This window comes from Streptomyces sp. NPDC099050 (assembly GCF_044759865.1).
Taxonomy (GTDB): Bacteria; Actinomycetota; Actinomycetes; order Streptomycetales; family Streptomycetaceae; genus Streptomyces.
In genome coordinates, this window is sequence record NZ_JBIWAE010000011.1 from 55,802 (window position 1) to 227,407 (window position 171,606).

Below are 171,606 nucleotides of genomic sequence, written 5' to 3' on the forward strand. Positions count from 1 at the left end.
CCGAGGCCGTCTTCACGTACCCGCTCGCCGACCCGTGGCCCTATGAGGGCCTGGTCACCCAGATCTTCGAGCTCGGCGAGAACGCGCTGACCCTGACGATGGGCATCGAGACCTACCAGGACTCCTTCCCGGCGCAGGCCGGCTGGCACCCCTGGTTCCACCGCAACCTCGGCAACGGGGGCGAGGACGTCCGCATCGACTTCGAGGCCGCCTGGCAGGAGGAGCGCGGAGCCGACCACCTGCCCACCGGCAACCGCATCGATCCCAAGCCCGGCCCCTGGGACGACTGCTTCGGCATGCCGTACGGGGTCGACGTCACCCTCACGTGGCCCGACGCCCTGGAGCTGAAGGTCACCAGCCGCTCCGAATGGGTGGTCGTGTACGACGAGGAGCCCGAGGCGGTCTGCGTGGAACCGCAGTCGGGCCCGCCCAACGGCCTGAACGGCCTCCCGCAGCTGGTCACCCCCGTGGACCCGCTGGAGATCTCCACGACGTGGACGTGGCGGCGGCTCGGGTAGTGCCCAATTAAGCTCGGTGCCATGAGTGACGTACGCGATGCGCTTCTGCAGCAGATCAAGGACAAGGCCGTCGTGCACGGCAAGGTGATCCTCTCCTCCGGCCGCGAGGCCGACTACTACATCGACCTCCGCCGGATCACCCTGGACGGCGAGGCCGCCCCGCTGGTCGGCCAGGTCATGCTCGACCTCACCGCCGACCTGGAGTTCGACTGCGTCGGCGGCCTGACGCTGGGCGCCGACCCGGTCGCCACCTCGATGCTGCACGCCTCCGCCGCGCGCGGCGCGCGCCTGGACGCCTTCGTCGTCCGCAAGGCGCAGAAGGCGCACGGCATGCAGCGCCGCATCGAGGGCACCGACGTGAAGGGCAAGCGCTGCCTGGTGGTCGAGGACACCTCGACCACCGGCGGTTCCCCGCTGACCGCCGTCGAGGCGGTCCGCGAGGCCGGCGGCGAGGTCGTGGCCGTCGCGACGATCGTCGACCGCGGCGCGGCCGACGCCATCGCGGCCGCCGGACTGCCTTACCTCACGGGCTACCAGCTGGACGACCTCGGTTTGTCCTAACACTCGGACAGCGGGTCGTGCTTCCGCACAACTGGTGACTTAGGTCCCCGAGAGTCCGGAAGTAGGCCCTGACCTGCGTCTTTTCGGTCGGGTGGAGTGTTTCACGTGAAACACTCCACCCGGTTCGGGCCACAGGGCGCCGTCGCGGAGGTGGAGTGGGGGCCCGAGTCTGGAAAGATGGGGACGACGGCAACGTCGCCCCCAGGTCAGGGCCCGCAATAAGCACACTCCCCGCACATCCAAGGAGCGGACAGATGCCCATCGCAACCCCCGAGGTCTACAACGAGATGCTCGACCGGGCGAAGGCAGGCAAGTTTGCCTACCCGGCGATCAACGTGACCTCGACCCAGACCCTGCACGCTGCACTGCGCGGCTTCGCGGAGGCCGAGAGCGACGGCATCATCCAGATCTCCACCGGTGGTGCGGAGTTCCTGGGTGGCCAGTACAACAAGGACATGGTCACCGGCGCCGCCGCCCTGGCCGAGTTCGCGCACATCGTGGCCGCCAAGTACGACATCACCGTCGCGCTGCACACGGACCACTGCCCCAAGGACAAGCTGGACACCTACGTCCGCCCGCTGATCGAGATCTCGGCCGAGCGCGTGGCCCGCGGCCTCAACCCGCTCTTCCAGTCGCACATGTGGGACGGTTCCGCCGAGACCCTGGCCGACAACCTGGCCATCGGCCAGGAGCTGCTCGCCAAGGCCGCCGCCGCGAAGATCATCCTCGAGGTCGAGATCACCCCGACCGGTGGCGAGGAAGACGGCGTCAGCCACGAGATCAACGACGAGCTGTACACCACCGTCGACGACGCGCTGCGCACCGCCGAGGCCCTGGGCCTGGGCGAGAAGGGCCGCTACCTGCTGGCCGCCTCCTTCGGCAACGTGCACGGCGTCTACAAGCCGGGCAACGTCGTCCTGCGCCCCGAGCTCCTCAAGGACCTCCAGGCCGGCGTCGGCGAGAAGTACGGCAAGTCCTCCCCGTTCGACTTCGTCTTCCACGGCGGCTCGGGCTCCACGGCCGAGGAGATCGCCACCGCGCTGGAGAACGGCGTCGTGAAGATGAACCTCGACACCGACACCCAGTACGCCTTCACCCGTCCGGTCGTGGACCACATGTTCCGCAACTACGACGCGGTCCTGAAGGTCGACGGCGAGGTCGGCACCAAGTCGAAGTACGACCCCCGCACGTGGGGCAAGGCCGCCGAGGCCGGCATGGCCGCGCGCGTCACCGAGGCCTGCGCGAACCTGCGTTCCACGGGCACGAAGCTCAAGTAGCAGCGGCTCACAGAGCAGCTGACACAGCAGCTGACGCAGCAGCTGGCATAGCGGCTCACAGAGCAGCTCACGTGGCAGCGGCTTCCCGGAAGGGCCCGGCTCCACCGTCCACGGACGGCGGGGCCGGGCCCTTCCCGCATGTCCGCGTCCCCCATCCCCCAGACTGTGGGCATGTCTCTTCACCAGAACCTCCTCGGGGGCCCCGCCCCCACCCACCTCCCCGACGAGCCGGGCATCGCGGCCCTCGCCGCGGGCACCCCCGCCGTCGAGGTGGCCGCCGCGCACCCGACCTCCTCCCTCGCCTGGGCCCTCCTCGCCGACGAGGCCTTCGAGGCCGGCCGCACGGTCGAGTCGTACGCCTACGCCCGTACGGGCTACCACCGCGGCCTGGACGCGCTGCGCCGCGCCGGCTGGAAGGGCCACGGCCCGGTGCCGTGGGAGCACGAGCCGAACCGCGGCTTCCTGCGCGCCCTGAACGCCCTGGCCCGCGCGGCCGGAGCGATCGACGAGAAGGAGGAGTTCGCGCGCTGCTCGACCTTCCTGCGCGACTCCTCCGAGACGGCCGCGGACGTCCTCGCCGTCTGAGGTCCGACGCGTTCGACGCCCCGTACCGGGCGGGTTCCCGCAGGGGGCCCGCCCGGTCGCGGGAAGTGACGTGCGCCACTGACTATTGAAGCCCCGCGGCACGACGGTCCTATGATGCGGACAGGGGACCGGAGCTCCACTCACCTCACCGGAAGGAGCGGACCGCTACCCGGAAGCACGTATCGAGGAGACAGCGATGTCGCACGCCCTTGATGCCTCCGGAGACGGCGGTTCGGACACCCCGAACCTCGACTTCGCCGGCACGACCCCCTACGAGGACTACGTCCAGGCGGACGTCCTCACCCACCTCCAGCACCTGCGTTCGGACGACCCGGGCGAGATGGTCTTCCTGGTCACCACCCAGGTCATGGAGCTGTGGTTCACGGTCATCGTCCACGAGTGGGAGACCGCCGCACAGGCGCTCCGCGAGGACGAGCTCCCCGTCGCGATGGATGCGCTGAAACGATCCCTCCGCGAGCTGGAGGCCCTCAACGCCTCCTGGCGCCCCCTCGCCCAGCTGACCCCGGGCCAGTTCAACGCGTACCGCGCCGCCCTCGGCGAGGGCTCCGGCTTCCAGTCGGCGATGTACCGCCGGATGGAGTTCCTGCTCGGCGACAAGGCCGCTTCCATGCTGGTCCCGCACCGCGGCGCCCCGCGCGTCCACGCGGAGCTGGAGAAGGCCCTCCAGGAGCCCAGCCTCTACGACGAGGTGCTGAGCCTCCTCGCGCGCCGCGGGCTCCCGGTCCCGCAGTCGGTCCTCGACCGCGACCTCTCGCAGCGCTACGAGCCCTCGCCCGAGGTCGAAGCCGTCTGGACGGCCCTGTACGCCACCCCGGACGCCCACCTCGACCTGCACCGCCTCGGCGAGGTCCTCACCGACGTGGCCGAGCTGGTCTGGCGCTGGCGCAACGACCACCTGGTCGCGACCCGGCGCGCGATGGGCGCGAAGACGGGCACGGGCGGCTCGGCCGGCGTGACCTGGCTGGAGAAGCGGGCCCAGAAGAACGTGTTCCCGGAGCTCTGGACGGCGCGCAGCCATGTCTGAGCCGACCACGGGACCGGACCTGGCGGCCCGCGCCGAAGCCCTGGACGCGGCCGATCCCCTCGGCAAGCTCCGCGACCGCTTCACCCTCCCCGAGGGCGTGGTCTACCTCGACGGCAACAGCCTCGGCGCGCTCCCCGCGGGGGTGGCCGCACGGCTCGCCGAGGTGGTCACGGAGCAGTGGGGCACCCGCCTGATCCGCTCCTGGACCGAGGGCGAGGCCAACTGGTGGAACGCCCCCGAGCGCATCGGCGACCGGATAGCCCCGCTGGTCGGCGCCGCCGCCGGCCAGGTGGTCGTCGGCGACTCCACCAGCGTCAACCTGTTCAAGGCGCTGGTCGGCGCCGCCCGGCTGGCCCCGCCCGGCCGGACCGAGCTGCTCGTGGACGCCGCCACCTTCCCCACCGACGGCTACATCGCCGAGTCGGCGGCCCGGATGACGGGCCTGCGCGTCGTGCCGGTCGACCCGGCCGCCGCCGCGGGGGCGATGGGCCCGGACACCGCCGTGGTCCTCCTCAACCACGCCGACTACCGCACCGGCCGCCTGCACGACCTGCCCGGCCTCACCGCGGCCGCGCACGAGGCCGGGGCGCTCGTCGTCTGGGACCTGTGCCACACGGCCGGGGCGCTGCCCGTCGGGCTCGACGCGCACGCGGTGGACCTCGCGGTCGGCTGTACGTACAAGTACCTCAACGGCGGCCCCGGCGCCCCCGCGTACCTGTACGTCGCCACCCGCCACCAGTCCGCCTTCGACTCCCCGCTGCCGGGCTGGAACGGCCACGCGGACCCGTTCGCGATGACCCCCTCCTACGAGGCCGCGCAGGGCGTGGCCCGGGCCCGCGTCGGGACCCCGGACATCCTGTCCATGCTCGCGCTGGAGGCCGCCCTGGACGCCTGGGACGGGGTTGCGGTCGAGGAGGTCCGCGCGAAGTCCCTCGCGCTGACCGACTTCTTCCTCGACTGCGTGGCGGCGTACGTCCCGGCGGGCAAGGTCGAGCTGGTCACCCCGACCGGTCACGACCAGCGCGCCAGCCAGGTGTCGCTGCGCACGGAGAACGCCGACGGGGTCATGCGCGAGCTGATCTCCCGTGGGGTGATCGGGGACTTCCGCGCCCCCGACGTCCTGCGCTTCGGATTCACTCCGCTGTACGTCGGCTTCGCGGACGCGGAGCGTGCGGCGCGCGCACTGGGTCACATTTTCGGGTGAACCGGTAGCGAAACGTCACATCACCGCGCGGGCGGGGCTACGGCCCCGCCCGCGCCGGTATCTCCCCGGCCCGCCACGGAGGGCACCGTTCCGGCCTGATACGGTCCCGCTCTGCCGGGACACCGGAACACCAGTCCCCCTCGTCCCACGCGTTACCGGAGGTTGAGCCGATGACGGACCCCGCAGTCGAACGGGACGCCGCCGAGGCCGCCTCGGCCTTCTCCCATCCGCCCGTGGCCCCCGACGCCACGGCCGCCTACGGAGAACACCCCGACCAGATCGTCGACTTCCACGCACCGCGCGGAGCGCGCGCGCAGCCGGGCGTCGCGCGTTCCGCGCCGCTGGTCGTCGTCCTGCACGGAGGGGCGTGGCGCGCCCCGTACGACCGGCAGCACGTCAGCCCTTTCGCGGACTTCCTGGCCCGGCAGGGTTTCGCCGTCGCCAACGTCGAGTACCGGCGCGGCCGGTCCCGGGCATCGCAGCCCCTGCCCCACCAGGACGCCCGGGGCCCGGTCGCCGGCCGCTGGCCCGAGACCTTCGACGACGTGGCCGCCGCGCTGGACGCCCTCCCGGAGCTCGCCGCCGGCGCCCTGCCGGAGGCCGACCCCCGCCGCATGGTGCTGACCGGCCACTCGGCCGGAGGCCACCTCGCGCTGTGGGCCGCGGCCCGGCACGTGCTCCCGCCCGACGCCCCGGCCGGCTGGAGGCTGCCCGCGCCGCCGCTGCTGCGCGGTGTGGTGGCGCTGGCCCCGATCGCGGACTTCGCGGTGGCGGAGGAGCTCGGGGTGTGCGGGGGCGCCTCGGCGCAACTCCTGGGCGGGGCCGGAGCCTTCGCCGCGCGGCGCCCGTACGCCGATCCGGCGGCGCTGCTGCCGACCGGCATCGCGACGGCGGTGGTTCAGGGGCGGAGCGACATCGTGGTCCCGGAGGCGGTGTCGGAGGCGTACGTCGCGGCGGCCGCGATGGCGGGGGAGATGGTGGGCCTGACCCTGCTGGACGGGGTCGGCCACTTCCCCCTCATCGACCCGGCGGCGGACGCGTGCGCGGTGGTGTCGGAGGAGATCGCGCAGCTGGGGTGGTAGCCCCGGTCACCCGGTCACCCGGTCACCCGGTCACCCGGTCACCCGGTCACCCGGTCACCCGGCCACCCGGTCACCCAGCCACCCAGCCACCCGGTCACCCAGCCACCCGGTCACCCAGCCACCCGGTCACCCGGCTCCCGGTACGCCGAAGGGGCGGTGCGCGACGCGCGCACCGCCCCTTCGGCTGGACCGCCTAGAGGAACGAGTTGATCTCGATCGTCTCGGTACGGCCGGGGCCGACGCCGATCGCGGAGATCGGAGCGCCCGACATCTCCTCCAGGGCCTTGACGTACGCCTGGGCGTTCTTCGGGAGGTCCGCGAAGGTCTTGGCCTTGGTGATGTCCTCGGACCAGCCGGGGAAGTTTTCGTAGATCGGCTTCGCGTGGTGGAAGTCCGTCTGCGAGTACGGGAGCTCCTCGACGCGCTTGCCGTCGATCTCGTACGCGACGCAGACCGGGATCTCTTCCCAGCCGGTCAGCACGTCCAGCTTGGTGAGGAAGAAGTCCGTCAGGCCGTTGACGCGGGTCGCGTAGCGGGCGATCGGGGCGTCGAACCAGCCGCAGCGGCGGTCACGGCCGGTGGTCACGCCGCGCTCGCCGCCGATGCGGCGCAGGGCCTCGCCGTCCGCGTCGAACAGCTCGGTCGGGAACGGGCCGGCGCCGACGCGGGTCGTGTACGCCTTCAGGATGCCGATGACGCGGCTGATCTTCGTCGGGCCGACGCCCGCACCGGTGCAGGCGCCACCGGCGGTCGGGTTCGAGGAGGTGACGAAGGGGTACGTGCCGTGATCGACGTCGAGCAGGGTGCCCTGGCCGCCCTCGAAGAGCACGACCTTGTCCTGGTCGAGCGCCTTGTTGATGATCAGGGTGGTGTCGGCGACGTACTGCTTGATCTGCTCCGCGTAGCCGAGCAGCTCTTCGACGATCTGCGCCGACTCGATCGCGCGGCGGTTGTACAGCTTCGTGAGGAGCTGGTTCTTGCCCTCCAGCGCCGCTTCGACCTTCTGGGTGAGGATCGACTCGTCGTAGAGGTCCTGGATCCGGATGCCGACGCGGTTGATCTTGTCCGCGTAGGTCGGTCCGATGCCGCGGCCGGTCGTACCGATCTTGCGCTTGCCGAGGAAGCGCTCGCCGACCTTGTCGAGGGTGACGTTGTACGGCGTGATCACGTGCGCGTTGCCGCTGACCAGCAACTTGGAGGTATCGATGCCGCGCTCGTTCAGGCCGCGCAGCTCGGAGAGCAGGACGGCCGGGTCGATGACGACACCGTTGCCGATGACCGGGGTGCATCCGGGGGAGAGGATGCCGGAAGGGAGAAGGTGCAGTGCGTACTTCTGGTCGCCTACGACGACCGTGTGGCCGGCGTTGTTGCCACCCTGGTAACGCACTACATAGTCAACGGATCCACCGAGCAGGTCGGTGGCCTTTCCCTTGCCCTCGTCACCCCACTGAGCTCCGAGCAGCACAAGAGCGGGCACAGGCGTACACCTCTTCCGGATGGGGCATGTCCAAGGTCAGGGGGCGTACGACGATGTACACCGCAGGCTGAGCCGTCGGACCGGTACCCCGGAATAGACGAAGGCCCTGGCGCAATAGCGCAAGGGCCTCTTGCACAAAGATGCTACCCGAGGAAGGACCGAGGTGTCGGCTCCAGAGCCCACCATGAGCCATGCGGGCGCGCCGGTAGGCGGCCTGCTCGTGCTCGTCGACCCGGTCGCCCGCCGTCTTGACGGCGAGTCCGTGCGAATCGCGAAAGATGTTCTGTCAGCGGGAGCGGCGGCGAAAATTTGCCTCCCGGACTCACGGGAGGAGTTTGCGCGGGCTCTCGCCCGCCGGGGTCATCGGCAGCCGGTGATCGTGGGCGACGACCGCGCACTCGTCCGGGCCGTCGGTCTGCTGCACCGTGAGCGGGCGCTGTCCGAGGGGGCCGTTTCGCTGATTCCGGTGGGGCCGACGGCGTCGCTGGTCCTGGCGCTGCAGCTCGGCGTGCCGCTGTCGGCCGTGGCGGCCGCGCGGGCGGTGCTGGACGGGGCCGTCGCCATGCGGGACCTGCTGGTCGACGACAGCGACGGGGTGGTGCTGGGCGGGATCGGCATCCCGCCGCCGCCCGTGGGGGCCGGATCCGGCCCCCGGTCCGGGGCCGGGGGCGTGCCGCGGCCGGCCGGGCCGTCGGTGTGGAACGCGTACCGCTCGCTGGTCCGTACGTTCGGCCGCCCGGCGGCGGGAGCTCCGCCCGGCAGCGGATCCGGTGGCGGCCACCGGCTGCGGGTGGAGGCCGACGGGGTGGTCTTGGCGGACGTGGACGGGATGGTGGAGGACGTCGCCGTGTCGGCCCGGGAGGGCGACGGGCTCGCGGACGTGCTGGTCCGGATGAGGGCGGTCGCGGCCGCCCCGGGCTCCGGGTCGGGCTCGGGCTCCGGGTCGGGCTCGGGCTCGGGCTTCGTTCCCGCGCCGGGATCCGGACGGGTGGTGCGGGTGCGGGCGTCGGCCGTGACCGTGTCCGGGGAGGATTTCCGCTACCGGTCGGACGTCGGCATCACCGGCCCGGTCCGGCGCCGTACGTGGACCTTGCACCCGGGCGCCTGGGGGCTGACACTGCCGCTGCAGCGCTGACGCTCACGCTGACCCGGGGGAGGATCGGTGGCGGGGATCGTGGAGGTTCCGAGGACGACCGGGTGCGGCGGGGATCCGGCCGCCTCGCCGGGCCCGGCGCCGGTGCCCGGGCCACCCGGGGAGGCGGACGTCCGGGACGCGCTCGGCGACTGGAGGCAGGACGCCGCGCTGATCGGCTTGCTGCCGGTGCTGTGCTGGCCCGCGCTGATCGGGGCGCTGGTCACCCGCCCGGCACCGTTGAAGGCGGTGCTCCTGGTGGTGCTCTGCCTGCCGGTGCTCGTCGCGCTCCGGGAGCTGTACGTGGCCCGGCGCGTGCGGGGCCTCCTGCGGGCCCCGGAGCTGCGCTGGGTCCCGTACGAGGCGGAGGTGGTGCGCGGGCGCGGGCTGCCGCCGCTGCTCGTCCTGGGCCGCGGGGGCTCCGCGGAGCGCGTGCTGACCCTGGGGCCGCTGGGCCGGCGGGTGCTACCGCCGCGCGCGTGGCCGCCCCCCGCTCCGGCCCTCCCGCCGCCGGCTCCGTCCGGTGCGCCGGGTCCGTCGGCTCCGCTGGCTTCGGCCCTCCCGCCGTCAGGTCCGTCGGGTCCGTTGGCTTCGGCCCTCCCGCCGCCGGGTGCGTCGGGTGCGCCGGGTTCGCTGGCTCCGGTCCTCCCGCCGTCAGGTGCGCCGGGTGCGCCGGGTCCGTCGGCTCCGACCCTCCCGCCGTCGGGTCCGTCGGGTCCGCCGGTGGAGTCGGACGCGCCCGGCCCGCCTCCGGAGCGGTTCGTGTGGCTGGCCGGGGACCCGGGGCCCGGGGCCGTGGTGTGGGTCCCGCGCGCCCGGGAACTGGGCCTGGCGCGCAGGCCGTGGCCGCGGGGCGCGCTCAGCCGGAGGCGGCCGCCTCGATGAGGTCGCAGACCGGGCCCCGCTGACCGCGGCCCTGCTGGCGGCCCTCCTGGCCAACGCCCTGGTCGCCCTCCTCGCCACGGCCGGGCTCGCGGGCCGGGGCGCGGGCGGAGCGCTCGCCCTCGGGCTCGGGATCGGCGCCACCGGGATGCTTCGCGTCGGCGGCCGCCGTCACGGCGCAGCTCACCGAGAGCGCGCGGGGACTGGTGGCCGCCCTCTTCGTCGTGGCGGCGGTACTGCGCCTGGGCGCCGGGGAGTCGGGGCAGCGCGCGGAACCCGTTCTGGCGCACTCCGGCGGCCCCCTGCGCTGGGTCGCCGGCCATCTGGCCGTCGCCTTCGGCGGCTCGGCGCTGATCTTGCTGCTCGGCCGGCTCGGCCGGCTCGGCCTGGGCTTTGGCCGTGGCCAAAGCGGGGCCCTCGGGCAGACCGTCGGGGGCGCACTCGCGCAGCTCCCCGCGGTGTGGGTGATCGGGGCCGTCGCGGCCCTCCTGTACGGCGTGCTCCCCGGCCACGCGTCGGCCGACTGGGCGGTGGCCGGGGCCGCGCTGATCCTCGGCTGGATCGGTCCCGCACTGAACCTCCCCCGGGCGGTCCTCGACCTGTCCCCCTTCGCCCACCTGCCCCGGATCCCCGGCTCTGAGGCTCTGACCTGGGGTTCTTTGCTCACATTGACCGCGCTGGAGGCGACTCTCCTGGCCGCCGCCCCGGCCGCCCTGCGCCACCGGGACCTGGCGGCCTGAGCCCCGGAATTCCTTGATCCACACCCGTCCGAAAAGTTGTCCACAGCTGTGGACAACTTTTCGGGGCGCCCTAAGCGGGGGTCACCAGCCGGGTCTCGTACGCGAACACCGCCGCCTGCGTGCGGTCCCGCAGTCCCAGCTTGACCAGGATCCGGCTCACGTGCGTCTTGATGGTGGACTCGGCGATGATCAGCCGATCCGCGATCTCCGCGTTGGACAACCCCTGTGCGATCAGCACCAGTACCTCGGTCTCCCGCTCCGTCAGCTCCGTGACCGTCGCCGACCCCACCTGCGTCCGGGTCTCCGACAACTTCGAGAACTCCGTGATCAGCCGCTTGGTCACGGAGGGCGCCAGCAGAGCCTCTCCGGCGGCCACCACCCGTACTCCATCGGCCAGTTGGCGGGCGGAGGCGTCCTTGAGCAGGAATCCGGACGCACCGGCCCGCAGTGCCTGGTACACGTACTCGTCGAGGTCGAAGGTCGTCAGGACCAGCACCTTCGCGTCCGTGTCGGCGGCCACGATCTCCCGTGTCGCCTCCAGGCCGTTCATCTCCGGCATCCGGATGTCCATCAGCACCACATCCGGCTTCAAGGCCGCCACCTGGGCGATCGCCTCCCGCCCGTTCACCGCCTCCCCGGCGACCTCGATGCCGTCCATCGCGTTCAGCAGGACGGAGAAACCCTCACGGACCATCATCTGGTCGTCGACGATGAGCACGCGGATCGTCATGCCGGATCCTTCACCGGGTCCGGGCGGCTGCCGGCCACGGGTATGAACACCGCCACCTCGAACCCCCCGGAGGCCAGCTCCCCGGCGGTCATCTCCCCCTCCAGCATGGCCACCCGCTCACGCATCCCGGTGACCCCCTGCCCGGCCCCCGGCGAGGGCCGCACGTCCCCGGTGCCGGCCGCGTTGACGATGCGCAGGCCCAGCCCGCCCAGCACGTAAGAAACCTCGACCCCGGCGCTCGCGCCCGGCGCGTGCCGCAGGGTGTTGCTCAGGGCCTCCTGGATGATCCGATACGCCGACAGCTCAACGCCCGGCGGCAGTTCGCGCACCGCGCCCGTCACGGTCTTTTCCACGCTCAGCCCGGCCTCCCGCACATTGGCCAGCAGCCCGTCCAGCGAGGCCAGCGTCGGCTGCGGAGCGTCCGGCGCCTCGTAGTCGGCGGAGCGGACGACGCCCAGCACCCGGCGCAGCTCGGTCAGGGCCGCCACCGCGTTCTCCCGGATGGTGACGAACGCGGCCTCCAGCTCCGGCGGCGGATTCTTCACCCGGTAGGGCGCGGCCTCCGCCTGGATGGCCACCACCGACATGTGGTGGGCGACCACGTCGTGGAGCTCTCGCGCGATCGTGGTCCGCTCCTCCAGCAAGGTCCGCCGGTCCCGCTCGACGGCGGTGACCTCCTGCTGCGCGGTGACCTCCTGCTGCGCCTGCTTGCGGATGTTGCGGAGGCTCACCGCCAGCAGGGCGAGCGCCGAGGCGAAGGCCATCGGGCCGACGTTGATGTCCTGGCCGTGACCGAGCACGATGGACGTCCCGATGCCGATCGACAGCGTGACCACCCACATCCAGCCGGCCGTCCGGGGACTCGTCCGCATCGCCACCAGCGTCACCGTCGCGAGGTACGAGAAGAAGGTGGCGGGGATCCACGGCCAGTTGGGATCGGAGCCGCTGACGACCGAGAAGATCAGGGTGACCGCCACGGCGACCCAGAACGCGCCCAGCGGCCGCACCAGGGTCATCGCGATGGGGGCTGCCGCGAGCAGACCCATCACAAGGGAGGCGCCCTGCGGCAGGCCGGTGGTGATCGAGGTGAAGACCACCACGAGGAACGCGATCAGGCAGACGGTCGCGTGCGGCAGATATGCGGCCTCCACCCGTATCCGCTTCGGGAGCCGCCGGGTCAGCGGCCCGTCCGTGCGCATCGGGGCCAGCGGCCGGTAGGCGAACGCGTCGGTGATCAGCGCCTGGCGCAGGCTCTGGACGAAGCCCGAAGCCAGTCGGATCTCGGGAGTCCGGGGGGTCGCCCCGGATGTGGTCTCGGTCATGTACCCCACGGTAGGTGGGCCCCGGCGTGGTCCGCGTCGCCGCTGAAGGGGATTTCCCGGGGTCCCCCTCAGGTACTACCCGGGCTACTTTCAATAGCCCGCCGGGCGGATCAGGCCCGTCTCGTACGCGAACACCGCGGCCTGTGTGCGGTCCCGCAGGCCCAGCTTCACCAGGATCCGGCCCACGTGCGTCTTGACCGTCTGTTCGGCCAGGATCAGGTGCCCGGCGATCTCCGCGTTCGACATGCCCTGGGCGACCAGCGACAGGACCTCCGTCTCGCGCTCCGTCAGCTCGTCGAGCCGCGCCTTCGAAGGGGCCCGCGGAGCCCCCAGCCGGGAGAACTCGGTGATCAGCCGCTTCGTGATGTTCGGCGCGAGGAGCGCATCCCCGGCGGCGATCACGCGGACCGCCTCGGCCAGCTGATCGGCCGAGGCGTCCTTGAGGAGGAAGCCCGAGGCGCCGGCGCGCAGCGCCTCGTACACGTACTCGTCGAGGTCGAAGGTGGTCAGCACCAGCACCTTCACCGTGGAGCCCGGGGCGCCGGTGATGAGGGAGGTGGCCTCGATGCCGCCCATCCCGGGCATCCGGATGTCCATCAGGACCACGTCCGGAACCAGTTCGGCGACCTTGGCCACGGCCTCGGCGCCGTCGACGGCCTGACCGACGACCTGGATGTCGGGCTGGGCGTCGAGGAGCAGGGTGAAGCCCTGGCGGACCATCATCTGGTCGTCGGCGATCATCACCTTGATCGGGGCAGCAGTCATGAGTCCTTCTTCTTCGTCTCGCGTCCGGGTGCGGCCGGGCCGTCCGGGGACACGGGATCCATCGGGAGCACGGCGCTCACCTCGTACCCCCCGTCGGGGCGGGGCCCGGCGGCCAGCTCACCCCCCAGCATGCCCGCTCGCTCCCGCATCCCCAGCAGCCCGTGCCCCGCTCCCATGGTCGGCGGTGCCGGACGGATGGGAGCCGTGTTGGCGACGCACAGGTGCACATCGCGGGGCCCGTAGGCGATGCCGACCTCCACCTGGGAACCCGGCGCGTGCCGCAGACAGTTGCTCAGTGCTTCCTGGACGATCCGGTACGCCGTCAGCTCCACGCCGGGCGACAGCGGCCGGCGGATGCCCGCGATCTCCACGGTGACCTCCAGCCCGGCACCCCGCACGTTGTCCACGAGGCCGTCCAACTCGGCCAGCGTGGGCTGCGGATGGTGCGGATCGGCGGCCTCGTCCGGCTGCTCGGAACGCAGCACCCCCAGTACACGCCGCAGCTCCGTCAGGGCTTCCACGGCGTTCGCGCGGATCCCGGCCAGATTCTCCTTGAGTTCCTCCGACGGGTTCTCCACGAGGTAAGGCGCCACCTGCGCCTGGATGGAGATCACCGACATGTGGTGCGCGACGACGTCGTGCAGCTCACGGGCGATCCGGCTGCGCTCCTCCAGCAGGGTGCGCCGGGCGCGCTCCTCCTCCGTGAGGGTCTCCTGCTCGACGAGCTTCGTGCGGGCCAGCCGGGTGGCGCGCAGGGCGTACCCGAGGAGGCCGGTGAAGGCGAACAGGAGGATGGCCCCGGGGGCGGAGGTGCCGCTGTGCTCGGGCTTGAAGACGCCCTCGGCCAGACCGGTGCAGGCGACGACGAGGGTCACCGCCCCGACGGTCACCCGGGGCGGCACCCGCAGGGCCACCAGCAACAGCACCGGGGCGAAGGCGAATATCCCCGCGGGCAACCACGGCCAGCTCTGGCCCTGGCCGACGTGGCCGTGGATCTGCGCGGCGATCAGTCCCGCCGCGGTCAGGCCGAGCCAGTACCCGGCGATCGGCCACCGCATCGCGATCACGATGGACCCGCCGACCAGGATCGCCAGCAACTGCCGGACGGAGCCGTGGACCCCGTAGTGGTTGCCGAGCTGCTCCGTGGTCACGGCGAAGAAGGCCACCGCCAGATAGAGGACCACGAGGTGAGGGAGCCAGGCCAGCCAGTGGGGCTTCGACATCCTCGGAAGGGGATCGGCCCTCAGGTTCAGGAGCCCCGAGGCCGCGCTCCGCACCACGGCCGAAGCCCTGGCGGGGGAGCCTCCCGGGTCCCCGCCGGCCCTGGCCGCGGTCGCGGCCGCGCCTGTGCGCTGTGCCGCGGCCGGGGTCCTGACCGGGGGTGCGGGCTCGCTCTGATCGTTCACGTCGTCCAGCCTAGGCACGGAGGGTCTCCTTGGCGGGAGCCGCCGGGCCGGTGACTGTGCTCTCCCCGGCCGGAGTTGGGGAGGTGTGGGCAGGGCGGGAAGCGTTCCCCCGGGTCGGGGCGGACGAGGCGACGATCCGCGAGGGGTCGGCCGGCGTCCCGGTGGACCCGCGCCGGGCGCGCCCCCGGGAGCGGCCGCCGACCTGCTCGTAGGTGTGGAAGGCGGCCCAGCAGACCGCCAGCGCGGCCGCGAACACGGGCAGCCAGAGCAGTCGGACGGCTATCCACCGCGCTGAGTCGGGCACGGTGTGCAGGCCGGGCAGATCGGTGGAGACCAGCAGTCCCAGGGCAGTGACGGCCATCATCGCGGTCTGGTGCCACAGGAAGATCGTCATGGCGGACAGATTCACCAGCGCCACCTTGGCCCAGGCCCTCGGCCGGCTCATCACCCGGGCCAGGGGCTCCCGCAGCAGCAGCGCCAGCCCGCACTGGGCCAGGCCGAACGCGACGGCGGCCAGCGTCGGCGGGTTCAGGTTCGAGATCGCGGCTCCGGGGACGCCGACCATCGAAGCGGGGTACCCGCCCCAGAGGATCAGCGCCGCCGTGGCGGCGATCCCGCCACCCAGCAGCAGGGCGGCCGGACCGCGCCGGGCGAAGGCACCCCGGGACCACGCGGCGCCCAGGGTGTAGGGCACCAGCCAGCCGGCGGCCACATTGACCCAGCCGATCCATGCGGGCCCGCCGAATCCGAAGCGCCAGACATCGACGGAGGCCACCACGGCCAGCGGCCACAGCGGGCTCAGCCGGGCGACGAGCGGGGTCGCGGCGGTGAGCACCGCGAAGACGAGGAGGAACCACAGGGGGGACAGGACGAGGCCCAGCAGCGTCCGGACGGTGTCCGTTCCGACGCCGCCGAGCAGCATGCCTCCGGCGGCGACGCTCCACAGGACCAGGACGGCGGCGACCGGCCGGAACAGCCTGCCGAGACGTTGGCGGACCCACGGCTCGTACGGGACTCCACGGCCGCGCGCCGACTCGTACCCCTGGGCGGCGACGTGGCCGCCGACCAGGAAGAAGACGGCCAGGGTCTGGAACACCCAGGAGACCGGGGCCAGTCCGCTCATGTGGGCCAGCGGGCTGGTGGTGCTGAGGCCGCCGTCGGCACTGGTCAGTGCGGTGACCAGCCAGTGGCCCAGCACCACGCCGAGGATGGCGAAGGCCCGGAGCGCGTCCACGGCCCGGTCCCGGTTGGCGGGGGTTCCGGCGTCGATGCGGTCCGCGAGAACGGACCAGCGGGTCTGCGGTTCACGCACGCGCACGGGAGACCTCCGGAGCAGCGGGGGCGGACGGGGCGACGGGGGCGGTGAGGGCGACGGGGGCGGTGAGGGACGAGGCGGAGGCGGCGGGAGCGGAGCCCGGTCCGGGCCGGGCCGCCGGAGAGGAGCCGAGCACGATATCGGCCAGGCCGTTCAGGGACTCGGTGCCCGGCTTGAGGTAGTCGCTGTGCCCGCCGGAGCCGGCCGCGAAGGGCAGGGCTCCGAAGGCCGGGTCCACGGGATCGGCGGCGAAGCCGACCCCGCCGACGCGCACGTGCGGGACACCGGAGATCCAGTCGTCGCCGCCCCGGCCGGCCCAGACCCGGGCCCGGGTCGGCAGGTCCGCGGCGGAACCGACCCCCGTACCCGGACTGCCGAACAGCGCTATGTCGGTGACCTCGGGACCCGTCCCCGTACGGGCGCAGACGACGGATCCGTAGGAGTGGCACAGGAGCGAGAGGCGGGCCTCCGGGGCGGCCAACCGGGCCAACCGGGACAGGAAGGGGCCGAGTTCGGCGGCGGCCTCGTCGGCGCGGCCGGTGGTCAGGACGGCCGGGCTGACCGTGCCCGGGGTGTCGTACCCGAGCCAGGCGACCACGGCGGATCGGGGGTGCTCGGCGCGCAGGCGCTGCTGAAGGGCGACGGCCCCGGTGCGGAACCTCTGGTAGGTGTCCAGCGTCGTGTCCGACCCGGGGACCAGGACGCCGACCCGGTCGGCGGTTTCCAGATCGCCGAACACCTCTATCGCCCGGCCCTTGCCGCGCCCGTCGAAGACGAGGAACCGGGCATCGCCGCCCGCCTCCATGGCCCGTAGCTTCACCGCACGGCCGTGGCGGCCGGCGTTCTCGGCCGTACGGGCCGCCTCGGCGAGGTTGGCCAGGTGGGCGGCGTACCGGTCGGCGAGGGCGGTGCCTTCGCCGAGGACCGCCGGGGCCGGCGCGGGGACGTCAGGGGAAGCGGCGGCGGACACGGGGAACACCACGGCCGCGGCCACGAGCCCGGCCAGCAGCGTGCGGCGCAGACGGCGGCTGCCGCGGCCGTCGGGACGTGCGGTGGGTCGCGGTCGGCGGCTCATGGGTCCGTTCCTTCGCTCGTGCCAGAGGGGGTTGGTGCGTTGGTGCTTTGTTCTCTGGTCACGAAGTTAGGAATCGGAAGCCCTGGTCGGCGTCCCACCGCAGAGCCCACTTCCCAAGTAGCTCTCAGGTATGACAGGGGCTACTCAGAGGGCGGTTCGCGGCTGAGTCCGTGCTCGGGTGGGTTGAGTACGGGTACTCATGTGGGGGGTGGTCGGTCGGCCGCATCGTACGGACATGAGATCAACTCTTCTCCCGAAGTCCCTGCTGGTGGCCGCACTCAGCGTCGTCGTCGTGGCCGGCCTCGGCGCGCAGAACGCCACCGCCGCCCAGACCTCCGCGGTCGCCGCCGCCGTCGCGGTGAGCGACGCGGACGCCGAGGTCCGGTTCCTCGAAATGACGGACCTCATCTGGCAGAGCTGCGCCCCGGACCTTTCCGAAACCACCGACGCAGTGGCCGCCCCCACCACGGTGGAGCCGATGCCCGACTCCGTCCAGCCGGTCCTGGTCGACCCGGTGCCTCTGGATCCGACGGAGGAGTGCGTGGCCCAGCGGCACCAGCTGCGCATCAGCCGGGCGTTCCCGGGGACGGCCACGGGCACGGGCACAGGCACGGGCACCTACGAGGAGCTGCGGAACAAGCTGATCGGTCTGAAGTACCCGGCGGCGCGGATCCACCGCATGCCGGACTTCAACGGCAAGCCGGTGGTACGGCTCGACCTGCGCGTGGGGGCCGATCACTTGGCCCTGGAGGTGACCGACATCGGCAACAGCGTGATGATCGAGGCGTTCGGCGCTCCGGAGGGCGTGAGCGTGACCGAGGTGCGGTTGCAGCGTCTGCTGGACCTGCCCTTCTGAGACGGCCCAGTCGGCCTTCACGGCCTAGTCCGCCGTCCGGGAGTCGGCGAGCGGCTCCACGAGCGGTTCGACGAAACCGGCGCGCCAGCGCGGGGCCGGGTCCTGTCCGGGGCTGGTCCAGTACTCCCGGGCGCCGGCGACCCGCCCGTCCCGTACGGTCCACAGGGAGACGGCGCGGTAGACGACGTGGTCCTGGGGTATCTCCACCTCGGTCACGACGAGATCGCCGTCCGCGAGGATCCGGAGCACGTCTACGGATCTCTCGTCCGCGTAGTCGTCGTCGCTGATGACGGCGATGAAGTTGTCGCGACCGACGATGCGCTCGCTGCTCACGGGCCATTCGATCACCGCGTCCTCGGTGATCAGCAGGGCCACTCCGTCCCAGTCCCGTGCCTCGATCCGCTCCCACAGTTGTGCCACTACCTTCAACGGCTCCATGTGCCGCAGTGTGCGGGGGGACCGCGGAAGGCAACAAGCTTTGCTTACAGGCTTATTGACTTCGACATAATCAGCGCCGCCGGTACGTGAGCGGGAGCGCGGTGCTGCCGTCGGGCTCCCGCACCGGGTTCCCGTCGGGGAGCGGCCGCAGGGTGCTCCGGCCGCCCGGCGAACACGACGGCGGCGCAGCGGAGATCACGGTGGAGGGGCCGAGCCCCGGCTGCGTCGGTGGTGGCGACGGCGAGGAGCAGGGCCGTGGACACGGCCGCGGACCGTGAGCGGGCGCGGGCGGGGTCGGAGTCCGTCCCGGGCACGGGGGTGAGCGTCGGGGCGGGCGAAGGGGTCCAGGACGCAGGCGGGGATTCCACCAGGTGTACGGACGGGGGCGTGTGGGCATTGCGGGGCAGACGCGGAACCGGCCGCCGCGGAACCGGTCGGGGCGGGATGACGATCCAGGGAGCAGCCAGTGCAGTTGCGCAACGTCGAACTCGTCGATGTCGATGCCTACGTCAGGATGCGGTGCGATCCCGTCATGATGGCCGACCTCGGCGGACCGCTTCCACGCGAAGGCATGGAGGACAAGGTCCGGCGGGACGTCCACAAGGCGGCAGCTGATCTCGACTGGATCAAGATGATCATCCCTGACCCGGCCAGGCCCGACGTCGTGGCGGGAACGGTGACCCTGTGGTCCCACGACACCGAGGACGGGCCCGTGTCGGAGATCGGATGGATGGTCCTGCCGGAACACCAGGGACGCGGACTGGGCAAACGAGCCGTCCGCACCCTGCTCGAACAGGCACGGGACGAGGACCGTTGGGGACTCGTGCACGCGTTCCCCGCAAGGAGCAATGGCGCGTCGAACGGCATCTGCCGCTCCCTCGGCTTCCGGTTCCTCGCCGAACGCGACGTGGCGTTCGCGGACCGCGTCCTGCCGGCCAACCACTGGGCCGTCGACCCCCGCACCATGCACGTCTAGTGCTGTGACCGGCAAGGTTCACCGGGTCGCGGCGCCCGGCACGGCACCTCGCCGCGTTGTCGGACCACGACGGTACGTCCAGTACGAGTCGCGGCCCTCCGCCTAGCACTAGGCGGACGGGGCTTCCGGTGGCGGCGGCAGGGTGTCCAGGGCGGCCGACAGGCGTTCCAGGACGCGGACCGTTTCGGCGAAGCCGTCCTCGCCGAGGGCCTCCACGAGCCGGGTGGCCAGGGCCGCGTGGCCCGGGCCGATTCTGGCGACCGCCGCGCGGCCGGCGTCTGTGGGACGCAGCAGCTTGGCCCGGCGGTGGGCCGGATTCGGCACGTATTCGGCGAGGCCCTTGTCGGCCAGTAGATCGGCGATGCGCTGCACGCTCTGCCGGGTGATGCCCATGGCCCGGGCGATGCCGGCGACGGGCAGCGGCTCGCGCAGTACGGCGCCGAGCACCTGCCACCAGGCCGCGGTCAGTCCCGCCGGGCGGGCCAGCTCCTCCGAAACGGAGAGGAACTGACCGTTGAGCCGGAACACCCCGAGGGCGGTGCGGCTCAGGAGGTCCTGCCGGGTGCGGAGGGGGTTCTCCCGCGATCCCCTGCCGCGTGCCGCCGGAGCCGCGTCGACGGCCTGCGGGGGTTTCCCCGCGGGCGGCTCCGGCGGCTCCGGCTCCGTACCCCGGGGGCGCGGCGCGGGCTGGTCAGGCATGGTTCGGGTCCGCCGCCATCAGGACCGGGTAAGCGCTCGCGTCGGAGTCGTGGAACAGGCGGTACCAGGCGTCGAGCACGTGCGGCTCGTACACCCCGAGGCGGGCGAAGACCTCGCGGGCGAACGCCACCGGTTCCGTGGGGCCCGCCGTGATCAGGTCGCCGTCGGTGACGGCGTCGGCCTCGACGTAGTGCTCGGCGCCGCCGTAGCCCGGCTGGCCGCCGAGGTAGAAGGGGGCCGCGCTGGTGTGCGTACGTCCGTCCAGGACTCCGGCGCGGGCCAGGCCGGCCGTGGCTCCGCAGATCGCGGCGACCGGGACGCCCGCCGCGAGGAACTCCTCGGCCTTCGCCGCGAAGGGAGACAGCTCGTCGCCCGCGTCCCACAGCCCGGCGCCGGTCAGGATGAGGAGCGCGGACTCCTCGGGGCGCAGGTCCGACAGGGCCAGGTCGGGCTGGATGCGGAGGCCGCCCATCGTGGTGACGGGCCGTCCGGCGGTGACGCCGACCGTGCGGACCTCGTAGCCGTGCTGGGTCAGGTGCGCGGTGGTGTGGCCCGTCTCCCAGTCGGCGTACGTGTCGTACACCGCCACGTGGACCGTGGGGGGAGTGGAGGAGGGTGCCGCGGACGTTGCGGACGTTGCGGGCGTGGTCTGGGACTCCGTCCCGGTTTCCTTCCGCGCCCCCGTGCTCGTCTCCGCCTGCGTCTGGGTCTCCGCCTGCGTCTTCGTCTGGGTCTCGCTCATCGTGCTCGCCTCCAGTGTCGCCGTCGCTGCCGCTGTTGCTGCCGTGCGTCTGTCTGCTGGTCCGGTACGGGTCGGGTTCGGGTGGGTCCTACGGGTCACCCGGCTGCCAACCCGTCCCGTTCGCTCTATGACAGCATGCTGCCATCGCGACAGCATGCTGTCAATCCCTCCCCAGACAGATTGCCGAGACCCGCCCCCCACCCGCATACAGACCGCCGATATCCCTCCCCACCTGCGCACTTCTACGGTTGCGGGCATGACCCCTCACGTCACCCCGGGCGCCACCGTCAAGGCCGCCGACCGCGCTCACGTCTTCCACTCCTGGTCCGCCCAGGCCCTGATCGACCCGCTCGCCGTGGCCAAAGCCGAGGGGTCGCACTTCTGGGACTACGACGGCAAGCGCTACCTCGACTTCGCCTCCCAGCTGGTCAACACCAACATCGGCCACCAGCACCCCAAGGTCGTCGCCGCCATCCAGGAGCAGGCGGCCAGGCTCTGCACCCTGGCCCCCGGTTTCGCCGTCGACGTCCGCTCCGAGGCCGCACGCCTCATCGCGCAGCGGACCCCCGGCGACCTCGACAAGATCTTCTTCACCAACGGTGGCGCCGAGGCCGTGGAGAACGCCGTCCGCATGGCCCGGCTGCACACCGGCCGGCAGAAGGTGATGTCCACCTACCGCTCGTACCACGGCGCCACCTCCGCCGCGATCAACCTGACCGGCGACCCGCGCCGCTGGCCCTCCGACACGGCCGCCGCGGGCGTCGTGCACTTCTGGGGGCCGTTCCTCTACCGCTCGCCCTTCCACGCGACCACCGAGGCCGAGGAGTGCGCGCGCGCCCTCACCCACCTCGCCGACACCATCGCCTTCGAGGGTCCGGCGACGATCGCCGCGATCATCCTGGAGTCGGTCCCCGGCACGGCGGGCATCATGACCCCGCCCCCCGGCTACCTGGCCGGCGTGCGCGAGCTCTGCGACCGCTACGGCATCGTCTTCATCCTGGACGAGGTCATGTCGGGCTTCGGCCGGACCGGCAAGTGGTTCGCCGCCGAGCACTTCGACGTCACCCCCGACCTGATCACCTTCGCCAAGGGGGTCAACAGTGGCTACGTCCCGCTCGGCGGCGTCGCGATCTCCGGCGCGATCGCCGAGACCTTCGCCACGCGCCCCTACCCGGGCGGGCTGACCTACTCCGGTCACCCCCTCGCCTGCGCCGCCGCCGTCGCGACGATGAACGCGATGGAGGAGGAGGGCATCGTCGAGCACTCCGCCCACCTCGGAGAGAACGTGATCGGCCCGGCCCTCGCCGACCTCGCGGAGCGTCACCCCTCGGTCGGGGAGGTGCGGGGTCTGGGCACCTTCTGGGCCCTGGAACTCGTACGGAACAAGGAGACGCGCGAGCCGCTCGTCCCCTACAACGCCGCGGGCGCGGACAACGCGCCGATGGCCGAGTTCGCCGCGGCCTGCAAGGCGTCCGGGCTGTGGCCGTTCGTCAATATGAACCGCACCCACGTGGTCCCTCCGTGCAACATCACCGAAGCGGACGCGAAGGAGGGCCTCGCCCTGCTGGACGACGCGCTGACCGTCGCCGACCGGCACGTTTCGGCCTGACGGAGGGCGTACGAAGGCGTACGCCCTCCGTGCGGAGGACGTACGAAGGACGTGCTGACGACGTACAGAGGACGTGCAGAGGGCCTTCGGAGCCCTGGCGGAGGCCCGGTCGACACCCCGACCGGGCTTCGGCGTACGACTCCCCCTCCGGGTCGCGCCGGGGCTCTGAGCAGGCTCGAGCAGCAAGGATGACCCTGCGCGGGTGGCCTCGAGCGGGCTCCGCGCAGGGGTGAACGATCAAGAAGAGAGACCCGGCCCATCCGGATAACGGGCGCTAAATCCACATAGCGGCCACAAACCGATCGGTTTCAGCCGTGCTGCCTGGCCTAAGGTGTCCGAAGCCCACAGATGGAGACGGACCCCTATGCCAGGCAGCGGCGCTGTCACCCGCAACACACTTCGCCAGCAGATCGCGGACGCGCTGCGTGACGAGGTGCTCGCGGGACGCCTGGCGGCCGGCAGCGAGTTCACCGTCAAACAGATCGCCGAGCAGTACGAGGTCTCCGCGACCCCCGTCCGCGAGGCCCTCGTCGATCTCTCCGCGCAGGGCCTGCTCGACTCGGTCCAGCATCGCGGCTTCCGCGTCCGAGTCTTTTCCGTGGATGATTTCCGGGGCATGATCGAGGCTCGTACGTTGATCGTGGAAGGCATCTTCCGCAGGCTCGTGGAACGCGGCACCGCCCCCGGCTCCGGGGAACGGCTGGTCTCGGTGCGCCGCCGGGCGGAGGAGGCGCGGCGGGCGGCGCTGAACGGCTCCCTCGAAGTGCTGATCGGCTACGACCTTCGCTTCTGGAGGGAGCTGAGCGGGCTGGTCGGCAACATCTACATCTCCGAGTTCCTGCACCGGATCCGGGTGCAGTGCTGGGTGTTCTCCGTGCCCTACATGAAGGCGAATCCGGATCTGCGCGCCCAGCTGTGGTCCGGGCACGACGAACTCATGGACGCGGTGACCCGCGCGGACGCAGAGGAGGTACGACGCCTCGTGCACGCGTACAACCAGCACGGTCTCGACTGGGCCGCGGGCCTGAAGGCGGCGGGCGCATGAGCGGGGAGAGCGCCGTGAGCGGCGACCAGGAGACGCGGGCCGCTGCCGGTACGCGCTGGCTCGGCGCGGTCGGGCTGTCCGTCGTCGTCCCCGCTCCCGTGCCGGAGCAGGACCTCACCGCTCTGCGCGAGCACCTCGACGCACACTGCGGCACGGGCCCCGGCGCCTGGGAACTCATCGTGGTCACCGGCGACGCGGCCGCCCCGGCGGCGGCCGACGCCGCGGAACCCAGGATCCGGCTGATCCGCCCCGGCGACACCGGCAGCGACACCGGCAGTGGCGACCGCAGGAGCGGCAAGGGCGCGGCCCTGCGCGCCGGAGTGCTCGCCTCCACGGGCGACCGGGTGCTGCTCATGGACCCCGCCCTCAGCACCCCGCTCGACGAGCTGACCCGGCTGGAAGAGGTCCTGGACCAGGACGCCCGCCCGGGCGACGGCCGCCCGGGCGACGCCCGCCCGGACGACGCCCACGGCGCCCACGGCGCCCACCCGGGCCCGGGTCCCGCCGTGGTCCTCGGCCGCTCCAGGAACCGCCTGGTCCGCACCCTGGGCATCCCCGGCATACCGGGATTCCGCGCCGACACCTGCGCCTTCGCCCTTTTCGACGGCGACCGCGCCCGCGCCGCCTTCGGCGCCTCCACCCTCGACGGACCGGCCATCGACGCCGAGGTCCTGCGCTGGATCCGCCGCCAGGGCTGGCAGGTCGCGGAGGTCGAACTCCCGGCCCGCCGCACCGCCACCCCGAAGACGGCCACCCCGAACGCCCCCACCCCGCGCATCCCCACCCCGCGCCCCGACCGCCGCCAAGCCCTCGGCGAGCTGTTCCGCCTCAACGCCGGCGGCCTCGCCGTGGCCCTGGCGTTCCTCGCGCTCTCCTTCTACGTCTTCCAGGGCCTGTGGACGGACCTCGACGGCGCCTACCTCGCGGACGCGCTCCAGGACCAGAACCAGTGGGAGTGGTTCGTCGGCGTCACCACCGACAACATCACCCACCTCCGCAACCCGCTCTTCACCCTCTCCCAGGGCATGCCCGACGGCGTGAACCTGATGGCCAACGCCACGATGCTGGGCCTGAACATCCCGCTGATCCCGGTCACGCTGCTCTTCGGCGAGACCGTCACCTTCGCGCTGGTCCTCACGCTCGGCATGGCCGCCAGCGCGTGGACCTGGTACTGGCTGATCCGCCGCCGGTTCGTGCGCGGCCGCTGGGCCGCCGCCGCGGGCGGGGCGCTCGCCGCCTTCGCGCCGCCGATGGTCTCGCACGCCAACGGCCATCCGAACTTCGTCGTCCTCTTCATGATTCCGCTGATCATCGACCGGGCCCTGCGCCTGTGCGAGGGCCACCGCGAGGGTCGCAGTGTGACGCGTGACGGGGTACTGCTCGGCCTCTTCGCGACGTACCAGATCTTCATCGGCGAGGAGCCGCTGCTCATCGCCGCGCTCGGCATGCTGGTCTTCTGCTTCGCCTACCTCGTCGTCGCCCCCCGCCGCGCCCTCGAGGCCGCCCGCCCGCTGGGCTCCGGTCTGCTCGTCGCGCTCGGCGTGTGCCTGCCGCTGGTGGCCGTACCGCTGTACTGGCAGTTCTTCGGCCCGCAGAGCTACCACTCGGTCCTGCACGGGGACAACGCCGGGAACAGTCCGCGCGCCCTGATCGAGTTCGCCTCGCGCTCGCTCTTCGGCGACCCCGAGACGGCCGGCAAGCTCTCCCTGAACACCACCGAGCAGAACGCCTTCTACGGCTGGCCCCTGCTCGCCTTCGGCGTCGTCGTGTGCGTGTGGCTGTGGCGGAGCAAGGCGGTACGGGCCCTCGCGCTCACCGGCTTCGCCGCGCTGCTGCTGTCCCTGGGGCCGTGGGTGCCCGTACCCCGCACGGAGATCGTGCTGCCGGGCCCCTGGCGCCTGATGATCAAGCTGCCGCTCTTCGAGTCGGTGATCGAGGGGCGCGTGGCGATGGTGTGCGCCCCCATCCTGGGCATCCTGCTCGCCCTGGCGCTCGACCGGATCCGGCGGCTGCCCGCGCGGGAGGCGCGCACGCTGGGCCTGCTGGGGGTGGCGGCCGCGCTGATCCCGGTCCTGCCACTGCCGCTGACCGTACGGGACCGCGCGCCGGTCCCCGCCTTCATCACCTCCGGGGACTGGAAGGGCTACGTCAAGGACGGGGAGGCACTCGTTCCGGTACCGCTGCCGGATCCGGGCCAGGCGGACGCGCTGCACTGGCAGGTGGAGGCGGACTTCGGCTTCCGGCTGGCCGGCGGCTACTTCAACGGCCCGTGGGGCCCCGACCGGGTCGGCATCTACGGAGCCACCCCGCGGCACCTCTCGAACCTCCTGCGCGACGTCCGCTACGGCGGGCAGCCGCCCGAGATCACCGACTCCTGGCGGCTACAGGCCCGCCAGGACCTGGAGTACTGGAAGGCCGGCGCGGTCGTCCTGCCCTTCCAGGACCGGGACACCGAGCTACGGGATCTGATCACCGGGCTGCTGGGCCGGGACCCGGAGCAGGTGCGCGACGCATGGGTCTGGAGGGTGGGCCCGCCGTAGGCGCGGATCCCGTGCCGGATCCGCCCCCCAAGGTTCTGCTCACCCCTTCGCTGAGCGTGTCCGGCGCACTACGCTGGCCCGATCGGCGGCAACGACTGATCGGAGGCCGAGTGGCCTGTGACCTGTGGCTGGTCCCCCTTGTCGACGTGCTGTGCCACAGCCCCGACAACCCCTTCGCGGAAGAGATCGCCTCGTACGACAAGGCGCTGGGCGAGGCCGGACTGCCGTCCGTGCCGGTGTTCGCGTACATGCCGGGGCTTTCCGGGGACGTCGCCCCGGTGGCCGGTTTCGACTACGACGCCCTGCACTTCCTGCGGCGGGCGTACCTGCTCCAGATCTGCGGGCTGCCGGTGACACCGGTGGACGAGCTGGGCGGGGACTACGAGCAACTGCTGGAGATGTTCGAGCCGACGGCCCAGCAGTCGCACCTGGTGTGGCACTACGACCACGCGGGGGCCTACGTCCCCGTGGACTTCGCGCACCCACTGGCCAACGAGGAGCTGCTGGCCGGGGGCGGGCCGCTGGGGTCCGCACAGGGCCTGCTGCGCGAGCTGGCGCTGGTGGCTCCCGCGATCGGGATAGACCCCCGGAACCCTCCGCTGGCGCCGGCGCCCCCGGGGCGCCCGACGTCGCTGGAGGAGCCGGCCGGGCCGATCCCGTACGACGACAGCCCCTTCGCGCGGGAGCGGCACGTATGGCTGGGCCTGCACGCGGCGGCGACCCGGAGCCTGGGCCAGGGCTCGATGATCATCTTCAGTTGACGCCGGTCCTGCGCGTACGCACGGGCCCCCGCGCCTTCGCACCGGTCCTGCGCCTACGCACCGGTCCTGCGCGTACGCACCGGCCCCGCTCCTACGCACCGGACGGGTCCCGCTCCGCACGGCGGAGCCGGACCCGCCCCGGTCAGCGCGGCGTTTCCGGCGGTCTCTGGCGGGGCATGTTCGGGCGGGTGCCCGGGGGGAGCGGGAAGCGGGCCGGCGGGACGTAGGCCTCCGAGCGGGATCCGCCCGCGCCCAGGGACTGCATGACCAGCGGGGCGGGGCCGGAGCTGAACTCGACCATCCACTCCGCGGTCTCGGACCGCACCAGCTCGGTGACGTCCTCCGAGAAGCGGCGCAGCACGGTCAGACATCGCTCCGCGGCCTCGCTGGCGGTGCCCTCGGTCGGGCCCAGGATCTCGCGGACGTTCTCCGTGGCCCAGTCGAACTGCAGGGTCTGCAGTCGCCGCTGCACGGCCTGCGCCGTCGCCACGTCCCGCATCCAGCCCGAGGTCAGGCCGAAGAACCGGTCGCAGGCCAGGCAGGCCGCGCCCAGGAGCAGCGCGAGATAGCCGTACGAGGCCGCTCCCGGCACCGAGCCGGCCAGCTCCAGCAGCGGCATCGCGGCGCCCGTGACCGCGCCGACGGCGGCCCCGATCCGCAGGATCCGGGCCCCGCGGCGCTTCCACGCCCGGTCCGACAGGTACCACTCGGCGGTGCGCAGCGCGTCGGCCTCGACCCGTCGGTAGAGCTCGTCGAGCCGCTCGGCGGGCTCGCCCCAGTCCCCGAGAGGGAACGGCCGCCCGGTAAGGTCGCCGTCCTCAGCGGGATCCCGGGGTGGCCCCTCGGGCTGCATCTCCGGCTGACTCACCCGGGCACTCCCTCTTGCCTGCGCTGAACGTGTGGTGGTGCGCGTGTGCGCAATGGTGCGCATGCTCTTCCTACCTTCGAATGAGACGCGGTGGGCGACGATTCCCGGGATTTCCGCCCGCAAGGGGGGCGTCATCAGGTACGCGCACGCCCCGTCTCTCACTCGAAAGAGTTGGTCCTCACGGCGTAGGGCGCGGCGCCCGGGGAGCACGTAGGCTCGGATTGACCAAGCCGCCGGCGCTTGGCACGACGCTACGGAGTGAGTGACCTGTGATTCCCGGTGGTGGCATGCCCGACATACAGCAGCTGCTCCAGCAGGCCCAGAAGATGCAGCAGGACCTTGCCGTGGCGCAGGACGAGCTGGCGCGCACCGAGGTCGAGGGCCAGGCCGGCGGCGGCCTGGTGAAGGCGACCGTCACCGGTTCCGGTGAACTGCGCGCGCTGGTGATCGACCCGAAGGCCGTGGACCCCGAGGACACCGAGACGCTCGCGGACCTGGTGGTCGCGGCGGTCCAGGCGGCCAACGAGAACGCGCAGGCGCTCCAGCAGCAGAAGCTGGGCCCGCTGGCGCAGGGCCTGGGCGGCGGCAGCGGGATCCCCGGCCTGCCGTTCTAGGACCCGTCCCGTCCCGTTCCCCCACCAGCACTCCTCAGAACCGAAAGAAGGCAGTCCGTTGTACGAAGGCGTGGTCCAGGACCTGATCGACGAGCTGGGCAGGCTGCCCGGCGTCGGGCCCAAGAGCGCGCAGCGGATCGCCTTCCACATCCTGCAGGCCGAGCCCACCGATGTCCGCCGCCTCGCGCACGCGCTGCTGGAGGTCAAGGACAAGGTCCGGTTCTGCGCGGTGTGCGGGAACGTGGCGCAGGAGGAGCGGTGCAACATCTGCCGCGATCCGCGCCGCGATCTCACGGTCATCTGTGTGGTCGAGGAGTCGAAGGACGTCGTCGCGATCGAGCGGACCCGCGAGTTCCGGGGGCGGTACCACGTCCTCGGCGGCGCGATCAGCCCGATCGAGGGCGTCGGACCGGACGATCTGCGCATCCGGGAGCTGCTGGCGCGGCTCGCGGACGGATCGGTCACCGAGCTGATCATCGCGACCGACCCGAACCTGGAGGGCGAGGCGACCGCCACCTACCTCGCCCGCATGATGAAGCCCATGGGCCTCAAGGTCACCCGCCTGGCCAGCGGGCTCCCCGTAGGGGGAGATCTGGAGTACGCGGACGAGGTCACGCTCGGGCGGGCCTTTGAAGGAAGGCGACTTCTCGATGTCTGACGCAACGCTGCACGCCCTGGGACTGGATCCGGACGACTTCGCGGCTTCGATCGCGGATCAGATCGAGTCCTTCATCGTCGCGGTCACCGAGGTGGCCAAGGGCGAGGACCCGGACAGCGCGGTGCCCTTCCTCCTCCTGGAGGTGTCCCAGCTGCTGCTGGCGGGCGGCCGGCTGGGCGCGTACCAGGACGTCCTGCCCGACGAGCGCTACGAGCCCGACCTGGGCCCGGAGCCGGACGTCGAGGACCTGCGCGAACGGTTCTCCGTGATGCTGGAGCCGGTCGACGTCTACTCGGAGGTCTTCGACCCCTACGAGCCGCGCAAGGCTCCGGTCCCGCACCGGATCTCCGACGACCTGGCCGACATGGTCGCCGACCTGCGCCACGGCCTCATCCACCACCAGGCCGGCCGGATCACCGAGGCGCTGTGGTGGTGGCAGTTCTCGTACTTCACCAACTGGGGCCCGACGGCGTCGGCCACGCTGCGCGCCCTCCAGTCACTGATCGCGCACGTCCGCCTCGACCAGCCGCTGGCCGCCCTGGACGGGCTGGACACGGACGAGGACGTGGCGGAGGACGAGCTCGCCGAACAGGCCGGCCAGGTCATGGCGGAGGAGCTCGGCCAACTCGGCCGGCGCTGACATCCCCGAAAGACCGCCGGTGGGGGAACCCATCTGCTGATCTTTTCGTCTCATGATGTGGTACGAGGCGGTCGGATCCCGGTCGCTCGTTAGACTGCACCAGCAATGAGACGGACTGAGCAAGGAGCGCACGTGGGCCTTGTCGTGCAGAAGTACGGAGGCTCCTCCGTAGCCGATGCCGAAGGCATCAAGCGTGTTGCCAAGCGGATCGTGGATGCCAAGAAGAACGGCCACCAAGTGGTCGTCGTGGTTTCCGCGATGGGCGACACGACGGACGAGCTGATCGATCTCGCCGAGCAGGTGTCCCCGATGCCTGCCGGGCGTGAATTCGACATGCTGCTGACCGCGGGAGAGCGGATCTCCATGGCCCTGCTGGCCATGGCGATCAAAAACCTGGGCCACGAGGCCCAGTCGTTCACCGGCAGCCAGGCAGGCGTCATCACCGACTCGGTCCACAACAAAGCGCGCATCATCGATGTCACGCCGGGCCGTATCCGCACCGCGCTGGACGAGGGCAACATCGCCATCGTCGCCGGCTTCCAAGGTGTGTCGGCGGACAGCAAGGACATCACCACCCTCGGCCGGGGCGGCTCGGACACGACCGCCGTCGCGCTCGCCGCGGCGCTGGACGCCGAGGTCTGCGAGATCTACACCGATGTCGACGGCGTCTTCACCGCGGACCCCCGCGTCGTGAAGAAGGCCCGGAAGATCGACTGGATCAACTCCGAGGACATGCTGGAGCTCGCGGCCTCCGGTTCCAAGGTGCTGCTGCACCGCTGCGTCGAGTACGCGCGCCGCTACAACATCCCGATCCACGTCCGCTCGTCCTTCTCGGGACTGCCGGGCACCTGGGTCAGCAACGAGAATCCGCAAGGGGACGAGCCGGTGGAGCACGCCATCATCTCCGGAGTCGCTCACGACGTCTCCGAAGCCAAGATCACGGTCGTCGGCGTCCCGGACAAGCCGGGTGAGGCCGCGGCCATCTTCCGCGCCATCGCGGACGCCGAGATCAACATCGACATGATCGTGCAGAACGTGTCCGCGGCCTCCACGGGCCTCACGGACATCTCCTTCACCCTTCCCAAGGCCGAGGGCCACAAGGCCATCGACGCCCTGGAGAAGGCGAAGGGCACCATCGGCTTCGACTCCCTGCGCTACGACGACCAGATCGGCAAGATCTCCCTGGTCGGCGCGGGCATGAAGACCAACCCGGGTGTCACCGCCTCGTTCTTCCAGGCGCTGTCCGACGCGGGAGTCAACATCGAGCTGATCTCCACCTCGGAGATCCGGATCTCGGTCGTGACCCGCCAGGACGACGTCAACGAGGCCGTCCGCGCCGTGCACACGGCCTTCGGACTCGACTCCGACAACGGCGACGAAGCCGTCGTCTACGGCGGCACGGGACGTTGAACCCGCCCGCGGCCCGGTCCGCCCCGGCTCCGGCACTCGCCGTGGTCGGGGCGACCGGAGCCGTCGGCTCCGTCCTGCTCCAGATGCTGTCCCAGCGGGCCGACGTCTGGGGCGACGTACGCCTGCTCGCCTCCTCGCGCTCGGCCGGCCGCAGGCTGACCGTGCGCGGTACGGAGACCGAGGTGCTCGCCCTCACCGAAGACGCCTTCGACGGCCTCGGGGCGGGTGACATCGCGGTCTTCCTGACCCCGGCCGAGGTCTCGGCCCGGTGGGCTCCCGTCGTCACCGCGCGCGGAACCGTCGTGGTGGACCAGTCCGCGGCCTTCCGCGAGGACCCCGAGGTACCGCTGGTGGTGCCCGAGGTGAACGGCCACGCGGCCCGGATCCGGCCGCGCGGGATCGTCGCCGGGCCCGACTGCGTGACCGCCGCGATGAGCGCGGCGCTGGGCGCGCTGCACGCCGAGTACGCGCTGGCCGAGCTGGCCGTCTCCACCTACCAGGCCGCGAGCGCGGCCGGCCGGGCCGGCGCGGAGGCGCTGCGCCGCCAGCTGTCACTCGTCGCCGGCAGCTCCCTGGGGGAGCAGCCCGGGGACGTGCGCCGGGCCGTGGGCGAGGACACCGGGCCCTTCGCGGGTCCGCTCGCGCTCAACGTGCTGCCGTGGTCGGGTGAGCTGCGCGAGGACGGCTGGTCCTCGCACGAGCTGGCCGTACGGGCGCAAGTGCGCCGGATCCTGGACCTGGCGGAGCTGCCGGTGTCCGTGACCTGCGTACAGGTACCCGTACTGACCGGGCATTCGCTGACCGTACGGGCCCGGTTCGAGCGCGTCGTCGAGGCGGCGCACGCCCGGGAGATCCTGGAATCGGCGCCCGGGGTGGTCCTCGTGGACGACCCGGCCGCGGGGGAGTTCCCGACGCCTTCGGACGCGGCGGGTACGGATCCGGCCTGGGTGGGGCGGGTGCGGCGCTCGCTCGACGACCCGCGCGCGCTGGAGTTCTTCGTCTGCGCGGACAATCTGCGCCAGGGTGCTGCGCTGAATGCCACACAAAATGCGGAGCTCATCGCGGCTGGTTTTAGCTCCTTCAGTTTGTAGGATCATCGTTAATACCTTGATCGAGGTGACGGCTCGACGGCTGTCGTCGTACGACGACGCGCGTCCGGGTGTGCGGCTACGCAAGAAGACGATGAGAATTCCGCCGATGAATCTGCCGTGCGCGTACAACCCTGTCGGGGGGACGCGAGTCCAACTGGCGTGGCAGAAGCATTGCTCGAACACCCCGTCATCGCGGCGCGGACCGGGACCATCCCCGGCCCGCCGCGTCTGCGACCCCGTACGCCCGGTGGGCTCCCGGTGATCGGTCCCGTTCCGCCCGCCGCGACGGCGTCCGGAGCTCCCCCGCTGCCCGGGGTGCCCGCCGCGCCCACGCCCGGCGTCCGCACGCCCGGACCGGCCAAGGACGGCCGCGTGCCCGGGCCGCGCGACAGCGCGGAGGACATCGGGAGCACGAAGCCGGCCGAGCCGGCCGAGCCGGCCGAGCCGGCCGAAGCCGTCACGGTGGCCGAGCCGGTCGTGGTGGCCGAGCCGGCCGAGGTGGTCCAGGGGACCACCGTCGACCACCTCACCGAGACCTACCAGGCCCACTACCGCTCGCTCCTGGGCCTCGCCGCGCTGCTCCTCGACGACACCGCCTCCTGCGAGGACGTCGTCCAGGAGGCCTTCATCCGCGTCCACTCGGCCCGCAGGAAGGTCCGGGACCGGGACAAGACCCTGGCCTACCTGCGCCAGACCGTCGTCAACCTTTCGCGCTCCGCCCTGCGCCGCCGCATCCTCGGCCTGAAGCTTCTGTCGAAGCCGATGCCGGACATGGCGAGCGCCGAGGAAGGCGCGTACGACCTGCTGGAACGGGAAGATCTCATCAAGGCGATGCGCGGGCTCCAGCGACGCCAGCGCGAGGTGCTGTCGTTGCGCTACTTCTCCGACATGACGGAAAGCCAGGTCGCCGAGGTCCTCGGCATATCGCTCGGTTCGGTCAAGGCGTACGGATCGCGGGGCATTGCCGCGCTGCGGGTGGCGATGGAGGCTGCGCAGTCATGAGTGAGGACCGCAAGACGAACGACGGCGAAGACCGGGAGCTGCCCGGCCGGGCCGGCGGATCCGCGTCCGGGGGCCCGGAGGCACTGCGGGAGCTCGTGTTCGGCAAGCCGAATCCGGCGAAGACGGCGAAGACGCCGGACGCGGCGGACACGGCGGACACGGCGGATTCCGAGCCCTTGGGCGAGGAGGACGCGCTGCGCGTCCTGCTGCGCGGGGTCGTCGGTGGGATCGAGCCCTCCGGCGACGCGCTGGACCGCCTGCGGCACGCCGTCCCCGCGCGCCGGGTCCGCAACCACAGGATCCTCGTCGCCGCGGCGGCGGCCGTGGTGGTGCTCGGCGGCTCGGTGCCGGTGGGCCTGTACATGACCTCCGGGGCGGACGGGAACTCCGGCCGTGCCGTCACGGCGGGGCACGGCCAGACGGGCGACGACTCGAAGGACGGGTCCGGGCTGCACCAGAACGGCTCCGCCCGTCCGAAGCCCAAGAGGTCCTCCGACAAGGACAGGGACAAGGACAAGGACAAGAAGGACAAGGACGAGGAGAACGGCGCCAGCGCGTCGCCCACTTCGCCCGGCGGCTTCCCGAGCACCGGCGGGTCGGACGTCACCCCGCCCCGCGCGACCCCCGGAAGCGGCTCCACCGGCAGTGTCGGGGGTGGTGTGCTGCCCCCGCCCGCGTCCTCGGAGGTTCCCTTCTGCTCCGAGAGCCAGGTCGGGGTGGCGGCCAGTACGCGGGCCCCGTCGGCCGGCGGCAAGATCTACGGCAGCTTCAGGGTCACCAACGTGTCCTCGAAGGGCTGCACCGTCCGCGGTCCGGAGAGCCTGACGGCCGGCCCGGCGAGCGAGGGCGGAGCCGGGGTCGCGGTCGTCAACCACGTCACGGGCGACCCGGCGACCGGGCTGCTGCCCGACCCGTCGGTGGAGACCCTGAAGCTGGTGCTCCCGCCGAACGCGTCGTACGAGGTCCGCTTCGCGTGGGTGCCGCCGGAGGGCGGCTGTCCCGGCGCGAGCGGCGAGGGTGACAACGCGTCGGGCGAGGGCACCGGGGGCGCCCCGGACGCCGGGACGGGCACCGACACGGGCCAGGTCCAGGCGGAGACTCCGCCGCTCGGTGCCGTGGTGACCCACACGCCCAACACACTGGGGCCGGACGGCCCGACGACGCAGACGACCATCGCCGAGGCGTGCGGCGGAACGGTGTACCGGACGGGCGTCATCCCGCTCAGGTAAACCCGCTCAGGCAGGCCCGCTCAGGCAGGCCCGCTCAGGCAGACCCGCGACGGGGCCCGGACCGGGCCCCGGACGTCACCGCTACGCCGAGCCCGCCCCGGCCGGGGCCGGCTCCGCCGGATCCCGCTCCGCCGGGGTCTCCTCGACGAGGCCCGCCTCCGTGTCGCGCAGGGTCTCCACCTCGCGCCGGTACAGCCGGAACCACATGAAGAGCACGAACGCGGCGAAGACGAACCACTCGCCGGTGTAGCCGAGGTTCTGGAAGGCCTTCAGGTCGAGCCCGGTGTTGGCCGGAGCCCGCGCCGGTACGGGAGTCATCCCGTCGGCGGGCGTCTGCACGGTCAGCCAGGCGTCGTACAGGCCGTACGGCACGATGTTGACGAGCGAGGCGGCCCCGATGACACCGAGCTGCCCGGCCGGCAGTCCGCCCGAGGAGTAGACGCCCTTGCTGGTGGAGTTCTCCGAGGCCTGGAGCGCGCCCGTCACCTCGACCCGGCCGGCCGGCGGGGCCGGAGCCCGGCCCGCGTCGGCGCCGCCGGGCAGCCAGCCCCGGACCACGGGTACGGCCTTGCCGGTGTCGGTCTTCAGCAGGGTCAGGACGTAGAAGCCGGACTTCCCCTCGAGCCGCCGCTCGGGGACGAGGAGCTGGTCGGCGTACTCCCCGGAGACCGAGGCGAGCCGTCCCGAGGTCCGCTTGTCCACCGGGAGCAGTGACTCCAGCGGCGCGGCCGCCTGGTCGGCGGGGCGTGCGCTGGTCGCCTCCTTGTGGGTGTCGACGCGGTCCTCGAACCGGTCGAGCTGCCAGGTCCCCATGAACAGGCAGAAGGGAACGCCGAGCGCGACGAAGACGTTGATCCCCCACCAGCGCGGGGTCAGGAGAAACCGGTGCACCCCACCACCGTACGGGGGGTGCACCGGATCACCGGTGCCGGGGCCGCTGCTGGGTCACCGGCGGGTGCCGTCGCGGGGCTACCGCGGCAGGTGCTTCAGCGCGAAATCGATCTCCATCCGGACCTGCTTGATCCGCTCCTCCACGACGAGCGAGCCGTGCCCGGCGTCGTAGCGGTACACCTCGTGCTCGGCCCCGCGCGCCGCCAGCCGGTCCACGTAGTTCTCGATCTGCTTGATGGGGCAGCGCGGGTCGTTGAGGCCCGCCGCGATGTGCACGGGCGCCTTCACCGCGTCCACGTAGGTCAGTGGCGAGGAGGCCTCGAAGCGCTCCGGGACCTCCTCCGGGGTACCGCCGAAGAGGGTGCGGTCCAGGGACTTCAGCGCCTCCATCTCGTCGTGGTACGCCGTCACGTAGTCGGCGACCGGGACGGCCGCCAGTCCCACCGCCCAGGCGTCCGGCCGGGTGCCGAGGCCCAGCAGCGTCAGGTAGCCGCCCCAGGAACCGCCGGACAGCACCAGGCGCGCCGGGTCCGCGAGGCCGGAGCCCACCGCCCATTCCCGTACGGCTTCGACGTCCTCCAGCTCGATCAGGCCGACCCGGTGCTTGAGGGCGTCGGTCCACTCGCGTCCGTAGCCGGTCGAACCGCGGTAGTTGACCCGGACGACCGCGAAACCGTGGTCGAGCCAGGCCGCCGGGGTCGCGGCGAAGGCGTCGCTGTCGTGCCAGGTGGGCCCGCCGTGGATCTCGAAGACGGTGGGGAAGGGCCCGTCGCCGTGGCCGACGGGGCGCTGGGCGAGGGCGTGGATCCGCCCGCCGGGGCCCTCGACCCACACGTCCTCGACCGGTACGGAGCCCGGCGGCCGGAATCCGGGAGGGTCGAGCACGACCCCGCCCGCGGTCGACCGGATGACGGAGGGCTCGGCCGCGGAGGACCACTGGTACTCCACCGACCCGTCGGGCCGCGCCGTCGCCCCCGACACCGTCCCCGGCGGCGTGTCCAGCCGTACGAGCTCCCGCGCGGCCAGGTCGTAGCGGAACAGCTCGCTGCGCGCCTCGTAGCCGTGCTCGATCAGCAGCGCGGACCCGTCGGGGTACCACTCCGCGCCCACGTCGCCCGGCAGGTCGACGGCCAGTCCCTCCTCGGTGCCCGCGGCCACGTCCCAGACCATCGGCTCCCACCGGCCGCGCCGCTGGTGGCCGACCAGCAGCCGGGTGTCTCCGGCGACGGGCGCGAAGCCGAGCACCATGAGGCCCAGCTCCTCCGTGCCGCCCTTGGAGTCGTCCAGCTCGGCGACGGTGGCGCCGTCCAGGGTGATCACGCGCAGGGCCGAGTGCATCGCGTCGCCGTGCTCGGTGTGCTCGACGGCGAGCAGGGTCCCGTCCCGGGACAGGTCGCCGACGCCGGCCGACTCGCGGTGCCGGTAGACCACGGACGGCTCCGTCCCGTCGGGCCGCACCACGTGGATCGTGGTCCCGTCCTCGTCGGTGGAGCGCCCCACGACGGCCGTCCCGTCCCGCCCGATGGCCAGCCCGGCCGGGTACGAGGCCTCCAGCCCGGGGGTGGCCGGCTCGTCGGGGCCGCCCGCGAAGGGCTGGCGGACCCAGGTGCCGAACTCGTCGCCGTCGGTGTCGGAGAACCACCAGACCCAGGCGCCGTCGGGGGAGAGGGTGCCGTCGGTGGTCCCGTTCGGGCGGTCGGTGGCCTGCCGCTGGGCGCCGGTGGCGCGGTCCCAGGTGTAGAGCTCGTAGGTCCCGGTGGCGTTGGAGACGAAGAGCGAGCGGTCGGGCGCGTCCTCGGCCCATTCGGGCAGTCCCACGCGCGGGGCCCGGAAGCGCTTCTCCCAGTCGGGCATGGCGGCGTCGTTCGTGTCGGCGGTGCCGGCGGTGGCGTCAGTCATGCACCCCATGTAACCGGATCGGCCGCGGCCCGTCCCCCGAGATGCCGACGGGGCCGAACGGGCGCAGGGTGGTGTGCGTACGCGATCGCGCGTACGAGGCTGGGTGGAGCTGTGTGAAGGAGTGGCGGTCATGGCGAAGAAGGCGCGCACCGGCAAGCCGGCCCACCAGGATTCAGAGCGTGCGATGGCGAAGAACACCGCGGCCGAGGCGCGCGCCAAGGCCGCCGTCCGCGATGTGCAGTCGGTCTCCGCGAAGACCCGGGGCATGCAGCAGAAGGCCCAGGCCAAGCGGGGTTGAGTCGTAGGGTGGCGCCATGCGGATGATCGTCCGGGGTGCCCGGCTGCTGCACAGCGAAGGCCTGCACGACGTCGAGGTCGCGGAGGACGGGCGGGTCGCGCGCGTGCTCCCGTATGACGACCAGAAGGAGCCCCCGGCGACGGGGGTGCTGATCGAGGCGCACGGCGGGCTGCTCAGCGCGCCCTTCGTCGAGCCGCACATCCACCTCGACACGGCCCTGACGGCCGGAGATCCGCGCCCCAACGTGTCCGGGACCCTCTGGGAGGGCATCGCCTGCTGGAGCGAGCGCAAGAAGACCCTGACCCGCGAGGACGTGATCGCGCGGGCCACCGAGGTGCTGCGCTGGCAGGCGGCGCAGGGCGTCCTGCACGTGCGCACCCACTGCGATGTCACCGACCCGGAGCTGACCGCGCTCGACGCGCTGCTGGAGGTGCGCGACCGGGTCCGGGACGTCATGACCCTGCAGATCGTCGCCTTCCCGCAGGAGGGCATCGTCTCCTTCCCCGGCGGCGAGAAGCTGCTGCGCGAGGCCGTCCGGCGCGGGGCCGACGTGGTCGGGGCCATCCCGCACTTCGAGGACACCCGGGAGGACGGGGTGGCCTCGCTGGCCGTCGCCTTCCGGCTGGCCGAGGAGCAGGGGCTGCGCGTGGACGCGCACTGCGACGAGATCGACGACGAGCAGTCCCGTTTCGTGGAGGTACTGGCCGCGCACGCCCTGCGCTCGGGGCTGCGCGGGCACGTGACGGCCTCGCACACGACGGCGATGGGCTCCTACGGCGGCGCCTACAGCTTCAAACTCCAGCGCCTGCTGTCCCGCTCCGGGATCAACCTCGTCTCGAACCCCTTCGCCAACCTCAACCTCCAGGGCCGCTTCGACGCCTACCCCAAGCGGCGCGGCCTCACCCAGGTCAAGGAGATGCTGGCGGCCGGGGTCAACGTGTCCTTCGGCCACGACGACGTGATGGACCCCTGGAACGCGCTGGGCACCGGCAACCCCCTGCAGACCGCGCTGGTCGGGATCTACGCCGCCCAGCTCACGGGAGCGGACGAGATCCCGGTGGCCTTCGAGATGGTGACCGAGCGCGCGGCGCGCGTCCTGGGCCTCTCGCCCTCGGAGTACGGGGTCCGCCAGGGCAACCCGGCCTCCTTCGTGCTGCTGCCGGCCGAATCGCCCACCGAGGCCGTCCGCCGACAGGTCCGCCCGCGCTACGTGGTCTCGCGCGGCACCGTCCTCGCCGAGACCCCGGCGGCTCCGGCCCGGCTGCTGGCCTGGCCGGGAGAGGAGGGCCCCTCGGAGGTGGACTTCCGAGTCCGCCTACTGTGACCGTCCATGACCTTTGTGACATGGACTCTTGACACTCCGTCGGCCCGCGCGGCACTCGAGGTCGCCTCCGAGTACACCGGCGCGGCGCTGCTGAACCACTCCGTCCGCTCGTACGCCTTCGGGGCCGAGTACGCGGACCGGCACGGGCTCTCGTACGACCGCGAACTCTTCTACGTCAGCGCGCTGGTGCACGACCTGGGGCTGACCGCGCCCTTCGACAGTCACACCCTGCCCTTCGAGGAGGCGGGCGGCCACGTCGCGCGCGTGCTGACGGCGGGGCTGGGCTGGCCCGCGGAGCGGCGGGCGCGCGCCGAGGAGATCATCGTGCGGCACATGCGCGAGGACGTCACGGCCGCCGAGGACGTGGAGAGCCACCTGCTCCAGATCGGTACGACCGCGGACGTCTCCGGGGTCGGCGTCCTCGACGCCGACCCCGTCTTCACGTCCGCGCTGCTCACCGAGTACCCGCGCCTCGGCTTCCGCGACGCCTTCTTCGCGCTGGTCAGCGACCAGGCCGCGCGCAAGCCGCAGTGCGCGGCGGCGGCCTACGTGGCGGGCGGCGCGAAGGAGCGCATCGCGGCGAACCCGCTGGACCGGCGGGGCCGGGCCGTCTAGAAGAGCCCCAGGGCGTTGTCCAGTGACCAGACCTGCCAGCCCATCGCGAAGAAGGCGACCCCGGAGATCAGGGCCATCATCAGGTTCTGCCCCTGCTCGCCCCAGTCGTGGATCATCAGAACCAGGTAGACCAGGTTGAGCAGCAGCCCGGCGAGCAGGGCTACCGGGGTCAGGAACCCCACGATCAGACCCAGGCCGAGGGCCAGTTCGGCGTAGGCGACGAGGTAGGCCATGAAGCGCGGGTAGGGCTTGACGACGACGTCGAAGCCGCGCGTGACGAACCCCCAGCGGTGCTTCTCGGCGACGCCGGCCGCCCAGCGGATGCCGCCTCCGCCGAACCAGTCCTTCTTGTCCTTGTGCCGCCAGCTCTCCAGCCACCACAGCCCGAGCCCGATCCGCAGAACGGCGACCCATTCGGGCCCGCCGAGCCAGATGGTCTGCATCCCCGGTTCCCTTCCTCGTTCCCTCACAAAGATCTGACGATGTGTCAGTTTCGAGGGAAGGGGCGGGGTGTGGCAAGGGGTTGGCCGACGGGGTTGGCGGATGGGGCTCAGCGGCACACGACGGAGACGGCCTGTACTTGGTTGTTGCCGAAGCCCCGCGGTTCCACGGCCGCCGGACCGGCTGTACGCGCCCCGAGGCGCCGGTGGCGCGGGCCGGGAGGGTGTGGCTGCCCGCGATCGCCGTCCAGTCGGCCGTCCCCCGTGGACTCATGGCCGCGCGGCCGCATCGGACCGGCTACTCCGCGTGCGGATCACTCAAACAGACGGTATGAATTGATCTGTCCCTTATGTGATCGGAGTGACGCGTGGACGACTATCCGCTGCTCAACCTGTTCTGGACCATGCTGTGGCTCTTCCTGTGGGTCATGTGGTTCTTCCTGCTGTTCAAGGTGATCACTGACATCTTCAGGGACCACGAGCTGCACGGCTGGGGCAAGGCCGGCTGGCTGATCCTGGTGCTCCTGCTGCCCTACATCGGCGTCTTCGTCTACCTCATCGTCCGCGGCAAGGGCATGAGCAAGCGGGACATGAAGCAGGCGGAGGAGCGGGAACAGGCCTTCCAGGACTACGTCCAGAAGGCCGCGGGCCCCCGCAGCAGCCCCGCGGAGGAACTCGCGAAGCTGTCCTCCCTCAAGGAGAAGGGCCACCTGACCCAGGAGGAGTTCGACAAGGCCAAGGAAAAGCTCCTGACCTGAGGGCCGACCTGAGGGCCGACCTGAGGACGGACCTGAGGACGGACCTGAGGACGGACCCGAGGACCTTCCTCCCCGCATTCGTCTCCACCGGGCGGGGGCCGGACCGCGCGACCGCGGTCCGGCCCCCGCCCGTGTGCGTTCCGGGTCAGGCCGTGGCGGATTCCGTGTCCTCCAGCAGGTCGATCAGGGACGAGCGGGCCCGCGCCACGCGGGAGCGGACGGTGCCTATCGGGCAGCCGAGCATGAGCGCCGCCTCCGCGTACGGCAGGCCCATGAGCTGGGTGAGGACGAAGACCTCGCGGCGCTCGGCGGGGATCGCCGCCAGGAGCTCCGCGAGCACGACGCCGTCCTCGAAGCCGGGTACGCCGCGGGGCTGACTCTGCTCGGCCGCGGTCTGCCAGTCGTCTCTGTCGGCGATCTTGGGGCGGGCCGCCTTGTGGCGCAGGCTGTCCACTACGGTGCGCCGCGCGATGGAGAGCAGCCAGGTGCGGGCGGAGGAGCGGCCCTCGAAGCGGTGGAGGCTGCCGAGGGCGCGCAGGAAGGTCTCCTGGGTCAGGTCTTCGGCGGACTGCGGGTCCGCGCTGAGGTAGGCCACGTAGCGGCGCACGTCGCGGTGCAGGGCGCGGACGAACCGGTCCACCGCGACGGGGTCGCCGTCACGGGCGGCCAGCGCGAGGAGCGTGACGCCCTCGTCGGGTCCGGCGGTACGGCGGGTGGGGGCACTGGTCGGGCGGGTGAGCAGGGCAGCGGTCATCGCCTGGAGTCCTTCGGGGAATCCGGCCGGATGCGATGCCGAGGCGCGGGGGCGAGGGGTGCCCGAGGCGGCAGGGGCGACCCGTGTGCGCCCGGAGCTCGGGCGGCGCGAGGCCGGGGAACGGGTGGTACGGCCTGCCGGACGGCATGACCGATGCCCGAGGCGCGGTACGGGTACGGGTGCTGGTGCCCGTGGCGCGTCGGGGAGCCGGCTGTCAGACGACAGCGATCCCGTGAGGTGGACCCCGTGAGGTGAGGGCGTCGGCGAGAAGCAGCCTGCGGGGCGTCCGGACCCGGTGGTTCCGTACGGGGCGGACCCGCGGCCGGTGCGCGGGCGCGGGAAGCCGGAAGATCAGCCGCAGTGGTACGAGGAACCGGGCGGCGACGGCGCGCAGGACGCGGAAGGCGCCGCGTTCCCCGTGCGCGAGCCAGAGGCCGCAGACCAGGGCGGCCAGGAGGTGGCCGGCGAGCATGCCCGCCGGCGACATGGAACCCATGGCGTGCGCGCCCGGCATCGTCATGGCCGCCGCGACGGACGAGGAACCGTCGGCCATGCCGGCCGCCCCGGCCATGTCGGCCATCCCGTGCGAGCCGTGTGCCCCGTGTGCCCCGTGTGCCCCGTGCGCCCCGGCCGTCCCGTGCACGTCCGCCCGCGGGCGGAGCACGTCAGGAACGTCGCAGAGCAGGTACTGGGCCCAGCGCCGCCCCAGGGACCCCAGGGACCCCTGGCCTCCCTGGGGCGCAGCGGCCTGGGCGAGCGAGAACCCGCCGTGCAGGGCGGCTTGGACGCCGACGGTCGCGGAGACGACGGCCGCGAGGCCGCGCTCCCGCCCGGCGAGGAACCAGCCGGTCGCCGAGGTTCCGGCGAACGCCGCGGTCATCCCCCACCAGGGGACGGAGGTCCCCGACATGAGGATGTGCCCGAGGGCCGAGAGCAGCACGCAGGTGGCCGCGAACATCGCGGCCCGTACGGCTCGGCAACATCGACCCGGTGTCATGGCGGGGCCATCGTCGCACCGGCCAGGCAGGGGCGACAGGGGGCATCAGGTTTTCTCATCGGCCGGAAACCGAGCCCTCACCCCTTGTGGCGCAGACCACAACAGGCTCCGGGAACCAGGGTGTTCACGGATCCGACTCCTGTCCGGACTGAGCCCGACGGACTGAGCCCGACGGACTGAGCCCGACGGACAGAGCCCGACGTCGAGCAGCGAGAGAGCGGGGTGGGCGAGCGGTGGCGGACCGGATCGGGTCGGCGAAGACGTCCGGAGCGCCCGGAGGGGCGACCGAGGCCCCGGCGGGCGTCGGGCCGGGCGGGCTGACGGCTCTGCTCACCGGCGCCATGGCCTTCTCCATGCTCCAGCTCTTCCTCCTCGGCGCACTCGGCCCGCGCCTGGTGGGGGAGTTGGGGGTATCGCCCGCCGTGCTCGGCTGGACCACCACGATCGGATTCGGCACGGCCGCCGTGCTGTCGCCGCTCGGCGGGAGGCTGGTGGACCGGATCGGGCCGCGCCGCTCCCTCGTACTCCTGCTGTCAGTGTCCGCGGCGGCGCTCGCGCTGATCGGTGCCGCGCCCGGCACCGGCTTCCTGCTCGCCGCCGTCGCGCTGGGCGGACTGCCCCAGGCCCTGGCCAATCCGGCGACCAACAAGGCGATCCTCGCCGCGGTGCCTCCCGGCCGCCGGGGGCCGGTGACCGGCATGAAGCAGTCGGGCGTCCAGCTGGGCGCCTTCGCCGCCGGGCTGCCGCTCACGGCACTGGCCGCCGGGATCGGCTGGCGCGGGGCGATGTGGACGGCCGCCGCCACCGCCGCGCTGGCGGCGCTGTGGGCACGCCGCGCCCTGCCCGCGGACCCGCGGACGGTCCCGGCCGGGCCCCGCGCCCCCCTTGTCCCGCGGGGTGCCGTCGCCTGGCTGGCGGTGTTCTCCCTGTTCCTGGGCTGCGGGATCGCCTCGGTCAATACGTACCTGGCCCTCTTCGGCGCGCAGCGGCTCGGCATGGGCCCCACCGCGGCCGGCGCGCTGATCGCGGTGCTTGGCGTCGCGGGCATCGCCGGGCGGGTCGGCTGGTCGAAGGCGGCCCGGCCGGGGCGCGCCGAGTGGCTGCCCGGAGCCCTGGCCGCCGGAGCGGTGGGGGCGTCCGTGCTCCTGGTGGCGGCGCCGACCGTACGGCCGCTGGTCTGGGTGGCCGCGGTGGCCGTCGGGGTGTTCGCGGTAGCGGCCAACGCCGTCTCGATGGTCCTGGTGATGCAGCGCTCCACCCCCGGGCCCGCCGGGCGGGCCGGCCAAGACGCAGCCCTCGTGGCCGCAGGCTTCTTCACCGGCTTCGCCGTCGGCCCCCTCCTCTTCGGCCCCCTCGCGAACGCCGGCCGCTACGGGACGGGCTGGCTGCTGGTGGCGGCCGAGTTCGGCCTGGCGTGCGCGGTGGGGCTGACCTGGGCGGTACGGGGGCGGTGACGTTGACGACGCGGACCGATCCGTGGGCGGAACGGGCCCTCGCGCGGCTCCTCGCGCAGGTGGCCGTCACGGCGGCCGACATCGGCGCGGAGCGCTTCCCGCTGTACGCGGATCCGGACACGGGGAAGTGGACGACGACCGGCCGTGGTTCCTGGGCCGGTGGCTTCTGGGCCGGGCTGCTGTGGCTGAGGGCCCGGCACACGGGGACCGCGGCGGACCGGGCCGTCGCGTCCGCATGCACCGCACGCCTGGCCGGCTGGGTGGACGCCGACACCTCCACGCGCGGGCTGATCTTTTGGTACGGGACGGCCCTGGCCGTCGAGGATGCGGGGGCGGAGGAGTTGCGGGGGCGGGCCGCCGCGGCCTGTTTGGCGGCGGTGGACGAGGAACTGGGGCTGCTGCCCTGGGGATCGGCGTTCGGGGGGCTCCGGTTGTCGGCCCGGGTGGACGGGCTGCCCGGTGCGGTTCCGCTGCTCGCCGGTGCAGGTCCGGCGGCGGCGGCCTCGCACCTCCAACGGCACCTGGCCCTGTGCCTCCCCGGCTCCGGGACGGAGGCCCTCCCCGCCCGTGACCTCGTACCGGCCTGGTCCTACGCGGCGGAGACGGGCTGGCGGGAGTGCGCGGAGCCGGCGCCGGGCTGGAGCAGAGGACCGGCGTGGCTGCTGCTCGCGCTGGCCGACGCACTGCACCGCCCCGCCGTAGCCGCGTGCCTGCCGGGCCACCCGCAGGCACTGGCGGAACGTCTTGCCGACGCGTGGACGGGACCGGGCACACCCCTCGTACCGGCCGCGGACGCGACCCGCCCGAACGGCCCGGCGGACACCTCCGCCGCGGCCGTCACGGCCGTCGCGCTCCTGAAGTTGTCCCTGCGGCCCGGCCCCCGCGCCGCGCCGTACGCGCACCGCGCGGCGGAGATCCTGGAGCACCTGGTCGACCACCACTTCTCCGCGGGCCGACTGCTGAACGGCTGCTACGACGCGGACAAGGGAGTCGCGATCCGCCACGAACTGGTCTGGGGCAACTTCTTCCTGGCCCTGGGCCTGGCCGCCCTGACCGACCGGGTAGACCTCCGCACCGTCTGAACCTCACCGCCCGCCCCCCTATCCCCCCGCCCCCCTATCCCCCATATCCCCCCAGCACCCGCCGAGCCACCGCCGTGATGTGCAGTTCGTCGGGGCCGTCCAGGATCCGGGCCGTGCGGCCCGAGCGGTAGAGGGCGGGGAGGGGGGTGTCGGGGCCCAGGCCGGCCGCGCCGTGGATCTGGATGGCCGAGTCGGTCACCTGCTGGAGCATGCGGGCGGCCGCCACCTTGGCCAGACCCACCTCCACGTGCGCGTCCCGGCCTGCGCCGATCGCGGCGACGGCCTCGTGGACGAGCGGCCGGGTGGTGCGCAGCAGCAGCAGCGACTCGAAGACGTGGCCCTGCACCAGCTGGTGGCCTCCGAGCGGGCCGCGCGACCCGGTACGGGAGTTCACGCGTGCGCACATGAGGTCGAACGCCCGCTGGGCCTGGCCCAGCCAGCGCAGACAGCGCAGGGTGCGGCCCAGCTGGAGGCGTTCCGCGGCGATGGCGAGGGCCTGGCCGCGCTCGCCCAGAAGATGGTCGGCGGCCACGTGCACCCGGTCGAACTCGATCTCCCACTGCCCGGCCGCACCCAGCACCGGCAGCTCCCGCACCACCCGGAACCCCGGGGCGGAGGTGGGGACGACGAGCAGCGACAGCCCCGTACGGTCGCCCGGCCGGCCGTCGGTGCGGGCCAGTACGGTGACCAGATCGGCCTCGGCGGCGTGCGAGGTGAACCACTTGCGGCCGGTCAGGGTCCAGCTCCCGTCCGCCTCCGCCACCGCGCGCGTGGAGGTGAGGTACGGATCCGTTCCCGGGCTCTCCGGGTCGGTCATGGCGTAGCAGGCGCGCAGTTCGCCGGCCGTCAGCCGGCGCGGGTACAGCGCGCGCACCCGGTCGCCGCCGTGCCGCCACAGCATCGTGGCGTCCAGCAGCGGCGCCGATCCCAGTGCCGCCGGTCCGTGGTCGCTCGCCCCCTCGGCCTCGGCGAGCCGTGCGTAGCGCGCCAGGCCGAGCCCTTGGCCGCCCAGTTCCACGGGGAGCGGGAGGGCCCAGAGGCCCGCCTCCTTCGCCCCGGCCTGGAGCTCCCGCAGGGCCGCCGCCGCGGCGGGGCCACCCGCGTCGAGCACGGGCTCGCGGGGCATCACCCGCTCCCGTACGAACTCCGCCACCCGAGCCCTCAACTCCAGCTCCCCGCAACCCGGTTCGTCCGAGACGCGCGTCGCACCCCCTTCGTCTCCCGCCACTCGCTTCCCCACCACTTTCCTCCAGCCCGCCGGGAACCCGTGGGAACGGCAGTGCGACTGCCTTCCCGTGGAACTGGTCGGGCGGGCCCGCCCCTTGGTTCCCGTACGGGACCACCTGCGGCGCCGGCCGATCGCCGGGCCGGGAGAAGAGGAGAGGCATGGCGTCACCCGCCGTCACCCACACGGCTCGGCCGCTCGACGGGCTGCGCTTCACCGCCTCGGGACCGCCCGCGCTCGCCGGCCCGGTGGCCGAACACCTGAGGCTGCTGGGAGCCGTCGGCCCGGACACCGGGCCACCCACGGACGGCGACGGCGGAGACGCGGCTCGCATCACGCTGGCGGACGACGGCTACGGGTGCGCCGACGGACCCGACCTCCCCACCCGCCCCACCACCCACGCCACCGCCACCCCCGCCACCCCCGCCACCCCCACCCACGCCACCGCCACCCTCCGCTGGTCTTCGCCGGAGGCGGCCCTGCTGGGCGTCACCGACGAGGCGACCGTGCAGGCCGCGACCGGGATCATGGCCGTGCACGGCCGCCGCGACGGTCTGCCGCGGGGGCTCGCCGTGGACTACGCCACCGCCGCGACGGCCGTCCTCACCACACAGGGGCTGCTCGCCGCCCTGCTGGCCCGGGCCAGGGGGTGCGAGGGCGCCGCCGCGCAGCCGCACACGTACGTGGACCGGGCCGGGCTGCTGGTCGTGTCCCAGTACCTCGCCGCGAGCGGCGCCGAGGAGGGCGAAGCCGCCGAACTGGCTCCCGGGGGGCCGCCCTTCACCGCAGCCGACGGCACGCTCTTCGAGCTGGAGACACTGGATCCGGGTGCCTGGGCCGGGTTCTGGCGGGCCCTGGACGCCCCGGCCGACGCGGTACGGGCCGGGTGGCGGCCCTTCCAGTTCCGGTACGCCACCGCGTGCGCGCCCTTCCCCGAAGCGTTGCACGCCACCACCCGGGCCCGCGGCTGGCAGCGGATCCGCGACGCGGCGGCCGCCTCGGGGGCCGAGGTCTGCCGGCTGCGGACCCTCGCCGAGCGGGCCGCCGAGGACGATGGAGCCGCCCCCTGGACCCTGGCCCCGTACGGCCCCGGCGGCCACACCCCCACAGCGGGACCCCGGGCGCCGCTCACCGCGCCCACCGCCGTGACTGCCACCGCGCCCCCCGTCCCCATCCCCATCCCCGGCCCCCTCACCGGCATGACCGTCCTGGAGGCCGGCCGTCGCGTCCAGGCGCCGCTCGCCGCCCACCTCCTGGGGCTGCTCGGCGCCGAGGTGATCCGGATCGAGCCGCCGGGCGGTGACCCGCTGCGCGGCATGCCGCCCACCTGCTCGGGGATCTCCGCCCGCTGGCTGGCCCTGAACCGGGGCAAGCACGCCGTGGAGATCGACATCAAGTCGCCCGCCGACCGGCTGCGGCTGGCCGCGCTGGCGGCCGGAGCCGACGTGTTCCTGCACAACTGGGCCCCGGGGAAGGCGGCCGAGCTGGGCCTGGACTGCGCCGACCTCGCGCGGGTGAACCCCGCGCTCGTGTACGCGTACACCGGCGGCTGGGGCACGGGCCGGATCGCCGACCCGCCGATGGGCACGGACTTCATGGTCCAGGCCCGCACCGGCGTCGGCGAGGCCGCCCGCCCCGAGGGCGAGCCGCCCGCGCCCTCCCTGATGACCCTGCTCGACGTGCTGGGCGGGCTGCTCGGCGCCGAGGCGGTCCTCGCGGGGCTGCTGCTGCGCGAGCGCACCGGCCGGGGGGTCCGCGTGGACTCCTCGCTGCTCGGCGCCGCCGACCTGCTCACCGCCCCCGCCCTGCTCCGCGCGCGGCGCGGGGAGCGCGGCCGCCGGCCGGCGGGGTTCCGTACGCCGCTGCGCACCGCCGACGGCTGGATCGCCCCGGCCGACGCGGACGCCCGTGCGGCGGCCGAGGCCTCCCGGGTGCTCGCGGACCTGTCCACCGAGGACGCCCTGCGAGCACTGCGGGCGCGCGGCCTCACGGCGACCGCCGTCACCACCGACCTCGCCGACCTGCACCACGACCCACGGCACGACCGGCGCCACGAACCGGACCCCGCCTCGCACGTCAGTCCGCACGTCGGCCCGCACGACAGCCGTCACGTCGCCCCGCACGTCGGCCCGCACGACAGCCGTCACGTCGGCCCACACGACAGCCGTCACGTCGGCCCGCACGACGGCCCTCACGTCAGCCCGCACGACAGCCCGCACGACGACCCGCACCACGATCCGCGCTGCCCCGGCTCGATCAGCCGGGACGCGCACGGTGCCGCCGCCGTTCCCGACCCCTGGAGCTTCGTATGACCGTCGCACTGCACGATCTGCTGCCCGTGGGCCTGCGCCGCTCGTGGGCCGTCGACGGAACCTGTCCCGACCTCGACCTCTACAGCCTCTTCCGGGCCCGCCAGATCTCCGACCCGCACCACACCGCTGTCATCGATGCCAAGGGCAAGCTCTGCTACACCGCGCTCGACCGCAAGGTGCGATGTCTCGCCACCGGCCTCGCATCCCTCGGCGTACGGCCCGGCGACGTGGTCGGTGTCCAGCTCCCCAACGGCCGCGACGCGGTCATCGCGGACCTGGCCCTGGCCGCCCTCGGCGTGGTGGCCCTGCCCTTTCCCGTGGGCCGGGGCGGCCAGGAGGCCCGCTGCCTGCTGCGCCGCGCCGAGGCCGTGGCGGTGATCGCCGCGGTGGAGCACCGGGGCCACCACCACGCCGCCGAACTACGCGACCTGGCCCCCGAACTGCCCGCGCTGCGCCATGTCGTCGCGGCCGGCGTCCCGGCGGGCACGGAGCCCGAAGGAACGATCCGGCTCGCGACGCTGCTGCGCTCCGACCCGGCCGCCTCCGTCCCCGCCCGGCCCGACCCCGACAGCGCCGCCCGCATCCTGGTGTCCTCGGGCTCGGAGGCGGAGCCGAAGATGATCGCCTACTCCCACAACGCCCTCGCCGGCGGCCGCGGCAACTTCCTCGCCTCGCTGATGCCCGACGGGACGCCGCCGCGCTGCCTGTTCCTCGTACCGCTCGCGTCCGCCTTCGGCTCCAGCGGGACCGCGGTCACCCTCGCCCGGCACGGCGGAACCCTGATCGTCCTCGACCACTTCACCCCGGAGGCGGCCCTCGCGGCGGTGCGCGAGCACCGGCCCACGCACGTCCTCGGAGTGCCCACGATGATCCGCATGATGCTCGACCGGCTGGAGGCGCAGGCCCCCGGGGGAGACGGGCGGCCGCTCCCCGCCCCCACCGCCCTGATCCTCGGCGGCGCCCCCCTCGACGAGACCACCGCCGAGAGCGCGAGCCGCGCCTTCGGCTGCCCGGTCGTCAACCTCTACGGCTCCGCCGACGGGGTCAACTGCCACACCGGACTGGGCGCGACGACCCCGGACTCCGAGGGCACGGGCATCGCCGCCGGCCGCCCCGACCCCCGGGTCGCCGAGATCCGGATCACCGACACCGAGACGCACGAGCGGCTCCCCGACGGGGCGATCGGGGAGATCATCGCGCGCGGCCCCATGACCCCCATGTGCTACGTCGCCTCCCCGGACCTGGACGCCCGGTACCGCACGCCCGAGGGGTGGGTCCGTACGGGCGACCTCGGCTTCATCGACGAGGACGGGGTGCTCCACGTCGTCGGCCGCCTCAAGGACATCGTCATCCGCGGCGGCGCCAACATCAGCCCCGCCGAAGTGGAACGGGAGCTCTCCTCCCACCCCCTCGTCCGCGACGTCGTCTGCGTCGGAGTCCCGGACGCGGTGATGGGCGAACGGCTCGCCGCCTGCGTCGTCCCCCGCGGAGCGCAGCCGCCCACCCTCGACTCCCTGGCCGGACACCTCGGCCTCCGCGGCCTCGACCGCCGCAAGCACCCCGAGCACCTGCTGCTGCTCGCGGAGCTCCCGCTCACCCCGGCCGGCAAACCCGACCGCGTGATGCTGCGGGCCCGCCTCGCGGAGGGCGGCTCCGGCCAAGGGGCCACCCGGGCCCTGCCCGGGCCCGCGGGCAGCGCCCTCCCCGAGCCCGCCGCCCGGCCTGCCGGGGCCCCGGCCACCGCGGCCCCTACCGGGGCCCCGGCCACCGTGGCCCCCGCCGGGGTGGGCGCGTAGACGAGGGCGGAGCGGCCCCCGGTGGACCGCCCCGCCCTCCCGGCGTACCGGGGCGCCTTCCCGGTCCCCTCCCGGTCCCCTCCCGGTCCCCTCCCGGCGTACCGGGGCACCTTCCCGGTCCCCTACCCCGCGGACCCGCCCACCTTGCCCATGGCCGCCTTCAGGGCGGCCCCCGCGTTGCGGTAGACCGGCAGCAGTTCCAGGTCGTTCCCCGGGTAGTTGACGATCTGCACCTGGTGGGCGCCGGAGTCGGGCAGTACCGTCCCGGTCGACATGTGCGCGTTGTCCAGGACCAGCGCGGGCTTCTTCGCCGACAGCTCGGCCAGCTGCGCCGGGGTCACCGCCTCGGGGCCGTAGGTGCCCACCGTCGAGGCGCCCGCCAGCTTCGCCGACCAGGCGGTGAACACCTGGCTCACCACCGACGGGCTCTTCCCGCCCGGCCAGGCGGCCTGGACGTCCTTCGTGACCCGCCAGTACTCGGCGTCGAACTCCGCCGTCCACTTCGCGGCGGCGTCCTGCGTGCCGAACAGCGCGCCCAGCCGGGTGACTTCGGCCTTGACCTTGTCGGCGTCGTTGTCGAGGTTCACCTCCACCAGCTCCGCCTTCGACCCGGCGGCCTCCTTGATCTTCGCGGCGTACGGCTCGAAGGGCGCGTAGAGCACGAAGTCGGCCCCGGCGACGGCCGCGAGGTCGGAGGGCTTGGGGTCGTAGTCCGGGGCGTGGTGCACGGACTGCGGCACGATCACCTTGACGTTCCGCGCGCCCGCGGCCTTGGCGAAGGCGCCCTCCCAGGTGGTCGTCACGACGACGGTCGTCCGGGAGGGCGCGCCGCCCCCGGCGGAGGCGCCACCGCCGCCACCGCTCCCGCCCTCGGTTCCGCAGCCGGCCACCAGGGCCAGTGCCGGGGTCAGTGCGAGGAGGAAGGCGATGCGGGCCGAGCTGCTGCGGACGCGGGTTCGGGGCGCCATGAGCGGATTCTCCGTTCGGGTACGAGGTGCACCGCGAGGACGAGCGCCCCCGCGGTCAGGACGAGGACGGGCCCGGGGGGCCAGTCCAGCCGGAGGGCGATGAGGAAGCCGGTCAGGTTCACGAAGACGCCGATGCCCACCGCCCATCCGGTGATCGATTTCAGCGAGGTGCCCAGCCGACGCGCGGCCAGGGCGGGCAGCAGGGTCAGCGCGTCGACCAGCAGGGCGCCGGTGAGCTTGATGGCTCCGGCGACCGCGACCGCGACGAGCACCAGCAGGACCGTGGTCAGCGCCCGCACCGGCACGCCCGAACACTGCGCGAGCTCACGGTCGTAGAGCAGCAGCGCCACTTCGCGCCGCCGCCACCAGAACAGGCCGGGCACGAGGACGGCCAGCACCCCGAGCACCACGAGATCGGCGCCGCCGACGGACAGGATCGAGCCCCACAGCAGCGCGAACGCGCCCGAGGCGTTCACCCCGGAGACCGCCAGGAGCAGCAGCGCGGCGGCGATCGCCAGGCTCATCAGCAGCCCCATCGCCCCGGACAGCCCGTCGGGGATCCGGGCCAGCGGGGCGACACCGGCCCCGGCCAGGGCGCAGGCCACCAGCGCGCACAGCATGGGGTCCAGCCCGGTGAGCAGTCCGACGGCGATGCCCAGCAGCGCCACGTGCATCATCGCGAAGCGCACCGGCATGATGTCCAGCCCGACGATGACCACACCGATCACGGGCAGCCCGACGGCGGCGAGCAGCAGGGCGAAGCCCGCCCGCTGCACGGGGGCCAGTTGCAACAGGGTCCCGAGGTCGGCGCTCGCGAGGGAGGCGGCCGCGAGGGTGGCGCTCACCGGACCTCCCGCAGGCGTCCGGCGGCCATCTCCAGGACCCGGTCGCAGCGTTCGGCGAGCGCCCGGTCGTGCGTGACGACGACGAGCGTCACGGGCAGCGCGGCCAGGACGTCGGCGGCCTCGTCCTGCCCGGCGAAGTCCAGGGCGGCGGTCGGCTCGTCGGCGAGCAGTACGCCGGCCCCCGCGGCCACGCAGCCGATCGCCCGGGCCAGGTACATCCGCTGCAACTGCCCGCCGGACAGGGTGTGCAGCGGCCGCCCGGTCAGCGGCCCCACCCCCAGCCGGTCGGCGGCCTCGGCGGCCGCGCGGGGGTCCCCGCCGCTGGCGAGGAGCTCGCCGCCCAGCAGGGGGAAGCGCCCGGCGGCGGGCTTCTGCGGGATCCACGCGCACGCCCGCCGCCGCCAGGCCGGGTCGCCCGTGCGGCCGCCGACCAGGATCTTCCCGCTGACCTGCGGGTGCAGTCCGAGCACGGCGCGCAGCAGGGTGGTCTTGCCCGATCCGTTGGTGCCGGTCAGTGCGACGCGCTCGCCCGCGGCGATCTCCAGGTCGACGCCGGACACGGCCTCGACCCGCCCGTGCCGGCAGCCCACCCCCTCCATCCGCACGTCCAGCCCGCCCATCCCGCGCCCTTCCGCTGTCACCGGTCGTCCTTCCGCGTGGAGTTGGTCGGCCGGAAGGGGGCCGTGGTTCCGGCGACCGGAGAGTTCTGCCGGTGGCCGGTGGCCGGTGGCGGGTGGCGGGTGGACAGGGGGGGGGCGGACCGGTAGCGGGTTCGCGCCGTCCAGCCGGGCGGGACCGGCCATTCCGCTCGGGCGTTCCGTTTTCTACAAGCGCCGCGCCTCACCCCGGGCCATGATCGCGCCGCCGCCTACGTGGTGATCAACTTGCCTGTGATCAAAGGGAGTCGAGCCATGCACGAGCACGTCCGCACCCCCCGAAGCACCGTGCGCAACACCATCCGAAGCAGCACCCGCCGGAGCACCCGCCGAAGCAGCTCCCGCCGGAGCACGCTCTGGCACCGCGCCCTCGCGAGCGCCGTCGTCCTGGCAGCCACCGGAACCGTCCTCGTCGCCTCCCCGCAGCCCGCCCGGGCCGCGCTGCCTGCGCAGTCGATAGCCGATCCCGTGCACTACTGGAACGACGTGCTGCAGAACGTCTTCCGCCGGGTCGGCGGCGGGCCCGTCCCGATGGCCAGATCGGCCGCGATGATGAACGCCGCGATCTACGACGCGGAGTCCTCGTACCAGCTGAAGTGGAAGGGCAAGATCACCTCGGAGCCGTACATCAAGGCGGAGAACTACGCGGGCTGGGCCGAGGGCCCGGACGAGGAGGAGCGCGTCATCGGCCGCACGGCCTACAACATCCTCCTCGGCCTCTACGGCAACAAGCAGAGCCGCTACGCGGACCAGACGCAGTACCTCGACGCGCGCTTCCGCGAGCGGTTCGGCACCGAGCCCACCTCCGGCGACTTCCTGGACCTCTCCGTGGTCGGCCCGATGGTCAAGCAGATGACCGACGCCCGCACCGGCGACGGCTCCGACAACCCCCAGGTCTACGTGGGGGACAACAAGCCGGGCGCCTGGCGCCCGACGAGCTACCCGGACATGCCCGACGCCTCCTGCGACGAGGACAGCGACGCGGTCAGCCCGTTCTACGGCCAGGTCAAGCCGTTCTCGCTGACCTCCGGTTCGCAGTTCCGCCCCACCACGCTGACCCAGTACGGCTCGTACGAGGCCCTGGTGGCGAGCGACGAGTACAAGCGCCAGGTCCAGGCGGTCCGTACGGCCGGCGCCGACAAGCCCACGGCCGCCACCCCGGTGATCAACCGGACCCCGGACCAGCTCGCCGCGGCCTGGTTCTGGGCCAACGACAACAACGGCACCTACAAGCCGCCGGGCCACATGCTCCAGGCCACCCGCGAGGTCGCCAAGGCCCGCGGCCTCGGGGTGTACGCGAACGCCCGCCTCTTCGCCCTCGTCTCCCTCGCCATGGCCGACACCGGGATCGCGGTCCGCGACGCCAAGTTCGCCACGCCCGTCGACCTGTGGCGGCCCGTCTCGGCGATCCGCGAGGGCGGCCTCGACCCCCAGTGGAAGCCGCTGCTGAAGAGCCCGGCGGGCGTCAACGTCAGCCCGTGCTTCCCCGCGTACGTCTCCGGCCACGCCTCCTTCGGCGGCGCCTGGGCCGGGGTCATGAAGCGCTACTTCGGCAGCGACAACATCTCCTTCGACCTCACCACCGACGAGCCGCAGGCACCGGTCAAGACCCGCCACTTCACCAGCTTCAGCGCGGCCGGCAAGGAGGACGCCGACAGCCGGATCTGGCTCGGCGTCCACTACCCGTGGGACGCCACGGACGGCCTCGTGCTGGGCGACAAGGTCGCGAACCAGGTCTTCACCACCAAGCTCCGCACCCTCTGAGCCGACCCGGCCGGCCGGCCCGCGGGCCCGACCTGACGGGCCCGACTTGACGGGTACGGCCCCTCCCGGCCGGATGACGTAAGCCTTTCGTCATCCGGCCGGGCCTGGTCCCGCCCCGCGCCCGCGCGTTGAATGTCCATGACGGCCGGCCGGCCGGCCGAACGCGAGGAAGGGCCCGACGAGTGACGCAGAACCCGGCGCGAGACGAGCAGCCGAACCAGCCGCAGGACGAGCCGCTGAACCAGCCCCTGAACCAGCCGCAGGACCAGCCCCTGAACCAGCCGCGGAACCCGGCGAAGAAGCGGGGCGTACGCAGGCTCCTGGCCGTCCTCGCCCTCCCGGCGGCCCTCCTGCTGGGCCTCGGCCTGTACTGGTTCCAGCCGTGGAAGCTCTGGCAGGACGCCACGGTCAACGAGTCCCTCCCCGTGGCGGCCCCCGTCGCATCCGCGCCCGCGGCCACCACCCCGGCCGCCCCCGCCGCCCCGGCCACCCCCCGAACCCTCGCCCAGGGCACGCTGATCAGCCACGAGCACGCCACCACGGGCACCGTGAAGCTCATCCGCCTCCCGGACGGCTCCCACACCCTGCGCCTGGAGAACCTCGACACCAGCAACGGCCCCGACCTGCGGGTCTGGCTGACGGACGCCCCGGTGAAGGAGGGCACGGCGGGCTGGCGGGTCTTCGACGACGGCGAGTACGTCAGCCTGGGCAAGCTCAAGGGCAACAAGGGCGACCAGAACTACGCGCTCCCGGCCGACGTGAACCCGTCCGGCTACGGCAGCGTCACCATCTGGTGCGACCGCTTCGACGTCTCCTTCGGTGCGGCGGCCCTCACCCCCGTGTGACCCTTGTCCTCGGATCGAGGACGCGCCACGGGCGCCGGGAACGAGGGACGAGGGACGAGCGTGGCGGGACCGCAAGCACCGCAGGGCCACCTCGCGGGGTATGCCGACCTGCTCGTCGCCGCCTGCGCCACGGGCCGCCGGCTGACCCGCGACGAGCTGGAGTCACGCCGTACGGAAGGCGAGCGGGCGGCGGAGGCCGGGCTGGCGCTCCGGGCCGTGATCCGCGAACACCTGGCCGCGGCCCAGCTCGTACGGCCCCTCCCCGCACCGGGCCCGCTCCTGTCGGCCGTCGAGCAGGTGGTGGACGCCTTCGTCCAGGGCTACGAACGTGCCCAACTGCAGGCGGTGTCGCCAGAGGAGGCGGCCCGCCGGGAGTTCATCGACGACCTGCTCTACGGCGGCAGCGACCTGGGCCGGCTGGCGGAGCGTGCCGAGCGCTTCGGGCTGCGCCTCTCGCAGTCGCACGGGGTGGCCGTGGCCACCGGCCCCGAGCCGTACGGCGACGGCTACCCCGTGGCGCGCGGGATCGAGTCGGCGGTCCTCGCCCGGTTCCCGGGCCGGCAGATCCTGCTGACCTCCAGCAGCAGGACGGAATCGTCGGCTTCACCCAGGAGGTCCTGTCCGGAGCCCTGCGCGCCATCGTGGGTCGCATGTCGGTGGAGGACATCATCCGTGACCGGGCCGCCTTCGCGGGGCAGGTCGCCGAGGAGGCGGAGGCCAGCCTGTCCGGGCAGGGCCTGGTCCTGGACGCCTTCCAGATCCAGGACATCACCACCGAGGGCTCCTACCTCGAGGACCTGGGCCGTCCCGAAGCCGCCCGCGCCAAGCAGGAGGCCGACATCGCCGAGGCCAACTCCCGCCGGGCGGCCGAACAGGCCCGCTTGAAGGCGGAGGAGGAGATCGCGGTCGCCGAGCGCACCCTCTACCTGCGCCAGGCGGAGATCAAGGCCGAGACCGACGCGGCGGCCGCCCAGGCCAACGCCGCCGGTCCGCTGGCCGAGGCCGACCGCCAGCAGCAGATCCTCGGCGAGCAGGAGAAGGTGATCGAGCGTCAGGCCGCCCTGACCGACCGCCAGCTCTACACCCAGGTCCGCAAGCCCGCCGACGCCCGCCGCTACGAGGCCGAGCAGGAGGCGGAGGCCAAGCGGGTGGCCCGTGTCAAGCAGGCCGAGGCCGAGCGCCTCGCGGCCATTGCCGCCGCCCAGGGCGAGGCCGAGCGAGCCCGGCTCACCGGTGAGGGCGAGAAGCAGCGCCGCTCCGCCCTGGCCGAGGCCATCGAGGGCGCCAAGCGCGGCGAGGCCGAGCGGGCCCGCCGCGCCGCGATCGCGGAGGCCGTACGCCTGGAGGGCGACGCGGAGGCCGCGGCCATCCTGGCCAGGGGCTCGGCCGAGGCGGAGGCGATGCGGAAGAAGGCGGAGGCCTTCGAGACGTACGGCGACGCGGCGGTGATCCAGATGATGGTCGAGGCCCTGCCCCAGGTGGTGGCCAAGGCCGCCGAACCCCTCTCCGCCATCGACAAGATGACCGTCATCTCCACCGACGGCGCGAGCAAGCTCTCCCGCACGGTCACCGACAACGTCGCCCAGGGCATGGAGCTCCTGAGCTCCACCACGGGCGTGGACCTGGGTCAGCTCCTGAAGGGCCTGACCGCCCCGAAGGCCTCCGCGGCCCCGGAGACCCCCGCCCTCAACGGGAAGATCGAGATCAGCGGCTGATCCCCGGGCTCGCATTCGGCCGAGCTGCCCGACGAGCCACCGCCGCACCATCGCGTCGTCGCGGGAGACTGGTCCCATGACCACTCCCGCGACCCCGATGGACACCGTCACGCTGGAGCGCCGCATCGCGGCCCGCCCGGAAACCGTCTTCGGCCTCCTCACCGACCGGGACAAGTGGCTGTCCTGGATGGGCGGCGACGGTACGTTCTCCTTCGCGCCCGGCGGCCCGTACCGCACCCGGGTCACCGGGGAGAACGTGGCGTCCGGCCGCTTCCTGACGGTCGACCCGCCGGAGCGGCTCGTCCTCACCTGGGGCTGGGAGGGGAGTCCCACGCCCCTGACCCCCGGCTCCACCCGGGTGGAGATCACCCTCGAACCCACCCCCGAACCGACCCTCGAACCCATCCCCGCAGGCACCCTGCTCCACCTGATCCACAGCGGCCTGCCCACCCCGGAGGCCTGCGAGGCGCACGCGGAGTTCTGGCAGCACTACGTCGACCGCCTCGCCCTGCGCGCCGAAGGCGCCGACCCCGGCCCGGACCCGTGGACGCGTCGGCCCACGGGCTGACACGGCCCGTCAGCGGCCCACTGACGCACCTCAGCAGCCGAACGAACCCGGCCGTTCGTCACACAGAGCCGACGGTGAAGACGCCGGTGGTCCGGGTCAGTGGGTTGGAACCGTAGTTGACGACGGCCGAGGCGGGGGCGGCCCGGACGTCGGTGCCGGCGTAGCCCTGAGGAGTGAGGAAGAGGCCCCAGGCCGCGACCCAGGGGGCATAGGTGCCCGTACCAAGCCCAAGCCGTGCCTGTGCCATGGCAGGACGTACGTCTTCCAAGGCCAGGGCACCGCCCGCACCGGGGGGCCACCAAGGCGTGAAGCTGGTCGACGTAGCCCGCCGCGCCGGCGTCTCCACGGCCACGGTGTCCAACGTCCTGAACCACCCCGACCACGTGCGAGAGGCCACGTGTACCCGCGTCGAACTCGCCATCACCGAGCTGGGCTTCGTACGAGGCGGCGTACCCTCGGAACACGCCGCCCACTGGCGCCGCAACGGCTTCGCCACCGGGCTCTTCCACCCCGGGCATGCGCCAGCGCCTGCTCGCGGGCCTCACCCAGCAGTGGGAGGCAGCGCTCGATACCCGCCTGTCGATGAGCCCGAGGTCTCCGGTGCGTGCGCTAGACACGCTTCTGCGAGCTCGATCGGCCGCACGGTAGCCGGACGGGGCGCGTGCCGCGCCCGGCAGCACGTCAGTTGCGCAGGAGATGCCGGAGGTCGTCCAGCGGCAGGCGTGCTTCCCGAGAGGCGGCGCCCGCCTCGAATCGGATGCCCTCGGTGCCGAGGACATCCGCGGGAGTCTCTGTGCGCGCCGGGTCGGGCCACTGGAAGCCGGAGCTGACGGTCCCCGACGTCGTGAGCACCCGCCAGGCGTTGGGGCACTTGCCGCAGGTCGCCAGGTGAGTGCCGACCGGGACGGCATGGCTGCTGATCACAGTTGCCACGTCTCCGTAGGTCGTCCATCGCCCGGACGGGATGGCTTCCAGAAGGGCGTGCAGGCTCGACCAGTCCTTGCGGGTACCGCTGAGCTGCTTGGCCAGGTCCGCGAGGTGGCTGCCCGCCAGCGCTGCCCACTCGTCGGGGTCGACGGTGTTTGGGACGGGGTTGGCATCGACGTCCCACCAGGTGGTTCCCTGTATCCCGTCGGCCTTGCGACCGGTCACGGTGGTGAAGATGTGGTTGGCCAGCCCGGTCGGCGTGTACGGCTTACCGTCGGCTTCCCAGGTCAGTGGCTCGGCGGTGTTGTTGCTCCATGTGACGCTCGCGCGTCTGCCGTCCTCACCCACCCAGGCCCTGATGTCCTCGCGGATGGATTCCGGCGCGCCATGCCTCGGTACCAGCTGCAGCCGAGCTCCGGCCGGCAGCAGTCCGGCGTCGACGAGGACGTGCACGGCGTTGCGGGCGCGTGAGCGTTCCTCCAGTTTCTGGGCTGCGGCCTTGGCTTCGATCCGGGCCGGAGCGAGCGTGAACTCCTCGACCTCCGGGGTGGGATAGACCTTGGTGAACCCGGCGACGAGCTGCCCTTGGACCTTCCAGAGGCCGACCTCGATGAGGTCGATGTCGAGGTTCATCTCGGACAGCCACACGACGGTGTGGGTGACCTGCTTGGGGAAGCTAGCCGCGATGATCACTTGCCGAGGGTGCTGGAGCAGCTCCGGACTCCAGTCTCCGTCCACGTGGTCCAAGAGCCGCTGTCGGCACTCGTCGAGGTCTCGGCTCTGGCCCCTGCCCTTCAGGAAGTCGCGGTGCGCCTGGGCCAGGGTGTCGAGGTCGAAGCGGGACACCAGGGCGGCGTAGGTGATCGCCTGGAGGTGTACGTCCCGGTCGGCCGTTCCCCGCTTCAGCTCGACCACCACGAGGCGACCCGTGGCATCCAGGCCCAGGACGTCCAGGCGGTCCCGCGCCGGCACCCCGTCCGTGTCGGCCCAGCGGTCGAACTCGGCGGTGATGACCAGCACCGACTCTCCGAGGACCTTCGGGTACGAGATCACCCACTCCTGGAGGTGCTGTCGTTCGAGGAGCCCCTCCGCTGCGAGCGCGGTCGGTGCTACGGGTGCGGCCAAGGCCCCATCGACGGTGAAGAGATGATCCACGCTGTCCCCCTGCCCCAGTCCGTCAGCCAGGCGCTCCGCGCCGACTGCCCCGAGCCTACGTGCGGGCTGTACCCCGGGGCAGTTGCTTCCGATAGATCACGGACGGAGTGGGGCTGCCTCCGAAGTCGGCTCGCCGTCGAGATCTTGTTGATGGGCATCCGGCGGCGCCGTCGACCTGGCTCAATGGAGACATGGAGATCGGGGAGTGCTGGGCCTATCGGGCCAAGCCGAAGGAACTGGCCGACGCGGGCGTACTGGAGCTCGGCTACCTCGACGAGACGGCGCCGCTGGTCGGCATGGACCCCGCCGACCTTCGCGGTGACGCCATGGTCCACGAGGACCGCAACGGCCTCTGCCTGGTCGGCTGGCCGGTCGCCGAGCGGATCGCGCGGCAGGTGGCCCAGCGGCTGGCTGAGGAGGTCCTGCCGGAGGTGGACCGCCGTCAGCAGGCCGTGGACGAAGAGCGCGGCCGGCCCTCCTGGCACTCGTACCACCGCCGGGACGACCGGAAGCTGGATGCAGAGGCGGCCGCACTGCGCACGGTCCGGGAGTGGTGCGGGGAGGAGCAGGCCGAGCGCTACGACGAGCTCGTCGCCCTACGTGCCGAGGTGCTGCGACTCGGCGAACTGGTCGAGCGGGCCGTGAAGGCGCTCCGTGACCGTGGGCACGGCGTCATCGCCTCCACCATTGAGCGCGGCCTTGGGGTCCATATCTCCAGCCTTGGTCCCGACGTACGTCGTTGAAGCCGTCGCGCCACCGCTCGGGCTCCGGCTTGGGCGGTGTGGGCTCCACCGGTGGCTTCACCTTCTCCGGGCGGTTCGGGTGCCAGCCGTCGAGGAACGGCCGCAACTCGTCCCCGGTGGGTTCCGCGTGGAAGTTCCGGGCACCGAGCCCCTTCCCGTTCAAGGTCGGGTCCAGGCGGGCGGCCTCCGCCCTGCCCCACGCCGACCACTCTCGGAGCTGCTCGGCCTCGATGGGGGTCTGCGCGGCGGCCTCATCCAGCGCGGTGCAGAAGGTCCGGATCTCTCCTGCGGCTCGCCACTGTTCCAGCGCGGTGCCAAAGTGCTCGGCCCGAGCCGCGTCCACTGCCTTGATCGAAGCCACGCCGACCGCGGCCTCCCACTCTCGCTGCGCGCGCTCCTGCCGCTCGGCCTCGAGCCGACGGTTCTCAGCTGCCTGCCGTTCCCGCTCGTCCTGCTGGCGCCGCTGTTCGGCCTCCCGCTCCAGCCGGGCCCGTTCCTGCTCATCGGCCCGGGTCCTGAGCGCCCGGAGTACCGAACCGATCTGGTCCTCAAGCGGCTTCTTCGCGCTGTCGGCCCACTCCTTCTTCCAGCCGTACTGGTAGCCCTGTTGCTGGGCGAGGACCATCTCCAGTTCCCCGGACGGCTCGAACCGCTGTGCCGGGACGACCCGCTGCCAGTCGTACGTGCGGCGGCCCGCTGGCTTGGGCACGTACCGGACCTCCTTCTGCCGTTCCTTGAAGGTGATCTCGTACGTACGGCCATGGATCGTGAGCAGAGGCTTCGGCTGCCTGCGCTTCTTGGACACCGCGATCTCCCCGTGCAGGGGGAGGGCCTGCTCGGCGATGAGGCGGAGCAGCGACAGCACGCGCAGAAGTACCCCGTCGGAGATCTCGAAGGCGCTGTGGTCCGCGGTCACGGCAGCGAGGACATCGTCCACGTCGGTGATCACGCGACTGCGCGCCAGGCGGATCCGGTTCCACTCCGTGTCGTCCTCGCCGGTCACCCGGAGCAGCCCCAGGAAGAAGTCCCCCTTGGTCCGACCGCTGTACTTCAGGTGGTACCCGGCCGGCGCACACTGGCGAGCCGCGTCGAATGCCCTTCGGTAGCGGGCCCGCGCGGCCTCGTCAGGGTTGGGGACTCGGAGGAAGCGGCCAGCCTGCTGCACCTCGGTGATCAGAGCCCGTCCGATATCGGCCGGAGAGGGCCGTGGTGCTCTGGCGACGCGCTGTACCGGGAGCTTCTGCTCCACAGCGGACTTCTCCTCGACGTGGTCGGACTCCGCCTTCGTGGGTCCGGGCGGCGTCACCGGGCGGGTCTTCCGCGGTGCCGGGTCAGGCCGGTCGGGGTGATGGCCGTGCTGGAGGTAGTAGCGCCCGACCTCGGTGATCTCTGCCCGCCACCTCCCGCCCTCCTTGGGCATGGCGATGTGCCCCCGCTCCTTCAGGGCTCGGGCGGTGAGGGCGATTTCGGGGGTGTCCGACGTGACAGGTTCGGCGCCCTTGCTGATCCGGGTCAGGAGGGCGAGCTGGCGATCGTTGAGGGTGACCAACGGTGCATGTGATCGTCGTACCGTCGCCGCTCCCGTGGGCACAAGCTCTGCGGTGGGCTTCGTAGATCTGGCTCTCGGTCGTCCTGATGTCCCGAACGGCGTAGTCAGCCCATCGAACTCGTTGATCACTCTTAGTAGTGGATATCGGTGTACCGGCGAGCCCATGACTCCTCGGGAGGAGTTCCGTACGTAACAAGGACACTCCGTCGGAAGGCGCCGGATATGGCCGGCCACCTCGCACTCCGCGTCACGACAGCCGTCGCCGCAGCAGTCACGCTCGCGCTCTTACCACCGGCCCAGGCACACGCGGGTGCCATCGGGTCCACCCCTGTGGCCTCCTTCGACTATCAGGTCGGGGGTGTCACCATGAGCGTTCCCACGGGCTGCATGTTCACCCACATCATCCGCGGCGAAGGCAAGAAGATCACCTACCAGAATGCCGGGGTCGACTGCGGATTCGTCGGCGCCCTCAATGCGGGCTTCTGTAACTGGCGCATCGACTTCACGTACGCCGACACCGAGAACAAGACGTACAAGACCTCGCGCGGTAAGACCCACACCGAGTGCGAGATCCATCCCATGCGGGACAACGCGCCCCAGACCCTGCCCCGTTACGGCCGGGCGTGCGCGCACATCCACGTCAATGGTGTCCGCCGGGTCAGCCAGTGCCACCACATCACGAAGTGAGCCGCACGTGACGCCTCAGCCCCCCACCGAAGCCCCCGCCTGGGAAGCCAAGCGCCGCCGAGCCGGCGGCGTCGCCTTCCTCGTCGGAACCGTCGCGGCCCTCGGCTTCTTCGCGTTCTTCCCCGGGCTCCCCCATGTCATCGACTGGGGCGCGATTCTCGTATCCCTGGCCGTCGGCGCACTCGCCCGGTGGTCGTGCCGCGCTTGGATGGCAAAGAGCCGGCCGCCCTCCGCGTAGCGACTCACGGTCGCTGCCTGACGGTCCTCGCGGGAGCCGGATTCCGAGATCGGCTCCCCGATGGCTCCCAAGACAGGCCCGTAAACGCAGAAAGGGCCTGACCCGCGATGCGGATCAAGCCCTTGACCTGGTCTTACGAAGTCGGGGTGGCGGGATTTGAACCCACGACCTCTTCGTCCCGAACGAAGCGCGCTGCCAAGCTGCGCTACACCCCGATGTCCACCCTTGCAGCGCTTGCTGCCCTGGCGACATCGATTACTTTAGCGGACCCTCGGCCGGAGACGAAATCCGGTTTTCGCGCGGCGGGCGGTAGCGGTCGGCCGTGATCAGGGCGAGGCCGAGGGCGTAGAAGGCGAGGCCCAGGACCACGGCGTTCAGCGCGACCCGGGCGTAGCCGTACTGGGCGGCGTCGATGAAGGGATACGTGTACCGCGACGGGACGTCGGGGGAGAGCAGGGCGCCGCGGATCAGCGCGAAGACCACGTAGAGCAGGGGGTACGCCAGCCACTGTGCGGCGTAGCGCGGGCGCAGGGTGCGGGGGGCGGTCAGGAAGAGGAAGTCCAGGACGGCGCCGATGGGGGTGACCGTGTGGAGGAGTTGGTTGGAGACGGCCCTCGCGCCGGAGAGCTTGTCCAGGTCTTCCAGCACGTTGAAGGGGCTCGACGGGTTGGCCAGGAGCAGGTGGAAGACCAGCCCGGTGATCAGGATGAAGAGGAGCACCCCGCCCCGCCAGAACGGGGCCACGTCCGGCTCGCGCCGGGCGACGCGGTAGGCGGAGAGCCCGAAGGCGACCGCGACCAGGATGTTCGTCCAGGTCGTGAAGAAGCTCAGGACGACGGGCACGCTGCCGTACGCGCAGTCGATGACCAGGCCGGTGACGGCCGCGGCCGCGATCAGCGCGCGGAAGGCGACGGTCGGGAGGCGGAATGCGCCGGATGTGATCATCTGGTCAACGTACCGGCGGACCGGACCGGACCGCGTCAGGCCTTCGGTGTCAGCGTCAGCAGTGTCGCCTCGGGCGGGCACGCGAAGCGCACCGGGGTGAAGCGGTTGGTCCCGCAGCCCGCCGATACGTGGAGGTACGCGCGCTGCCCCTGCGTCTCGTGCGTGGAGAGGCCCTTCACCCGCTTGGTGTCCAGGTCGCAGTTGGTGACGAGCGCCCCGTAGAAGGGGATGCACAGCTGTCCGCCGTGCGTGTGGCCGGCCAGGATCAGCGGGTACCGGTCGGCGGTGAAGGCTTCGAGGACGCGCAGGTACGGGGCGTGCACGACGGCCATCGAGAAGTCCGCGTCCGCCTCCGGCCCGCCCTCGACCTTCGCGTACCGGTCGCGCTTGATGTGCGGGTCGTCCAGGCCGGTGAAGGCCAGCTCCATGCCGTCGAGCTTGAGCCGGCCCCGGGTGTTGGTGAGGTTGACCCAGCCGGCCGCGTCGAAGGCGTCCCGCATCCCCTCCCACGGGTTGTGGACGGCTCCGACGACCGGCGCGTTGCCGTTCAGCCCGTGCCGGCCCTGCGTCTTCTCCAGCAGGTAGCGGCCGGGATTGCGCAGCCGGGGGCCGTAGTAGTCGTTCGAGCCGAAGACGTAGACGCCGGGGAAGTCCATCAGCGGGCCGAGAGCGTCGAGCACCTCCGGCACGCCCTCGGTGTCGGAGAGGTTGTCGCCCGTGTTCACCACGAAGTCGGGGCGCAGCCCGGCGAGGGACTGCAGCCAGGCGCGCTTCTTGCGCTGCCCGCCGACCATGTGGATGTCCGAGACCTGCAGGACGCGCAACGGGCGCATCCCCCGGGGGAGCACGGGGACCGTGACCCGGCGCAGGCGGAAGGACCGGGCTTCGAAACCGGCGGCATAGGCCAGACCGGCGGCCCCCGCCGCGGCGATCCCGGCGGTGACCTTCAGAGGTACTCCGTAACGCGCACGCATGCCCATATGTTCGCAGACCCGGCAAGCCCGCCGGGAAACCGGCGGGCGCCGGAGCCCCCGCACCTGGCAGACTCGGGACATGACCACGCTCAAGGCCAAGCTCCAGGAAGACCTCACCACCGCCATCCGGGCGCGCAACGAGCTCGCCTCGTCCACGCTGCGCCTGACCCTCTCGGCCATCACCAACCAGGAAGTCGCGGGCAAGGAAGCCCGGGTGCTCTCCGACGAGGAAGTCCTCAAGGTGATCGCCAAGGAGGCGAAGAAGCGCCGCGAGGCCGCGGATGCCTTCGCGCAGGGTGGCCGTCCCGAGCAGGCCGCGCGGGAGACCGCCGAGGGCGAGTTCCTCGACACCTACCTGCCCAAGCAGCTCGGCGAGGCCGAGCTCGACGCGATCGTGGCGCAGGCCGTCGAGGAGGCCAGGGCGGCGGGCGCCGAGGGGCCGCGGGCCATGGGCGCCGTGATGAAGATCGTGAACCCGAAGGTCGCGGGTCTGGCGGAGGGCGGGCGCGTCGCCGCCGCCGTCAAGAAGCACCTGTCCTAGGACGCGTACGCACGCGGTCCCCGTCAGGGGAACGGGGGAGGGCCCCCACCGATCCGCACCCGGATCGGTGGGGGCCCTCCCCCGTTCTTCGCTACGACGGCTGCGGGCCTGCGGGCCCGCGGGACTACGCGGCCTACGGCGCCTAGTCGCGGCCGCCGATGATGCCCGGCGGGAGCGTGATCCCGCCGAGCGGGTCGTCCCCGCCCGTGCCGCCCGTGTCCCCGCCGGTGTTTCCGCCGGTCTGCCCGGCGGTCCGCCCGTTGCCGGGCTTGCCGTCACCGGGCTTGCCGTCGCCGCCCCGGCCCGGCTTGCCGGGCTTGCCGCTCGGCTTGCCGCTGGGCTTGCCGCCGGGGGAGGGGCTCGGGGTGTCGGGGATGTGCACCGTGGTGAAGCCCGGGGCTTCGCGGCCGGAGAGAGCGCCGGAGACGGCCTGCTTCCAGATCGGGCCGGGCAGGCCACCACCGAAGACCTTGTCGTAGTACTGGCCGCCGATGGTGATGTTCTCCATCGACACCTGCTTGGCACCGCCGGAGCCGACCCAGGTCGCGCCGGACATGTTCGGGGTGTAGCCGACGAACCAGGCGTTGTGGCGCTCGTCGGTGGTACCCGTCTTGCCCGCGCTCTGCCGGTCCGACAGGCCCGACTTCTGGCCCGTACCGGAGTCGACCACGCCCAGCAGCAGCGTGTTGATGGTGTCGGCGGTGTTCTCGGTCATCGCCCGGCCGCACTTGGACTTCGGGACCGTCAGCGCCTTGCCGTGCGCGTCGGTGATCGACTCGATGGTGACCGGGGTGCAGTACACGCCGCGGTTGGCGAAGGTGGCGTAGGCGTTGGCCATGGTCAGCGGGGACATGCCCTCGGTGCCGAGCGCGATGGCCGGAACCTCGGGGAGCTTGGCGCCGTTGGCCGGGACCACACCGAGCTTGGTGGTCATCTCGGTGAGGGGGCAGAGGCCGATCTCGGAGATCATCTCGATGAAGTAGGTGTTGACCGACTTGGCCATCGCCTCCTTCAGCCCGTACGGGCCGACCTCGGACTCCGACTCGTTCGGCACCCTGTCCTTGGCGGTGTTGACCCAGGGCTTGTCGCCGCAGGTCTGCACCGGGCTCGGATAGTCCATCTCGTACGGGGACGCGTACATCTTCGTCGGCGGCATGCCGCGCTCGATGGCCGCGGCCGCGACGAAGGCCTTGAAGGTGGAGCCGGTCGGGAAGCCGAAGTTCGAGCCGCCCATCTTCTTGTCCACCGAGAAGTTGATCTGGGTCTCGTTCTTGCCGAAGCCGTACGGCTTGGACTGGCCCATGGCGAGGACCCGCCCGGTGCCGGGCTGGACGAGGGTGACGGCCGTCGCGACCTTGTCGTCCTGGTCCACGTGGTCCTTGATGGACTCGTTGACGGAGTCCTGCGACTGCGGGTCCAGGGTCGTACGGACCGTCAGGCCGCCCTGGTTCCAGACCTTCGCCCGCTCCTCGCGGGTCTTCCCGAAGGCGGTGTCGTCGAGGAAGGTGTTGCGCACGAAGTCGCAGAAGAAGCCGGCGCCCTTGACGGCGGTGATGCAGCCGTTCTTCGGCTTGGTCACCTTCAGCTTGAGCGGCTTCGCCTTCGCCGTGTCCGCCTCGGCCTGCGAAATATCCTTTGTGTCCGCCATGCGCTGGAGGACGATGTTGCGGCGCTTCGTCGCCTCCTGCGAGTCGTTCACCGGGTCGTACCGGCTCGGCGACTGCACGACGCCCGCCAGCATCGCCGACTCGTCCAGGCTCAGGTCCTTGGCGGGCTTGCTGAAGTAGCGCTGGGCGGCGGATTCGATTCCGTACGCCTGCTGCCCGAAGTACGTGATGTTGAGGTAGTTCTCGAGGATCTTGTTCTTCCCGAGTTCCTCCTCGACCTGGATCGAGTACTTCAGCTCGCGGATCTTGCGCCCGAGGCTCTTCTCCTGGGCCTCGCGCACCTTGGTCTCGTCGTTGCCGGCTTCCTCGACGAAGACGTTCTTCACGTACTGCTGCGTCAGCGTCGACGCGCCCTGCGCCGCACCGCCCTCCTGGGCGTTGCGGTTGACCGCGCGCAGGATGCCCTTGAGGTCGATCGCGCCGTGCTCGTAGAACCGGGAGTCCTCGATCGCGACGATGGCCTTCTGCATGTACGGGGAGATGGCCGTGATGGGGACCACCTGCCGGTCACGCGAATAGACCGTGGCGATCAAGCCACCCTCGGAGTCCAGAATCGTGGTGCGCTGGCTCAGCGGCGGTGTCTTGAGGTTGGCCGGGATCTCATCGAACCCTTCGACCGTGCCCTTGGCGGCGAGTCCCAGGGCGCCTGCGCCCGGGATCGCGATGCCCGCAAGTACAACTCCGGAGAGAACGGACACACCGAGGAACTTGGCGGCCTGCTGTGGCCCCGTGAGCCCGCCGCCCGAGCGCTTCTTTCCCATAGAGGGCAGCCTACGTTCTCATTCGCCGGACACGCGCGAATGCCTTGGCCTAAGCTGTCCTCAACTGTCACAGCAGTGCGGTGGGACATCAACCCCTCGGCTTGTTTTTCACCCTTCCCGAATGGGGTGGACGCATGTCCGAATCTCGCCTCCTGTGATCAGCATGCCCCGCCGATTTCACCCAAATCGCCGGAATGGTCGGGCATGTCGCAGGATCACTCCGTCGGGTGATCTGCCGCTTACCCATAGTCCGTTCGGACCATTCAAGATTGGGCCCGTCGGGGGTGTTGCACTGTGCCCGCCTTCCGTAACGTCCTCAACTGGCAGCGGTGAATATGCCGCTGCCGCCGTGGGGGAGCCTCGATTCGGGAGAGGACGGCGCCGGGATGGGCTGGGTTACCGACTGGAGTGCGCAGGCAGCCTGCCGCACTACCGATCCGGATGAACTGTTCGTTCAAGGAGCGGCACAGAACAGGGCCAAGGCGGTGTGCACCGGATGTCCGGTGCGGACCGAGTGCCTGGCCGACGCGCTCGACAATCGTGTCGAGTTCGGAGTGTGGGGCGGAATGACCGAGCGGGAACGACGTGCGCTGTTGCGCCGGCGGCCCACCGTCACCTCGTGGCGGCGCCTGCTCGAAACCGCACGCACGGAGTACGAGCGCAGTACGGGCATCCTCACCATGGATGACGAGGACGAGTTGGGCGTCCCGTACGAGACGTACGCGGCAGCCGGGTAGACCACCAGGGCACCACGTCGTAGGAACGCCTACGCTCCGGCCGGAACCCCGGTCGCGAGTCGCTCTCCGATGGCCCGCAGCCCGGCGAGGTCGTGTACGTCGCCGGGCAGGGCGGCCACTTGGGCCACCGCCACCTCGGGGTGCAGCGAGGTGAAGCGGTCACGCGTGCGCTGTTCGCGCGCGATGACCTGCATGCGCTCCGCGTGCAGGCGGAGCAGTCCTGCCGTGATCACGTCCACGTCGGCGTCCGCGCCGGCGTCTGTGGCGGCTTCTACGGGGTCGGCGCCGGTCGCTCGCTCCGTGCGGGTGTCGGTGTCGGTGTCGGTCTCCGTATCGGTCTCCGGGTCTGTCTCCGGGGCGGTTTCCGGGGCGGTCTCCGTGGAGTCACGAAGTCCAGCTTTCCCGGACTCCTGATCCACAATGCCGCCTTCTTCAAGATTCTCCGCGGCGGCCAACGCCCGCTCCGCGGAGAGCCGTTCGGCGCCGCTGCCGTGCACCCGGTTCAGTACGAGCCCGGCCAGCGGCATCCGCTCCGCGGCGAGCCGCTCCACGAAGTACGCGGCCTCGCGCAGTGCGTCCGGTTCGGGCGCGGAGACCACCAGGAACGCCGTACCGGGGGCCTGGAGGAGCCGGAAGGTCGCGTCCGCGCGGGTGCGGAAGCCGCCGAACATCGTGTCCATGGCGGCCACGAAGGTCTGTACGTCCTTCAGCAGCGAGGCACCCATCAGCTTGCTCAGCGTGCCCGTCATCATCGACATGCCGACATTGAGGAACTTCATCCCCGCCCGGCCGCCCACCTTCGCCGGAGCCATCAGCACCCGGATGAACTTCCCGTCCAGGAAGGACCCCAGGCGCCCCGGCGCGTCCAGGAAGTCCAGCGCGGAGCGGCTCGGCGGGGTGTCCACCACGATCAGGTCCCAGTCGTCCCGGGCCCGCAGCTGCCCCAGCTTCTCCATCGCCATGTACTCCTGCGTGCCCGCGAAGCCGGCCGACAGGGACTGGTAGAAGGGGTTGGCCAGGATGGCCTGCGCCCGCTCGGGGTCGGAGTGGCCCTCGACGATCTCGTCGAAGGTCCGCTTCATGTCGAGCATCATGGCGTGCAGTTCGCCGCCGTTCCCGTTCCCGGACACCCCGTCGACCCGGCGCGGGGTGTTGTCGAGCGAGTCGATCCCCATCGACTGGGCCAGCCTGCGGGCCGGGTCGATGGTCAGGACGACCACCTTGCGGCCGCGCTCGGCCGCCCGTACCCCGAGCGCCGCGGCTGTCGTGGTCTTGCCGACCCCGCCCGCCCCGCAGCACACGATGATCCGGGTCCGCGGATCGTCCAGCAGCCGGTCGACGTCCAGCCGCGGGGGAGCGTCCATCTTCGCCTCCACCGTCAGGGCCTCGCTCATTCCTCGCCCACCTGCTTGCGCAGCTCCGCGGCGAGCCCGTAGAGCCCGGCCAGGTCCATCCCCGCACCGAGCAGGGGAAGTTCGTACGTCGCCGCGTCCAGGCCCGCCAGGACGGTGCGCTGGGCGCGCTCCAGCTCCACCCGGCTCGCGTGCTCCGAGGCCTGCGTGAGCAGCGGGTCCACCAGCCGGTCGGCCGGCCCGCCGCGCCGGGCGCTGCCGAGTCCGGCCCGGGACAGCGCCCCGGCGACCTCGGCGCGCCGCTCGCCCGCGGCGGCGCGCAGCGCGGCCTCGTCGAGGTGGTGCGGCCGGACCATGTTGACGATGACCCGTCCCACGGGCAGGCCCGCCTGCCGCAGTTCGGCGATCCCGTCGGCGGTCTCCTGCACGGGCATCTCCTCCAGCAGGGTGACCAGGTGCACGGCCGTGTCGGGGGACTTGAGCACCTTCATCACGGCCTGCGCCTGGTTGTGGATCGGCCCGAACCGGGCCAGGCCCGCCACCTCGTCGTTGACGTTCAGGAAGCGGGTGATCCGCCCGGTCGGCGGGGCGTCCATGATCACGTGGTCGTAGACGAACCGGCCGGCCTTGTCCTTGCGCCGGACCGCCTCGCAGGCCTTGCCCGTCAGGAGCACGTCCCGCAGCCCCGGCGCGATGGTCGTCGCGAAGTCGATGGCGCCGAGCTTCTTGAGGGCACGGCCGGCCGAGCCGAGCTTGTAGAACATCTGGAGGTAGTCGAGGAGGGCCCGCTCCGCGTCGATGGCGAGCGCGTAGACCTCCCCGCCGCCCGAGGCGACGGCGATCTTCCGGTCCTCGTAGGGGAGCGCCTCCGCCCCGAAGACCTGGGCGAGGCCCTGCCTGCCCTCGACCTCCACCAGAAGAGTCCGCCTGCCCTCGCGTGCGAGGGCGAGCGCGAGTGCCGCGGCGACCGTGGTCTTGCCGGTGCCGCCCTTGCCGCTGACCACCTGGAGCCTGCTCACAGGGCCCGAGCCTAATTCCTCCCGGGCGGCGGCGGTGGTGGCGGGGCCCCGCACGGCAGGCACTACGCTCGCTCCCATGACCAAGAAGTTCGAATACGCGACCGTCCCGCTGCTGGTCCACGCCACCAAGCAGATCCTGGACACCTGGGGCGAGGACGGCTGGGAGCTCGTCCAGGTCGTCCCCGGCCCGAACAACCCCGAGCAGCTCGTGGCCTACCTGAAGCGGGAGAAGGCGGCATGAGCGGAGTCGTCGAGGCGAAGCTGGCCGAACTCGGCCTGACCCTGCCCGAGGTCGTCCCGCCGCTGGCCACGTACCAGCCGGCCGTCCGGTCGGGCGCCTACGTGTACACCGCGGGCCAGCTCCCGATGGTCAAGGGCAACCTGCCGGTCACCGGCAAGGTCGGCGCCGAGGTCTCGCCCGAGCAGGCCAAGGAACTGGCCGCGACCTGCGCGCTGAACGCGCTCGCCGCGGTGAAGTCCGTCGTCGGCGACCTCGACAAGATCGCGCGCGTCGTGAAGGTGGTGGGCTTCATCGCCTCCGCCCCCGACTTCACGGCCCAGCCGGGCGTGTTGAACGGCGCGAGCGAGCTGCTGGGCGCCGTCCTCGGCGACAAGGGCGTGCACGCCCGCAGCGCGGTCGGGGTGGCCGTCCTCCCGCTGGACGCCCCGGTCGAGATCGAGATCCAGGTCGAACTGGTCCCCGGAGCCTGACGCCGTCTTCCGCCCCGGATCCAGCCTCGCCGGCGTTCGAGGCGCGGGGTCTGGGGCGGAGCCCTGGGAGGGGTCCGGGCGCGGCCCGGTACCCCCTCCCAGCCCGTCCGGCGCTTGAGGACCGGGGTCCGGGGTCCGGGCAGAGCCCGGGGAACGGGCGAAGGGCGGGTAGGGGAACTCCGCCCCGCGCAGCGGCACCCCCGCAGCCGGGCCGGGCCCGGCCCCCGCGCAGCGGCACCCCCCGGCAGCGTGTGCAACAAGGGCACCCCTCGAACATCGGCCCGGATGCCCGTAGCATCCCGCCATGCCGAATGGTCAGTACGGTCAGCAAGAGCCCTCCGCCGGAGGTCAGTGGTACCCGCCGGAGTGGCCCGACCGGATCCGCGCGCTCGCGGACGGCGCCCTCACCCCGGTGGAACCCAGGCGCGCCGCCACCGTGATGCTGCTGCGCGACACCCCCGACGGCCCCGCCGTGCACATGCTCCGCCGCCGCGCCGAGATGGCCTTCGCCGGAGGCGCCTACGCGTATCCCGGCGGCGGTGTGGACCCCCGCGACGAGGACCACCTCATCGGCTGGGCCGGCCCGAGCCGCGCCGAGTGGGCGCAGCGCATGGGCACCGACCCCGCCACCGCCCAGGCGATCGTCTGCGGAGCCGTCCGCGAGACCTTCGAGGAGGCCGGGGTCCTGCTCGCGGGCGAGTCCGCGGACACCGTCGTCGGCGACACCACCGGCGAGGACTGGGAGGCCGCCCGCGCGGCCCTGGTCGCCCGTGAACTGTCCTTCGCCGAGTTCCTCGACCGCCGGGGCCTGGTCCTGCGCTCCGACCTGCTCGGCGCGTGGGCCCGCTGGATCACCCCGGAGTTCGAGCCGCGCCGGTACGACACCTGGTTCTTCGTCGCGGCCCTCCCCGAAGGCCAGCGCACCCGCAACGCCTCCACCGAGGCCGACCGCACGGTCTGGATCCGCCCCGCCGAGGCCGCCGCCGGCTACGACAAGGGCGAGCTGCTGATGATGCCGCCCACCATCACCACCCTGCGCTCCCTGGAGCCCTACGGGAGCCCCGCCGAGGCCCTGGCCGCGGCCGGCGGCCAGGACCTGACCCCGGTCCTCGCCCGGGCCACCCTCACGGACGGGGAGCTCGTGCTCAGCTGGCCGGGCCACGACGAGTTCACCAAGCGCGTCCGCCTCACGGCGCCCGGCACCCCGGGCCCTGGCCTCGCCGGGCCCCGGCCCGCGCACCCGGGAGGAGCCCCCGCATGACCGATGCCGCCGCCCTGCCCGGCCAGCCCCGCGGGATGGTCGTCTCCGGGCCCGCCACCGCCCGCGCGGTCAACGTCCTGGCCCCGAACGCTTCCGCGATGACCCTCGACGGCACCAACACCTGGCTCGTCTCCGAGCCCGGCTCCGACCTGGCCGTGGTGATCGACCCCGGGCCGCTGGACGACGTACACCTGCGCGTGGTGATCGCCGCCGCCGAGGAGGCGGGCAAGCGGGTCGGGCTCACCCTCCTGACCCACGGCCACCCCGACCACGCGGAGGGCGCCGCCCGCTTCGCCGAGCTGACCCGGACGAAGGTCCGCGCCCTGGACCCGGCCCTGCGCCTGGGCGACGAGGGCCTGGCCGCCGGGGACGTCGTCCGCACGGGCGGTCTGGAGCTGCGCGTGGTGCCGACGCCCGGCCACACCGCGGACTCGCTCTGCTTCCACCTGCCCGCCGACCGCGCGGTCCTGACGGGCGACACGATCCTGGGGCGGGGCACGACGGTCGTCGCGCACCCCGACGGGCGCCTGGGCGACTACCTGGACTCCCTGCGCCGGCTGCGCTCGCTGACGGTCGACGACGGGGTCCACACGGTGCTCCCGGGGCACGGGCCGGTCCTGGACGACGCGCAGGGCGCGGTGGAGTTCTACCTGGCCCACCGGGCCCACCGCCTCGCGCAGATCGAGACGGCGGTCGAGAACGGCCTGACCACCCCCGGGGCGGTCGTCGCCCACGTCTACGCGGACGTGGACCGGTCGCTGTGGCCGGCCGCGGAGTGGTCCGTACGCGCGCAGCTGGAGTACCTGAAGGAGCACGGGCTGATCCCCGGGGCCCCGGACTGAGCGGGCCGCGAGCGGCTAGCCCGCAGGGCGGGGCGTCTTCGTCCCGTGCCGGGCCGTGTACTCGTCCGCGAGCCACGGCCCGAGGTCCTCGACGTAGGCGCGCAGCACGGCCGGGTCCGCGACCGGGTCCAGCGCGGCGGCGGCCGCGGCGCGCATCTGCCCGGCGCGCTCGGGGTAGTACTGCCCGAACACCTCCGCGGACTCGGTGAGGTCGCGGGTCCAGCCGCCCCACCGCGGCATCACTAGGGTGAACCCGGTCCGTACGAGGTGCCGCGATACGCCGCGGCACAGCTTGCGGTACTCCTCCGGCGTGGCCGCCGCCCGGATCCGCTCGCGCACCCCGGGCAGCAGCGCGGCCAGGTCGCCGTTGGTCTCGCGGGCGAGCAGGCTGTCCGGACGGTACCGGGGCAGGTGCTCGGCCAGGTCCGCGCCGAGCAGCGGGGTGCACAAGGCGGCGAGGAACCAGCCCAGGTCGTAACGTTCCTGCTCGCTCAGCAGCCGGTCCTTGCCGTACAGCAGGACCCCCACCCCGTCGATCTCCGGGAACTCCTCGTCGAGGCCGCGCGCCAGTGCCTCGGTGGTGTCGCGGTCCTCCCCGCCGGGCGCGTGGTGCAGGGCGATCAGCAGGTCGAGGTCGGACCGCCCGGGCCGGGCCGTCCCGCGCGGCACGGACCCGTACAGGTAGGCGCTGTGCAGCCGTCGCCCGTACGCGTCCCCGATCCGCTCCCGCGCGGCGGCGACGACCGGGCGGAACTCGGCCGGCACCTGCCCGAGCGAGCCTTCGCGCTCGAAGTACCCGTACGCGTCGAGGCCTCTGTGCTCCATGGGTCCACTGTGCTCAATGCCGGCCCCGTCGGCGTTCGAGGCGCGGGGGCGCGGGGGAAGAGCCCCCGGAACGGCGGCCCGGGCACACGAAAAGGGGGCCCCGCCCGACCGGGCAGGACCCCTCGACGGAGGCTACGGACGTCAGCGGGAGCGCTTCGCGAGCCGCTCCACGTCCAGCAGGATCACCGCGCGGGCCTCCAGGCGGAGCCATCCGCGTCCCGCGAAGTCGGCCAGGGCCTTGTTCACGGTCTCGCGCGACGCGCCGACGAGCTGGGCCAGCTCCTCCTGCGTGAGGTCGTGCACGACGTGGATGCCCTCCTCCGACTGCACGCCGAAGCGGCGCGACAGGTCGAGGAGCGCACGGGCCACGCGGCCCGGAACGTCGGAGAAGACCAGGTCGGACATCTGGTCGTTGGTCTTGCGCAGGCGCCGCGCGACGGCGCGCAGCAGCGCGGTCGCCACCTCGGGCCGGGCGTTCAGCCAGGGCTGGAGGTCTCCGTGACCCAGACCCAGCAGTTTGACCTCGGTCAGCGCGGTGGCGGTGGCGGTGCGCGGGCCCGGGTCGAACAGCGACAGCTCGCCGATCAGCTCTCCGGGGCCGAGGACGGCCAGCATGTTCTCGCGGCCGTCGGGGGAGGTGCGGTGCAGCTTCACCTTGCCCTCGGTGACGACGTAGAGCCGGTCACCGGGGTCGCCCTCGTGGAACAGCGCGTCACCACGTGCGAGGGTCACCTCGCCCATGGAGGCGCGGAGCTCCGCGGCCTGCTCGTCATCGAGCGCCGCGAAGAGCGGGGCACGCCGCAGTACGTCGTCCACGAGTCTCTCTCCTATGTCGACCAGCCAGGGGATCGCTCCCCCATTTTGCCGGACGGCTCAAACAGTGCGATCAATCACGTTCATCACAAGGATGCCGGACGTACGGGTGTGCTGTGCGGCGAGAGGCCGATCGGGGTGGTGTTACCTGAGGTCCGGGATGGTTCTGGCGGCTCCTTCCCGGACCGGCCGGGCGTCCAACAGGCCGGTGAGAGCACAGGCCAAGGGGTCCGGGGGAGTGACGGCCACGGCAAATTCAGCCGTGGGCGAACATGGCCCGGTGGGAGCCCTCCCGGAGCAGTCAGCCCCGCTCCAGGGCAAAACTTCGGCCAAGAAACCCCTTCCGGGCGGAGGTCACGTCCGGCCACGGGCGGAGGGCCGCGCGGCGTAGCCTTCGGGGATGGCAGAGAGCAAGGTCAAGAAGGCCGGGGCGAAGCCGGAGAGCCATCTGGCGATGGTGCGGCGGGCGCGCAGGATCAACCGTGAGCTGGCGGAGGTCTACCCGTACGCGCACCCGGAGCTCGACTTCCGCAACCCCTTCGAGCTGCTGGTCGCCACCGTCCTGTCCGCGCAGACCACCGACCTGCGCGTGAATCAGACGACCCCGGCCCTCTTCGCCGCGTACCCGACCCCCGAGGACATGGCCGGAGCCGATCCGGAGGCGCTGGAGGAGATCATCCGGCCGACCGGGTTCTTCCGGGCCAAGGCCAAGTCCCTGCTCGGCCTCTCGCAGGCGCTGCGCGACAACTTCGGCGGTGAGGTGCCGGGCCGCATCGAGGACCTGGTGACGCTCCCCGGGGTCGGCCGCAAGACGGCGAACGTGGTCCTCGGCAACGCCTTCGGCGTCCCCGGGATCACGGTCGACACCCACTTCGGCCGGCTGGTGCGGCGCTGGAAGTGGACCGAGCAGGAGGACCCGGAGAAGGTCGAGGCGGAGATCTGCGCGATCTTCCCGAAGAGCGAGTGGACGATGCTCTCGCACCGCGTCGTCTTCCACGGCCGCCGGATCTGCCATTCCCGCAAGCCCGCCTGCGGGGCCTGCCCGATCGCACCGCTCTGCCCGTCCTACGGGGAGGGCGAGACCGATCCGGAGAAGGCGGCGAAGCTCCTGAAGTACGAGAAGGGCGGCCAGCCCGGCCAGCGCCTGACCCCGCCCCCGGATTACCCGGGCCTCCCGGCGCCTGCCCGCGCTTGAGCCGAATACCAGCCTCGCCGGAGTTCGAGGCGCGGGGGTTCGGGGGCGGAGCCCCGCAACGCCGCCGCACCCGCAAGGAACGAATCGCTACCCGCACCGCGTTCGGCGATGTGTGGGGGACCACGGACAGGGGTGCCTATGACAGAGGCCACGCAGAACCGCCGGGCGGGCGCCGCCGGGCCCGGCTCAGCCACCGCGCGGGAGGCCCCGTACGACACCCGGCGCGGCCGGCGCGGAAGCATTGACCTCCGTACCCAGGGCCTGCCCGGCTGGCTGGACCCCGTCGTCGAGGCGGCCCGGACGGTGCGGCCCACCCAGCTGAGCCGGTTCCTGCCCCCGGAGGACGGCCGCGGCCGCCAGTCCGCCGTACTGATCCTCTTCGGCGAGGGCCCGCGCGGCCCCGAGCTGCTGCTGATGGAGCGCGCGGGCACCCTGCGCTCGCACCCCGGCCAGCCCTCCTTCCCCGGCGGCGCCCTCGACCCCGAGGACGGCGACCCGCGCACCACCGGCCCGCTGCGGGCCGCCCTGCGCGAGGCCGAGGAGGAGACCGGTCTGGATCCGGCCGGGGTCCAGCTCTTCGGCGTGCTGCCCCCGCTCTACATCCCGGTCAGCGAGTTCGTCGTGACCCCGGTGCTCGGCTGGTGGCGCGCCCCCAGCCCGGTGGGCGTCGTCGACCCGGCCGAGACCGCCCGCGTCTTCACGGTGCCCGTGGCCGATCTCACGGACCCCGGGAACCGGGTCACCGTCGTGCACCCCGGCGGCTTCCAGGGCCCGGCCTTCACCGTGGAATCGGCTCTGGTCTGGGGTTTCACCGCCGGGGTGATCGACCGGATCCTGCACTTCGCCGGCTGGGAGCGCCCCTGGGACCGGTCCCGGGAAGTCCCGCTCGACTGGCGCGCATGAGACGGTGAGCCCTGTGAACGTGCTGGACATCTTGTTGCTGCTCGCCGCCGTGTGGTTCGCGATCGTCGGCTATCGCCAGGGGTTCGTCGTCGGCATCCTGTCGGTGATCGGCTTCCTCGGCGGTGGTCTCGTCGCCGTGTCCCTGCTGCCCCTGATCTGGGACCGGGTCACCGACAACGGCACCCAGGTGTCCACCACGGTCGTCATCATCGCCGTGGTCGTGATCATCATCTGTGCCTCGATCGGCCAGGCACTGACCACCCACCTGGGCAACAAGCTCCGGCGCCACATCACATGGTCCCCGGCCCGCGCGCTGGACGCGACGGGCGGCGCCCTGGTGAACGTGGTCGCGATGCTGCTGGTGGCCTGGCTGATCGGTTCCATGGTCGCCGGCACGTCCATTCCCACGCTGGGCAAGGAAGTCCGCAACTCCAAGGTGCTCTTCGGCGTCTCGCGGGTCCTTCCCGCGCAGGCGAACACCTGGTTCACGGACTTCAGCTCCACCCTGGCCCGCAACGGCTTCCCGCAGGTCTTCAGCCCGTTCTCCAACGAGCCGATCACCGAGGTCAAGCCGCCGGACCCGCTGCTCGCGCGCAGCACCGTGGCCGAGTACGCCAAGCAGTCGATCGTGAAGGTCGTCGGCACGGCGCCCGCGTGCAGCAAGGTGCTGGAGGGCACCGGCTTCGTCTTCGCGCCGGGCAAGGTGATGACCAACGCGCACGTCGTCGGCGGGGTCGCCGAACCGACCGTGCAGGTCGGCGGCGAGGGCAAGCTCTACGACGGCAAGGTCGTGCTCTACGACTGGGAGCGCGACATCGCCGTCCTGGACGTGCCCAGGCTGAAGGCGCCCGCGCTGGAGTTCACCGACAAGGACGCGGCGAGCGGCAGCGACGCCATCGTCGCGGGCTTCCCGGAAAACGGCTCCTACGACGTCCGCGCGGCGCGCGTGCGCGGCCGGATCAACGCCACCGGCCCGGACATCTACCACCGGGGAACCGTGCGACGGGACGTCTACTCCCTGTACGCGACGGTCCGCCAGGGCAACTCCGGCGGCCCGCTGCTGACGCCCGAGGGCAAGGTGTACGGGGTCGTCTTCGCGAAGTCCCTCGACGACCCCAACACCGGTTACGCCCTGACCGCGGACGAGATCCGCGAGGACATCCGGTCCGGCGCGACGGCGGACCGGCGGGTCAACAGCCAGGGCTGCGCCCTCTGAGCCCACGGGAGCCTCGAGGGGCTCCCGTGGCGCCGCCCCGGGCCCGGTGGGCCCTGCCGGCCGTCTGAGCCCCTGTCTACGTACGCTGGTGCCTGAGCCGGGCGGAGACCCAGCGGGCCCGCCGGCGCAGGATGCGCGGAATCCCGAGGCGGGGGTCGTCGTGGCCTTCGCGGCCCTGCCCCCTGTGCGTGCCCGGCGTGACCGTCGAGCGGCGTTCGTGTGCGGTGTCACCGTAGTCGTGCGTCCAGCTCATACTCCGAGCTGTGCCCGGGGTCCAAGGTCGGTAATCGCCTCGGGGGCGGCTATTTGGCCTATGCGTCAGGCAATTGAATGCTTGTCATATAAGCGGCTCGGCGGTATCGGTGGGAGGGGGTGCCGGGCTCAGCGGTCCGGCTCGGGATCCTTCAGCCAGTTGACCAGCTCGGTCGAGAACGCCGCCGGGTCCTCCTCGTGGGGGAAGTGCCCCAGCCCGTCGAAGAGCCGCCAGCGGTACGGGGCTTCGACGTACTGCCCGGACCCGGCCGCGCTCCGCGTCCGCATCACCGGATCGAGCGAGCCGTGCAGGTGCAGGGTCGGCACCCGCACCGGCCGCTTCATGCGCCGGTTGAACTGCAGGCCGTCGGGCCGGGCCATGGACCGCATCATCCAGCGGTACGGCTCGACCGAACAGTGCGCCGTGGAGGGGATGCACATCGCGCGCCGGTACACCGCGACGTCCTCCTCGTCGGGGAGCCGCGGGCCCGACCAGTCCCGGATCAGTTCGCCGACGAGCGCACCGTCGTCGGCGACGAGCTGACGCTCCGGCACGAACGGCCGCTGGAAGCCCCAGATGTGCGAGCTGGCGCGGGTCTGCCCGAAGTCGGACAGCATCGCGGACCGCCAGCGACGCGGATGCGGCATCGAGGACACCACCAGCCGGCGCACCAGCTTCGGCCGCATCACCGCCGCCGTCCAGGCGAGGTAGCCGCCCAGGTCGTGCCCCACGAGGGCGGCGTCGGGCTCGCCGAGGGACCGTACGACCCCGGTGATGTCGAGCGCCAGGTTGGCCGGGTCGTACCCGCGGGGGGTGCGGTCGCTGCCGCCCACCCCGCGCAGGTCCATCGCGACCGCCCGGTAGCCCGCGTCGGCCAGCGCGGTCATCTGGTGCCGCCAGGTCCACCAGAACTGCGGGAACCCGTGCAGGAGCAGCACCAGCGGTCCGTCACCCAGCTCGGCGACGTGGAACCGCGCCCCGTTGGCCGCGACGTCCCGGTGCGTCACTTCCCGCCCGCCGGGGAGGGCGATCCGGACCGCCGTGGCCGCGGTGGGGGGCGTACCGGACGCGCCGGAATCCGACGAGGGGGAGGTCATGAGGACGAGCGTGCCACACCCACGGCGTTGTCACTGACCGACCGGGCGTGGGGCTTGACGGTGCCGACGAGGGCCGCCGTCTCCTTGACCGAGGCGATGGTCTTCACCGGCGGCTTGATCTTCTTGAACTTCGCCATGGCGATCAGCCCGATCACGCCCGCGAGCAGCCAGAACGCCACACCGACGATCAGGAAGGACCAGGCCAGCCCGAGCCCGAGGTTGTGGATCCCGTAGGCCGCCGCGAAGCTCAGCACCGGCAGCGAGAAGAGGAGGAGCACGCCGGCGACGATGGCGGCTCCGCTGCCGATGCCCGCGCGCTTGACGTCCTGCTTGATCTCCACCTTGGCGAGGGCGATCTCGTCGTGCACCAGGGCGGACATCTCGGCGGTGGCCGAGGCGACCAGCTGGCCGAGTGTGCGCTCGGCTCCTGGGGCCCCTTGGTCCACTGCGCTCATCGCTCTCTCCCTCTGTCGTCCGTCATCCGACTGCGACGGCTGTCCTGTCGTCAGGTCAGATCATGCCGGACGGCCGCCGTCGGCGCTGGAACCGCCCGGAGCTTCGGCCGCCGCGATCGCGGCCGCCTCCGCCTTGCGCAGGTGCTCCGCGGCCTTGGCCTCGTAGATCTTCGCCATCCGCAGGTGGTAGTCCGGCTTGTCCTGCTCGTAGATGTCGGGGATGCCGTCGAGGTCCTCGTCGCGCTCCTCCTCCTCGATGAGCGCCTTGTACTTCCGGTTGCGCATCTTGAGCAGCACGCACGCGAGGACCGCGGCGATGAGCGAACCGATCAGGACGGCGGCCTTGATCTCGTCCGTGAGGACGGGGTCGTCGGTGAAGGCGAGCTCGCCGATCAGGAGCGAGACGGTGAAGCCGATGCCGGCGAGCGAGGCGACCGCGAAGACGTCCGGCCAGGCGAGGTCGTCGTTGAGCTCGGCCTTGGTGAAGTGGGCGGCGAGCCAGGTGCCGCCGAAGATGCCGAGCGTCTTGCCGACGACGAGGCCGAGCACCACGCCGAGGGTCTCGGGCCGGGTGAAGACCTGGCCGATGGCCTCGTCGGACAGGGAGACGCCGGCGGAGAAGAGGGCGAAGAGCGGTACGGCGAGACCGGCGGAGACGGGCCGGACCAGGTGCTCGATGTGCTCGCCGGGGGAGTGCTCCTCGCCCTCCTTGCGGTGGCAGCGCAGCATCAGGCCCATGGCGACACCGGCGATGGTGGCGTGGACGCCGCTGTTGTACATCAGGCCCCAGATGACCAGGGCGAGCGGGACGTAGACGTACCAGCCGCGCACGCCTCCGCGGAGCAGGAACCAGAAGAGGACCAGGCCCGCGACCGCACCGCCGAGCGCCAGGAAGTTGATCTCGCTGGTGAAGAACACCGCGATGATCATGATGGCGAACAGGTCGTCGACGACGGCCAGGGTCAGCAGGAACGCGCGCAGGGCGGACGGCAGCGAGGTGCCGATGACGGCGAGGACGGCCAGGGCGAAGGCGATGTCGGTGGCGGTCGGGACCGCCCAGCCGTCCGTCGAGCCGTTGCCGAGCACGTTGGTCAGTACGTAGACCAGCGCGGGCACGGCCATGCCGCAGATCGCGGCGATCACCGGGAGCGCGGCCGCCTTGGCGTCGCGCAGGTCGCCCGCGACGAGTTCGCGCTTGAGCTCGATGCCGGCGACGAAGAAGAAGATGGCGAGCAGGCCGTCGGCCGCCCAGTGCTGGAGCGAAAGGTCCAGGCCGAGGGAGGCGGGGCCGATGTGGAAGGAGCGGACGCTGTCGTAGCTCGCCGAGATGGCGGGCACGTTCGCCCAGATGAGTGCGGCGATCGCGGCCACGAGGAGGAGGACGCCGCCGACCGTCTCGGCGCGCAGGGCGTCGGCCACGAAGCGGCGCTCCGGCAGCGAGAGGCGGCCGAGGAGCTTGCGGCTCTGGTTGTCGGTGGGGCTGGGCGCGGCCACGGGGGGCACCTCCGGGGTGGGTTGGACGGCATGGCGAAGCATGTTGCCGACCAGACTTCCCGGCGCACCCTGTGGAGTAGTTCTTTAACCATCTAATACTTTACAGGGTGTACGCGTGGGTGTATCCGGTGATCGTCACTTTATGTGCGAAAGGGGCATCCGGCGCGGCGCGCCGGATGCCCCTTTCGTCGTGTCGTACCAGTGCGTCAGTCGGTGTTTCAGTCCTCGCTGCCGGCCGCCGGCAGCTTGCTCTGGATCAGGTCCATGACCGAGGAGTCCGCGAGCGTGGTGACGTCACCGACCGCGCGGTTCTCGGCCACGTCGCGCAGCAGGCGGCGCATGATCTTGCCCGAGCGGGTCTTCGGCAGCTCCTGCACGGGCAGGATCCGCTTCGGCTTGGCGATCGGGCCGAGCGTGGCACCCACGTGATTGCGCAGCTCCGCGACCAGGGTGTCCGTCTCGGAGGCGCTGCCGCGCAGGATGACGAAGGCCACGATGGCCTGGCCGGTGGTCTCGTCGGCCGCGCCGACGACGGCCGCCTCGGCGACCGAGGGGTGCGAGACGAGCGCCGACTCCACCTCGGTGGTCGAGATGTTGTGACCGGACACCAGCATCACGTCGTCCACCCGGCCGAGCAGCCAGATGTCGCCGTCCTCGTCCTTCTTGGCGCCGTCGCCCGCGAAGTACTTGCCCTCGAAGCGCGACCAGTACGTGTCGATGTACCGCTGGTCGTCGCCCCAGATCGTGCGCAGCATCGAGGGCCACGGCTCGGTGAGGACCAGGTAACCGCCTCCGCCGTTCGGGACCTCGTTCGCCTCGTCGTCCACGACGGTCGCGGCGATGCCGGGCAGCGCGCGCTGGGCCGAACCGGGCTTGGTCTCGGTGACGCCCGGCAGCGGGGAGATCATCATGGCGCCGGTCTCGGTCTGCCACCACGTGTCCACGATCGGGCAGCGGTCGCCGCCGATGTGCTTGCGGTACCAGATCCAGGCCTCGGGGTTGATCGGCTCACCGACCGAGCCAAGGACGCGCAGGCTCGAGAGGTCGAACTTCGCGGGGATGTCGTCGCCCCACTTCATGAACGTACGGATCGCGGTGGGCGCGGTGTAGAGGATGGTGACGCCGTACTTCTGCACGACCTCCCAGAACCGGCCCTGGTGCGGGGTGTCCGGCGTGCCCTCGTACATCACCTGGGTGGCGCCGTTGGCGAGCGGCCCGTAGACGATGTAGGAGTGCCCGGTCACCCAGCCGATGTCGGCGGTGCACCAGTAGACGTCGCTCTCCGGCTTCAGGTCGAACACCGCGTGGTGGGTGTACGAGGCCTGCGTGAGGTAGCCGCCGGAGGTGTGCAGGATGCCCTTGGGCTTACCCGTGGTCCCCGAGGTGTAGAGGATGAACAGCGGGTGCTCCGCGTCGAAGGCCTGCGGCGCGTGCTCCGTGCTCTGGCGCTCGACGATCTCGTGCCACCAGACGTCCCGGCCCTCGGTGAAGGCGGTGTCCTGGCCGGTGCGGCGCACCACGAGGACGTGCTCGACCTGCGGGCACTTGGCGACGGCCTCGTCGATGGCGGGCTTCAGCGCGGAGGGCTTGCCACGGCGGTAGCCGCCGTCGGAGGTGATGACCAGCTTCGCGTCGGCGTCCTGGATGCGGGAGGCGACGGCGTCGGCGGAGAAACCGCCGAAGACCACGGAGTGCGCGGCGCCGACGCGGGCGCACGCGAGCATCGCGACGACGGCCTCGGGGATCATCGGCAGGTAGACGGCGACCCGGTCGCCGGCCCGCACGCCCAGCTCGGTCAGGGCGTTCGCGGCCTTGGAGACCTCGTCCTTGAGCTCGGCGTAGGTGATCGAGCGGCTGTCGCCGGGCTCGCCCTCGAAGTGGATCGCCACGCGGTCGCCGTTGCCGGCCTCGACGTGACGGTCCACGCAGTTGTACGCGACGTTCAGCTTGCCGTCCGCGAACCACTTCGCGAAGGGCGGGTTGCTCCAGTCGAGGGTCTCGGTCGGCTCGGTGACCCAGCTCAGGCGGCGCGCCTGCTCGGCCCAGAAGCCCAGCCGGTCCGCGTCGGCCTGTGCGTACGCAGCCTCAGTCACATTGGCGGCGGCGGCCAGATCGGCGGGCGGTGCGAACCGCCGCTCCTCTTTGAGCAGATTGGCCAGGCTTTCATTGCTCACGACGCATCTCCCTTTCCCAGGGTGTCCGTTGTGTCCCCGGTTGTGTCCCGGGCCTAGCTCATCAGTCAATGGCCCGGGTGACAAGAGGCTGCCGGGAATTGGTGTAGACCTATTACCCGGCCGGGCCCACGCGCGAGTGGCCCCCTCCCGCTGCAGAGTGCGGAAGGGGGCCACCGAGTGGCACGGATACGGGAGGGTATCGGTTCAAAGATCCCGCCGAGGATCCGGCGGACGGCCCGGCGGGCGGGTCTGCCCGTTCAGCCGCGCAGCGCGCCCGCGCCCACGGTGTCGAAGACCCGGCAGTCGAAGAAGTCCTGCCCCTCCGACAGCAGGTAGGCCTGTGCCTCGCCGACGTGGAAGTACATCCCGTGCAGCTCCAGCGTGCCCTCGGCGAGTCGCCGGGCCACCGCTTCGTGGGCCTTCAGGTGCTCCAGCTGCTGCACCACATTGGTCAGGCAGAGCTGCTCCACGGCGTCCGCCGGCAGCCTTCCGGAGATCCGCGCCCAGGCGTGATGGCGACTGGCCATCCGCTCCAGGCTCGGCAGCCCGTGCCGCAGCCACCTGCGCAGCGGGGTCATGGGCACCCCGGGCGCCGAGTTGAGCAGCGCCTGCATGGCCCCGCACCCCGAATGCCCGCACACGGTGATGCTGTCCACCTTCAGGACGTCCACGGCGTACTCGATGGCCGCCGCGACCGAGTCGTCCGTGGACTCGGCCCCCGGGAGGGGTACGAGGTTGCCGACGTTGCGGACGGTGAACAGGTCCCCGGGGCCGCTGGCCGTGATCATGCTGGTCACCAGGCGGGAGTCCGCACAGGTGAGGAAGAGCTGCGAGGGCCGCTGCCCCTCCCGGGCCAGCCGGGCCAGCTCCTCGCGCACGTGCGGAGCCGTGTCCCGCTGGAAGGCGCTGATCCCGTTGGCCAGTTGCCCGGCGCCGCGTCCGCGGGGCCCGGCCGGCGCGGTGGGGGCCGGTGCCGGGGCGGGAGGCTCGGCCGGGCTCTCGGCCGCCGCCGGGCTCCCCGCCGCCTCCGCGTCCGTACGGTCCACCGTGCCGCGGTGGTCGCAATGGTTCTGCCAGGGGGTCCAGGGCCGGCAGCACTGGTGGTCCCCGCGCTGCGCATTGCGCTGGGCACCTCGCTCGGCGTGCTCCGCCCGCTGGGCCTGCTCCGCTTCGGCGATCCTGGCTCCCGACCGGCCGGTGACCTCCAGCGAGCCGCCGTGGGCGAGGTGGGAATCCTGCCAGTCCTGGAGGGTCTCGTAGGCGGCGTGGTCCATGAACGAGCCGTCGAGCTCGATGACGGCGTGCCCGTGGTGCGGGATCTGATTCAGCACCCGGCTCAGCCGCGGCACCGCCAGGAAGGTCAACTGCCCGCGGGCCCAAACCCGGTGGACCCCGCTGTCGAGCTGCTCGACGGTGATCCGGGTCCGGGCCAGGCGGTGCAGGGCCAGGGCGACGGCCATCGCGATGCCGATGGCGACGCCTTCCAGGACCCCTCCGAGCACCACGGCCACGATGGTGGTGGCGTAGACCAGGATCTCGCGGTGCCGGGTGACGGTGCGCAGGTGCGTGGCGCTCACCATCTGCACGCCCACCGCCATCACCAGCGCGGCGAGCGCGGCGAGCGGGATCAGATCGAGCGCGGGGACGAGCAGTCCCGCGGCGAGCAGGATCCACAGCCCGTTCAGCATCGAGGAACGGCGGCTGACGGCACCGGCCTTGACGTTGGCCATGCTGCGGACGGCGCCGCCCGCGACGGGCAGTCCGCCCAGCGCGCCGGAGACGATGTTCGCGGCGCCCTGGCCGCGCAGTTCGCGGTTGAGGTCGGCCCGTGGGGGACGCTGCCCGGTGCCCCGCTGGGCGGCGATCAGCTTGTCGGTGGCCACGGCCGAGAGCAGGGATTCCACGCTGCCGACCAGGGTGATGGTCAGGACGGCGGCGATGATGCCGAGGACCGGGCCCTCGGGCAGTTCGGGCAGCGCGTGGCTGCGCCAGGACGGCAGGTCCACGCGGGGCAGGCTGAGCCCGGCGAGGGTGGCGCAGGCCGTGGCGACGGCGACGGCGGCCAGCGCGGCGGGCACCTTGCGCAGGTGCCGCCCGGTGCGTCCCGGCAGCCGCGGCCAGCAGAGCAGGACGGCCAGGGTGAGCACGCTGATGCCGAGCGCGGCGGGATGAAGATCGGCCAACTGGTCGGGCAGTCCGCGGACATTGGCCAGGGCGGAGCTCTGCGGGGTGCCGCCGAGCACGATGTGGAGCTGTGCCAGCGCGATCGTCACGCCGACACCGGCGAGCATTCCGTGGACGATCGCCGGGCTGACCATCAGCGCGGACCGGGCGGTCCGCAGGACGGCCAGGCCGAGCTGGCACAGCCCGGCGAGCACTGTGATGGCACAGGTGGTGCGCCAGCCGTAGTGCTGGATCAACTCGGCGGTGACGACGGTGAGTCCGGTCGCGGGGCCGCTGACCTGGAGCGGTGTCCCGCCGAGCCGTGCGGCCACGAGCCCGCCGGCCGCCGCGGCGACGAGCCCGGCCTGGAGCGGGGCGCCGGTGGCCAGGGCGATGCCGAGCGAGAGCGGCAGGGCGATCAGGAAGACGGCGACGGAGGCGGAGAGGTCGGCCTGGAGGCCGGACCGGGTGCCGGCCGGGACGCCGGCCGGGAGGTCTTTGGCGGAGGGAGGGGAAGGGGGGGAGGGGATGTCTGTCATAGGTCCCGTCTCCTCGGGGGAGGGGTGAAGCGGCGGGATTCTCAACACTCGGTAAATGAACGGTAATGGAGAGTAAAGCCCGATGGGGGGTAATGCGGGCAAACGGCCTAGGAATTAGCGCTCACGAGTGATTAAGCATTTAGTCCGGCTTGTCACACCTTCCTTAAAACGGACCGCATGGGACGTTGCGGCGCGGAAGTCCTGCGATGGAACTGCGAGGGAAGAGGTGCGGCGGATGACTGCCACCACGAAGAGGCCCGCCACGAACAAGGCCGCCGGGAAGAGGATCGCCGGGAAGAGGATCGCCGGCGGCCTGGTGGCCACGGCGCTGGTCTTGGGAGCGGCCGGGTGCAGCACCTCGGAGCCCGCCGACCGTCCGGCCCCAGGAGGTCAGGCGGCCAAGAAGGGCGCGCCCGTGCCCGAGGGCCCGGCGCCGGGCAGCGTCAAGCGGCTCATCGGGGACGGCTCGACCGCGTACACGGGGCTGCAGCCGAACGTACGGAAGGCGGAGAAGCTGAAGCCCGGCGAAAAGCCGCCGCAGTTCGTCGTGTATTCGTGGGACGGGGCGGGCGAGGACAGTCAGAAGCTCTTCTCGCATTTCCGCGAGGTGGGCAAGAAGTACAACGCCCGTATGACGTACTTCCTCAGCGGCGTGTACATGCTCCCGGAGGAGAAACGTTCCCTCTACACCGCTCCTCAGCACTCCGCGGGCCGCTCCGACATCGGCTTCGGTGACCCCCAGGGCATCAAGGACACCGCCGAGCAGGTGCGCGGGGCCTGGCTGGAGGGCAACGAGATCGGCACCCACTTCAACGGCCACTTCTGCGGACCCGAGGGCGGCGTCGGGACCTGGTCGGTGGGGGAGTGGAAGAGCGAGATCAACCAGGCGAAGTCGTTCGTCAAGAACTGGAAGACGAACTCGCCGGCGCTGAAGGGCATGGAAGCGCTCCCGTTCGACTACGACAAGGAGATGATCGGGGCCCGCACCCCCTGCCTCGAAGGCCAGAAGAACTTCATGCTGGCGGCCAAGGAGATGGGCGGCTTCCGCTACGACTCCAGCGGCATCAGCAAGCAGATCTGGCCCAAGAAGACGGACGGCCTCTGGGACATCCCGCTCCAGCTGGTCCCCATGCCGGGCCGCGCCTTCGAAACGCTCAGCATGGATTACAACTACCTGGTCAACCAGTCCGGGACGACCACGCAGGGCGACCCCTCCCAGCACGCCTACTGGGGTGAGCAGATGCGCGACGGACTGGCCAAGGCATTCGAGCGGGCCTACCAGGGCAACCGCGCGCCGCTGATCATCGGCAACCACTTCGAATCCTGGAACGGCGGCACCTACATGCGCGCCGTCGAGGACTCCATCAAGACCATGTGCACGCAGAAGGACGTCCGCTGCGTGCCCTTCCGCGAGCTGGTGGACTGGCTGGACGCCCAGGACCCGAAGGCCCTGGAGTGGATGCGCACCCTCGACGTCGGCGAGGCGCCGAAGGAGGGCTGGAACACGTTCCTGACGGCGGGGCCGCCGGCCAAGCCGGCCGCCCCCGCCGGGGTCAAGCCGGCTGCGGAGCCGGCAGGAGCGAGTCAGAACGAGGAGTGAGCAGTTCCCGTAGGACGAAACCGGGGTCGACCTGCTCCGCCAGGTCGACCCCGGTCTTGGCGTTGCCCCAGCTCTCGGCGTTGCGCAGGTGGAAGTGGACCATCTGCTCGGTGTACCGCTCCCAGTCGCGGTGTGCGTAGGAGTCGTCGGCGGCGTCCTGCAGCGCCTGCAGGGCCAGCCGGTTGGTGGCTTCCAGCAGCTCGAAGGCGGCCGGGCGGCCCTTCTCCATCGCCCGTACCCAGTCCGACTGTCCGACGGTGACCAGCAGGTCGTCACCGGCCTCGTCCTGGAGGAACTCGATGTCCTCCGGGCCCTGCACCTTGTTGCCGACGACCTTGAGCGTGATCCCGAAGTCCCGCGCGTACTCCTTGTACTGGCGGTAGACGGAGACGCCCTTGCGGGTCGGTTCGGCGACCAGGAAGGTCACGTCGAAGCGGGTGAACATGCCGGAGGCGAAGGAGTCGGAGCCGGCCGTCATGTCGACCACGACGTACTCGTCCGGGCCGTCGGCGAGGTGGTTGAGGCAGAGCTCGACCGCGCCGACCTTGGAGTGGTAGCAGGCCACTCCCAGGTCGGACTCGGTGAACGGCCCCGTCGCCATCAGCCGTACGGGCTCTCCGTCGAGCGACAGGGTGCGCGCGCAGGCGTCGTAGACGGGGTTGTCCTCGTCCACGCGCAGCAGCCGGGAGCCGGTGCCGGGCGGAGTGGTCTTGATCATCGTGTCGGCGGAGGCGATGCGCGGGTTGGAGCCCCGCAGGTAGTCCTTGATGAGGGGCAGGTGCGCGCCCAGCGCGGGCAGCGAGGCCGCGTCGTCCTCGCTGAGTCCGAGCGCGGTGCCCAGGTGCTGGTTGATGTCGGCGTCCACCGCGACGACACGGGCTTCATTGGAGGCGAGGTGGCGGATGAAAAGGGAGGACAGCGTGGTCTTGCCGCTGCCGCCCTTCCCCACGAAAGCGATCTTCATGTTCACGAAGCGTAGTGGGTCGGTGGCTTTGTGTTGTATGCCTGAGTGAAGAAGACCACTCCAAGGAGGGGTCGGTGCTATGGGGGAGCAGTGCGTAGGCTCCTTACTTATGAGTAGCGCCTCTGCTTCCGCCGCCTCGGCCTCTTCTGGAGCCGCCGCCGCCGATCCGCTCGCCCCGCTGGCCGGTCTGCCGGGTGTCGCCGAGTCCGTGGACTCCGTACGCAAGGCCGTGGACCGGGTCTACGGCCACCGCGTCATGCGCCGCCGCGCCGGGGCGATCGCCTCGGAGGCCGCGCTGCGCGGGGCCCGCGGCAGCGCGGCGCTGTCCGGGGCCGACTGGGCGCTGGAGGAGGTCCGGCGCCGGAGCGACTTCGGCTCGGAGCCCGAGGCGCGCACGGTGGGCGCCGCCCTGCGCCTGACGGCGGAGGCGGGCCAGCTGCTGAGCATCTGGCGCCAGTCGCCGCTACGGGTCCTGGCGCGGCTCCACCTGGTGGCCTCGGGCTCCACGGCCGACGGTGGCGTGGTCGGCCGGCCCCGGCTGGCCGGTGAGCCGGTGGACGAGCCGCTGATCGATCTGCCCCTGCCCGACGCGCAGGAGGTGGCGGGCCGGCTGGACGGGCTCTCCCGTCTGATCATCGCGGGCGGCTCCGCTCCGGCGCTGATCACGGCGGCCGTGGTGCACGGCGAGCTGCTGGCGCTGCGTCCGTTCGGTTCGTACAACGGCCTGGTGGCGCGGACGGCGGAGCGGATCGTGTTGATCAACAGCGGTCTGGACCCGAAGGCGATCTGTCCTGCGGAGGTCGGCCACGCGGAACAGGGCCGGGAGGCTTACCTGGAGGCCTTCGAGGGCTACGTCTCCGGTACCGCGGAGGGGATGTCGGCCTGGATCGCGCATTGCGGCCGCGCGATCGAACTCGGGGTCCGGGAGTCGACGGCGGTCTGCGAGGCGCTCCAGCGCGGCGCGGCCTGACGGGGCCGAAGGCCCCTCCGACGTCGGATCCGGTGCCGACGTGGGCCGGATGTGATGTGGGCCGACGTGGGCCGGGTGTGGGCCGATGCGGGCCGGACATGGGTTGCGGCGACACCGTATTGCTCTGGTGTCGCCGCTGGCACTTACGCCCAGTTACCAAGCGTCCTCGATGATTGCCCATCAGGTCGGGAGCTTTGCCCGTCACCTGGTGCGGCTGGCCCGTAATCGACGGGTCGACGTCGCGTGGGTGCTCGGCGTTCATGCGTTTCGGTCCGTGGGCCATACTGCGTTTTAAAGATGATCCTCTCGGATGTTCTTTGGTCTCGCGGGCCTTGACTCCTTTGTACTCCGCTTCGGAGCGGAGCGAAACCCCTGGCCGCATTTCTTTGCTTTCCGGTGCGAATCAGGATACTTCGGACACCCGATGTCCTCGCAGGTCAGTGGGTGTCCGAAGCCTGGTCAGCGGGGCGCGGCAGCGGCCAGCGCGCGCCGTCGGCTCGCGTACCAGACGAGCCCGGCGGTGGCAGCGGCCGCGCCCACCGCGGCGGCGGCGACCAATGCCGGCCGTGCGGGCATCGACAGTCCGGGCAGCCGCTGCTTGAGCCGTACGGGCCGGTTGAACACCAGCACCGGCCACTCGCGCGCCACGGCCTCCCGTCGAAGTGCCCGGTCGGGGTTGACCGCGTGCGGGTGCCCGACCGCCTCCAGCATCGGGATGTCGGTGGCCGAGTCGCTGTAGGCGTAGCAGCGCGCGAGGTCGTACCCCTCGGACTCCGCGAGTTCCCGTACGGCCTCCGCCTTGGTGGGCCCGTAGGCGTAGTACTCGATCTCGCCGGTGAAGCAGCCGTCCTCGCCCACGACCATGCGCGTGGCGACGACCCGGTCGGCGCCCAGCATCTCGCCGATGGGCTCGACGACCTCGGCTCCGGACGTGGACACGATCACCACGTCGCGTCCCGCGGTGTGGTGGGCCTCGATGAGGGAGGCGGCCTCGTCGTAGATCAGCGGGTCGATGAGGTCGTGCAGGGTCTCGGCGACGATCTCCCGGACCTGCTGCACGTTCCACCCCTTGCAGAGGGCGGACAGGTACTCCCGCATCCGTTCCATCTGGTCGTGGTCGGCGCCGCCGGCCAGATAGATGAACTGCGTGTAGGCGGTGCGCAGCACGGCCCTCCGGTTGATCAGGCCGCCCTGGTAGAAGGACTTGCTGAACGTCAGAGTGCTCGACTTCGCAATGACCGTCTTGTCCAGGTCGAAGAAGGCTGCGGTGCGAGGCGAGGAGTGCGGCAAGGGCTGATTTTCCACGACCCGAGCATATGCGCCCACCATTCGGCGTAAGGTGCGGCGCGTGGGTTTGCCTGAGAAGCCTCTCGGGTACACCATGGAAGTCACGGATCGTTCGCGACCGTGCTAACCCGGTCTGGCTCCTCCCCCCCCCCGAGTCGGACCGTGGGGACGACCCCCGCTCTCCCCCCCGGCGGGGGTCGTCGCATGTCCGGACGCGGTTCGCGTCCCTGCTTTCGACCCCAAGTGATCATTCCTCGGGCCTCCTCGTCTCCGCGGGGCCTGTGTGTCGAAGGCCCTCACCCTCCCCAACTCGTCACGGTGCGTAGTCGTTCCGGCGCGCTCCGGAACTCACCTGTTGGGGTGAGCGAGTTATTCACAATGGGGCGGCCGTCCACGGTTTTAGAGCAAGATCCACTTCTTTTTCCCGATCCCGTCACGGTGATTCCGGCCGCGAAGTCCGCGGCGCTGGATTTGCGGTGAGAAGGAGGCGGAGATCGTGGCTGGATCGAAGTCGTGTGAAGTCCGGGATCTCGCGGTGGACGGCGGGGACAGGCTGAATCCCGGGGCCTGCGGGCCTGTGGCCGCAGGTGGACGGCCCCTGATCATCACCGAGGACCCCCTGCTGCTCGACGACCTGCTGCGGCTGTGCGCCGCGGCGGGGGCCGAGCCGCATGTGCACCATGCGGTGCCCGAGCAAAGCGGAGCCGCTCGTGAGAGCGGCGACGGGAGGGGCGCGGGCGCCGCGGGGGTCACCGGCGTCGCGGGCATCGCTGGCATCGCGGGCGTCGGATGGGAGACGGCACCGCTCGTCCTCGTCGGCGACGATGCCGCCCGGCGGGTGCGCGGGGCACCCCGCCGGCCCGGGGTCTTCCTCGTCGGCCGGGACCTGGACGACCCCCACGTGTGGCAGCGGGCGGTGGAGATCGGCGCCGAGGAGGTGCTGACCCTCCCGGACGCCGAGAGCCTGCTCGTCGACCGGATCGCCGATGTGGTCGAGGGGGCGGGCAGGCCCGCCCTCGCGGTCGGGGTCATCGGGGGCAGCGGCGGAGCCGGAGCCTCCACCCTCGCCTGCGCCCTGGCCCTGCGGGCCGCCCGCGCCGGGGAGCGCACCATCCTCATCGACGGCGACCCCCTCGGCGGCGGGATGGACGTCCTCCTCGGAGGCGAAGCCGCCGAAGGACTGCGCTGGCCCGACTTCGCCGCCTCGCGCGGCCGCGTCGGCGCCGGAGCACTGGCGGAGTCCCTGCCCGAGCTGCACGCCCTGCGGGTGCTCAGCTGGGACCGCGGCGACCGCGTGGTGGTGCCGCCCGCCGCGATGCGCTCGGTGGTGGCCGCCGCGCGGCGCCGGGGCGGGGTCGTCGTGGTCGACCTGCCGCGCCGGGTCGACGAAGCCGTCGCCGAGGCGCTCGCGCAGCTGGACCTGGTGCTCATGGTGGTGCGGGGCGAGCTGCGCGCGGTGGCCGCGGCAGGCCGGGTGGCCGCCGGGGTCCGGATGGTGGCCCGGGACGTCCGCGTGGTCGTACGGGGCCCCGCGCCCGGTGGGCTCGACGCGGAGGCCGTCGCCGCACTGCTGGGGGTTCCGCTGGCCGGCGAGGTGCCGGTCGAAGTGGGGCTCCCGGGCCGGGTGGCCGAGGGCGAGCCCCCGGGATCGCACGGGCGGGGCACCCTCGCCCGCTTCTGCGACGGCTTCTGGCAGCGCGCGCTCGGCTCCGCCCAGGGGGTGTCGGCATGAGCGCCGTACTCCTCGACGCGGTGCGCCAGCGGCTCGCCGAGAGCGGGGCGGATCCGACCCCGGCACGGGTGGCGGCGGCCCTGCGCGCCCAGGGCCGGCTGCTGGGTGACGCGGAAGTGCTGGGCGTCGCCGCGGAGCTGAGGTCCGAACTCGTCGGCGCGGGACCGCTGGAGGCACTGCTCGCCGACCCCGAGGTCACCGACGTCCTCGTGGCGGCCCCCGACCGGGTGTGGGTGGACCGCGGCGGCGGGCTGGAACTGACCGGCGTGACCTTCGCCGACGCCGCCGCCGTGCGCAGGCTCGCCCAGCGGCTCGCCGCCGTCGCGGGGCGCCGCCTGGACGACGCCCGGCCCTGGGTGGACGCCCGGATGCCCGACGGCACCCGGCTGCACGCCGTACTGCCTCCGGTGGCCGTCGGATCGGCGTGCCTGTCCCTGCGGGTGGTCCGGCCGCGCGCCTTCACGCTGGAGGAGCTGGTCGCCGCCGGGACCCTGCCGCCCGGCGGGCAGCGGCTGCTGCGGGACATGGTGCGGGCCCGGCTGTCCTTCCTGGTCTCGGGAGGCACGGGCACCGGCAAGACCACCCTGCTCAGCGCCCTGCTCGGGCTCGTAGGCCCCGGGGAGCGGATCGTGCTCGCCGAGGACTCGGCCGAGCTGCGGCCTGACCATCCGCACGTGGTGCGGCTGGAGACCCGGCCGGCCAATCAGGAGGGCGCCGGCCAGGTCACCCTCGCCGACCTGGTCCGACAGGCGCTGCGGATGAGGCCGGACCGCCTCGTCGTCGGCGAAGTCCGCGGCGCCGAGGTCGCCGACCTGCTGGCCGCCCTCAACACGGGTCACGAAGGCGGCTGCGGCACCGTCCACGCGAATGCCGCCGCCCATGTGCCGGCCCGGCTGGAGGCCCTCGGGACTGCCGCCGGGCTCGACCGGGCCGCCCTGCACAGCCAGTTGGCGGCCGCGCTGACCCTGGTGGTCCACCTCGTACGGGACCGGGCCGGCCGGCGCCGGGTCGCCGAGGTGCACGTCTTGGAGCGGGACCCGGCGGGGCTCGTGGTCACCGTGCCGGCCCTGCGCTGGGGCGCCCGGGGGTTCGTACGGGACCGGGGCTGGGAGCGGCTGCGCCCGCTGCTGGCAGGTGCCCGGTGAGCGCCGGGGCGGCGGCGGCCCTGCCGGTGTCCGCCGGCGTCCTCTGCGCCGGGGCGGCGGCCTGGGCGCTGGCCGGTGCCGACGGGGTGTCCCGGCGGGCCAGGGCGGTGCTGGCCGGCGCCGGGCCCCCGGTGCCGGTGGGGCCGGCGCCCTGGGAGCGGCTGGTGGCCGGAGTCCGGGTCCGGGCGGCCCGCGGCCCGGAGTGGGCCTGCCTCGGGGCGGGGCTGGCGCTCGCGCTGCTGGGCGGGTCGGTGATCCCGCTGCTCGTGGGGGCGGCGGCGGTGCCGCTGGTGCGCCGCCGGCTGCGGGCCCGGCAGCGGGAGCGGGCCCGGACGGCGCGGGCCGCCGAGGTGGTGGCCCTGTGCGGCGCGGTGGTGGGCGAGCTGCGCGCGGGCGCGCAGCCGGGCCGGGCACTGACCGAGGCGATGCGCCGGACGGTGTCGGGCCCCGGCGGGCCGGGAGCCGCGGAGGTCGGGGTCCTGGCGGCTGCGGCCTTCGGCGGGGACGTGGCCGCGGCGCTGCGGCAGGCGGCGAAGGAGCCCGGAGCGGAGGGGCTGGCGGCGATGGCCGCCTGCTGGCGGGTCTCGGTGGACGGCGGCGCGGGACTGGCCGCCGGACTGGACCGGCTGGACGGGGCGCTGAGGGCGGAGCGGGACCGGGAGGAATCACTGCGCGCCCAGCTCACGGGAGCGAGATCGACGACGGCTGTGCTCGCCCTGCTCCCGGGAGTCGGCCTGCTGATCGGTACCGGGCTGGGGGCCGATCCGCTGCGAGTGCTCCTGCACACGCCGGTGGGGTGGGGCTGCCTGCTCACGGGCACGGTGCTGGAGACGGTGGGGCTGCTGTGGTGCCGGCGGATCGTACGGGTGGGGGAGCGGTGATGGACGGCTTCGCCATCCACAGGCTGGGGACAGCCCTGTGCCTCGCGGCGGCGGCGCTGTGCGCGGGGTCGGTGGTGGCCGCCCGCATCAGGGCGCGGGCGGCCCGGCGCCGGCTCGCCCGCCTGCTCGCGGTGGAATCGGCGCGCAGGCGACCGCTGTCCGGGCCCCGGCTGCGGGCGGCGCCGGCGGCCTGGGCCGGGCCGGCCGGGGCGCTGGCGGTGGCCTGGGTGCTGATCGGTGGGCTCGCGGGCGTGGCGGCCGGCTGCTTGGCGGGATTCGCGGTCCGCGGGTGGCTCGCACGGCGACGGCCCGCCACGGGGGTGGACCTCGGAGAGGCGGAGCGCCAGCTCCCCTTCGCCGCGGACCTGCTGGCCGCCTGTCTGGCAGCCGGGGCCGGGCCGGTGGACGCCGCCGAGGCGGTGGGGGAGTCGCTGGGCGGCCCGGTGGGCGACCGGCTGGCGATGGCCGGGGCGGAGCTGCGGCTCGGAGGCGAACCGGGCGCCGCGTGGGGGAGGTTGGCGGAGATACCGGGAGCCCGCGCCCTGGCCGAATGCCTGGAGCGCTCCGCGCGTACGGGTGCGCCCGCCGCGGAACCCGTCTCCCGGCTCGCGTCGACCCTCCGGGCGGACCGCGCGCGCCGGGCGGGGGCGCGGGCGCAGCGGGCGGCGGTCCTCGTCACGGCGCCGGTGGGCCTGTGCTTCCTCCCCGCCTTCCTCGCGCTGGGAGTGGCGCCGGTGGTGATCGGGATGGCTTCCGGTCTCCTCTCCGGCAGCTGAGGGCGGCAGCTGAGGGCGGCAGTTGAGGCAGGCGGAAGGGCCATCTGGAGGGCCATCTGAAAAGTCATCTGAAGGCCGACCGGAGGGATGCCTGCCTGAAGGGGCGCCTGAACGGTCGGGGCGAACGGCCGGGGCGAATAGCCGGTGGAATGGCCAGCCGAATGATCGTCTGAATGGCCGGCCGAATGATCAGCCGCGGCCGCCACCTGAAATGACCATCTGAGAACACGTCAAAAAGCTGAATCAACGGAGGTTTTCATGTCGATCAACAGGTTTCGGATGCGAGCGGTACTGACGGGACTGGCGGGGCTGAGGCGGCGTGCGGGCGATGCGGGAATGTCCACGTCCGAATACGCCATGGGCACGATCGCGGCGTGTGCGTTCGCGGCCGTTCTGTACAAGGTGGTGACGAGTGAACTGGTCTCGACGGCACTCCAGTCGACCATCGGAAAGGCGCTTGATGCGCCGTTCTGACCGCGGATTCGTGACGGCGGAGACGGCCTTGGTGATTCCGGCGCTGGTGCTGTTCGCGGCACTGCTGGTGTGGGCTCTGATGGCGGCCTCCGCGCAGATCCGGTGTGTGGACGCCGCTCGGGCGGGCGCCCGGGCGGCTGCCCGGTCGGAGCCGGCGGACGCGGCGGTGGCGGCGGCCGTGGCCGCGGCCCCGCCCGGGGCGCGGGTGGAGCTCTCGCGGACGGGTGACCTGTGGCGGGTCCGCGTCTCGGCGCCCGCCCCGGGCCCGGCCGCGCTGCCGGTGCGGCTCACCGCCCTGGCGGCAGCCCTGGCCGAGGACACCGTGGGGCCGCCGCCGTGACCGGGGCGCGCGCGGACGCGCGGGACCGGGGGTCGGCCACGGTGTGGGCGGTCGTGGTGGTGACCGTGCTGATGGCGGTGTTCGGCGGGGTGCTCCTGCTCGGGCAGGCGGTGGTCTCCCGGCACCGTGCCGCGGCGGCCGCCGACCTGGCCGCCCTCGCCGCGGCGGCGAGCTGGGCCCACGGCCCGGAGGCCGCCTGCGCCACGGCGGTACGGGTGGCGGCGGCGCAGGGCGCCCAGGTCACCGAGTGCCTGGTGACGGGCGAGGTCGCGGAGATCACGGCCCGCGCCCCGACGGGCCCCTTCCGACCCGGGCTGCGCTCCCGTGCCGGGCCGCCACGGCCCGGGGAGCCCCGGTGAGGGCCCCCGTAAGCCGCGGCCCGCCGGACGGGCCCGGATCCACCGGGACGGGGCCGGATCCACCGGGACGGGGCCGGATCCGCCGGGAAGGGCCCAGATCCACCCGGGAAGGCCCAGGTGCCGCCCCAGATGCACGGCCGTGGGGCCGTGGGGGCCGGCTGGGGCCCGATGAACGCCCGGGGCTCCGCCGGGCTCCGCCGGGCGCCGCAGGGACGGGGCGCGAGGGGGCCGTGAGGGGGCTGAGAGGGGGCTGAGAGGCGGCTGCGAGGGCGGGTCGTGCCTTCGGGCCGGGTGTTCCGGTTCGCGGGGCGCCAGGGGCGATATTCAGCCAATCACTGACCGGCCCGTGCGGCCCGAGTTCCTACCGGTCGGCCCGACCGGGTTCAGGGGGTCGCCGGTGGGTCGGGGGGCGGGGATTCCGAGAGGAGGTGGGTGAGGAGCCGGACGGCGCCGCGCTTGTGCAGGGGGTCGTTGCCGTTGCCGCACTTCGGGGACTGGATGCACGAGGGGCAGCCGGCCTCGCACTCGCAGGCGGCGATGGCGTCACGGGTCGCCGTCAGCCAGGCGCGGGCCGTGTGGAAGGCACGCTCGGCGAAGCCCGCGCCGCCCGGGTGGCCGTCGTAGACGAAGACCGTCGGGAGGAGGGTGTCGGGATGCAGCGGGACGGAGACCCCGCCGATGTCCCAGCGGTCGCAGGTGGCGAAGAGCGGGAGCAGGCCGATGGAGGCGTGCTCGGCGGCGTGCAGGGCGCCACCGAGGATCTCCGGGTTGATCCTGGCCTCGTCGAGCTGGTCTTCCGTGACCGTCCACCAGACGGCCCGGGTGCGCAGGGTGCGGGGCGGCAGGTCCAGTTTGGCTTCGCCGAGCACCTCGCCGGTGATCAGCTTGCGGCGCAGGTAGGAGACCACCTGGTTGGTGACCTCCACCGAGCCGAAGCAGAGCCTGCCGCGGCCCCAGGGGATCTCCGTGTCGGTCTCCAGGACGGAGATGGCGGTCGTATCGCGGGCCGTCGTGGAGAACGGCGGGTTCGCCTCCTCGACCAGCGCCACGGAATCCTCCAGGTCCAGGTGCTTCACGAGGTACGTGCGGCCCTGGTGGAGGTGGACCGCCCCGTCGTGCACGGCGGAGTGGGAGGCCTCCTCGTCGACCGTGCCCAGCAGCCGGCCCGTGGCGGCCTCGACGATCTGGACCGGGCGTCCGCCGCCGCCCCGGATGTCGGTGAGGTCCGAGGCCCGTTCCCGGCGGGTCCAGTGCCAGGCCGTGGCCCGGCGGCGCAGCAGCTTCGCCGCTTCGAGCTGGGGGAGGAGCTCGCGCGCGGCCGGGCCGAAGAGGTCGAGGTCGGGCTCCGTCAGCGGCAGCTCCGCCGCCGCCGCGCACAGGTGCGGGGCCAGGACGTACGGGTTGTCGGGGTCCAGGACCGTGGCCTCCACCGGCTGCCGGAAGAGGGCCTCGGGGTGGTGGACCAAGTAGGTGTCCAGCGGGTCGTCCCGGGCGACCAGGACGGCCAGGGCGCCCTGGCCCGAGCGCCCGGCGCGGCCGGCCTGCTGCCACAGGGAGGCGCGGGTGCCCGGGTAGCCGGTGATCAGGACGGCGTCCAGGCCGGAGACGTCCACGCCCAGCTCCAGGGCGGTCGTCGCGGCCAGGCCGAGCAGCTCGCCGGAGTGCAGGGCCCGCTCCAGGGCCCGGCGCTCCTCGGGCAGGTAGCCGCCGCGGTAGGCCGCGACCCGCCGGGGCAGCGAGCGGTCCACGGCGGCGAGCTTCTCCTGGGCGATCACCGCGATCAGCTCCGCGCCGCGCCGGGAGCGGACGAAGGCGACCGTACGGACGCCCTGTACGACCAGGTCGGTGAGGAGATCGGCGGTCTCGGCGGTGGCCGTACGGCGTACGGGTGCGCCCCGCTCGCCCTTGAGGTCGGTCAGGGGCGGCTCCCACAGGGCGAAGACGACCTCGCCGCGCGGGGAGGCGTCGTCGGACACCTCCACCACCGGCAGGCCCGTCAGCCGGGACGCGGCCGTCGCCGGGTCGCTCGCGGTGGCGGAGGCCAGCAGGAACACGGGATCGGAGCCGTAGCGGGCACACAGGCGGCGCAGCCGCCGCAGGACCTGGGCGACGTGGGAGCCGAAGACGCCCCGGTAGGTGTGGCACTCGTCGATGACCACGTAGCGCAGGGCCCGCAGGAAGGAGGACCAGCGCGGGTGGGCCGGGAGGATCCCGCGGTGCAGCATGTCGGGATTGGTGAGGACGTAGTTGGCGTACTGGCGCACCCACTCGCGCTCCTCGAAGGGGGTGTCCCCGTCGTAGACCGCGGGCCGGACGGCGTTGCCGAGGGGGCCGGCCAGTTCCCGTACGGCGCGGCGCTGGTCGGCGGCCAGGGCCTTGGTCGGGGCCAGGTACAGGGCGGTCGCGCCCCGGCCGCTGGGCGCCTCGGCCCCTTCGGCGAGGGCGGAGAGCACGGGCGCGAGGTAGGCCAGCGACTTGCCCGAGGCGGTGCCCGTGGCGACGACCACGGACTCGCCGTCGAGGGCGTGCTCGGCCGCCGCGGCCTGGTGTTCCCACGGATGGTCGATCCCGGCCGCCCGAATCGCGGCTACGACATCAGTTCGGATGCGATCGGGCCAGACCGCATGACGACCCTCCCGAGGGGGCAAGTGCTCCGTATGGGTGATGCGCGCAGCCCGGGAAGGCCCCCGTGACAGCCGGTCCAGGACCGTGCCGGGGGTGGGTCTGACGTCCTCGGGTGCCGTGGGCGGACCGGGACGGTGAGTGTTGGCCATTGGAACCGAGTGTGTCACCGGCGTGCGGGACAATGGTCGGAAGGCGTCGTGCGCGCCTGCCGGTAAGTGATTGAATGCCATCGCGGCAGCCAATCCCTCGTCCACCTCCGGGTGGGGAGGCCCCTGGGGGGCGCCGCTCGATAGCAAGGTGCTGGAGGATCCGTGGACCTGTCCCTGTCGACTCGCACTGTCGGCGACCGTACGGTCGTGGAGGTCGGTGGCGAGATTGATGTGTATACCGCGCCCAAGCTGCGCGAGCAGTTGGTCGAGTTGGTGAACGACGGCAGCTACCACTTGGTTGTCGACATGGAGCGAGTGGACTTCCTCGACTCCACCGGGCTTGGTGTGCTCGTGGGAGGCCTCAAGCGCGTCCGCGCGCACGAGGGCTCACTGCGTCTGGTCTGTAACCAGGAGCGCATCCTGAAGATCTTCCGAATCACCGGTCTGACCAAGGTGTTTCCGATCCACAACTCGGTGGAAGACGCAGTCAACGCCACCGACTGACGGCGCTCGGCGGCGAAACGGCCGCCGATGGAGCGAGGGGTACCGGGCCACGAGCGGTCCGGGCCCCTGTAAGGCACGCCCGTAGTCCGAGGGGGACGCGCATGGCCACCGTTGAACTGCGCTTCAGCGCCCAGCCCGAACACGTCCGGACGGCCCGCCTGGTCGCGGCCGCCGTGGCGCGGCGGGCCGGGGTGGAGGAAGCCGTCCTCGACGAGGTCCGCCTCGCCGTGGGCGAGGCCTGTTCGCGTGCCGTCGGACTGCATCGCACCAACGGACTCACCGCGCCCGTCCGGGTGGTGCTGACCGATGAGGAGAAGGTGTTCTCCATCGAGGTCAGCGACGAAGTACCCGGGCCGGCCGGCGGTCCGGCTGCCGCCGTGCCCGGAATCGACGCCGTGCTGGACCCCGACATCGACGGCGAGGACGAAATGGGCCTCGCCGTGATCAGCGGCCTGGTCGACGACGTCGAGGTCATCAGCGGTGAGGCCGGCGGGACCATCCGGATGAGCTGGCCCGTCTCGGGGACCTCCGAACTGCCGTAGTCGGCTGCTGCTGCTCGGGCTTTCCCCGGCTGCTGACGGTCGCCGGCCGGCCGTTGCCCGGCCACCGCTGGGCCGCGTACGCGCTCCGTACCCGCCGGGCTGCCTTCGGGCCGCCCGGCGGGTTTTCGTGCTGCCCGGGGGATGCTGCGTCGCCCTCGGCCGGGGGGTTCGTGCTGTCCCGGGAGGGGCCTGGCGGGTTCTCGTGACGTCCGGCGGGTTCTCGTCCCGCCCCGTGGGTTTGCCGCTTCCCCGTCGGTTTCGTGCCCCGGTCGGGCTCTGGCGCGGGCAGTGCCCGGAGGGCGGTCGTCTGGCGAGGGGGGACCGGGCGGGTGCCGGTAAGGCGTGGGAAGCGCCGGGTGGGTGGGCACCGATGATGTTCCGCCGCGCGTGCCGACGTATCTTCCGATCTTATTCAATGCCCTGCCGAGCAGGGCCTTTCGGGTGAGCGTAGATCCATTTCGTGATCGTTCCCCGCCGGGTTTATTGATCGCTGATCAAGCGTCAATGCTTTTGCCCCGTTACCGCTTTCGAGGGTAATGGAGTGACCAGATCTATTGGTGAGGAGCAAGTGCGGGCCAATTCCGTTTCCTGCGTACTGTTTTGATCGGGTCGCGCTCCCTACAATCCGTCCACATCTTGAGCTCATCACGTCAAGGAGGACGAATGACGGGGCTCTTCACCCCTATCGCGCCGGGTCGCACCACGAACCTGGCATCCGCAGTACTCACGGATGACAATCGGCTCATCGTGATCGTCATTGCGGCCGTGGCCATCGCCGCACTCGTCGTCGCGCAGATCCTGGTCCGCCAGGTCCTCGCCGCCGACGAGGGAACCGACAAGATGAAGGAGATCGCCGCCGCCGTCCAGGAAGGCGCCAACGCCTACCTCGGCCGGCAGCTCCGCACGCTCGGCGTCTTCGCCGTCGTCGTGTTCTTCCTGCTGTTCCTGCTCCCCGCCGACGACTGGACGCAGCGGTCGGGACGTTCCGCCTTCTTCCTCGTCGGCGCCGTCTTCTCGGCCGCCACCGGCTACATCGGCATGCGCCTCGCGGTCCGTGCCAACGTCCGCGTAGCCGCCGCCGCGCGCGAGGCCACCCCCGCCGAGGGCGAGCCCGCCAAGGACCTCACCGAGGTCTCCCACAAGGCCATGCGGATCGCGTTCCGCACCGGCGGCGTGGTGGGCATGTTCACCGTCGGCCTCGGCCTGCTCGGCGCGTCCTGCGTCGTGCTCGTCTACGCCGCCGACGCGCCCAAGGTCCTGGAGGGCTTCGGCCTCGGTGCCGCGCTCATCGCGATGTTCATGCGTGTCGGAGGCGGCATCTTCACCAAGGCCGCCGACGTCGGCGCCGACCTGGTCGGCAAGGTCGAAAAGGGCATTCCGGAGGACGACCCGCGCAATGCCGCGACCATCGCCGACAATGTGGGCGACAACGTCGGAGACTGCGCGGGAATGGCCGCCGACCTCTTCGAGTCCTACGCCGTCACCCTCGTGGCGGCCCTCATCCTCGGCAAGGCCGCCTTCGGCGACCTGGGCCTGGCCTTCCCGCTGATCGTCCCCGCCATCGGGGTCGTCACCGCGATGATCGGCATCTTCGCGGTCTCCCCGCGCCGTACCGACCGCAGCGGAATGACCGCCATCAACCGGGGCTTCTTCATCTCCGCCGCCATCTCGATGATCCTCGTCGCGATCGCCGTCTACGCGTACCTGCCGGGCACCTACAAGGAGCTCGTCGGCGTCGAAGACGCGGCGATCTCCGGGCACCCTGGCGACCCGCGGATCCTGGCGCTCGTCGCCGTCGGCATCGGCATCGTGCTCGCGGCCCTGATCCAGCAGCTCACCGGCTACTTCACCGAGACCAACCGCCGTCCCGTCCGGGACATCGGCAAGTCCTCCCTGACGGGCGCCGCCACGGTCGTGCTCGCCGGCATCTCGGTCGGCCTGGAGTCCGCCGTGTACACGGCGCTGCTCATCGGGCTCGGCGTGTACGGGGCGTTCCTGCTCGGCGGCACCTCGATCATGCTGGCGCTCTTCGCCGTGGCGCTGGCCGGTACCGGTCTGCTCACCACGGTCGGCGTCATCGTCGCCATGGACACCTTCGGTCCGGTCTCCGACAACGCCCAGGGCATCGCGGAGATGTCCGGGGACGTCGAGGGCGCCGGCGCGCAGGTGCTGACCGACCTGGACGCGGTGGGCAACACCACCAAGGCCATCACCAAGGGCATCGCCATCGCCACGGCGGTGCTCGCCGCGGCCGCGCTCTTCGGCTCGTACAACGACGCCATCGCGAACGCGGTCAAGGAGGTCGGCGTCAAGGCCGGCGGGGAGATGAACCTCAGCCTCGACATCGCGCAGCCCAACAACCTGGTCGGGCTGATCCTGGGCGCGGCCGTCGTGTTCCTGTTCTCCGGCCTCGCCATCAACGCCGTCTCCCGCTCGGCGGGCGCGGTGGTCTACGAGGTGCGCCGGCAGTTCCGGGAGCACCCCGGGATCATGGACTACACCGAGAAGCCCGAGTACGGGCGCGTCGTGGACATCTGCACGAAGGACGCGCTGCGCGAACTCGCCACGCCCGGGCTGCTCGCCGTCCTCACCCCGATCGCCGTCGGGTTCACGCTCGGAGTCGGTGCGCTCGGTTCCTTCCTCGCCGGGGCGATCGGCACCGGCACCCTGATGGCGGTCTTCCTCGCCAACTCCGGTGGTGCGTGGGACAACGCGAAGAAGCTCGTCGAGGACGGGCACCACGGCGGCAAGGGCAGTGCGGCGCACGAGGCGGTCGTCATCGGCGACACCGTCGGCGACCCGTTCAAGGACACCGCCGGTCCCGCCATCAACCCGCTGCTCAAGGTCATGAACCTGGTGGCGCTGCTGATCGCCCCCGCGATCGTGCAGTTCAGCTACGGCGCGGACGCCAGCCCGACCGTACGGGCGATCGTCGCGGTCCTCTCGATCGGCGTCATCGTCGGCGCGGTGTACGTCTCCAAGCGCCGCGGCATCGCCGTGGGCGACGACGGGGCGGACGAGGGCGCGACCGCCGAGCGGGTGGGTCAGCAGGGCGACCCGGCGGCGGCGGTCTCCTCCTGAGACGGCCGTTCGGCAGAAGGCTCTCGCGGGCCTGACCCGGCTCGCGCGGGCACGGCTCGCACGGATCTCGACCGTACGCCCGAACGGCGGACGGACGGCGCGGACTGACGCGCCGTCCGTCCGCCTTTGCGTTTCCCCGATGGTGGACGTGTATCTTCCGGGCCGAGAGCCTTCGAAGGGACCAATCCGGTGAACAAGAAGCTTGCGGCCGCGGTATCGGGCGCTGCGGTGCTGATGCTCGTCCTGTCCGGCTGCGGCGGTGACGACGGCGACAAGAAGACCGACGCCTGGGCCAAGAAGGTCTGCGACAGCTGGCAGCCCGAGCTCGAGAAGATCGAGCAGGCGAACGCCGACATCAAGCGGGTGGCGACCGAGAGCAGTAAGCCCGAGGAGGTCCAGTCGACCGACTCGGCGGCCTTCGGGACCATGTCCCAGTCGTACAAGGCGATGGGTACGGCCTTGACGGACGCGGGAGTTCCGCCCGTGAAGGACGGGGAGAAGACCCAGGCCGCCGCGGTCATGGGCTTCGAGTCCACGTCGGCGGGCTACACCGCCCTGAAGACGAAGATGGACGCCCTCGACGCCAAGGACCAGGGCAAGTTCGCCGAGGGCCTCAAGGACGTGGCGGGCGGCCTGGAGGAAGCGACCAAGGGCGGCAAGGAAGCCCTCGACCAGCTCAAGGCGGGCGGGCTGGACAAGGCGATGAACAGTCAGAAGGGCTGCCAGGTGACGACTCCGTCGCCGGCGAAGTCCTAACGCGGGCCGCCGCCCCGCCGGCGGCGCCGCACCCACCGGGGCGGCCGGGATCCTTCGGGACCCCGGCCGCCCCGGCGCGTGACCGGGGGCGCACGTCCGGCGGCAGGGCCGCGGACAGGGCGGCGGCGAACGACTCCTGCCGTACGGAACTGCGCCCGGTCGGGGCCCGTCCCGGGCCGAGTTCCCCGGTCGGCGGCTCGCGGGGGCGACGGCCGCCCACGCCGAAGGCCGTGTGGCGCGGGCAATGGCGGCGGCAGCGGCCACAATGGGCGGGTGAGTACCACCAGCCTTCCCCCCGGTCTGCCCGCCCACCTCCCCTCGTCGGCCCGCGCGGCCGAGTTCCGCGCCGCGTTGCTCGCCGCGGGCTTCACCGCCGACGGGCTGCTCGACCTGCTCGGCGCCCCGGCGTACGCCGCGCTGGCCCGCAGCGAGACGGTCCCCGCCCTGCGCGCCACGCGGAGCCACGGCGAGGGCCCGCTCGCGAGCCTGACCCGGCTGTTCCTGCTGCGGCAGCCGGTGCCGTACGTGCACGCCGCGGCCGCCCTGCCCGTCGACGCGGCGCTGGCCGACGGCTGGTTGCGGCGCGAGGGAGATGAGGTGCACGCCACCGTGGACGTGCGCCCGTACGGCGGTCCGGACGGCGAGGACTGGTTCATCGTCTCCGACCTCGGCTGCGCCGTGGGCGGGGCCGGCGGCATCGGCAGCCGTGAGGAGGGCGTGGTCCTCGGTGTCGGCGGAGCCTCCACGACGCTGGCCGGGATCACCATCCGCACGCCGGTCGGCTCGGCCCTCGACGTCGGCGCCGGATCCGGGATCCAGGCGCTGCACGCCGCCCAGCACGCGACCCGGGTCACGGCGACCGATGTCAACCCGCGGGCCCTGGAATTCACCCGGTTGACGCTGGCACTGTCGGGCGCCCCCGAGGCGGAGCTGCTCGCCGGGTCGCTGTTCGAGCCGGTCGGCGAGGCCACGTACGACCTGATCGTGTCGAATCCGCCGTTCGTGATCTCCCCGGGCGCCCGGCTGACGTACCGGGACGGCGGGATGGGCGGCGACGACCTGTGCCGGACCCTCGTCCAGGAGGCCGGGGCCCGGCTCAACCAGGGCGGGTTCGCGCAGTTCCTGGGCAACTGGCAGCACGTGGACGGCGAGGACTGGCACGACCGGGTACGGGCCTGGGTGCCGCGCGGCTGCGATGCCTGGATCGTGCAGCGCGACGTGCAGGACGTGACGCAGTACGCGGAACTGTGGCTGCGCGACGCGGGCGACCACCGCTCCGACCCCGCCGCGTACGAACAGCGGTACGAGGACTGGCTGGACGAGTTCGAAGCCCGCAAGACCAAGGCGGTCGGGTTCGGCTGGATCACGCTGCGCCGCAGCGACGCGGCCGAGCCGTCGATCGTGGTCGAGGAATGGCCGCACTCGGTGGAACAGCCGCTCGGCGAGGCCGTGCTCGATCACTTCGCACGCCAGGACTACCTGCGCGACCATGATGACGCGGCGCTGCTCGCGGGGTACTTCCGGCTGACCGAGGAGGTCGTGCAGGAGCAGGTCGGCGCGCCCGGCGCGGAGGATCCGGAACACGTCGTGCTCCGGCAGAACCGGGGCATGCGGCGGGCCACCAAGGTCGACACGGTCGGGGCCGGTTTCGCGGGGGTGTGCGACGGATCACTGAGCGCGGGGCGGATTCTGGACGCCATCGCCCAGCTGGTGGAGGAGGACCCGGTGGTCCTGCGGGACCGCACGCCCGAGGCGATCCGGATGCTGGTGGAGCAGGGGTTCCTGGAGCCGCTGACCGGGGCGCAAGCGGAAGCCGCGGGGGACGTCGCGGGGGAGTAGGCCGGGCGGCCGGGCCGGCAGGCGCCCGGGCGGTCGAAGCCGGGATGTCACCCCGGGTTCGCCTGCTGTCTGCCCTCGGCTGAAATCCTCCCGTCAGCGGGATCCGGGGGGATCCCGAGAGCGGCCCGGGGGAAGGGCCCGGGGGAATGGGCCCGGGGGAATGGGCCCGGGGGACGAGGGGAGCGGCATGGAGCACGGTCCGGCGATCTTCGCGGCGGCCGTGTTCCTGCTGTTCGGGGCCGCTCTGCTGGCCTGGACGGGGGTGCGCGCAGCACGCGGCGCGCCGGTGGCCGAGGGCGTGCGCCCCGGCGTGGCCGTACCGCTGGCACTGCTCGCGGGCGGGGTCTCGCTGGCCCTCGGGGTCTGGTGCCTCGGACGGCTGTGACGCCGGGGCGGTGCCGCTCCGGCGATGTCGCCCCGGGGGTGTCGCCCCGCGGGTGTCGCTCCGGCGGTGTCGGACCGGCCGTGGCGGCCGCCTCGCGCCGGCCGGGGCGCGGCTCACGGTTCGTGGCCCCGGCGGATCGGCCGGATGTCGTCCGGGCTCCGGCGGCGCGCCGGGTTTCGCCCCCTCGTCCGGATTGCGCGCAGGCCCGTACACATCGGTGAACACCGGTGAACACCGACGTGGGGAGGGGTCCGGGGGCGGGGCCAGACGGCCCTTCGGCCACTCGGCCCGGTGAGTGCGCAGGGCCTGGCGCGGCATCCGGGCGGCAGAAATGGCACTTGTCGGGTTACCGTTCGAGTGGCCGTTGCGGGCTTCTGCCGTTTGACACGGGGGCGGGTTGTACCGTCACACTCCGCAGCGTCGCCGTACTGCGACCGAGTGCCGACCGGAGAGAAGAGCCAAGTTGTCCCCGACTAGCGAGACCGCAAAGGGCGGCCGCCGACTCGTCATCGTCGAGTCCCCTGCCAAGGCGAAGACGATCAAGGGCTATCTCGGCCCCGGATACGTCGTCGAGGCGAGCGTCGGGCACATCCGCGACCTCCCCAGTGGCGCGGCCGAGGTTCCCGACAAGTACACCGGTGAGGTCCGCCGTCTCGGTGTGGACGTCGAGCACGACTTCGCGCCGATCTACGTCGTCAACGCGGATAAGAAGGCCCAGGTCAGGAAGCTCAAGGAGCTGCTGGCCGAGTCCGACGAACTCTTCCTCGCCACCGATGAGGACCGCGAGGGCGAAGCCATCGCGTGGCACCTGCAGGAAGTCCTCAAGCCCAAGGTCCCCGTCCACCGGATGGTCTTCCACGAGATCACCAAGGACGCGATCCGCGACGCCGTCGCCAACCCGCGCGAGCTGAACCAGCGCATGGTCGACGCCCAGGAGACCCGCCGCATCCTCGACCGCCTCTACGGCTACGAGGTCTCGCCGGTCCTGTGGAAGAAGGTCATGCCGAAGCTGTCGGCGGGCCGCGTCCAGTCGGTGGCCACCCGCATGGTGGTCGAGAAGGAGCGCGAGCGCATCGCCTTCCGCTCGGCCGAGTACTGGGACCTGACCGGCACCTTCGCCACCGGCCGCGCCGGTGACGCCTCCGACCCGTCCACGCTGGTCGCCCGCCTGAACACGGTGGACGGCAAGCGCGTGGCCCAGGGCCGCGACTTCGGCTCGACCGGGCAGCTCAAGAGCGAGGTGCTGCACCTCGACGAGGCGAACGCGCGGGCGCTGGCCGCCGCGCTGGCGGAGACCTCCTTCGCCGTCCGGTCGGTCGAGTCCAAGCCGTACCGCCGCTCCCCGTACGCCCCGTTCCGTACGACGACGCTCCAGCAGGAGGCCTCGCGCAAGCTCGGCTTCGGTGCGAAGGCGACGATGCAGGTGGCGCAGAAGCTGTACGAGAACGGCTTCATCACCTACATGCGTACCGACTCCACGACGCTCTCCGACACCGCGATCTCGGCGGCGCGGGCGCAGGTCACGCAGCTCTACGGGGCCGAGTACCTGCCGGAGAAGCCCCGCGTCTACGCGGGCAAGGTCAAGAACGCGCAGGAGGCGCACGAGGCGATCCGTCCTTCGGGTGATCGTTTCCGCACCCCGGCCGAGACCGGTCTGACCGGCGACCAGTTCCGTCTGTACGAGCTCATCTGGAAGCGGACCGTCGCCTCCCAGATGAAGGACGCGGTCGGCAACTCGGTGACCGTGAAGATCGGCGGCCGGTCGGCCGACGGCCGCGACGCGGAATTCTCGGCCTCCGGCAAGACGATCACCTTCCACGGCTTCATGAAGGCCTACGTGGAGGGTGCGGACGACCCGAACGCCGAGCTCGACGACCGTGAGAAGCGTCTCCCGCAGGTCGCCGAGGGCGACGCGCTGTCGGCCGAGGACGTCACGGTCGACGGTCACTCGACCAAGCCGCCGGCCCGCTACACCGAGGCCTCGCTGGTCAAGGAGCTGGAAGAGCGGGAGATCGGCCGTCCGTCGACGTACGCGTCGATCATCGGCACGATCCTGGACCGCGGGTACGTCTTCAAGAAGGGCACGGCGCTCGTGCCGTCCTTCCTGTCGTTCGCCGTGGTCAACCTGCTGGAGACGCACTTCGGGCGGCTCGTCGACTACGACTTCACCGCCAAGATGGAGGACGACCTCGACCGCATCGCGCGGGGCGAGGCCCAGTCCGTGCCGTGGCTGAAGCGCTTCTACTTCGGCGCGGAGGACGCGACCGAGGTCGTGCCGGCCGACGGCGACGCGCTCGGCGGTCTGAAGGAGCTGGTGACCGACCTGGGCGCGATCGACGCCCGGGAGATCTCCTCCTTCCCCGTCGGCGAGGGCATCATCCTGCGCGTCGGCCGCTACGGGCCGTACGTGGAGCGCGGTGAGAAGGACGCCGAGGGCCACCAGCGGGCGGACGTCCCGGAGGAGCTGGCCCCCGACGAGCTGACGGTCGAGTACGCGGAGGAGCTCTTCGCGAAGCCGAGCGGCGAGTTCGAGCTCGGCAAGGACCCGATCAGCGGGAACGAAATCGTCGCGAAGGACGGTCGCTACGGGCCGTACGTGACGGAGATCCTCCCCGAGGGCACGCCCAAGACGGGCAAGAACGCGGTCAAGCCGCGGACGGCCTCGCTGTTCCAGTCGATGAGCCTGGACACGGTCACGCTCGAGGACGCCCTGCGCCTGATGTCCCTTCCCCGGGTCGTGGGCGTGGACGCGGAGGGCGCGGAGATCACCGCGCAGAACGGCCGCTACGGCCCGTACCTGAAGAAGGGCACGGACTCGCGGTCGCTGGAGACCGAGGACCAGCTCTTCGCCATCACCCTGGAGCAGGCGCTCGCGATCTACGCGCAGCCGAAGCAGCGGGGGCGCGCGGCGGCCAAGCCGCCGCTGAAGGAGCTCGGTACGGACCCGGTGAGCGAGAAGCCGGTGGTCGTCAAGGACGGCCGGTTCGGCCCGTACGTGACGGACGGCGAGACGAACGCGACGCTGCGGCGGGACGACGACGTCGAGACCATCACGCCGGAGCGGGGCTACGAGCTGCTCGCGGAGAAGCGCGCCAAGGGTCCGGTGAAGAAGACGGCCAAGAAGGCTCCGGCGAAGAAGGCCCCGGCGAAGAAGGCGACGGCCACGAAGACGGCTGCCGCGAAGAAGACGGCGGCGAAGAAGACGACGACCGCCAAGAAGGCGACCACGGCGAAGAAGACGGTCGTGAAGAAGACGGCGGCCGTACCGGCGGACGAGTAGTCGCCGAGTAGTCACCGGCAGGGCCCGTGCGATGCGCACGGGCCCTGCCTCTTTCGGGGCCTCGGACGGTGGGTCGGGGGTCACACCGGACCTTGTCCACAGGGCTCCGCGCCCGCCAAGGACAGCGGATAGGCTGGGCGGATGACGCGAGCCGAGCAGCCAACGGTCGTGACCGCCGCCACCGACACCACCGACACCACCGACACCGCACCCACCTACGACGAAGCCCTCGCCGCGGACTCCCGCGAGCGCGCGGTGCGCGCCCTGCTGCGCACCCCCGGGCTGCGCCGTCTGTGGAGCGCGCAGTTCGTGAGCGGCATCGGCGATGCCCTCGCCCTGCTGGTCCTGGTGCTGCTGGTCTTCCAGGCGGCCGTGGACCAGGGGGCCTTCGGCGGTGATTACACCGGCTGGGCCCTCGCCGTCGCCGCCGTCTTCGGCGTCCGCGTGGTGTCCACCGTCCTCTTCGGCGCGGTCCTCCTGGGACCCCTGTCCAAGCTCACCGCCCCCGGCGGCACGCTGGACCGCCGCTGGACGATGATCGGCGCCGACGGGATCCGGCTCGGGCTCTTCGTCGTGGCCCCGCTGTGGCTCGACTGGATCGGCCCGCACGCGGTGATCGCCCTGCTCGCCACCGTCTTCGTCTCCGGCGCCGCCGAGCGGCTCTGGGGGCTGGCCAGGGACAGCGCCGCGCCGGGTCTGCTGCCGGCGCCGCCGCCGGAGGGGGCGACCGTACGGCCGCTGCCCGATCACCTCGACTCACTGCGCCGGCTGAACCTGCGTACCGCCTTCGCCGCCATGCCGATCGCCGCCGCCGCGCTGCTCGCCGCGACGCTGATCGGCAAGGCGCTCGGTCTCGGCATCGGCTGGTTCGCCGAGAACCAGGCGGCCCTCGGCTCGTACGTGGCCTCCGGCCTCTTCGCGGCCTCCGTCTCGCTGCTGCTCCCGCTGGTGCTGCCCGCCACGAAGACCCCGCGGCCCCGCTCCCCGCTGGAGGGCCTGCGGGCCCCCAAGGCGGGGGACCGGCCGGAGAAGGGGCGTACGGGGGCCATCCCGCTGTTCGTCCTCGTCTGCGGGGCGGTCGCCGGAGCCATCGCGGCCGCCGCCGCCGTGGCCGTCCTGCACGCCGCCGACCTGGGGGGCGGAGCGGCCGCGTTCTCGCTGTTCGTACTGGCCCTGCTCGGCGGCACCGCGCTGGGCATCCGCGCCACCCAGGCCGGCAAGGTCCTCCCCGCCCTGTCCCGGCGCCGCCTGCTGGCGCTGGCCGTGGGGGTGGCCGGGCTGGCGCTGCTGCTGACCGGGCTGGTTCCGGACACCTCGACGGTGGTGTTCCTCTCGCTGCTCGCCGGCACCGCCGCGGGCGTCGCCGCGAACACCGGGCACACGCTGCTCGACCAGGAGACCGAGGAGTTCCGCAGGGCCCGGGTCACCGAGCACCTGCAGGCCGTCGTCCGGGTCTGCGTGGCCGTCGGTGCCGTGGCCGCACCGCTGCTGGCCGCCCTGATCGGACCGCACCGGCTGGCCGTCGGCGAGGTCGTCTTCGCGCACGGCGGAGCGGACTTCACGCTGATGCTGGTCGGCGCCCTGCTGCTGCCGGTCGCCGTCATCGTCCTGGCCAAGGCCGACGACCGCGGCGGAGTACCGCTGCGCCGCGACCTGCGCGAGGCGCTGCGCGGCGGGGAGCCGGTCCAGGCCGCGTCCGACGCCGGGTTCTTCATCGCCCTGGAGGGCGGCGACGGCGCCGGCAAGTCCACCCAGGTCGAGGCGATGGCCGACTGGATACGGGCCAAGGGGCACGAGGTCGTCGTCACGCGCGAGCCCGGGGCCACCCCGGTCGGCAAGCGGCTGCGCTCGATCCTGCTCGACGTGTCCTCCGCGGGCCTGTCGAACCGCGCCGAGGCCCTGCTGTACGCGGCCGACCGCGCGGAGCACGTGGACACCGTCGTGCGCCCCGCCTTGGAGCGCGGCGCGGTGGTCATCACCGACCGCTACATCGACTCCTCGGTGGCCTACCAGGGCGCCGGCCGGGACCTGTCCCCGACCGAGATCGCCCGCATCTCGCGCTGGGCCACGAGTGGCCTCGTACCGAATCTGACCGTGCTGCTCGACGTGTCGCCGGAGACGGCCCGGGAGCGGTTCACGGAGGCGCCCGACCGGCTGGAATCGGAGCCGGCGGAGTTCCACCAGCGAGTGCGGGCCGGGTTCCTGACCCTGGCCGCGGCCGACCCCGGCCGCTACCTGGTGGTCGACGCGGGCCAGGACCCGGAGTCGGTCAGCACCGTCGTGCGCCACCGGCTGGACCGGATGCTCCCGCTGTCGGAGGCCGAGGTGGCCGCGCAGGCGGAAGCCCGCCGGCTCGCCCTGGTGGAGGCCGCGCGCAAGGCCGAGGAAGAGGCGGCCCGCAAGGCCGAGGAAGCCCGGCTGCTGGCGGAGGAAGAGGCCCGCAAGGTCCGCGAGGCCGAGGAGGCCCGGATCGCGGCAGAGGCCGAGGCCGCCCGCAAGGAACGCGAGGAGCGGCTGCGCGCCGAGGAGGAGGCCCGTGCGCGGGCCGAGGCCGAGCGGCTGCGGCTGGGGGCCGAGGAGAAGGCCCGCGCGGTGGAGGCCGAGCGGCTGCGCAAGCAGTCGGAGGAAGAGGCCCGGCTGCACGCCGAGGCCGAGGAGCGCCGGCTGGAGAAGCAGCGGCGGGCGGAGGAGGCCCTGCTGAAGGCCGAGGAGGCGCGGCGGCTGGCCGAGGCCTCGGCGGCGGAGGCGGCGGCGAAGTCCGCGGCGGCCGCGGCTGCCGCCGCCTCGGTGGCGGCCACTTCGGCGTCCGTGCCGGCGATTCCCCCTGCTCCGGCGGCTCCCCCTGCTCCGGCGGCTCGCCCGGGTTCCGGGCCCAAGGCCGACCTGCGCAAGGAGCCGCACCACGACGAGGCCGTCACGATCGAGACCCCGGTCGTCAAGCGGGTCGTGCAGCCGGACGACGTCACCCAGACGGTCCCGGTCCCGAAGGCCGATCCGGCGGCGGGCCCGGCGGGTCCGGCGGACGAGACGGCCGTGCTGCCGCCCGTCCGCGCGACGGGTCCGGCGGACGAGACGGCGGTCCTGCCGCCCGTACGCCCCACGGGCGCGGGTGAGGCGGCGGCCACGCGGCCGGCGGCGCCCCGGGCCTCGTACTCCGCGTCGCGGCCGACGGCCCGGCGCCCCGAGGAGAACCCGGCCGACCGGGTCCCGCCGGGCATATTCCGCGACTCGGGCAACGACGCGACCCGTGAACTGCCGCTCCCCGCCGAGGACGGCCGGCCGCGCAGGCCGCGCTCGGACTGGGCGGAGGAGACTCCGCTGGACGATCTGCCGACGCTGGCGGACGAGCTGCTGGGATGGCGCCGGGACGACGAGGACGACCAGGGCCGGGACCAGGGACAGGGCCGGGGACCGCGCCGCGGCTGACCGTGGCGGGTATGGGCTGTACGGCGCTACGGCGGGTACGGCGGGGCGGGTACGGCGGTTGACGGCCGGGGTCGTCGTGGGGGCCTGCTGACGGGGATTGTCAGTGGGAGCCGCCACACTGGGTGAGCAGACGGCACGGACGGTACGCGAGGGAAAGGCGGTGGGCGGGATGCCCGTATGGGACGACCTGGTCGGACAGGAGCGGGTCCAGACGCAGCTGGCCGCCGCCGCGGTCGACGCCGACGCCCTGGTCACCGCCATCGAGGCGCGCACCCCGCCGCCGGCCGCCTCCAAGATGACGCACGCCTGGCTGTTCACCGGACCGCCCGGCTCGGGCCGCTCCACCGCCGCCCGCGCCTTCGCCGCCGCGCTCCAGTGCACGAGTCCGGACCGCGCCCTCGGTGGCGAGCCGGGCTGCGGGTTCTGCGACGGCTGCCACACCACCGTGATCGGCACGCACGCGGACGTGGAGATCGTCCGTACCGATCAGCTGTCCATCGGCGTGAAGGACACCCGAGCCCTGGTGCGCCGGGCGCAGCTCTCCCCGGCCGTCGGGCGCTGGCAGGTCATCGTCCTGGAGGACGCCGACCGGCTGACGGAGGGCGCCGGGAACGTCCTGCTCAAGGCCGTGGAGGAGCCCGCTCCACGGACCGTGTGGCTGCTGTGCGCCCCCTCGCTGGAGGACGTGCTGCCCACCATCCGTTCCCGCTGCCGCCACCTTTCGCTGCGCACCCCGCCGGTGTCCGCCGTCGCCGAGGTGCTCGTACGGCGCGACGGCATCGAGCCGGCCGTCGCGCAGGCCGCCGCCCGCGCGACCCAGGGGCACATCGGCCGGGCCCGCCGGCTCGCCACCGACGACGCGGCCCGCTCACGGCGCTCCACCGTGCTGCGGCTGCCGATGCGCGTGGCCGACGTGGGCGATTGTCTGAAGGCTGCGCAGGAGCTGGTGGACGCCGCCGGGGAGGACGCCAAGCAGGTCGCGGAAGAGGTCGACACCAAGGAGACCGAGGAGCTGAGGGCCGCGCTCGGCGCCGGGGCGGGCACGGGCGGGCGGATGCCGCGCGGTACGGCGGGCGTGATGAAGGAGCTGGAGGACCGGCAGAAGCGCCGGCGGACGCGTACGCAGCGCGACAGCCTCGACCTGGCCCTGACCGACCTCACCGGCTTCTACCGGGACGTCCTGGCGATCCAGTTCGGCTCCTCGCTGGCCATCGCGAACGAGGAGATACGGCAGGACCTGGACCGGATCGCCCGGGAGTCGGGCCCGGAGCGCACACTGCGGCGCATCGAGGCGATCATCGCGTGCCGGCGGGCGCTGGACCGCAACGTCGCCCCGCTGCTGGCCGTCGAGGCCATGACGATGTCGCTGCGCGCCGGCTGACGCGCGCGACGCCGCCCCGGCCCGCGGCCGTGCCCGTGCCGGCGGCCGTGCCCGTGCCGGCGCCCGTGCCCGCGCCTGCGACTTCGGTTGACGGCCTCACCCGTTCGAGGGGTCCGCGGGGCGGGTCGCAGACGCCGCTGGTCCGTGCGGGGCGGCGCCCCGAGCCCGGGCGGCCGCCCGCCGCCCGGCGCGGGTGCCACCGCCCCGGGTGTGCCCGCAGGCCGTAGGCTCCGGGAATGGACACCAGTCGCCTGCTGCGCACCACCGGGACCGTGATCGCCGCTGCGGGGCTACTGCTCTCCGGGTGCACCACGGGCGGTTCGGGAACACCCCGCGCCGCCGCATCGTCCGGCGGGGCCTCCCCGGCGGCGTCGGCCGAGCCGACCGCCGTCCCGGCGGCCCTGCGCCCGTACTACGACCAGAAGCTGAGCTGGCGCGAGTGCGGTGTGCCCGGCTTCGACTGCACCACCATGAAGGTCCCGCTGGACTACGAGAACCCCGGGGCCGGGGACATCGACATCGCGGTGTCCCGCCGCAAGGCCACCGACCCCGCCAAGCGGCTCGGCTCCCTGGTGGTGAACCCGGGAGGTCCGGGCGGCTCCGGAATCGGCTACCTCCAGGCGTACGCGGGCATCGGATACCCGGCCCCGGTCCGTGCCGCGTACGACATGGTCTCCTTCGACCCGCGCGGCGTGGACCGCAGCAGCCCCGTGGAATGCCTGGACGGCCCGGCCATGGACGCGTACACGCAGGTGGACCAGACGCCGGACACGCCGGCGGAGCGGGCCCTGCTGGTGGCCGCCTTCAAGGAGTTCGCGGCCGCCTGCCAGACACACTCGCAGCGGGTCCTGCCGCACGTGTCCACGGTCGACGCCGCCCGCGACATGGACGTGCTGCGTGCGGTGCTGGGCGACGAGAAGCTGAACTACGTCGGAGCCTCGTACGGCACCTTCCTCGGGGCGATGTACGCCGACCTCTTCCCGGGCCGGGCCGGACGGCTGGTCCTGGACGGGGCGATGGACCCCTCCCGGCCCGCGGTGGAACTGAACCGGGACCAGACGGAGGGCTTCGAGACCGCCTTCCGGGCCTTCGCGGCGGACTGCGCGAAGCAGACCGACTGCCCGCTCGGCCAGGGCAGCCCTGAGCAGATCGCGGAACGCCTGAAGGAGTTCTTCCGCAAGGTCGACGCCCAGCCGATCACCACGACGGACCGGTCGCGCGCCACGCTCGGCGAGTCGCTGGCGACGACCGGGGTGATCGCCGCCCTCTACGACGAGAACGCCTGGCCGCAGCTGCGCGAGGCGCTCGCGTCCGCGATCAAGGACGGCGACGGCGACGGGCTGCTCGCCCTCGCCGACAGCTACTACGAGCGCGGGGCGGACGGCAAGTACGCCAACCTCATGTCGGCCAACGCCGCCGTCAACTGCCTCGACCAGCCCCCGGCCTTCGCCGACCCCGCGGCGGTCGAGAAGGCGCTGCCCTCCTTCGAGAAGGCCTCCCCGGTCTTCGGCGCGGGCCTGGCCTGGGCCTCGCTGAACTGCACGTACTGGCCGGCGAAGGCCACCGGCACGGCCCAGGCGCTGCACGCGAAGGGCGCTCCGCCGATCATGGTGGTCGGCACCACCCGCGACCCGGCGACCCCGTACAAGTGGGCCGAGGCCCTGGCGAGCCAGCTCGACTCGGGGGTCCTGCTGACCTACGACGGCGACGGCCACACGGCGTACGGCCGGGGCAGCACTTGCATCGACTCGACGATCAACGACTACCTCCTGGAGGGCACCGCTCCGCAGGACTCGAAGAGGTGCTGACTCCCGCCGACGGGGCCGCCGAAGACCCCTGTTCGGGGCACCCCGTTTAACCCTGTAGACTTGGCGCCGCTGCTGATGAGAGCCTCCCACCAGGGAAATTCTTTTCTTCCCAGCGGTGCCGCCTTAGCTCAGCTGGCCAGAGCAACGCACTCGTAATGCGTAGGTCTCGGGTTCGAATCCCGAAGGCGGCTCGGATTAGCCCCAGGACTCACTCGCCGTGACCTGGGGCTTTTTCATGCCCCGGCGTGGCTGCTCGACGGAGCTGCGCGCGGGCGGCTCGGGCCGGCTGTTCCGGCGTCCAGGGTGCCGGTCGAGCTGAGACAGTACGCTGAACCAGGCGGGATCGGACCCGTTCGTATGGCCCGGGAGGTGGGTCATGACTGCCGAGACGGCAGCCCCTGCATGGATGCACGAGCAGATCACGGCAGAGCAGTACGACTCCTGGTCCGAGGACCAGTGTGCGGGGATCGAGATCGTGGACGCGATGGTCGTCGTGAGCCCCAGTGCGTCCAAGCGGCACCATCGCCTCGCTCGGATGCTGGCGAACTCCTTGGAGGCGGCCGCCGGGCCGGACTGGAACGCTGATACGGACTTTGACGTCCGACTTCAGGACGTCCCGCTCACCAACCGTCGTCCGGATGTCGTGGTGTACCGGGCGGACACGATCGACCTCACGCCCACCCGTCCCGAGCACGTGCTGTTGGTCGTGGAGGTTGTGTCTCCAGGGTCGGAGACCACCGATCGGATCGTGAAGGCGGACCAGTACGCCACGGCCGGCATCGCCTTCTACTGGCGGGTCGAGCAGGCCGCGACGGGTGTCTCTTTGGTGTACACCTACGTTCTCGATCCCGCGACCAGGGCCTACCGAGACGGAGACGTGTTCACCGGCGTCGTCAAGGTTTCGGCTCCCTTTCCGGTGGAGTTCGACCTCGGCCAGGTCTGACCTCCTGCCGGGTGGCTGAGGCTCGGCGTGGCCTCGGGTTCCTGTGTGCGATCAGCTCTGCGGGTGAGTGGGGCGCCCTTGCGACAGGCGGGACTGCCAGGCCCAGCGGGCCAGGGCGCCCACGGCGAGCGAGGTGACGATCGCGCCCCGGTCGATGACGTGGGGGAGGCCCGGGAAGAAGGCGAAGAACGCGAAGGATGCTGCCGTGGCGACCGGGAAGGCGGCCAGGAAAGCGGCCAGACCGGCGCGGCGACGCTCGGTTTCCCACGCGGAGTCGCCGGGGGAGGGCTGTGTCCTTCAGGCGGAGTTGGTGTCTGCCGGAAGGGAACGTGCGCTGCTGCCTTGAAGTTGTGCCCCACGAGAGGCGTTCGTGCCGGCCGCGCCCTCGGCTGTTCTGCCGCGATGGGCGGTCGTGATCGGGGGGTGTGGGGCTCGGGTCAGGGGTGGTGTTTCGGGAGGAAGGCCGCGGGGACGGTGGCCAGGGCCAGGAGGACCGCCGCGATCGCGTACGTGGTGCGGAAGCCCGACGGGGTGGTGCCGGCGCCGCTCAGGGTGACTGAGAGCAGGGCCGTGCCGATCGAGGCGCCGATCTGGGAGTTGATGCTGAGGATGGTGCTCGCCGCGGTCAGGCGGGACCTGGGGAGGTCCCGGCTCGCGGTGGTCATCGTCGGCATCAGGACCATGCCGGCGCCGATGCCCATGACGACCGAAGCGGCGACGAACCGCCAGGGTGCGGCCTCCGGGGACCCGGCCTGGAGGGCGGTCAGGGCCATGCCCAGCGCGCCCGTCGCGATCCCGATGCGGATCAGCCGGCGCGGGGACACCTTGTCGACGCGGCGCGAGGCGATCTGCATGACCAGCCCCACGGTGAGGCCGGTCGGGGCGCCCAGCAGTCCGGCCGCCGTCGCGCTCATGCCGCGGCCCTGCTGCCAGTACATCGGTCCGAGCAGCATGGAACCGAAGTAGCCGCAGGTGAAGAGGGTGAGCGTGAGGATTCCGGTGCCGAAGGTGCGGTCGCGCAACAGGCGGAGGTCGAGGAGCGGTTCACGGGCCGTCAGGGCCCTTCGGGCGAAGGCGGCCACGAGCGCGGCCCCGGCCAGGGTGGGGAGCAGGGCGTCGGGGGCGGTGAAGGTGCCGCCTTCGCCGCCCCGGGCCAGGCCGTAGAGGAGCAGGGCGAGGCCCGGGGAGAGCATCAGCAGGCCGGGCACGTCCAGCCGGGGCGCGGCGGACGGGTCGCCGGGGGTGTCGGAGCGCAGCAGCTTCGCGGCGAGGAACAGGGCGAGCGCCCCCACGGGGAGGTTGACCAGGAAGATCCACTGCCAGGACGCCGAGTCGACCAGCCAGCCGCCCAGCACCGGGCCGGCCACCGGACCGACGATGATGGGCAGCCCGAGCAGGGCCATCACCCGCCCGAGCCGGGCGGGGTCCGCCGTACGCATCACCATGGCCATGCCGACGGGCATGAGCAGCCCGCCGCCGAGGCCCTGTACCGCGCGGAAGGCGATCAGGCTCCCGGCGCTCCAGGCGCACGCGGCGAGCAGGGAGCCGAGGGAGAACAGGGTGAGGGCGCCCAGGTAGGTGCGTTTGGCGCCGAAGCGGCCCATCGCCCAGGCCGAGGCCGGGATGACGGCGGCGAGCGCGAGCGTGTAGGCACTGGCGGCCCACTGGATCGTTGCCAGGGGGGCGTGGAAGGCCTCGGAGAGGCGGTGCAGGGCGACGTTGACGATCGTCATGTCGAGGACCGACATGACCGAGCCGACGATGACGACGCCCGCGGTGCGATGGAGTTGGCGCGATGGAGTCGGCGGAGTCGATGAAGTCGGCGGAGTCGGCGGAGTCGGCGGGTCCGCGGGGCCGGCCGGGTGCGGGAGGCCGGCTGGGGCGGCGCCGCCGGGGGCCGGCGTGGTGTCCGTGGGGGTGGCCTGCGGGGTCGTGCCTCCGGGGGTACGGGGCGTACGCATCTTCGCGCGCCCCTCAGCCCTGGTACGGGCGGCTCGTGCGGGCGGCGCGCAGCGCGCGTCCCCACCAGGCCAGCTGTCCGAGCATGCCCTTGACCGCGCCCTCGGCCACGGCGGTGTCACGCGGAACGCCGTCCGGGCCGAGCCCGGACCACGGGCCGTGCAGGCTGACGGAGTCGCGCACGGTCACGGCGTGCAGCTCGGCGAAGACCAGCCGGAGCTGCTCGACGGCGCGCAGGCCGCCGCCGATGCCGCCGTAGGAGACGAAGCCGGCGGGCTTGGCGTGCCATTCCTCGCGGTGCCAGTCGATGAGGTTCTTCAGTACCGCCGGGAAGCTGTGGTTGTACTCCGGGGTGACGATGACGAAGGCCTCGGCGGCGGCCAGCCGCGGGCTGACCTTCGCGAGGGCGGCGGCCGCCTGCTCGTTCGGGGAGCCGCCCCAGCCGGGCATGGCCAGCGGCAGGTCGATGTCGGCGAGGTCGATCAGGTCGAGGTCCAGGCCGCCGATGGCGCCGGCTGCGCCGAGGAACCAGTCGGCGACGGCGGCGCCCTGACGGCCCTCGCGGACGCTGCCGAGGATGACGGCGACGCGCAGCGGCGCGTCCTCGCCGGGAGTGGAAGCGGGAGTGGAAGCGTGAGCGGAAGTGTGGGTGGAAGTGTGGGTGGAAGCGTGGGTGGCGGTCATGGCAGGTTCCCCCTCGTCGGTGGTGCGGCCGCTCCGTGTGGGCCGCTCCTCCGGTAAGGTACAACGAGCGTTGTAAAAAATGCAACGGGCGTTGTACTTTTTATGTGGAGGCGAAGTGAGCGGCGCAACCAGTGCCAAGAAGCTGGAGAGGCAGGTCGCCATCGCGAGCGCGTCCTGCGGGGTCTTCGGGCGCGAGGGCTACACCCGGGCGACGGTCGACGAGCTCGCCGCCGCGGCGGGCGTCTCGACCCGCACCCTCTACAACCACTTCCCGGGCGGCAAGGCGATGCTCTTCGCCACCGTCGTCACCTGGACCTCGGGGCAGGTGCGCGATGCCCAGATCGCCCAGATCGAAGCCGTCCTGAACCCCGAACGCCCGCCCCGCCCCGAGGACCTGGAGAGGGACCTCGTCGCCTTCGCGCACCGGGTCAACGGGCTCATGACCGACTACGCCGACCACTTCGCGCTCGTCCGCCACATCCACGCCGAAGCCGACCACGTGCCGCCGGAGGTGCGTGAGGCCTGGGTGAACGCCGGCCCTGGCCCCGTGTCCCGGGCTCTCGCGGACGCGATGGCGGGCCTCGACGCCGCCGGGCTGATCGACGTACACGGTGACGCGATGCTGGCGGGCGCCCACTTCATGGCGCTGACCTCGCACTCCATCTGGCAGCTCTCCCATTACGGGGTCATGCCCCTCCCCAAGGAGCAGACCGACCGCCTGATCTCGGGCGGCGTGGGCGCCTTCCTGCGGGCCTATCGGGCCAATTGAGTCCGAAACCGGGGCGCCGCGCCCGAGGGTGGGCTATGCAGGGGCGGGGCCGGGCGCACTCCTTACCGTGGAGGCGGCCGGTGGCGACGCGTGAGGGGGGCTCTGTGGAGGAGTTGGCGGCGCTTGCCGCGGCGGCGGCCGCGCAGTTCGTGGGGCTGGCGGTCTCCGACGGCTGGGAGTCGGCCAAGGGGCGGCTGGCGGGCTTCTTCGGCCGACGGGGCCAGGGGGAGGACGCGGCGGCAGCAGGGGACGCGGATTCGGCGGCAGCCGGGGAGGCCGGGGCAGCCGGGGAGGTCGCCGGCGGGGACGCGGGGCCGGCGGAGCTGGCCGTCGTCACCGAACTCGCCGAGGGCGGCCGGGACGCGTGGCGCGACGGACTGCTGCGCGTACTCCTGGAACGGCCCGGGGCCGAGGCGGAACTGCGCGCTCTGCTCGGGGAACTCGGCGGACCGGCGGGGCTGGTGGTCAACTCCGGTGCGCAGTACGGCCTCTACCAGGGCGCCGTCATCCACGGCGGCGTGAACTACCACGTGACCGCGCCGGAAGCCGCCGAGGTGCCCGACGAGATCCCCGCGCTGCGCACCCGCTTCCACAACCGCACCGGCGAACTGGCCGCGATCGACGGGCTGATCCCCGAAGGTGCCGACCACGTCGGCGTGCTCCTGCTCGGAGGCACGCCCGGCGTCGGCAAGACCGCGACGGCGACCCGCTGGGCGCACCGTTCGCGGCCCCGGTTCCCCGACGGGCAGCTCTACGTGGACTTCGCCGCCCTGCGCGGTCCGTCCGGCGGCGCGGACGTCTCGGCCGCCGTCGGAATGTGCCTGCGGTCCCTGGGGGTCGGCGAGGACTACCTCCCGCACTCCCTGGCCGAGCGCACCCGGCTGTACCAAAAGCGTTCCCAGGGCCGCCGGATGCTGCTCATGCTCGACGACGTCAGCGACCCCGCGCAGGTCAGGGCCCTGATGCCGCAGGGCGCGGGCAGCGCCCTGGTGGTCACGAGCAGCAGCGCCCGGCTCACCGAACTGTTCGCCGACGGGGCCGTACCGCTGGACCTCGAGCCGCTGGACACCGCGAGCGCGCTGCTGATCCTCGCCGACCGCTGCGGGGAGCGGGCGATCGGCGCCGAGCCCGAAGCGGCCGAGCGGCTCGTCGCGCTGTGCGGCGGGCTGCCCGTCGCCCTGCACATCGTGGCGGCCCGGCTGCTGACCACCCGTCGGCTGACCCTGGCGGGCCTCGCCGGCGAACTGGCCGACGAGTCCCGCCGGCTGACCGCGATGTCCCTCCGAGGGGAGCGCACGGTGTCCGTATCCGCCGTCTTCGATTCCGCCTACCGTCAACTGCAGCCCGCGGAAGCCCGGCTGTACCGCCTGCTCGGCAGGCTCCCCGGCCGGACCTTCGACGCCGCCACGGCGGCCGCCGCCGCGGAGCTCGGCGTGCGGGAGACCGAGGCACTGCTCGACGTACTCCAGGACGCGCGCCTCCTGGAGTACGGGGAGGCCGGGGAGGCCGGGCGGGCCGGGGAGGGCCGCTACCACCTGCACGACCTCGTACGGCTGCACGCGCGCGAGCGCGCCGAGGCCGAGGAGGGGCCCGCCGCCCACCGGGACCTCGTGGAGCGGGTCGCCCGCCACTACGTCGTGCGCGTCGGGCACGCCGACCGGGCCGTACGCGCCGAGCGACTGCGGATCGCGGACTTCGACCCCGGTCCGGAGCCGAGCCCGTTCCCCGGCGGGGCGGACGGCCGGGCGCGGGCCCTGGAGTGGCTGGAGGCGGAGCGGGCCGGCATCGTCGCCCTGCTCCGCGAGGCCTCCGCGCTCGGACTGCGCACGCCCGTGTGGCAGCTCGCGGAGGGGTTCACGGCGCTGTTCTTGTACCGCCGGCACCTGGGGGACTGGCGGGAATCCCTCGAACTGGGCGCCGCCGCGGCCGAGGAAGACCTCGTACCGGCCGCCGAGGCGCGGCTGCGCAGCATGCTGTCGCGGCCGCTGATGGACCTGGGCGAGGCCGGGCAGGCCCGCGCCGAGCTGGACAAGGCCGTGGCCTGCGCCGAGGTGGCCGGCCGGACCGTGCTGCGGGCCTCGGTCATGGAGTTCCTCGGCCGCTACCTGGACCGGGTCGAGCCGGCCCGCGCCATCGAGGCGTACGAGCGCTCGCTGGCGCTGAACACCGAGGCCGGCGAGGCCCGGGGCGCGGCCATCGCCCTGCTCTTCCTCGGCTGCGCCCAGGACGCCGCCGGGGATCCGGCCCGGGCGCTGGAGACCCTGACCCGGGCGCGGGAGGCGTTCCTCGCCGGAGCCGAACCCGACCGGCGGATGGCGGCCCGGGCGGCCATCGCCCTGGGCCGGGCCCACGACCGGCTGGGGGAGAGCGCGCGGGCGGTGGCCGTACTGCGCCAGGCGGTACGGGTGCTGGCGGGGCAGGGGGCCGCGCACTACGAGGCGGAGGCGCTGCTGGTCCTCGCGGACCTCGCGGAGCGGCCGGGCGGCGACCGGGCGGGCCTCGCGGCGGACCTGTCCCGGGCCCTGGAGATCCACGAGGCGGGCGGCAGCCCGCTGGCGGAGTCCCTGCGCGAGCGGCTGCGCGCCCTGGAGCCGTAGGGGTGCCCTGCCGGTCAGGCCGGGCTCGCGGCGTCTGGCGCCTCGCGATGCACGGCGCCAGACGCCGCTCCCTAATCCGGCCCGACCGGCAAGACAGCCCCTAGGCGCAGCCGTACGAGGCCCTGCCCCGGGCCCGTCCCCAGCCGCAGGGACACCTCCCCGTCGGCGAGGGGCCGGCCCGAGCGCAGGCAGGCGTACACGGCGGCCGCGGCGAGCCCCGGGTCACCGGAGCCTTCGACGGCCAGGGTCCGGCCGTCGCGCAGCCCGACGAGGGCGACACCGGCCCCGGCGGCCCCGGCGACACCGGCCCCGGCCCCGGCCCCGGAGGACCCGGCGGCCCCGGAGGACCAGGCGGTGCCGACGGCCGTGACCGCCGCCAGCACGGCGCCGGGCCAGGCCGCCAGGGTGTCCGCGACCCACCCCGCCGGGTCCCCGGCAGCGCGGCCGAGCACGACGGACGCACTCTCCGCCAGGCGCCGGTCCGGCTCGGTGTCCTCGCAGGCGAGATGGGTGAAGCCGGTCCCGGAGCCGTCCCCGGGGGCCGGTTCCCCGGCCGCCGCCGCAAAGCGGCGCACCACGACCGGCCCGGCGCCGGGCCCGGTGACTCCGGAGCCGCCCCCGGTGGTCACCCACCACGCGGTGCAGGGCGTGGCCCGGGGTGGCTCGGGCAGCGCGAGGGCGGGCGCGTACGGCGGGGCGGAATCCGGCTCGGCCAGCCGGAGCAGCCGGTACAGGGCGCCGCGCAGCCGGGCGTGGGCCCGCCCCGGCTCGGCGAAGGCCTGCCGGGCGACGGGGGCGTAGCGCCCGGGCTCGTACCCGTCGACGGCGGCTGCGACCCGCGCCGCCAGCTCCGTACCCCGCGCGCCGGGCTCCAGCCGGGGTGCGAGCCGGGCGAGCGAGGCGGCGGCGGTGCCGGGCACGGACTCCTCGCCGAAGGCGCCGAGCAGGACGGGCGTGCCGAGGGCGGCTCCGTACAGGGTCACGGAGCCGTGGTCGCCGATCACCAGGTCGGCGGCGACGAGCGCGGACCGCCAGTCGTGGACGGGCGGCACCAGGATCAGACCGGCTGCGAGCGCCGACGCCAGCTGGGAGGTGCGCAGCTGCCAGGCACCGTGCCGGGACCAGACGTTCGGGTGGAGGACCAGCGCGACCCGGTACTCGTCGTACGGCAGCGCGGCGAGCAGCCGGGCGGGCAGCTTCGGGTCCTGGCCGATGAGGGAGGACCCGGCCCAGGTGGAGCTGACCACGACGAGCCGCCGGTCGTCCGGCACCCCGAGGGCCCGCCGGTGCGCGGGGCGCCGGGCCAGGCCGGCGAGGAGTTCGTCGTAGCAGGGGTCGCCGACGAGGAGGGTGTGCCCGGCCGTCTTGGGATGCGCGGCGAGGAGCTGTTCCTCCTGGCCGGGGTGGGAGACGGCGAGCCAGGCCCGGCCGGCTTCGAGGAGCGCGTCCGGGACGAGCCCGGAGAGACGGACGCGGTCGGCGCGGGAATCGGGGACCAGCTTCTGGAAGCCGACCCCGTGGGGGAGGACGAGGACGGGGCAGTCGCCCGCCGGTACCTCGATGTTCTCGCTCGCGGAGAGGATCAGGTCGGGGGCGGCTTCGGGGATCCGGTCCCAGGGGATCACGCGGCAGCCGGCGTCGTGGAGCAGGTCGAGGACCCCTTCGCCGAAAGCGGAGGTGGGGTCGTGGGCGAACACCACGGAGATCCGGCCGTCGTCGCGGACGAGGGCGGGCAGGCATTCCAGGACGCGGACGGTCGAGGTGACCGTACGGGCGGCGACGACCAGGGTGCGGTCGGCGTGGAACGTGGCCCAGCGATCGGCCGGGGCGGCCGGGCTAGGCGGGGTGGTGTTCATGGCCACCCCGGAAAACTACGTGCCCACCGCCCGAATCACCGTCGCGGATCGCGGATCGCGGATCGCGGATCGCGGATCGCGGATCGCGGATCGCGGATCGCGGATCGCGGATCGCGGATCGTTCCAGCATGCGCGTATCGCATCCCATGCCGGCAAACAATCCTTTCCCGTCGGTGAAAGCCCAGTTGGGCCGGGGCCTCACACCGTACTGGGGTACCCGTCCTCCGGGTCGCCCGGCCCCCGCCCCGGGGCTACGTTGGAGGGGTGAGCACGACACGGTTGCGCAGGGCGGCTGTGGGAGCAGCCGCAGTGGGGCTCCTCATGGTGCCCGTGGGGGCCGGTGTCGGGTACGCCGTGGACGTGCCGACACCCCCGGCGGCGAGCGGTTCGGCCGTCTCCGACGAGTTTCCGCAGCTCACCCCCGCCGTGGCGCGGCAGTTGGACGACGCCATCCGGAAGGTGATGGACGAGGCGAAGGTGCCCGGGGTGCAGGTGGCCCTGTCGGCGCCGGGCAAGGGGGCGTACGTACGGGCCTTCGGCGTGGCCGACAAGGCCACCGGTGCGCCCATGACCGACCGCCTCAACATGCGGATCGGCAGCGAGACCAAGACCTTCACCGTGACCGCGATGCTGAAGCTGGTCGACGAGGGCAAGATCGGGCTGGACGACCCCATAGGCAAGTACGTCGAGGGCGTGCCGAACGGCGACCGCATCACGCTGCGCGAGCTGGCGGGCATGCGCAGCGGGCTGTTCAACTACTCGGCCGACGAGGACTTCTTCAAGGCGCTGACCAGCGATCCCCAGCGGCCCTTCACCCCGCAGGAACTGCTCGCGTACTCCTTCAAGCACCCGGTGCTCTTCGAGCCGAACGCGAAGTTCGACTACTGCAACACCAACCTGATCCTGCTCGGGCTCGTCGTGGAGAAGATCAGCGGGCAGACGCTCGCCGACTACATCGCCGAGGAGGTACTGCGGCCCGCCGGGCTGAAGAACACCCTCTTCCCGACCGGCGCCGAGTTCCCGGCCCCGCACGCCCAGGGCTACACGGACCAGACGGCCTCTGGGAAGACCGAGGACTCCGCCGACTGGAACCCCTCCTGGGGCTGGGCCGCCGGAGCGATGATCTCCGACCTCACGGACCTGCGGCAGTGGGCCAAGGTGGTGGCCACCGGCAGGACGGCCACGGGTGAGCTGCTCACGCCCGCCACGCAGGCCGAGCGCCTCGACGTCGTCCCGGCCCTGCCGGGCACCGGCTACGGGCTGGGGATCTTCAACGTCCAGGGGTGGATCGGGCACAACGGCTCGCTGCCCGGCTACCAGTCGCTGACCGTCTACGACCCGCGGTCCCAGGCCACGCTGGTGGTGCTGCTCAACACCGACATCTCCGCGGAGGGGGAGGAGCCGAGCACGCTCTTCGGCGAGGCGATCACCAAGATCGTGACCCCGGAGCACGTCTTCACGCTCCCGGCCCAGCCCGTCACCGGGGACGAGGACCACTGACCTCACCCGCGCCGACCCGGGCTCGCGCGCGGCGCCGGACAGGCCTCGGCGAGGGCGAACAGTCCGGTCACGATCACGGCACGGACGGACGATGACGAGCATGCCGAGCGAGGTCATGTGCGGCCCCCGGTCGCGGGCCGGTTCCCTGCCGGTCCGGCCGTAGCGTAGGGCGACGGCGCTGGATCGGGACCCCCTGCGGACAATGGAATCGGCGCGCGGGAGCGGACGAGGGAGAGCTATATGAACGGTCGGAACGCGGCGGACGAAGCCCAGGTGGCGGCGGACCCGGCGAAGGTGGTCCTGTGGCAGGCGGGCGAGGCGGATCTGGACACCGCCGCCGAGCTCTTCCGCGGCTACCTGGAGTTCTACGAGGTGGAGGTCGAGGACCCCGAGCGCCCGCGCGCCTTCCTGGCGGAGCGGCTGGCGGGCGGGGACTCCTTGATTCTGCTCGCCGAGGTCCCCGGTGCGGGCACGGTCGGCTTCGCGCAGGTCTACCCGATGATCTCCTCGCTGGCCATGAAGCCCGCGTGGCTGCTGGGCGACCTGTACGTGGCCCCCGCCGGCCGCCGTACGGGCGCGGGCCGTGCGCTGCTGCGCGAGGTGCTGCGCCGGGCGCGGTCAGCCGGGGTCTCGGGCGTGCAGCTGGAGACGGCGTACGACAACCTCGTCGCGCAAGGGCTGTACGAGGCGGAGGGGTTCGTCCGTGAGGAGTTCCACATGTACTTCCACGACCTCTCCCAAACGGGTTCCCAAACGGGTTCCGAAACGGGTTCCGAAACGGGTTCCGGGGCGGGTTCCGGGGTGGGCTCCGCGGTCGTTTCCGAATCGGTTTGAGATCGGCTGAAACATTCCCCGTCCCCGTCGCGTCATTGGTGTGAGACGGACGCGAGGGGGAGCGGATGGGGTACGGACGCAGAGATGGGTTCCGTGAGTTCGCGATGGGCAGATCGGCGTACTTGTACCGGTCGGCCTGTCTGCTGACGAGCGGTGACACCCACCTCGCCGAGGATCTCGTACAGGAGACCCTCGGGCGGATGTACCTGCTCTGGGCGCGCGTCGCACGGATCGACAATCCGGCGGCGTACGCGCAAACCGTTCTGGTGCGTGCCTTCCTGACGCACCAGCGCCGCCGGTCGGCGGGGGAACGTCCGGTCGGGGAGTTCCCCGACACGGGCGCACCGGCCGGCGGTGATCCGGCGCTGCGGCTGACGCTGCTGGAGGCCCTGGGGCGGCTGGCGCCGAAGGACCGGGCGGTCCTCGTCCTGCGGTACTGGGAGGACCGCAGCGTCGAGGAGACCGCCGACGCGATGAACGTCAGCTCGGCGGCCGTACGGACCCGCAGCTCACGCGCGCTGACCCGGCTGCGGGAGCAACTGGGCGGCTCGCTGGCGGAGTTCGCGGGGCGCTGAGCCGCGCGCCGCGCCTCCTGTACGCACCCCTCACCCCTCACCCCTCCATCTCTTCCTCTCATACCGCAATCCCTTTGGACGGAAGGTTTGATTCCGCATGCCCTTTGAAGATGAGCTCGGTGAAGCCCTCCGGCGTACGGGCGAAGGCTTCACGTCCGAGGGACGTGACCTCGTGGACGCCGGGGAGCGGCGCGGGCAGCGGATGGTGGCCCGTCGCCGGGCCGCCATGACCGCCGGCTCGGTGCTAGCCCTGGCCCTGATCGGCACAGCCGGGGCCTACACGAGCGGGCTGCTCGGGACGGGTGGCGGTGGCGGTGGTGATGGTGGCGGGGTGAACGTGGCCTCCTCGCAGGCGCCGCCCGCGCCCCCGACGCCGGCGCCGGGCGTGGACCGCGTCGGCAGCGGGGCCGTCTCCGCCGATGAGCTGACCGGGGTGTTCAAGCAGCTGCTGCCGCAGGGCGAGCTCAGCAACATCGAGGCCAGGGGCACGGGCGACGAGCGGGGCCCGATGGTGACCGGGGTCTTCGACGACGGCGACGGCAAGGGCCGCATCGGCTTCGGCCTCAGCCGGGTTGACCCGAAGGGCGAGATGGCCGAAGACATGGTGAAGTGCCCCTCCAAGGTCACCCTGAAGTACGACAGTTGCAGCTCCGAGAAGCTCGCGGACGGTTCCCGGCTGATGCTCTTCAAGGGGTACGAGTACCCCGACCGCCGGGTGGACACGAAGTGCTGGCGCGCCACGGTCGTGACCCCCCAGGGGTTCCTCGTGGACGCCCAGGAATGGAACGCGGCCGAAGAGAAGGGTGCGCCCGAATCCCGTCCGACGCCGCCGCTGACGCTCGCGCAGCTCAAGGCGCTCGTGACCTCCCCGCTGTGGCACCCGGCCCTCAAGGACCTGCCGGCCGCCGGCCAGGCGCCGCAGCGGGAGCCCGCCCGAACGGGGATGAAGGCCGTGGACATCCTGGAGGCCATGCTGAGCAAGGACGGGATCCCGATCGTGCACAGGGACGAGGACGGCTCCGACCTGGGCTACCTGGTGCTCGACGAGGGCAAGGGCAAGTCGCTGGTCAGCCTCCAGATCCAGCCGGACAGCGCAAAGCACCCGGGGATGTGGACCGAGCTCTTCACGTCCGCCGAGACGCTGCCGGACGGAACGAAGTTCCTGACCCGGAAGCAGCCGGGGGAGAAGGGCGGGGCCGGCGTGGTCTGGTGGAGCGCCGAGGCGCTGCTGCCGAACGGGACCCGGGTGATCGTGTCCGCGTTCAACTCCGAGAGCCAGTCCTCGGCGGCGACCCGCAAGGAGCCGGCGCTGACGCTGGCCCGGATGAAGGAGCTCGCGACGAGCTCGAGGTGGGCCTCGGAGTACGGACAGTAGGAGGGACCGCCGGCCGTCCGCTTGCCCGCACCCCCGCTTGCCCGCACCCCCGTTTCCCCGCACGCCCGCTTCCCCGCACCCCCGCTTCCCGCGTCACTTCGCGTCCGCGTAGCACTCCACGACGGCCGCGGTGAACGGGAAGCGGACCGGGGTCTCGCCGAAGGTGAGGCGGCCGGCCAGCTCACCCGCCTCGCGGATCGCCGCGGCCACGGCCGGCGCCTCCTCATCGGGGCAGTGGACGATGACCTCGTCGTGCTGGAAGAAGACCAGCTCGGCCCGCATCCCCGCCTCCGCGAGGGACCGGCGCAGGGCCGCGAGCAGGAGCAGCGCCCAGTCCGCGGCGCTGCCCTGCACGACGAAGTTGCGGGTGAAGCGGCCGCGCGCCCGGGCGTCGGTCGAGGCGTAGCTCGGCACCCAGCCGTCGGGGGCCTCCTCGGCATCCTCCGGATCGGCCGCCGGCGGGCAGGTCCGGCCCAGCCAGGTCCGTACGAGCCGCCCCTCCTCGCCGGCCTTCGCGGCGTCGTCCACGTAGGCCACGGCCCGGGGGAATCGGCGGCGCAGCGCGGCCAGGTTCTTCAGGCCGTCCCCGGAGGTCTGCCCGTACACCGCGCCGAGCACGGCGATCTTGGCCATGTCGCGGTCGCCGGAGAAGCCCTGGCGGGAGATCGAGGTGTACAGGTCCTCGGGGCGGCCGGCCACCTCCATGAAGGCGGGGTCGCGGGAGATCGCGGCGAGCACCCGGGGCTCCATCTGGTCGGCGTCGGCCACCACCAGCCGCCAGCCGGGGTCGGCGACGACCGCCCGGCGGATCACCTTCGGGATCTGCAGGGCCCCGCCGCCGTTGGTGACCCAGCGGCCGGTGTAGGTGCCGCCGGGGATGAACTCGGGGCGGAAGCGGCCGTCGTGGACCCAGTCCGCGAGCCAGGACCAGCCGTGCGCGGTGTAGATCCGGTACAGCTTCTTGAACGCGAGGAGGGGCTCCACGGCGGGGTGCTTCAGGTCCTGGATCTCCCAGCGGCGGGTGGACTTGAGCTTGATGCCGGCCTCCGCGAAGGCCTTGATGACGTCGGCGGCCAGTTCGGGCCGTACGCGTCGCCCGAAGGCCGCCGAGACCTCGTCGGCCAGCTCCGCGAGCCGGCGCGGCTGTCCGCGCCCCGCGTACCGCTCGCCGAGCAGCTCGGTCAGCAGGGCCCGGTGGACGTCGGCCCGCCAGGGCAGGCCCGCACGGTTCATCTCGGCGGCCACGAGGAAGGCCGCCGACTCGGAGGCCACGAGCAGCCGCATCCGGTCGGGGTGGGCGGTGGAACCCAGCCGCTTCGCCTGGTCGGCGTGGACGGCGACGAGGGCTTCGAGGGGGACGGGGGCGGGCCGGGGGTCGAAGAGCGAGTGCTGGCTGCCGGGCTCCGCCGCGCGCTGCGGGGGATCGGGCGGTACGGGCGCGTTCGTCAGCCGGGCCCAGGCGGCGGCCGCCGAGCGGGGCTCGCCGAGGCGGCCCTCGTGGGCCAGCAGGAGCAGCTCGGCGTCCTCGATGTCGTGGCAGCGCTCGACGCGGGCGCCGGCGGCGAGCAGCCGGGGGTACACGGCCGGGGTGGACCGCCAGACCCAGCGGGTGCCGGCCGGGGCCGCGCGGATCGCCTCGGCGGGGTCGGTGACCGTGACACGGGCTCCGCCGCCCGCGGGCCCGTCGGGTCCGTCGAGCCCGTCGGGCCCGGGCAGGGGCGCGGCGTGCCACCGGCCGTCGCCGTCCTCGGCGAGGGCCCACCGGGGGGTGTGCTCGCTCATGAGTGCGAGTCTCCCACCGGGGTCCGACAGTGCCGGTGCGCGCCGCGCTGGCACAGGTGTGCGCCGCTGCGCGGGCGGAGTTCCCCTACCCGCCCTTCCACCGTTCCCCGGGCGCTGCCCGGACCCCGGTCCTCAAACGCCGGACGGGCTGAAGAGCAGGGGGTACCGGGCTGCGCCCGGACCCCTGGGGCTCCGCCCCAGACCCCGGTCCTCAAACGCCGGACGGCTGGAAAGCCGGACCCCGGTGCTCAAGTGCCGGACGGCTGAGATGGCCGGGACGGAGTCGGTGGGCGGGCGTGCCAAGCTGGACGGGTGAGAGACATCGTCGACCGGGCCTGTGAGGCCGCGCTGTACAACCAGGACGACGCCGGGCTGGACGCCGGGGCGTCGGTGCTCGTCGCCGAGGGGGACCGGTGGGGCGGGGTCGGGCAGGCGCTGCTCGCGCGCGGTGAGGAGTACGTCCGCCAGGCCTGGGAGCGCGGGTGGCGGCCCGCCGACGTGCTGCGGCTCGTACGCCGGGACCTGGAGCAGGCGCACCTGCGGATCGCCGAGGACCTGGTCGCGGCCGAGGCCCGGCGGTACGCGCGGCTGCCCGAGCGGTGGACCGACGCCGAGGTGTGGTGGGGGGACGACACCCGGTACGGGGAGCGGCTGGTGGAGAGGGAGCGCACCGACCGCTTCAGCCTGGCCGGGGCCGTCCTGGAGGTGTTCCGGCTGCTGATCCGGCTGCCGTCCATCGAGCCGGTCGGGCCGCTGCCGGGAGACCCGGCCGACGTGCTCGAACACGCGCACATCGAGCCCCGCATGCTCGGGCGGATCCGGGCCCTGCTCGCGAAGGCCGAGGCGACCACCTTCCCGGAGGAGGCGGAGGCGCTCAGCGCCAAGGCGCAGGAGCTGATGGCCCGGCACACCGTGGACGCGGCGCTCCTCGCGGTGAAGTCCGGTACGGCGCAGATACCCGGCGCCTGCCGGATCGGGGTCGAGGCCCCGTACGAGGAGGCCAAGGCGGTGCTGCTCGACGCGGTGGCGGGCGCGAACCGGTGCCGGTCCGTGTGGAACAGCGCCTACGAGTTCTCCACCGTCGTCGGCTTCGAGAGCGACCTGGAGGCGGTGGAGCTGCTGTACACCTCCCTGCTCGTCCAGGGCACCGCCGCGATGACCCGCGCGGAGGCCGGTCAGCGGGCGGGCGGCCGCAAGCGCACCAAGACCTTCCGGCAGTCCTTCCTCCTGGCCTACGCGAGCCGGCTGGGCCAGCGCCTCGCCGAGACGGCCGAGCACGCGGTGGCCGACTCCGTGGCCGAGGCCCCCGACAACCTGCCGGCCCTGGTCGCCCGGGACGTGGCCGTCACCTCGCGGGCCGAGGAGATGTTCCCCCGGACCACGACGACCCGGCTGCGCGGGGCGACCGACCTCGCGGGCTGGGAGGACGGCACGGCCGCCGCCGACCGGGCCCACGTGGCGAACGCCGGCCGCGCCTCCCTGCGGCAGTAGCCCCGCCCCGGGCCGGGCGCCCCGGCCCCCTGTGGGGAGCTCCGCCCCGGGCCGCGCGCCTCAAACGCCGGCGAGGCTGGAGCTGTCAGTTCGGCCGGCGTTTGAGGACCGGGTCCGGGCAGCGCCCGGGGAACGGGCGAAGGGCGGGTAGGGGACCTCGCCCCGCGCAGCGGCGAGGGGTGCTGCGGACCTCGCCCCGCGCAGCGGTGCGCACCGGGGCCGGGCCCCGACGCGCAGGCCGGCCGGGCCCGGGCTCCCGGGTTCCGCTCCCGCCGGGGATACGCTCGGGGCCATGAGCTGGGTCCGGGCGCTGAAGGACACCGCCCGGGCCGGATTGCGGGTCGAGCGGACCCGGCTGCAACCCCTCGTCGCGCTCCGCGCCGCCGTCGGGCTCGCGATCGTCGTCGGCGCCGGCCTCGCCCTCCTCGGGCCCGGTGCCGCCGCCAGTTCCGCCTTCGGCGCCTACATGGCGGCCGTGGCCACCTTCCAGAAGAGCTGGCGGCCCCGGCCCGTCCTCGCGCTCGCCTCCGGGCTGACGCTGGCCGTGTCCACCTTCATCGGGTACCTCGTCGGGTCCTCGCACACCGCGGCCTTCATGCTGCTGCTCGCCGTGTGGAGCTTCGCGGCGGGCCTGGTGTGGGCGGCGGGCCCCACCGCGGGCATGATCGCCTCCAGCAACGTCGCGATCATGCTGGTCACCGTCACCCTGCCCACCTCCGTGCCGCAGGCCGCCGGGCACGCCGCGATGATCGCCGCGGGCGGGGTGGTGCAGGCCCTGCTGATCGTCCTCTTCCCCATCCGGCGGTGGGGCGCCCAGCGCGACGCCCTCGCCGACGCGCTGGCCGCCGAGGCCGACTACGCGCGCCGCCTGCGCCAGGACCCGGTCGCCTCCTTCGACCCGCAGCCGCTGATGAGGGCGCGCGACGCGGCCACCGTGACGGCGCGCCAGGCCCGCCGCCGCCCCGCCGAGCTGCACGGCGCGCGGGGGCTCGCGGAGCGGATCCGGCCGGTGCTGGCCCTGCTGGCCGACCCCGCGGTCGGGGCCCCGGCCGAGGGCCCGGCGCGGGACCGGGTCCGGGAACTGCTCGCCGCGGCCGGGTCGGTGCTGGACGCCGCCGCGTCCGCGATCCGGCACGAGCGGGCGGTGCTGCTGCCCGCCCCGGCCCTCGCGGTGCTCAAGGCCCCCGACACCGCCGAGCTGTTCCAGGGCCCCGCGCTGCGCGCCGCGCGCCGGCTCGCCGCCCTGTTGGACGACGTACTCGACACCGCCGAGCCGGGCTCCGGGCGCACCGCGGATCCCGGTGAGTCGATGCTGCGGCCCACCCTGCCGGCGCTCGCGCCGATGGTGCTGGCCGCCGTACGGGCCGAGCTGCGTCCCGGGTCGCCGATCCTGCGGCACGCCGTACGGGTCACCGCCGTCGCCTGCGCCGGCTACGCCATCGGCCACGCGCTGCCCTTCGGCCACGCCTACTGGGCCCCGATGGCCTCTGTCATGGTCATGCGGCCCGATTTCACGCAGACCTACACCCGCGCGGTCGCCCGTTTCGGCGGCACCCTGGTCGGGGTGGCCCTCGCGACGGCCGTCGTCCAGCTCGCGCACCCGGGGATGTACGTGTCCGGGCTGCTCGCGGTCGTCAGCGCGGGCCTGATGTACACCTTCATGCGCACCGGGTACGCCGTGTCGATGGTCTTCGTCTCCGCCTACGTCGTGTTCCTGCTCGGCATGGGCGGCCTGCGCTGGGACCAGACCGTGCCGGACCGCGTCATGCTCACCCTGGTCGGCGGGCTCCTCGCGATGATCTCCTACGCCGTCTACCCGGCCTGGGAGACCCCGCGCCTGCGGACCCGGCTGGCCGACTGGGTCGAGGCCGGCGGACGGTACGCGGCAGCCGTGCTCGGGCAGTACGCCGACCCGGCCGGAGCCCACCGCGGCGAGGTGCGCGCAGCCCTGCTGGCGGTCCGCGACGCCCGGGTCGCCTGGCAGGACGCGGTGGACCGGGCCGCCGGGGAGCCGGTGCGCCACCTCGGGATCTCCCGGGCCGCCGCCGAGGAAGCGGGCCGGGCCCTGGCCGCGATGGGCCGCCACACGATGCTGCTGGAGGCGCACTTCCCGGACCGCTCCCGGCCCCCGGTCCCGGGCGCGGCCGAGCTGGCCGGGGCGCTGCGCGAGGCGACGGAGGCGGGCGCGAAGGCCGTACGGGAGCGGCGGGTGCCCGACTGGGAGGTGGTCCGGGCGGCGCTGGCCGACGGGGACGCCCCCGACCCGGGGGTGCTGCGCGGGGCGGCGCGGCAGCTGCTGGACTCCCTCGAGGAGGTCTCCGACGCGCTGCGGACCCCGCTCCGGCCCGGGTCCGGGGAAGGTCGTCACCCTTAGTGGTGGCTTGCACTCCGCTCGTGCACGTGCATCTGCCCATGCAGGCGTTCATGAACACAGCTATGATCCGGTGCAGTTGACATCTGCACTATCGGGGGCTTCCTGTGGACCACGCGTACAACGGGATGGCAGCTGCAGAGCTTGACGGGGTGACCTGGCAGAAGAGCAGACACAGCAACTCGCAAGGTTCCTGTGTGGAGTTCGCGAAACTGCCCGGAGGCGACGTTGCCATGCGCAACTCGCGGTTTCCGGACGGACCGGCACTCGTGTACACGCCGGCCGAGATAGAAGCGCTGCTGCTGGGTGTCAAGGACGGCGAGTTCGACCACCTGATCAGCTGAGGATCGGCTGGCAGAACAGCTCAAGATCAGCCATGCACGTGCAGCGGCCGGGATTGATCGCCATGATCAATCCCGGCCGCTTGTCGTCTATGCGGTGATTGCGCGGTGCCTCAGTCCTGGAGGGTGAACAGCGCCCAGACCACTTTGCCGGTCAGCCGTCCCGCGAGCGGGTGCCAGCCCCAGCTATCGCTGTAGGAGTCGACGAGGAAGAGCCCCCGCCCCGACTCCAGGTCACTGTTGCGCTCGGTGGCGTCCGGCGCGAAGCATCCGCCGGGGCGGTCCTCGCTGGGGTCGCGCACCGCGCACACCAGCCGGGTGCTCCACCGCATCAGGTGCAGGCGCACCGGCGGCTCGCTCTCGCCCGCGGCCGGCCGGGAGTCGTCCGGGAGGGCATGGCGCAGCGCGTTGGTGACGAGTTCGGAGACGACTAGGGCCACGTCGTCGAACCGGTCGTCGAGGCCCCACTGGGCCAGGGTGGAACGCGTGAAGGTGCGTGCACCGCGCACCGCTTCGAAGCGGGCGGGCAGGGCGCAGGACGCGGACCCGGAGACAGCCGTGGGGTCGACCGGGGGAAGCCCCTGCCGTAACGGCTCGAGCATGGTCGATCCATTCGTCCCCATGCGAGGCACTCCCGGGATTCGAAAGAACTGCGGGGCACGCAGGTGCGCGGGACCATGGTTCCGAATGCCGGAGCCGGATGCAAGGGCAGATGCACGTGCACGCGCCGGACCTGTCCGGTCCCGTCATGGTTCTTGCTCATTTCTTCCTACGCAGACTTACGGACTTCTTTTACAGCTCGGCCAAATCCGTTACAGAACGAGTACGGACAGATGCGTTTTGGTGGCAGACTGCGGGCCTTGAGGGGCACGGGGGCCCCTGCGACGTATCCATCCACCGCATGGGGAGGGGCAGGACTCGTGACCGCAGAAGCCAGTGGTTCTGTGGTGCGCCGCATCCTCCTGGGCTCCCAGCTCAGGCGACTCCGAGAATCCCGCGGCATCACCCGTGAGGCGGCCGGTTACTCGATCCGCGCATCCGAATCGAAGATCAGCCGCTTGGAGTTGGGAAGGGTGAGCTTCAAGGCCAGAGACGTAGAGGACCTCCTCACGCTCTACGGAGTCACGGACGGCGCCGAGCGGGAGTCCCTCCTGGGGCTGGTCCGCGAGGCCAACGTGGCCGGCTGGTGGCACAGCTACGGAGACGTCCTGCCGGGCTGGTTCCAGACGTACGTGGGCCTGGAAGGCGCCGCCTCCCTCATCCGCATCTACGAAGTCCAGTTCGTGCACGGTCTGTTGCAGACCGAGGCCTACGCCCAGGCGGTCGTCAGCCGCGGCATGCCCGGCGCCGGCCGGGCCGAGATCGACCGCCGGGTCGCGCTGCGCCTGGAGCGCCAGAAGGTGCTGGTCTCCGAGAACGCCCCCGTCTTCCACGCCGTCCTCGACGAGGCCGCGCTGCGCCGCCCGTACGGCGACCGGGACGTGATGCGCGGTCAGCTGGAGCACCTCATCGAGATCTCGCAGCGGCCGAACGTGCACCTCCAGGTCATGCCCTTCTCCTTCGGCGGCCACGCCGGCGAGAGCGGTGCCTTCACCCTGCTGCGCTTCCCCGAGTCCGACCTCCAGGACGTCGTCTATCTGGAACAGCTCACCAGCGCCCTCTACCTGGACAAAGACGAGGAAGTGGGTCAGTACGAGCGGGCGATGCTGCGCCTGCAGAGCGACTGCCCCGACCCTGGTCAGACTCGGGATCTCTTGCGCGGCCTGCTTCAACTGTCTTGATTCACACGTACTATGACGCCTGATCAGAGCATGACGATGATCCGGATGACCCCCGGGTCTCCGGTGCAGCGCAAGGAAGCGCGTTCGACGTAAGGGATGGCATGTCCATATTCGAGGACCTGGCTCACCAGTACATCGACGGCGAATGGCTGGCCGGAACCGGGTCGTGGGACATCATCGACGTCAACCCGTACAACGGGGAGAAGCTCGCGGCCATCACCGTGGCCACCGTCGAGCAGGTCGACCGGGCCTACCGGGCGGCCGAGCGGGCCCAGAAGGATTGGGCCGCCACCAGCCCGTACTCCAGACGAGCCGTCCTGGAACGCGCCCTGCGGATCACCGAGGAGCGCGAGAAGGAGATCGTCGAGGCGATGATCGACGAACTCGGCGGGACCCGTCCCAAGGCCGAGTACGAGGTCCACCTCGCCAAGGAGTTCATCCGCGAGGCGATGCAGCTGGCCGTCCGGCCCGAGGGCCGCATCCTGCCCTCGCCGGTCGAGGGCAAGGAGAACCGGGTCCAGCGCCTGCCCGTCGGGGTCGTCGCCGTGATCAGCCCCTTCAACTTCCCCTTCCTGGTCACCCTGAAGTCGGTCGCCCCGGCCCTGGCCCTGGGCAACGCCGTCGTGATCAAGCCGAACCAGAACGCGCCCGTCGTCGGCGGCGGGGTCATCGCCAAGATCTTCCAGGAAGCGGGCCTCCCGGCCGGCCTGCTCAACGTCCTGGTCACCGACATAGCCGAGATAGGCGACGCGCTCCTGACGCACCCCGTCCCCAAGGTGATCTCCTTCGCCGGATCCGACCGGGTCGGCCGGCACGTCGGCGCGGTCGCCGCCCGCCACTTCAAGCGGACCGTCCTGGAGCTCAGCGGCAACAGCGCGCTCGTCGTCCTCGACGACGCCGACCTCGACTACGCGGTGGACGCGGCCGTCTTCAGCCGCTTCGTCTACCAGGGCCAGGTCTGCATGGCCGCCAACCGGATCCTGGTCGACGCCTCGGTCGCCGAGGAGTTCACCGAGAAGTTCACCGCCCGCGTGCGCGCCCTGAAGACCGGCGACCCGCACGAGGCCGACACCCACATCGGCCCCCTGATCAACTCCTTCCAGGCCGACGCCCTCACCGCGCTCGTCGACCGCGCCGTCGAGTCCGGAGCGCAGGCGCTCGTACGGGGCTCTACGCGCGGCAACCTGGTCGAACCGACCGTGCTCGCCGGGCTCCCCGAGGACTCCCCGCTGCTCGGCCAGGAGATCTTCGGTCCCGTCGCCCTGCTCGTCGTCTTCGACGGCGAGGACGAGGCGGTCCGCCTCACCAACGCGACCCCGTACGGACTGAGCGGCGCCGTCCACACGAAGGACGTGGAGCGCGGGGTCCGCTTCGCGGGGCGCATCGAGACGGGCATGATCCACGTCAACGACTCCACCATCGGCGACGAGCCGCTCGCGGCGTTCGGCGGGGAGAAGGCCTCCGGCATGGGCCGCCTGGGCGGCGACGCCACCATCGAGGCCTTCACCACCCAGAAGTGGATCTCGGTGCAGCACGGCCGGACGCAGTTCCCGTTCTGAGACCGCGGGGCCTTTAGACTCGGGCGGGTCAGGCGAGTACCAGTCCCGGGGAGAGCCGAGTTGAGCAACATACCTGAGACCGGGCGCACGCCCCGGGTCCAGAACCGGCTCGTCATGATCCAGATCGTGGTGTTCTCGCTGCTGCTGACCCTCGGCGGGCGTCTGTGGTACCTGCAGATACGCAACGGCCAGGAGTACACGGACGAGGCGAAGAACAACAACACCCAGCAGGTGGTCCAGCCCGCCGTGCGCGGCTCCATCCTGGATTCCCGCGGGATCCCGCTCGCCGACAACGAGACCCGCATGGTGGTCTCCGCCAGCCGCACCGAGCTCTCCAAGATGAAGGACCGCGGCAAGGGCGTCCTGACCCACCTCGCCGGGGTGCTGGGGCTGAACCCCGAGGACGTGGTCAACGGCGTCCGGCTGTGCGACGCCAAGACCCCCAAGCCCTGCTGGAACGGCTCCCCGTACCAGCCGATCCCCATCACCGACGAGGCGACGACCGACCAGGTCCTGGAGATACGGGAGCACGCCGAGCAGTTCCCCGGCATCACCGCCGAGCCCACCGCCCTGCGCCGCTACGCCGGCCCCGACGGCGCCAACACCTCCCAGGTGCTCGGCTACCTCTCCCCGGTGACCGACGAGGAGATCACCAAGGCGAAGGGCTCCGACTCCCCGTACCTGCGCTCCGACCAGGTGGGCCGCAGCGGCCTGGAGCGCACCTACGACAAGGAGCTCCGCGGCAAGGCGGGCATCACCCGCTACGAGGTGGACAACCTCGGCCGGATCATCGGCGAGGGCGTGAGCGACAAGCCGCAGGCCGGCGCGAACATCGTGACCTCGATCGACTCGCGCGTGCAGGCCGTGGCCGAGCGCGAGCTGAACAACGCGATGATCGAGGCCCGCAAGGGCATCGACAAGAACAACACGGGCCGCCACTACGAGGCCGACTCGGGCGCCGTCGTGGTCATGGAGGCCAAGACCGGCCGGGTCGTCGCGATGGCCTCCAACCCGACCTACGACCCGAACGCCTGGGTCGGCGGCATCTCCGCGAAGGACTACGCGAACCTCACCGACAAGGGATCGAACTACCCGCTGCTGAACCGCGCCATCCAGGGCCAGGCGGCCCCCGGCTCGATCTTCAAGGTGGTCTCCTCGACGGCCGCGGTCAACGCCGGCTACCCCTTCAACCGGCTCTACGGCTGCCCGAGCTCGTACTCGGTCGGCAGCCAGGTCTTCACCAACTTCGAGTCCCAGGGCTACGGCGACATCACCATCGGCAAGGCCCTGGAAGTCTCCTGCGACACCGTCTACTACGCCATCGCCGACAAGGAGTGGAAGAAGGACGGCGGCATCAAGCCCAAGGCCAAGCCGAGCGACTGGTTCTTCAAGACCGCCCACGAGTTCGGCCTCGGCAAGCGCACCGGCATCGACCTGCCCAGCGAGGTCCCGGGCCGGGTCCCCGACCGCCAGTGGAAGAAGGACTTCTTCGAGGCGAACAAGGCCGCCTGGTGCCGCGACGGCAAGAAGAACGGCTCGTACGCGGAGAAGATCGCCTACGAGAACTGCCGCCAGGGCAACCAGCTCCGCGAGGGCGACGCGATCAACTACTCCATCGGCCAGGGCGACACCCTCGTCACCCCGATCCAGATGGCCTCCGTCTATGCCGCCATCGCCAACGGCGGCACCCTGCACCAGCCCAGCATCGGCAAGGCCGTGGTCAGCGCCGACGGCACCTCGGTCAAGGAGATCGCCCCCAAGCAGCAGGGCAAGCTGCCGATGAACAGCAAGCTCCGCAAGGACATCGACGGGGCCCTCGCCGACGTGGCCACCACCGGCAGCGCGGCCTGGCGGTTCGGCGGCTGGCCGCAGAAGCAGATCCCGATGCACGCGAAGACCGGTACGGCCGAGGTCCAGGGCAAGCAGACCACCTCGTGGTTCGCCTCCTACACCGAGGACTACGCGATCGTGATGACCATCTCCCAGGGCGGCACCGGCTCCGGGGCCTCGGGACCGGCCGTCCGCAAGATCTACGAGGCGATGTACGGGCTCGACGCGAAGGGCGCCCAGGACCTGAAGAAGGCCCTGCTCCCCAAGCCGCAGAAGGAACTCCCGCCGGTCCGGCAGGAAAACCAGTAAGGGCGCGCGATTGCGGACAGGACCTGACCGCAAGGGTTCGTAACGTGGTTCTCGTCAGCGGGAGAGACCCGCGGGACACCCTCGGGACACGCGAACAGAAGGCGGTCAGGTCATGGCTCAGATTTCCATGGAGGTCCCCGGTGACGAGCGCGGCACGCTCCTCACCTTCGTCGAGGCCCAGCGCGCGGCGCTGCGCGAGGCCGCGCAGGGGCTGACCGAGGAGCAGGCGGCGAGCAAGCCCAGCGCCAGCGAGCTCTCCCTGTCCGGGCTGCTCAAGCACGCGGCCAACTGCGAGCTCGGCTGGCTGCGGATGGCGCAGGGCGCGACCGAGCCCCCGGCGGGCGACTGGGCCGACGGCTTCCGGCTGGTGGAGGGCGAGTCCATGCCTTCGGTGCTGGCCCACTGGGACGGGATCAGGCAGGAGACCGAGGCGTTCATCGCGGCCGTCCCCAGCCTCGACGACAGCTTCCCGCTGCCCCCGGCCCCGTGGTTCCCGCAGGACGCCAAGGTCTCGATGCGCTGGATGCTCCTGCACCTGGTGGAGGAGTTCGCCCGGCACGCGGGCCACGCGGACATCATCCGCGAAACCATCGACGGCACCCGCGCCATGGGCTAGCCACGACTTGCGGGGGTGTACCCGGCGCCGACACCGGTGCCGTCGCCGGGGTGCGCCGCTAGCGGTGGTCCTCGGGATGCGGACCCGTCGCGAACGGGTTCGGCTCATCGTCCGCGAGCACCCCCACGAAGGGTTCGCCCTCCCCCGCGAAGGTGTACGCGCCGCCCTCGATCCGCCCGATCAGGCTGTGTGTCCACGCGGCCTCACTGTCGGCCGAGTGCACCCACATGTTCATGATCTCGCCGATGTGTCCGAGCTGTTCGGGCCCTTCCTCCGGCATGTAGTACCGGGTGACCCCGGCCCGCCACTGCTCGAGACCGCTGATGCGCTCCTTGAGGAGTGCGACGGCCTCGGCCCGGGGCAGGTCGACGATGAATCCGATGCCGGCCGAGAGCATGTCCATCTTCTGGTCGTACGACGTCAGGGCCTGGCGCAGCAGCGTGAGGTACTCCGCGGTGCCCTGGTCGGTGATCTCGTACTCGACGCGCGGCGGGCCGCCGACAGCGCTCGGCGCGACCTCGTGCGCGAGGAGCAGTCCCTGCTTAGCCATCTGCTTGAGTGCGTGGTAGATCGAACCGGGCTTGGCGTTGGACCACTCGTGGGCGCCCCAGAATTCCAGGTCGTTGCGTACCTGGTAGCCGTGCGCCCGTCCGTGCATGCGGACCGCGCCCAGGACCAGCAGCCGGATCGCTGACACGGGCCTCTCCCTCTTAGTTCATTTTGACTACACTATCTCTAATCAAGTTTGACTAAGCGCGAGGGCGGCCCTACCTTGAGACCTAGTCAAGTTTGACCAATGAAGCGAGGGGTGCGTTTTGTCTGACCACGATCCGGCGATCGTCGTCGAAGGACTGCGGAAGAGGTACCGGGACAAGAGGGCCCTCGACGGCCTCGATCTCACCGTCCGGGCCGGTACCGTCCAGGGAATCCTCGGCCCGAACGGTGCCGGCAAGACCACGGCCGTCCGCATCATGTCCACGCTGCTGCGCCCCGACGAGGGGCGCGTGGAGGTGGCGGGCATCGACGCGAGGACCCGGGCCGACGAGGTGCGCTCGAGGATCGGACTGCTCGGCCAGAGCGCCGCCGTCGACGAGGAGCTCAGCGGCCGCCAGAACCTGGAGATGTTCGGCCGCCTCTACCACCTCGGCGCCGGCCGGGCGGGGGTCCGCGCCGATGAACTCCTGCGCCAGTTCGGGCTCGAGGACACCGGAACGAAGGCCGTCAAGCAGTACAGCGGTGGCATGCGGCGGCGGCTCGACCTCGCGGCCTCCCTCATCTCCCGGCCGCAGGTCCTCTTCCTGGACGAGCCCACGACCGGGCTCGACCCCCGCGGCCGCACCGAGGTGTGGAGTGCGGTGCGCTCCCTGGTCGGCGGCGGCACGACCGTTCTGCTGACCACGCAGTACCTCGAGGAGGCCGACCAGCTGGCCGACCAGATCGCGGTGATCAACCACGGGAAGGTCATCGCGGAAGGCACGGCCGACGAGCTGAAGACCAAGACGGGCGGCGACCGCATCGACGTGGTCCTGCACGACGCGGCCCAGCTGGCGCGCGCGGCCTCGCTGCTGCCCGGCGAAGCGACGGTGGACGAGGACCGGCGCATGGTCAGCGCCGCGGTGAGCAACCGGATGGCCGCACTGACCGCGACCGTACGGGCGCTGGAGGCGGCCGGGATCGAGGCCGAGGACATCGCGGTGCGCCGGCCCACCCTCGACGAAGTCTTCATGCACCTGACGAAGGAGGACGCCGCATGAGCGCGACGCGCCCCGTGAACACGACGCTGCCCGTGGACACGGCGCACGACACCGGCTCGAAGCTGCGCTGGGCGGCCGCCGACTCGTGGACGATGACCCGTCGCGAACTGGCGCACTGGACGCGCCAGCCCGTGCAGGTGGTCGTCGGGCTGGTCTTCCCCGTGATGATGCTGCTGATGTTCAGCTACCTGATCGGCGGTGGAGCGGGCGTCCAGGGAGACTTCAAGGCCTACCTCGTCCCCGGCATGCTCACCATGACCATGGCCTTCGGCCTCGAGGGGACCATGCTCTCGGTCACCCAGGACCTCGGAAAGGGGGTCATCGACCGGTTCCGCTCGATGCCCATGCACTCGGGCGCGGTCCTGGTCGGCCGGAGCGTCGCGGACATGCTGCAGTCGGTGGTCGGCCTGACGGTGATGCTCGCGGTCGGCTACGCGATCGGCTGGCGCTGGCACGAGGGATTCGCCTCCTTCATGGGAGCGGTGGGGCTGCTGTTGCTGCTGCGGTTCGCGATGCTGTGGATCGGCATCCACCTGGCGATGGTCGCGGGCAAGCCGGAGCTGGTGCAGGCGGTGCAGATCCTGGTCTGGCCGGTCAGCTTCCTCTCCAACGCCATCGCCTCGCCCGAATCGATGCCGCCCTGGCTGGGTGCGATCGTGGAGTGGAACCCGATGTCGGCGACGGCCACCGCGGTCCGCGGCCTGTTCGGCAACCCGGGCGCCGCAGGCGACTCATGGGCCGCTACCCATGCGGAGCTGCTCGCGGTGGCCTGGCCGGTGGCCCTGATCGCGGTGTTCTTCCCGCTGGCGGTGAAGCGGTTCAGGGACCTGAGCCGCTAGCGCCGGCGAACCCGGCTCCGGCTTGCGGACCCGGGCTTGCACCTCACGCGGCGTGAGGGACCAGGCTGGACGCGTACCCGAGAAGAGGAGCGGAAAGCGATGGGCTACTCCGTGGGCCAGGTCGCCGGATTCGCCGGAGTGACGGTGCGCACCCTGCACCACTACGACGGGATCGGGCTGCTCTCCCCGAGCGGCCGCAGCGGGGCGGGACACCGGCGGTACGACGACGCCGACCTCGACCGGCTGCAGCGGATCCTGTTCTACCGGGAGCTCGGCTTTCCGCTCGAAGAGGTCGCGGTCCTGCTGGACGATCCGCGAACGGACCCGAGGGAGCACCTGCGCCGGCAGCACGCCCTCCTGTCCGAGCGGATCGCCCGGCTCCAGCAGATGGCCGCGGCCGTCGAGCACGCCATGGAGGCGAAGAAGATGGGCATCAACCTCACGCCCGAGGAGAAGTTCGAGGTCTTCGGGGATTTCGATCCCGAGGAGCACGCCGAGGAGGCCGAGCGCCGCTGGGGCGACACGTACCGGGAGTCCGCCCGCCGGACCGCCTCGTACACCAAGGAGGACTGGCTGCGGATCCAGGCCCTGGCCGAGGACATCAACCGGCGGTTCGCCGCCCTGCTGGACTCCGGGACGCCCGCGGAGTCCGAGGAGGCCATGGACCTGGCCGAGGAGCACCGCGGCTGGATCGACGGCAGCCACTACTCCTGCACGTACGAGATCCACACCGGCCTCGGCGAGATGTACGTGGCGGACGAGCGGTTCACGGCGTACTACGAGGCCGTCCGGCCCGGACTGGCGGTGTTCGTGCGCGACGCGATCCTGGCCAACGCCGTCCGCAAGGTTTAGAGGCGGCATCCCTGGAACCAGGCGGGGGTGGTGTGCGTTCATAATTGGACGGACACCCCCACCTGATCCAGGAGAGCCCGGAACCCGTGAATACGCTTGCGCTCGGCCCCGAGTGGATCTCCCCGGAGTACCTGATCGGGCAATTCGGCCTGGTCGGCACCCTGATCATCGTGTTCGCCGAATCGGGGCTCTTCGCCTTCCTGCCCGGCGACTCCTTGCTCTTCACGATGGGCCTGTTCGTCGCGAGCGGCGCCGTCAGCCAGCCGCTGTGGCTGGTCTGCACCCTGATCGTGATCGCCGCGATCCTCGGTGACCAGGTCGGCTACATGATCGGCAAGGTCTTCGGCCCGAAGATCTTCAACAAGCCGAACTCCAAGCTCTTCAAGCGCGAGAACCTCGACGCCGCGCACGAGTTCATGGAGAAGCACGGTCCCAAGGCCATCGTGCTCGCGCGCTTCGTGCCGATCATCCGCACCTTCGCGCCGATGGTCGCGGGCGCCACCGCGATGAAGTACCGCACCTTCCTGACGTTCAACATCATCGGCGGCGTCCTGTGGGGCGCGGGCGTCACGATCCTGGGCTACCAGCTCGGCCAGTTCGAGGTCATCAAGAACAACGTCGAGCCGATCTTCATCGGCATCGTCCTGATCTCGGTGATCCCGGTGGTCTTCGAGGTGCTCAAGTCCCGCAAGCAGCGGAAGGCCGCGGCGGAGGCCGGCGGCACGGAGCCCGGCGCCGGCGAGGAGCCGGCCCCGGGCCAGCAGCGCAGCGGCCGCCACGCGAAGCGGTAGGGCCGCTCGCAGCCCCGTACGATGCCCCGCCGACCGGATCCCCGGTCGGCGGGGCATCGGCGTTCCCAGGGCCTGCTGCTCGACGGCGGGCTTTAGAACCCGCGGGTGCGCTTCGCCGCGCCGCGCTTGGCCGCACTGGCCGCGCCGGGGATGCGCATGAACAGGCGGGAGGTCTCGGAGCCGAGGTTGACGCCGATCGCGATGGCGAGGGCGACGGCCGCGGCGTTCGTCAGCGAGCCCAGCCCCTCGTTCAGCCGGTTCTCGGCGATCAGCAGAAGCCCGTAGTACGTGGCCGAGCCGGGCAGCAGCGGGCCGATGGCGGCCGTGACGAAGGGCAGGGCCGAGGAGAACCGGTGCCGGGCGAGGAGCTGGCCGAAGAGGCCGACCAGCCCGGCGGCGATCGCGGTGGACGGCACCGCCGGCATCTTGGCGGCGTAGTGCAGGGCCCCGTAGACCACCCAGGCGATGCCGCCGTTCAGCGTCACGAACCACACGGTGGAACGTTCCTGCTGGAGCAGGATCGCGAACGTGAACACCAGGACCATCGAGGCGGCGATCTGGAGCAGCGGCCGCTGCTCGATCTGCAGGACGTCCTCCGGCTGCGGATTGGAGCCGAACTGGACGCCGACGTAGAGCACCACGAGGACGCCCATGATGATGCCGATGAAGAGGTACATGACCTCCAGCAGCCGGGCGGAGGCGGTGATGTAGTAGCCGGTCAGACCGTCCTGCACGGCCGCCACCAGGGCCCGCCCGGGCAGCAGGGCGAACAGTCCACCGGTGATGATGGCCGAGGAGCGCAGGTCGAGGTCGGTCATCTTCAGGGCCACGCCCATCGCGGCCGGCGGCATCGCCGCGACCACGAACTGGTAGAACTCCGGCAGCCCGCGCCCGGCGCAGAACCAGGCCAGCCGGTCGCCGAGCACCGCCCCGAGTGCGGCTGCGAAGAACACCAGCACGCCACCGCCGACCAGCGTGGAGGCCGCGCCGGCCAGCAGGCCGGCGGCGCCGGTGAGCACCCAGCCGGGGTACGGGTGCCGGTTGCGGCGGATCTCGGCGAGCCGCCGGTAGGCGTCCTCCAGCGAGATCTCGATCTCGTGCGCGGTGATGTCGTTGACGAGGCTGAACACGGCCGAGAGCCGGGTGTAGTCCGTGCCGCGGCGGCGGACGGTGCGGTTCGCCGACACGGGGTCGTCCACCAGGGAGGGCTGGTGGGTGATCGACAGCAGGGTGAAGGTGACGGTGGGCTCGCAGCGGTCCAGGCCGTAGCTGCGGGCCACGGCGAACATCGCGGCCTCCACGTCCTCGGCGCCCTCGCCGCCCGAGAGCAGCAGCTCGCCGATGCGCAGCGTCAGGTCGAGCACGCGCCCCACGGCGGGCCCGGTCTCCACGGCCAGCCGCTGTGAGGGCTCCGGCACCGGCCGGACGTCGACCGGCATGCGCAGCACCGTGCGCATGCGGTCCTGCCAGGGGGACTCCTTCAACCGGGTGACGGGGAAGCCCGGAGGGCCGGTGTAGGCCGGCGGGGAGTGGGCGGCGCTGTAGGTGTGCGGGGTGGCGAACGCCGACGCCGGGCCGTCGGGCTCCACGAGCACCGAGGCGAGGCCGTCGGGGACGGCGAACTCCGAGGTCGGCTGGTCCTCCTCGGTCACTTCCGGGTCCACCCCGACCCCGTCCGGCACGGAGAACGCGCTGCGCGCCTCGTCCGACTTCGGCTTCCGGTCCTCGGTCCCGGATCCTTCGCCTTCCGCCACGCGTCCTCCAGTCCCCGAGCCAGCCGGTATCAGTATGCGGAACCGTTTCATCCACGGCGAAACAGGAATCTGCCCCGCAGCTGAACTTTCAGCTGCTCCGACGATCTTTCAGCCGGACCGACGATCTTTCAGCCGGACCGACGATCTTGCGGCCGGGCCGGCCGGATCCGGGTGCGGCGCCCCGGGGAAGCGCACCCGCACCCGGACACGACGACGGGCGGCACCCCGTTGAAAGGGGTACCGCCCGCGGTGTCACAGGGGCTGGAGGGGCGTCAGGCCCGCTCCGTCACCGAGCGGAGCTCAGTGCTGGCCGCCCTGGGCCTCGAGGCGCTTGTACGAGGCCTCGATCTCGGCCTCGGCCTCGACGCGGCCGACCCAGTTCGCGCCCTCGACCGACTTGCCCGGCTCCAGGTCCTTGTAGACCTCGAAGAAGTGCTGGATCTCCAGGCGGTCGAACTCGGACACGTGGTGGATGTCGCGCAGGTGCTCCACACGCGGGTCGGAGGCCGGCACGCACAGCAGCTTGGCGTCGCCGCCCGCCTCGTCCGTCATGTTGAACATGCCGATCGCGCGGCACTTGATCAGGCAGCCCGGGAAGGTCGGCTCGTCAAGGATGACCAGCGCGTCCAGCGGGTCGCCGTCCTCGCCGAGGGTGTTCTCGACGAAGCCGTAGTCGGCGGGGTAGCTGGTCGAGGTGAAGAGGCGACGGTCCAGACGGATCCGGCCGGTCTCGTGGTCCACCTCGTACTTGTTCCGCGAACCCTTGGGGATCTCGATGGTGACGTCGAACTCCACGTCCTGCTCCTCCATGATCAGCTTCAGCAGCTTGATTGCTTCGGGACTGCGCCGACTCACCTGCGTGCGTGGCCCACCCGGCCCTGCCGGGTGGGGTGCCATGCTCGCGGCAAGACGCAATGGTTAAGTGTCCCTCACGCATATGTGTGATCGCGAAAGGGGCTGGTCCGAGGTGCCATTGGTCAGGACCTGGCAGCTCATCGCGGTGTCGGCCGTCGCCGGCCTCGCCCTGTCGGCCGCGACGGTGGCCGCCGCGGGTCCCTGGGACTCCGGCCAGCGTAAGGCCGAGCGGGACAGGGCCGCCTCCTGGGGCCGTACGGGTGGCGCAGATCACGGTACGGACCCCGCCGCGGCCCTCCCGCAGGCGGCCCCCAGCGCCCCCGGCGTGCTCGCGGGCGTCCGCCCGGCCGGAGCGGGAACGGGTTCCGGAACCGGAGTCGGCTCGGGCGACGGCTCCGCCGCCCTCGCCGCGGCCCTGCGGCCGCTGCTCGCCGACCCCGCCCTCGGCACCCTTCAGGGCGCCTGCGTGATCGACACCGCCACCGGGAAGGTCCTCTTCGAGGACGGGGCCCGGCAGGCCATGACCCCCGCCTCCACCGTCAAGATCGCCACCGCGGCGGCCTCCCTCGCGGCCCTCGGTCCCGACCACCGGATCCGCACCACCGTGACCCCGGGTGCCGGCCCCGGCCAGATCGTCCTGGTCGGCGGTGGAGACCCCTCCCTCACCGCCAGGAAGAAGGCCCCGGCCGGCGCCGGCGGCAGCCTCGTCGCCCTCGCCGCGGACACCGCCCAGGCCCTCAAGGCCGCCGGCACCACCTCCGTGACCCTCGGCTACGACGACTCGCTCTACACCGGCCCCGTCCTCCACCCGATCGGCGCCAACCCCAACCTCGCGCCCGTCACGGCCCTGACCGCCGACGAAGGACGCCCCGACGCCTCCTTCTCCGGCCCCGTCAAGCGCAGCACGGACCCCTCCCGCGACACCGCCCGGGCCTTCGCCGCCCTGCTCGGGGAACGCGGGGTCAAGGTCACCGGGCAACCCGCCAGGGCCAAGGCCGCCACGGGCGCCGTGCCGCTCGCCGCCACCCTCTCGCCGCCGCTCGCCGGGCTCGTCGAGCGGATGCTGACCCACAGCGACAACGACATCGCCGAAGCCCTGGCCCGCCAGACCGCCCTCGCCTCCGGAGCGCCCGCGAGCTTCGACGGCGTCGGCCGGGCCGTCGGCGCCAGACTCGCCGCGCTCGGAGTCGACACCACCGGATCCCGCTTCGCCGACGGCAGCGGGCTGGACCGCGCGGACAAGGTCAGCGCCGGCCTGCTCACCGCCTTGCTCGCCAAGGCCGCCGACCCGCAGCAGCCCGAACTGCGGCCCGTCCTCACCGGACTGCCCGTCGCCGGATTCACCGGCACCCTGCGCGCACGCAACTCCGGCACCTCCCCGGCGGCCGGCCTGCTGCGGGCCAAGACGGGCACCCTGAGCGGCGTGAACTCCCTCGCCGGCACCGTCGTCGACCCCACCGGCCGACTGCTCGCCTTCGCGTTCCTCACCGCGAACACCCCGGACCCCGGCCCCGCCGAGAAGGGCCTCGACAAGCTCGCGGCGGCCGTGGCCACCGCTCCCTAGGGCCGTCTTCCCGGGGCCTTCCGGGGAACCCGCCCGGCTCCTGGGGATCCCGCCCGCGCCGAGGTCCACGTACGGTTGACGCATGACGAGCTTCGGTGGTGCGGAGATGGTCGACTGGAACCTCGCGGTGGCGACCGCGACCAGGCTCGTGCGGCCCGGCCCGGAGGTGAGCCGGGACGAGGCGCGGGCCGTCGTCGCCGAGCTGCGCAGGCACGCCAAGACCTCCGAACGGCACGTGCGCGAGTTCACGCGGATGATGCCCGAGGGCATGACCCCGGCCGACACGCCCGTCCTCGTCGTGGACCGGGCCGGCTGGGTGAAGGCCAACGTGGCGGGCTTCCGCGAGCTCCTGTCCCCCCTCCTCGGCAAGATGCAGGACCGCCGCGCCGGCACCCCCGGCGGCGCCGTCCTCGGCGCGGTCGGCGGCAAGGTCACCGGCGTCGAGCTGGGCATGCTGCTCAGCTTCCTGGCCTCCCGCGTGCTCGGCCAGTACGAGACCTTCGCGCCCGCGGGCCTGGACCTCCCGGGCTCCGCCACGGGCGGCCGGCTGCTGCTCGTCGCGCCGAACATCGTCCACGTCGAACGGGAGCTGGAGGTGGACCCGCACGACTTCCGGCTCTGGGTCTGCCTGCACGAGGAGACGCACCGTACCCAGTTCACGGCCGTCCCGTGGCTCCGCGAACACCTGGAGGGCGAAATCCAGACGTTCCTCGGCGCCACCGAAATGGACCCGATGAACGTCCTGGAGCGACTGCGCGAGGCCGCCCAGTCCTTCGCCGGCGCCCGCCCCGACGCGGAGAGCGGCGACGAGGGCCGCTCCCTCGTCGAACTCGTCCAGACCCCCGAGCAGCGCGAGGTACTGGCCCGGCTCACCGCCGTCATGTCCCTCCTGGAGGGCCACGCCGACTTCGTCATGGACGGGGTCGGCCCCGAGGTCGTGCCCTCGGTCGCCGAGATCCGCGAGAAGTTCCAGCAGCGCAGGGCCAGCGGAGCCGGCCGGCTCGACGCCGCCCTGCGCAAGCTCCTCGGCCTCGACGCCAAGCTGCGCCAGTACCGCGACGGGGAGCGCTTCGTGCGCGCCGTCGTCGGCCAGGTCGGCATGGACGGCTTCAACCGGGTCTGGACCTCCCCGAACACACTGCCGACCAAGTCCGAGATCGCCAGGCCCGCGGACTGGGTGGCCCGCGTCCACCGCAAGGGGAGCGAGCAGAGCGAGGCAAGCGAAGAGGTGTGACCACAGAGGCGTAAAGATGTCCCTCTGGGGGAAGCAGCGTCACCCGTCCGAGGGACCGTGGGGCGTGGAAGGGCGTGCGATGCTCAGGGAACGGCTCGGTTCTGTCACCATCGACGCACTCTGAGTGACAGCCCCCGCTCGCGGGGGGAGCCGGACAGCACCCGGCACACCACCTCCCCCAACGCCTCCCCAGCGCCTCCGAGGCACCGAAACTCCACCGAAGGGCACCGGACATGGGTCCCCATCCTGCGGTCGCGGCGATACGCCTGGCGGTCCGCCGCGCACTCCACGACGTCCTCACCGACCTCACAGACCTCAACAGCCGGCCCGCTCCCGCCCCCGCACCCCGGGTCGGCCGCCCCGGCCGCACCGTCGGCTCCTCGGCCGGTGCCGCCCCCCACGACCCCCTCCCCGCCACCGCCCCGCTGGTCCTCGTCGCCTGCTCCGGCGGCGCCGACTCCATGGCGCTCGCCTCCGCCCTCGCCTTCGAGGCCCCCAAACTCGGCATCCGGGCCGGCGGCATCACCGTCGACCACGGCCTCCAGGACGGCTCCGCCCTGCGCGCCGCCGAGGTCGTCACCCGCATGACCGCGCTGCGCCTCGACCCCGTCGAGTCCGTCGCCGTGCGCGTCGGCCGCGACGGAGGCCCCGAAGCCGCCGCCCGCGACGCCCGCTACGCGGCTCTGGACGAGGCCGCCGACCGGCTGGGCGCCGTCGCCGTGCTGCTCGGCCACACCCGCGACGACCAAGCCGAAACCGTCCTGCTGGGCCTGGCCCGCGGCTCCGGCATCCGCTCGCTCTCCGGCATGGCGGAAGTCTCCGGGGGCCCCGGCGTACGCGGCGGCCGCAGCCACCGCTACCGCCGGCCGTTCCTCCAGGTGGACCGGCAGACCGCCCGCAAGGCCTGCATGGTCCAGTCCCTCGCCGTCTGGGACGACCCGCACAACATCGACCCCGCCTACACCCGCTCCCGGCTCCGCCACGAGGGACTGCCCGCCCTGGAGAAGGCTCTCGGCAAGGGAGTCGTGGAGGCGCTCGCCCGCACCGCCCAGCTCTCCCGCGACGACGCCGACGCCCTGGACGCCTGGGCCGCCGAGGCCGAGAGCGGCGTACGCGACGAAGACGGCCGCCTGGAGTGCGCCAAGCTGTACGCGCTGCCCCCCGCGGTCCGCCGCCGCGTACTGCGCCGGGCGGTCGTCGCCGCCGGGTCTCCCGCAGGCTCCCTCTTCGCCCGCCACATCGAGGAAGTCGACCGGCTCATCACCGGATGGCGCGGTCAGGGAGCCATCAACCTGCCCGGCCGGGTCGAGGCCCAGCGGCAGGGTGGCAGACTGGTCATCCGGCAGGGCTGATTGGTGCTGAGACACGGCTGAGACCTCCGGGGTCACCCCCGGAGCCCCAGCCGACAACGAAAGTGATGCGGGTGGACGAGAAGGACATGGGCAACGACCTCCAGTCGGTGCTCATCACCAAGGAAGAGATCGACGCGAAGCTGGCAGAGCTGGCCGCGAAGATCGACGCGGAGTACGCGGGCAAGGACCTGCTCATCGTCGGCGTCCTCAAGGGCGCGGTCATGGTGATGGCGGACCTGGCGCGTGCCTTGTCCACCCCGCTCACCATGGACTGGATGGCGGTGTCCTCGTACGGCGCCGGAACCCAGTCCTCGGGCGTGGTCCGGATCCTCAAGGACCTGGACACCGACATCAAGGACAAGCACGTCCTGATCGTCGAGGACATCATCGACTCGGGGCTGACCCTGTCGTGGCTGCTGTCGAACCTCGGCTCGCGCCAGCCGGCCTCCCTGGAGGTCGTCACGCTGCTGCGCAAGCCCGACGCCGCCAAGGTCGCGATCGACGTGAAGTGGGTCGGTTTCGACATCCCGAACGAGTTCGTCGTCGGCTACGGCCTCGACTACGCCGAGAAGTACCGCAACCTGCCGTTCGTCGGCACCCTCGCTCCCCACGTCTACGGCGGCTGATCCAGCGCCCGACAGGGGAACCCTGGAGCGTTTCCCACCGTTGGAGCATGGAAAGGCGGGTCTGTCAGCCGTCCCATGAGGCCGCGGGTGACAATGCAGGGGTACATTCCGAAGAACAGTCTTTACTCACAGCAGCATTTACCTACGGGCAGGAGGGACGGGGTGCCTAGCGCCCCGTATGGATGGACGTGAAGCGATACTTCCGTGGGCCGGTTATGTGGATCGTGCTGGCCGTCCTCGCCGTGGTCGTGTTGATGAACGTCGTCGGCTCCGGCGGCGGCTACAAGTCGGTGGAGACCAGCGAGGTCATCAAGGCGATCAACAGTGGCCAGGTGGACAGCGCCAAGCTCACCACCGGTGACAGCCAGATGATCAAGATCGAGCTGAAGAAGGACCAGAAGCTCGGCGACAACGACGGCACCAAGTTCCAGGCCAACTACATCGGGGACCAGGGCGTACAGCTCGCCCAGAACCTCCAGACCAAGTACGAAGCCGGTCAGATCCCTGACGGATACTCCGTCACGCCGGACAAGACCAGCCCGTTCCTGAGCGTGCTGCTCTCGCTGCTGCCGTTCGTCCTCATCGTCGTCGTCTTCCTGTTCCTGATGAACCAGATGCAGGGCGGTGGTTCCCGGGTCATGCAGTTCGGGAAGTCCAAGGCCAAGCTCATCACCAAGGACACCCCGAAGACGACGTTCGCCGATGTCGCGGGCTCCGACGAGGCCGTCGAGGAACTCCACGAGATCAAGGAGTTCCTCCAGGAGCCGGCGAAGTTCCAGGCCGTCGGCGCCAAGATCCCCAAGGGCGTGCTGCTGTACGGCCCGCCCGGCACCGGAAAGACCCTGCTCGCGCGTGCCGTCGCGGGCGAGGCCGGTGTCCCCTTCTACTCGATCTCCGGATCCGACTTCGTCGAGATGTTCGTCGGCGTCGGTGCCTCGCGTGTCCGTGACCTGTTCGAACAGGCCAAGGCCAACGCCCCGGCGATCGTCTTCGTCGACGAGATCGACGCAGTCGGCCGGCACCGCGGTGCGGGCCTCGGCGGCGGTCACGACGAGCGCGAGCAGACCCTCAACCAGCTGCTCGTCGAGATGGACGGCTTCGACGTGAAGGGCGGGGTCATCCTGATCGCCGCCACGAACCGTCCCGACATCCTCGACCCGGCCCTCCTGCGCCCCGGCCGCTTCGACCGCCAGATCGCGGTCGACCGTCCGGACATGCAGGGCCGTCTGGAGATCCTCAAGGTTCACCAGAAGGGCAAGCCGACCGCACCGGACGTGGACCTGGGCGCTGTCGCACGCCGTACGCCCGGCTTCACGGGTGCCGATCTCGCCAACGTCCTGAACGAGGCCGCGCTGCTCACGGCCCGCTCGGACGGGAAGCTGATCGACAACCACGCGCTGGACGAGGCGATCGACCGCGTCGTGGCGGGTCCGCAGAAGCGGACCCGGATCATGTCGGACCGGGAAAAGAAGATCACCGCGTACCACGAGGGCGGACACGCCCTGGTCGCGGCGGCTTCCCCGAACTCCGACCCGGTCCACAAGATCACGATCCTGTCCCGCGGCCGGGCCCTGGGTTACACCATGGTCCTGCCCGACGAGGACAGGTACTCGACCACGCGCAACGAGATGCTCGACCAGCTCGCGTACATGCTGGGCGGGCGCGCGGCCGAGGAACTGGTCTTCCACGACCCGACCACGGGCGCCGCGAACGACATCGAGAAGGCCACGGCAACGGCCCGCGCGATGGTCACGCAGTACGGCATGACCGAGCGCCTCGGCGCGATCAAGTTCGGCGGGGACAACACCGAGCCGTTCCTGGGCCGCGAGATGTCGCACCCGAGGGACTACTCGGAGGAGGTTGCCGCGCTGGTCGACGAAGAGGTCAAGAAGCTCATCGAGACCGCGCACAACGAGGCCTGGGAGATCCTGGTCGAGAACCGTGACGTCCTCGACAACCTGGTCCTCGCCCTCCTGGAGAAGGAGACGCTCAACAAGGAGCAGATCGCCGAGGTCTTCTCGACGATCGTGAAGCGCCCGGCCCGCCCGGCGTGGACCGGCTCCTCCCACCGCACGCCGTCCACCCGTCCGCCGGTGCTCTCTCCCAAGGAGCTCCAGCTGACGAACGCGGCGAACGGCACGTCCGCGGCCTCGGCCGCGGTGTCGGTGGAGAAGGCCCCGGAGCCCTCCCCGGAGGAGCGCCCGGAGGCCTAGTACCTCCCGGAATGGATGCCGCGCCCCCCAGGTTCTAGCCTGGGGGGCGCGGCACTTTCACGTGCCCGCGACTGCACAGACAGGAACGAGGAAGAGATGACCGACCCAGTGACCCTGACCGGTGGCGAGGGCACGATCGGCGAGTTCGACGAGAAGCGCGCCGAGGCGGCCGTCCGCGAGCTCCTGATCGCGGTCGGCGAGGACCCGGACCGTGAGGGGCTGCTTGAGACGCCGGCCCGGGTGGCGCGGGCGTACCGGGAGATATTCGGCGGTCTGTGGCAGAAGCCCGAAGAGGTGCTGACCACGACGTTCGACCTCGGGCACGACGAGATGGTCCTGGTGAAGGACATCGAGGTCATGAGTTCGTGTGAACATCATTTGGTGCCATTCGTCGGAGTTGCCCATGTTGGGTACATTCCATCGGTCGACGGCAAGATCACCGGGCTGTCGAAGCTGGCCCGGCTGGTGGACGTGTTCGCGCGTCGCCCCCAGGTGCAGGAGCGGCTGACCACGCAGATCGCGGACTCCCTGATGGAGATTCTGGAGCCGCGCGGAGTCATCGTCGTCATCGAGTGCGAGCACATGTGCATGACCATGCGCGGAGTCCGCAAGCCCGGCGCGAAGACCATCACCTCGGCCGTCCGCGGCCAGCTCCGCGACCCCGCCACCCGCAACGAGGCGATGTCACTGATCATCGCTCGCTAGCCGGATTGTCAGACCCGCCCGATAGCGTCGCTGATCAGGTGATTTCACTTGATCAGGGGGCGCTATGGGCGGGCTGCCGAGCGAGCAGATGGTGAACGGAGTGGCCGGGCAGGCGCAGGCGGGAACGGGCGGCCGTTCGGGTCCGTGCGCTGGCTGCTCTACGGGCCCGTCGTGGTCGCGGCCGCGTACCGGGGCCGGGGGATCGCCCGGGGGCTGTTCACCACCGCGCTGGAGGCCGCCTCGGGGCGGGCCGAGGTGATGGTGGCCTTCATCGAGATGACGAACCGGGCCTCGTGGACGGTGCACGTCGACGGGCTGGGGATGACCCCGCTCGGGGAGTTCGACCTCGACGGCCGCGCCTATGGAGTAGTGGGCGCTGCCTGCCCGGCGGCTTAGGCGCGGGCCGGGGCCTCCGGGGTGGGGTCCTCGTCGTCCGGGAGCTTCAGGACGTGTTCCAGGAAGAGGGCCGCCGCGACGACCGCCGCGCCCGCCAGGACCGAGAAGCCGGCGTACCAGGTCTGGTCGCGGCGGGCGGGGACGTCCAGGGCGGACGTGAGGAGGAAGACGCCCACGCCGCCGTAGGCGCCCGCGACCAGGGCCGCCACCAGGGCGCTGGCCTGTCCGAAGACCACCGCGCGGGCCGCCATCAGCGGCTCCACGCCCTTGGCGCCGGGCACGCGCTCGCGCTGGGCCTTCAGACGGGAGCGCAGCGACAGTGCCGTCGCGAGCAGGACCACCGCGATGGCGCCGAGGACGATCGGGGCGGCCACCGGGACGCCGGGGAGCGTGCCGTACGCGTTCCACAGCCGGGCTCCGGCCCAGGACAGCACCGCGGCGATCGCGAAAATGCCCGCCAGGACCGCCGGCCTCAGTTGCTTCACTTGTGCCTCTCCCACCGTTCCCGCAGCGCCCGCTCTCCGTGCGTGCGTATCCGGTGATCCTAAGTGGTCGACGGCCCCGTCCCGCGGGCGCGGCTCATTCGGGGAGGCGCAGTTCCAGGTCGGTGCGCTGGGTGAGCCCGGTCAGGCCGACGGCCGTCAGGAGCGCGGAGACGGGGCCGTGGCCCGGGATCTGCGCTTCGGGGTCGATGTCGTGCCAGGGGGCCAGCACGAAGGCGCGCTGGTGGGCGCGCGGGTGCGGGAGGGTCAGGACGGGGTCGGCGCAGACCTCGTCGGCGTAGGCGATGATGTCGACGTCGATCGTGCGGGGCCCCCAGCGCTCCTCGCGGACGCGGTCGAAGGCCTCCTCGATGGCGTGTCCGCGCTCCAGCAGCGAGCTGGGCGGCAGGGTGGTCTTCACCGAGATGACGGCGTTGAAGTACGCGGGCTGCGAGCCCTCCTCCACGCCCCACGGCTCCGTCTCGTAGACGGGGGAGACGGCCTTGACCCGCAGGCCCGGAGTGTCGCCGAGGGCGTCGATGGCGCCCTGGAGGGTCTCCAGGCGGTTGCCCAGGTTCGCGCCGAGCGCGACGACGGCCCACTTGGGGTTCGACAGGGTCACGTCCGCGGCGTCCACGGCTTCGACCACCGAGGCGGGTACCGGCTGGACGGTGGGGTCGCTCTGGGCGTTCATTCCGTTGTTCACGCGCGGCTCCGGGTGATCGTGATGGTCACGTCGTCGAAGGGGACGGTGATCGGCGCGTCCGGTTTGTGGACGACGACCTCCACCTGGGCGACCGCCTCGTGCTTGAGGCACTGCTGGGCGATCCGCTCGGCGAGGGTCTCGATCAGGTCCACGGGCTCGCCCTGGACCACTTCGACGACTTCCTCCGCGACTACCCCGTAGTGCACGGTCTTAGCCAGGTCGTCGCCCGCCGCCGCGGGACGGGTGTCGAGGTGGAGCACCAGGTCGACGATGAAGGTCTGGCCTTCCTCGCGTTCCCGGGGGAAGACGCCATGGTGCCCGCGAGCCTTGAGGCCGCGCAGCGCGACACGATCCACGCGAATCACTCCTGCTTTTCGTAGGTGCTTCCGGTCCGGGACTCCCCGGATCCATGGCCTACGCCGAGTGCGGTCGGCGTCGTCCATCTTCGAATTTACCTGCGAAATACCTCGGACCCCGACCGCACCCCGACTGAGGGGCTAGGAGGACTCCTCCTCGTCGTCCTCGTCGGAGTCCGTGAGGACGGGAGAACCGTGGTGCGACCACAGCCGCCAGCCCTCCGGTGTGCGTCGGAACACATTCGTGGCGACGACGAGCTGGCCGACGAGCGGGCCCAGTTCTCCGCCGTCCTCGGCGGGTCCGCCGCTGAGGATGTTCTCGGTGCAGGTCACCAGCGCGGTGTCGCCTATGACGGTGACCTTGGTGTCGGTCAGGAAGAACTGGATGTACTCGGTGTGCGACATGATCAGCGCGTAGGAGCGCAGCACTTCGCCGCGTCCCGACAGCACCGGCCAGCCCGGGTGCACGCAGGAGATCTCGTCTTCGAGCCAGAGCGCCGACAGCGAGTCGAAGTCCCCCCGCTCCATGGCCTCGTAGAAGGCCGTGTTGACCTCTTCGACGGATTCGATGTCGGTACGGCTCACCGTGCCCCTTCCTCGTTGCTACGGGTCGTACCCAGTGCCCCTTCCACGGCGCGGGCCACCCGAACCGCGTCGGCGCTCGCCCGTACCTCGTGGACCCGTACGGCCCAGGCGCCCCGGGAGGCGGCGAGGGCGGAGACGGCGGCGGTGGCGGCGTCGCGTTCGCGGGCGGGCGGCGGGGAGGCGCCGTCGGCGCCGGCCAGTACCCGGCCGAGGAAACGCTTCCGCGAGGCGGCCACCAGCAGCGGGAATCCGAGGGCGCGCAGCTCGGAGAGGTGCGCGACCAGGGCGAGGTCGTGCTCGGCGTTCTTGGCGAATCCCAGGCCCGGGTCGACCAGGAGCCGTTCGGGGGCGATGCCGCCGGTGACGACGGCGTCGATGCGGGTGCGCAGTTCCGCGGTGACCTCGGCGAGGACGTCCTCGTACACGGCGAGGCTGTTCATTCCGTCGCTGAAGCCGCGCCAGTGCATGACGACGAAGGGCACCTCGGCGGCGGCGACGGCCGGGATCATGCCCGGGTCGGCGAGGCCGCCGCTGACGTCGTTGACCAGGGTGGCGCCAGCGGCGACGGCCCGGGCGGCGACGGAGGCGCGCATGGTGTCGACGGAGACGACGACGCCTTCGGAGGCGAGGCCGCGGACGACGGGGACGACCCGGCGCAGCTCCTCCTCCTCGTCGACGCGGGAGGCGCCGGGGCGGGTGGACTCGCCGCCGACGTCCACGAGGTCGGCGCCCTGGGAGACGAGGTCGAGGCCGCGCTTGACGGCGGCGGTGGTGTCGAACCAGCGGCCGCCGTCGGAGAAGGAGTCGGGGGTGACGTTGACGACGCCCATGACCGCGCAGCGGTCCCAGTCGGGGAGGCCTGTCACCAGGCCCCTGGGGGCGGGGCCGCTGTTCGTGTTCATGGTTCCCAGGGTAGGGCTCTTGGCCTTGGCCTTGCCCTGGGTGGCCGTGGGGCCGGGTGTGTGGCCGGCCGGTGGGTGGGGTGGGGGTGCGGGTGTGCGGGTGGGGGTGCCGCTGCGCGGGCTGCTCCCCGCCCCGCCCTTCCTCCGTTCCCCGGGGCTGCGCCCCGGACCCCTCGGGGCTGTGCCCCGGACCGCCGCGCCTCAACGCCGGCGGGGCTGGATTTGGCCTCAGGCCGCCCGGACCTTGTGGTCCGGCTGGGCGGGCACGGCGGCCGGGGCCGGTACGCGGTGGTGGGCGCAGGTGCGGACCGGCTTGGGGCGGCGGCGGGCGGCGAACAGGCGGGGCAGGGCCAGCGTGACGAAGCCCTCCGCCTGCATCGCGGCGAAGCCGATGCGGGGCAGGTCCCGGGTGGTGCGGAAGACCACGAAGCGGGGCTCCCAGCGGGGGCGGAACTTCGCGTTGAACTTGTACAGCGACTCGATCTGGAACCAGCGCGAGAGGAACACCAGCAGGCTGCGCCACATCCGCAGGAACGGGCCGGCGCCGATCTTCTCGCCGCGGGCCAGGGCCGAGCGGAACATCGCGAAGTTCAGGGAGACCTTCTCGATGCCGAGCGCCGGGGCGGCTTCCAGGGAGGCGACGATCAGCAGTTCGTTCATGCCGGGGTCGGCGGCGCGGTCGCGGCGCATCAGTTCCAGCGACATGCCGTCGTCGCCCCAGGGGACGAAGTGCAGGACGGCCTTGAGGTCGCCGAAGGGGGAGGTGTCGCCCTCCTCGACGCGGTGCGCGGTGGCGATGTAGCAGTCGCCGTCGCCGGGGTCGCCGACGCGGCCCAGCGCCATGGAGAAGCCGCGTTCGGTGTCGGTGCCGCGCCAGGCCTCGGCCGCGCCGCGGACCCGCTCCAGCTCGGCCCCGGTCAGCTCGCTGACCCGGCGGACCCTGGTGGTGTAGCCGTTGCGTTCGATGCGCTTCACCATCTGCCGGACGTTGCGCATCGCCCGGCCGGAGAGGGAGAAGTCTTTGACGTCGACGATCGCCTCGTCTCCGAGTTCCAGGGCGTCGAGGCCGGTCTCGCGGGTCCAGACCTCGCCGCCGGTCTCGCTGCAGCCCATGACGGCGGGGGTCCAGGAGTGGGTCTTGGCCTCCTCCATGAACCGTTCGATGGCGCCGGGCCAGGCCTCGACGTCGCCGACCGGGTCGCCGGAGGCGAGCATCACGCCGGAGACGACGCGGTAGGTGACGGCGGCCTTGCCGCTGGGGGAGAAGACGACGGCCTTGTCACGGCGGAGCGCGAAGTGGCCCAGGGAGTCGCGGCCGCCGTGCTTGGCGAGCAGTTCGCGGAGCTTGACCTCGTCGCCGGCGGTGAGCCGGGCGGCCGGGTGCTCGGGGCGGAAGGCCAGGTAGATGGTGGTGACGGCGGTGAGCATGCCGAGGGCGCCCAGCGAGTAGCCGACGGTCCAGGAGACCCGGCCGGCGTAGTCGACGGGGCCCTCGACGCCGAGGAGCCCGTAGACGACGTGGCTGATCTGTTCATAAACACCCGGATTGCCTACAACGCGGCCGGGGTGCGAGTTGACGATGACCAGGCCGAGGCCGATGGAGCCCGCGCTCATCAGCACGAAGTTGGCGAGCGCCTTCCAGCGGCTGCGCGGGTCGGGCAGCGCCTTGAATTCGTTCTGGTGGCGCAGCAGGAGTGCCAGGAGCACTGCCGCGATGACCACGCCGATGACCGAGTGGCGGTACGTGAACTGCGCGACGGCGCCGGCCGGCAGCAGCACCACGGCGGCCCGCCAGGCGCGGCGCTTGCGGCGCTTGAGCCCGTGCGCGAGCAGCAGGAGCAGGACGCCGGCGCTGAGGGCCAGGGCGGCGGCGAAGGGGCCGACGGAGCCGGGCAGCACCTCGGTGACCGCGTGGATGCGGCTGTGCCGGAAGCGCGGGAAGACCCCCGCGGCGATGTCCAGCAGGCCGACGACCGTGACGGCGGTTCCCACGACTCCGGGGACGGACTCCGGTCGTGGGCCTCGGAGGATTCGGCTGACAGGCTTCGGAACCTGTCCCGACTTATCGCCATCTATCCTGCTAGACATCGCTTCCCGTTGCTCCGCGAGAGATCATGTGGCCGAAGGCCGCTTGGGGCCCTTCGCTGGGTGGTGCGTCCCCGTAGGACGACGTGGTGCGTCCCCGTAGGACGACATGGTGCGTCCCCTAGGACGACATCGAGGGGGAGCGGGTTCACTCTTCCGTCGAGAAAAAAAATCCAGTCCTGCCATAGAAAGTCGACTGACTGCTCATGGGTCTCACCAGTAATACGGTTCTGGCGCTGGCCATCCTTGCCGGTGTGCTGCTGTTCGCGGCCACGGTGTGGTTCTGGCCGAAGCTCTCGGGCCGCTCCTGGCGCTCGGTCCTCGGCCGGATCGGCCTCCTGCTGGCGACGCAGCTGGCCATGTTCGCGGCGATCGGTCTCGCGGCGAACAAGTCCTTCCTCTTCTACGGGTCCTGGGCCGACCTCTTCGGCCAGGAGACGTCGGTCGGCAAGGTCGTCGACCACTCGATGAGCAGCGACCAGATCAAGGTGGTCGACAAGCAGCACCTCGACGTGCCCGGCGGTGCCAAGCCTCCGGTCGGCGGACAGATCCTGAAGGTGTCCATAACGGGCCAGAAGTCGAAGATAACGAGCCCCGGGTACGTGTGGCTGCCGCCGGAGTACTTCCAGCCGCAGTACAAGGACCGCAACTTCCCGGCCTCCATCGTCCTGACGGGCTACCCGGGCATGGCGGAGAACCTGATCAAAGGGCTCGACTACCCGATGAAGGCCTTCAGCCTGTCCAAGGCGGGCAAGATGAAGCCGATGATCCTGGTCATGATGCGGCCGACTCCGGGTGCGCGCGACACCGAGTGCGTGGACATACCCGGTGGCCCGCAGACCGAGACCTTCTACGGCCAGGACCTCCCCCGCGCCATCCAGAGCACCTTCCGGGTCGGCAACAAGCCCGCGAACATGGGCTACATCGGCAATTCCACGGGCGGTTACTGCGCCCTGAAGATGACCGCGCACTACCCGCAGACCTTCGGCGCCGCCGCGGGGCTGTCCGCGTACTACGAGGCCGCGGACGACCCGACGACCGGTGACCTCTTCCGCGGGGACGACAAGCTGAAGGCCCGTGCGAACGTGCTGGAGTCCATCAAGGCCAAGCAGCCGACCGGTACGTCGTTCCTGGTCACCAGCAGCGAGAAGGGCGAGCCGAACCTCGCCGGCACGAAGAAGTTCATCAAGCTGGTCAAGGGCCCGGACCGGGTCTCCTCGATCATCCTCGACAGCGGCGGCCACAACTTCAACACCTGGCGCCGCGAGATCCCGCCGATGCTGGTGTGGATGAGCGGCCGGATCCAGGCGTAGCGGGGGCGGCGGCGGGCGCCGGCGGGAGGCTCAGGCCTCCTGCAGCCGGGCCCGCCGCAGGGCCCGGTGCACCCCTTCCGGGGTGAGTACGCCGATCAGCGCGCCGGAGTCGGGATCCGTGACCCCGATCCGCCCCGAGTCCCCCTGGAGCAGCAGCGCGAGCGCCTCGCGCAGACTGGCCCCCAGCGCCACTGCGGCGGTGGGGGCCTTCGCGTCGGCGGAGGAGACCTCGGTCAGGTCGGCCTGCGCCACCGCCGTGACGGCGAGCCGCTTCAGCCCCCGGTCGGAGCCGACGAAGCCGGCCACGTACTCGGTGGCCGGGGCGCCCAGGACCTGCGCCGGGCGGGCGAACTGCTCGATGGTGCCCGCTCCGTAGACCGCGATGCGGTCCCCGAGCCGGACCGCCTCCTCCAGATCGTGCGTGACCAGCAGGATCGTTTTGCGCACGGTCTTCTGGAGCGTCAGGAACTCGTTCTGGAGCCGCTCGCGCACCACCGGGTCCACCGCGCCGAACGGCTCGTCCATCAGCAGCACCGGCGGGTCCGCGGCGAGCGCCCGGGCCACGCCGACGCGCTGGCGCTGCCCGCCGGAGAGCTGCTCCGGGTAGCGGCCCCCGTAGACGGCCGGGTCCAGCCCGACCAGGTCGAGGAGTTCCGCGGCCCGCGCGCGGGCCTTGGCCTTCGGGGTGCCGATGAGCTGCGGCACGGTGGCCGTGTTCTCCAGCACCGTCTTGTGCGGGAAGAGCCCGACCTGCTGGATGACGTAGCCGATGCGCCGGCGCAGTTCGACCGGGTCGGCCTCCGCGATGTCCTCGCCGTTCAGCAGGATCCGGCCGGAGGTCGGCTCGATGAGCCGGTTGACCATCTTCATGGTGGTCGTCTTGCCGCAGCCGGACGGGCCGACCAGGGTGACCAGTTCGCCCTCGGCCACCTCGAAGGACAGGTCCCGGGTGGCCGTGGTCCCGTCGGGGTAGCGCTTGGTCACTTGCTCGAATCGGATCACCCGCCCATCTTTCCCTACCCGCGGGGTCAGTTTGTGAAGGGCGTGTTGCCCGCGTGCGAAGGATTCCGGCCATTGTCGGTGCCGGGGGTTATGGTCGCTCCTACGTACGATCGGTGACGGGGGGCGAGGAGCGATGGCCGGGCAGAGCTGCCTGGTGGCGAACGACTGGGTCTGCTGGGAGTACGTCACGTCCCGCTCCCAGGAGCTCACCGACGCCACCCTCGAACACGTCTGGATCACGGGCGTGTCGGTGCTCATCGGCATCGCCGTGTCCGTCCCGCTCGCCCTGCTGGCCCGCCGCGGCCGCCACTGGGCGGCCCCCGTGCTCGGCCTCACCACACTGCTCTACACGGTCCCCTCGCTGGCCATGTTCTCCCTGCTGCTGCCGGTGTTCGGGCTCTCGGCGGCGCTGGTGGTGACCGGCCTGGTGCTGTACTCGCTGACCATCCTCGTGCGCAACGTGCTGGCCGGGCTCGAAGCCGTGCCCGAGGACGTACGGGAAGCCGCGCGCGGGATGGGGTACGGCCCGGGCCGGCTGCTGTGGCAGGTCGAGCTGCCGCTGGCGCTGCCCGCCCTGCTGGCCGGCGTACGGATCGCGACCGTCTCCACGGTCGCGCTGACGACGGTCGGCTCCATCGTGGGCAAGGGCGGCCTCGGCAACCTCATCGCACCCGCCGTGACCAGCTCCTTCAAGGCCCAGGTGCTCACCGCCTCGGTGCTGTGCGTGCTCCTGGCGCTCGTCGCCGACCTGGCGCTGCTCGGCCTCCAGCGGCTGCTCACGCCCTGGACGCGGGCGACGCGCGCGCCGCGCGCCAAGCGGGCGGGCCGCGCCGGACGGGCCGCCGACGTGAACGCGGGAGTCCTCTGATGGGCGTACTGGGACAGGCCTGGGACTGGCTGGCCGACGGGGCCAACTGGGCCGGGGAGAGCGGAGTCTGGCACCGGCTCGGCGAGCACGTGTACGTCAGTGGCGTCGCCCTGGCCCTGGCCTGCGCGCTGGCCCTCCCGGTCGGGCTGTGGCTGGGCCACCTCGGCAAGGGCGGCGGCCTCGCCGTCAACGTCTCCAACATCGGGCGGGCCGTCCCGGTCTTCGCGGTGCTGGCACTGTTCATGGTCTCCCCGCTGCGCAATGCCGGGTACGTGCCCACCATCGCCGCACTGGTCCTCTTCGCCATCCCGCCCCTCCTGACCAACGCCTACGTCGGCATGCGCGAGGTCGACCGCTCCGTCGTGGAGGCCGCGCGGGGCATGGGCATGTCCGGCCGCCAGCTCTTCTGGCGGGTGGAACTGCCGCTGGCCCGCGGCCTGGTGATGACGGGACTGCGCTCGGGCGCCGTCCAGGTCATCGCCACGGCCACCATCGCCGCCATGGTCGGCCAGGGCGGCCTCGGCCGGATCATCACCGCCGGCTTCAACACGTACAACACCCCGCAGGTCGTCGCGGGCGCCCTGCTGGTCGCCGCGCTGGCCCTGCTCGTGGAGGGCGCGCTGGTGGCGGCCGACCGGCTGTTGCCGGGCGCGCCCACCCGCGCGACCGCCCGCTGAGCGGACCCCGACACGCCGGCCCACCCCTTGTTGGTCCACCCCTTGAAGGAGATTGAGATGAGCAAGTCCACGCGCGCCCTCGGCGCGGCCCTGGGCGCGGTCGCCCTGACCGCATCGCTCGCCGCGTGCGGCGGCGACAGCCTGGAGAAGACCAAGGACGGCGGCTCCTCCGCCGCCGCCTCCGGGTCCTCCGAAGGCGGCAAGGGCGGCAAGCTGGTGATCGGCGCCGCCGGCTTCACCGAGTCGAACGTGCTGGCCGAGCTGTACGCGCAGGTCCTCAAGGACGCCGGCTACGACACGTCGATCACCACGGTCAACAACCGCGAGCTGTACGAACCCTCGCTGGAGAAGGGCGAGATCGACGTCGTCCCGGAGTACGCGGCGACCCTCGCGGAGTTCCTCAACGCCAAGGTGAACGGCTCCAAGGCGCCGACGGAGAAGCCGGTCGCGTCGAGCGACGTGACGGCGACGGTGGCGGCCCTGGAGAAGCTGGCGGGCCCGCTCGGGCTGAAGGCGCTGCCGGCGGGCTCGGCGGTCGACCAGAACGCCTTCGCGGTGAGCAAGGAATTCGCCACGAAGAACAACCTCAAGAACCTTTCCGATCTGGGCAAGTCCGGTCTGAAGGTGAAGATCGCGGCGGGTGACGAATGCGCGGTGCGGCCCTTCTGCGCACCCGGATTGAAGACCACGTACGGAATCGACGTTTCCGGCATCGACCCCAAGGGAGTCGGAACCCCGCAGGCCAAGCAGGCGGTCAAGGACGGCGCGGACCAGCTCGTCCTGACCACCACCACGGACGCCACCCTCGACAGCTTCGGCCTGGTGCTGCTGGAGGACGACAAGAAGCTCCAGAACGCCGACAACGTGCTCCCGGTGGTCAACGCCAAGGACGCCGGCGCCCCCGAGATCGCGGCCGCCCTCGACAAGATCACCAAGGCGCTCACCACCGCCGACCTGGTCGAGCTGAACCGCAAGGTCGACGCCGAGCGCGCCAAGCCGGCCGATGTCGCCAAGGCCTACCTGGAGTCCAAGGGCCTGCTGAAGAAGTAGGAGTTGCGCCTTTCGTGCGCCAAGTGCGGTAACCGCTCGGGAACAGATTTCCGGGCGGCTACCCCACACCCTGTCCACGCCCTGTAAATTTCAGGCCATGCCCCGTGGACGCCACCGCAATCCCGAACCTCTTCACCGGCTGCTCACGCCGAGCGCCGTCGCCGGTGTGTCCGTCGTCGGCGCAGGCGCCGCCTGGCTGCTCGCGGAACCGATGGCGCTGCGCCTGCTCGTGGCGCTCACCGCGGCCGCGGGGCTGACTGGCGCTGTCGTCATGCGCGCGTGGGACCTGGCGGCGGGCCGCCGGGTCACCGAGCTCGGGCGCGAGCGGGTCAAGGACGAGTGGCGCACGGACGAGCGGATAGCCGAGCTCGAATCCGACCTCGAAGAGGCCCGGGTGCTGCGCGGCAAGCTGGACGCCAAACTGCGCGCGAAGCGGGTCGAACTCGCGGGCCTGCGCGGGGAACACGCGTCGCTGCTGCGCCGGTACGCCACCGCCGAGACCGAGCGGGCGAGTGCCCTGGAGGGACGCCGGCTGCTGGCCATCGAGGCCGCGGCCCCGGCGGCTTCCGCGGCCGCTCCCAAGGAACTTCCCGCGGTCACCGAGGAGCGCACCAGCGCCGGCGCCGCCACCTCGGTGGGCTTCGCCCGCGCCCACGCCGCGCTCGTGGCGCTGGCCGCCAAGGCGGCCGGGAGCACCGGGCCCGGACCCGAGGGCCCGAGCGGCCCTCCCGCCCTCCCGGCGGGCCCCAAGGCCCCCGCAGCTCCGGCCCTCCCGGCCGCTCCCGCCGCTCCCGCCGGCTCGGCGAAGCCCGCCGCACCTGCCGGCTCGGCGCAGCCCGCCGCTCCCGCCGGCTCGGCGCAGCCCGTCGCACCTGCCGGCTCGGCGAAGTCCGCCGCTCCCGCCGGCTCGGTGAAGCCCGCCGAGCTGGAGGCGCACTCCCGCCCCGCGCTCACCGGTCCGGCGCCCGCGGGCCCGGTGGCCGCCGTGCCCGCGCGTCGTCTCGCGGCCGCGGTGGCCCCGTACGCCGCGCACCGCCGGCCCACCTCGCGCGTCGAGGGCGGGTTCGACTTCTTCGGTGCGAAGACCGCGGCGCAGGCCCGCGCGGTCATCGAGTCCGTCCAGAACGAGGACCTCGCCGACGTGGTCGGCGCGGAGGCCCTCGCCGTCCACGAGGCGGAGTCCGCGCAGGGCGGGGCGGAGCCGGAGTTCAAGGCTCCTGCCGCCGGGCACCGCGCCCTGGGCCAGGTCATCGACCTGACCGCCCACGACGAGACGGAGCCGATCGACGTGGTGCAGCTGCGCGCGGCGAACTCCTAGCCCAGCGAGCTCCTAGCCCAGCGAGCTCGAAGGCGCCTGCCCTCGCGCGCCACCACGGACGGGCCCCGGCCGGCCGCCCGGGGTGAGGGCCCTAGAACAGCGGGAGTTGGCCCGGGAGCGGGGACAGGGTGAAGCCGTCCAGGGTGGGGGCACTGGCGCCGAGGGTCACGCGGGCGCGGGAGCCGGGGCAGGAGACGAGGTCCCCGCGGCCCCGCCCGGCGGGCGGGTCGTGGCGGGCGATCCGCCCGGCGGTGACGGCGCAGTCGCGGCCGCAGGAGGGGCAGGCCCGGCGGGGTGAGAGGGACATCCCCCCAGTCTGCCCTGCCGGTGCGACACCGGCCCGGCGGGCCGCCTCGCGGTCAGCTCCCGGGGGTGGTTCCGCGGGTGGCCTCACGGCCGGCCGCCCAGCTCTCGTGGGCCCGGTTCACCCGGGCCCACAGGGCCGTGCGGTCCGTCGGGGTCAGGTCGTCGAGCGCGCGGCCGAAGACGCCCTCCAGCACGGCGTAGAACTCCTCCGGGCCGTCGAGCACCCGTTCCGTGTTCCCCTTCACGGGGTCGATCCGGCTCAGCACCCGCCCCCGCAGGGCGTCGATGCCGTCCGCGTCGCGGCGCAGGGCCGCGAAGGTCCGTACGAAGCCGGAGTCCCCGGAGGTCGACAGCCGGACGTGCTCGGTCTCGAAGCCGGCCGCGCCCGCCGTCCCGGCGGGCTCCGCACGGAAGTTCACGAGCGGGGCGGAGCTGCCGGGGTGGCGGTAGAGCCAGCCCCCCGCGGGCAGCCGCTCCAGGGAGTACGTGAAGGCCCCCTGCCGGTACGGGCCTTCGCGCAGCGGCAGCGGCTCGTACGGGCCGTCCCCGAGCCCGGCGTCCACGTAGTAGGTGCCCTCACCGTCGGGCGCCGCCCCCGGCACGCGGACGGTGAGCGCCAGGTGGTCGCCGCTCACGCTCCGCAGGGCTTCCTCGGACTGGGATTCCTTGTACACGCCGCCCACATGGCGGGTGACCTCGTAGCCGAGGTGGTCCAGGAGCATCGCGAAGGCCCCGTTGAGGTGGAAGCAGTAGCCTCCGCGTCCGGCGGTGAAGCGGCGTGCCGACAGCTCGGGGTCGATGCCGGGGGCGCGGCCGAGCTGGATGTCGACGTTCTCGTACGGCACGCGCTCCAGGTGCGCCCGCTGGAGGGCGAACAGCCCCTCGACGGACGGCGCGCCGGGCTCCTCGATGCCGAGCCGCCGCAGGTAGGCGGCACGTATGCCGGTGCTGGAGGACGGGGACGAGGTGCCGGGGCTCATGTGGTCACCCTAGGCCGCTTCCGGATCTTGCCGGGCCCCCGACCCCGGTCACTTGTCGATGTCGCCGACGACGAAGAACAGCGAGCCGAGGATCGAGACCATGTCCGCGACCAGCTGCCCGGGGAGCAGGACCGCCAGCGCCTGGATGTTGTTGTACGAAGCCGAGCGCAGCTTGAGCCGGTACGGGGTCTTCTCGCCCTTGGAGACCAGGTAGTAGCCGTTGATGCCCAGCGGGTTCTCGGTCCACGCGTACGTCTCGCCCTCGGGCGCCTTCAGCACCTTCGGCAGCCGCTGGTTGATCGGGCCGGGCGCCAGCTCCGCCATCCGGTCCAGGCAGGCGACCGCGATGTCCAGCGCGTTGTGGGTCTGCTCCAGCAGGACCTCGAAGCGGGCCAGGCAGTCGCCCTCGGTGCGGGTGACGACCTTCAGGACGTCCTGGAGCTCGCCGTAGGCCAGGTACGGCTCGTCGCGGCGCAGGTCGAAATCGACGCCGGAGGCGCGGGCGATCGGGCCGGAGACCCCGTACGCGTGCACGGCCTCGGCGGACAGGACGCCGACGCCGCGGGTGCGGGCGCGGAAGATCTCGTTGCCGCGCACCAGATCGTCGTAGACGTGCATGCGCGTGTTCACGTCGGCGATGGCGGCGCGGGCCCGGCCCAGCCAGCCGGCCGGGAGGTCCTCCTTGAGGCCGCCGACGCGGTTGAACATGTAGTGCATGCGGCCGCCGGAGATCTCCTCCATGACGGCCTGCAGCTCCTCGCGCTCGCGGAACGCGTGGAAGATCGGGGTGATGCCGCCCAGCTCCAGGGGGTACGAGCCGAGGAACATCAGGTGGTTCAGGACCCGGTTCAGCTCGGCGAGCAGGGTCCGCATCCACACGGCCCGCTCGGGCACCTCCATGCCGAGCATCCGCTCGACGGCCATGACGACGCCCAGCTCGTTGGAGAACGCGGACAGCCAGTCGTGGCGGTTCGCGAGCATCACGATCTGCCGGTAGTCGCGCGCCTCGAAGAGCTTCTCGGCGCCTCGGTGCATGTAGCCGACCACCGGCTCGGCGCTGACGATGCGCTCGCCGTCCAGGACGAGGCGCAGGCGCAGCACGCCGTGCGTGGAAGGGTGCTGGGGGCCGATGTTGAGCACCATGTCGGTGCTCTCCGCCGCGCCGCCGATGCCGACCGTGGTCTCCGTCATGGCGGCATTGTCTCAGCCGGCGGGGGTGGGCCGCGGCCCGGTCCGGATTCCGGATCCGGGAGCGGCGGCCGACGGGCGTCGCGGGCCCGGCAAGATCCGAAAGAGACGGCCTAGGGTGGGGGGATGGACACGGGGACTGAGGGTGCGGCGGGTCCGCCCGCGTGGGTGGGGCTGCTGGGAGGGCTGCTGACTCTGCGCAGGCTCTTGCTGGCGCTGTGGATGTCCCTCTTCGCGGTGGTGACGGCCGTCGTGCTGGGGCTGACCGCCGGGCCGGGGTGGGCGGCGCTCGGCGGGTTCTGGCTGGTGGTGCTGGCCTGGGGCTGGGTGCTGCTCGGGCGGAACTGGCGGTCCTGGCGGTACGCGGAGCGCGCGGACGACCTGCTGATCAGCCGGGGCGTGATGTGGCGGGAGCAGACCGTGGTCCCGTACGGGCGGATGCAGCTGGTGGAGGTGACCTCGGGCCCCCTGGAGCGCCGTTTCGGGCTGGCCACGGTGCAGCTCCACACGGCCGCGGCGGCCACCGACGCCACGATCCCCGGACTCGCGCCCGAGGAGGCGGAACGGCTGCGCGACCGGCTGACGCAACTCGGCGAGGCAAGGTCGGCGGGGCTGTGACCCCGTCGGCCGACGCGGGGTCC

General features: G+C 72.4%; 151 protein-coding genes, 2 tRNA genes and 6 pseudogenes (1 of these 159 running past the window's edge). 100 read left to right on the forward strand and 59 right to left on the reverse strand.

Annotated features, from left to right (window positions below; genetic code table 11):
• The 7 genes from ACIQV3_RS19780 to ACIQV3_RS19810 all read left to right on the forward strand — a co-directional run.
• A protein-coding gene (locus tag ACIQV3_RS19780) for an aldose 1-epimerase (protein ID WP_403713702.1) crosses the window boundary here: on the forward strand, nucleotides 1-518 show its 3' portion. It extends 271 nt beyond the left edge of the window; 518 of the gene's 789 nt are visible here — the last part of the coding sequence; its start codon lies off the left edge, out of view; it ends in the stop codon at nucleotides 516-518.
• Nucleotides 519-539: 21 nt separating this feature from the next.
• Nucleotides 540-1,079: an orotate phosphoribosyltransferase gene (pyrE, locus tag ACIQV3_RS19785; protein WP_250748753.1), complete on the forward strand. Its 540-nt coding sequence runs from the start codon at nucleotides 540-542 to the stop codon at nucleotides 1,077-1,079.
• A 254-nt stretch (nucleotides 1,080-1,333) separates the two neighbouring features.
• Nucleotides 1,334-2,356 (forward strand): class II fructose-bisphosphate aldolase, encoded by a 1,023-nt coding sequence (fbaA, locus tag ACIQV3_RS19790; protein WP_112446238.1) that lies wholly within the window; start codon nucleotides 1,334-1,336, stop codon nucleotides 2,354-2,356.
• A 171-nt stretch (nucleotides 2,357-2,527) separates the two neighbouring features.
• Nucleotides 2,528-2,941 (forward strand): DUF3151 domain-containing protein, encoded by a 414-nt coding sequence (locus tag ACIQV3_RS19795; protein WP_403713703.1) that lies wholly within the window; start codon nucleotides 2,528-2,530, stop codon nucleotides 2,939-2,941.
• Nucleotides 2,942-3,137: 196 nt separating this feature from the next.
• Nucleotides 3,138-3,986 (forward strand): tryptophan 2,3-dioxygenase family protein, encoded by an 849-nt coding sequence (locus tag ACIQV3_RS19800; RefSeq protein WP_403713704.1) that lies wholly within the window; start codon nucleotides 3,138-3,140, stop codon nucleotides 3,984-3,986.
• Nucleotides 3,979-5,190, forward strand: a complete 1,212-nt coding sequence (gene kynU / locus ACIQV3_RS19805; protein ID WP_403713705.1) for a kynureninase — start codon at nucleotides 3,979-3,981, stop codon at nucleotides 5,188-5,190. The genes ACIQV3_RS19800 and kynU overlap by 8 nt, the downstream gene beginning before the upstream one ends.
• Before the next feature lie 170 nt (nucleotides 5,191-5,360).
• Nucleotides 5,361-6,272, forward strand: coding sequence for an alpha/beta hydrolase family protein (locus ACIQV3_RS19810; protein WP_403713706.1), 912 nt, complete (start codon nucleotides 5,361-5,363; stop codon nucleotides 6,270-6,272).
• 193 nt (nucleotides 6,273-6,465) lie between these two features.
• Here ACIQV3_RS19810 and ACIQV3_RS19815 read toward each other — a convergent pair whose 3' ends face one another.
• On the reverse strand, nucleotides 6,466-7,749 hold the full coding sequence (locus ACIQV3_RS19815; RefSeq protein WP_327305424.1) for an adenylosuccinate synthase: 1,284 nt from the start codon (nucleotides 7,747-7,749) through the stop codon (nucleotides 6,466-6,468).
• Nucleotides 7,750-7,933: 184 nt separating this feature from the next.
• Here ACIQV3_RS19815 and ACIQV3_RS19820 point away from each other — a divergent pair, with 184 nt between their 5' ends.
• Entirely contained in the window at nucleotides 7,934-8,884 is a 951-nt protein-coding gene (locus tag ACIQV3_RS19820) for a diacylglycerol kinase (RefSeq protein ID WP_403713863.1), read from the forward strand.
• Between the two features lie 27 nt (nucleotides 8,885-8,911).
• Nucleotides 8,912-9,766 (forward strand): hypothetical protein, encoded by an 855-nt coding sequence (locus ACIQV3_RS19825; protein ID WP_403713707.1) that lies wholly within the window; start codon nucleotides 8,912-8,914, stop codon nucleotides 9,764-9,766.
• On the opposite strand, the gene ACIQV3_RS19830 is transcribed toward ACIQV3_RS19825, so the two are convergent.
• A complete protein-coding gene (locus ACIQV3_RS19830) occupies nucleotides 9,741-9,938 on the reverse strand; it encodes a hypothetical protein (protein WP_403713708.1) in 198 nt (65 codons plus the stop codon). The genes ACIQV3_RS19825 and ACIQV3_RS19830 overlap by 26 nt on opposite strands.
• A 31-nt stretch (nucleotides 9,939-9,969) precedes the next feature.
• On the opposite strand from ACIQV3_RS19830, the gene ACIQV3_RS19835 reads away from it, so the two are divergent.
• Nucleotides 9,970-10,503, forward strand: a complete 534-nt coding sequence (locus ACIQV3_RS19835; protein WP_403713709.1) for a hypothetical protein — start codon at nucleotides 9,970-9,972, stop codon at nucleotides 10,501-10,503.
• A 70-nt stretch (nucleotides 10,504-10,573) separates the two neighbouring features.
• Here ACIQV3_RS19835 and ACIQV3_RS19840 read toward each other — a convergent pair whose 3' ends face one another.
• From ACIQV3_RS19840 to ACIQV3_RS19865, 6 genes are all read right to left on the reverse strand, one after another.
• The gene (locus tag ACIQV3_RS19840; RefSeq protein WP_403713710.1) at nucleotides 10,574-11,233 is read right to left on the reverse strand and encodes a response regulator; all 660 of its coding nucleotides are present in this window, start codon (nucleotides 11,231-11,233) and stop codon (nucleotides 10,574-10,576) included.
• On the reverse strand, nucleotides 11,230-12,555 hold the full coding sequence (locus tag ACIQV3_RS19845; protein WP_403713711.1) for a sensor histidine kinase: 1,326 nt from the start codon (nucleotides 12,553-12,555) through the stop codon (nucleotides 11,230-11,232). Before ACIQV3_RS19845 ends, ACIQV3_RS19840 begins: the two co-directional genes overlap by 4 nt.
• A gap of 90 nt (nucleotides 12,556-12,645) precedes the next feature.
• A complete protein-coding gene (locus ACIQV3_RS19850; protein ID WP_403713712.1) occupies nucleotides 12,646-13,320 on the reverse strand; it encodes a response regulator in 675 nt (224 codons plus the stop codon).
• Nucleotides 13,317-14,726, reverse strand: a complete 1,410-nt coding sequence (locus ACIQV3_RS19855) for a sensor histidine kinase (RefSeq protein ID WP_403713713.1) — start codon at nucleotides 14,724-14,726, stop codon at nucleotides 13,317-13,319. The genes ACIQV3_RS19850 and ACIQV3_RS19855 overlap by 4 nt, the downstream gene beginning before the upstream one ends.
• A gap of 10 nt (nucleotides 14,727-14,736) precedes the next feature.
• Nucleotides 14,737-16,038, reverse strand: coding sequence for an acyltransferase (locus tag ACIQV3_RS19860; RefSeq protein WP_403713864.1), 1,302 nt, complete (start codon nucleotides 16,036-16,038; stop codon nucleotides 14,737-14,739).
• A complete protein-coding gene (locus tag ACIQV3_RS19865) occupies nucleotides 16,031-17,116 on the reverse strand; it encodes an alpha/beta hydrolase (protein ID WP_403713714.1) in 1,086 nt (361 codons plus the stop codon). Before ACIQV3_RS19865 ends, ACIQV3_RS19860 begins: the two co-directional genes overlap by 8 nt.
• A 235-nt stretch (nucleotides 17,117-17,351) precedes the next feature.
• Between ACIQV3_RS19865 and ACIQV3_RS19870 the strand changes: the two genes are divergently transcribed.
• Nucleotides 17,352-17,972 (forward strand): hypothetical protein, encoded by a 621-nt coding sequence (locus ACIQV3_RS19870; protein WP_403713715.1) that lies wholly within the window; start codon nucleotides 17,352-17,354, stop codon nucleotides 17,970-17,972.
• 24 nt (nucleotides 17,973-17,996) lie between these two features.
• On the opposite strand, the gene ACIQV3_RS19875 is transcribed toward ACIQV3_RS19870, so the two are convergent.
• On the reverse strand, nucleotides 17,997-18,410 hold the full coding sequence (locus ACIQV3_RS19875; protein WP_403713716.1) for a nuclear transport factor 2 family protein: 414 nt from the start codon (nucleotides 18,408-18,410) through the stop codon (nucleotides 17,997-17,999).
• Nucleotides 18,411-18,876: 466 nt separating this feature from the next.
• Between ACIQV3_RS19875 and ACIQV3_RS19880 the strand changes: the two genes are divergently transcribed.
• Nucleotides 18,877-19,386 (forward strand): GNAT family N-acetyltransferase, encoded by a 510-nt coding sequence (locus tag ACIQV3_RS19880; RefSeq protein ID WP_403713717.1) that lies wholly within the window; start codon nucleotides 18,877-18,879, stop codon nucleotides 19,384-19,386.
• Nucleotides 19,387-19,494: 108 nt separating this feature from the next.
• Here ACIQV3_RS19880 and ACIQV3_RS19885 read toward each other — a convergent pair whose 3' ends face one another.
• Entirely contained in the window at nucleotides 19,495-20,085 is a 591-nt protein-coding gene (locus ACIQV3_RS19885; protein WP_403713719.1) for a MarR family winged helix-turn-helix transcriptional regulator, read from the reverse strand.
• Entirely contained in the window at nucleotides 20,078-20,827 is a 750-nt protein-coding gene (locus tag ACIQV3_RS19890; protein ID WP_403713720.1) for a DJ-1/PfpI family protein, read from the reverse strand. The genes ACIQV3_RS19885 and ACIQV3_RS19890 overlap by 8 nt, the downstream gene beginning before the upstream one ends.
• A 256-nt stretch (nucleotides 20,828-21,083) precedes the next feature.
• On the opposite strand from ACIQV3_RS19890, the gene ACIQV3_RS19895 reads away from it, so the two are divergent.
• From ACIQV3_RS19895 to ACIQV3_RS19910, 4 genes are all read left to right on the forward strand, one after another.
• Nucleotides 21,084-22,436 carry an aspartate aminotransferase family protein gene (locus ACIQV3_RS19895; protein WP_403713721.1) on the forward strand — a complete coding sequence of 451 codons (1,353 nt, stop codon included), beginning with the start codon at nucleotides 21,084-21,086 and terminating at the stop codon, nucleotides 22,434-22,436.
• 364 nt (nucleotides 22,437-22,800) lie between these two features.
• A complete protein-coding gene (locus tag ACIQV3_RS19900; protein WP_403713722.1) occupies nucleotides 22,801-23,481 on the forward strand; it encodes a GntR family transcriptional regulator in 681 nt (226 codons plus the stop codon).
• Complete coding sequence (locus ACIQV3_RS19905) at nucleotides 23,478-26,021, forward strand: glycosyltransferase family 2 protein (protein WP_403713723.1); 2,544 nt, start codon at nucleotides 23,478-23,480, stop codon at nucleotides 26,019-26,021. The genes ACIQV3_RS19900 and ACIQV3_RS19905 overlap by 4 nt, the downstream gene beginning before the upstream one ends.
• Nucleotides 26,022-26,131: 110 nt before the next feature.
• Nucleotides 26,132-26,782, forward strand: a complete 651-nt coding sequence (locus tag ACIQV3_RS19910; RefSeq protein WP_403713724.1) for a hypothetical protein — start codon at nucleotides 26,132-26,134, stop codon at nucleotides 26,780-26,782.
• Between the two features lie 142 nt (nucleotides 26,783-26,924).
• On the opposite strand, the gene ACIQV3_RS19915 is transcribed toward ACIQV3_RS19910, so the two are convergent.
• Nucleotides 26,925-27,650: an SLATT domain-containing protein gene (locus ACIQV3_RS19915; protein ID WP_403713725.1), complete on the reverse strand. Its 726-nt coding sequence runs from the start codon at nucleotides 27,648-27,650 to the stop codon at nucleotides 26,925-26,927.
• Between the two features lie 269 nt (nucleotides 27,651-27,919).
• Here ACIQV3_RS19915 and ACIQV3_RS19920 point away from each other — a divergent pair, with 269 nt between their 5' ends.
• The 7 genes from ACIQV3_RS19920 to ACIQV3_RS19950 all read left to right on the forward strand — a co-directional run bounded on the left by ACIQV3_RS19920 (nucleotide 27,920) and on the right by ACIQV3_RS19950 (nucleotide 34,294).
• Nucleotides 27,920-28,264 carry a YbaB/EbfC family nucleoid-associated protein gene (locus ACIQV3_RS19920; RefSeq protein WP_403713726.1) on the forward strand — a complete coding sequence of 115 codons (345 nt, stop codon included), beginning with the start codon at nucleotides 27,920-27,922 and terminating at the stop codon, nucleotides 28,262-28,264.
• Nucleotides 28,265-28,322: 58 nt separating this feature from the next.
• A complete protein-coding gene (recR, locus tag ACIQV3_RS19925) occupies nucleotides 28,323-28,922 on the forward strand; it encodes a recombination mediator RecR (RefSeq protein WP_243330636.1) in 600 nt (199 codons plus the stop codon).
• Nucleotides 28,915-29,562, forward strand: a complete 648-nt coding sequence (locus ACIQV3_RS19930) for a DUF5063 domain-containing protein (RefSeq protein ID WP_403713728.1) — start codon at nucleotides 28,915-28,917, stop codon at nucleotides 29,560-29,562. Before recR ends, ACIQV3_RS19930 begins: the two co-directional genes overlap by 8 nt.
• Before the next feature lie 132 nt (nucleotides 29,563-29,694).
• Complete coding sequence (locus ACIQV3_RS19935) at nucleotides 29,695-30,972, forward strand: aspartate kinase (protein WP_266879870.1); 1,278 nt, start codon at nucleotides 29,695-29,697, stop codon at nucleotides 30,970-30,972.
• Nucleotides 30,969-32,063 (forward strand): aspartate-semialdehyde dehydrogenase, encoded by a 1,095-nt coding sequence (locus tag ACIQV3_RS19940; protein ID WP_403713729.1) that lies wholly within the window; start codon nucleotides 30,969-30,971, stop codon nucleotides 32,061-32,063. The genes ACIQV3_RS19935 and ACIQV3_RS19940 overlap by 4 nt, the downstream gene beginning before the upstream one ends.
• A 189-nt stretch (nucleotides 32,064-32,252) precedes the next feature.
• Nucleotides 32,253-33,065 (forward strand): SigE family RNA polymerase sigma factor, encoded by an 813-nt coding sequence (locus tag ACIQV3_RS19945; RefSeq protein WP_403713865.1) that lies wholly within the window; start codon nucleotides 32,253-32,255, stop codon nucleotides 33,063-33,065.
• Nucleotides 33,062-34,294, forward strand: coding sequence for a hypothetical protein (locus tag ACIQV3_RS19950; protein ID WP_403713730.1), 1,233 nt, complete (start codon nucleotides 33,062-33,064; stop codon nucleotides 34,292-34,294). Before ACIQV3_RS19945 ends, ACIQV3_RS19950 begins: the two co-directional genes overlap by 4 nt.
• Before the next feature lie 81 nt (nucleotides 34,295-34,375).
• On the opposite strand, the gene ACIQV3_RS19955 is transcribed toward ACIQV3_RS19950, so the two are convergent.
• Entirely contained in the window at nucleotides 34,376-35,185 is an 810-nt protein-coding gene (locus ACIQV3_RS19955; protein WP_403713731.1) for an SURF1 family protein, read from the reverse strand.
• Nucleotides 35,186-35,263: 78 nt separating this feature from the next.
• Nucleotides 35,264-37,084, reverse strand: a complete 1,821-nt coding sequence (locus ACIQV3_RS19960; protein WP_403713732.1) for a prolyl oligopeptidase family serine peptidase — start codon at nucleotides 37,082-37,084, stop codon at nucleotides 35,264-35,266.
• Nucleotides 37,085-37,214: 130 nt separating this feature from the next.
• Between ACIQV3_RS19960 and ACIQV3_RS19965 the strand changes: the two genes are divergently transcribed.
• Genes ACIQV3_RS19965 through ACIQV3_RS19975 form a run of 3 tightly spaced genes read left to right on the forward strand, consistent with a single transcriptional unit; the run spans nucleotide 37,215 to nucleotide 39,321 of the window.
• Nucleotides 37,215-37,382 carry a hypothetical protein gene (locus ACIQV3_RS19965; RefSeq protein ID WP_243330618.1) on the forward strand — a complete coding sequence of 56 codons (168 nt, stop codon included), beginning with the start codon at nucleotides 37,215-37,217 and terminating at the stop codon, nucleotides 37,380-37,382.
• Nucleotides 37,383-37,398: 16 nt separating this feature from the next.
• Entirely contained in the window at nucleotides 37,399-38,706 is a 1,308-nt protein-coding gene (gene codA / locus ACIQV3_RS19970; protein ID WP_403713733.1) for a cytosine deaminase, read from the forward strand.
• 6 nt (nucleotides 38,707-38,712) lie between these two features.
• On the forward strand, nucleotides 38,713-39,321 hold the full coding sequence (locus ACIQV3_RS19975; RefSeq protein WP_403713735.1) for an HD domain-containing protein: 609 nt from the start codon (nucleotides 38,713-38,715) through the stop codon (nucleotides 39,319-39,321).
• On the opposite strand, the gene ACIQV3_RS19980 is transcribed toward ACIQV3_RS19975, so the two are convergent.
• Entirely contained in the window at nucleotides 39,318-39,764 is a 447-nt protein-coding gene (locus ACIQV3_RS19980) for a DoxX family protein (protein WP_403713736.1), read from the reverse strand. The genes ACIQV3_RS19975 and ACIQV3_RS19980 overlap by 4 nt on opposite strands.
• 365 nt (nucleotides 39,765-40,129) lie before the next feature.
• Between ACIQV3_RS19980 and ACIQV3_RS19985 the strand changes: the two genes are divergently transcribed.
• On the forward strand, nucleotides 40,130-40,519 hold the full coding sequence (locus ACIQV3_RS19985; protein WP_383946454.1) for an SHOCT domain-containing protein: 390 nt from the start codon (nucleotides 40,130-40,132) through the stop codon (nucleotides 40,517-40,519).
• A gap of 145 nt (nucleotides 40,520-40,664) precedes the next feature.
• Here ACIQV3_RS19985 and ACIQV3_RS19990 read toward each other — a convergent pair whose 3' ends face one another.
• Both ACIQV3_RS19990 and ACIQV3_RS19995 read right to left on the reverse strand, forming a co-directional pair.
• Nucleotides 40,665-41,273, reverse strand: coding sequence for a sigma-70 family RNA polymerase sigma factor (locus ACIQV3_RS19990; RefSeq protein WP_403713738.1), 609 nt, complete (start codon nucleotides 41,271-41,273; stop codon nucleotides 40,665-40,667).
• Between the two features lie 214 nt (nucleotides 41,274-41,487).
• A complete protein-coding gene (locus ACIQV3_RS19995; protein ID WP_403713739.1) occupies nucleotides 41,488-42,270 on the reverse strand; it encodes a hypothetical protein in 783 nt (260 codons plus the stop codon).
• 233 nt (nucleotides 42,271-42,503) lie between these two features.
• Here ACIQV3_RS19995 and ACIQV3_RS20000 point away from each other — a divergent pair, with 233 nt between their 5' ends.
• On the forward strand, nucleotides 42,504-43,724 hold the full coding sequence (locus ACIQV3_RS20000) for an MFS transporter (protein WP_403713740.1): 1,221 nt from the start codon (nucleotides 42,504-42,506) through the stop codon (nucleotides 43,722-43,724).
• A complete protein-coding gene (locus ACIQV3_RS20005) occupies nucleotides 43,721-44,806 on the forward strand; it encodes a sugar ABC transporter permease (protein ID WP_403713741.1) in 1,086 nt (361 codons plus the stop codon). The genes ACIQV3_RS20000 and ACIQV3_RS20005 overlap by 4 nt, the downstream gene beginning before the upstream one ends.
• Nucleotides 44,807-44,840: 34 nt before the next feature.
• Here ACIQV3_RS20005 and ACIQV3_RS20010 read toward each other — a convergent pair whose 3' ends face one another.
• The gene (locus ACIQV3_RS20010; RefSeq protein WP_403713742.1) at nucleotides 44,841-45,971 is read right to left on the reverse strand and encodes an acyl-CoA dehydrogenase family protein; all 1,131 of its coding nucleotides are present in this window, start codon (nucleotides 45,969-45,971) and stop codon (nucleotides 44,841-44,843) included.
• 221 nt (nucleotides 45,972-46,192) lie between these two features.
• On the opposite strand from ACIQV3_RS20010, the gene ACIQV3_RS20015 reads away from it, so the two are divergent.
• Both ACIQV3_RS20015 and ACIQV3_RS20020 read left to right on the forward strand, forming a co-directional pair.
• Nucleotides 46,193-48,343: a CoA transferase gene (locus ACIQV3_RS20015; protein WP_403713743.1), complete on the forward strand. Its 2,151-nt coding sequence runs from the start codon at nucleotides 46,193-46,195 to the stop codon at nucleotides 48,341-48,343.
• Nucleotides 48,340-50,139 (forward strand): class I adenylate-forming enzyme family protein, encoded by a 1,800-nt coding sequence (locus ACIQV3_RS20020; RefSeq protein ID WP_403713744.1) that lies wholly within the window; start codon nucleotides 48,340-48,342, stop codon nucleotides 50,137-50,139. Before ACIQV3_RS20015 ends, ACIQV3_RS20020 begins: the two co-directional genes overlap by 4 nt.
• Before the next feature lie 122 nt (nucleotides 50,140-50,261).
• On the opposite strand, the gene ACIQV3_RS20025 is transcribed toward ACIQV3_RS20020, so the two are convergent.
• Genes ACIQV3_RS20025 through ACIQV3_RS20035 form a run of 3 tightly spaced genes read right to left on the reverse strand, consistent with a single transcriptional unit; the run spans nucleotide 50,262 to nucleotide 52,572 of the window.
• Complete coding sequence (locus ACIQV3_RS20025) at nucleotides 50,262-51,107, reverse strand: ABC transporter substrate-binding protein (RefSeq protein ID WP_403713745.1); 846 nt, start codon at nucleotides 51,105-51,107, stop codon at nucleotides 50,262-50,264.
• Nucleotides 51,047-51,952, reverse strand: a complete 906-nt coding sequence (locus ACIQV3_RS20030; RefSeq protein ID WP_403713746.1) for a metal ABC transporter permease — start codon at nucleotides 51,950-51,952, stop codon at nucleotides 51,047-51,049. The genes ACIQV3_RS20025 and ACIQV3_RS20030 overlap by 61 nt, the downstream gene beginning before the upstream one ends.
• The gene (locus ACIQV3_RS20035; protein ID WP_403713866.1) at nucleotides 51,949-52,572 is read right to left on the reverse strand and encodes a metal ABC transporter ATP-binding protein; all 624 of its coding nucleotides are present in this window, start codon (nucleotides 52,570-52,572) and stop codon (nucleotides 51,949-51,951) included. Before ACIQV3_RS20035 ends, ACIQV3_RS20030 begins: the two co-directional genes overlap by 4 nt.
• A gap of 291 nt (nucleotides 52,573-52,863) precedes the next feature.
• Here ACIQV3_RS20035 and ACIQV3_RS20040 point away from each other — a divergent pair, with 291 nt between their 5' ends.
• From ACIQV3_RS20040 to ACIQV3_RS20060, 5 genes and pseudogenes are all read left to right on the forward strand, one after another.
• A complete protein-coding gene (locus ACIQV3_RS20040) occupies nucleotides 52,864-54,372 on the forward strand; it encodes a vanadium-dependent haloperoxidase (RefSeq protein ID WP_403713747.1) in 1,509 nt (502 codons plus the stop codon).
• Between the two features lie 320 nt (nucleotides 54,373-54,692).
• Entirely contained in the window at nucleotides 54,693-55,217 is a 525-nt protein-coding gene (locus ACIQV3_RS20045) for a DM13 domain-containing protein (protein WP_403713867.1), read from the forward strand.
• A 60-nt stretch (nucleotides 55,218-55,277) separates the two neighbouring features.
• Nucleotides 55,278-55,796, forward strand: a pseudogene (locus ACIQV3_RS20050) (PucR family transcriptional regulator); the annotation flags it as partial.
• A pseudogene (locus ACIQV3_RS20055) lies at nucleotides 55,793-56,932 on the forward strand (SPFH domain-containing protein); the annotation flags it as partial. The pseudogenes ACIQV3_RS20050 and ACIQV3_RS20055, both read left to right, overlap by 4 nt.
• Before the next feature lie 76 nt (nucleotides 56,933-57,008).
• Nucleotides 57,009-57,500 carry an SRPBCC domain-containing protein gene (locus tag ACIQV3_RS20060; protein WP_403713748.1) on the forward strand — a complete coding sequence of 164 codons (492 nt, stop codon included), beginning with the start codon at nucleotides 57,009-57,011 and terminating at the stop codon, nucleotides 57,498-57,500.
• Nucleotides 57,501-57,558: 58 nt separating this feature from the next.
• Here ACIQV3_RS20060 and ACIQV3_RS20065 read toward each other — a convergent pair whose 3' ends face one another.
• Complete coding sequence (locus ACIQV3_RS20065; protein WP_403713749.1) at nucleotides 57,559-57,747, reverse strand: hypothetical protein; 189 nt, start codon at nucleotides 57,745-57,747, stop codon at nucleotides 57,559-57,561.
• Here ACIQV3_RS20065 and ACIQV3_RS20070 point away from each other — a divergent pair.
• Nucleotides 57,715-58,148 (forward strand): annotated as a pseudogene (locus ACIQV3_RS20070) (LacI family DNA-binding transcriptional regulator); the annotation flags it as partial. The gene ACIQV3_RS20065 and the pseudogene ACIQV3_RS20070 sit on opposite strands and share 33 nt — an antisense overlap.
• 33 nt (nucleotides 58,149-58,181) lie before the next feature.
• On the opposite strand, the gene ACIQV3_RS20075 reads toward ACIQV3_RS20070, so the two are convergent.
• Nucleotides 58,182-59,552, reverse strand: a complete 1,371-nt coding sequence (locus ACIQV3_RS20075) for a DNA-binding protein (protein ID WP_403713750.1) — start codon at nucleotides 59,550-59,552, stop codon at nucleotides 58,182-58,184.
• A 266-nt stretch (nucleotides 59,553-59,818) separates the two neighbouring features.
• Here ACIQV3_RS20075 and ACIQV3_RS20080 point away from each other — a divergent pair.
• A pseudogene (locus ACIQV3_RS20080) lies at nucleotides 59,819-60,325 on the forward strand (PE-PGRS family protein); the annotation flags it as partial.
• On the opposite strand, the gene ACIQV3_RS20085 reads toward ACIQV3_RS20080, so the two are convergent.
• Nucleotides 60,255-61,874, reverse strand: coding sequence for a PE-PGRS family protein (locus ACIQV3_RS20085; protein ID WP_403713751.1), 1,620 nt, complete (start codon nucleotides 61,872-61,874; stop codon nucleotides 60,255-60,257). The pseudogene ACIQV3_RS20080 and the gene ACIQV3_RS20085 sit on opposite strands and share 71 nt — an antisense overlap.
• A gap of 366 nt (nucleotides 61,875-62,240) precedes the next feature.
• On the opposite strand from ACIQV3_RS20085, the gene ACIQV3_RS20090 reads away from it, so the two are divergent.
• Nucleotides 62,241-62,561 (forward strand): hypothetical protein, encoded by a 321-nt coding sequence (locus ACIQV3_RS20090; protein WP_243330539.1) that lies wholly within the window; start codon nucleotides 62,241-62,243, stop codon nucleotides 62,559-62,561.
• A gap of 7 nt (nucleotides 62,562-62,568) precedes the next feature.
• Nucleotides 62,569-62,799, forward strand: a complete 231-nt coding sequence (locus ACIQV3_RS20095; protein ID WP_243330538.1) for a hypothetical protein — start codon at nucleotides 62,569-62,571, stop codon at nucleotides 62,797-62,799.
• Between the two features lie 141 nt (nucleotides 62,800-62,940).
• Here ACIQV3_RS20095 and ACIQV3_RS20100 read toward each other — a convergent pair.
• The 3 genes from ACIQV3_RS20100 to ACIQV3_RS20110 form a co-directional block, all read right to left on the reverse strand.
• A tRNA-Pro gene (locus ACIQV3_RS20100) sits at nucleotides 62,941-63,014 on the reverse strand.
• A gap of 40 nt (nucleotides 63,015-63,054) precedes the next feature.
• The gene (locus ACIQV3_RS20105; RefSeq protein ID WP_403713752.1) at nucleotides 63,055-63,744 is read right to left on the reverse strand and encodes a Pr6Pr family membrane protein; all 690 of its coding nucleotides are present in this window, start codon (nucleotides 63,742-63,744) and stop codon (nucleotides 63,055-63,057) included.
• 35 nt (nucleotides 63,745-63,779) lie between these two features.
• Nucleotides 63,780-64,718, reverse strand: coding sequence for a metallophosphoesterase (locus tag ACIQV3_RS20110; protein WP_403713753.1), 939 nt, complete (start codon nucleotides 64,716-64,718; stop codon nucleotides 63,780-63,782).
• A gap of 79 nt (nucleotides 64,719-64,797) precedes the next feature.
• Here ACIQV3_RS20110 and ACIQV3_RS20115 point away from each other — a divergent pair, with 79 nt between their 5' ends.
• Nucleotides 64,798-65,259 carry a GatB/YqeY domain-containing protein gene (locus ACIQV3_RS20115; protein ID WP_399381154.1) on the forward strand — a complete coding sequence of 154 codons (462 nt, stop codon included), beginning with the start codon at nucleotides 64,798-64,800 and terminating at the stop codon, nucleotides 65,257-65,259.
• A gap of 142 nt (nucleotides 65,260-65,401) precedes the next feature.
• Here the strand turns inward: ACIQV3_RS20115 and ACIQV3_RS20120 are convergent, their stop codons facing one another.
• Entirely contained in the window at nucleotides 65,402-67,687 is a 2,286-nt protein-coding gene (locus tag ACIQV3_RS20120) for a transglycosylase domain-containing protein (protein WP_403713754.1), read from the reverse strand.
• A gap of 386 nt (nucleotides 67,688-68,073) precedes the next feature.
• Here ACIQV3_RS20120 and ACIQV3_RS20125 point away from each other — a divergent pair, with 386 nt between their 5' ends.
• Nucleotides 68,074-68,424 (forward strand): WhiB family transcriptional regulator, encoded by a 351-nt coding sequence (locus ACIQV3_RS20125; RefSeq protein ID WP_327305375.1) that lies wholly within the window; start codon nucleotides 68,074-68,076, stop codon nucleotides 68,422-68,424.
• Nucleotides 68,425-68,453: 29 nt separating this feature from the next.
• Here the strand turns inward: ACIQV3_RS20125 and ACIQV3_RS20130 are convergent, their stop codons facing one another.
• The gene (locus ACIQV3_RS20130; RefSeq protein WP_403713755.1) at nucleotides 68,454-69,818 is read right to left on the reverse strand and encodes an ArsA family ATPase; all 1,365 of its coding nucleotides are present in this window, start codon (nucleotides 69,816-69,818) and stop codon (nucleotides 68,454-68,456) included.
• The gene (locus ACIQV3_RS20135) at nucleotides 69,815-70,795 is read right to left on the reverse strand and encodes an ArsA family ATPase (RefSeq protein WP_403713757.1); all 981 of its coding nucleotides are present in this window, start codon (nucleotides 70,793-70,795) and stop codon (nucleotides 69,815-69,817) included. Before ACIQV3_RS20135 ends, ACIQV3_RS20130 begins: the two co-directional genes overlap by 4 nt.
• 76 nt (nucleotides 70,796-70,871) lie before the next feature.
• Here ACIQV3_RS20135 and ACIQV3_RS20140 point away from each other — a divergent pair, with 76 nt between their 5' ends.
• The 4 genes from ACIQV3_RS20140 to ACIQV3_RS20155 all read left to right on the forward strand — a co-directional run bounded on the left by ACIQV3_RS20140 (nucleotide 70,872) and on the right by ACIQV3_RS20155 (nucleotide 73,609).
• Entirely contained in the window at nucleotides 70,872-71,036 is a 165-nt protein-coding gene (locus ACIQV3_RS20140; protein ID WP_112447450.1) for a DUF4177 domain-containing protein, read from the forward strand.
• A complete protein-coding gene (locus ACIQV3_RS20145; RefSeq protein ID WP_403713758.1) occupies nucleotides 71,033-71,506 on the forward strand; it encodes a RidA family protein in 474 nt (157 codons plus the stop codon). The genes ACIQV3_RS20140 and ACIQV3_RS20145 overlap by 4 nt, the downstream gene beginning before the upstream one ends.
• A 304-nt stretch (nucleotides 71,507-71,810) precedes the next feature.
• The gene (locus ACIQV3_RS20150; protein ID WP_403713759.1) at nucleotides 71,811-72,767 is read left to right on the forward strand and encodes an NUDIX hydrolase; all 957 of its coding nucleotides are present in this window, start codon (nucleotides 71,811-71,813) and stop codon (nucleotides 72,765-72,767) included.
• Nucleotides 72,764-73,609 (forward strand): MBL fold metallo-hydrolase, encoded by an 846-nt coding sequence (locus tag ACIQV3_RS20155; protein WP_403713760.1) that lies wholly within the window; start codon nucleotides 72,764-72,766, stop codon nucleotides 73,607-73,609. Before ACIQV3_RS20150 ends, ACIQV3_RS20155 begins: the two co-directional genes overlap by 4 nt.
• Nucleotides 73,610-73,624: 15 nt before the next feature.
• Here the strand turns inward: ACIQV3_RS20155 and ACIQV3_RS20160 are convergent, their stop codons facing one another.
• Together ACIQV3_RS20160 and ACIQV3_RS20165 are read right to left on the reverse strand one after the other, a co-directional pair.
• Entirely contained in the window at nucleotides 73,625-74,434 is an 810-nt protein-coding gene (locus ACIQV3_RS20160; protein ID WP_403713761.1) for a nucleotidyltransferase domain-containing protein, read from the reverse strand.
• A 141-nt stretch (nucleotides 74,435-74,575) separates the two neighbouring features.
• The gene (locus ACIQV3_RS20165) at nucleotides 74,576-75,250 is read right to left on the reverse strand and encodes a Crp/Fnr family transcriptional regulator (protein WP_003981529.1); all 675 of its coding nucleotides are present in this window, start codon (nucleotides 75,248-75,250) and stop codon (nucleotides 74,576-74,578) included.
• A 397-nt stretch (nucleotides 75,251-75,647) separates the two neighbouring features.
• On the opposite strand from ACIQV3_RS20165, the gene nth reads away from it, so the two are divergent.
• The 3 genes from nth to ACIQV3_RS20180 all read left to right on the forward strand — a co-directional run bounded on the left by nth (nucleotide 75,648) and on the right by ACIQV3_RS20180 (nucleotide 78,561).
• The gene (gene nth / locus ACIQV3_RS20170; RefSeq protein ID WP_403713762.1) at nucleotides 75,648-76,442 is read left to right on the forward strand and encodes an endonuclease III; all 795 of its coding nucleotides are present in this window, start codon (nucleotides 75,648-75,650) and stop codon (nucleotides 76,440-76,442) included.
• Between the two features lie 138 nt (nucleotides 76,443-76,580).
• A complete protein-coding gene (locus ACIQV3_RS20175; protein WP_403713764.1) occupies nucleotides 76,581-77,345 on the forward strand; it encodes an NUDIX hydrolase in 765 nt (254 codons plus the stop codon).
• 13 nt (nucleotides 77,346-77,358) lie between these two features.
• Nucleotides 77,359-78,561 carry a MarP family serine protease gene (locus tag ACIQV3_RS20180; RefSeq protein WP_403713766.1) on the forward strand — a complete coding sequence of 401 codons (1,203 nt, stop codon included), beginning with the start codon at nucleotides 77,359-77,361 and terminating at the stop codon, nucleotides 78,559-78,561.
• 76 nt (nucleotides 78,562-78,637) lie between these two features.
• Here ACIQV3_RS20180 and ACIQV3_RS20185 read toward each other — a convergent pair whose 3' ends face one another.
• From ACIQV3_RS20185 to ACIQV3_RS20210, 6 genes are all read right to left on the reverse strand, one after another.
• The gene (locus ACIQV3_RS20185; protein WP_403713767.1) at nucleotides 78,638-78,814 is read right to left on the reverse strand and encodes a hypothetical protein; all 177 of its coding nucleotides are present in this window, start codon (nucleotides 78,812-78,814) and stop codon (nucleotides 78,638-78,640) included.
• 128 nt (nucleotides 78,815-78,942) lie between these two features.
• The gene (locus ACIQV3_RS20190) at nucleotides 78,943-79,911 is read right to left on the reverse strand and encodes an alpha/beta fold hydrolase (protein WP_403713768.1); all 969 of its coding nucleotides are present in this window, start codon (nucleotides 79,909-79,911) and stop codon (nucleotides 78,943-78,945) included.
• The gene (locus ACIQV3_RS20195; RefSeq protein WP_266906122.1) at nucleotides 79,908-80,366 is read right to left on the reverse strand and encodes a phage holin family protein; all 459 of its coding nucleotides are present in this window, start codon (nucleotides 80,364-80,366) and stop codon (nucleotides 79,908-79,910) included. Before ACIQV3_RS20195 ends, ACIQV3_RS20190 begins: the two co-directional genes overlap by 4 nt.
• A 60-nt stretch (nucleotides 80,367-80,426) precedes the next feature.
• Nucleotides 80,427-81,902: a Na+/H+ antiporter NhaA gene (gene nhaA / locus ACIQV3_RS20200; protein ID WP_403713769.1), complete on the reverse strand. Its 1,476-nt coding sequence runs from the start codon at nucleotides 81,900-81,902 to the stop codon at nucleotides 80,427-80,429.
• A 176-nt stretch (nucleotides 81,903-82,078) separates the two neighbouring features.
• Nucleotides 82,079-84,034: an acetate--CoA ligase gene (acs, locus tag ACIQV3_RS20205; protein WP_403713770.1), complete on the reverse strand. Its 1,956-nt coding sequence runs from the start codon at nucleotides 84,032-84,034 to the stop codon at nucleotides 82,079-82,081.
• A 257-nt stretch (nucleotides 84,035-84,291) separates the two neighbouring features.
• The gene (locus ACIQV3_RS20210; protein WP_403713771.1) at nucleotides 84,292-86,736 is read right to left on the reverse strand and encodes a SulP family inorganic anion transporter; all 2,445 of its coding nucleotides are present in this window, start codon (nucleotides 86,734-86,736) and stop codon (nucleotides 84,292-84,294) included.
• Nucleotides 86,737-86,971: 235 nt separating this feature from the next.
• Here ACIQV3_RS20210 and ACIQV3_RS20215 point away from each other — a divergent pair, with 235 nt between their 5' ends.
• Nucleotides 86,972-88,336 (forward strand): hypothetical protein, encoded by a 1,365-nt coding sequence (locus ACIQV3_RS20215; RefSeq protein ID WP_403713772.1) that lies wholly within the window; start codon nucleotides 86,972-86,974, stop codon nucleotides 88,334-88,336.
• Here the strand turns inward: ACIQV3_RS20215 and ACIQV3_RS20220 are convergent.
• Entirely contained in the window at nucleotides 88,290-89,300 is a 1,011-nt protein-coding gene (locus ACIQV3_RS20220) for an ATP-binding protein (protein ID WP_403713773.1), read from the reverse strand. The genes ACIQV3_RS20215 and ACIQV3_RS20220 overlap by 47 nt on opposite strands.
• Nucleotides 89,301-89,409: 109 nt before the next feature.
• Between ACIQV3_RS20220 and ACIQV3_RS20225 the strand changes: the two genes are divergently transcribed.
• Complete coding sequence (locus tag ACIQV3_RS20225; RefSeq protein ID WP_403713774.1) at nucleotides 89,410-90,270, forward strand: oxidoreductase; 861 nt, start codon at nucleotides 89,410-89,412, stop codon at nucleotides 90,268-90,270.
• 459 nt (nucleotides 90,271-90,729) lie between these two features.
• Here the strand turns inward: ACIQV3_RS20225 and ACIQV3_RS20230 are convergent, their stop codons facing one another.
• Nucleotides 90,730-91,599, reverse strand: a complete 870-nt coding sequence (locus ACIQV3_RS20230) for an HAD family hydrolase (protein WP_403713775.1) — start codon at nucleotides 91,597-91,599, stop codon at nucleotides 90,730-90,732.
• Between the two features lie 511 nt (nucleotides 91,600-92,110).
• Between ACIQV3_RS20230 and ssd the strand changes: the two genes are divergently transcribed.
• The 7 genes from ssd (at nucleotide 92,111) to ACIQV3_RS20265 (ending at nucleotide 97,264) form a co-directional block, all read left to right on the forward strand.
• Complete coding sequence (gene ssd / locus ACIQV3_RS20235) at nucleotides 92,111-93,289, forward strand: septum site-determining protein Ssd (protein WP_403713868.1); 1,179 nt, start codon at nucleotides 92,111-92,113, stop codon at nucleotides 93,287-93,289.
• Nucleotides 93,286-94,434, forward strand: a complete 1,149-nt coding sequence (locus ACIQV3_RS20240; protein WP_403713776.1) for a TadA family conjugal transfer-associated ATPase — start codon at nucleotides 93,286-93,288, stop codon at nucleotides 94,432-94,434. Before ssd ends, ACIQV3_RS20240 begins: the two co-directional genes overlap by 4 nt.
• Nucleotides 94,431-95,315, forward strand: coding sequence for a type II secretion system F family protein (locus ACIQV3_RS20245; protein WP_403713777.1), 885 nt, complete (start codon nucleotides 94,431-94,433; stop codon nucleotides 95,313-95,315). Before ACIQV3_RS20240 ends, ACIQV3_RS20245 begins: the two co-directional genes overlap by 4 nt.
• Nucleotides 95,315-96,091 carry a type II secretion system F family protein gene (locus ACIQV3_RS20250; RefSeq protein ID WP_403713778.1) on the forward strand — a complete coding sequence of 259 codons (777 nt, stop codon included), beginning with the start codon at nucleotides 95,315-95,317 and terminating at the stop codon, nucleotides 96,089-96,091. The genes ACIQV3_RS20245 and ACIQV3_RS20250 overlap by 1 nt, the downstream gene beginning before the upstream one ends.
• A 258-nt stretch (nucleotides 96,092-96,349) precedes the next feature.
• Nucleotides 96,350-96,565, forward strand: a complete 216-nt coding sequence (locus tag ACIQV3_RS20255; RefSeq protein ID WP_403713779.1) for a DUF4244 domain-containing protein — start codon at nucleotides 96,350-96,352, stop codon at nucleotides 96,563-96,565.
• Nucleotides 96,552-96,905, forward strand: a complete 354-nt coding sequence (locus ACIQV3_RS20260; RefSeq protein ID WP_403713781.1) for a TadE family type IV pilus minor pilin — start codon at nucleotides 96,552-96,554, stop codon at nucleotides 96,903-96,905. The genes ACIQV3_RS20255 and ACIQV3_RS20260 overlap by 14 nt, the downstream gene beginning before the upstream one ends.
• A complete protein-coding gene (locus tag ACIQV3_RS20265) occupies nucleotides 96,902-97,264 on the forward strand; it encodes an Rv3654c family TadE-like protein (RefSeq protein WP_403713782.1) in 363 nt (120 codons plus the stop codon). The genes ACIQV3_RS20260 and ACIQV3_RS20265 overlap by 4 nt, the downstream gene beginning before the upstream one ends.
• A gap of 383 nt (nucleotides 97,265-97,647) precedes the next feature.
• Here ACIQV3_RS20265 and ACIQV3_RS20270 read toward each other — a convergent pair whose 3' ends face one another.
• The gene (locus ACIQV3_RS20270) at nucleotides 97,648-100,119 is read right to left on the reverse strand and encodes a DEAD/DEAH box helicase (RefSeq protein WP_403713783.1); all 2,472 of its coding nucleotides are present in this window, start codon (nucleotides 100,117-100,119) and stop codon (nucleotides 97,648-97,650) included.
• 81 nt (nucleotides 100,120-100,200) lie between these two features.
• Between ACIQV3_RS20270 and bldG the strand changes: the two genes are divergently transcribed.
• From bldG to ACIQV3_RS20330, 12 genes are all read left to right on the forward strand, one after another.
• Nucleotides 100,201-100,542 (forward strand): anti-sigma factor antagonist BldG, encoded by a 342-nt coding sequence (gene bldG, locus ACIQV3_RS20275; protein WP_243339893.1) that lies wholly within the window; start codon nucleotides 100,201-100,203, stop codon nucleotides 100,540-100,542.
• Nucleotides 100,543-100,643: 101 nt separating this feature from the next.
• On the forward strand, nucleotides 100,644-101,084 hold the full coding sequence (locus tag ACIQV3_RS20280; protein WP_403713784.1) for an ATP-binding protein: 441 nt from the start codon (nucleotides 100,644-100,646) through the stop codon (nucleotides 101,082-101,084).
• A gap of 663 nt (nucleotides 101,085-101,747) precedes the next feature.
• Nucleotides 101,748-104,165, forward strand: coding sequence for a sodium-translocating pyrophosphatase (locus ACIQV3_RS20285; protein ID WP_403713785.1), 2,418 nt, complete (start codon nucleotides 101,748-101,750; stop codon nucleotides 104,163-104,165).
• A gap of 189 nt (nucleotides 104,166-104,354) precedes the next feature.
• The gene (locus ACIQV3_RS20290; RefSeq protein WP_403713786.1) at nucleotides 104,355-104,921 is read left to right on the forward strand and encodes a small secreted protein; all 567 of its coding nucleotides are present in this window, start codon (nucleotides 104,355-104,357) and stop codon (nucleotides 104,919-104,921) included.
• A 273-nt stretch (nucleotides 104,922-105,194) separates the two neighbouring features.
• Nucleotides 105,195-106,760, forward strand: a complete 1,566-nt coding sequence (locus ACIQV3_RS20295; protein WP_403713787.1) for a methyltransferase — start codon at nucleotides 105,195-105,197, stop codon at nucleotides 106,758-106,760.
• A gap of 187 nt (nucleotides 106,761-106,947) precedes the next feature.
• The gene (locus ACIQV3_RS20300; RefSeq protein ID WP_403713788.1) at nucleotides 106,948-107,145 is read left to right on the forward strand and encodes a hypothetical protein; all 198 of its coding nucleotides are present in this window, start codon (nucleotides 106,948-106,950) and stop codon (nucleotides 107,143-107,145) included.
• 463 nt (nucleotides 107,146-107,608) lie between these two features.
• Nucleotides 107,609-110,425, forward strand: a complete 2,817-nt coding sequence (topA, locus tag ACIQV3_RS20305; protein WP_403713789.1) for a type I DNA topoisomerase — start codon at nucleotides 107,609-107,611, stop codon at nucleotides 110,423-110,425.
• A 141-nt stretch (nucleotides 110,426-110,566) separates the two neighbouring features.
• Nucleotides 110,567-113,851, forward strand: coding sequence for a dTMP kinase (gene tmk, locus ACIQV3_RS20310; RefSeq protein WP_403713790.1), 3,285 nt, complete (start codon nucleotides 110,567-110,569; stop codon nucleotides 113,849-113,851).
• A 169-nt stretch (nucleotides 113,852-114,020) separates the two neighbouring features.
• Nucleotides 114,021-115,232, forward strand: a complete 1,212-nt coding sequence (locus tag ACIQV3_RS20315; protein WP_403713791.1) for a DNA polymerase III subunit delta' — start codon at nucleotides 114,021-114,023, stop codon at nucleotides 115,230-115,232.
• A gap of 236 nt (nucleotides 115,233-115,468) precedes the next feature.
• On the forward strand, nucleotides 115,469-117,040 hold the full coding sequence (locus tag ACIQV3_RS20320) for an alpha/beta hydrolase (RefSeq protein ID WP_403713792.1): 1,572 nt from the start codon (nucleotides 115,469-115,471) through the stop codon (nucleotides 117,038-117,040).
• A 117-nt stretch (nucleotides 117,041-117,157) separates the two neighbouring features.
• Nucleotides 117,158-117,231, forward strand: a tRNA-Thr gene (locus ACIQV3_RS20325).
• A 185-nt stretch (nucleotides 117,232-117,416) separates the two neighbouring features.
• Nucleotides 117,417-117,983: a Uma2 family endonuclease gene (locus ACIQV3_RS20330; RefSeq protein WP_403713793.1), complete on the forward strand. Its 567-nt coding sequence runs from the start codon at nucleotides 117,417-117,419 to the stop codon at nucleotides 117,981-117,983.
• 437 nt (nucleotides 117,984-118,420) lie between these two features.
• On the opposite strand, the gene ACIQV3_RS20335 is transcribed toward ACIQV3_RS20330, so the two are convergent.
• Together ACIQV3_RS20335 and ACIQV3_RS20340 are read right to left on the reverse strand one after the other, a co-directional pair.
• Nucleotides 118,421-119,944: a DHA2 family efflux MFS transporter permease subunit gene (locus ACIQV3_RS20335; protein WP_403713794.1), complete on the reverse strand. Its 1,524-nt coding sequence runs from the start codon at nucleotides 119,942-119,944 to the stop codon at nucleotides 118,421-118,423.
• A gap of 13 nt (nucleotides 119,945-119,957) precedes the next feature.
• Nucleotides 119,958-120,626 carry an NADPH-dependent FMN reductase gene (locus ACIQV3_RS20340; protein ID WP_403713795.1) on the reverse strand — a complete coding sequence of 223 codons (669 nt, stop codon included), beginning with the start codon at nucleotides 120,624-120,626 and terminating at the stop codon, nucleotides 119,958-119,960.
• A gap of 115 nt (nucleotides 120,627-120,741) precedes the next feature.
• On the opposite strand from ACIQV3_RS20340, the gene ACIQV3_RS20345 reads away from it, so the two are divergent.
• Nucleotides 120,742-121,395 carry a TetR/AcrR family transcriptional regulator gene (locus ACIQV3_RS20345; RefSeq protein WP_403713796.1) on the forward strand — a complete coding sequence of 218 codons (654 nt, stop codon included), beginning with the start codon at nucleotides 120,742-120,744 and terminating at the stop codon, nucleotides 121,393-121,395.
• A gap of 80 nt (nucleotides 121,396-121,475) precedes the next feature.
• Nucleotides 121,476-123,992, forward strand: coding sequence for an NB-ARC domain-containing protein (locus ACIQV3_RS20350; protein ID WP_403713797.1), 2,517 nt, complete (start codon nucleotides 121,476-121,478; stop codon nucleotides 123,990-123,992).
• A gap of 71 nt (nucleotides 123,993-124,063) precedes the next feature.
• Here ACIQV3_RS20350 and ACIQV3_RS20355 read toward each other — a convergent pair whose 3' ends face one another.
• Nucleotides 124,064-125,848, reverse strand: coding sequence for a hypothetical protein (locus ACIQV3_RS20355; RefSeq protein ID WP_403713869.1), 1,785 nt, complete (start codon nucleotides 125,846-125,848; stop codon nucleotides 124,064-124,066).
• Between the two features lie 321 nt (nucleotides 125,849-126,169).
• Here ACIQV3_RS20355 and ACIQV3_RS20360 point away from each other — a divergent pair, with 321 nt between their 5' ends.
• The 4 genes from ACIQV3_RS20360 (at nucleotide 126,170) to ACIQV3_RS20375 (ending at nucleotide 130,132) form a co-directional block, all read left to right on the forward strand.
• Nucleotides 126,170-127,348 (forward strand): serine hydrolase domain-containing protein, encoded by a 1,179-nt coding sequence (locus tag ACIQV3_RS20360; RefSeq protein ID WP_403713870.1) that lies wholly within the window; start codon nucleotides 126,170-126,172, stop codon nucleotides 127,346-127,348.
• 240 nt (nucleotides 127,349-127,588) lie between these two features.
• Nucleotides 127,589-128,182 (forward strand): GNAT family N-acetyltransferase, encoded by a 594-nt coding sequence (locus tag ACIQV3_RS20365; RefSeq protein WP_403713798.1) that lies wholly within the window; start codon nucleotides 127,589-127,591, stop codon nucleotides 128,180-128,182.
• A gap of 65 nt (nucleotides 128,183-128,247) precedes the next feature.
• Nucleotides 128,248-128,757 carry a SigE family RNA polymerase sigma factor gene (locus ACIQV3_RS20370; RefSeq protein ID WP_403713799.1) on the forward strand — a complete coding sequence of 170 codons (510 nt, stop codon included), beginning with the start codon at nucleotides 128,248-128,250 and terminating at the stop codon, nucleotides 128,755-128,757.
• Between the two features lie 97 nt (nucleotides 128,758-128,854).
• The gene (locus ACIQV3_RS20375) at nucleotides 128,855-130,132 is read left to right on the forward strand and encodes a hypothetical protein (RefSeq protein WP_403713800.1); all 1,278 of its coding nucleotides are present in this window, start codon (nucleotides 128,855-128,857) and stop codon (nucleotides 130,130-130,132) included.
• A 93-nt stretch (nucleotides 130,133-130,225) separates the two neighbouring features.
• On the opposite strand, the gene ACIQV3_RS20380 is transcribed toward ACIQV3_RS20375, so the two are convergent.
• Nucleotides 130,226-131,914, reverse strand: a complete 1,689-nt coding sequence (locus ACIQV3_RS20380) for a bifunctional 3'-5' exonuclease/DNA polymerase (RefSeq protein ID WP_403713801.1) — start codon at nucleotides 131,912-131,914, stop codon at nucleotides 130,226-130,228.
• Between the two features lie 312 nt (nucleotides 131,915-132,226).
• On the opposite strand from ACIQV3_RS20380, the gene ACIQV3_RS20385 reads away from it, so the two are divergent.
• The 3 genes from ACIQV3_RS20385 to ACIQV3_RS20395 all read left to right on the forward strand — a co-directional run bounded on the left by ACIQV3_RS20385 (nucleotide 132,227) and on the right by ACIQV3_RS20395 (nucleotide 136,120).
• A complete protein-coding gene (locus ACIQV3_RS20385; RefSeq protein WP_403713802.1) occupies nucleotides 132,227-133,405 on the forward strand; it encodes a DUF2786 domain-containing protein in 1,179 nt (392 codons plus the stop codon).
• A 292-nt stretch (nucleotides 133,406-133,697) separates the two neighbouring features.
• Nucleotides 133,698-135,779 (forward strand): FUSC family protein, encoded by a 2,082-nt coding sequence (locus ACIQV3_RS20390; protein ID WP_403713803.1) that lies wholly within the window; start codon nucleotides 133,698-133,700, stop codon nucleotides 135,777-135,779.
• Nucleotides 135,780-135,883: 104 nt separating this feature from the next.
• Nucleotides 135,884-136,120 carry a DUF397 domain-containing protein gene (locus ACIQV3_RS20395; RefSeq protein WP_112450436.1) on the forward strand — a complete coding sequence of 79 codons (237 nt, stop codon included), beginning with the start codon at nucleotides 135,884-135,886 and terminating at the stop codon, nucleotides 136,118-136,120.
• 110 nt (nucleotides 136,121-136,230) lie between these two features.
• Here ACIQV3_RS20395 and ACIQV3_RS20400 read toward each other — a convergent pair whose 3' ends face one another.
• Nucleotides 136,231-136,740 carry an ATP-binding protein gene (locus ACIQV3_RS20400; protein WP_327305322.1) on the reverse strand — a complete coding sequence of 170 codons (510 nt, stop codon included), beginning with the start codon at nucleotides 136,738-136,740 and terminating at the stop codon, nucleotides 136,231-136,233.
• A gap of 297 nt (nucleotides 136,741-137,037) precedes the next feature.
• On the opposite strand from ACIQV3_RS20400, the gene ACIQV3_RS20405 reads away from it, so the two are divergent.
• From ACIQV3_RS20405 to ACIQV3_RS20420, 4 genes and pseudogenes are all read left to right on the forward strand, one after another.
• The gene (locus ACIQV3_RS20405; protein WP_403713804.1) at nucleotides 137,038-137,898 is read left to right on the forward strand and encodes a helix-turn-helix domain-containing protein; all 861 of its coding nucleotides are present in this window, start codon (nucleotides 137,038-137,040) and stop codon (nucleotides 137,896-137,898) included.
• A gap of 101 nt (nucleotides 137,899-137,999) precedes the next feature.
• Complete coding sequence (locus ACIQV3_RS20410; protein ID WP_403713806.1) at nucleotides 138,000-139,457, forward strand: aldehyde dehydrogenase family protein; 1,458 nt, start codon at nucleotides 138,000-138,002, stop codon at nucleotides 139,455-139,457.
• A gap of 60 nt (nucleotides 139,458-139,517) precedes the next feature.
• Nucleotides 139,518-141,587 (forward strand): annotated as a pseudogene (gene mrdA, locus ACIQV3_RS20415) (penicillin-binding protein 2); the annotation flags it as partial.
• 121 nt (nucleotides 141,588-141,708) lie between these two features.
• Nucleotides 141,709-142,212 carry a DinB family protein gene (locus ACIQV3_RS20420; protein WP_403713807.1) on the forward strand — a complete coding sequence of 168 codons (504 nt, stop codon included), beginning with the start codon at nucleotides 141,709-141,711 and terminating at the stop codon, nucleotides 142,210-142,212.
• Nucleotides 142,213-142,270: 58 nt separating this feature from the next.
• Here the strand turns inward: ACIQV3_RS20420 and ACIQV3_RS20425 are convergent, their stop codons facing one another.
• Nucleotides 142,271-142,909: a PadR family transcriptional regulator gene (locus ACIQV3_RS20425; protein ID WP_403713808.1), complete on the reverse strand. Its 639-nt coding sequence runs from the start codon at nucleotides 142,907-142,909 to the stop codon at nucleotides 142,271-142,273.
• A gap of 118 nt (nucleotides 142,910-143,027) precedes the next feature.
• On the opposite strand from ACIQV3_RS20425, the gene ACIQV3_RS20430 reads away from it, so the two are divergent.
• From ACIQV3_RS20430 to ACIQV3_RS20445, 4 genes and pseudogenes are all read left to right on the forward strand, one after another.
• Entirely contained in the window at nucleotides 143,028-143,966 is a 939-nt protein-coding gene (locus ACIQV3_RS20430) for an ATP-binding cassette domain-containing protein (RefSeq protein WP_403713809.1), read from the forward strand.
• 92 nt (nucleotides 143,967-144,058) lie between these two features.
• Entirely contained in the window at nucleotides 144,059-144,805 is a 747-nt protein-coding gene (locus ACIQV3_RS20435; RefSeq protein ID WP_403713871.1) for an ABC transporter permease, read from the forward strand.
• Between the two features lie 99 nt (nucleotides 144,806-144,904).
• The gene (locus ACIQV3_RS20440; protein ID WP_403713810.1) at nucleotides 144,905-145,657 is read left to right on the forward strand and encodes a MerR family transcriptional regulator; all 753 of its coding nucleotides are present in this window, start codon (nucleotides 144,905-144,907) and stop codon (nucleotides 145,655-145,657) included.
• 86 nt (nucleotides 145,658-145,743) lie between these two features.
• A pseudogene (locus tag ACIQV3_RS20445) lies at nucleotides 145,744-146,412 on the forward strand (DedA family protein); the annotation flags it as partial.
• Nucleotides 146,413-146,540: 128 nt separating this feature from the next.
• Here the strand turns inward: ACIQV3_RS20445 and ACIQV3_RS20450 are convergent.
• Nucleotides 146,541-148,253 (reverse strand): threonine/serine exporter ThrE family protein, encoded by a 1,713-nt coding sequence (locus tag ACIQV3_RS20450; protein WP_403713811.1) that lies wholly within the window; start codon nucleotides 148,251-148,253, stop codon nucleotides 146,541-146,543.
• Between the two features lie 249 nt (nucleotides 148,254-148,502).
• Nucleotides 148,503-148,997 (reverse strand): inorganic diphosphatase, encoded by a 495-nt coding sequence (locus ACIQV3_RS20455; protein WP_266912864.1) that lies wholly within the window; start codon nucleotides 148,995-148,997, stop codon nucleotides 148,503-148,505.
• Between the two features lie 172 nt (nucleotides 148,998-149,169).
• Here ACIQV3_RS20455 and dacB point away from each other — a divergent pair, with 172 nt between their 5' ends.
• The 7 genes from dacB (at nucleotide 149,170) to ACIQV3_RS20490 (ending at nucleotide 157,147) form a co-directional block, all read left to right on the forward strand.
• Nucleotides 149,170-150,621 carry a D-alanyl-D-alanine carboxypeptidase/D-alanyl-D-alanine-endopeptidase gene (gene dacB / locus ACIQV3_RS20460; RefSeq protein ID WP_403713812.1) on the forward strand — a complete coding sequence of 484 codons (1,452 nt, stop codon included), beginning with the start codon at nucleotides 149,170-149,172 and terminating at the stop codon, nucleotides 150,619-150,621.
• 82 nt (nucleotides 150,622-150,703) lie between these two features.
• Nucleotides 150,704-151,855: a zinc-dependent metalloprotease gene (locus tag ACIQV3_RS20465; protein ID WP_327305314.1), complete on the forward strand. Its 1,152-nt coding sequence runs from the start codon at nucleotides 150,704-150,706 to the stop codon at nucleotides 151,853-151,855.
• A gap of 233 nt (nucleotides 151,856-152,088) precedes the next feature.
• Nucleotides 152,089-153,207, forward strand: a complete 1,119-nt coding sequence (gene tilS, locus ACIQV3_RS20470; protein ID WP_403713813.1) for a tRNA lysidine(34) synthetase TilS — start codon at nucleotides 152,089-152,091, stop codon at nucleotides 153,205-153,207.
• A 65-nt stretch (nucleotides 153,208-153,272) separates the two neighbouring features.
• Nucleotides 153,273-153,833, forward strand: a complete 561-nt coding sequence (hpt, locus tag ACIQV3_RS20475; RefSeq protein ID WP_243339812.1) for a hypoxanthine phosphoribosyltransferase — start codon at nucleotides 153,273-153,275, stop codon at nucleotides 153,831-153,833.
• 182 nt (nucleotides 153,834-154,015) lie between these two features.
• On the forward strand, nucleotides 154,016-156,046 hold the full coding sequence (gene ftsH, locus ACIQV3_RS20480) for an ATP-dependent zinc metalloprotease FtsH (RefSeq protein ID WP_403713814.1): 2,031 nt from the start codon (nucleotides 154,016-154,018) through the stop codon (nucleotides 156,044-156,046).
• A gap of 96 nt (nucleotides 156,047-156,142) precedes the next feature.
• The gene (gene folE, locus ACIQV3_RS20485; protein ID WP_403713815.1) at nucleotides 156,143-156,751 is read left to right on the forward strand and encodes a GTP cyclohydrolase I FolE; all 609 of its coding nucleotides are present in this window, start codon (nucleotides 156,143-156,145) and stop codon (nucleotides 156,749-156,751) included.
• A 48-nt stretch (nucleotides 156,752-156,799) separates the two neighbouring features.
• Complete coding sequence (locus tag ACIQV3_RS20490) at nucleotides 156,800-157,147, forward strand: GNAT family N-acetyltransferase (RefSeq protein WP_403713816.1); 348 nt, start codon at nucleotides 156,800-156,802, stop codon at nucleotides 157,145-157,147.
• On the opposite strand, the gene ACIQV3_RS20495 is transcribed toward ACIQV3_RS20490, so the two are convergent.
• From ACIQV3_RS20495 to ACIQV3_RS20520, 6 genes are all read right to left on the reverse strand, one after another.
• Entirely contained in the window at nucleotides 157,144-157,632 is a 489-nt protein-coding gene (locus ACIQV3_RS20495; protein WP_403713817.1) for a DUF3180 domain-containing protein, read from the reverse strand. The two genes, ACIQV3_RS20490 and ACIQV3_RS20495, sit on opposite strands and share 4 nt — an antisense overlap.
• A gap of 94 nt (nucleotides 157,633-157,726) precedes the next feature.
• Nucleotides 157,727-158,323, reverse strand: a complete 597-nt coding sequence (gene folK / locus ACIQV3_RS20500; RefSeq protein WP_403713872.1) for a 2-amino-4-hydroxy-6-hydroxymethyldihydropteridine diphosphokinase — start codon at nucleotides 158,321-158,323, stop codon at nucleotides 157,727-157,729.
• Between the two features lie 8 nt (nucleotides 158,324-158,331).
• A complete protein-coding gene (gene folB / locus ACIQV3_RS20505; RefSeq protein WP_403713818.1) occupies nucleotides 158,332-158,691 on the reverse strand; it encodes a dihydroneopterin aldolase in 360 nt (119 codons plus the stop codon).
• A 141-nt stretch (nucleotides 158,692-158,832) separates the two neighbouring features.
• Complete coding sequence (locus tag ACIQV3_RS20510) at nucleotides 158,833-159,276, reverse strand: nuclear transport factor 2 family protein (protein ID WP_266880225.1); 444 nt, start codon at nucleotides 159,274-159,276, stop codon at nucleotides 158,833-158,835.
• Nucleotides 159,273-160,178, reverse strand: a complete 906-nt coding sequence (folP, locus tag ACIQV3_RS20515; protein WP_403713819.1) for a dihydropteroate synthase — start codon at nucleotides 160,176-160,178, stop codon at nucleotides 159,273-159,275. Before folP ends, ACIQV3_RS20510 begins: the two co-directional genes overlap by 4 nt.
• Nucleotides 160,179-160,406: 228 nt before the next feature.
• On the reverse strand, nucleotides 160,407-162,266 hold the full coding sequence (locus ACIQV3_RS20520; RefSeq protein WP_403713820.1) for a phosphatidylglycerol lysyltransferase domain-containing protein: 1,860 nt from the start codon (nucleotides 162,264-162,266) through the stop codon (nucleotides 160,407-160,409).
• A gap of 203 nt (nucleotides 162,267-162,469) precedes the next feature.
• Between ACIQV3_RS20520 and ACIQV3_RS20525 the strand changes: the two genes are divergently transcribed.
• Nucleotides 162,470-163,576 (forward strand): alpha/beta hydrolase-fold protein, encoded by a 1,107-nt coding sequence (locus ACIQV3_RS20525; protein ID WP_403713821.1) that lies wholly within the window; start codon nucleotides 162,470-162,472, stop codon nucleotides 163,574-163,576.
• A 30-nt stretch (nucleotides 163,577-163,606) separates the two neighbouring features.
• Here ACIQV3_RS20525 and ACIQV3_RS20530 read toward each other — a convergent pair whose 3' ends face one another.
• Nucleotides 163,607-164,578, reverse strand: a complete 972-nt coding sequence (locus tag ACIQV3_RS20530) for an ABC transporter ATP-binding protein (protein WP_403713822.1) — start codon at nucleotides 164,576-164,578, stop codon at nucleotides 163,607-163,609.
• A gap of 133 nt (nucleotides 164,579-164,711) precedes the next feature.
• On the opposite strand from ACIQV3_RS20530, the gene ACIQV3_RS20535 reads away from it, so the two are divergent.
• From ACIQV3_RS20535 to ACIQV3_RS20550, 4 genes are all read left to right on the forward strand, one after another.
• Complete coding sequence (locus ACIQV3_RS20535) at nucleotides 164,712-165,446, forward strand: ABC transporter permease (protein WP_403713823.1); 735 nt, start codon at nucleotides 164,712-164,714, stop codon at nucleotides 165,444-165,446.
• On the forward strand, nucleotides 165,446-166,123 hold the full coding sequence (locus tag ACIQV3_RS20540) for an ABC transporter permease (RefSeq protein ID WP_403713825.1): 678 nt from the start codon (nucleotides 165,446-165,448) through the stop codon (nucleotides 166,121-166,123). Before ACIQV3_RS20535 ends, ACIQV3_RS20540 begins: the two co-directional genes overlap by 1 nt.
• A 57-nt stretch (nucleotides 166,124-166,180) precedes the next feature.
• Nucleotides 166,181-167,173 (forward strand): ABC transporter substrate-binding protein, encoded by a 993-nt coding sequence (locus tag ACIQV3_RS20545; RefSeq protein WP_403713826.1) that lies wholly within the window; start codon nucleotides 166,181-166,183, stop codon nucleotides 167,171-167,173.
• Nucleotides 167,174-167,270: 97 nt separating this feature from the next.
• Nucleotides 167,271-168,491, forward strand: a complete 1,221-nt coding sequence (locus tag ACIQV3_RS20550; RefSeq protein ID WP_403713827.1) for a hypothetical protein — start codon at nucleotides 167,271-167,273, stop codon at nucleotides 168,489-168,491.
• A gap of 91 nt (nucleotides 168,492-168,582) precedes the next feature.
• Here ACIQV3_RS20550 and ACIQV3_RS20555 read toward each other — a convergent pair whose 3' ends face one another.
• Genes ACIQV3_RS20555 through ACIQV3_RS20565 form a run of 3 tightly spaced genes read right to left on the reverse strand, consistent with a single transcriptional unit; the run spans nucleotide 168,583 to nucleotide 170,968 of the window.
• The gene (locus ACIQV3_RS20555) at nucleotides 168,583-168,798 is read right to left on the reverse strand and encodes a hypothetical protein (protein WP_266956188.1); all 216 of its coding nucleotides are present in this window, start codon (nucleotides 168,796-168,798) and stop codon (nucleotides 168,583-168,585) included.
• Between the two features lie 52 nt (nucleotides 168,799-168,850).
• Nucleotides 168,851-169,777, reverse strand: coding sequence for an arylamine N-acetyltransferase (locus ACIQV3_RS20560; RefSeq protein ID WP_403713828.1), 927 nt, complete (start codon nucleotides 169,775-169,777; stop codon nucleotides 168,851-168,853).
• Between the two features lie 48 nt (nucleotides 169,778-169,825).
• Entirely contained in the window at nucleotides 169,826-170,968 is a 1,143-nt protein-coding gene (locus tag ACIQV3_RS20565; protein WP_250754463.1) for an NADH-quinone oxidoreductase subunit D, read from the reverse strand.
• A 123-nt stretch (nucleotides 170,969-171,091) separates the two neighbouring features.
• Here ACIQV3_RS20565 and ACIQV3_RS20570 point away from each other — a divergent pair, with 123 nt between their 5' ends.
• Nucleotides 171,092-171,583, forward strand: coding sequence for a PH domain-containing protein (locus ACIQV3_RS20570; protein ID WP_403713829.1), 492 nt, complete (start codon nucleotides 171,092-171,094; stop codon nucleotides 171,581-171,583).
• The last annotated feature ends 23 nt before the right edge of the window (nucleotides 171,584-171,606 follow it).

Excerpts from the sequence above, each read along its gene's own strand:
- ACIQV3_RS20195 (WP_266906122.1), bottom strand. The coding sequence starts at position 80,366 with ATGAGCGCAGTGGACCAAGGGGCCCCAGGAGCCGAGCGCACACTCGGC.
- ACIQV3_RS19870 (WP_403713715.1), top strand. The coding sequence starts at position 17,352 with ATGAGATCAACTCTTCTCCCGAAGTCCCTGCTGGTGGCCGCACTCAGC.
- ACIQV3_RS19885 (WP_403713719.1), bottom strand. The coding sequence starts at position 20,085 with ATGCCTGACCAGCCCGCGCCGCGCCCCCGGGGTACGGAGCCGGAGCCG.
- ACIQV3_RS20465 (WP_327305314.1), top strand. The coding sequence starts at position 150,704 with ATGACGAGCTTCGGTGGTGCGGAGATGGTCGACTGGAACCTCGCGGTG.
- ACIQV3_RS19980 (WP_403713736.1), bottom strand. The coding sequence starts at position 39,764 with ATGCAGACCATCTGGCTCGGCGGGCCCGAATGGGTCGCCGTTCTGCGG.
- ACIQV3_RS20390 (WP_403713803.1), top strand. The coding sequence starts at position 133,698 with ATGAGCTGGGTCCGGGCGCTGAAGGACACCGCCCGGGCCGGATTGCGG.
- ACIQV3_RS20525 (WP_403713821.1), top strand. The coding sequence starts at position 162,470 with ATGGGTCTCACCAGTAATACGGTTCTGGCGCTGGCCATCCTTGCCGGT.
- ACIQV3_RS19865 (WP_403713714.1), bottom strand. The coding sequence starts at position 17,116 with ATGAGCCGCCGACCGCGACCCACCGCACGTCCCGACGGCCGCGGCAGC.
- ACIQV3_RS20560 (WP_403713828.1), bottom strand. The coding sequence starts at position 169,777 with ATGAGCCCCGGCACCTCGTCCCCGTCCTCCAGCACCGGCATACGTGCC.
- ACIQV3_RS19995 (WP_403713739.1), bottom strand. The coding sequence starts at position 42,270 with ATGACACCGGGTCGATGTTGCCGAGCCGTACGGGCCGCGATGTTCGCG.
- ACIQV3_RS20150 (WP_403713759.1), top strand. The coding sequence starts at position 71,811 with ATGCCGAATGGTCAGTACGGTCAGCAAGAGCCCTCCGCCGGAGGTCAG.
- ACIQV3_RS20555 (WP_266956188.1), bottom strand. The coding sequence starts at position 168,798 with ATGTCCCTCTCACCCCGCCGGGCCTGCCCCTCCTGCGGCCGCGACTGC.
- ACIQV3_RS20335 (WP_403713794.1), bottom strand. The coding sequence starts at position 119,944 with ATGCGTACGCCCCGTACCCCCGGAGGCACGACCCCGCAGGCCACCCCC.
- ACIQV3_RS20315 (WP_403713791.1), top strand. The coding sequence starts at position 114,021 with ATGCCCGTATGGGACGACCTGGTCGGACAGGAGCGGGTCCAGACGCAG.
- ACIQV3_RS19875 (WP_403713716.1), bottom strand. The coding sequence starts at position 18,410 with ATGGAGCCGTTGAAGGTAGTGGCACAACTGTGGGAGCGGATCGAGGCA.
- ACIQV3_RS20020 (WP_403713744.1), top strand. The coding sequence starts at position 48,340 with ATGACCGTCGCACTGCACGATCTGCTGCCCGTGGGCCTGCGCCGCTCG.
- folP (WP_403713819.1), bottom strand. The coding sequence starts at position 160,178 with ATGAACACGAACAGCGGCCCCGCCCCCAGGGGCCTGGTGACAGGCCTC.
- ACIQV3_RS20420 (WP_403713807.1), top strand. The coding sequence starts at position 141,709 with ATGGCTCAGATTTCCATGGAGGTCCCCGGTGACGAGCGCGGCACGCTC.
- ACIQV3_RS20035 (WP_403713866.1), bottom strand. The coding sequence starts at position 52,572 with ATGGGCGGGCTGGACGTGCGGATGGAGGGGGTGGGCTGCCGGCACGGG.
- ACIQV3_RS20330 (WP_403713793.1), top strand. The coding sequence starts at position 117,417 with ATGACTGCCGAGACGGCAGCCCCTGCATGGATGCACGAGCAGATCACG.
- nhaA (WP_403713769.1), bottom strand. The coding sequence starts at position 81,902 with ATGCTTCGCCATGCCGTCCAACCCACCCCGGAGGTGCCCCCCGTGGCC.
- ACIQV3_RS19820 (WP_403713863.1), top strand. The coding sequence starts at position 7,934 with ATGAGCCATGCGGGCGCGCCGGTAGGCGGCCTGCTCGTGCTCGTCGAC.
- hpt (WP_243339812.1), top strand. The coding sequence starts at position 153,273 with ATGCGGGTGGACGAGAAGGACATGGGCAACGACCTCCAGTCGGTGCTC.
- ACIQV3_RS19850 (WP_403713712.1), bottom strand. The coding sequence starts at position 13,320 with ATGACTGCTGCCCCGATCAAGGTGATGATCGCCGACGACCAGATGATG.
- ACIQV3_RS20365 (WP_403713798.1), top strand. The coding sequence starts at position 127,589 with ATGAACGGTCGGAACGCGGCGGACGAAGCCCAGGTGGCGGCGGACCCG.
- folE (WP_403713815.1), top strand. The coding sequence starts at position 156,143 with ATGACCGACCCAGTGACCCTGACCGGTGGCGAGGGCACGATCGGCGAG.
- ACIQV3_RS20545 (WP_403713826.1), top strand. The coding sequence starts at position 166,181 with ATGAGCAAGTCCACGCGCGCCCTCGGCGCGGCCCTGGGCGCGGTCGCC.
- ACIQV3_RS19905 (WP_403713723.1), top strand. The coding sequence starts at position 23,478 with ATGAGCGGGGAGAGCGCCGTGAGCGGCGACCAGGAGACGCGGGCCGCT.
- ACIQV3_RS20155 (WP_403713760.1), top strand. The coding sequence starts at position 72,764 with ATGACCGATGCCGCCGCCCTGCCCGGCCAGCCCCGCGGGATGGTCGTC.
- ACIQV3_RS20145 (WP_403713758.1), top strand. The coding sequence starts at position 71,033 with ATGAGCGGAGTCGTCGAGGCGAAGCTGGCCGAACTCGGCCTGACCCTG.
- ACIQV3_RS20435 (WP_403713871.1), top strand. The coding sequence starts at position 144,059 with ATGACCCGTCGCGAACTGGCGCACTGGACGCGCCAGCCCGTGCAGGTG.
- ACIQV3_RS20535 (WP_403713823.1), top strand. The coding sequence starts at position 164,712 with ATGGCCGGGCAGAGCTGCCTGGTGGCGAACGACTGGGTCTGCTGGGAG.
- ACIQV3_RS20090 (WP_243330539.1), top strand. The coding sequence starts at position 62,241 with ATGAGCGTTCCCACGGGCTGCATGTTCACCCACATCATCCGCGGCGAA.
- ACIQV3_RS20250 (WP_403713778.1), top strand. The coding sequence starts at position 95,315 with ATGGACGGCTTCGCCATCCACAGGCTGGGGACAGCCCTGTGCCTCGCG.
- codA (WP_403713733.1), top strand. The coding sequence starts at position 37,399 with ATGCGGATGATCGTCCGGGGTGCCCGGCTGCTGCACAGCGAAGGCCTG.
- ACIQV3_RS19795 (WP_403713703.1), top strand. The coding sequence starts at position 2,528 with ATGTCTCTTCACCAGAACCTCCTCGGGGGCCCCGCCCCCACCCACCTC.
- ACIQV3_RS20220 (WP_403713773.1), bottom strand. The coding sequence starts at position 89,300 with ATGAAGATCGCTTTCGTGGGGAAGGGCGGCAGCGGCAAGACCACGCTG.
- ACIQV3_RS20260 (WP_403713781.1), top strand. The coding sequence starts at position 96,552 with ATGCGCCGTTCTGACCGCGGATTCGTGACGGCGGAGACGGCCTTGGTG.
- ACIQV3_RS20450 (WP_403713811.1), bottom strand. The coding sequence starts at position 148,253 with ATGAAACGGTTCCGCATACTGATACCGGCTGGCTCGGGGACTGGAGGA.
- ACIQV3_RS20410 (WP_403713806.1), top strand. The coding sequence starts at position 138,000 with ATGTCCATATTCGAGGACCTGGCTCACCAGTACATCGACGGCGAATGG.
- ACIQV3_RS19975 (WP_403713735.1), top strand. The coding sequence starts at position 38,713 with ATGACCTTTGTGACATGGACTCTTGACACTCCGTCGGCCCGCGCGGCA.
- pyrE (WP_250748753.1), top strand. The coding sequence starts at position 540 with ATGAGTGACGTACGCGATGCGCTTCTGCAGCAGATCAAGGACAAGGCC.
- kynU (WP_403713705.1), top strand. The coding sequence starts at position 3,979 with ATGTCTGAGCCGACCACGGGACCGGACCTGGCGGCCCGCGCCGAAGCC.
- ACIQV3_RS20175 (WP_403713764.1), top strand. The coding sequence starts at position 76,581 with ATGACAGAGGCCACGCAGAACCGCCGGGCGGGCGCCGCCGGGCCCGGC.
- ACIQV3_RS20210 (WP_403713771.1), bottom strand. The coding sequence starts at position 86,736 with ATGACAGACATCCCCTCCCCCCCTTCCCCTCCCTCCGCCAAAGACCTC.
- ACIQV3_RS19950 (WP_403713730.1), top strand. The coding sequence starts at position 33,062 with ATGAGTGAGGACCGCAAGACGAACGACGGCGAAGACCGGGAGCTGCCC.
- ACIQV3_RS20230 (WP_403713775.1), bottom strand. The coding sequence starts at position 91,599 with ATGGTGGGCGCATATGCTCGGGTCGTGGAAAATCAGCCCTTGCCGCAC.
- ACIQV3_RS20105 (WP_403713752.1), bottom strand. The coding sequence starts at position 63,744 with ATGATCACATCCGGCGCATTCCGCCTCCCGACCGTCGCCTTCCGCGCG.
- ACIQV3_RS20400 (WP_327305322.1), bottom strand. The coding sequence starts at position 136,740 with ATGGGGACGAATGGATCGACCATGCTCGAGCCGTTACGGCAGGGGCTT.
- ACIQV3_RS20215 (WP_403713772.1), top strand. The coding sequence starts at position 86,972 with ATGACTGCCACCACGAAGAGGCCCGCCACGAACAAGGCCGCCGGGAAG.
- ACIQV3_RS19990 (WP_403713738.1), bottom strand. The coding sequence starts at position 41,273 with ATGACCGCTGCCCTGCTCACCCGCCCGACCAGTGCCCCCACCCGCCGT.
- ACIQV3_RS20110 (WP_403713753.1), bottom strand. The coding sequence starts at position 64,718 with ATGCGTGCGCGTTACGGAGTACCTCTGAAGGTCACCGCCGGGATCGCC.
- ACIQV3_RS20285 (WP_403713785.1), top strand. The coding sequence starts at position 101,748 with ATGACGGGGCTCTTCACCCCTATCGCGCCGGGTCGCACCACGAACCTG.
- ACIQV3_RS20125 (WP_327305375.1), top strand. The coding sequence starts at position 68,074 with ATGGGCTGGGTTACCGACTGGAGTGCGCAGGCAGCCTGCCGCACTACC.
- ACIQV3_RS19930 (WP_403713728.1), top strand. The coding sequence starts at position 28,915 with ATGTCTGACGCAACGCTGCACGCCCTGGGACTGGATCCGGACGACTTC.
- ACIQV3_RS20320 (WP_403713792.1), top strand. The coding sequence starts at position 115,469 with ATGGACACCAGTCGCCTGCTGCGCACCACCGGGACCGTGATCGCCGCT.
- ACIQV3_RS20120 (WP_403713754.1), bottom strand. The coding sequence starts at position 67,687 with ATGGGAAAGAAGCGCTCGGGCGGCGGGCTCACGGGGCCACAGCAGGCC.
- ACIQV3_RS20015 (WP_403713743.1), top strand. The coding sequence starts at position 46,193 with ATGGCGTCACCCGCCGTCACCCACACGGCTCGGCCGCTCGACGGGCTG.
- ACIQV3_RS20570 (WP_403713829.1), top strand. The coding sequence starts at position 171,092 with ATGGACACGGGGACTGAGGGTGCGGCGGGTCCGCCCGCGTGGGTGGGG.
- ACIQV3_RS20060 (WP_403713748.1), top strand. The coding sequence starts at position 57,009 with ATGACCACTCCCGCGACCCCGATGGACACCGTCACGCTGGAGCGCCGC.
- ACIQV3_RS20300 (WP_403713788.1), top strand. The coding sequence starts at position 106,948 with ATGGAGCACGGTCCGGCGATCTTCGCGGCGGCCGTGTTCCTGCTGTTC.
- ACIQV3_RS20065 (WP_403713749.1), bottom strand. The coding sequence starts at position 57,747 with ATGGCACAGGCACGGCTTGGGCTTGGTACGGGCACCTATGCCCCCTGG.
- fbaA (WP_112446238.1), top strand. The coding sequence starts at position 1,334 with ATGCCCATCGCAACCCCCGAGGTCTACAACGAGATGCTCGACCGGGCG.
- ACIQV3_RS19810 (WP_403713706.1), top strand. The coding sequence starts at position 5,361 with ATGACGGACCCCGCAGTCGAACGGGACGCCGCCGAGGCCGCCTCGGCC.
- nth (WP_403713762.1), top strand. The coding sequence starts at position 75,648 with ATGGCAGAGAGCAAGGTCAAGAAGGCCGGGGCGAAGCCGGAGAGCCAT.
- ACIQV3_RS20140 (WP_112447450.1), top strand. The coding sequence starts at position 70,872 with ATGACCAAGAAGTTCGAATACGCGACCGTCCCGCTGCTGGTCCACGCC.
- ACIQV3_RS20540 (WP_403713825.1), top strand. The coding sequence starts at position 165,446 with ATGGGCGTACTGGGACAGGCCTGGGACTGGCTGGCCGACGGGGCCAAC.
- ACIQV3_RS20240 (WP_403713776.1), top strand. The coding sequence starts at position 93,286 with ATGAGCGCCGTACTCCTCGACGCGGTGCGCCAGCGGCTCGCCGAGAGC.
- ACIQV3_RS20520 (WP_403713820.1), bottom strand. The coding sequence starts at position 162,266 with ATGTCTAGCAGGATAGATGGCGATAAGTCGGGACAGGTTCCGAAGCCT.
- ACIQV3_RS20340 (WP_403713795.1), bottom strand. The coding sequence starts at position 120,626 with ATGACCGCCACCCACGCTTCCACCCACACTTCCACCCACACTTCCGCT.
- ACIQV3_RS20270 (WP_403713783.1), bottom strand. The coding sequence starts at position 100,119 with ATGGCATTCAATCACTTACCGGCAGGCGCGCACGACGCCTTCCGACCA.
- ACIQV3_RS20380 (WP_403713801.1), bottom strand. The coding sequence starts at position 131,914 with ATGAGCGAGCACACCCCCCGGTGGGCCCTCGCCGAGGACGGCGACGGC.
- ACIQV3_RS19840 (WP_403713710.1), bottom strand. The coding sequence starts at position 11,233 with ATGACGATCCGCGTGCTCATCGTCGACGACCAGATGATGGTCCGTGAG.
- ACIQV3_RS19965 (WP_243330618.1), top strand. The coding sequence starts at position 37,215 with ATGGCGAAGAAGGCGCGCACCGGCAAGCCGGCCCACCAGGATTCAGAG.
- ACIQV3_RS19800 (WP_403713704.1), top strand. The coding sequence starts at position 3,138 with ATGTCGCACGCCCTTGATGCCTCCGGAGACGGCGGTTCGGACACCCCG.
- ACIQV3_RS19890 (WP_403713720.1), bottom strand. The coding sequence starts at position 20,827 with ATGAGCGAGACCCAGACGAAGACGCAGGCGGAGACCCAGACGCAGGCG.
- ACIQV3_RS19900 (WP_403713722.1), top strand. The coding sequence starts at position 22,801 with ATGCCAGGCAGCGGCGCTGTCACCCGCAACACACTTCGCCAGCAGATC.
- folK (WP_403713872.1), bottom strand. The coding sequence starts at position 158,323 with ATGAACGCCCAGAGCGACCCCACCGTCCAGCCGGTACCCGCCTCGGTG.
- ACIQV3_RS19895 (WP_403713721.1), top strand. The coding sequence starts at position 21,084 with ATGACCCCTCACGTCACCCCGGGCGCCACCGTCAAGGCCGCCGACCGC.
- tilS (WP_403713813.1), top strand. The coding sequence starts at position 152,089 with ATGGGTCCCCATCCTGCGGTCGCGGCGATACGCCTGGCGGTCCGCCGC.
- ACIQV3_RS20185 (WP_403713767.1), bottom strand. The coding sequence starts at position 78,814 with ATGAGCTGGACGCACGACTACGGTGACACCGCACACGAACGCCGCTCG.
- ACIQV3_RS20255 (WP_403713779.1), top strand. The coding sequence starts at position 96,350 with ATGTCGATCAACAGGTTTCGGATGCGAGCGGTACTGACGGGACTGGCG.
- ACIQV3_RS20225 (WP_403713774.1), top strand. The coding sequence starts at position 89,410 with ATGAGTAGCGCCTCTGCTTCCGCCGCCTCGGCCTCTTCTGGAGCCGCC.
- ACIQV3_RS20370 (WP_403713799.1), top strand. The coding sequence starts at position 128,248 with ATGGGGTACGGACGCAGAGATGGGTTCCGTGAGTTCGCGATGGGCAGA.
- ACIQV3_RS20280 (WP_403713784.1), top strand. The coding sequence starts at position 100,644 with ATGGCCACCGTTGAACTGCGCTTCAGCGCCCAGCCCGAACACGTCCGG.
- ACIQV3_RS19960 (WP_403713732.1), bottom strand. The coding sequence starts at position 37,084 with ATGACTGACGCCACCGCCGGCACCGCCGACACGAACGACGCCGCCATG.
- ACIQV3_RS20375 (WP_403713800.1), top strand. The coding sequence starts at position 128,855 with ATGCCCTTTGAAGATGAGCTCGGTGAAGCCCTCCGGCGTACGGGCGAA.
- ACIQV3_RS20550 (WP_403713827.1), top strand. The coding sequence starts at position 167,271 with ATGCCCCGTGGACGCCACCGCAATCCCGAACCTCTTCACCGGCTGCTC.
- tmk (WP_403713790.1), top strand. The coding sequence starts at position 110,567 with ATGACGCGAGCCGAGCAGCCAACGGTCGTGACCGCCGCCACCGACACC.
- ACIQV3_RS20130 (WP_403713755.1), bottom strand. The coding sequence starts at position 69,818 with ATGAGCGAGGCCCTGACGGTGGAGGCGAAGATGGACGCTCCCCCGCGG.
- ACIQV3_RS19845 (WP_403713711.1), bottom strand. The coding sequence starts at position 12,555 with ATGACCGAGACCACATCCGGGGCGACCCCCCGGACTCCCGAGATCCGA.
- ACIQV3_RS20160 (WP_403713761.1), bottom strand. The coding sequence starts at position 74,434 with ATGGAGCACAGAGGCCTCGACGCGTACGGGTACTTCGAGCGCGAAGGC.
- ACIQV3_RS20190 (WP_403713768.1), bottom strand. The coding sequence starts at position 79,911 with ATGACCTCCCCCTCGTCGGATTCCGGCGCGTCCGGTACGCCCCCCACC.
- ACIQV3_RS20355 (WP_403713869.1), bottom strand. The coding sequence starts at position 125,848 with ATGAACACCACCCCGCCTAGCCCGGCCGCCCCGGCCGATCGCTGGGCC.
- ACIQV3_RS20360 (WP_403713870.1), top strand. The coding sequence starts at position 126,170 with ATGGTGCCCGTGGGGGCCGGTGTCGGGTACGCCGTGGACGTGCCGACA.
- ACIQV3_RS20565 (WP_250754463.1), bottom strand. The coding sequence starts at position 170,968 with ATGACGGAGACCACGGTCGGCATCGGCGGCGCGGCGGAGAGCACCGAC.
- ftsH (WP_403713814.1), top strand. The coding sequence starts at position 154,016 with ATGGACGTGAAGCGATACTTCCGTGGGCCGGTTATGTGGATCGTGCTG.
- ACIQV3_RS20040 (WP_403713747.1), top strand. The coding sequence starts at position 52,864 with ATGCACGAGCACGTCCGCACCCCCCGAAGCACCGTGCGCAACACCATC.
- ACIQV3_RS20115 (WP_399381154.1), top strand. The coding sequence starts at position 64,798 with ATGACCACGCTCAAGGCCAAGCTCCAGGAAGACCTCACCACCGCCATC.
- ACIQV3_RS20025 (WP_403713745.1), bottom strand. The coding sequence starts at position 51,107 with ATGGCGCCCCGAACCCGCGTCCGCAGCAGCTCGGCCCGCATCGCCTTC.
- ACIQV3_RS20440 (WP_403713810.1), top strand. The coding sequence starts at position 144,905 with ATGGGCTACTCCGTGGGCCAGGTCGCCGGATTCGCCGGAGTGACGGTG.